This is a genomic window from Arthrobacter sp. BG5 (genome assembly GCF_056680155.1).
On sequence record NZ_CM155268.1, the window covers coordinates 342280 to 569683 of the forward strand.

The window sequence follows — 227404 nt, forward strand, 5'->3', positions numbered from 1 at the left end:
GACGGCGGGTACCGGTTCGGGCGCTGCGCCGGGCCGGGCGGCCTGGCGGAGCCGGATGAGGCGCTCGCGCAGCCACAGCCAGCCCGGGGGCTCACGGTCCGGCACGAAGCACCTCCTGGAAAGAGTTCCGGCCGCCGGCAACTGCCGGCGGCCGGTTCACAAACGGCCTGCCCGGCTACGCCGGGACGATGTTGACCAGTTTAGGGGCCCGCACGATCACGGTGCGGATCCCCCGGCCGTCCAGCGCACGCTGGACGTTCTCCGACGCCAGCGCCAGTTCGCGCAGCTCGTCCTCGGAGATGCCCGGGGACACCTCGAGCCGGTCGCGCACCTTGCCCTGGACCTGGACGACGGCGGTGACCGTGTCCTGCACCAGCAGGGCCTCGTCGTGCGCGGGCCAGCCGGCGTTGGCCACCGACGCAGGGTGTCCCAGCACGTTCCACAGGTCTTCGGCGGTGTACGGCGCGAACAGGCTCAGGATGACCGCTACGGCCTCCACGGCCTCACGGACTGCCGGGTCCGCGCCGCCGGCACCGGCGGCTGAGTCGATGGTCTTCCGGGTCGCGTTGACCAGCTCCATCAGCTTTGCCACCACCACGTTGAACTTGTTGTGGTCCAGCAGGGCCTGCGCGTCGGCGATGGTGCGGTGGGTGACGGTGCGCAGGGCACGGTCGCCGGTGGCGAAGTCGACGCCGGGTTCGCTGCTGACGTCCTGGCCGAGCCGCCAGGCGCGGGCCAGGAACTTCGCGGAGCCCGACGGCGACACGTCCGCCCAGTCGACGTCGTCCTCCGGCGGGGAGGCAAAGATCATGGTCAGCCGCACGGCGTCGACGCCGTACTTGTCCAGCTGCTCGCCGAGGTCCACACCGTTGCCGAGGGACTTGCTCATCGCCTTGCCGCCGTTGAGCACCTGGCCCTGGTTCAGCAGCGCCCGGAACGGTTCGTCGGCCTCGATCAGGCCCAGGTCGTGGATGACCTTGGTGAAGAAGCGGGCGTACAGCAGGTGCAGGATGGCGTGCTCGACGCCGCCGACGTACTGGCCCACCGGCATCCAGTCGTTGATCTTGGCCGGATCGAACGGGCCGTCGGTGTACTGCGGGGAGACGAAGCGCAGGAAGTACCAGGACGAGTCCACGAAGGTGTCCATGGTGTCCGTGTCGCGCTTGGCCGGGCCGTGGCAGCTGGGGCAATCGACGTTGACCCAGGCTTCCGCGGCGGCCAGCGGGGAGGTGCCCTTCGGGGACAGGTCCTCGCCGCGCAGGTTCTCCGGCAGCGTCACCGGCAGCTGGTCGTCCGGGACCGGGACTTCGCCGCAGGCCGGGCAGTGGATGATCGGGATGGGGGTGCCCCAGAACCGCTGGCGGCTCAGCAGCCAGTCACGCAGGCGGAAGTTCACGAACTTCTCCCCCGTGCCCTGCTGCTCCAGGATCGTGATGGCGGCCGGGATGGCCTCCGCCTTGGGCAGTCCGTCCAGGGCGCCGGAGTTGATCAGGGTGCCCTCGCCGGTGGTCGCCGTGCCGGACACGGCAGGGTCTTCCTCGCCGGTGTCCAGCACTGCCCGGACGGGCAGGTCGAAGGTTTTGGCGAAGTCCAGGTCACGCTGGTCGTGGGCCGGCACAGCCATAATGGCGCCGGTGCCGTAGTCGGCCAGAACGTAGTCGGCGGCCCAGACCGGCAGCTTCTCCCCGTTCAGCGGGTTGATGGCGTAGCGGCCGGTGAAGACACCGGTCTTCTCCCGTTCGGTGGACTGGCGCTCAATCTCGGACAGCGCCTTGACCTGCTCGCGGTACGCGTCCAGGGCGGCGGCGTGTTCGTCGGTGACCAGTTCGACGGCGATCGGCGCGTCGGCGGCGACCACGAAGAACGTCGCGCCGTACAGGGTGTCCGGGCGGGTGGTGAAGACGGTAACGTCCTTGGCGGGCTTGCCGCCGTCGGCCTCGACCACAAAGGTGACGTGGGCGCCTTCGGACCGGCCGATCCAGTTTTTCTGCATGGCCAGGACCCGCTCGGGCCAGTGCCCGCGCAGCTCGTCCATGTCGTCCAGCAGCCGGTCGGCGTAGTCGGTGATCTTGAAGTACCACTGGTTCAGCGACTTCTTCGTCACGGCGGTGCCGCAGCGTTCGCAGGCGCCGTTGACGACCTGCTCATTGGCCAGCACGGTCTGGTCCTTGGGGCACCAGTTCACCGGCGAATTCTTGCGGTAGGCCAGTCCGCGCTCGTAGAAGCGCTTGAACAGCCACTGGGTCCAGCGGTAGTACTCCGGATCGGAGGTGTGCAGCCGGCGGGACCAGTCCGCGGAGATGGCATAGCGCTTGAAGGACGCCGCCTGGGTGTCGATGTTGGCGTAGGTCCACTCGCTGGGGTGCGCGTTGCGCTTGATGGCCGCGTTTTCCGCCGGCAGCCCAAAGGAGTCCCAGCCGATCGGGTGCAGCACATCGTAGCCCTGCTGGCGCAGGTAGCGGGCGACGACGTCGCCCATCGCGAACGCTTCGGCGTGGCCCATGTGCAGGTCGCCGGACGGGTACGGGAACATGTCCAGCACGTAGCGGCGTTCCTTCGAACCGTCATCCAGGGGCGTGAAGACCTTGAGGTCCTCCCAGACCTGCGGCCATTTGGCCTCCATGGCGGCGAAGCTGTAGGCGCCCTCCTCGGGGCCTTCGCTCGCGACGGCTGCTGCTGTTCCGGTTTCTGTCTCCGGCTGAACGCTCACTGCTGGCCTCTTCTGTTCTTTCGATCTTGTCGGATCAGGACTGTCCCGCCTGATCCCTTGGTCCCCTGCTGAGTTCCGGTAACTGTCCCGGACACACAAAAGCCCCTCGACACGGAGGGGCTGCCGCTCGGCAATCCGGGTTTTCGCCGGGATGCCGGGCGGCTAGCTAAGCAGGAGGATCGCACGCATACGACTACTTTAGCGCACCCTCTATCTAACACACGCTAGTCGCCACGAGCGGCTGAAGTACGGACGCAGCGAAGAGGGAGGCCGCACCCCGCCAGGGTGTGGTGGGCACCGCGAAGCGGGCAGGGCGGGTGCGGCCTCCCTCGACAGGGGTGGGACTTACTTCACGTCCTCGTCGACCCAGTCCATGGACTTGGTGACGGCCTTCTTCCAGAGGCGCATCTGGCGCTCCCGTTCGGCCTGGTCCATCTGCGGCTCCCAGCGCTTGTCCTCGGACCAGTTGGCGGAGCATTCGCCCAGGTCCTTCCAGAAGCCGACGGCGAGCCCGGCGGCGTAGGCGGCACCGAGCGAGGTGGTCTCGACGACCTTCGGCCGGATCACCGGGACACCCAGGATGTCGGCCTGGAACTGCATCAGCGCGTCGTTGGCAACCATGCCGCCGTCGACCTTGAGTTCCGTCAGCGGTACGCCCGAGTCGGCGTTGACGGCGTCGAGCACTTCACGGGTCTGGAATGCGGTGGCCTCCAGCGCAGCGCGGGCGATGTGGTTCTTGTTCACGAACCTGGTTAGGCCGACGATCGCGCCGCGGGCGTCGGAGCGCCAGTACGGCGCGAACAGGCCGGAGAACGCCGGCACGATGTACACGCCGCCGTTGTCTTTGACCGCGGCTGCCAGCGTTTCAACTTCCGGGGCGCTGCCGATCATGCCCAGGTTGTCACGCAGCCACTGGATGAGCGAGCCGGTCACGGCGATGGAGCCTTCCAGGGCGTAGTGCGGTTTGGCGTCGCCGAGCTTGTAACCGACGGTGGTCAGCAGCCCGTTCTTGGAGTGGACGATTTCCTCGCCGGTGTTGAAGATGAGGAAGCAGCCCGTGCCGTAGGTGTTCTTGGCCTCGCCGGTGTCGAACGCGGCCTGGCCGAACGTTGCCGCCTGCTGGTCGCCGAGGATGCCGGCGACCGGCACTTCACGCAGCAGCTGCGAGGTGTGGACTGTGCCGTAGACCTCGGAGGAGGACTTGATGGCGGGCATCATGGAGGCCGGAACGCCGAACGCGTCGAGGATTTCCTGGTCCCAGGACAGCGTCTCGAGGTCCATGAACATGGTCCGGGACGCGTTGGTCACGTCGGTGACGTGGACACCGCCGTCGGTGCCGCCGGTAAGGTTCCACAGCACCCAGCTGTCGGTGTTGCCGAAGACCAGGTCGCCGGCTTCTGCCTTGGCCCGGGCGCCCTCGACATTGTCCAGGATCCACTTGATCTTGGTGCCGGAGAAGTAGGTGGCCAGCGGCAGGCCGACCTTCTGCTTGAAACGCTCCAGGCCGCCGTCTTTGGCCAGTTCGTCGACGATCGGCTGGGTGCGGGTGTCCTGCCAGACAATCGCGTTGTAGACGGCCTTGCCCGTGGTCTTGTCCCAGACCACGGCGGTTTCACGCTGGTTGGTGATGCCGACGGCGGCGATGTCGTGGCGGGTCAGGTTGGCCTTGGACAGCGCCGAGGCGATGACCTCGCGGGTGTTGTTCCAGATCTCGGCGGGGTCGTGCTCCACCCAGCCTGCCTGCGGGAAGATCTGCTCGTGTTCCATCTGGCCGGATGAAACGATGTTGCCGCTGTGGTCGAACACGATGGCGCGGGTGCTGGTGGTTCCCTGGTCAATGGCGATTACATACTGGTTCACGTTGACGTCCTTGTCTGTTGGGCCTGGCGGTTGAAGTGATGCGTTCGAACGGGTGGTGTTCAGGGGTTCTCTGCTGCAGGATCAGGCTGCGGCGGTGGCGATGATCGGCACCACGGCCGCTACGATGCCGGCGAGTCCGCCGCCGACCAGCGGTCCGACGACCGGGATCCACGAGTAGCTCCAGTCCGAGGACCCTTTGCCCTTGATGGGCAGCAGGGCGTGGGCGATGCGCGGGCCAAGGTCACGGGCGGGGTTGATGGCGTAGCCGGTGGGGCCGCCGAGGGAAACGCCGATGCCGACAACCAGCAGCGCCACAGCCAGCGGGCCGAGGCCCGAGGGCGTGCCGCCGAAGGTCAGGATGACAAAGACGAGCACGAAGGTGCCGATGATTTCCGTGATCAGGTTCCACGGGGTTGAGCGGATGGCGGGTCCGGTGGAGAACACGCCCAGCTTGCTGGCGGGCTCGGGTTCGACATCGAAGTGCTGCTTGTGGGCCAGCCACATCACGACGGCCCCGAGGAAGGCGCCCAGCAGTTCACCGCCGAAGTAGGTCAGGGTGGAGCCGAAGTCGACCGCGACACCGGGGGCGTACTCCTTCTTGCCATTGAGCAGCAGGCCGAAGGTGACGGCCGGGTTCAGGTGCGCCCCGGACTTGGCTGCAACGAAGACACCGGCGAAGACGGCAATGCCCCATCCCCAGGTGACCATCAGGAACCCGCCGTTGTTGCCCTTCGTGCCTTTCAGCGCGACGTTGGCCACAACGCCGCAACCCAGCAGGGTCAGCATTGCGGTACCGAATACTTCGGACAGGAAAACTATTCCAAGAGACATCTTTGACTCCTCTATTTTCTGTTGTCAGCCCTTCGCGAGTTTTGAAGGGCCGTTGGGCCGGCAGCGTGTTCGCGCTGCCGGCCGGCCACTGCGGGGTTCCCCTGGGAGGAACCCCGCAGCCCTTGTGTCCGGGAGGACCAGCCTCCGGACACGCAAGTTGTTAGGCGACCAGGCTGTGCACCTGGACGCCGTGGAACCGGTGGAGCACCTCCTGGGCGTGGTTGATCTCGGCCGTCCGGGTCGCAGCGTCCCAGCCCAGCGGCCCGGACAGGACCTCGGCAACCTCGTTCAGCAGTTCACCGGTCACGAGTCCGCGGAACGCGAGCGAGGTGCGGCGGATCAGCACGTCCACCAGGTGTCCGAGCTGCTCGTTGGCTGCCATGAATTCCAGCTCGCGCACGCTCAGTTCCCGGGTGGAGTGCAGCAGCCGGTCGGGCCCGGCGTCGAGGTAGGCCATCACGTCCACCGCGCGGGTGCCGTAGCGGGTCAGCAGCCCCGCGGTGCGGTCCGCGTCGCGCCCGGACCCCATGTGGGCCTTGATCCAGCGCTGTACGCCGTCCTCGGTTTCCGGGAAGCCGGCGCCGCCGCCAATGGCGAGCTTTGCCGTCGAGACTTTGCGTTCGAGGCCGAGTTCGGCGAGGACGTCGTTGCTGAGGTGTTCGGCGAGGGCCCGGAAGGTGGTCCACTTGCCGCCCACCAGGCTGAGCACGACGGCGCCCCGCTGCCCGGTTGCGCCGGCATCCCCCTGGCCGCGGCCGCGGGCGGGGCCGCGGCGTTCGATCCGGTAGTCGCGGCTGACGAATCCGGGCTGGGTGGCGTCGTGCCTGGGCAGAGGACGGACACCGGAGAAGGTGTAGACGATCTGCTCGCGGTCCACCGCGACGTCCGGGAAGACGTGTCCGATGAGGTCGAAGAAGTAATCGATCTCTGCGTCGGTGCAGACGGTGTCCTCGGACAGGTCGGCGTCGACGTCGGTGGTGCCGACCAGCACACGGTCGCCCATGGGGTAGATCAGCACGATCCTGCCGTCGGTGTGCTCGAAGAAGATCTCCCGGCCCTGGCAGGCCTCAAGCAGGCCGGGGTGGTCCAACACAATGTGGGAGCCCTTCGTCCCGCCCATGAACGCCGACTCGGCGCCCATGGCCTGGTTGGTCAGGTCCACCCAGGCACCGGTGGTGTTGACGACGACGTCGGCGCTGAAGTCGAAGACGTCGCCGGTGAGTTCGTCGCGGAGCTGGACCGTACCGGACTTCCCGCCCCCGGCAGCCCCGCCGTCCATCGACACCAGGGAGAGGTAGTTGGACGCACGGGCACCGTTGCCGCCCGCTTCGCCGGCTTTCTCACCGTCCTGGAGCACGTCCAGGGTGAGCCGTTCCGGGTTGTGTACCGAGGCGTCGAAGTAGGTCGCGGCGTACTTGATGCCCGGGTGCAGCCGGGGCAGTTCGGCCAGCGCGCGCTTGCGGCCGCGGAACTGGTGGCGCGGCACGGTGCCGCCGTCGCGGGAGAAGAAGTCGTACATGCCCAGGCCGAGCTTGATCAGGAAGGCGCCGCGTTCAGTGTGCTTGCCCTGCTTGTGGGTCAGGAACCGCAGCGGCGCGGCGAGGATGCCGGAGAACGTGCTGAAGATGGGGATGGTGGTCTGCAACGGCTTCACGTAGTGCGGGGCGATGCGCAGAAGCCTGTTGCGCTCGACGACGGACTCCTGGACCAGGCGGAATTCGCCGTTTTCCAGGTACCGGATGCCGCCGTGGATCATGTGCGAGGAGGCGCCGCTGGCGCCCTGGCAGTAGTCGCCGCGTTCGACGAGGGCGACGTCGACGCCCTGCAAGGCAAGGTCGCGGAAGGTTCCGACTCCGTTGATACCGCCGCCGATAATAAGCACCTGCGCGTGGGGCCTGTTCCGCAGCTGCTGCACGGAAGTGCGCTGAGTGCCGGACGCCGGGTTGCCCGGTGTTGCCTTGTTTCCCAAAACTGCTCCTTGGGGCTTGGTGCTGTGCGGCGCGCCCACCGGGCCCGCCGCCGTTCAACACTATTCTTTGGACTAATGGAAAATGGAGTCAAGCACTATGCACAAACGTGCAGAACGGATCTGGAATGTCGCCAACCCGCCCGTCCGACGCCCTCCGCGCCGCTCAGTTGTATTACCTGCAGGACCTGACGATGGACGCCATCGCACGGGAGCTCCGCACCTCCCGCTCGACCGTCTCCCGGCTCCTCTCGGCTGCCCGCGAATCCGGCCTGGTGCAGATCCAGATCCGCAGCCCGCTGGACACCGGCCCCGAACTCGCCAGCATGATCCGCGCCCAATACAAGGTCGACGTTCACGTCGTCCCGGTCGTGGACACCCTCAATGAGGCGGAGACGCTGGACCGGGTGGCGATGCAGGCGGCGCGCACCATCGGCCCCCTGGTGGACTCGAACGCCATCATCGGGGTGGCGTGGGGTTCCACGCTGAGCGCGGTCAGCCGGCACCTGACCCGGAAGATCACGCACGACAGCATCATCGTCCAGCTCAACGGCGCCGGAAACATGCAGACCACGGGCATTACCTACGCCTCGGACATCATGCGCCGGTTCGGCAGCGCCTACGGCGCCCGGGTGGAACAGTTCCCGGTGCCGGCGTTCTTCGACCACGCCGCGACCAAGAAGGCCATGTGGAATGAACGCAGTGTTCAACGCATCCTGCAGCTGCAGTCCCGGATGAGCATCGCCATTTTTGGGGTGGGATCGGTCGACGCCGACTACCCCAGCCACGTCTACGCGGGCGGCTATCTGGACGAGGACGACCTGACTGTGCTGGCGGAGTCCGACGTCGTCGGCGACGTGGCGACGGTGTTCTTCCGCGCCGACGGATCATCCGATGGCATCACGCTCAATGAACGTTCCACCGGACCGGACCTGGCACAGCTCCGACAGGTCCGGCGCCGGATCTGCGTGGTCTCCGGCGCGTCCAAGATCAACGGGCTTCGCGGCGCGCTGGCCGCGGGCCTGGCCACCGACCTCATCCTCGATGAGGCCAGCGCCCGGCGGCTGGTCAGTGCCGAGGGCCTGTCCTGACGGCCCGGTGCCACCGCCCGGAACGCCGGAATGGGTAGAGTCGTTGCTATGAGACTTTCCCCCCGGTTGACCCTGAACAACGGTGTGATGATGGACCGTCTCGGGTTCGGGCTCTATAAGGTGCCGCCCGCCAACGCCGCCGGGCTCGTGACGATGGCGCTGGAGGCCGGTTACCGGCACTTCGACACTGCGGCGATGTACGGGAACGAGACGGGCGTGGGACGGGCGATCGGGGCGCTGTCCGCCTTCGACGGCTCCGCCGGCGGCTCCGGTGAACTGCACCCCGCCCTTGCCCGGGAGGACATCTTCGTGACCACCAAGCTCTGGAATGACGACCAGGGCTACGACGCGACGCTGCGGGCCTTCGACACCTCGATCGCCAAGCTGGGCCTGGAGTACGTGGATCTCTACCTGATCCATTGGCCGTGCGCCCGGCGCGGGCTCTTCGCGGAGAGCTACCGTGCCCTCGAGACGCTGTACCGGGAGGGAAAGGTCCGCGCCATCGGGGTGTCCAACTTCCAGCCCGCCCACCTGGACCGTCTGCTCCAGACCGCGGAGGTAGTGCCCGCGGTCAACCAGATCGAGCTGCATCCCTGGCTGCAGCAGGCCGAGCTGCGTTCCCTGCATGCGTCACTGGGCATCACCACCGAGGCCTGGAGCCCGCTGGGGCGGGGCCAGGTGCTGCAGGACCCGGTGGTGCTGGAGCTCGCCGCGGCTCACCGCCGTACCGCCGCGCAGGTGATCCTGCGCTGGCACCTGGAACTGGGCAACGTGGTGATTCCCAAGGCCAGCTCCTACGCCCGGATCCGCGAAAACCACGACATCTTCGGGTTCAGCCTCAGCCCCGCGGACCTGGATGCCCTCGCCGGCCTGGACCGGGGGGTCCGCACCGGCTCCAACCCCGACGACGTCAACTAGGACCCTTAACGAATGGAACACGTGGCCACCGAGCCCTCTCCCCCCTCTCCGCTGCTCAGCGCCGAACTCGACACCCGCAGCAGCGCTTCCGCGGTGGACCTGAACGGCACCCGGGTCGCCTACTGGAGCTACGAACCGGTCCGTGAGACCGCTGCGACCCGGACGATCCTCGTGATCCACGGCTTCCGCGGCGACCACCACGGCCTGCTCCGGGTGGTGGACCAACTGCCCGAAATGCGCCTCATCATGCCGGACCTCCCGGGATTCGGCGTTTCCAGCGCGTTCCCCGCCGGCGGGCACAGCGTCGGCAGCTACGGCCACTTCATCAGCGACTTCATGGCTGCCCTCGGACTGGGCCCGGACACCGTCCTGCTGGGCCACTCCTTCGGATCAATCATCGCCAGCCATTTCGTGGCAGACCACCCCGGCGCCGTGGCCGAACTGGTCCTGATCAACCCCATCGCCGCGCCGGCGCTGGAGGGGCCCAAAGGGCTCATGACCAAAGCGGCCGTGCTGTACTACGAGGCGGCCGCCCGGCTCCCCCGCGGACTCGGGAACGCGCTGCTGCGCAACCAGCTGATTGTCCGGGTGATGAGTGAGACCATGGCCAAGACCCGGGACAAGGAGCTGCGGCGGTTCGTCCACGCCCAGCACAGCGCCTACTTCTCCGCTTTCGCCGACCGGGACAGCCTCCTCGAAGCCTTCAAGGCCTCGGTCAGCAGCAACGTCGCGGAGGTGGCTCCGCGGCTTGCCCTGCCGGTATTGCTCGTCGCCGGCGAGAAAGACGAGATCGCCACCCTCCCCGACCAGCACAAACTGCTCCCGCTGCTGCCGGACGGCACCCTCGAAGTCATTCCCGGCGTCGGGCACCTCATCCATTACGAAACCCCGGAACCCGCCGCGGGCTTCATCCGACGCTTCCTGAAGGACCACGCCGCGTGAAAATCCTCATTGACGCCCGCTTCACCAGGCTTGACCACCACGACGGCATCAGCCGCTACGGCGCCAGCCTCATCGCCGCCACCGCCAAGATCGCGGACGTCTCGATGCTGATCAGCGACACCCGCCAGCTCGCCCTGCTGCCGGACGTGCCCTACACCCTGATCAACAGCCCGCTCTCACCGGCCGAGTTGTTCGTGGCGGCCAAGGTCAACCCGCTGGGGGCCGACGTTGTGGTGTGCCCGATGCAGACGATGGGCAGCTGGGGCCGGAAGTACGCCCTGGTGCTGACCCTGCACGACCTGATCTACTACGAGCACCCCGCACCTCCCGGCTTCCTCCCGGCCCCGGTCCGGGTCCTCTGGCGGCTCTACCACAAGGCGTTCTGGCCGCAGCGGGTGCTGCTGAACCGGGCGGACGTCGTCGCGACCATCAGCTCCACCACCGAGGCCCTGATGGCGAAATACCGCCTGACGAAGCGACCGGTCCGGATTGTCGGGAACGCCCCGCAGCCCGGGCTCACGCCGCGAGACCCGGGTGCCGGCGCGGACAAGACGTTGCTCTATATGGGCTCCTTCATGCCCTACAAGAATGTCGAGACGATGGTCAGGGGCATGGCTGAGCTACCCGAGATGACCCTGCACCTGCTGAGCCGGATCACGCCCGAACGCAGGGCCGAGCTGGAGGCGCTTGCCCCGGCGGGCGCCAGCATCGTGTTCCACAACGGCGTGACGGACGCCGAGTACGAGGAGTTGCTGGCCCGCACCACCGCCCTGGTCAGCCTTTCCAGGGCGGAGGGCTACGGCCTGCCCCTGGTCGAGGCGATGTCGCACGGCACGCCGGTGATCGCCAGCGACATTCCGATTTTCCGCGAGGTGGGCGGGCACGCGGTCAGCTATGTTGATCCGGACTCCCCGTCCGCGTTTGCCGCCGCGGTACGCGCCCTTGAAGAGCCGGAACTCTGGAAGGACCGCTCCAGCCGTTCCGTCCAGCGCGCCGCCGAGTTCAGCTGGGATGCCTCCGCGCGCAGGTTGCTGGCGGCCGCCGAGGAAGCCGTGGCCCTGCGCGCCCGGAAGAGCCGGTAACCTCCGCCGTTTCGATGGTTCCGCGCCCACTCGATGTGAGCGGATGCCTTGTGCGCAGGGAACCGTCGAGCGGCGCCTGTCTGCGGGAGGCCAGCGCCAACCCTGCTAGAGCACGTCGACGCCGTCGAGCCGCAACTGCACCGGATCATCGGTGCGCTTCGCGGCGGCCGCGGCCTTGACCGCCCGCATCGCTTTGGTGGCCTCGGTGGCCTGGGCGTACGGAATGAACAGCAGGGTCCGGACGTCCTCGCCGCCGCGCCGCTCCGCGACCGCAACAGACGCCGCCGACGTCGGCGACGACACGGCCCCGGCCCCGCCGGCGCCCGGCAACGGCGAGGGTCCCGCCGACCGCAGCACAATGCCTTGTTTCGCCAGTGCCTGCTCGACTGCCTGGGTAAAGTGCCCGACGGCGGTCCTGCCGCCTGTGACGGACGCGATCCGGACGGCCGGCGGCAGCGACAGCTCCTGCCGCAGGGCCAGCTCGCGGCCGGCGTACCCGGCGGGGTCCCACCGCAGCAGTGCGCCGACGCCGGACGTGTCCTCCGCGGTGATGACCACCAGGCCGCCCCCGGCCGCGGGACGGACCAGGGCGGCTGCATTGAACCAGCGCCGCACGGCGTCCTCCCCGGCCCGAAGGTTTTCGCGGCGCAGCAGGGAGTCGCCGTCGAGCAGCAGCGCCGCAGCGTACCCGTCCGCTGCCACCGGCTCGGCGCCGACGGTCGCCACGACGAGGGCTTTGGAATCCGGCACCGTGGCCAGGACCCGGTCACCGGAGGAAGTGATCACCGGCTTGCCCGGAAACGCCCGGCCCAGTTCCTCGGCGGTCCGCAGCGCCCCGGTCGCACCCCGCCGGAGCCGGACCCCGTTGCAGTGCACACAGCGCCACTCCGGAGCGGCCGCGGAGCACCACCGGCAGACCGGCACCGCCGCGCTGCCGGCGGGCCCCGTGATCGCCAACGGACCGTTGCAGGCCGTGCAGCGCGCCGGTTCGCGGCAGCGTTCGCAGGCCAGCGACGGCGCGTACCCGGCGCGCGCCACCTGGACCAGTACCGGGCCCCGCTCGAGGCCTTCCTTCGCCGCCCGCCACGCGGCGCCGGGAAGCCGTGCGATCCGGGCCAGCGGGTCGCGCTCCTGCTCGTAGCTGTCTGCGGTGTTGAGCACGCGCGGGACAGTACGTCGCATGGCGGGGCGCTGCGCTTCGACCGGCCGGGCCCAGCCGGACTCCACCAGCCGCTGCGTCTCAGTGCTGCGGCTGTGTCCGGCGAGCAGGCAGGCAGCCCCCTCGTGCGCAGCCCGCAGCAGCAGAACCTCACGGGTGTGGGCGTACGGCGAACGCTGCTCAATGTGCAGATCGTCGCCGTCGTCCCAGCACACCACCAGCCCCAGCTTCTGCACCGGCGCGTAAGCTGCCGAGCGGGTGCCCACGGCGACCCCGGCCGCACCGCTGAGCACACGCAGGAAGCTGCGGTACCGCGGGGTCGGGCCATCATCCGCAGTGAGCCTGGCCACGTCCCCGGCCGGGAGGAATTCCAGCAGCGCCGCCTCTACCCGGTCCAGGTCGCGGTAGTCCGGAACGACGACGACGGCGCCGCGGCCTGAGCGCCGGACGGCGGCTACGGCCTCGGCGATCATCCGGGGCCAGCTGCCGGGACCGAAACCCTGCAAAGCGCTCAGCACGGCGCGCGGCGATTCGCCCGCGCCCAGGTGCTGCAGGAAAGCCGGGCCGTTATGATATTCCGCCCAGCCGGACGGAGGGGCAGCAGGCAGCTCTGCCGGGGCGCCGCCGTCGGTGGCGAACAGGGCAGCGTCAAGCCGGCCGGCCGGCGCGAACTCCTTTTCCATTTTGGCCATGCGTGGCGGGACGGCGACGCGCAGGACGTCGCTGACGGTCCCGGCGTAGCGCGCCGCGACCCGTCCGGCGAGTTCGGCCACCTCGGGGGTGAGCACCGGAACCGGCGACACGACTTTGAACAACGGAACCAGCGGATGGCCTGCGTCGGACCCGGCCGTGCGTTCGAGCAGGAATCCGCCGAGTTCCTGGCCACTGAATTTCACCTTGACCCGCACGCCGGGACGGGCCGCAGCATCGAGGTCCGCCGGAACGCTGTAGTCGAACGGCCGGTCCAGGTGCGGGAGGGACGACTCCAGCAGCACCCGCGCCACCGGCAACTCCGCGGCAAGGGCCGGCCCGGCGGCAGCCGCAGAAGCGGGGAAACCCTGCAGCAGCGAGAGCTGGAGCGGCTCGTCCGGCATGGCGGCACCGTTACGGACTGGGCTCACGGCGATCGCCTCCTTCAGCGGCTGGTCGGATCAAACAAAACAACGGCAATTCGGCCGGCAGACGCTTTGAAGCAGCCGCCTGAAGCAATCGCCTTAAAGACTGTAGCCAGGCCGCCGTTCGGCGGCCTGGCTACAGCACATCACAGGGCTGTGACATTCAGAGCTAGGACATTCAAGCGCTGTGACTATCAGCAGCTAGGACCTTCAGCGGCGGGGCCGGTTCCTACGCGTTGAAGAAGGCCTTCAGCTCGTCCACCCGGTCCAGGCGCTCCCAGGTGAAGTCCGGCTCCTCGCGGCCAAAGTGGCCGTGCGCGGCGGTCTTGGCGTAGATCGGGCGCTTGAGGTCAAGAGCGTCGATGATGGCACGCGGGCGCAGGTCAAAGATCTCAGCGATCGCGTCACTGATCCGGGCCGGGTCCACGGTCTCGGTGCCGAACGTTTCCACGTAGGTTCCCACCGGACGGGCCTGGCCGATCGCGTAGGCGATCTGGATTTCGGCGCGCTTCGCGAGGCCTGCGGCCACCACGTTCTTCGCGACCCAGCGCATCGCGTAGGCGGCCGAACGGTCCACCTTGGACGGATCCTTGCCGGAGAAGGCGCCGCCGCCGTGCCGGGCCATCCCGCCGTAGGTGTCGACAATGATCTTCCGGCCGGTCAGGCCGGCGTCACCCACCGGGCCGCCGATCACGAAGGCGCCGGCCGGGTTGAGGATGTTGCGGGACCGGGAGGTGTCCAGGTTGGACAGTGCCATCACCGGGTTCACGACGTGCTCGGCGAGGTCGGCGCGGAGCTGGTCGAGGCTGGCGCCTTCGGCGTGCTGGCTGGAGATCACCACGGTCTCGACCGACACCGGGCGGTCGCCGTCGTAGCCGACGGTGACCTGCGTCTTGCCGTCGGGGCGCAGGTAGCCGAGCTGGCCGGACTTGCGGACCTCGGTCAGACGCTCCGAGAGCCGGTGCGCCAGCCAGATCGGGACCGGCATGTAGGAGGGGGTTTCGTCGCTGGCGTAGCCGAACATAATGCCCTGGTCGCCGGCGCCCTGGAGATCGTAGTCGTCTTCCTGGCGGCCTTCGCGCGCTTCGAGGGAGTTGAAGACGCCCCCGGCGATGTCGTTGGACTGCTGGCCGATGGAGACGGAGACGCCGCAGCGGGCGCCGTCGAAACCGTTCGCGGACGAGTCGTAGCCGATCCCGAGGATGGTCTCGCGGACAATCTGCGGGATTTCGACGTAGGCGTCTGTGGTGACTTCGCCGGCCACGTGGACCAGGCCGGTGGTGGCCAGGGTCTCGACGGCGACGCGGGACTCCGGGTCCTTGGTGAGCAGGGCGTCAAGGATCGCATCGCTGATCTGGTCACAAATCTTGTCGGGGTGTCCTTCGGTCACCGACTCGGACGTGAAGAGCCGGAGCGAGGCGGGCGTGGACCCGTGGAAGTCTGGGATGTGCAGCGGTAAAGTCACTCAACTACCTTACTGGTTGGGAAACGGGCGTCCTGCGGCGTGTGTCCCCTGCGAAGGAGACCTTTATTACGCCAGCGCTCAAGCCGGCGGGACAACCCGGCTCAACTCGGCGCTGATGCGGTCAATGACGGCAGCCGCGACGTCGGATTTGGAACCCGACGCCTCTTGGGGTTCGGAGCCGGACCGCGCAAGGATGACTACGGAGTTGCTGTCCTGGCCAAAGACCTGGTCCTGCCCCACCTGGTTGACCACCAGCAGGTCGCAGGCCTTCCGCCGCAGCTTGGCCGCGGCGTATTCCAGGACGTCACCGTCGGCGTCACCGGTCTCGGCCGCGAAGCCGACAATCAGCTGGTTCCGGGAGGCGGCGTCACGGATCTCGACGAGTTCGCGCAGGATGTCGGGATTGCGGACCAGGGAAATCACCGGGTCGGCGACGTCGTCGCGTTTTTTGATCTTGGTCCCGGACACGTCGGCCGGACGGAAGTCGGCCACGGCGGCGGCCATGATGACGACGTCGGAATCGGCTGCGGCGTGCAGCGCGGCCTTGCGCAGTTCCAGCGCAGTCTCAACCTGGACCACCTCGACGCCGACGGGCGCCGGAACGTCCATGTGCGCTGCCAGCAGCCGGACCCTGGCGCCGGCCTCGCGGGCCGCGACGGCCAGGGCCACGCCCTGCTTGCCGGAGGACCGGTTGCCCAGGAAACGGACCGGGTCCAGGGGTTCGCGGGTGCCGCCGGCGCTGATGGTCACGGTCAGGCCGGCCAGCGGCCGGTGAGCAGCCGCCGCCGGACGTTCCGCGTCCGACGCCGGCAGGTCGGGGGTGTTGGGGACCGCGGGAGCGCCGGCCAGGGCCAACGCGGCGGCGAAGATCGCCTCGGGTTCGGGCAGCCGGCCCGGACCGGAGTCCGCGCCGGTCAACCGGCCGGTGGCGGGTTCGAGCACGGTGACGCCACGGCTGCGCAGCGTTTCCACGTTGGCCTGGGTTGCCGGGTGACGCCACATTTCCGTGTGCATCGCCGGGGCCATCAGCACCGGGCCGCCGGCCATCAGGAGCGTGTTGGTCAACAGGTCGTTGGCCTGGCCGGTGGCGGCGCGGGCCAGCAGGTCCGCCGTGGCCGGGGCCACCACGATCAGTTCCGCCTCGTGGCCGAGCCGGACGTGGTTGACAGTGTGCACCTCATCGAAAACGCTGTTGCTGACCGGATGCCCGGAGAGGGCCTCCCAGGTGGCCACGCCGACGAACCGGGTGGCGGCCTCGGTGGGAATGACGGTGACGTCATGGCCGGCTTCAGTAAAAAGCCGGAGGAGTGATGCCACCTTGTAGGCGGCAATCCCTCCCCCGACTCCGAGGACTATGCGCACGTGACCTCCGTCAGGCAGCAGAGCTATTACTCTGCGGCGGCTTCGATCGGCGTGGAAACGAGCTTGCCTTCGTTGATTTCGCGCAGGGCGATGGAAAGCGACTTTTCGTTCAGCTTGGTGTCGACCAGCGGACCGACGTACTCGAACAGGCCCTCGTGCAGCTGGGCGTAGTAAGCGTTGATCTGCCGGGCGCGCTTGGCACCGAAAATCACCAGTCCGTACTTCGAGTCGGCAGCCTTCAGCAGCTCGTCGATCGGCGGGTTGATGATGCCTTCAAGGTTCGTGGACACGAATTCTCCAAATTCTAACGGGCCAATCCGACCCTGCGGTTAGTGCGGGTGCGGCGTTAGCCCCATGAGTGAAACAAGCTCATCCGCTGCCCGACGTACGTCATCATTGATGACTGTGTGATCGAACTCCGGTTCAGCGGCTAGTTCTACTTTACCGGTTTCCAGCCGTCGCTGCTGTTCCTCTGCGGATTCCGTGCCGCGGCCCACCAGGCGGCGCACCAATTCTTCCCAGCTTGGCGGGGCGAGGAAGACGAACTGCGCGTCCGGAACGGCCTGTTTCACCTGGCGGGCGCCCTGCAGGTCAATTTCCAAAAGCACCGAACGGCCCTCCGCAATGGCCGCATCTACTGTGCTCTTGAGGGTGCCGTACGTATTCTGCCCGTGCACCACGGCCCATTCCAACAGTTCCCCCGCTGCGATGAGGGCCTCGAACTCTTCCTTGGATTTGAAGTAGTAGTGCACCCCATCGATCTCACCAGGCCGCGGCGGGCGGGTGGTTGCCGAGACTGAAAGCCAGACTTCGGGATAGTTGTCCCGAATATAGGTGGACACGGTGCCTTTGCCGACAGCCGTCGGACCGGCGAGGACTGTCAGTCCGGGTTTCTTGCTCACGTATTCCTTTGGGCGGTGGTGGAAGCTCGGCGGGCCAAGCTATTTCTTGTCTATAAAATCTACCAGCGCCCGGCGCTGGTGGATTCCCAGCCCCCGCACCCGCCGGGACGCGGCAATACCAAGCCGCTCCATGATGGCCGCGGCCCGCACGTGCCCGATCCCCGGCAGCGCCTCCAGCAGCTCGACCACCCGCATCCGGGCGATCGCCTCGTCCCTCTCCCCAGCGCTGAGCAGCTCCGCGATGGTCAGCTGCCCCGACTTCAGCTTCTCCTTGGCCCCCGCCCTGGCCACCCGGGCCGCGGCGGCCTTGTGCAGGGCGTCGGCACGCTCCTGCGGCGTGAGGGGTCGCAAGCTCACTGAGGTCCTCCCTGCATTGTCAGCCGAGACCACGCAAACGGCCTGGTCAGACGTGACCGTGAGACGGGCCGCACACAGCACCCCGGCTGGTACCGCGGACTTGTCCTGAACTTACAGTCTGAAGTCAACGGAAAGCAATGGATCGCTTCCGGCGCGAAACCTAATGCTGACGCCTTTTTGGCCAAGCGGTGGACGTGGAGCTGCGGGGCGGCGCCGGGGTGGCTGCCGTGTGGCTGCGGGGCGGATTGGCGGTGTGGCGCCGGCCGTTTGCCACAAATGGCCGGAATGCCAGGTCTATAGCGGCCTTCTGCGACCAATCGGCGCTTCCCAGAGGGCGGGCCGGCTCCAGCCCCCTGTCTCAGCGGGGCGGATTGGCGGTGTGGCGCCAACCGTTCGCCAGAGATGGCCGCAATATCGAGTCCTTAGCGGCCATCTGCGACGAATCAGCGCAGCTGGGGCCGCGGACGTTCCCCAGCGCGGCCTGCCGGGACAGCCGGCGCCATCCGTTTGCCACAGGTGGCCGGAATGCCCGGTCCGTAGCGGCCTTCTCTGACCAAAAGACGCAGCAAACCCGCAATGCCGGCCCACAAGCGCCTTTCCGCCGAGGCGGATGGCCAAGGCCGGATCACCTACGCCGCGCGGAGTTCGTCCAGCGTGCGCCGGACGGCGGCGCGCAGGGCGGTCGGCTGCGGACCGGCTGCCAGGATGTCCCGGCTCGAGGTTCCCAGCACCTGGCCGTAAGCGCCGCCGAAGGTACGCCGCAGGTCCGCTGCCGTCGCTCCCTGTGCGCCGAGGCCCGGTGCGAGGATCGGGCCGCGGACCGCCGCGAGGTCCAGATCCAGGTCGGTCAGCGCGGTACCGACGGTGGCGCCGACGACGAGGCCGACGGAGCCGAGGTCCCCGGCATACCGTGCGTTCTCCGCGGCGGCGGCCCGGACAATCCGCCGGGCGACGGAGTCGGCCCCGCCAACGTGCTGCACGGAGGCTCCCTCGGGGTTGGAGGTGAGGGCCAGTACGAAGACGCCGCGGCCGGACTGCGCCGCGAGGTCCAGGGCCGGCCGGAGCGACTCGAAGCCGAGGTACGGGCTCAGTGTGACCGAGTCCGCGGCCAGCGCCGAGCCGTCGCGCAGCCAGGCGTCGGCGTAGGCGGCCATGGTGGAGCCGATGTCGCCGCGTTTGGCGTCGGCGATGCTGAGCACGCCGGCCTCCGCGGATGCGGCGAGGGTGCGTTCCAGCACGGCCATGCCGGCCGAGCCGTGGCGCTCGTAGAGCGCCACCTGCGGCTTCACCGCGGCAGCGAGCGACGCCACGGCCTCCAACACGGTGAGCGAGAAGCGCTCCAGCCCGGCGACGTCGTCGTCCAGGCCCCAGCGCTGCAGCAGCGACGGGTGCGGGTCGATGCCGACGCAGAGCGGGCCGCGCTCCGCCATGGCGCGGCCCAGCCGGGAGCCGAACGCCTCCCGGCCGGGCGTATCAGCGGCGGCAGCCTTAGGCATGCTGGGACACCGCACTCGCGGCGGCAGCCTGCGTGGCGCGCTCCTGGGCGACGCGCTGCTGCGACTCCGCGAGGGCCGCGGCGTGCTCCTGCAGGCTGGTGACGGACCACTCGTAGGTCCGCATCGCCTCGATGGCCTGGACGGCGGCGTTGAACTCGGCCACCGTGGTGATGCACGGAATGCCGATCGACGTGGCGGCGGCGCGGATCTCGTAGCCGTCACCGCGGGCCTCCCCGCCGGACGGGGTGTTGAACACCATGTCGATTTCGCCGGCGACGATCAGGTCCGCAATGGTGCCTTCGCCCTCGGCGCTGGAGCCCTCGGCGACCTTGCGGACCGTGGTGGCCTGCAGCCCGTTGCGGCGCAGCACGTCGGCGGTGCCGCCGGTGGAGACGATCTCGAAGCCGAGGTCCGAGAGGCGCTTGACGGCCATGATGACCGCGCGCTTGTCCCGGTTGGCGACGGAGACAAACACCTTGCCCTCGGTAGGCAGCGCGTTGTTGGCCGCGGCCTGGCTCTTGGCGAACGCGGTGTCGAAGTGCTTGTCGATGCCCATCACCTCGCCGGTGGAGCGCATTTCCGGGCCCAGCAGGGAGTCGACGACCTTGCCCTCCAGGGTGCGGAAGCGGCTGAACGGCAGCACCGCTTCCTTGACCGCCACCGGGGCATCCAGCGGCAGCGTGGAACCGTCCCCGGACTCCGGCAGCATCTTGTAGGCGGTACGCAGCTGGTTGATGGTGACGCCGGTGCCGATCAGGGCCGCGGCCTTGGCCATCTGCACGCCGGTGGCCTTGGAGACGAACGGCACGGTGCGGGAGGCGCGGGGGTTGGCTTCGAGCACGTAGAGCACGTCGGAGGCGAGGGCGAACTGGATGTTGATCAGGCCGCGGACGCCGACGCCTTCGGCGATGGCACGGGTGGCGGTCCGGACCCGGTCGATCACGTTGTTGCCCAGGGTGATGGGCGGCAGCACGCAGGCGGAGTCGCCGGAGTGGATGCCGGCTTCCTCGATGTGCTCCATGATGCCGCCGAGGTACATGTCCTTGCCGTCGTAGAGGGCGTCGACGTCGATCTCGACGGCGTCCTCGAGGAAGCGGTCGATCAGCACCGGGTGGTCCGGGGTGATTTCGGTGGCGTTGGCGATGTAGCGGGAGAGGTTCGGCTCGTCGTAGACGATTTCCATGCCGCGGCCGCCGAGCACGTAGGAGGGGCGGACCAGGACCGGGTAGCCGATCTCGTCGGCGATCTTCTTGGCGTCCTCGAAGGAGACGGCGGTGCCGTTCTTCGGGGAGATCAGCCCGGCCTCGTCGAGCACCCGGGAGAAGGCGCCGCGGTGCTCGGCCAGGTCGATGGCCTCCGGGGAGGTGCCAAGGATCGGCACGCCGGCGTCGGCGAGCTGCTGGGCGAGCTTGAGCGGGGTCTGGCCGCCGAGCTGGACGAACACGCCCATTACCCCGCCCGTGCGCTCTTCGGCCGCGATGACCTCGAGGACGTCCTCGAGGGTGAGCGGTTCGAAGTAGAGCCGGGTGGAAACGTCGTAGTCGGTGGAGACGGTCTCCGGGTTGCAGTTGACCATCACGGTCTCATAGCCGGCCTTGCGCAGCGCCATCGAGGCGTGCACGCAGGAGTAGTCGAACTCGATGCCCTGGCCGATCCGGTTCGGCCCGGAGCCGAGGATGATGATGGACGGCTTGGCGTGCAGCGCCACCTCGTCCTCCTCGTCATAGGAGGAGTAGTGGTACGGCGTGTACGCGGCGAATTCGGCGGCGCAGGTGTCCACCGTTTTGTAGACCGGGCGGATGCCGAGGGCCTGCCGGACGCCGCGGACGACGTCCTCGGAGTTGTGCGTCAGCGCGCCGATCTGCGCGTCCGAGAAGCCGTGCCGCTTGGCCCGCTGCAGCATCTCCTGGGTCAGGGCGGTGGAGTGGCGGATTTCCTGCGAGATCTCGTTCAGCAGCTGGAGCTGGTCCAGGTACCAGGGGTCGATCTTGGTGGCTTCGAACAGCTGCTCCACGGTGGCGCCGCCGAGCAGCGCGCGCTGGACCTGGTGCAGGCGTTCGGTGCTGGGGCGCTTGGACTTCTCGATCAGTTCCGGGACTTCCCATTCCGGCACCGGACCGAAGTCCAGCTGGGAACCCTTCTGTTCCAGGGACCGCAGCGCCTTCTGCAGCGCCTCGGTGAAGTTCCGGCCCATGGCCATGGCCTCGCCCACCGACTTCATGGTGGTGGTCAGGGTGGAGTCCGCTGCCGGGAACTTCTCGAAGGCGAAGCGCGGGACCTTGACGACGACGTAGTCCAGGGTCGGCTCGAAGGAGGCCGGCGTTTTCTGCGTGATGTCGTTCGGGATCTCGTCCAGGGTGTAGCCGAGCGAGAGCTTGGTGGCGATCTTGGCGATCGCGAAGCCGGTGGCCTTGGACGCCAGGGCCGAGGAGCGGGAGACGCGGGGGTTCATCTCGATCACCACGACGCGGCCGGTGTCCGGCTCGACGGCGAACTGGATGTTGCAGCCGCCGGTGTCGACGCCGACTTCGCGGATGACGGCGATGGAGATGTCGCGCAGCCGCTGGTACTCGCGGTCCGTCAGGGTCAGCGCCGGGGCGACGGTGATGGAGTCGCCCGTGTGGACGCCCACCGGGTCGAAGTTCTCGATCGAGCAGACCACCACGACGTTGTCGTTTTTGTCCCGCATCATTTCGAGTTCGTATTCTTTCCAGCCGAGGATGCTCTCTTCGAGCAGCACCTCGGACGTGGGGCTGTACTGCAGGCCCTGGCCAACGATCCGGCGCAGGTCATTCTCGTTGTAGGCCAGGCCGGAGCCGAGGCCGCCCATCGTGAAGGAGGGCCGGACCACCATCGGGTAGCCCAGGTCCTGGGCGGCGGTGAGGGCCTCGTCCATGGTGTGGATGATGTGGCTGCGCGCGGATTCGGCGCCGCAGCGCTCCACGACGCCCTTGAACTTCTCGCGGTCCTCGCCGAGCTCGATCGCGGCGATGTTGGCGCCGATCAGTTCCACGTTGTACTTCTCCAGCACACCGTTCTTGTCCAGCGCGATGGCGGTGTTCAGCGCCGTCTGGCCGCCCAGGGTGGGCAGGATCGCGTCGGGGCGTTCCTTGGCGATGATCTTCTCGACGACCTCGGGGGTGATCGGTTCGATGTAGGTGGCGTCGGCAAACTCCGGGTCGGTCATGATGGTGGCCGGGTTGGAGTTGACGAGGATGACGCGCAGGCCTTCGTCCTTGAGGACGCGCAGTGCCTGGGTGCCGGAGTAGTCGAATTCGGCCGCCTGGCCGATCACGATCGGGCCGGAACCGATGACCAGGACGCTCTTAAGGTCAGTTCTCTTGGGCATTACTTCTTGTCCTCAGTCTTGGAGTCGGTGGCAGTCTTGGTGTCAGCGTTCCTGGTGTCCGCCATCAGCTCGATGAAGCGGTCGAAGAGGTACGCGGCGTCGTGCGGGCCGGAAGCCGCCTCGGGGTGGTACTGCACCGAGAAGGCGGGAATGTCCAGGCAGGACAGGCCCTCGACGACGTCGTCGTTGAGGCTGATGTGGCTGACCTCGACGCGGCCGAAGCGCTCTTCCGGGGCCTGGGTGGCCCCTTCGAGCGGCGCGTCGACGGCGAAGCCGTGGTTTTGCGAGGTGATTTCGACCTTGCCGGTGCGGCGGTCCATCACGGGCTGGTTGATGCCGCGGTGGCCGTAGCGGAGCTTGTAGGTGCCGAAGCCGAGCGCGCGGCCCAGGATCTGGTTGCCGAAGCAGATGCCGAAGTAGGGCAGCTTGGCGTCCAGCACGGAGCGCAGCAGGTTCACCTGGCTGTCGGCGGTGGCGGGGTCGCCGGGGCCGTTGGACATGAACACGCCGTCCGGGTTGACGGCCTTGATGTCCTCGAGGGTGGCGGTGGCCGGCAGCACGTGGACCCGGACACCGCGTTCGGCGAAGCGGATCGGCGTCATCCGCTTGATGCCGAGGTCGATCGCGGCGATGCTGAACCGCGGCTCGCCGTCCCAGCCCCAGTCGGCGGGCTCGACCGTGTACGCCGTCTCGACGCTGACTTCCTCAGCGAGCCGGGAGCCCTCCATCGGCGCGCTGGCCAGCACGGCGTCAACGAGTTCCTTGTCCGTGGCGCCGGCGGCATCGCCGGAGAAGATCCCGGCGCGCATGGTCTTGTGCTCGCGCAAGTGCCGGGTGATGGCGCGGGTGTCGACGCCCTGGATGCCGACGATGCCCTGGTCGGTCAGTTCCTCGTCCAGGCTCCGTTCCGAGCGCCAGTTGGACGCGCGGCGGGCGGCGTCGCGGACGATGTAGCCGGCCACCCAGATCCGGCGGGATTCGGCGTCGTCCTTGTTCACGCCGGTGTTGCCGATGTGCGGCGCGGTCTGCACCACGAGCTGCCGGGCGTAGGACGGGTCGGTGATGGTTTCCTGGTAGCCGGTCATGCCGGTCGCGAAGACTGCTTCGCCGAGGGCGGTACCGGTGGCGCCGTAGCTGCGGCCGCGGAAGATCCGGCCGTCCTCGAGCACGAGCACGGCGGGGGTGGAGGCTGTCAGTTGGGGGTCAGTCACGTTGTTACTTTCCACTATCGGCTTCTGCCTGAGGGGCTGCGGAGATTAAATCGTTGAGGGTGGACAGGAGCAGGGCCTTGTCCCCGGCCCGGCGGGTGCGGAAGCCGGTGTCCAGCTCCTTGGCGCCGAGCATCCAGCTGAGCACCAGGAGTCCGTCCTTTTCGACGAACTTCCCGGCCATGCCGCTCTCCTGCCGGACGCCGGTGAGGCTGCCGGCCGGGATGAAAACGGGGACGGCGCCGGAGCGTTCAAACAGCACGCCTTCGGGGTGGACGCTGAGTCCGGCGTTGGTGCGCAGGCCCAGCTGGTGGACGGCGATCCGGTCCAGCCAGTCCCCGGCGGTGGTGGAGGCGACGTACTGGCCGTCTGCGGCGGCCAGCGGACCCCCGAGTTCCGCGGGGACGGCCGGCAGCGGCTCGACGTCGGCCTGGCGGCGCAGCCGGTTGCGCCAGCCGATCCAGATCAGGACCAGCGCGACGCCGATCAGGGCCAGCGTCAACAGCAGGGAAAGTTCCTTGACCATCAGGGCCGGACCACCGCAGCCGTATCGGGGGCATCGGGAAGCCACCGGTACGGGGTGTTGAGTTCCCCGTTCAGGACGGTCGGGTGACCCTTGAAGAAGGTGGCCACCACCTTGCCCGGGAGTTCCCGGCCGGCAAACGGAGAGTTACGGCCCATGGTTGCCATCTTAGAAGGGTCCACGGTCCAGCGTGCAGCCGGGTCCACGAGTGTGACGTTGGCGGGTTCGCCGGCCTCGAGCGGCCGGCCCTGGTCCGCCAACCGGCCGATCGCGGCGGGCGTGGTGGAGGTGACTCGGGCGAAGTCGGCCCAGTCCATCAGGCCGGTTTCGATCATGGTGTGCTGCACCACCGACAGGGCCGTTTCCAGCCCGGTCATGCCCATGGCCGCCTGCGCCCACTCGCATTCCTTGTGTTCGCTGGGGTGCGGGGCGTGGTCGGTGCCGACGACGTCGATCGTGCCGTCCGCCAGCGCGGCGCGCAGGGCCTGGACGTCCGCGTCGGTGCGCAGCGGCGGGTTGACCTTGTAGACCGGGTCGTAGCTGCGGACCAGTTCGTCGGTCAGCCAGAGGTGGTGCGGCGTGACCTCGGCGGTGACGTTGATGCCGCGCGACTTGGCCCAGCGCACGATCTCCACGGAGCCCGCGGTGGACACGTGGCAGACGTGCAGCCGGGATCCGACGTGCTGGGCGAGCAGCACGTCGCGGGCAATGATGCTTTCCTCCGCGACGGCCGGCCAGCCGGCGAGGCCGAGCACGGCGGAGACCTCCCCCTCGTTCATCTGCGCGCCGGCGGTGAGCCGGGGTTCCTGCGCGTGCTGGGCGACAACGCCGTCGAACGCCTTGACGTATTCCAGCGCGCGGCGCATCAGCACGGGGTCGCTGACGCAGACGCCGTCGTCGGAGAAGACCCGGACCCGGGCGCGGGAGTCCGCCATGGCGCCGAGTTCGGCGAGCTGCTCCCCGGCCAGGCCGACGGTGACGGCGCCGACCGGACGCACGTCCACCCAGCCGGCGGTGCGGCCCAGGCTGAAGACCTGTTCGACGACGCCGGCGGTGTCCGCGACGGGGGTGCTGTTGGCCATCGCGTGCACGGCGGTGTAGCCGCCCAGGGCCGCGGCGCGGGTGCCGGTCTCGACGGTTTCGGCGTCTTCGCGGCCGGGTTCGCGCAGGTGGGTGTGGATGTCGACCATGCCGGGCAGGGCGACCAGGCCGGCCGCCTCGATGACCGTTGCGTCCCCGGCGTCGAGGTCCTGGCCGCGTTCGGCGATGACACCGTCGCGGATCAGCAGGTCTTCAGCGGGTCCGCCAAGGATCGCGGCCCCCCGGATGAGGTAGGCGCCGGCGCTGCCTGTGTCCTGTTGTTGTGATGCCATCAGTGGCTCTCCTTGGAGTAGGCGGCGGTGGAGGGTGCTGGTTCGCGGGTGTCCCCGGAGAGCAGCAGGTAGAGGGCGGCCATCCGGATGGACACGCCGTTGCGCACCTGTGCGAGCACGGTGGAGCGGGGCGAGTCGGCGGCGGCCGAGGAAATTTCCAGCCCGCGGTTCATCGGGCCCGGGTGCATGATGATGGTGTCCTTCAGGCCCAGGCTGTCGAGCGCGCGGAGCCGGTTGTCGTCGAAGCCCCAGCGCCGTGAGTACTCGCGGGTGGTCGGGAAGAACGAGGCGTTCATCCGTTCGCCCTGCACGCGGAGCATCATCATCGCGTCCACGCCCCGGGCCAGGGTCTCGTCGAGGTCGTAGCTGACCGTGCAGGGCCAGGCCTCGACGCCGATCGGCAGCAGCGTGGGCGGCGCCACGAGGGTGACTTCCGCCCCGAGGGTGCGCAGCAGCCAGACGTTGGAACGGGCCACCCGGGAGTGCAGCACGTCGCCGGCGATCGCGACGCGCATGCCCCGCAGGTCCGCTCCGGCGGACGGGGTGCCGGCGAGCTGTGACCAGTGCCGGCGCATCGTGAACGCGTCCAGCAGCGCCTGGGTGGGGTGTTCGTGGGTGCCGTCGCCGGCGTTGATGACGGCGGCGTCGATCCAGTCGGTCGCAGCCAGCCGGTGCGGGGCGCCGGAGGCCCAGTGCCGGATGACGACGGCGTCGGCGCCCATGGCGGCGAGCGTCTGGGCGGTGTCTTTGAGGGATTCGCCCTTGGAGACGGAGGAACCCTTCGCTGCAAAGTTGATGACGTCCGCGGAGAGCCGCTTGGCGGCTGCTTCGAAAGAGATGCGGGTGCGGGTGGAGTCCTCGAAGAAGAGGTTGACGACGGTGCGGCCGCGCAGTGCCGGGAGCTTCTTGACCTCGCGCTCCCCCACCGCGGCCATCTCTTCGGCGGTGTCGAGGATGCGGATGGCGTTGGCGTAGCTCAGGTCTTCGGTGGAGAGCAGGTGCTTCATGCGGTGGCCTCGATGACGACTTCGTTCACGGCTTCGCCGCCGGCGGAGTCGGTTTCCTCGAGCCGGACGCGGACTTTCTCCGCGGAGGAGGTGGGGAGGTTCTTGCCGACATGGTCCGCGCGGATGGGCAGCTCGCGGTGGCCCCGGTCGATCAGGACGGCCAGCCGGACAATCCGGGGGCGGCCCAGGTCGATGATGGCGTCCAGCGCGGCGCGGATGGTGCGGCCCGAGTACAGGACGTCGTCGATCAGCACCACAACCTTGTTGTCGATCCCGGTGTGGGGCAACTGGGTGGGGTACGGCGGCCTGGTCGGCTGGTGCGAGAGGTCGTCGCGGAACATGGTCACGTCCAGCTGGCCGACAATCGCGGCAGGGTCCACACTGGGGTCGGCGGCGGCGATCTTCGCGGCGAGCCGGACGGCGAGCGGGTAGCCCCGCCGCGGGATGCCCAGCAGGACCAGGTCCTGGGAGCCCTTGTTGGACTCGAGAATCTCATGGGCGATACGAGTGAGTGCACGGTCGATGTCAGCCTGGTTGAGGACAACCCTGCTGAGTTGGACCTTGGCCGGAACCGGTGCTTCTGGAACAGAAGTCAACGCTCGTCTCCCCTTTCCCCGCCTCACGGGACGGAATTAAAAAAGGATCATTTGCCTTTTCAAACTACCACACGGGCCGCCCCCGCCCCGCCCCGGGAAGGGCGGTGTGCGTCACACCCCGGTAGTGCTCCGTGGTCCATATTCGGCTGCCCGGCGCCGCGCGGCTTAGGCTCGTGGCATGACGAGCTTTGATCCTCCGCCGGACCCCCGCACACCGGACCGGCGGCCGCTGGCCGGACAGCCACCGCAGCAGGCCAACCCCAGCTGGATGGGGCAGGTCCGGCCGCAGGACTACCGGCCGGCTCCGGGCTACGGGACAGCACCGGGCGGGCCCGCACCGGCACAGCAGCTGCTGCCGGCAGCTGGCGGGACGGGACACGGCGGGGCGGACCGGGCCGGGTACACGGCGGTGCCGCCGCCGCGGACCTCAGCGGGCATGACGGCGCTGGTGCTGGGCGGCGGGGTGCTCGCCTTTGTGAGTTTGTTCCTGGTGCTGCCGTTCGTGCTGGAAAATACCGGGCCGGGCGGCTTCGTCGTGGGCTTCGTCGCCTCGCTGCTGCCGCTTGGCTCGGTCCTGCTGGCGGTCCGCTTCATCGACCGCTGGGAGCCCGAACCGAAGCGGCTGCTGCTCTTCGCGTTCGCCTGGGGCGCGCTGGTGTCGATTTCCGTGACGATGCTCATCCAGCCGTTCTTCTCGCTCGCCGCGGGTCCGGCGTCGGGGCTGGACTACCGGACGTTCGCGGTCACGGTCCAGGCGCCGGTGGTGGAGGAATTCGCCAAGTCGCTGGGCCTGTTGCTGCTGCTGCTTTTCGCGCGCAGGCAGTTCGATGGTCCGGTCGACGGCGTCGTTTTCGCGTTCACGATTGCCGGCGGTTTCGCTTTCACCGAGAACATCCTGTATTTCGGCCGGGCCATCGCCGAGTCCAGCACCCCGGGCACGGACCTGGCCGTGGTGTTCTTCCTGCGCGGGGTGATGTCCCCGTTCGCGCACGCCATTTTCACCGGGACAACCGGCCTCATCCTGGGTTTCGCGGCGCGGCGCTGGCACTCCGGCCTGACGCTCCTGGCCTTCCCGGTGGGCCTGGTCCCCGCCATGGCCCTGCACAGCGGCTGGAACTCGATGGGCCAGGATTTCCTGGCGCAGTACATTCTGGTCCAGGTCCCGATCTTCCTGCTCGCCGTCCTCGTGGTGGTGCTCCTGCGCGTCGCGGAACGCCGGCTGACCCGGCAGCGGCTGCAGGAGTACGCGGCGGCCGGCTGGTTCACCGGCCAGGAGGTGGGCATGCTGGCAACCCCCGCCGGGCGCCGCTCGGCCCTGCGCTGGGCCAGGTCGATCGGCCGGGGTCCGCAGATGCGGGCGTTCCTGCACGCTGCCACCCGGCTGGCCTTCATCCGGCAGCGGATCCTCAGCGGCCGGGACGTGCCGGCGCATCAGCTCGATGAGCAGCGGCAGCTCGCTGAGATCGTTGCGCTGCGCGAAGCCGTGCTGCGCTGACCCGGACGGCAGCGACAACAAAGGGCCGGTGTCCGCCTCGCGGCGGGCACCGGCCCTTGTAGTTGTTGTCCTGACTCGCCTGGTTATCAGGCCAGCAGCGACGGCTTCAGCTGCTGCAGGCGGCCCAGCAGGCCGTTGATGAACGACGGCGACTCGTCCGTGGAGAGCGTCTTGGCCAGGGCGACGGCCTCGCTCACGGCGACGCCGTCGGGGACGTCGTCGTTGTAGAGCAGTTCCCAGGTGCCGATCCGCAGGATGATGCGGTCCACCGAGGGCATCCGCTCCAGCGACCAGCCCTGCGAGTAGGTTTCGAGGAATTCGTCGATCGCGGCCTGGTGGGAGACGACCCCTTCCACGATTTCCAGGGTGTACGGGTTGATGATCTGATCCGTCTGTTCACGACGGGAACGCAGCACATCGAATGCGGAGGTGGAGCGCTGCTCCGCCTCGAAGAGAACATCCAGGGCCCGGCTACGGGCCTTACCGCGTGCGCTCACTAGTCGTTGACCCGGCCAAGGTAGCTGCCGTCGCGGGTGTCGACCTTGACCTTGGTGTTGTTCTCGACGAACAGCGGCACCTGGATTTCGTAGCCGGTCTCGAGGGTGGCCGGCTTGGTACCCGCGGAGGAGCGGTCGCCCTGCAGGCCCGGCTCGGTGTAGGTGATTTCCAGCACGACGCTCGGGGGCAGTTCGATGTAGAGCGGGTTGCCTTCGTGGATGGCGATGTTCACCATCTGGTTTTCGAGCATGAAGTTGGTGGCGTCGCCGACGGTGGCGGCGGGCACGGTGAGCTGGTCGAAGTCCGAGGTGTCCATGAACACGAAGTCGGCGCCGTCCTGGTACAGGTACTGGTAGTCGCGGCGGTCAACCGTGGCGGTCTCGATCTTGAGTCCGGCGTTGAAGGTCTTGTCGACGACCTTGCCGGACATCACGTTGCGCATCTTGGTGCGGACGAACGCGCCGCCCTTGCCGGGCTTGACGTGCTGGAACTCGATGATGTTCCAAAGCTGGCCCTCAAGCTTCAGCACGGTTCCGTTCTTGATGTCGTTAGTGGTTGCCACAATATCCTCAGGTTTCTCAAGTTGACTGGTTCTAGCTACCAGCCGCTTATGCCAGGCAGGCATGCCGATCCGGCCCGCCAGCGCGTATTTATCAAAAATCCAAAAACCATTCTACCGGTTTTGCCGGCCCGCTGCCGGACGGCCCCTTAGCTGGCCAGGTCCAGCACGTCCCGCGCACGCTGCAGCGCCACTGTCGATGAGTAGATCAGCGCCGCGTCCGCGGAGCCGGCTACGCGCAGGTCCAGGGCCTTGGCGAAGGATTCGACGGCGGCGGCGATGTTGCCGGCGGCGAAGTGGGACCGGCCCAGGTGCTGCCGGACCTCGGCCTCCTCCGGGGTGCCCTGCGCGTCGGCGAGGAGCTGGCGGTAGAGTTCCACGGCGCGGTCGAAGCGGTGCGAGACCCGCAGCACCTCGGCCTCGAACATCCGCAGCCGGAACGAGTCCGGATCCTTGTATCGGGCGTCGGCGAGCAGTTCGGCGGCCTCGCCCGGGTGGCCTTCCACGAGGCGGACAAAGATCAGGTCGGTGGGGTCCGTCGAGGCGGCCAGCGCCTCGGCGCACGCTTCCCCGTTGACCACCTGCGGCATGAGGGTTTGCGGGTTGATGCGGATGCCGGGGAACCCGGCGTCCGGCCACTCGCTGGTGCCGCCGCTGTCGCTGATCATCAGGACGCGATTTCCTGGTACGCCGCGAAGAGCAGCGAGGTGTCCGGGACGTCCAGGATGCCGGGGCGTCCGACGCCGTCGAGCACCACGAAGCGCAGCAGGTCGCCGCGGGATTTCTTGTCCCGCCGCATGCCGTCCAGCAGGGCCTGCCAGCGGTCGCGCCGGTAGGTGATGGGCAGGCCGAGGCTTTCGAGGATGGTCCGGTGCCGGTCGGCGTCGGCGTCGCTGAGCCGTCCGACGCTGCGGGCCAGTTCCGCGGCGAACATCATGCCCACCGAGACCGCGGCGCCGTGCCGCCAGGAGTAGCGTTCGGCGAGTTCAATCGCGTGGCCCAGGGTGTGGCCGTAGTTGAGGATCTCGCGCTGCCCGGTTTCCTTGAGGTCCTCGGAGACCACCCGGGCCTTCACCGCGATGGCGCGTTCGATCAGTTCGCGCACCGTCCCGGAGCGCGGGTCGGACACGGCGGCGGGGTCCTTTTCGATCAGGTCAAGGATGGCCGGGTCGGCGATGAAGCCGCATTTGATGACCTCGGCCATACCGGAGATCATCTCGTTCTTCGGCAGCGTGTCCAGCGTGTCCAGGTCCGCGAGGACGCCGGCCGGCGGGTGGAACACGCCCACCAGGTTCTTGCCTTCGGCGGTGTTGATGCCGGTCTTGCCGCCGACGGCCGCGTCCACCATGCCCAGCAGGCTGGTCGGCATGTGGATGACCTTGACACCACGCAGCCAGGTGGCAGCGACGAAGCCGGCGAGGTCGGTCACCGCTCCCCCGCCGACGGCGACGATCGCGTCCGAGCGGGTGAAGTCGTTCTGGCCCAGCACCTGCCAGCAGAACGAGGCCACCTCAATGTGCTTGCCTTCCTCGGCGTCCGGGATCTCGGCCGTCAGCGCGGTGAAGCCGGCGGTGGCCAGCTCCTCCCGGACGGCGTCACCGGTGAGGCGCAGGGCGCGCGGGTGGATGACGAGGACGCGCTTGACGCGCTCCCCCAGCAGGCCCGGCAGGTTGGCCAGCAGTCCGCGGCCGACGACGACGTCGTAGTTGTCCCCCGGAGCCTTGCCGGTGACTTTAATGACGGTTGATTCGGTGCTCACTTTTCAACTTTCCTTGTCGCTGCTGGGGGCGGGGGTGGCCGCGGGTTGGGTGGCGGCGAGCTGCTCCAGCGCATCTTCAAGCCGGCGCGCGAGTTCCGGGACGGAACCGCTCCGGACGTCGAGGACCACGTCGGCGAGCCGTTCATAGACCGGCTGCCGGGTGGCGAACAGGGTCCGCCAGCGTTCCATGGCGTCACCGGCCAGGAGCGGGCGCCCGGAGTTCCTGGCGATACGCTCGGCCACGGTGCTGGCGTCGCATTCAAGGTAGACCACGGTGCACTCGGCCAGCAGTTGCTGGGTTCCGGAGTCCAGCACGGCACCGCCGCCGAGGGAGATGACGGTGGTAGTCCCTGCGGCGGTGCTGCCTGCTGCCTCTTCGATGGCCTGCGCGACGGCGCGCGCTTCGAGTTCGCGGAATGCGCACTCTCCCCGGCCCGCGAAGATCTCCGCGATGGTGCCGTGCTGGGCGACCACTTCGACGTCGGTGTCGACGAAGCGGGCGCCCAGCTGCTGGGCGAGCTGCTGCCCGATTGCGGACTTGCCGACGGCCATCGGGCCGATCAGCGCAACCGGCCGGCTGGGTGTCCCGCGCGGTGTTTTACGCAGTGTTTTCCGCAAAGATGGGCGCGCTTCCTTACGCGGTGGAGTAGGGGCCGGCACTAGTGGCCGATCGAGTCCAGGGACGCCGGAATGTTGTCCAGGTAACCCTTGATGTTGCGGGCGGTTTCCTCAACCGAGTCGCCGCCGAACTTTTCCGTGACCGCCTCGGCGAGCACCAGGGCCACCATCGCCTCGGCCACGACGCCAGCGGCCGGAACCGCACAGACGTCCGAGCGCTGGTGGTGGGCTTTCGCGGCCTCGCCGGTGCTGACGTCGACGGTCTTGAGCGCGCGCGGCACGGTCGCGATGGGCTTCATTGCGGCCCGGACCCGGAGGACGTCGCCGATGCTCATGCCGCCTTCGATGCCGCCGGCGCGGTTGGATGTGCGGATGATCCGGCCGTCCGCGTCCTTGACGATTTCGTCGTGGGCTGCCGAACCGCGGCGCGCGGCGGTCAGGAAGCCGTCGCCGACCTCAACACCCTTGATTGCCTGGATGCCCATCAGGGCGGCGGCGAGGCGCGAGTCGAGGCGCCGGTCCCAGTGCACGTAGCTGCCCAGTCCCGGCGGCAGGCCGTAGGCGAGGACTTCGACGACACCGCCGAGGGTTTCGCCTTCCTTGTGCGCGGCGTCCACCTCGGCGACCATCGCGTCGGAGGTTTCGCGGTCGAAGCAGCGCAGCGGATCGGCGTCGAGGGCCAGCACGTTCTCCGGCACCGGCAGCGGCCGGCCTTCCGGGACGGAAACGCTGGCGATCGAGACGGTGTGCGAGACCAGTTCGATGCCGAGCTGCTTCAGGAATGCGGCGGCGACGGCGCCCAGAGCCACCCGGGTGGCGGTCTCGCGGGCGCTGGCGCGCTCCAGGACCGGGCGGGCCTCGTCGAAGCCGTACTTCTGCATGCCGGTGAAGTCGGCGTGGCCCGGCCGCGGCCGGGTGAGGGGCGCGTTGCGGGCCTGGTCGGCCAGTACTTCAGGGGCCACCGGGTCAGCGGACATGATCTGCTCCCACTTGGGCCATTCGGTGTTCCCGACCTGGATGGCGACGGGGCCGCCCTGGGTCAGTCCGTGGCGGACGCCGCCCAGGACCGTTACCGCGTCCTGTTCGAACTTCATCCGGGCACCGCGGCCATAGCCGAGCCGCCGGCGTGCCAGTGCCTCGACGATCCGGTCGCTGGTGAGCTCAACACCGGCGGGGACGCCTTCGATAATTCCGACCAGGGCCGGACCATGGGATTCTCCGGCAGTCAACCAACGCAACATAAAATCCATCCTGCCATGCAAGGCCCTTAGAACACCCGTCGGGGCGCCCCGACTGCGTCACACATCACATCTATGACCTCCGCCGGCACGGAGCCTTCGAGTCCGGTGAAATGGCGTACCTGCTCGACCGCCTGGTAGAGCAGCATCTCGAGGCCTGGCACCACCCGTCCACCCGCGTCCGTCCACACGGCGGCGATCCGGCTCGGCCAGGGATCGTAGGCAACATCGAGGAGCACCCCGGCGACTCTGCCGCCGTTCGGCACCAATGCTGCAGCGAGTTCCTCCGCCAGAGGGTCGGCAGCGCGCGGCGGCAGGGTGGAGATCACGACGTCGGCGGCGGTCACCGCAGGCGCTGCAGCCGCCAGCGGCAGGACCTGCAGGGAAAGGCCGACGGCGGCGGCCGCCGCCCGGGCTTCGGCGGCGCGGCCGACGTCCCGTACGTAAACGGCAGCCTCCGGGGCGCCGAGTTCCTTGAGCGCGGCAACAGCGGCCGCGGCGGTCCCGCCGCCGCCGAGGATGACGGCGGACGGTTCGGAGGCGGCTCCGGCGTACCGGAGTGCGTTGACGATCCCGGCGACGTCGGTGTTGTAGCCGACCAGGCGGACCGGCGCACCGGCAGGGTCGCCCGGGCGTTCGAAGGCCACGGTGTTGATGACACCCAACTGTCGGGCGACGCCGCGGACCTCGTCCACCTCGGCGGCCATGGCGGCCTTGAGCGGCATCGTCACGGACAGGCCGCGCCAGCTGGTGTCGCGGCGCACCCCGGCCATGAACGCCGGCAGCGCGGCCTCGGTCACGTCAACGGCGTCATAGGTCAGGTCGACGCCGAGCTGCGCGTAGGCGGCGCGGTGCAGTGCCGGGGACTTCGAGTGGCTGATGGGATGCCCGAGCACGGCGGCCCGCAGCGTCACACGCAACGTCCGGGGTTGGCCTCACACCAGGCGTTGTACTTGGCCACGTAGCCGTTGTGCTCCGCCAGGGTCTTGGAGAACTTCGTCTCCTTGGTGTCCAGGTTGATGGTGACCCAGTACAGGTAGTCATTTTTCTTCGGCTTGGCGGCGGCGTCGATGGCCCGTTTGCCCGGGGACCCGATGGGTCCGGCCGGCAGTCCGGGGTTGGCGTAGGTGTTGTACCGGTTCGACTTGTCCGCTTTTTGGTCCTCGTCAATGTGGAAGCTGCGGATGCCAAGCCCGTAGGTCACCGTGGCGTCGGACTGGATCAGTCCGTTGGTCTCGGTGTTGTTGGGCTTGAGCCGGTTGTAGATGGCGCCGGCCACGTCTCCGTATTCGGCCTGGCCGCCTTCGGCCTGGACGATGCTGGCGACCGTGAGGGCGTCGTACTGCTTACCGGGATCGGTGACGCCCTGCGCCTTGAGTTCCTCCAGCGTGGTGCCGACGAGTTTCGCGAGGATGTCCTTGCCGGACGTCCCGAGCGGGAAGCGGTATTCGCCCGGGAACAGGAACCCTTCGAGGTTCTTGGCCTTGGCCGGCACGCCGAACTGCTTCGGGGCGTCGCTGAGCTTCTTCAGGTCGGCCACCGGGATCCCGGTGCCCTCGGAAATGGCCTGCAGCGATTCACCGATCCTCAAACCTGCGCTCAGGGCGAAGTACATGACCTTGTCCTGGTCCTTGTTCAACAGCACTGCCACGGCATCCGCGTTATTCATTTCCTTGCGCAACGTAAAGGTTCCCGGGTTCAGGGATCCGCCCGAGGCGGCGAACTGCTTGACGAACGAGTCGGCGTTCGCAATGACTTTCTGGGCCTCCATGTCGGCGGCAACGGACCGGGGACCCGCGCCGGGCGGAACGGTGATGGTCACGGACCCGGTTCCCGGCCCGGGGTAATCGGCCATCTTGTCGCCGCCGAGCAGCGGCTTAATGACCTGGGCGCCAACGACGATGGCGACCACAAAAACGGCCAGCGTCAAAACGAGGGCGAGGAAACGGCGGCGCCGGCGGACCTTCTTGGACGGGCCCTTGACGGTGGGGAGGGCGGCGGCTCCGGCGATCAGGTCGCGCCCGGGCTCGTCGTCGTAGACATGGTGGGCCTCATCGTCGGGGTGGGATGCGTAGCCAGGGTGGAAATCCGCCCCGTCCTGAAGGCGCCGGCCATACTGCAGCTCGTCGGCGCGCCGCAGGGTCTCCTCGCGGGACATCCCGCCGGCGTACTCGTGGACCGGCTCGTCGTGCAGGTCGTGTCCGTGGACCGGCTCTTCCTGGGCGGGTTCCTGATGAACCGGCTCCTCGTGGACCGGGTGTTCAACCACCGGTTCCTCGTGCTGCGCCGCCGGGCGAACGGGGTCTGCGTGGACAGGTGCTGCGTGAACGGGATCTTCATGCACAGTCGGCGCGGTCCGCGGCTGCGCCGGCGCGGAGTCAGCGGGTTCGCGGGGTGCCTCCGGCGCGGCGTCAACGGGCTCGCGGGGTGCCTCCGGCGCGGCCGGGACCTCCTGGCCGGTCTCGAAGGCCTGCGGCGGGATGATGTCGTGACCCTGGGTGGCCAGGAACTTTTCCTGGGCCCGGATCTCTTTGCGCGTCAGCGGTCGGCCAGCGCCGCTATTGGCAACACCAGAGGAGTCGTCATTGTTGACCGGGCTCACTGTAGCCTTCCATTTTGGGCAGAATGCGTTGTGCAGAATGCGTGTGTACTTCCGGAACGGCCTGAACGCCGTTGCCGGGTGGCCCCGGAGGGAGGTCCGCGCTGACGCGGCTTCCTACATCCGTTCCCCTGGCCTTTTGCATGTCGATCGCGTGCTGCAGGATACCTGCGGCCGCAACCTGATCCACTACTTTACGGTGGTCCCTGCTGCTCATGCCAGCCTGATGCAGGTTGCGGTGGGCGGTCACCGTGCTCAGCCGCTCGTCAACCAACCTGACCGGAATGCCGGATCCGGCCTCCAATAGTGTACTGACCAGTAGCTTTGCATACTCAGTGGCCATTCGAGCGGAAGCGTGCTCCTCGCCTTTCATGGTGCGCGGCAGGCCGACAAAAATTTCCACCACGTCGAGTTCGGCCGCGAGTTTCGCGAGGACGCGGACGTCGGTGTTTTTCTTCACGCTCCGGTCCAGCGTCCGCAGCGGCGTGGCCAGGATGCCGTCACGGTCACAGATAGCGACGCCCACCCGGACGGTGCCGACGTCTACCCCGAGTTTTACGCCCCGGGGGTAGACGCCGGGCACGGCCGATTCAGTCATCCGTGGTTCCGGTCTAACGCCTCGTAATGGCGTCCACGACGGCTGAGAGCGCCGCGCCGACCTTGGCGGCGTCCGTGCCGCCGCCCTGGGCAACGTCGTCCTTGCCGCCGCCGCCGCCGCCGAGGATACCGGCCGCGAGCCGGACCAGTGCCCCGGCTTTGACGCCGGCCGCGCGGGCGGCGTCGTTGGTGGCGATCAGGATGACCGGGCGGTCGTTGCTCACCCCGGCGACCGCGACGGCGGCCGGCTCGGAGCCGAGGCGGGTCCGCAGGTCCAGGGCGAGGCCGCGGAGGTCGTCGGCGCCGCTGACCATGCCGGCGTCGTGGGCGATGACCTTGACGCCGGCGGCGTCCTTGGCGGTGCCCACCAGCTGAGCGGCGGCAGCCGTGAGCTGCTCCTTGCGCAGCCGCTCCAGTTCCTTCTCGGCCGTCTTCAGCTTGTTCAGCGTGCTGGCGATCCGCTCGGTCAGCAGGCCGGAGGGGACCTTCAGCATCTCGGTGAGTTCGGTCACCAGGGCGCGCTCGGCGGCAAGGTGGCGGAACGCGTCCATGCCGACGAAGGCCTCCACGCGGCGGTTTCCCGAACCCACGGACTGCTCGCCCAGCAGGGACAGGCTGCCGATCAGCGAGGTGTTGGACACGTGGGTGCCGCCGCAGAGCTCGCGGGACCAGGCGCCGTCGATCTCGACGACGCGCACCTCGTTGCCGTAGTTCTCGCCGAACAGGGCCATCGCCCCGAGGGCCTTGGCTTCGGCGAGGCCCATGACCTTGGTCTCGACCTGGAAGTTGTTCCGGATCGCGATGTTGGAAACTTCCTCGATTTCGGAGCGCGTCGCGGCGCTGAGGCCTTCGCCCCAGGCGAAGTCGAAGCGGAGGTAGCCGGCCTTGTTGAAGGAGCCGCGCTGCAGCGCCTCCGGCCCAAGGATCTGGTGCAGCGCGGCGTGCACAATGTGCGTGCCGGTGTGCGCCTGCTCGGCGGCGTGGCGGCGTTCCCTGTCCACGGCTGCCTGGACGAGGGAGTCGGCGCCGATTTCGCCTTCGCGGACGATTGCCTTGTGCACGCTCAGGCCCTTGATCGGGCGCTGCACGTCCAGGACTTCGACGACGAAGCCATCACCGGTGATGAGCCCGGTGTCCGCTGCCTGGCCGCCTGCTTCGGCGTAGAACGGCGTCTCTGCCAGCACGAGTTCGATTTCCTCGCCGGTGGACGCCTGGGAAACCTTCCGGCCGCCGGCGAGGATGCCGCGCACCTTGGACTCGCCGGCAAGCTCGGTGTAGCCGGTGAAGACGGTCTCCCCCGCGGCCAGCAGTTCCTGGAAGGCGGAGAGGTCCGCGTGGGCGCCCTTTTTGCCCTTGGCGTCGGCCTGGGCGCGCTGGCGCTGTTCCAGCATGAGCTTGCGGAATTCGGGCTCGTCGACCTTCAGTCCGGCTTCCTCGGCCATTTCCAGGGTGAGGTCGATCGGGAAGCCGTAGGTGTCGTGCAGGGCGAAGGCGTCCGCGCCGGAGAGCGGCTGGCCTGCGGCCTTGGATTCCTTCACGGCGTCCTCGAGCCGTGCGGTGCCGGAGGCGATGGTGCGCAGGAAGGCCTTTTCTTCGGCGTAGGCGATCCGGCTGATCCGGTCGAAGTCGGTCTCCACGACCGGGTAGACACCCTTCATGGCGTCGCGGGAGGCGGGCAGCAGTTCGGGCAGGCAGGCTTTCTCGACGCCGAGCAGGCGCATCGAGCGCACGGCCCGGCGGATCAGGCGGCGCAGCACGTAGCCGCGGCCTTCGTTGGAGGGGGTCACGCCGTCGGCGATCAGCATCAGGGCCGAACGGATGTGGTCGGCCACCACGCGCATCCGGACGTCGTCCGTGTGGTGCGGGTCCTCCGGGGTCTCCGCGGAGGTGTATTCCTTGCCGGAAAGCGCGGCGGCCTTGTCGATCACCGGGCGGACCTGGTCCGTCTCGTACATGTTTTCGACGCCCTGCAGGATCATCGCGAGGCGCTCCATGCCGAGGCCGGTGTCGATGTTCTTCTTCGGCAGCTCGCCGGTGATGTCGAAGTCCACCTTGGAGCGGACGTTGTCGATCTGGTACTGCATGAACACGAGGTTCCAGATTTCGATGTACCGGGTCTCGTCGGCCAGCGGGCCGCCTTCAATGCCGTAGGCCGGGCCGCGGTCGTAGTAGATCTCGGAGCAGGGGCCGGCGGGGCCGGGCTGCCCGGTGGACCAGTAGTTGTCCGCCTTGCCCATTCGCTGGATCCGCTCGGCCGGGACGCCGGTGTTCTTCAGCCAGAGTTCCTTGGCCTCGTCGTCCTCTTCATAGACGGTGACCCAGAGCCGTTCGGGCGGCAGGCCGTAGCCGCCGTCGTCGACGCCGGTGGTGAGCAGCTCCCACGCGAACTTGATGGCGTCTTCCTTGAAGTAGTCGCCGAAGGAGAAGTTGCCGCACATCTGGAAGAAGGTGCCGTGCCGGGCGGTCTTGCCGACTTCCTCGATGTCTCCGGTACGGATGCACTTCTGCACGCTGGTGGCCCGGGAGTAGGGGGCTTCCTCGCGCGCAGTCAGGTACGGGATGAAGGGCACCATGCCGGCCACCGTGAACAGCAGGGACGGGTCGCTGGAGACCAGGGAGGCGGACGGAACCGCCGTGTGGCCCTTGCTGACGAAAAAGTCGATCCAGCGCTTGGTGATCTCCTGCGACTTCATAACCTGGTTTCTTACCCTTCAATATTCACTGCGTGTGTGGTTCGCGCGTCTGGTCCGCGGAACGGTCTGGTTCCGGCCTGCGGCCGTGCCGGCGGGCCGTCATGGGCACCGCCATCTACTCATTCTCTCCCGGCTAGCGCCGGACTACACCCCGGCCGGCGACGCCCGTCTCGACGCCGGCGTCCACCCCGAGGGCAGAGCGGAGTTCGGATTCCCGCTCGTGCATGCCCACGCGGACGGCGTCGGCGAAGTCGTAGACGCCGTCGGCGAGCCGGCCGACGGCACGGTTCAGGCCCTCGGGGCCCAGGTTTGACTGCGCCTCGGTGAGTTTGCGGAAGGCGATGACGCCGATCGCGACGCCGATGCCCATCCAGATGATTCTGTTCATGTCAGCTCCTGTCAGCGTGCTCAGTTGGTTCAGCGGCTGCGGCGGCCGGTGGCGGGCTTTTTGCGGGCCGAGAAGGCGGACCGCACACCGTAGCTGAACGCGGCGACCTTGATCAGCGGGGAGCCGACGGTGGCGGCAACCAGCGAGGACAGCGCCGAGATGTTGGCGGAGGCGTCGGAGACGTTGGAGGCGATCCCGTCGACCTTCTTCAACTGCTGGTTGGTGGTGGAGACGGTGGCGGTGACCTCATCCATGAGCGGGGTGGCGCCGTCGCTGATCGAGCGGATGGTGCTGCGGACCTCGTCGAAAACACCGCCGAGCTTGAGGATCGGTACGGCGAGCAGCAGGACCAGGAGTGCAAACACTCCGGCCGCGATCAGGCCGGCAATATCGCCACCAGACATAGACGTTCATCTCCTTGAAACTACGTGGATTCCTGCATGGTCCTCCGGCCGCACACGCGGCAAGCGGAGAACTCCCCCAAGTACCTTACATACAAAGAAGCCCGCGGCGCTTGCCACGGGCTTCTTTGTAAGGTGTCGCGCTGGATCTAGCGTGCGTAGAATTCCACGACGAGCTGCTCTTCGCAGGTCACGGGGATCTCGGAGCGCTTGGGGCGACGGACCAGGCGGGCCTGCAGGGCGTCGAGCTTGACGTCCAGGTAGGCCGGAACCATCGGCAGCACGTCGCGGTGCGCGCCGGCTGCTGCCACCTGGAACGGAGGCATGGTCTCGCTGCGGCTGTGGACGTGGACCAGCTGGCCCTCACCGACGCGGAAAGACGGGCGGTCAACGCGGATGCCGTCAACCAGGATGTGGCGGTGCACAACCAGCTGGCGGGCCTGGGCGATGGTGCGGGCGAAGCCGGCACGCAGCACGAGGGCGTCGAGACGCATTTCGAGCAGTTCGATCAGGTTTTCACCGGTCAGGCCCTTGGTGCGGCGTGCTTCTTCGAAGGCACGGGTCATCTGGGCTTCGCGGATGCCGTACTGGGCGCGCAGACGCTGCTTTTCGCGCAGACGTACGGCGTAGTCGGAGTCCTGCTTCTTGCGGGCACGGCCATGCTCACCGGGGCCGTACGGGCGGCGCTCCATGTACTTGGCGGCCTTGGGGGTCAGAGCGATGCCGAGTGCACGCGAGAGGCGTGCGGTACGGCGAGCACGAGTGTTGTTAGCCACTTGTGTCCTTCCAATATCTGCGGTGTGTCAGTGTTACTGGCCTCCACGATGGAGAGCATCGGCCAACCGCTGCCTTTTGCTACTGGGCACAGTGCGAACCCATCAAATCAGCGTGAACCGCCGGGAACTGGTGGATTGTGCGTCCGTGCCTTGCCAGACAACGATCCATCCTACCAGAGGATCACTTGCCCCGGATGATCTTCCGCAGCCGTTCCAGCCGGGTGGAGATGTCGCGTTCGGCGCCGTTGCCGGTGGGTTCGTAGTAGTTCCGGCCGACGAGGTCGTCCGGCGGGTACTGCTGGGTGGCCACCGCATGGGGCGCGTCGTGCGCGTACTTGTAGCCCTTGCCGTGGCCCAGCTGCTTGGACCCGGGGTAGTGCGCGTCCCGCAGGTGCGCCGGGATGCCGTTGCCGAGGCCGGCGCGGACGTCGGCGATCGCCTGGTTGATCCCCATATACGCCGCGTTGGACTTCGGTGCGGTGGCGAGGTGGACTACAGCCTCGGCCAGGATGATGCGGCCCTCGGGCATGCCGATCAGCTGCACCGCCTGGGCGGCGGCCACCGCGGTCTGCAGTGCGGTCGGGTCGGCCATGCCGACGTCCTCGGCGGCGGAGATAACGATCCGCCGTGCTACGAACCGGGGGTCCTCCCCCGCCTCCAGCATCCGGGCCAGATAGTGCAGCGCGGCGTCGACGTCGGAGCCGCGGATGGACTTGATGAAGGCGCTGGCGACGTCGTAGTGCTGGTCGCCGGCGCGGTCGTAGCGTACCGAGGCGACGTCGAGGGCCCGTTCGGTGTGCTTCAGTTCGATTGTGACGGGGGTTTCCGCCGCGGCGCCGGCGAGTCCGTCGGCGTCGTCCGCGTCCCCGAACGCGACGCCGGCCGCGGCTTCCAGCGCGGTCAGTGCCCGGCGCGCGTCCCCGCCGGAAAGCCGGACCAGGTGGGCGAGTGCTTCCTCGTCGAGCTCCACCTTGCCGCCCAGGCCGCGGGCGTCTTCGGTGGCCCGCCGCAGCAGCCCTTCGACGTCGGCGTCGGTGAGCGGCTTGAGCGTCAGCAGCAGCGAGCGGGACAGCAGCGGCGACACCACTGAGAACGAGGGGTTTTCCGTGGTGGCCGCGACCAGGACCACCCAACGGTTCTCGACGCCCGGCAGGAGGGCATCCTGCTGCGCCTTGTTGAAACGGTGGATCTCGTCCAGGAACAGCACGGTGGTGGTCTTATAGAGGTCACGCGCGGTGAGGGCCTCGTCCATGACGCGCCGGACGTCCTTCACACCGGCGGTGATGGCGGAGAGCTCAACGAACTTGCGGCCCGGGCCCTTGGCGATGACGTGCGCGAGGGTGGTCTTGCCGGTGCCGGGGGGTCCCCAGAGAATCAGGGAGCTTGGTCCGGCCGGTCCGGTGGCGTCGCTGCCGGCCGCGAGTTGCCGCAGCGGCGAGCCGTGGCCCAGGAGGTGCTGCTGGCCCACCACGTCGTCCAGGCTGCGCGGCCGCATCCGGACGGCCAGCGGACTGCGCGGCGCGGAGCGGGCCGGGGCGCCGCCCAGGGAACTGCCGCCGCCGGACTCTTCGGCGTCGACGTCGTTGTTTGCGGACGCGTTGTCCTGCCCTGCGCCAAAGAGATCATCCACATAGATAGGCTACTTCTAGTTCCTGCCCGTCCTGACACGGCGGCGCTCCCCTGAACCTCACAACGGAGATCTCTGCCATGGCCAGCCCCGACACCCGTGTGGCGTTTGTCTCCGGCGACCGCCTGCCGGGCTGGGTGGAGCGGTTCCGGGCGAGCCACGGCGAGTTGCGCGAAGGAGCGGACGACGACGGCCTGCGGCTGCTGGCGGCCGACGGCGCCACCGCCCTGCTGCAGCCACCGTGGCCGGACGGCGGACGCCCGGGCCGCGGCGATGATTCCGTGGCCCGGCTGGCCTCGCTGGCTTCGCAGCCTCGTCGGCTCGGCCTGGTCCTGGTGCGACGCGGCGGGTACTCGGTGGCGGTGGTGTCCGAGGGACGGGTCCTGGCTTCCAAGACCGGCACCCGGCACGTGCAGTCCCGGACGGCGGCCGGCGGCTGGTCGCAGCAGCGTTTTGCCCGGCGCCGCGCCAACCAGGCCGACGCATTGGTGGAGGCCGTGGCCGACCATGCCGCCCGCATCTTCGAGGACCAAGGCGTTGAATATCTCGTCCCGGGCGGGGACCGCACGCTGGCCGGGCAGGTGCTGGCCGAGCCGGTCCTCAAGCGCTACGCGCCCCTGGTCCGGCTGCCGTTCCTGGACGTCCCCGACCCGCGCGCGGCAGTGCTCAAGAAGGCCGCGGCGGACCTATGCGCGGTGCGGATCGTGGTCACGGACCCGCCGGCGTAGATAGTCAGGGCCTCCGACCCCGGCCCCCCGCTTCTCCCGCCCCGGCCGCTCCCACCGGCCGCTTCGACGGTTCCGTGCCCGCCAGATGCTGCGAAACGCCTTGTGCGCAGGGAACCGTCGAAATGGCGCTGCTCAGGAACTGGTCAGCAGCCGGTCAGGTGCCGCTTCGGCCGCTCCTGCCGGTACAGGTAGCGGCCGGACTCGTCGAAGCCGGCGCGGGCGTAGAGTTCCTGCGCCCCGGTGTTGGCCGCCGTGACGAGCAGCCAGTACCCGGCAAGGCCCCGGCGCGTCCCCTCGTCCAGCAGCGCGTGCAGCACCTGGCTGGCGTAGCCGCGCCGGCGGGCATCCGGACGGGTCGCCATGCAGTACAGGCCGCCCCACCGGGGGCCGCCCAGGTCCGCGAAGGGCAGCGCAAGGCGCCCGACGGCGGCGGGGGCGCCGTCGTCGTCGCGCACGAGGGCGTAGAGCGAGGGGCAGCCCGTCAGGATGCCGCGGGCAACGTCCAGGGCGGTCTCATCGCCGCGGCCGTCCACGCTCCACCAGAGCCGCAGCCACTCCGGGGACGGCTCCGCGGAGATCGCGACGCCGAGGTCCAACGGTGCTGCACCCACGCCGTCCCGGACCAGGACCAGGGTTTCCGACTGGCGGGTGAACCCCTCGGCGTCGAGCACTGCGTTCAGCGGCGCAGAGCGCGGGTCGTCGAAGACCTGGAAGATCAGCGGCAGGCGCCGGGCCCGGTACCAGAGCCGGGCGTGCCGGAGCGCCGCGAGCTGTGCGTGGGCGTCAACTCCGGGCTCCCGGGGCCACACCGAGTTGGCGCGCTGCGTGACGCCCGAGGCGGCGCGGAGCACCCAGCCGCCGGATTCCTCCTGTTCGGCGGCGGGCCAGGCGGCATCCATCTGCGCTTCCAGCCCGGCCGGCAATTCCTGTCCCATGGTCCCCCTCCTGCCGCCAACCGTCCCGCACTCCCCTGCCTCCGGGACCGCGGACGTACCAACGGCAACGGCCCCCCGGTTTCCCGGAGAGCCGCTGCTGCTGATCACCTCGGGCTACTTGGCGCCGTCGTCCTTCTTGGCTTCCGGCTTGAAGTCGACGCCGGCTTCCTTGCGCTGCTGCGCGGTGATGGGCGCGGGCGCCTGGGTCAGCGGGTCGTAACCGCCGCCGGACTTCGGGAACGCGATGACGTCGCGGATCGAGTCGACGCCGGCGAGCAGCGAGACCACACGGTCCCAGCCGAACGCGATGCCGCCGTGCGGGGGCGCGCCGAACTTGAAGCCCTCCAGCAGGAAGCCGAACTTCTCCTGGGCATCCTCGTGCGAGAGGCCCATGACCTTGAAGACACGCTCCTGGACGTCGCCCTGGTGGATACGGATGGAGCCGCCGCCGATTTCGTTGCCGTTGCAGACAATGTCGTAGGCGTACGCCAGCGCGGTTTCCGGGTCCGTGTCGAAGCTGTCCATGAATTCCGGCTTGGGCGAGGTGAAGGCGTGGTGCACGGCGGTCCATTTGCCGCCGCCGACGGCGACGTCGCCGGACGCGACGGCCGCTGCCGCCGGTTCGAACATCGGCGCGTCAACGACCCAGCAGAACGCCCAGTCACTGGGGTTGATCAGGCCGGTGCGGTGGCCAATCTCAACCCGGGCGGCGCCGAGCAGGGCGCGGGACGGGGTCTTCTCGCCGGCGGCGAAGAAAATGCAGTCGCCCGGCTTGGCGCCGACGGCGTCGGCGAGGCCGGCGCGTTCGGTCTCGGTCAGGTTCTTGGCCACGGGGCCGGCAAGTTCGCCGTCCTCCTTGAACAGGACGTAGGCCAGGCCCTTGGCGCCGCGCTGCTTCGCCCACTCCTGCCAGGCATCGAGGGCCCGGCGGGCCTGCGAGGCGCCGCCCGGCATCACCACGGCGCCGACGTAGGGGGCCTTGAAGACACCGAAGTTGGTGTCCTTGAAGAACTCGGTGAGTTCGGTCAGCTCCAGGCCGAAGCGCAGGTCCGGCTTGTCCGAGCCGTAGCGGGCCATCGCGTCGTTGTAGGTGATCCGCTGGATCGGGGTGGGGATCTCGACGTCGATCAGCTTCCACAGCGCCTTCACGATGCTTTCGCCGAGGCCGATGATGTCGTCCTGCTCCACGAAGCTGGCTTCGATGTCGAGCTGGGTGAACTCCGGCTGGCGGTCCGCGCGGAAGTCCTCGTCACGGTAGCAGCGGGCGATCTGGTAGTACTTCTCGAAGCCGCCGACCTGCAGGAGCTGCTTGAACAGCTGCGGTGACTGCGGCAGCGCATACCAGGAACCCGGCGCCAGGCGGGCGGGGACGACGAAGTCGCGGGCGCCTTCCGGCGTCGAACGGGTCAGCGTCGGCGTTTCGATCTCGACGTAGCCGTCCTGGTGCAGCAGTTCGCGCGCCACCCGGTTGGCCTCGGAGCGCAGGCGCAGGTTGCGGGCGGGGCCGGGGCGGCGCAGGTCCAGGTAGCGGTGCTTGAGGCGGGCTTCCTCGCCCACTTCAACGTGCTCGTCGATCTGGAACGGCAGCGGATCGGAGGTGTTGAGGATGATGACCTTCTCGGCCATGACCTCGATCTCGCCGGTGGCCAGTGCCGGGTTCTCGTTGCCCTCGGGCCGCTTGGAGACGGTGCCGATCACCTGCAGCACGAACTCGTTGCGCAGGCCGTGGAAGACCTCTTCTTCGCGGACGACCACCTGGGCGACGCCCGAAGCGTCGCGCAGGTCCACGAATGCGACACCACCGTGGTCACGACGCCGGCCGACCCAGCCGGCGAGGGTTACGGTTTGTCCAATGTGCTCGGAGCGAAGGGATCCGAGGTCGTGTGTGCGCAGCACAGCTCGCCTTTCAGAAGGAAAACAGGGTGGTGTTAAATAGGACCGCTACGGGAACGGTCCCGTTCGAGTTTACCCGTTGGAAAGGCCCCACCCGCCATGGTTAGCCCTCCGCCGACCCCCAAGCAGCTGCAGCGCCGCCTGGGCGTCCTTGATTCCACCGCGATCGGCCTGGGCTCGATGCTGGGTGCGGGCGTGTTCGTGGTCTTCTCCCCCGCCGCGGCCCTCGCCGGGCCGCTGCTGACCGTCGCCGTGGCCTTGGCCGGCCTGGTGGCCTACTGCAATGCCGTGGCGTCGGCGCAGCTGGCTGCCCGGTATCCCTCCAGCGGCGGCACCTACGTGTACGGCCGCCGGCAACTGGGCGAATGGCCGGGCTTTATCGCCGGCTGGGGGTTCGTGACCGGCAAGACCGCCTCCTGCGCGGCGATGGCACTGACCTTCGGGCACTACGCCGCGCCGGGCTTCGCCACCCCCGTGGCGGTGGCCGCCGTCGTAGTGTTGACCGGCGTGAACCTGCTCGGCATCACCCGGACGGCCCTGCTGACCAGGATCCTTCTCGCCGTGGTGCTCGCCACCCTCGCCTTTGTAGCGGCAGCCGCGCTCATCGGCCCGCACCCGGAGGGCGCCCCCGCGGCTCTGGGCGGGGCGTTCGGAGCGATTCCGGGTGGCACCGGAAACGCTTGGGGCGTGTTGCCTGCGGCCGGGCTGATGTTCTTTGCCTTCGCCGGCTACGCCCGGATCGCCACCTTGGGCGAGGAGGTCAAGGACCCGGCCACCACCATCCCGCGGGCCATCCTGGCCGCTCTCGGCGGAGCTTTCGTGATCTACCTCGGACTTGCAGCGCTCCTTCAGTGGCACCTGCCGGCCGGCCTGCTGGCTGGTTCCTCCGCGCCGCTGCTGGACGCCGTGACGAACTCGGCGCTGCAGGCCGGCAGCCCGGTGGTGCAGGCGGGATCGGCCGCCGCCTGCCTCGGCGCGCTGCTGGCGCTGATCACCGGCGTGGGCCGGACCACCATGGCGATGGCGCGGGAGCGCGACCTGCCCGCCCCACTGGCCCGGGTCGGCGGGGTGCACACCGTCCCGTACGTGGCCGAGCTGACAGTGGCGGCCGCTGTGATCGTGCTGCTGCTGACCACGAACGTGCTGACGGTGGTGGGCTTCTCCAGCTTCGGCGTGCTGGTCTACTACGCCGTGGCGAATGCCGCCGCCTTCACCCTCACCGGCCGCCGCCGGCTGGCGCCGCGCTGGCTCAATGCCCTCGGCTTCGCCGGCTGCGTGGTCCTGGCCCTCACGCTGCCGCCCGCCTCAGCGCTGGGCATGGCGGCTGTGCTCGCGGCCGGGATCGCCGGGCGCTTCCTGGTGCTGCAGCGCCGGAAATCCCGTCACACGCCGGCGTAGCGACGCCGGCGTAACAAGGTCCGGGCCGGGGGCTGAAGCAGAGCTCGGTCAGGCCCGGGTGACCCGCACGTGCAGGTCCTCTTCGTCCGGCGACCAGCTGGCCGGATCGGCGTCGGCCTGTTCGCCGGTGCGGATGTCCTTGACCTGGTGCTTGCCGTCGTCGTCGGTGAACCAGACGAACGGGATGCCGCGGCGGTCCGCGAACTTGATCTGCTTGCCGAACTTCTCGGCCTTCGCCGCCACCTCGGTGGCGATCCCGCGGGAGCGCAACTGCGCGGCGACGTCCTGCGCCGCGCCCCAGCTTTCGTCGTTGGTCAGCGCCACCAGCACCGCGGTCGGCACCGCCCGGGATGCCTTGGCCAGCTCCTGGCTGAGGATCCGGGACACCAGCCGGGTAACGCCGATCGAGAGCCCGACGCCGGGGAACTTCCGGTTGCCCTTGCTGGCCAGCGCGTCGTAGCGGCCGCCGGAGCAGATCGAACCAAGCTGCTCGTGGCCCACCAAGACGGTTTCAACAACGGTCCCGGTGTAGTAGTCCAGGCCGCGGGCGATGCTGAGGTCCGCAACCACCTTGCCCGGGGCGCGCTGGACGGCGGCAGCGATGACCTGCTCCAGCTCGTTCAAGCCTTCCTCCAGCAGCTCGTTGCTCACCCCCAGCGCCCGGACCTGCTGCACAAACGAGGTATCCCCCGTGCGGATTCCCGCCAGCTTGAGGGCGGCCTGGGCCTGTTCCTCGGTGGCGCCCAGCTCGGACTTGAGCAGCTCGGCCACCCTGGCCGGGCCGATCTTTTCCAGCTTGTCGATGCTGCGCAGCACTCCGGCGGTGTCGGTCAGGCCGATGCCGTTGTAGAAACCCTCGGCCAGCTTGCGGTTGTTGACCCGGAGCAGGAAGTCAGGAATCGGCAGGGCGCCCAGCGCCTCGGCGATCACCAGCGCGATTTCGACGTCGTAGCGGAACGGCAGTTCGCCGTCGCCGACGATGTCGATGTCAGCCTGGGTGAATTCGCGGGCCCGGCCTTCCTGCGGACGCTCCCCGCGCCAGACCTTCTGGATCTGGTAGCGGCGGAACGGGAACGCCAGGTAGCCGGCGTTCTCCACCACATAACGCGCAAAGGGCACGGTGAGGTCGAAGTGCAGGGCCAGGGCGTGCGGATCGGCCTTGTGCGAGGCGGCAGTGTTAGTCGCGGCGTTAGTCGCGGCCGCGCCGGTATCGTCGTCGTCCTGCAGCCGCCTGAGGCCGTAGACCTCTTTGTCGATTTCGCCCTTGCGGAGCAGTTGGCCCACGGTCTCCACGGCACGGGTTTCGATCGAGGAGAAACCGTGCAGTTCAAAGGTGCGCCGCAGCGTGTCCAGCACATGCAGCTCCACCAGCCGCTCCTCGGGAAGCCACTCGGGGAATCCGGACAGGGAGGCGGTGCGTGCCATGGTGGAATTTTCTCCTCTGATAACGACGGCGGCACAACGGCCGCGGCGTCGCGCGCAGACCGGCCAGTCGTGCATAAACTGTGTGCGGCAGCCAGTTTATGCTTTTTGCCGCGTGCATCTGTAATGCGCGCGGCGGGCGGAGCTGTCGGCAGCTTGCGTGTTGCACCCGGTCCGGCGGCGTTGCCGCGGTCCGGTCTGCGGCCCTACAACCAGGAGGACTTTTGGCGGCCAGTTCACGGAGCGCCCGCGAAGCCAAGCGGCGCGTCCAGCAAATGGAGGCAAAGCGTGAGCTCCGCCGGGAGCAGGACAAACGCCGCAAGCGCGACAATATCCTCGCGACCGCCGGCGGTGCCGCTGCCCTGGTTCTCGCCGTTGTACTGCAACTGACGGTGTTCTCCAGCAACCCGAGCGAGGACGAATTCAAGGCCGCGGAGGCCGGGCTGCAGAGCCCGTCGGCTTCCGCCACGCCATCCCCCGCCGCAACCAACGGGGCGAACATCCCCAAGCCTGAAACCGCGGCCGGCAAGACCTTCAAGGGCACGCTGGCCCTGAACCGCGGCAGCCTCGGGGTCGAACTCGACGGCACCAAGGCCCCGCAGGCGGCCGCCGTCTTCAAATCGCTCGCGGACCAGAACTTCTACAAGGGCCTCACCTGCCACCGCCTCACCACCGCCGAGTCCTTCGGCGTGCTGCAGTGCGGCTCCAAGTCCGGGGATGGCAACGGCGATCCCGCGTACACCTGGGGCCCGCTGGAGAACACCCCGGCCGACAACAAGTACCCGGCGGGCACCATCGCCGTGGCACGGACCGGCGAAAACGCCTACGGCAACGGGACACAGTTCTTCATCGTCTATAAGGACACCGTGATCCCGGCGGACACCGCCGGCGGCTACACGGTGGTAGGCAAGGTCACGTCCGGGCTGGATGTGGTCAGCAAGATCGCAGCGGCCGGTGTCAAGCCCGGCGCCAGCGCCACCGACGGCGCGCCTGTGGAACCAGTCACGATAGACTCGTTCTCTCTGAAGTAACCAGCCGGGGCCCTCGCGGCCGCGGTGCCGGTATTTCCCTCCAAGCGAAAGACTTCTAGCGGTGACAGACAGTCAGAAATCCGACGAAACAGTGGCAGCAGCTGCCAACGAGACCGAAGCCGAGGTTGCGGTGAACGGCGCGGCCGAAGTGCCCGCCGCTGAGCCCGCCGGCCCCGAGGCGGTGGAGGCGCCCGGGTCCGCGGCAGTTAAGTCCGCCCCGGCTGCCGAACCGGCAAACGCTCCGGAGGCCGATCCGGCCGCCGCCCCGGCTGAGGTTGAGACTGAGGTTGAGACCCAGCCCGAGGCGGCCGCCGAGCCTGCCACCCCTGCTGCCGGCCCGGCGCCGGCTGCTGCACCCGCACCGCGGCCTGCCCCGTCGCCCGCCGCCTTCGCCGCACGCCCCAAGGCGTCACCGTCCGTTGCCGCGCCGGCCGCCGTCACAGCATCCAGCGCAACCTCGCTCGCCGAGGCCGCACGCTGGGGCCGCGTCGAGGGCGACGGCCACGTGTTCCTGACCATCGACGGCGGGGAACACCCCGTCGGCCAGTACCCCGGTGTCAGCGACGACGAGGCGTTGGGCTACTTCGCCCGCAAGTACGACGACGTCGTCGCCCAGATCGTGCTGCTCGAGCAGCGCGTCGCTTCCAAGGCTCCGGCCACGGACATGCAGAAGACCGTGACCCACCTGCGCGAAGTGCTGGCCGAGCGGAACATGGTGGGCGACCTCCGTGCCGCCGAGGGACGCCTGGACACGCTGTCCGGCCAGATCACCGAACTGGAGAAGACGGAGAAGGCAGAGCACGAGGCCGTCCGCGCCGCCGAGCTCGCCGCCCGCGAAGCGATCGTGGCCGAGGCCGAGGAAATCGCCGGCCACGACCCGGCGCAGATCCAGTGGAAGACCTCCAGCGCCCGGATGAACGAGCTCTTCGAGAGCTGGAAGACCGCGCAGAAGAGCGGCGTCCGGCTTGGCCGGAGCAACGAGGACGCGCTGTGGAAGCGGTTCCGCGCCGCCCGCACCGTCTTTGACCGCCACCGCCGGGCCTACTTCTCCCAGCTGGACAGCAACAACTCGGCAGCCAAGGCGGCCAAGGAGAAGCTGATCACTGAGGCGGAGGCACTGTCCTCGTCGACCGACTGGGGCTTCGCCGCTGGCGAGTACCGCCGCCTGATGGACCAGTGGAAAGCCTCGCCGCGTGCCAGCCGCAAGGATGACGACGCCCTGTGGGCACGTTTCCGGGCCGCGCAGGACGTCTTCTTCACGAACCGCCAGGCGGCCAATGAGGAGATCGACCAGGAGTACGGCGCCAACCTCAAGGTCAAGGAGTCGCTGCTGGTGGAGGCCAACGAGCTGCTTCCGATCAAGGACCTCGCAGCGGCCAAGAAGGCGCTGCAGTCCATCCGGGACCGCTGGGAAGAAGCCGGCAAGGTTCCCCGGGCGGACATGGGGCGGATCGAAGCCGGCCTGCGGAAGGTGGAGGACGCCGTCCGCCACGCCGAGGACGAAAACTGGAAGCGCTCCAACCCGGAAACGAAGGCACGCACCAACAGCGCCCTGACGCAGCTGGAAGCGGCCATCGCCGGCCTCAAGGACGACCTCGCCAAGGCGGAGAAAGCCGGCGACGAGCGCAAGATCAAGGCGGCCCAGGAAGCCCTGGAGGCCCGCCAGGCATGGCTGGAGCAGCTGGAGCGTTCCGCCAGCGAACTCTCCTAGCCGCCGCAACGCAGAACAGGCTCCGCCCCGGTTATCCACATGACCGGGGCGGGGCCTGTTCCGTGTCCGGGGCCGGGCGGCACGATGGCTGAATGACCCTCATGCCCGGCCACCCCCCTGCCAGTCCCCCGAGCGCTGGGTCCCCGCCCGCCGGCGGGCACGGCGGCGCGCCCCTGCTGTACTCCCCTGGGTCGCTCTTCTCCTGGCCGGAGCTGCAGGCCATGGCGTCCGACGGCGTGCTGACGCAGCTCTCGCAGCGCGGGTACCTGCCTCCCGGCGCCACGTCCACGCCGCAGCTGCGGGCGCGGGCGGCGGCGTGCACCATTCCGGCGCCGATCCGGCAACGCGTGGTGGCGGGACGGATGACAGCCGCCTGGATCTACGGCTGCGCCGGCGAGCCGGACCGGATGGCCCTGCTCGTGGACACCAGCCGGCGAATTTCGAGCCTCCGCGCCGTCCGCGGCTGCAGTTTCCACGAGGTGCGGCTGGGCCCGTTCGACGTCGTCAGCCTCGGCGGGCTGATGGTTTCCAGTCCGCTGCGGACAGCGGTCGACATTGCGCTCCATGTGGAGCCCGACCGTGCCCTGCCGGCGCTGGCAGCTCTCCTGGCGGCACCGGAACTGGACGTCCGGCTGCGGCTGCTCATCCGGGCGGTCAACGCGACGCCGCGGATGCCGCACAAGAGGTCAGCCCTCGCCAAACTGGCTGCCCTGCTGGACGGGCCGGGAGCCGGCGCGGGGCACGAATGCCGGCGGCGAACGGCAGGGCAGGCTGGGCCGGATGGCTAGCTGCGGCGGCGGTTCCCGGTGGTGCGGTATACGTCGAAGACGCCGTCAATCCGACGGACGGCGCTGAGCACGTGGCTCAGGTACTTCGGATCGCCCATCTCGAAGGCGAACTTGGAGATCGCCACCCGGTCGGTGGAGGTGTGCACGCTGGCGGCCAGGATGTTGACGTGGTTCTCGGACAGGACACGGGTGACGTCGGAGAGCAGCGACTTCCGGTCCAGCGCCTCGACCTGGATTTCGACCAGGAACACGCTGGACTGGGTCGGCGCCCACTCGACGTCGACGATCCGGTCCGGCTGGTCCATCAGGCCGGACACGTTGGTGCAGTCGGTCCGGTGCACCGAGACGCCGGAGCCTCGGGTAACGAAGCCCAGGATGGGATCCGGCGGCACCGGGGTGCAGCAGCGAGCCAGCTTCACCCAGACGTCGTCGACGCCGCGGACCACAACACCCGAGTCGGAGTACCGGGTTTTGCTGACCTGGGCCGGAATCGAAACCTCGGTGAGGTCATCCTCGGGGGTGTCGTTGCCGCCGAGGCTCTCGACCAGCCGCTCCATCACGGACTGTGCCGAGGTGTGGCCGTCGCCCACGCCCGCGTAGAGCCCGGAGATGTCCGTGTACTTAAAGTCCTCGGCGATCGCGGCGAGGGCGTCGTGGGTCATCAGGCGCTGCAGCGGAAGGTTCTGCTTGCGCATCGCCTTGGTCAGCAGCTCCTTGCCGCGGTCGATCGCCTCTTCGCGGCGTTCCTTGCTGAACCACTGCCGGATCTTGTTGCGCGCCCGGGCGCTCTTAACGAAGTGCTGCCAGTCCTGGCTGGGGCCGGCGCCTTCGGCCTTGGAAGTGAAAATCTCCACCCAGTCGCCGTGGTTCAGTTCACTGTTGAGCGGGACCAGTTTGCCGTTGACGCGCGCACCGATGGTCCGGTGGCCCACCTCGGTGTGCACCGCGTAGGCGAAGTCCACGGGCGTCGAACCTGCCGGCAAGGCCATGACCTCGCCCTTGGGCGTGAACACGAACACCTCGCGGGCATTGATCTCGAAGCGCAGGGAGTCGAGGAACTCACCGGGATCGGAGGTTTCCTGCTGCCAGTCCACGAGGGAGCGGAGCCAGCCCATGTCGCCGTCGCGCGGGCTGCCCGGCCCGGCTGCGGTGCGGTTGGGCTGGTCCTTGTACTTCCAGTGCGCCGCGACGCCGTATTCGGCGCGCCGGTGCATCTCGTGGGTCCTGATCTGGATCTCCACCGGCTTGCCGCCCGGGCCGATCACCGTGGTGTGCAGCGACTGGTACATGTTGAACTTGGGCATCGCGATGTAGTCCTTGAACCGGCCCGGAAGCGGGTTCCAGCGCGAGTGCATGGCACCGAGGGCGGCGTAACAGTCCCGCACTGAGTCGACGAGGACCCGGACACCCATCAGGTCGTTGATGTCGTCGAAGTCCTTATCCCGGACGATCATCTTCTGGTAAATGGAGTAGTAGTGCTTGGGCCGGCCGGTGATGGTGGCCTTGATCTTGGCAGCGCGCAGATCTTCGGTGATCTGGTTGCGGATAACGGCGAGGTTCTTCTCCCGCTCGGGGGTGCGGTCCCCCACCATGCGGACGATTTCCTCGTAAACCTTGGGATACAGCGCCGCGAAGGAGAGGTCCTCGAGTTCCCACTTGATCGTGTTCATGCCGAGCCGGTGGGCCAGCGGCGCGAAGATCTCCAGGGTTTCCCGGGCCTTGCGGGCCGAGGACTCGGCCGAGACGAAACGCCAGGTGCGGGCGTTGTGCAGCCGGTCGGCGAGCTTGATCATCAGCACGCGGATGTCCTTGGCCATGGCGACGACCATTTTGCGCACGGTCTCGGACTGGGCGGCCTCGCCAAAGCTGACCTTGTCCAGCTTGGTCACGCCGTCGACCAGCATGGCAACTTCGGGTCCGAACTCGCCCTTGAGGTCCTCCAGGGTGTACGAGGTGTCCTCGACGGTGTCGTGCAGCAGCGCGGCCGCCAGGGTCGTCCCGCTCAATCCCAGCTCGGCCAGGATGGTGGCCACGGCCACGGGGTGCGTGATGTAGGGGTCGCCGCTCTTGCGTTTTTGTCCGCGGTGGCAGCGCTCGGCGACGACAAACGCCCGCTGGATCAGTTCGAAGTCATCCTTGGGGTTGTTGGCGCGCACGGTGCGCAACAGCGGCTCCAGGATGGGCGAATAGGCCGGCGTTCCACGGCCGGTCAGGCGCGCGAGCCGGGAGCGGGTGCGTTCGCGGCGTCCCGGGAAGGTGGGCCGGGTTCCGGAGTTATCGACGGGCACTGCGGCGTCCGGGCGTCCGGCAGCCACCACACCAGTCTGTGACCCCTGGGCGGCAGCCTTATCCACCGGGGCTGCAGGCACCGGCGTCGAACGTTCTTCCAATGAAGCACCTCTCAAACCCGTTAATTATTCAAGTCTATTCCCGGAGCCGGATACTTCGATAACCGGCGGCCAACGTCCGACGGGCCGGCGAACGTCGCAGGGACGTTCGCCGGCCCGTCGGGCGGCTGCGGCGGTGCCTTTCGGCTACGCCGTGGCGGGTGCCGCCTTGGCGGTATTCTCCGAGCGGCGCTGCTGCACGCGCTTGGCCTGCTTGATCAAGTCCGGCTCACCCTGGCGCAACCAGGCATAGAGCGGGGCCGCCACGAAGATGGTCGCGGCGGTACCGATCAGGATGCCCACGAACAACGCCAGCGAGAGGTCCCGCAGCGTTCCCGCGCCGAGCAGGCCGGCCCCGATGAAGAGGATGGCCCCGACCGGCAGGATGGCGACCATCATGGTGTTGATGGACCGCACCAGGGTCTGGTTGACGGCGAGGTTGACCTCCTCGGCGAAGGTGCGCCTCGTGGACGCCTGCAGGTCCGCGGTGTTTTCCCGGATCTTGTCGAAGACCACCACGGTGTCGTACAGCGAGTAGCTGAGCACCGTGAGGAAGCCGATGATGGCCGAGGGGGTCACCTCGAAGTCACTCAGCGAGTACACCCCGGCGGTGATGAACATCGTCACCACCATGCCGGCGAGGGCGGACAGCGACATCTTCCAGGTCCGGAAGTACAGCGCCATCAGCACTGCGGCAAGGCCGACGAAGATCGCCAGGCCGAGCAGCGCCTGCTTGGTCACGTCCGCGCCCCAGGTCGGGCCCACGAAGGTGGACGTGACCTCGTTGTCGGTCACGCCGTAGGCCTTGGTGAGGCCTTCCTTGATCCGGAGCGTCTCGTCGTCGCTGAGCTTGTCCGTCTGGATGCGCATGGTGTTGCCGGCGACGTTGGCGACGCGCGGCAGGCTGCCGGGGACGACATTATCGACCGCTTTTTCACCGAGGGCGGCGTCGCGGTCCTTGACGTTGGACACCGTGAACTCGGAACCGCCGCGGAACTCGATGCCCAGGTTGAAGCCGCCCTTGACGACCGGCAGCAGGATGGACAGCGCGACAGCGACGGCGGCGATCAGGAACCAGATCTTCTTGGATCCGACGAAGTCGTATGAGCGCTTGCCCGTGTAAAGCTCGTTACCGAACGTAGCGAAGCTGGCCATTTATTTGCCCTCCTTGGACGTGCTCTTGGAGGAACCGGCAAGCTGTTCCTGCCTTTCCGCGAGGCGTCGTTCTGCAATGGTCATCCGGCGTTCGGCCTCGGCCGCGGCGCCGGTATTCTTGGCGCGCGGCGCGACGACCGGTTTGTCCTCCGGCGTGCGGATCCGTCCGGCACCCCGGTACAGGGGCACGGCCCCGAGTCGCTTCGGGTCCAGGCCCGAGAACTTGTGGCCTTCACCGAAGAACTTGGTGCGGGCCAGCAGCTGCAGGGTCGGATGGGTGAACATAAAGACGACAATCAAGTCGGCAATCGCTGTCAGGCCCAGGGTGAACGCGAAGCCGCGGACGTTGCCCACCGCCACGAAGTACAGCACGAGGGCGGCCAGCAGGTTGACGGCCTTGGAGGCTAGGACGGTCCGCTTGGCGCGCTTCCAGCCGTTCTCCACGGCCGAGACCAGGCCGCGGCCCTCCCGGAGCTCGTCACGGATGCGTTCGAAGTAGACGATGAACGAGTCCGCCGTCTGGCCGATGGCCACGATGATGCCGGCCACGCCGGCCAGCGAGAGACGGTAGTTTTCCGTCCAGCCCAGGATGGCGATGGCCAGGTAGGTCAGCGCGCCGGCGACGACGAGCGAGGCGACGGTGACGAAACCGAGGGCGCGGTACTGGAACAGCGAGTAAACCACCACCAGCAGCAGGCCGATCAGGCCGGCCAGCATGCCCATCCGGAGCTGCTCGCCGCCGAGGGTGGCCGAGATCTGCTGTTCGCTCTGGATGTCGAAGCTGATCGGCAGCGCACCGAAGCGCAACTGGTCGGAGAGCGCCTTCGCGGACTGCTCGGTGAAGCCGCCGGTGATCTGCGGACGGCCATCGGTGATGACGGCCTGGGACCGCGGCGCGGAAATGACCTGGTCGTCCAGGACAATGGCGAACTGCGCCTTCGGGTCCGAGCCGGTCTCGCCGCCGGCGTCGACGTAGAACTTGTTCAGCCGTTCGGTGATCGTTTTGAACTTGGCGGTTCCCTCGTCGTCGAACTGGATGTCAACGGCCCACTCGTTGGTCACCGCACCCTGCGCGCCACGCTGCAGCTGGAAGGAGGAGTTCTTGATGTTGGAACCCTTGACCTCCACCGGGCCGAGGATGTACTTGATCGCGGGCCGGCCGTCGGCGGCAGGCTCGCAGGTGACCAGCGGCTTGGCCGGGTCGGAGCGTTCCTGCTTGTCCTGGGACGGGTTGTCGCAGTCCAGCGCCTCGAACTTCTTGTAGACGTCCGCGGTAACCCAGTTCTCGTCGCTGCTGTTCTTCGGCGCGGCGGTCGGCTTGGGCAGCTTCGCCTCAGGGGTCCGGGACGCGACCGGAACAGCCGCGCCGGCGCCGGCCTGGATGACCGGGCGGAAGTTCATGTCGGCGGACGCCTGGATCAGCTTGCGGGTCTCCTTGGACGGAGTTCCCGGAAGGCTGACGACGACGTTGCGGCCGGACTGCGTGCTGATCTCGGCTTCCGCGACGCCGGAGCCGTCCACGCGCTGGCGGATGATCGCCACGGCCTGGTTGAGCTGTTCTTCGTTAATGTCCGAACCGCCCGCCACCTTGGGCGCCAGGATCATCTGGGTGCCGCCTTCAAGGTCCAGGGCAAGCTTCGGAGCCCAGCTCGCCTGCCCGGCCATCGTGCCGCCCGCCAGGACGGCCGTCAGGACGGCGAGAATAACGCCAAGCCAGACCAGCACCCTGAGGGCTGAGTTTTTGGGGCCAGTTCGTGCCATTGTCGATCTTTCTATTGTTTACGGAGGAACCGCCGGTGCGGCCTGTCAGGCCTGCACCGGCGGATGCCCGCGCACCGTAGCTTCGCGGGATAGCTCAGGAGGCAGACTAGCTGTCTTTCTTGCCCTCGTCGTTCAGGCGGCGCAGGGTTTCGTCCGGCGTTTCGTTGCGCTGCACGTCACCGGCGGCGGCGCGGTCGACGCCGTCGGCGGTGGCATCGCCCTTGCCGAGGGTCAGCGAGGAGGCGTCGTCGGGAACCACGGTGGGCTCCTCGGCAGCAACAACCGGTTCGACGATCTTGGTGACGGCCTGGCGGTGCACGGTGGCGGTGTTGCCCGGGGAGAGCTCCAGGACAACCTTGTTCTCGGCCTCGTCGATCTCAACGATGCGGCCGAAGAGGCCAAAGCTGGTCATAACGTCAACGCCGGTGCCGAACTTCGACTGGAGCTCCGCCTGCTGCTGCTGCGTCTTCTTGTTGCGGCGGAACATCATGAAGACGAACACGCCGAGCATGACGAACAGGAGAATAGTCATTGGATCCAAGGGGAAAGTTCCGTTCTGTACTTGCTAGCTGGTTTCACAGCAACGTCCGTTCCGTTCCGGGGCCGCCTGGTGTGGACCCCGGCAGTAAACCTGGCAGAAAATCATGCCCGGCCAGCAGCGGCTAGCGGTAGCCGCACACGGAAACAAAGGCCCGAACGTGCCGAGCGTCATACCAGTCTAAAGGGAAAAGGTCACTAGCGAGTGCTATTGACTATTACGGATCCATTCCGGATCTACTTCGTCCTCGGCCTCCGCACCGAAGCCGGCCGGTCCGCCGTCGGCAGCGCCGGCCTGGAACAGCTCCAGCGGATCCTGGCCGAATACCCCGGCAGGGACCGCAAAGCCCAGATGCGTCCAGGCCGGGGCGAGGGCGATCCGGCCGCGGGGCGTCCGGCCCAGCAGGCCCTCCCGGACCAGGTAGGGTTCGGCGACGGTTTCCACCGTTTCGGTTTCCTCGCCGACAGCGATCGCCAGGGTGGACAGGCCCACCGGTCCGCCGCCGAACTTGGTGATCAACGCCTCTAGGACGGCGCGGTCCAGGCGGTCCAGGCCGCGCTTGTCCACCTCGTACATGTCGAGCGCCGCCGACGCCGCCCGCGCGTCGATCTGTTCCACGCCGTGCACCAGCGCCCAGTCCCGGACGCGGCGCAACAGGCGGTTGGCGATGCGGGGCGTGCCCCGGGACCGGCCGGCAATCTCGCTGAACCCGGCCGAGTTGACCTTCAGGTCCAGCAGACCCGCCGAGCGGCGCAGCACCAGCTCGAGCTCCTCGACGGAGTAGAACTCGAGGTGCCCGGTGAAGCCGAACCTGTCCCGCAGCGGCCCGGGCAGCAGCCCGGCGCGGGTGGTGGCGCCGACCAGGGTGAACGGGGGCAGCTCCAACGGGATCGCGGTGGCCCCGGCGCCCTTGCCGACGACGATGTCGACGCGGAAGTCCTCCATCGCCATGTAAAGCATTTCCTCGGCCGGCCTCGACATCCGGTGGATCTCGTCGAGGAAGAGGACCTCGCCCTCGGACAGAGAGGACAGGATGGCGGCCAGGTCCCCCGCGTGCTGGATCGCCGGGCCGCTGCTGATCCGCAGCGGGGCGTTCATTTCGGCGGCGATAATCATGGACAGCGTGGTCTTGCCCAGGCCGGGCGGGCCGGACAGGAGCACGTGGTCGGCGCTGCGGCCGCGCATCCGGGACGCCTCCAGCACCAGCGAGAGCTGCTTGCGGACCCGGTGCTGGCCCACGAAATCGTGCAGGTTCTTCGGCCGGAGGGCGGCCTCGATGGCCCGCTCCTCGGGTTCCTCTCCCCCGGCCACCAGGGACGGCTCAGCCACGGGCGCCTACCCGGTTTCCAGCGCGGGCACCGTCCTGGCCCAGCCAGCGGAGCGTGGCGCGGAGGATTTCCGCGACGTTGCCCTGCTCGGCCAGTTCGGGCGAATCGGCCAGCGACTTGTCGATGCTGGCGGTGGCGTCCTTCTCCGACCAGCCCAGGCTGGTCATGGCGGCAACCACCTGCGGCTTCCATACGGCTTCGGCGGACAGGGCAACGGCGGCACCATCGGGGCTCCCGGGGGTGCCGTGCGGGACCAGCTTTCCGGCCAGTTCCAGCACGATCCGGCCGGCCACCTTGGGTCCGATGCCGGGCACCTTGGTGAAGGCCTTGCCGTCGCCGGAATGCGCGGCGACGCGGATCGCTTCGGGTTCGTGGACGGCCAGGACCGCCAGCGCCAGGCGCGGGCCGACGCCGCTGACGCTGAGCAGCACGTCGAAGACTTCGCGTTCGTCGTCGCTGGAGAAGCCGAAGAGGGTCAGGGAATCCTCGCGCACGATCAGCGAGGTGAACAGCTTGCCCTCGTCCCCGACGCGGAGCCTGGAGAGGGTCTGCGGCGTGGCGTTGACGCTCATGCCGGCGCCGTTGAGGTCGATCACTGCCGAAGACAGGCCAACGTGCGCTACGGTTCCGCGGAGAAAACTGATCAAGGCCTGGCTCCTGGGTTTACGGCTGGGTTTACGGCTGGGTTTGCAGCCGACTATCCGAACATATCTACGAATACCCTAGCAAGCGCCCCGGACATTCAGCGCGCGCGGCGCGCTTTGGCCTCCGCGTCGGCCCAGGCGCGCTGGGCCGGCGTGAGGGATTGGCTGCCCGGCCCTGTGGTGGCCACCGCGGCGCCACTGCCGGCCCGCCACGCGTGCGTAATGGCCAGGGCCAGCGCGTCGGCGGCGTCGGCGGGCCGCGGCGGTGCGTCCAGCCGCAGGATCTTGGTGACGAGCTTGGTGACGGCGTCCTTGTTGGACGTGCCGCTGCCGGTCACGGCGGCTTTGACCTCCGACGGCGTGTGCAGCGCCACCGGGATGCCGCGCCGCGCGGCCGCGGCGATCACCACGCCAGAGGCCTGGGCCACCCCCATGACCGTGCTGACGTTGAGCTGGGAGAAGACCCGTTCTACGGCGAGGACGTGCGGCTCGTACTGGTCCAGCCAGTCATCGATCGAGGTGGCAATGACGAGCAGCCGCTGGTCCAGGCTCTCCTCCGGCGAGGTACCGACGACGCCGAAGGCCACCATGGTGGCGCGCCGGTTCTTCTCGACGTCCACGACGCCGATCCCGCAGCGGGTGAGGCCCGGATCGACGCCGAGGACGCGAAGGGTCACTCGGCTTCCAGTGCGGCCTGCACTTCGTCGCTGAGGTCGGCGTTGCTGTAGACGTTCTGCACGTCGTCGAGCTCTTCCAGGGCGTCCACCAGCTTCATGAACTTCTTGGCGGCGTCGAGGTCGAGCGGCACCTGCATCGAGGGGACGAACTCGGCCTCGTCGGTGTCGTAGTCGATGCCGGCTTCCTTGAGCGCATCGCGGATGGCCTGCAGGTCGGTCGGTTCGGAGTGGATCTCGAAGCTCTCGCCGTTGTCCTTGACTTCCTCGGCACCGGCGTCGAGGACTGCCATCAGCACATCGTCCTCGGTCAGGCCATTCTTCGGCAGCGAGACGACGCCCTTGCGGGAGAAGAGGTAGCTGACCGAACCGGGATCGGCGATGGTGCCGCCGTTGCGGGAGATGGCGAGCCGGACCTCGGAGGCGGCGCGGTTCTTGTTGTCCGTGAGGCACTCGATCAGCAGGGCCGAGCCCTGCGGACCGCGGCACTCGTACATGATCTCGGTGTAGTCCACGACTTCGCCGGTGAGGCCGGCGCCGCGCTTGATGGCGCGGTCGATGTTGTCGGCGGGGACCGAGGTCTTTTTGGCCTTGGTGACGGCGAGTTCGAGGCTCGGGTTGCCGGCGAGGTCGGGTCCGCCCATGCGCGCGGCAACTTCGATGTTCTTGATCAGCTTGGCGAACGACCTTGCCCGGCGGCTGTCCAGGATGGCCTTTTTATGCTTGGTCGTCGCCCATTTGGAGTGGCCTGACATGCTTTACGCTTCTCCTCTGATCATTCGAATAAACAGTTCATGCACGCGCTTCTCCCCCGTCACTTCCGGGTGGAAGGAGGTGGCCAGCAGCTTGCCGGAACGCACAGCAACAATTCTAGCCGTCCCGTCCAGGGATTCCGGGTGGCCGGCCCTGGATGGTTCCACCTTTGCCAGGACCTCGACGCCCGCGCCGACGCGTTCCACCCACGGTCCGCGGATGAACACGGCGTGGACCGGGTCGACGCCGGACTCGCCGGCGCTGAACTCCAGGCCCTTGAACTCAAGGTCGGTTTCGAACGATTCGCGCTGCCGGCCGAAGGCGTTGCGGCGGACCGTGATGTCGAGGCCGCCGAAGGTCTGCTGCGGGTTGCCGGCCAGGTCGGTGGCGGGGTCGGCGATCTCGTTGGCCAGCAGGATCATGCCGGCGCAGGAACCATAGACGGGCAGCCCGGCCCGGATGCTCTCGCGCAGCGGGTCGCGGAGCTCGAAGATCCTCGCGAGCTTGTCGATCGTCGTCGACTCCCCGCCCGGGATGATGAGCCCGTCCAGGCCGTCCAGCTCGGCGGGGCGGCGGACGCCGATGCCGGCAGCGCCGGCGGCCTCCACTGCGTGCAGGTGTTCACGGAAGTCGCCCTGGAGTGCCAGGACGCCGATCCGCAGGCCGGATCCCACGCGGGAGCCAGGCAAAGAAAGGGGGGTGGTCATCCAGCCAGCATAATGCGCCGGGCTGCCGGGGGCCGCACCGGGGCGTGCCGCCGGGCCGGGTTCCATGCCGCCGCTGGGATATATTACAAAGCATGCTCTACTTCAGCGTTCCGCTCGGCAAGTTCGTCCGCCGGGTCTCCCGGCTCCGGGGCGGAGGCTCTGCGCTCCCCGGCCTGGTGGTCGAAAAAATAGACCCCGGCTTTATGCAACGGACGCTGTCCACGCTGCCGCTGGGCGTCGCCGTCGTCAGCGGCACGAACGGCAAGACCACCACCACCAAGATGGTGGTCGAGCTGCTGGAAAGCCAGGGCCTGAAGGTCTTCACCAACCGCACCGGCAGCAACTTCACCCGGGGCGTGGCCGCCGCGCTGCTCGGCGAGGTGGACTGGCGCGGCCGGCTCGATGCCGACGTCGCCGTCCTGGAACTGGACGAGGCGCACGCCGTGCACTTCGTCAACAAGGTCCCGCCGCGCTACTGCCTGCTGCTGAACGTGCTGCGCGACCAGCTGGACCGCTTCGGCGAAATCGACAAGACCGCCGAACTGCTGCAGCACATCGCCGCTAAGACCACCGGGACCGTCGTCCTGAACCGCGAGGACCCGCGCGTCGCCCGCATCGCGGACACACTCGAAACGGCCGCGGCCGGCGGACCCGAGGTCCGCTACTTCGGCCTCGACGATTCACTGCTCAGCACCTTCCCCAACGACGACGAGATGCGCGCCGCGCCGGGCAGCCCGGTGCCTCCGGCCCCCGCCAAACCGGCGGCCGACGTCGTCCTGCGCCGGGTGGGCGCGGACGACGCCGACTTTGAGTACGACGGCGCCACGGTGGGCACCGGGATGAAGCTCCGCGGCGTCTACAACATCTTCAACGCGGCGGCGGCGCTGACCCTGGCCCGGGCCATCACGGGCGCCCGCGGCACGGGCACTGACCACGCCGGCCTGCTCAAGGCCCTGGCGAATGTGGCGCCGGCGTTCGGCCGCGGCGAGAGCCTTGTGGTCGACGGGCTGCCGCTGGAACTGGTCCTGGTCAAAAACCCCAGCGGCTTCCGCCTGGGCCTGAAGTCCTTCCCGGCCGCCGGCTACGCCACGATGATCGCCATCAACGACAACTACGCCGACGGCCGGGACATGTCCTGGCTCTGGGACGTCGAATTCGACACCCTCCGCGACGGCGGCGTGGACCAGCTCTCCGGTTCCCGCGCCTACGACATGGCACTGCGGCTGCAGTACGACGACGTCGCAATCGGCGCCGTCGACACGGACATCGCCCCGGCCCTGGCCGCCTTCATCCGCGGGGCCAAGGACAAGCCGAAGCGGATCTTCTGCACCTACACGGCCATGCTGGCCATTCGCCGCGAGCTGTCCAAAATCACCACAGTGGAGGTGGTCTCATGACCCCGGCATCCCCCGAAACCCCGCACGGGCTCTCCTTCGGGCACGAACTGCCGCCCGACGGGTTCGCCGACCCCGGCAAGGGCACCATCCGCGTGGTCCAGCTCTACCCGCGGGATATGAACATCTACGGCGACTGGGGCAACGCCCTGGTCCTGGCCCAGCGCCTGCGCTGGCACGGCTACACCCCCGAACTGCTCGAATACAACGTCGGCGACGAGTTCCCCGCCGACGTCGACCTGCTCGTGGGCGGCGGCGGCCAGGACAGCGGCCAGCTGGTGATCCAGGACGACCTGCTCTCCCGCGAAACTGTCCTCAAGGACCTCGCCGAGGACGGCACGCCGATGCTGGTGATCTGCGGGCTGTACCAGCTGTTCGGCAAATTCTTCAAGACCCGGACCGGCTCCGTCATCCCGGGCATCGGCATCCTGGACGTGGAGACGCACGGCACCGACGAACGGCTGATCGGCAACGTCTCGGTGTCCTCCCCCGAGTTCGGCACGGTGCTCGGTTACGAAAACCACAGCGGCCAGACCACCCTGGGCCCCGGCGTCGCACCGCTGGGTGCGACGGCGAAGGGCACCGGCAACAACAGCACCGACGGCCAGGAGGGCGCCCGCTATCGCAACATCGTGGCCAGCTACCTGCACGGCTCGCTGCTGCCGAAGAACCCGGCGCTGGCGGATTTCCTGATCAAGACCGCCGTCGAGCGCAAGTACGGCAGCTTCTCGCCCGGCACCCCGGATGACTCGTACGCCGTCCTGGCCCGCGAGCACGCGGCCCGCCGCCCGCGCTGACCCGCCGCCACGTGCTCTCGGATGATTCCGTGATCGTCACTGCCCGCGACAACCCGGCCCGCCCGGATGTCCGGCGCCTGCTGGACGAACACCTCTTGGACATGTTCGCGACCTCCCCGGCCGAGAGCGTGCACGCCCTGGACCCGGACGAGCTGGCCGGACCGGAGATCACCTTTTGGACCGCGCGCGACGGCGGCGGGGTGCTGCTGGGCTGCGGGGCGTTGAAGGACCTGGGTGCGGGGGAAGGCGAGATCAAGTCGATGCGCACCGCGCGGCACGCCCGGGGCCGGGGCGTCGCGGCGCTCCTGCTGGCCGGAATCCTGGAGGTGGCCCGGCACCGCGGCTACGGACGCGTGTGCCTGGAAACCGGGTCGCAGGAGTTTTTTGCCCCAGCGCGGCGCCTCTACGCCCGGCACGGATTCGTCCTGTGCCCGCCTTTTGCCGGCTACCAGCCGGATCCCAACAGCGTGTTCATGGCCCGCAGCCTTTCGGACGGCCCGCCGGACTGAGAACCTGCGGGCGACCGCCGTCGTCAGTCAGCTGGAAACCGTGACGATCCGCAGCCCCTCCGACGCCGCCGGCTCCTCAAAGATCCGCGCCAAGTGCCGCACGCCGGCTTCCTCCAACGCATGGGAACCCGGTTCCCCGGCCAGGGTCCGCAGCCGGGTGCGCTCGATGGCCGAGTCCAGGGGCGTCCGGACATGGTGCAGCAGGACGCCAAACCCGGAGGCGGCGGCCTTACCGTGCCACAGCGCCCGCCGCGCGCGGCTCCACTGGTTCCAATCGAGGACGACGTCCGTCCCGGCCTGCAGGACCTGCCGGGCCATATCCCAGATCAACAGTTTGCAGGTCTCCGCGCGGCGGCCGTACTCCCCGGAGGCGTAGTGCAAGCCGGGGTACAGCCGCAGCATCCAGTCGTCCAGGCTGAACCGCACTGCCGGCAGGGAGACTTCGAGTTCCCTGGCCAGCGTGGTCTTGCCGGCGCCGTTGAGGCCGCACAGCAGGTGGACGGTGGGCGACGCCGTCGTCATGCGTCGGCGTCGCTGTTCCGGAGCAGCTTGGCGAACTCCGCCGGGCGCGTCGCCGGCCACCAGTGGCCGCCGTCCACCCGCACCACGCTCAGCTCATCCACCCACGTCTCAAGCCCGTCCACCAGGTGCGGGGACAGGAAGGGGTCCCGCACCGGGACCACCACCTGCACGGGCATGTTGATCCGCGGCCGTGCTGCTCGCGGTGCGGCCCGGTCCCGTCGGCCGCGGAAGTTGCTGCGGTAGAGGGCCAGCCCGCGGATGGGGTCGTTGCCGACGCTGCGCCTTGCGCCCCGTTCGTAACGCCGGGTCAGGAACAGCCGCCAGGCAGCCTCGGGCAGCACCGGGACCAGGAACGCTGCGATGTACCAGCTGCGCAGCAGCTGCCCGGCCAGTTGCCGCCAGGACCGGGGGTTGCGGAGCCGTGAGCGCACCCAGCGCGAGAAATGCCCCAGGTCCAGCCCGGAGACGCTCGTGTAGCGGCGGATCAGTCCCGCGGCGCGTGGGTCCTGCACGGCGGCCCAGCCCTGGATTGACCCCCAGTCGTGGCCGACCAGATGCACCGCGGCGGTTCCGGCCGCCGCCAGCACCGCAAAGAGGTCGTCCACCAGCGTTGCCAGGGTGAAGTCGCCGGGACTTCCGACGACGGCGGACGCGCCCGCGTTCCGCGTGTCGTAGGCGACCAGGTGATGCGTTGCCGCCAGTTCCCGGATGACGGGCAGGAACACCCGGTGGTCGTCGGGATAACCGTGCACCAGCAGCAGCGTCGGCACGTCCGGGCCGGGCTGCCGGCCGTATTCAAAGACGGCCAGTTCGGCGCCGCGCGCGGCGACGCTCCGCCGTCGTTCGCTCAACGTATCCAGGGCTACCGCTCCTTCGTGATCAGCAGTTCGTGGGCGCCCGCCGCGGCGGCGCCCATCGATTCCACCACGGTCCGGGTCCGCAGCCGGGTGGCCGCGTCCGCGGCGGCTCCGGCGCAGGGTCCCTGCGGCGCGTCCGAGGCGACCGAGCACCACCGGTAGGGGTCGCGCACAATGACGGAGGGGGCCCAGGCCAGGTCCGAGGCGGACCACTTGCCCGCGGCGTCCTGGCTGAACTGCGCCCGGACCAGCAGCCCCTCGTTGTTCACCACGTACCAGGGCGAGAGTTCGGTGACGCCGTTGCCCAGCCCGTACACGATCCAGGTCCCCTTGTAGCGTTCAATCGGGAGTACCGAGTGGGTGTGGTGGCCATAGATCATGGTGAACTGGCCGCTGTCCACCAGCGCATGCGCCACGCTGCGCTGCTGCTCGTTCGGCGCGCTGGCGTACTCGTCGCCGGCATGCATCACGCCCAGCACGATGTCCGCCCCGAGCGCCCTCGCCCTGCGGGCCTTGGCGATCATCGCGGCAGGATCGAGCATGTCCACCTGCCAGGCGTGTTCCGGGGCCTGCCCGTTCAAACCGTAGGCTCCCTCGATCACGGCGACCTTCGCGGCGGCGGTATTCAGGATCATGACGCCGCGGGAGTCGGCTTCGCTGCGGTAGGAGCCGGTGTGCTGCAGTCCGGCCGCGTCGAGGGCGTCCAGGGTGCGGACCAGCCCGGCGGTGCCCTGGTCGATGGTGTGGTTACTGGCGGTGGTGCACGCCTGGTAGCCGACCTGCTGGGCAGCGGTGATGATCTGCGGCGGCACGTTGAACGACGGATAGGCGGAGAAGGGTCCGGTCGGTCCGGATACCGGCGTTTCCTGGTGGCAGACCGCAAGGTCGCTCTTTTCGATGTATTTGCGCTGGCCCGCCAGCAGGGGCTCGAAGTCCAGCCCCTTGGCGCCGGTGGCGAGAGCGTCGGCGCGGGCCTGCTCCCAAAGCTGGGCGTGGACCAGCATGTCCCCGGTGACCAGCACCGAGGTGCAGCGGACCTCCTTGCAGGCGGGGCCCTTCCCCGGCGTCGGCGTCGGCGTCGGGGTGGCCGAGGGCGACGCGTCCGGAGTGGACCCCGGGGTCCCCGCCGTGGACCCGCCGCCGCCGGCAGTGGGCCCGGCAGAAACGCCCGCCGACGCCGCGGAAGCCCCCGCATTGCTGTCCGGGCCGGCGCCGGTGCCGCAGGAGACCAGGGAAACGGCGAGGAAAACCGCGGCCGACCCGGCGAGCAGCCGACCGCCCAGCGTGGGATTGAAGGTTCGCATGCCGTAATCGTACGGTGGCCCGGGTCACAACACGCTTAGCAGTTCATTGAGAACCGGCCCCTTGCATGAAAGAGTTGTTTCATGACCAATCCCCTTTTGAGCCCCAGCACCCTGCCGTACGGACTGCCGCCGTTCGCGGACATCGAAGTCCAGCACTACTCCGAAGCCGTCGAGGCCGGCCTCGCCGAGCACCTCGCCGAGATTCAGGCGATCGTGGCGGACCCGGAGCCGGCGACCTTCGAAAACACTGCGCTGGCGATGGAACGCTCCGGTCAACTGCTGCAGCGGGCCGCGGCGTCGTTCTTCACGCTGGTTTCCGCGGACGCCTCTGACGCCATCCGTGAGCTGGAGACCCGGCTCTCCCCCGCTTTCTCGGCCCACCAGGATGCCGTGTACCTGAACCGGGGGTTGTTCGAGCGCTTCGCCGCGATCAACACCGACCGGCTCGACGCAGAATCCGCCCGGCTGGTGGAGGAATACCTCAAGGAGTTCCGCCAGTCCGGCATCCAGCTCGACGAGGCCGGCCAGGAGCGGCTCAAGGCCATCAACGCCGAACTCTCCACGCTGGGCACCGAGTTTGGCCAGCGCGTCAAGGAGGGCATGAAGTCCGCCTCACTGCTGCTGGACGACGCCGCCGAGCTCGCAGGCCTGCCCGCGGACGACGTCGCCAGCGCCGCCGAAGCCGCACGCACCGCCGGGCACGACGGAAAGTACCTGCTGACCCTGATCCAGCCCAGCAACCAGCCCGCCATGGCCGCGCTGGAGAACCGGGAGGTGCGGCGCCGGCTCTACGAGGCCTCAATCGGCCGCGGCAGCGGCGGCGGCAGCCTCGACGTGCTGGACCTGGTCAAGGACATGGTCCGGCTCCGCGCCGAGAAGGCCGGCCTGCTCGGCTTCGCCAACTTCGCCGAGCTCAGCGTGGACCAGCAGACCGCTCCCGATTTCGAAGCCGTGCAGGCCATGATGAACCGCCTCGCCCCGGCGGCCGTCCGGAATGCCGACGCCGAGGCCGAGGCGCTGGCGGAGGTGGCCGGCCACCCGCTGGAGGCCTGGGACTGGGCCTACTATTCGGCCAAGGTGAAGCGTGAGCGGTACTCCGTGGACGAGCAGGCGCTGCGGCCCTACTTCGAGCTGGACCGGGTGCTCCGGGACGGCGTCTTCTTCGCCGCCACCGCCCTGTACGGGATCACGTTCCATGAGCGCACCGACCTGGCCGGCTACCACGCGGACGTCCGGGTCTGGGAGGTCAAAAACTCCGACGGCACCGATCTGGGGCTGTTCCTGGGCGACTACTACACCCGGGACTCTAAGCGCGGCGGGGCGTGGATGAACTCCCTCGTGGAGCAGTCCGGGCTGCTGAACACCCGGCCTGTGGTGATCAACAACCTCAACATCTCCAAGCCGCCCACCGGTGAGCCCACGCTGCTGACCCTGGACGAGCTGCGGACCACCTTCCATGAATTCGGCCACGCCCTGCACGGCCTCTTCTCCTCGGTTACCTACCCGCGGTTCGCCGGCACCTCCGTGCCCCGCGACTTCGTCGAGTACCCCTCGCAGGTCAACGAGATGTGGATCATGTGGCCGGAAGTGCTGGCGAACTACGCCAAGCACCACGCCACTGGCGAGCCGCTGCCGCAGGAGGCCGTGGACAAGCTCAACGCAGCGGCGCTCTGGGGCGAGGGTTTCGGCACCACCGAATACCTTGGCGCGGCACTGCTGGACCTCGCCTGGCATGTCCTGGACGGATCGGACATCCCCGAGGACGCGCTGGAGTTCGAGGCCAAGGCCCTGGCCGCGGCGGGGGTGGCTCACAACCTGATCCCGCCGCGCTACCGCACCGGCTACTTCCAGCACATCTTCGCCGGAGGCTGGTATGCCGCGGGCTACTACTCCTACATCTGGAGCGAAGTGCTCGACGCCGAAACGGTGGAATGGTTCAAGGAAAACGGCGGCCTGACCCGGGCCAACGGCGACTTCTTCCGGGCCGAGCTGCTCTCCCGAGGCAACAGCCGCGACCCGCTCGCGTCCTTCCGCGCCTTCCGCGGCCGCGACGCCGAACTCGAGCCGCTGCTCAAGCGCCGCGGCCTCGACTGACCCTTCATCGATTGCTCCGTAGGCGCCGGTTAGAACCCTCTAAAGGGCACCTACGGAGCAATCGACGGGAAAACCAAACAACGGCGGCCGGTCACCCGAAAACGTGACCGGCCGCCGTCGTGGTACGGGCTTGGTGCGAAGCGCGCCTAACTCGCTCGGCTTAATAAGAGAGGGCGCAGAGGCTCAATGGCCGGGGCGCCCTGCGCCCCGGCCATTGAGAAGCGCCCGAACGGCAGAGGATCAGCGCCGCCCGGCGCCGCTAAGCGCGTATTACCAGCCGCGCTCCGCGAGGCGGTGCGGCTGCGGGATCTCGTCCACGTTGATGCCCACCATGGCTTCGCCCAGGCCGCGGGAGGCCTTGGCGATGACGTCCGGGTCGTCGAAGAAGGTGGTGGCCTTCACGACGGCGGCGGCGCGCTGGGCCGGGTTGCCGGACTTGAAGATGCCGGAGCCGACGAAGACGCCGTCGGCGCCGAGCTGCATCATCATCGCGGCGTCAGCCGGGGTGGCGATGCCGCCGGCGGTGAACAGCACCACCGGAAGCTTGCCGGTGGAGGCAACTTCCTTGACCAGTTCGTACGGGGCCTGCAGTTCCTTGGCGGCGACGTAGAGCTCGTCCTCGGGCAGTGAGGCGAGCTTCAGGATCTCGGCGCGGATCTGGCGCATGTGGGTGGTGGCGTTGGAGACGTCGCCGGTGCCGGCCTCGCCCTTGGAGCGGATCATGGCCGCGCCCTCGTTGATGCGGCGCAGCGCTTCGCCGAGGTTGGTGGCACCGCAGACGAAGGGAACCGTGAAGTTCCACTTGTCGATGTGGTTGGTGTAGTCGGCCGGGGTCAGGACCTCGGACTCGTCGATGTAGTCAACGCCGAGGGACTGCAGGACCTGGGCCTCGACGAAGTGGCCGATCCGGGCCTTCGCCATGACCGGCACGGAGACAGCGTCGATGATCTTGTCGATCATGTCCGGGTCGCTCATCCGGGACACGCCGCCCTGGGCGCGGATGTCGGCGGGGACGCGTTCCAGCGCCATCACGGCCACGGCACCGGCATCCTCGGCGATGCGGGCCTGCTCGACGTTGACGACGTCCATGATGACGCCGCCCTTGAGCATCTCCGCCATGCCGCGCTTGACGCGGCTGCTGCCCGTTACGTTCTTGGCGGACGCGCCGGCTTCGCTGCTTACATCAGGTGTAGACACAAAAACCCCTATGGGTAGATAGATGACCTCGCCGGGGCGCGGACGGCACGCAGATGACAATCTCGCATGCAGCGGCCCGCGCACACCGGATTACCGGGAACCATTGGCCGGTAAAGCTAATACTAGTCCCCCGCCGCGGCCTGTTTGTATTCCGGTTACACCGCTCAGGCAGCCGGCTCGGCGGGACTCCCCGCGGTCTCCTCCAGGGACTGGCGGTGCACTGAGGCGATGCGCTGCACCACCGTCACGAAGCTGGCCAGGGCGAGCAGGCAGAGGGTCGCGAACAGCACCACGGTGGGCAGTCCGAGCCCGGTGAAGCCGGTGACCACCAGGACGGACACCAGCCGTTCGGCGCGCTCGGCGATGCCCACGTTCGCGTGGTAGCCGAGCGCCTCCGCCTTGGCCCGCGCGTAGGACACCACCATGCCCAGCACCAGGCAGACGACGGCGGCGATCGCGATGGGGGTATCGGCGCCGCCGGTGAAGAACCAGATGGCGACGCCGGCGAACAGGGCGCCGTCGGCGACCCGGTCCAGGGTGGAGTCCAGGAAGTTGCCCCAGCGCCCGCCGCGTTCCTGCATCCGGGCCATGATGCCGTCGATGACGTCGGAGAAGATGAACGCGGTGATGAACAGCGTTCCCCACCAGAGCTGGCCGAGGGGGTAGAACACGAGGGCGCCGACCACCACGCCGGCGGTGCCGATGATGGTGACGGCGTCCGGCGAGACACCTACCCGCAGCAACCAGCGGGCCAGCGGCGAGAACAGGGCGGTGAAGAAGCCGCGGGCGTGCTTATTCAGCATCGGCTGCCCCGGACGCCGTCGTTCCCGTGGTGTCCGCCGCGCCATCGCCCGGGCCTTCCCCCTGGCCTTCGCCCTGGGGCCACGCCTCGGCGACCTGCTGGCGGACCTCGCCGAGGGTCTGGGTGATCGCCTTGGTCTGCGCGATGATCGGGAAGAAGTTACCGTCCCCGCCCCAGCGCGGCACCACATGCTGGTGCAGGTGGCCCGCGATGCCGGCCCCGCCGGTGACGCCCTGGTTCATGCCCAAGTTGAAGCCGGTGGGGTTGGCGACCTTGCGCAGCACGCGCATGGCCGTCTGGGTCAGCTCGGCGAACTCCGCGGTCTCCTCGACGGTCAGGTCCGTGTAGTCCGGGATGTGCCGGTAGGGGCAGACCAGGAGGTGGCCCGGGTTGTAGGGGAAGAGGTTGAGCACGACGTAGCAGAACCGGCCGCGGTAGACGATCAGCGAATCGTCGTCCTCACGTTCGGGGGCGACGCAGAACGGGCAGTCGTCCGGGTTTTTGAACTGGTGCTGGCCGCCCTTGATGTAGGCCATGCGGTGCGGAGTCCACAGGCGCTGGAAGGCGTCCGGCACCCCGGCCAGGCCAAAGTCGTCGGTTACGCCGTCATCGCCCGGGTATTCCGGGACAGCGCCTGTGGTCTCCTGCACGTGCTGCTCCCCTAGCTGGCCCGGTTGCGGACGGCGTCGACGATCCGCCGGACGGCCTCGGCAACGGGCACGCCGTTGTCCTGGCTGCCGTCGCGGAAACGGAAGGACACGGCGCCGGCCTCGGCGTCGTCCCCGCCGGCGATCAGCACGAACGGGATCTTGTCCTTGCTGGCGGTGCGGATCTTCTTCGGGAAGCGGTCCGAGGAGATGTCCACCTCCGCGCGGATCCCGGCGGCCTTGAGCTGGTCGACGACGTCGAACATGTAGTCGTTGAATGCCTCGGCCACGGGGATGCCGACCACCTGGACCGGGGCGAGCCAGGCCGGGAAGGCCCCGGCGTAGTGCTCGGTCAGGACGCCCATAAAGCGTTCGATCGAGCCGAAGAGCGCCCGGTGGATCATGACGGGGCGCTGGCGGGTGCCGTCCGCAGCCTGGAACTCAAGCTCGAAGCGCTCCGGCAGGTTGAAGTCCAGCTGGATCGTGGACATCTGCCAGGTCCGGCCGATGGCGTCGCGGGCCTGCACCGAGATCTTGGGGCCGTAGAACGCGGCTCCGCCCGGGTCCGGGACCAGCTCCAGGCCGGATTCCTGGGCGACCTCGGCGAGGGTCTGGGTGGCTTCCTCCCAGACCTCGTCCGAACCCACAAACTTCTCCGGGTCCTTGGTGGACAGTTCCAGGTAGAAGTCCTCCAGCCCGTAGTCCTTGAGAAGTCCGAGGACGAAGTTGAGGGTCTTGGTCAGCTCGTCCTTCATCTGCTCGCGCGTGCAGTAGATGTGGGCGTCGTCCTGGGTCATGCCCCGGACGCGGGTGAGGCCGTGCACCACGCCGGACTTCTCGTAGCGGTACACCGAGCCGAATTCGAAGAGCCGCAGCGGCAGTTCCCGGTAGGAGCGCCCGCGGGAGCGGAAGATCAGGTTGTGCATCGGGCAGTTCATCGGCTTCAGGTAGTAGTCCTGGCCGGGCTTGCGCACGGTGCCGTCCTCGTTCAGCTCCGCGTCGATGTGCATTGGCGGGAACATGCCGTCGCGGTACCAGTCCAGGTGCCCGGAAACCTCGTAGAGGTGGCCCTTGGTGATGTGCGGGGTGTAGACGAATTCGTAGCCCGCGTCGACGTGGCGCTGGCGGGAGTAGTCCTCCATGGCCTTGCGGATGATGCCGCCCTTGGGGTGGAACACCGGCAGGCCTGAGCCCAGCTCGTCCGGGAAGGAGAAGAGGTCCAGCTCGGCCCCGAGCTTGCGGTGGTCGCGGCGCTCGGCCTCGGCAATCCGCTCCTGGTAGGCCTTGAGGGCTTCCTTGGTGGGCCAGGCGGTACCGTAGATGCGCTGCAGCTGCTTGTTCTTTTCGCTGCCGCGCCAGTAGGCCGCGGAGGAGCGGGTCAGGGCGAAGGCGTTGGAGATGAGCTTGGTGTTGGGCAGGTGAGGGCCGCGGCACAGGTCGCACCAGACGACGGTGCCTTCTTTGCGCTCCACGTTGTCGTAGATGCTCAGCTCGCCGCCGCCCACCTCCACGCTGGAGCCGTCCGCGTCGGAACCGGCGCCCTTGAGCCCGATCAGTTCCAGCTTGTACGGCTCGTCCTTCATGGCCTCGCGTGCCTCGTCCTCGGAGACCACCCGGCGGACGAACTTCTGGTTCTGGTTGATGATCTTTTGCATCATCTTTTCCAGCTGGCGCAGGTCTTCCGGGGTGAACGGCTCCTCGACGTCGAAGTCGAAGTAGAAACCGTCGGTGATGTACGGGCCAATGCCGAGCTTGGCGTCGGGGCGCAGTTGCTGCACGGCCTGGGCCATCACGTGGGCGGTGGAGTGGCGCAGCACGTTGAGGCCGTCCGGGGAGTCGATGGTGACGCCTTCAATCGTGGCGCCCTCGGGCAGCGGCTGGTCCAGGTCTTTCAGCTCGCCGTTGACGCGGGCCACAACGACGTCGCGGCGCTCAAAAAAGAGTTCCGCGCCGGTGGTCCCGGTAGTCACCTTGGTCTCTTCGCCGTCGACGAGAAGGGTGATCTGCTGGGCATCTGACACGGGTGTCTCCTATTCAAAGTTAAGGCTTCGTAGCTTGTGGCGTACGGGGACCACAGCCAGCCTCATCCATGCTATCGGGTTCAGGAGAGGCCAACCAACGCACCCCGCCGCCGGTCGGCCGCCGTTTAGCCGCCGGTCAGCCAGCGTTCAGCCGGAGAATCCGGTGATGGCCAGGGTCCGGCGGATCCCGTCCAGCGGACCCGGGACCGGGAGCTCCGCGCCGGCCGTGGCGGGGGCTGCACCGTCGCCGGCGGCATCTCCGGCAACAGTCCCGGCAGCCCCGGCAGCTGCAGCCGTCCCGGCGGGGGCCGGGAAGGGCAAAGTATCGGTGCGGCTGAGGTCCCAGGCCATCGAAGCGCTGATGCTGATCCCCCGTGGCCCGGTCCGCCGGGTGGTGCCGCGGATCAGCAGCAGCCGGGTACCGAACAGCAGCGGCCCGGACTGTTCCTGGGCCTCATGGAAGAAGACCGAGTCCACGCAGCCGGTGCCGTCATCGATGCTGATGAACACCACCCGGCGGCCGCCGCGCATCGGCGGCGTCTGGGTGGCCACCCGCACCCCGGCGACCAGCACTTCGGTGCCGTTGCGCAATCCCAGCAGCTTGTCCGCCGTCGTGACGCCCAGCCGCTCCAGCAGGGGCCGGTGGCTGGCCATCAGGTGCCCGCTGACATCCAGCGCCATCAGGTTCAGTTCAGCGCGGACGGTTTCCACCAGGGTGGGGGCCGGCAGCCCGCCCTTGAGGTTTTTCAGCTCGACGTCGCCCAGCGGCAAGGCGAGCTGCCCCTCGATCACCTCGGCGCCCTTGCGCTGCGGCCGGGCCTGCAACCGCTGCAGGTGCTGGACCAGGTCGGCCCGGTTGGCGGTTCCCCCGGAGGCCCGGTGCAGCGAGTCGAAGGCGCCCAGCTGGGCGAGCCGCTGGATACTCGGCTTGCTGAGCCGGGCGCGGGCCCGCACGTCCGCGAGCGAGTCGTAGGGCTGGCCGGCGACGATCCGTTTCAGCTCGGCCCCGGAGAGCCCGAAGATCCCGTTGATGCTCAGCCGAATGCCCAGCTTGCCCCGGTCCGGGCCGGTCTCCACGCGTTCCACCCGGTACTCGGCCTGGCTGCGGTTGATGTCCAGCGGCAGGATGGGGATCCCCAGCCGCCGGGCCTCGGCCACCAGCAGCCGCTTGGGGTACATGCCGGGGTCGTGCTCCCAGAGGCCGGCCAGAAACGCCTCGGGGTGGTGGGTCTTGAGCCAGGCCGACTGGTACGTGGGCACGGCGAAGGCGGCGCCATGGGCCTTGCAGAAGCCGAAGCTGCCGAAGGCCTTCAGGGTCCCCCAGACCTTGTCCACCACCTCGGGCGTGTAGTCCCGGGCTTTGGCCTCGCGACGGAAGAATTCCTCCACTTTGCCTTCCAGTACCTCGTTGCCGAGGGCACGCCGGAATTCGTCGGCCCGGGCAAGCCCGCAACCGGTCATTACATCGAAGGTCTTGAGGATCTGCTCATGGAAGACGGTGACGCCATGGGTCTCCTGGAGTACCGGCTTGAGGTCCGGGTGCGGGTACACCTCCGGCGCGAATCCGTGCCGGTGTTCCAGGAAGGGCCGGACCATGTCCGACTTCATCGGTCCGGGCCGGAACAGCGAGATGTCGATGATGAGGTCGTTGAATTCCCTGGGCGCCAGCTTGCCAATCAGTTCCCGCTGGCCTGGGGACTCGATCTGGAAGCAACCCAGGGTGTGGGTGCTGCGGATCAGCTCATAGGTGGGTTCGTCGTCGAGCGGGACGGCATTAAGGTCAATCCGGCCGTCCGCGGCGATGTAGTCCGGGCCGGCGCCGTCCGGCCCCGAAGGGTGTTGGCCGGCCGCCACCACCTCGGCCTTGGACGGATGCAGCCGGATCACCTCCCGGACGGCGAAGGCCATGGCGCTCTGCATGCGGACGCCCAGGACGTCGAGTTTGAGCATGCCCATCGGATCCATGTCGTGCTTGTCGAACTGGCTCATCGGCAGGCCCAGGCCGCTGGGCTGCACGGGGGTGCGGTCCAGCAGGGTCGCGTCGCCCAGGATGACCCCGCAAGGGTGCATCGAGATGTGGCGCGGCAACCGGTCCAGCCGTTCGGTCAGGTCCACCAGCAGGTCCAGCTGCTGGTTTTCGGCGAAGTCCCGCTGCTCCACCCGGCCGGCGAATTCCTTCAGCTCCGGTTTCTCCACCAGCGCCTCGCGGAAGTTCCGGGCCGAAAACCGCCACAGCTGCTTGGCGATCTCGTCGATGTCGCCGCCGTCCATGCCCAGGGCCAGGCCGGCGTCGCGGACCGCACCGCGGGCGCGGTAGCCGTTCTGCATGCTCATCAGCGTGACGCGCTCGGAGCCGAAGCGCTCAAAAATCTTCCGGTACACGTTGTGCCGTTCGGCGCTTTCGACGTCGATGTCGATGTCCGGCAGGGTGGCCCGGTCCCGGGAGAGGAAGCGTTCGAAGATGAGGTCGTGCTGCAAGGGATTGACTTGGCTGACGTCAATCAGGTAATTCACCAGGCTGGAGGCGCCCGAGCCGCGGGCGGCGGCCCGGACACCCATGTCCAGGATCATCCGGGACACCTCGGCGACGGTGAGGAAATAGGAGGCGAAACCCAGGCCGTCGATGATCCGCAGTTCGTGCTCCAGCCGGGCGCGCAGCTCTTCGGCAGGCTTCCCGGTGATCCCGGGGAAGCGCCGGTTGATGCCCGCCTCGCAGCGTTGGGTGAGCTCCACCAGCGGGTCCCCCGCGATCCCGATCACCGCGGCTTCCGGCACCACCGGCTGCTTCCAGCCCATGTCCGTGACCGGATTCATCCGGCAGCGGTCCGCGAGCGCCTCGGTGTGCGCCAGCAGGCTCTTGAGGTCCGCTGCGCCGTAGCCGGCGGCGTGCATGATTTCCTGGCCCAGCCGCTGCATCTGCGCGGCGGATTTCAGCCAGCCCTGCCCGTTGGGTTGCAGCAGCGGCGCGGCGGAGAGCTCAGGCAGGGATTTCAGCGTCCGGGCGGAGTCCAGCACGTCGGCCGTCGCGGCCCCGTCCTCGGCGCAATACCGCACCGCGTTGCTCAGCACCGCGGGGACGGCGTGTTCCGCGGCGAGTTTGATCATCCGCACCGCGTGGGCCGTGCTCAGCGGTTCGCCGGGCGGGCTGAGCTGGGAGACCACCTCGGCGGCGAGGGTTCCGGCCGGCATGGCGTCCAGCCAGCGTTTGAAGAGCGTGCGGGGGCGGAGGTACCGCCGGCCCCCCATGGACCGGCCGACGTCGGAGTCCGGGCCGATCAGCACGGTCAGGACCGGTTCCAGGGTTTGCGGATCGAGGGCGCGGGAGGCCAGTTCCGCCCTGGTCACGGCGACGGGCACCGTTCCCCCGGCCTTGCCCGTGGTGCGGGCGTGGGCATCGGAGACCAGCCGGCAGAGCGCCCGGTAGCCGGCGCCGCGGTTCTGCCCGTGAGCCAGCACGACGACGCGCCCGCCGAGCTGGGTGCGGTGGTCGCCGTCGTCGTCAAAGACTGCCAGGTCGACCCCCACGACGGGGTCCAGCCCGGCCGCCATGCAGGCCTTCAGGTGTTTGACCGTGCCGTAGAGTCCGTCGCGGTCCGTGCAGGCGAGCGCCGTGGCCCCGTCCGCGGCGGCGGCAGCGGCCAGTTCCTCCGGCCAGGACACCCCGTAGTGGGCGCTGAACGCGGTGGATACGTGCAGGTGGGTAAAGCTCATGCCGATTCAGGCTTCCGGAGGGTGTGCAGGGCGTCGTGGATCCGCAACAGCCGCCAGCGGCCGCTGCCCAGATGCCGGCTCAGGTCAAGGGTGAGTGTCCGCTCCGGGTTGCGTTCCTCCCGGACCTGGACCCGCCAGATCTCGTGGTCCACCAGCCCGGCGCCGCCGCCCAGCGGCGCCCGCTGTTCCTCGGCCCACCACTGGCGCCGTTCAAACCAGCGGAGCGGTTCGGCGCAGACGACGTAGTGCTGCCCGGCCCATTCCAGGGACAGCGGCTGGCCCTCCGGGGCGCAGGCGACGTCCACCGACTCGCTGAACATCCCCATGCTGCCTCCCATACGCGCTGAATTGCACCAAGGACCCTGTGCTTCATGAAGAAAAGATCCTGGCAGTTATTCGAATATATCTTCGAACAATTCAAGTCTACGCCGGGCCCGGGACAAAACCTAGATGGGGGTGGACGGACGAAGGCACAGGTAGCAGGATTGAGCTATGAGCTCCCACAGCGCACTCCTGAAGCACGTAAGCATCGCCGCCAAGGATTCAACCTTGGTGGCGAAGTTCGATATAGACGGGAACATTCCGAGTTCCGGCGCCTACGTGGTGGGCCTCGTGGCGGCCACTCCGGACCACTCGCACCAGCGCCGGATGGAAATCGAGTTCATGAACGGCGAGGCCGTGTCCTTTTTCTGCTTCAGCCATGACGGCACGGAGGAGAACTTTGACCTCAAGGGTGTGGAGCACTCCGGCAACACCATCACGGGGAACTTTCCGCTCAGCACGGTGATGGGGCTGACCAAGGGCCATCTGATGACGGCGTACAGCGACTGCGAGGGCAGGGACTACCAGGCCAACGTGCCCGTCGAGGAGTCGCTCTAGAAGAGCCCAGCCCTAGCTGGTGGCTTTGTACACATCCAGCTCGAGCCTGATGAAGGCGTCGATCATGGCCTTGTAGGTCTGTTCAACGATTTCGGTGTCGATGTCCTTCTGCTCCGCCGTGGACTTGACGTGTTCCAGGACCCGCTCCACCCGGCCGGGGGCACGGACCTCGGCGCTGTCCGCCTTGAGGGTACCGGCGATCCGGATCAGCCGTTCACGGCGCCCGATCAGCGCGACAATCTGCTCGTCCACCTCGTCGACGGCCACCCGCACGGCGGCGAGTTGTTCCTTGTCGGCCTGGGCGTCTTTGGCGTCACGGTGATGTGTGGACATGTCCATGACAGTATCGAAAGATGCAACCACGAGTCGACTTCATCTCATTGGGTGTCCGCAGCGTTGACGCCTCGCGCCGCTTCTACGTTCAGGGCCTCGGCTGGCCGGTCCATCGCGAGGTTCCCGGCGAGGTCATCTTCCTGCAGGCCAACCACGGCCTCATACTCTCGCTCTGGGACGCCGGGCAGATGCAGGCCGAGGCGGCCACTGACGCCCCCGCCGGCGTTCCCTGCATTACGCTCAGCCACAACGTGGGCAGCGCCGACGCGGTGGACACAATAATGCGGCAGGCGGAGGCTGCCGGGGCCGCCGTCGTGGCGGCGCCCACGACCCAGCCCTGGGGCGGGTACACCGGCTACTTCGCCGATCCGGACGGCTTCCGCTGGGAGGTCGCCTTCAACCCCACCTGGACGGTCGACGCCGGCGGAAAGGTCACGGTCTAGGCGCCCTAGTCGCCGGCGATAACGTGGGTTGAAAACACTTCTGCCGATGGGCCGCCCGCTGCGACGAATTCACTCAATAGCGCCAGCCCCACTGAAAGCGGCAGGGAGAGCCTTCCCCGGTACTGGGGCTCGAGCATTGTATCCGGCGACGATCCCCATTCATCCGGTTCACCCACAAGCCTGGTGAATGTGCGTCCACGAACAAACGGTTTCTCAAGTTTCCCGGTCATTCGTTGTTCCAGAACGTGCGAGTCCACGGAGAGCAGACTCAGTGTCATCAGTTCGGGACGCGCCGCTTTTTCGAGCCAGCGTCCGAAGCCTAGAAAGTAGCTCGCCCGTATCTCGCTGGCAAGGACTCCGGCTTCTTCCTGCAGCTCACGGTTGGCCCCGTTAGCCGCCAATTCCGCCAGCGAAAGCGAAGCGCGACCCTGAAAATCTCGGGGCTCCAGCGCACCCGAGCCGCTCGGAGCCAACTGTCCGCCGCTATTGAGATTATGAATTCCCTGATCCACTATGAGCAGCTTGCCATCGCTGGTGAATGCCATGACAGAGGTGCCAACCACGTTCACAAGCCATGAGTCGTGGAAGTCCCTGAGCGCCCCGCGCCGGTTAATGAATAGTCTTCGCCCGTGGTCTGCGGTGAAACGACCAGCTTGGCTTACGTCGTGGAGTGCAAGTTGGTCCGTTGCGATGTGCTGAAAGTAGGTTGCGGGCTGAAAATCTATCCAGCGAGGCAGCTCAGACGCGGCCGTCCCGACACCGACGTTGGAGTTCCAGCCAAGGATGGGCCCGTCAAAGACATGCCTAAGCTTGATCTTTTCGTCGAGAAAGCGTTGGCCGAGGGCGCTGAGTGCCGGGGGCACCGTGAAGGGTTCGGAATCCAGCCTCGCCTCCAGTCCGTGCCGTATGGCCGCGCTCACCAGTGCATCCGAGAGGAACGATCCGTGTGGAAACTTCCGATAAGTGAACCGACCGTGGTTGCTTGTCGCCTGCGCCACGCTGTCGAAGGAATCGCTCACGCGCGGCTCGAACACCGTCGACGCAACTGAGCGCCGGTGGGCTCTCACCTCCATGTACAGCAACGCAAATGAGACTGCCGCCAGGAGCATGTTGATCCATTCCGGGATGGTAATCCAGACCCCGAGAAGGCCAATCACAGCAAGTGCAGTGCTGAGGATGATCCACCGCAGCCCACTGGCCCTTCGCCGGATTCGATAGACCGCGGTAGCCGACTCACGACCAAAAATTGTCACCATTGCCCCCTTGGTTGACCCAGACTCTCATCGGGACAAATGTACCTTCGTCCCGGCCTGCAAACCCGCACGCGGCGTGGAAGGTAGCAACGTCCGGGGCGCGCGTCCCCTAGAACAGGCTGCCGACCGGCTCGATCAGCTCCGGGGAATCGTTCCTGACATTCCCGACGGCGGTGCCGACGGCGTCGATCCGCCAGCCCTCGGCGACGTCGTGCGCGCCGGCCCGGACCAGGCCCACGAGGGCGGCGGCGTCCCCGGCCTGCGGGTCCAGCCAGGTTTCCATCGTCGTACGGTCCATCGGCAGCGGGACGCGGTCGTGCAGGGCCGTCAGTTCCGCCAGCATGCCGTCCGCGTAGCCTTCCGGCGGCGAGTCGGTGGTGAGGATCGACGTCGAGAGCAACCACCGCTCGGGGTCCCCCTCGGCCTTGGACGGGTCCTTCCACCATTCGTAGAGCCCGGCGAACACCACCGGGCTGCCGTCCTTCGGGTGCACGTAGTACGGCTGCTTGCCGCGGCCTTCGCCCTTCCACTCGTAGTAGCCGTCCGCCGGAACGGCGCAGCGCCGGGCGCGGGTGGCCTTCCGGAAGGCCGGCTTCTCCAGCACGCTCTCGCTGCGCGCGTTGATCATTTTCGAGCCGATGCCGGGGTCCTTGGCCCAGGACGGCACGAGTCCCCAGCGGGCAAGGTGCAGCTGACGCACGGGCGCGCCGTCCACCAGCCGCTCCAGCAGGATCGGCACGTCGGCGGTCGGCGCGACGTTCCAGGACGGCGGAATCACGATCTCTTCTTCCAGTTCGGCGTCGAACTCGGCCAGCAGGTCCCCGACGGCCCGGGCCATCACGTAGCGTCCACACATGGCACCAGCATGCCACCGTGCCGAATCTGTGTCATCCGGACGGCCACCGGGAATAGTGCCGGGTATTACGGCGGGGAACACGTCCGGTAAACAGGACCCCGAGGTCAGGCCGCCCCCAGCGCCTTCGGGAATAGCGGGCTTCGGGTTACGGTTATTGACAGTGACGTACGACTTATATCGGCAACCGGCGCTGCCACTCATCACCGTCAACCAGCGCCGTCAACCAGCTTTGAGGAGACCTTCGTGGATTTCACCCCCGATTCCGGCACCATCACCATGTTCTCGACCACCTGGTGCGGCTACTGCAACCGGCTGAAGAAGCAGCTGGACGCCCAGGGCATCGGGTACACCGAGATCAACATCGAGGAAGTCGAGGGCACCGCCGAACTCGTGGAGCAGCTCAACGGAGGCAACCGCACGGTCCCCACCGTGCTCTTCCCGGACGGCACCGCCGCCACCAACCCTTCCGCGGCCGAGGTCAAGAGCCGGCTCGCGGCCTAAGCCACCTTTTCAGGACACCCCCACACCACTTGCGGCGCGGACTCCCGGCTAACCCCAGGAGCCCGCGCCGTGCCGCTTCCGCCAGGCAGCGGTGATGAAAGGAGCCAGCCCCATGGTCCACGAAGTCAAAGCCGCAGTAGTCCGTTCCAAGGACGCACCCGTCACCCTGGAAACCATCCTGGTCCCGGATCCCGGACCCGGCGAGGCCCTGGTGGATATCCTTACCTGCGGCGTCTGCCACACCGACCTGCACTACAAGCAGGGCGCCATCAACGACGATTTCCCGTTCCTGCTGGGCCACGAGGCCACCGGTGTGGTCAGCGCCGTCGGCCCCGACGTCACCGAGGTGGCCCCCGGGGACCGGGTGGTGCTGAACTGGCGCGCCGTCTGCGGCGAGTGCCGGGCCTGCCGCCGCGGCGAGCCGCAGTACTGCTTCAACACGCACAACGCCAAGCAGAAGATGACGCTGGCGGACGGCACCGAGCTCACCGCCGCGCTCGGCATCGGCGCGTTCGCCGAAAAGACCCTCGTCGCTGCCGGCCAGTGCACCAAAGTCGACCCCGACGCCGACCCAGCCGCAATCGGCCTGCTCGGCTGCGGCGTTATGGCGGGACTCGGCGCCGCGATCAACACCGGTGACGTCCAGCGCGGCGACTCCGTCGCCGTGATCGGCTGCGGCGGCGTGGGCGTGGCGGCCGTTGCCGGCGCGGCGCTCGCCGGCGCCACCACCGTGATCGCGGTGGACATCGACCCGAAGAAGCTCGAACGTGCCAAGGAACTCGGCGCCACGCACACGGTGGACTCCTCCGCAGTCGACCCGGTGGAGGCGATCCGCGAGCTGACCGGCGGCTTCGGCGCCGACGTCGTGATCGACGCCGTGGGCCGGCCGGAGACGTACAAGCAGGCGTTCTACGCCCGCGACCTTGCCGGCACCGTGGTCCTGGTGGGCGTCCCCAGCCCGGAGATGACCCTGGAATTGCCGCTGCTGGACGTGTTCGGCCGCGGCGGCTCGCTGAAGTCCTCCTGGTACGGCGACTGCCTGCCGTCCCGCGACTTCCCCATGCTGATCGACCTCTACCGGCAGGGCCGGCTGGACCTGGACGCCTTCGTCACGGAGCGGATCACGATCGAGCAGATCGAGGAAGCGTTCGGGAAGATGCACTCCGGTGCCGTGCTCCGCTCGGTGGTCGAGCTGTGAGCGGCGTTTCCGGCACGGGCCTGCGGGTTGAGCAGTTGGTCACCTCGGGCACGTTCTCGCTGGACGGCGGCACCTGGGACGTGGACAACAACGTCTGGATCGTCGGCGACGACCGGGAATGCGTGGTGATCGATCCGGCCCATGACGCCGCCGCCATCGCGACTGCCGTCGCCGGCCGGAAAGTCACCGCGATCCTGCTCACCCACGGCCATGACGACCACATCGCCGCGGTGGGCGAATTCCGCGGTCTGGTCAAAGCCCCGGTCTACCTGAACCGGGAGGACTGGATGCTGTGGGAGCGGGTCTTTCCGGGCACCGAGCCGGACCACGACCTCGCCGACGGCGATACGTTCCACGTCGCCGGCGCACGCCTGGTGGCCCTCCACACGCCGGGCCACTCCCCCGGCTCCGTCAGCTTCCAGCTGGAGAGCGAGGGCACCGTCTTCACCGGCGACACGCTGTTCCAGGGCGGCCCCGGCGCCACCGGCCGGTCCTTCAGCGATTTCCCGACCATCATCGAATCCATCAAGTCCCGGCTGCTGACACTGCCCGCGGACACGGTGGTGCGCACCGGCCACGGTGATTCGACGACGATCGGCGCCGAAGCGCCGCAGCTTGCGGAATGGATCACGCGGGGACACTAGCCCCGCGGCGGCCCGGCCCTCCAAGCCCTGTTGCTGGCCCCGTCCGGAGTTACGGAGGGGGCCAGCCGCCGGTGGGCCTGCCTGCCCGGCCTGCGAACGGCAGCCTTCCGGCCACCTCGTATTAGGCTGTGGGCCCATGAACACTTTCCCCAGCATGGATCCGGGCATCTTCGCGGCTGACCTGAAGGAGCAATTCGAGGCCTTCCTCGACGAGCACCGGGCCGCCCTGCACGACTGCCTTGACGGGCTGAGCGAGCGCGAGGCCCGGGCCTCCCTGGTCCCCTCGCGCACGACGCTGCTGGGGCTGGTCAAGCACGCCACGTTCGTGGAAAAGGTCTGGTTCGACGAAGCCGTCACGGGCCGGAGCCGGCAAGAGATCGGCATACCGGCGACCCCGGACGAATCCTTTGTCCTGGACGACGGGGACACCATCGCAAGCGTCCAGGCCGCGTACCGGCTGGCCTGTGCGGAGTCACGCGGCCGGACCGCGCCGCTGGGACTGGACGACCCGGTGACCGGCAACCGGCGCGGACCGCTGCCTCTGAGATGGGTCTATCTGCACCTGCTGCGGGAACTCGCCCAGCACTGCGGGCACGCCGACATCCTGCGCGAGCAGCTCCTCGCGGCGCGCACCGCCGGCTGAGTCCCTGGCTAGGCCGGCAGGGCTGCGAAGTCGCCGTCGCGGAGAGAGGCGTAGCGGCCGTAGGCACCCAGTACGGCCGCCTCGACGGCCGCCACGTCAATTCCCGGCACCAGGTCATCAGCGGCGCCCGCCGTCGCCGGGTCCCAGTCCAGTCCCAGGGCCGCGTAGCCGGCCTCGAGCACGGCCCTGATCGGCGCCGAGTTCTCCACGATAATCACGGAGCTGAACAGCCAGCCACCGGAGACCACCCGCTGGGCAGTGCCGATGAGTTTAATCCGGTGCTGCGGTTCCCGCGGATCCTGGCCGTGGACGCTGAACTCCCCCGGGCAGTATTCGCCGGGGATCTCCCCGACGGCCGCGTCCACGCCGGCGTCGCGCAGTGCCTGTGCCAGCAGTTCGCCGAAGAAGGAGAACCGCCCCTTCGCCCCCGCGATCGCGTCCGCGTGCGGTTCCAGGTGGTCGATCACCAAGGTCCCCTCGTGGTAGGCGGCGGCCCGGCCGCCGGCCTTCCGGACCAACGGCTCGAAGCCCAGCGCCCGGCAGGCCTGCGCCGCGGCGTCGAAACCGGGCAGGTGCGTGTCGCGCTGGCCGAACGCCACGGTCGGCGCGGGCCGGTAGAGCCGCAGCATGGGCCCCAGCGCTCCGGTCTTCACCCGCTGCAGCAGCTCCAGGGCGAGGTCCAGGTCTGCCGCGGCGCCGAGCGAGTGCTCCTGCCGGAACACCGTCAAGGTCCGGGGTCCGGCCACGCCCTGCTGCATGTTGTTATGCTCCCTTATGCTAATTCTGCAATTCCTGGTGGTAGCCGCCGCGTTCGCCGCCATCGACGCCGTCTGGCTCAAGTCGATGAATAAGTTCTACCGCCGGCACCTGGGCCACCTGATGGCGGACAAGCCCCATCTAGGGTACGCCGTGGTGTTCTACGTGCTGTACATCGCCGGGATTGTCTTTTTTGCGCTCCGCCCGGCGCTCGACGGCGGCAGCTGGCTCACCGCACTGGGGTACGGCGCCGCACTTGGCGGGTTCGCCTACGCCACTTACGACCTCACCAACGCCGCCACGCTGAAGAACTGGCCGCTGGCGATCGTCGTGGCGGACATCGCGTGGGGCGCATTCCTGACCGGGCTGGCCACGACCGTCGGCTGGCTCGTCTTCCACTGACCCGCCGGACCGGCCGGCCCCTGCGCCGACTCGCTCTTAGCTTTTGCGCAGCGTCAGGATCTGCTCGGCCCGCCCGAAGGGACCCTGCAGGTCGTGCAGCACCGTGGAGGTCAGGCCGATGCCGTCCGTGCCGAACGAGACCTCGTTGTCCAGGCCCAGCCATTCGCCCTCCGGCCGCCGGTACATGTGGATCTGCAGGTCCAGGTTGGGGAAGGCGTAGCTGTCCTTGCCCGGCGGAACCCGCGCGGCAATCCCGTTGGCCGTGTCCACCAGGCCGATCAGCCGAGCCAGTTCACTGCTGTCCGCCCGGTCCGTGAGGGGGTGGTCGGTGCGCAGCCAGACGGTCCCGGAGCCGGCGCGGTGTCCCTCGGCGATCCGCATTGTGAGCGAGGCGATATACCCGCCCGGCCAGACGGTGGCGGCGTCGTAGGGTTCGCAGTCCTCCGGCGCGGGGATCCGGGGGTCTTCGAAGGCGGCAACGGCGGAGGTGTCGGAGGTGATCATCCGCCAGGCCGTAGCCCGGATCGCCACGCGGCCGCCGGCGACGAGTTCGGCCTGCAGCAGTTCGATGGTCCGTCCGGGGCGCAGCGTAGTGGTGGTGACTTCGAACTCGCCGCCCGGGATGAGACCGAGGATCTCGTAACTGATCCGCGCCATCCGCATGTCTTCCCGCAGCTCGTGCCGGGCCAGGCAGTCAGCCATGATGCCCGACGCCGGCGCCATGTGCTGCTCGTGCGCGTTCCAGGCGCCCTGGGCGTGGATGGTGGAGCGGAACCGCCCCTCCCCCAGCACCTGATAGTAGAAATCACCTTCGGCCAGCACCGGTAGTTCAGCAGTCAACGTCGACCCTTTCGCCGCATCGTTCAGAGAATCCCACTTACCCTATCGCCTGCGGCCACCGCCGCTTCAGCGTGCGGTTGCGGCGGGGGCTGCCGGGGGCGGCACGGGCACCAGCTGGCCCGCATTGTTCCCATGTGTTCCGCCGGACTGGGTAGACTCGGGATCAGCTTTACCCCCACTATTCTGCGAAGAGGTGCTCCCCCTGATCCGCGTAATCAGCTACAACCTCCGCAAACACAAGGCCAGCGGCGAACTGGAGGCCCTGGCCAGCGGCTACGAGATTGATGCCCTCTGCCTCCAAGAGTGCGACACGGAAGACCTGCCCGAGAGCATCGGCGACCTTCACCTTGCCGACGCCACGCGGGGCAACCGCCTGGGCCTGGCCATCTACTACCGCAAGGACCGTTTCACCGCGTACGAGACCAAGACCTTCGCGCTGAAGAAGTCCCTGCACGACCGGGTACTGGCGCCGGCCCACGAGCGCCTCATCGGCACCCGCGTGGTCGACAACGAGACGGACCACGACCTGGTCATCGCGTCCTTCCACGCGGCGCCCCTGACGGCGTCGAACTCGCTGCGCCGTAACCAGATCCACGCCGCGCACGCGGAACTGCTGAGCATGGGCGGCGGGCTGATGACGCTGATGGTGGGCGACTTCAATTACCCGTTCTTCACCAAGTACCTCACCGAGCAGATGAAGGACGCCGGCTACGAGCTCTCGCTCAGCGACCGGCGGACCTACACCCGGTACAAGGTCTTCAAGGGCCACTTCGACTTCGCCACCTCCCAGGGCCTGATGATCGAAAGCGTCGAAACCCTGCCGCGCGGCGCCTCCGACCACCTGCCCATCCTCATCTCTGCGGAGTACGGCCAGAACGCGCCGGGGATGCCGGACGAGGCCGCGCCGGCCTGACGGCCGCCTGGCTGGGCCGGTTCTTAAGCGTTTCTTAACGGGCCCAGGGAAGAGTGGGTGGCGACGCGTTTCCGCGTCGCCACCTGACGCCGGAGGATTCCATTGGCTGGACCTGCCCCTGACCACCGCAGTGCACCACCCCGCCGTGCCGGGGCGCGCCCTGCCGCCCGGCCACGCCTCCGGGCCCTCCCCCAGCCGAGGCACTGGCTGCTGGCCGGCTCCCTGCTCTGCGCTGCCGTCATCGCGCTGGGCCTGACGGTGCAGCTGGTCCCCGGCGATACCGCAGTCGAGCTGGGCGTGGACCAGAGCCTGAGCCGGCAGCACGCCGCGGCGCTGACCGCCGTGGCGATGGGTATCAACGTACTCTTTGGCCCGGTCGCCGGGCTGGTGCTGGTCGGCGCCGTCGCCCTGTACCTCTGGCTGGTCCGCCGCGACCTGGTCAGGGCCGTGGCTTTCGGTTTGGCGGCCTGCTCCGGCTGGGTGGCCAGTGAAGCCTTCAAGCTCCTGATCCACCGGCAACGGCCCGACCCGAAACTGCTCTTCGATCCGCTCGCCCCGGAGACCGGCTCCAACAGCTTTCCCTCGGGCCACGTCTCCTTCGCCGTGGCCCTCGCCTTCGCGCTGTATTTCCTGGCCCGGGGAACCCGCTGGTCAAAGGCAGCCGCCGTCGTCGGGGCAGCCATGGCGCTGGTCGTGGCCTGGTCGAGGCTCTATGTCGGGGTCCACTACCCTACCGACGTCGCGGCCAGCTTCCTGGCCGCGGGCGCCGCGGTGGTCCTGCTCGCCGGAGTGTGGAACCGTTTCGTGCCCCGGCTGGTGGAACGCCTGCCTTCCGGCGCACTCCTACGTTCGAACCGACCCTGAGGAGGACCGTGCGCAGCATCCATCTCCCGGCCCTGGTCCCGGCCCTGGCGGCCGCGGCCGGCTCCCCCTCCCTGCTGGACCCGGCCAGCCTGCTCGCGGGCCTCGGCCCGGCCGCGCTGGGCGTCATCGCCGCCATGGTGTTCGTCGAATCCGGGGTCCTGTTCCCGTTCCTGCCGGGCGATTCGTTGCTCTTTACGGCCGGACTCCTGCACCAGCAGCTGGAGCTGACGCTGCCGGTACTGATCGGCGTCGTCACCGCGGCCGCTATCGCCGGGGACCAGGTTGGCTACACGCTGGGGCGCACGTTCGGGCGGCGCTGGTTCAAAGACGATGCCAGGGTGCTAAAGACTGCCCACCTGGCCACCACGGAGGACTTCTTCCGCCGCCACGGCGGCGCCGCCGTTGTGCTGGCCCGGTTCGTGCCGATGGTCCGGACGTTCGCGCCACTGACCGCCGGCATCGGCCGCTACGGGTACCGGTTGTTCACCCTCTGGAACATCGTCGGCGCCCTGGCCTGGGCGACGTCGGTCGTCCTGCTCGGGACCTGGCTGGGACACTACGAGATCATCGCCAGGAACATTGACGTCATCGCCGTGGTGATGGTCCTCGTCTCCGTCGTGCCCGGGGTGATCCAGTTCCTCAGGCGCCGGCGCAGCAACCGCGGCGACGACGCCGGGGCCGGCAAGGCCGCCGGGGCCGGCGGAACAGGCCACGACACGGCCCACCGCGTGCCGACCGGGGAACCAGCCGCGGAAGAATAGGCGGCATGACACTCGCTGACCGGCCGTCCCTGCTGCTCGTCGAAGACGACCCCAGCCTGGGCCCGCTCATCGCCGAACTGCTGGAGCGGGACTACCGGGTCCGGCTGGTCGCCAACGGGCAGGACGGGCTCCATCTGGGGCTGACCGAGGCCTGGGACGTGATGGTGATCGACCGCGGCCTGCCCGTGCTGGACGGGATTGCCGTGATCACCGCCCTGCGGTCCAGGGGCATCTCCACCCCGATCCTGGTCCTGACGGCGCTCGGCGCCCCGGACGAAAAAGTACGCGGACTGGACGCGGGCGCCAATGACTATGTGACCAAGCCGTTCGACGCCGGCGAACTGGCCGCGCGGTTGCGCGCCCTGACCCGCACCTACACCGCGCCCGCCGCGACCGTGAGTCTCGGCGACTGGGAGCTGGACCCGGCGTCGCGTTCGATCCGCTCCGTTTACGGCGGCATAGTATCCCTGACGGCGAAAGAGGCCGAGCTGCTTGCTGCCCTCGCCGCGGACCCCGGCAGGGTCTTCACCCGCGACGAACTGCTCGCCGGCTTCTTCCACCCGACAGACCAGCCCGGCGTGATCGATACTTACGTCCACCACCTGCGCCGGAAAATCTCCAGGTCGGTGATCCGCACCGTCCACGGCGTCGGCTACCAGATTGGCGACGCGCGTGACTAAGGGAGCCCATGACTAAGGAATCGCTGCCGGGCGGCACGCCGGATCAGTCCACCCTCCGCAAGGCCTCGCTGAAGGTGGCGGTGCGCGTCACCGCCGCCTGCGCGGTGATGGTGCTCTGCCTGCTCGCCGTCGCCGCCGGCTATCTAATGAACAAACTGTCCCAGCCGGAGTTGCCGCCCCCCGCAGCCTCCGGGACCTACGCCTACCTGGATTCCAAGGATCTGCTGGAGGCAATGCTCATTGCCGGAGCGGCGGGCATCGCGTTGGCCGGCCTCGTCGGCTGGCTCAGTGCCCGCAGCGCCATCCGCCCGCTGGGAGAGGCGCTGGCCCGGCAGCGCCGGTTCGTCCAGGATGCGAGCCATGAGCTGCGCACACCGCTGGCCATCCTGGACACCCGGATCCAGCTTGCGCAGCGCGACGTCGTCCCGGACTCCGCCCCGGGGCGGAACCTGGCCAGGATCCGCGAGGACGCGGCCACGCTGACCGGAATTGTCAACGAACTGTTGCTGGCCGCGACCGCGGCCGGCCCGGATCCCGGGACCGAGCCAGTGGAGCTGGCCGACATCGCAGCTTCCGCCGCTGAGAGCCTGCAGCAACTGGCGTCCACTAACGACGTCGTGCTGGACTTCGCCGCCACGGCCCGGCCGCGGGCCAGGATTGAGCCGAACGCCCTGCGCCGGGCGGTGCTGGCGCTGGCGGACAACGCGCTGGCCCACACGCCGCCCGGCGGCCGCGTCACAATATCCACCGCCGCGCAGGAGCACCAGGCCGTGATCAGCGTCGCGGATACCGGTCCCGGGATCACCGGCGTGGACCAGGACCGGGTCTTCGACCGGTTCGTCAGGACCGCCAGCCAGGACGGGGCCCGGGGTGAGCGGAGCTTCGGAATCGGGCTGTCCCTGGTGCGCGAGATCGCCATGGCCGCGGGCGGTACCGTCGAGGTTGCCCGGACCGGCGCCGAAGGAACGCTCATGCGGATCATCCTGCCCGCGGCCGGGACCGGCGCGCGGTGAGCTTCCTGTCCCTGGCACTGATCGCCGTCGTCGCCTTGGCCGGACCCCTGCTCGCCCTGCCGGTGCGCTGGCGCTTGCCGGTGGTCCTGGGCGAGTTGCTGGCGGGCGTGGTGATCGGGCGGACGGGGTTCGCGCTGGTCGATCCGGATGACCACACCTTCACCCTGCTGGCGAACATCGGCTTCGCGCTGATGATGTTCGTCGCCGGGACGCATGTGCCGGTGAGGGATCCGCTGATCCGGACCGCCCTGGGGAAGGGCCTGACCCGGGCAGCGCTGGCGGCCGGCGCGGCTGTGGTGGCCGGAACCGGCATGGGTCTGGCCTTCGGCACCGGCCATGCCCCGCTCTACGTGGTGCTGCTGGCCTCCTCCTCCGCTGCACTGGTCCTTCCGATTGTCGACTCGCTGCGCCTGGGCGGACCCCAGGTGATCGCCATGACGGCACAGGTGGCCATCGCCGACATCGCCTGCATCGTTGCGGTGCCACTGGCCGTGGACCCGCCAAACGCCGGCCGCGCCGCCGTCGGGGCGCTCGCGGTCGGGACAGCTGCCGTCGCGCTCTTCTTCGCGCTGCGCTCGCTGGAACGCAGCGGCACCCGCCAGCGCATGCACCGCCTCTCCGAGGAACGGAAATTCGCCCTCGAGCTACGGATCCAGCTGGCCCTACTCTTCGCGCTGGCCGCATTGGCCAATTTTGGCCACGTTTCGGTCATGCTGGCCGGTTTCTCGTTCGGCCTGGTGGTGGCCGCCGTCGGCGAACCGAGACGCCTGGCCCGTCAGCTCTTCGCCGTCAGCGACGGCTTCCTCGGCCCGATCTTTTTTGTCTGGCTGGGCGCGTCCCTGAACCTGCGCGACCTCGCCGGCCACCCGGACATGGTGGCGCTGGGGCTGTCGCTGGGGATCGGGGCAATCCTGCTCCATGCAGGACTGCGGGCGGTGGGCCTCCCCCTGCCGCTGGGTGTCTTCTCGGCCGCCCAGCTGGGCGTGCCGGTGGCAGCTGCCAGCATCGGCACGCAACTCCACGTGCTGCTGCCGGGAGAAGACGCCGCCCTGCTCCTGGGGGCGCTGGTCACCATGGCCGCAAGTGCGGTCGCTGGATCGCGGGCCGCCAAGACCTTCGCCCGACCCCCCGAAGCCGGCAACGCCAAACGCTGAACCCGCCTGGCGGGCGCCCCGGAAACGCGAATCCGTGCAGCTTCACCCGGCCGGTTACCGGAAAGTAACCCCGCGCGGCCAGAAACCCCTGCACAAACGTGCAGAACTCTCCGCGCCGCAGGAAAACTTCCCTAGCGTGAAAGGAACAACGTGAGCCGGATCACAGGCAGGGGCAGATTCCTTACTCCGGTTCGTCCACACCGACCCCTCAGTGCCGAGGGGCCCGACCGAAGAGGTACTTCCGTGTCCCAGTCCAGCAGATCAGCCCGAGCCAAGCGCGCCGCCTCCGCGGCGGTGGGCGCCATTGCCCTCCTTTGCGGATCCCTGGCGGCTTCGCCCGCGGCCAATGCCGATACCGTCGACGTGTCCCCTCCCGGAGCGAACGACTGGTCGTGCAAGCCCACGACGGCGCACCCCTTCCCGGTGATTCTGGTCCCGGGGACCTTCGAGAACATGGCAAAGAACTGGGCGAGCCTGGCTCCCGCCCTCAAGAGTGAGGGCTACTGCGTCTATGCGCTCAACTACGGTTCCACGAACGGCATCGACGCTACCGGCCCGGTCGCCGATTCCGCCGCGGAGCTCGCCCCCTTCGTCGACGCCGTGCTGGCCTCGACCGGCGCGCCCAAAGCAGACCTGGTGGGACACAGCCAGGGCGGCATGATGCCGCGGTACTACCTGGGATTCCTGGACGGCGCGGACAAAGTCAACCATCTGGTCGGCATCGCCCCGTCCAACCACGGCACGCAGGGGCTGATCACCCCCGCGCCGGACTCCGTGCCGCCGGCCACCTCCCTGGGCGGCTCCAACTGCCAGGCCTGTACGGACCAGCAGGCGGGCTCGGCCTTCCTGGCCACGCTCAACTCCATCGGCGACACCGTGCCCGGCCCGGCCTACACGGTCATCTCAACCACGCACGACGAGGTGGTGACGCCGTACCAGAGCCAGTTCCTGGCAGGGCCTGCGCAGCAGGTCACCAACATCACCGTCCAGGATAAGTGTCCCGCCGACTTGATCGAACACGACCAGGCGCCCAACGACCCGGTGGTTCAGCGTCTGGTCTCCAATGCGCTGGGGCGACCCGCCGGCCAGCCGGCGGATCCTGCCTACCAGCCCGCTTGCCTCTAGGCGGGAGTCCGCCCGGTCGGCAGACGTAGAATCGAGCATGGAACCCGCCAGCCCGTCGGCAACCCGGAACTGAGCGGGGCCCCGTGCGCCGCCGATGGATCGGAAGCATCCCGCCCGGGATCAAGATTGTCCTTGGCTACCGGCGTTCCTGGCTGAAGTCCGACCTGGCTGCGGGGGCTGCCCTGAGCGCCGCCCTGATCCCGGCCGGCATGGCCTACGCCGAAGCCTCCGGGCTGCCGGCCGTCACCGGCCTGTACGCTTCGGTCATCCCCCTGCTGGTGTACGCCGTCTTCGGCCCGTCACGGGTGTTGATCGTCGGCCCGGACTCGTCCCTGGCGCCGATGATCGCGGCGGCGATCGTGCCCCTGGCTGCCGGGAATCCCGGGCACGCCATGGCCCTGGCCGGGGTGCTGTCCCTGCTCATGGGCGCGATGTTGATTGTTGGCCGGTTCCTCAAACTCGGTTTTGTCACCGGCCTGCTGTCCAAGCCCATCCGGGTCGGCTATCTGAACGGCATCGCCCTGGTGGTGATCGCCAGCCAGTTGCCCAAGCTGCTTGGCATTCCGGCCGACGCCGGATCCCTCGCCGGCAGCCTCGCCGGAGCAGTGCAGTCACTGCTCCAGGGCACCGCGAATCCGGCGGCACTGCTGTTCGGCGCCGGCACCATCGCGGTCATTCTCGGCTGCCGGGCCCTGCCGTGGAAAGTGCCCGGCGTGCTGCTGGCCGTGCTGGCGTCCATGGCCGCCACCGCGGCGGCCGGGCTGAGCGCGGCCGTTCCGGTGGTGGGCGCGCTCCCGGCCGGACCCCCGGCGGCCGCCCTGGGCAGCGTCCGGCCGGAGGAAATCCTGGCCCTGCTGGGCCCGGCGGCCGGCATCGCGTTGATCGCCTTCGCGGACACCTCGGTGCTCTCGACCAGCCTCGCGCGCCGGCGCGGCGCCCACGTCGCGGGAGACCAGGAAATGGGTGCGCTCGGCTTCGCCAACGCGGCCTGCGGACTGTTCGGCGGTTTTCCGGTATCCGGCAGCACTTCCCGCACCCCGATCGCACTCGAAGCCGGGGCGCGGAGCCCCCTCAGCGGCGTGATCGCGGCTGCCATGGTGGTGCTGTTCATGCTCGTCGCGCCCGGGGTCACGGCGTTCCTGCCCTCCAGCACCCTGGCGGCCGTCGTCATTGTTGCCGCGGTCTCGATCGTTGACGTCCGCACGCTCCTCCGGCTCATCCGAATGAGCCGGACCGAAGCCGCGTTGCTCCTCGCAACGTTTCTCGGCGTCGCCTTCGTCGGCGTCCTGGAGGGCGTGGTGGTCGCGATCGCCCTGTCCCTGATCGCCTTCGTCCTGCGCGCCTGGGATCCGTACCGCACGGAACTGGCCAGCGTCGACGACATGCCCGGGTACCACGACCTCAACCGTCACCCGGAAGGCCACCGGGTGCCGGGCCTCGTCATTGCCCGTTTCGACGCCCCGCTGTTCTTCGCCAACGGAGCGGTGTTTGCCGAGCACATCCGCACGCTTGTGGCGCGGGCCCCCGTCCCGGTGCGCTGGGTGGTGGTGGCCTCGGAGGCCATTACCGACCTCGACACCACGGCCCTCGATGACCTCGTGGAACTCGATGACGAGCTCTCCCGGGAAGGCATCAGCCTGGTCTTCGCCGAGATGAAGGGGCCCATCAAGGACCGGCTGATCCGCTTCGGCGTCAGTAGCCGGTTCGGCCCGGACCACTTCTTTCCCACCGTGCACAACGCCGTGCGCTCCTACCGCAGGGAGTTCGGCCTGCCCTGACTAAAGTGTGTGCCGAGATGACAGTTCGCGCCAATGTTTGCTGGAAACACCGGCGCGAGCTGTCATCTCGATGGCGTGGTGCGGCCACCCCTTGCGTTGGCAATGACGGTGGGCTCGCCACGTTCGAGAACGGAGGCCACGGAGTTAGGGGAAGGCTCAGCCGCGGAGTGGAATGACCTCCACGCTGTCGCCCGGTCCGGTGATGACGAGGACGCGTTTGCCGGCCACGCCGGACAGGGCATCGGCCAAGCGGCCCGCAGGATCCAGCCCGGACACCCCGGCGCCGGTACCGGCGGGCACGACACCGGCAGCGGCACCGGCAGCGGCAGCGGCAGCGGGCACGCTGCCTACCGACACGGGCAGGCCGACGTCGGCCCGGCTCCAGACGGTGACCCCGGCGCCGGTAAGATCCTCGATTCTCCGGCGCAGCGGTTCCGGGTCGGAGCCGGCCACCAGGATCACGTGCCCGATCGTGCGTTTACGGCCGATGACGGCAGGTTGCCGGGACCGGTCCTGCCGCCAGACGGCAAAGTGGTACCCGGCGGCCAGGCCCGTGGCCACCAGCAGGCCGAGCGGCGCGCGGATCCGGTCCACCAGGCTGCCCCCCGTCACGTCGCCCAGGAAGAACTCGAACAACCGGTAGCCGATCACCAGCAGCGCCAACAGGGCCACCACGGCGCTGAGGCCAAAGACCGCGATGAGGTAGACGCGCCGCCCCGCCGGGACTGCGGCCTCCTGCCGGTGCTGCCGTGCCGGCCGCCACGCCAGCCACCAGACGCAGCCGCCCACGGCGAGGGAACTGATGCCGCCGAGCAGCAGGGTCCGGGCGTTCCCGCCGGCCAGCGGCGACACCGCTATGGACAGCGCCGCATTCAGGATCACGCCGACGCCGCTGGCGGCCGCTGCCAGCGCCACGCCCGACGTCACCAGCACGCCTGCCTGCCGGGTCCGTTCGGAACGGCCCACCGCGGCCGTGCGGTAGTAGCGCCAGACCAGCGAGCCGACGGCGGCTGCGGCCACGGCGGCACCCAGCGGTGCGAGCAGTTCGGTCAACGGGTCCTGCCGGTCAAAAGCCAGCCTTAGCAGCACAAACAGGACCGTGCCGGCCCCGCCCAGGGCCAGCAAGCCGGCCGCCAGCACCCCGACGACGATCAACCCCACGTCTGCGAACCCGCCCCGCAGCCTGCTGGCACCGCCGTGGAACCAGTGCCACCACCAGACCAGGGCTCCCCCGGCGGCCCAAATCAGGTCCCGCACTGTTGACTGCCACCACGGATCGAGGGCCGAGGTGAGCTCCTGGGAACCGCGGATGGCGATGTCGAGCAGGCCCCCCAGCGCCGTGACCGCGGCGCCCACGCCAAGGCCCAGCCCGAAGTAGGTGCCGATCACGGCCGGAACGTTCGCGAGCTCGAGCGGGCCCCGCACCGGGTGGCGCCACATCCAGCGGTGCCAGATCCAGACCAGCGCCCAGACCAGCCCGACGGCCAGCGGCGACCGCCATTCCGCCGGATCTCCCCGGCCGACGAACGAGGCGGCAACGGCCAGCAGGGCAGTAACGGCCATGACGAGGGAATACGTATAGACCGCAGCGACGTAAAGGCCCCAGGACGGGGCCGCGCGTTCGGCGGGCTCGTCCAGCCGGCGCCAGACAAGCCACCAGAGCAGTGCCGCGAGCGGGCCGCCGATCAGGGTGAACGCCAACGACAGTGCCAGTCCCGCGATGCCCTCGCCGGCGAGCACTTGACCGGCGCGCAAAAGCCGCTCCACCAGCCCGCTGAGGCCGTTGGCGGCGATCATCACCAGCGCGAAAAGCAAGACGAAGACAACCAGGCGCCGGACCTTCGCCTGGGCGGACCCCGTCACCGGGCCGGCGTGCACTGCGGTATCGCTCACTTTTTCAACACCCCGCCGCTGCACGTCTGCAGGTTGTACGGCAGCTCGTTGATCAGCCATCTGCCGTCGCTCTTCACGAGCCCGATGACGGCCTCTTCACTGTATTCGGCGGGTCCGAACGGTCCGTCCGGAGCAGCGTGCACTATGGAGATCCGCACCGTGGCGGTATCGTCCCGCTCGGTCGTGGAGATCAGAACCACCCGGCTGGCCTCGGGGTTGCCGTAGTAGTTGGCGCACCGGGAGCGGGCGTTTTCGGCGAGGTAGGCCTCCGCCGCGGCGGTGTCCGAGTCGATGAAGGCCCTGCTGTAGCGCTGCACCACTCCGGCCGGGGAGGACTCATCCAGGGGTTGCGGTTCGCCGCGGAGGAACACCACGCCCAGCGCCACGACCACCAGCACCGCGATCGCCGCCACGATGCCCAGCAGGACCCGGTCCGGCCGCCGCCGTCCGGGGCCCGGCTCTGCCGCCAGGGCAGGTTCTGCCCCCTGGCCAGCCGCCGGGCCGTCGTGTGCCGCTGCCGGCGGTCCGGGGTCGTTCGGCGGTTGGCTCATGCCGTCAGTATGGACGGGGCCCACCGGGCCGTCATGGTGTCTTTAGGCCCTTTCAGCGGTTCCGTGCGTCTTGCACGCTGGCAGCAAACGTTACTCTCAGACGATAGGCATCATGCGCACAATCATCGGCCGGAAACTGGCGGGCACCCTGCTGCTGTTGCTCGGCCTGGCAGGCATCCTGCTGGCCGGCGCGCCGGCCGCGCTCGCCGTCCCGCCTGCCGCCGTCGTCGTGGAGGACCGGGCCGGGGTCCTGGACCGCAATACCCTGCTGCCCGCCGTCGAAAAAATCGATTTCTACCAGCCCACCAGGGTGGCGGTCTATACGTATAACGGCAGCGCGGCCGACAACCTCAATGAAGAGGTACTGCGCTTCGCCCGGGCGGAGCACCCGGACTGGATCAGCCAGGACGGGCAGAAGTGGGCGGACGGCCTCTTCATCTTTGCGCTGGACCCGCTAGGCCGGCACGTCGGAACGTACATGGGCGAGGACCGGAAGGTGTCCCTCGAACAGCGCGCCGACATCCAGGACGCCGCCAAGGAACTGCTGCGCGACGCCCAGTGGACGGACGGGACGATTGCCGGCATCCGGCGCGGCGCCGAGCTGATCAACCAGCCGTGGTACCGCTCCACCGCGTTCCTCGTCACGGCCTGGAGCGCCGCAGGGGCCGCTGTGGCCGGTGTGGGCGCCTGGCTGCTCGTGCGCTGGCGGACCCGGGTCGGCGCCCGCCGGGAGATCGCCCGCGGGGACGCAAACTACGCCAACGTGAGCATGGACCTGCAGGTGACCGAACTCAATGCCGGCACCATCCCGGAGTCCTCGCGCTACGGCAGCACGGTATTGGAAAAGCACCGGACTTTCCTAAGCCGCTACAACGCCGCGACGGAGCTCTCAAACCAGGTGCATGCCTTGACGCGGCGCCAGCTGGGCCGCCGGGCCAGCCTGGCGCTGGCCCGGCAGTACGCCGACGCCGCCGCCGAGCTCGATGCCCTCGACGATGTCATCTCGGACACGAATGCGCTGCTGAACCGCGGGTCCATTTGGGCAACGGCCTGGGACCGGCAGCTCGCGCCCTTCCGCAACGACCTGGCCGGCATCGAAGGCATGCTCGGAAAGAGCCACGGCGAAGGCGGTTCCGCGACAGCGGCGTCGCTGCGGGCCTTCCGGGACCGCAGCCAGCGGGACATCGAACGCTGGACTGCTGAACTGTCCGAGGGCAGCATCAGCCCGGAAACCGCCCTGGACCGGCTGCGCGACGCCCGGACCGAACTCTCCGAGCTGCTCAAGAGCCACGCGGACACTGTGATCGCCGGCTACGCCCGCAACGAGCGCGAAGCCAAGCTCATGCGCAAGGGGATGGAGGACGCCCAGGCAGGGGCAGGAAAGAAGCAGCGGCGCAGCTACGAACCCAGCATCCTCGGCACGGTTTATCCCTCCTACTACTTTTTCTCCGTCCCCACGTTCAACACCGGTTTCACCAGCGGCGTCGGAAGCGTCAGCACCGCCCGGGGCGGTAGCACGACGGGATACGGCGGCAGCGGCGGCAGCTTTTCCGGCTCCGGCAGCTCGTCCAGCTTCTAGGAAATGTGTATCGACAACCGCGCACCATGCGAGGAGTCTTATCCGCGTAAGCAGTTAAATTCCCTGATCGAAAAGAGGGAGTGCAATGGCCACCAACCTTGTTACCCAGCTGCAGGTGAAGTCCCACAACACACCGGATGAGAAGCGCCGTCCGGACAAGAGCGAGATCGACATCGTGTCCGTCGGCGACTACACAATCGGCCGGTTCAGCTTCGAACCGGGGTGGCGCTGGTCCGACTGCATCAAACCCGTGGTGCAGACGGATTCGTGCCAGAACAACCACGTCGGATTCTGCGTGTCCGGCAAGCTGACCGTGGAAACCACCGACGGCGGCCGCATCGATATTGCCGCCGGCGATTCGTACACCATCCCGCCGGGCCACGACGCCTGGGTGGAAGGCGGAGAGCCTTTCGTCGGGGTCGAATTCCTTAGTGCGGCTTCCTTCGCCAAGGCCCCGGAATAGCCGGCCGCCAGGGCGTAAATGCAAGGAGACGGCGACGTTCAGGCGCCCAGTTCCTGGCGCCTGAACCGCAATTCCCGTTGTGCCCCGCGCAGCGGCGAGCCTGCGAACGGCAGCTTTTCGAGGTCGATCGCCGCGGCCGCCGCCAGCGCGGTCCGGTTCGCGCTTTCCGCGGCCCGCTCCGGCAGCCCGAGGGTGTCCGCGAACTCCGCCCAGTGCCGGGCCTTGAGGTTCCTGGTCTTGCCGGCGACGGGCAGGGCCAGAGTCGCGTCGCCGTAGAGCAGGGTGCACGGAACGTCATAGACCGGGGCCATCACGAATCCGGCAGGACCGCCGAGGATGGCGAGGTTCTTGGCGTGGAGGTCGCCGTTTCCGGTCAGCCACGCGAACACGAACTGCAGGTACAGGTTGCGGCTGGCGACCACGGGAGCCTTGCACATCCCGGCCAGGGCAGCAGCCACCTCCTCGGAGCCCACCCCGTACTTGGAGGCCGGCGGAAGGCCCAGCACCTGCGTGCCGTCTTCGAGCGGCAGCCGGCGCCAGGCGCCGTCGGGCGTTTTGACCCGGTCGAAGCGTTCGACCAGGAGTCCGGGCAGGCCGTTCCGGTCGGCGATGACGGAGCTCTTCGCGACGGGGATCTTCAACGCCTTCGCACCTTTCAGGTGGGCAGCCTCGTTTTCCACCAGGTGCGGATGTTCCGGTGGATCAAGCTTGAGCAGGTAGCGGTGCCCGCGCAAGGCCAGCGGCGTGGTCAGCATCGAGGCGCTGGTTTTCCGCTGGACCCCCGGGATGCCGTGCAGGTCGACGGTGTTGGCGAGGAGTGAGAAGTCCAGTTCCTCGGGCCGTGAGGTGTCCGCCAGGGCCGCGGGTTCGGCCGGGGGCTGGCCGGCCGGAACAACCTGGACGTCCCCGGGGACGTCGGCTCCGACGGCCAGGAGCAGGGTAAGTTCGTCGTCGAAACTGGTTTTGGTGGCACTCTTCAGCACGGTGAGCCGGTGGCCTTCGGGAAGGAGGCCGGCGAAGAAGGCGGGCAGTGCCCCGGCGGACGCTTCCACTGCCGCGTCCGACGGCGGCAGGGAAATGGCGACGGCGGGGTGCCCGCCGGCGAGATAGTCGGGCCGGTAGGAGAACCGCACTCCCCCGGCGCCGGTCCGTTCGAGGTGGCCGGCCAGGTGACCGTTCTTGTAGACGTCGGCCGCGCGGACGAACCTCAGGTCCTGGAGTTCGGCGGGCATCAGCCGACCGCGAGTTTCAGGCCCAGCACGTTCGCTACCGCCACGACGGACTGCAGCGAGGGGTTGCCGGTTCCGGTTTCGAGGGCGCGGACGGTGCGCTCGGACGTGCCGGCCAGTTGCGCCAGTTGCTCCTGGGTCAGTCCGGCGTCTTTCCGGGCCCGGCGGATTCCCTCCGCGATCGCCGCCACGTCGCCCATCTTCGCTCCTTTCGGCTTTCGCCACTCCAGCACCCGGCATCATGTTGCCGGTTCGGCTGCGGGCTCCCCCAATGATGCAACACTGGCCATGATTCGGCAAGATCCTGCCGAGAGGCGCCCATTCAAAGCACAGCTGCCGACATATTAGGCCTGAACGGCAGGATGTTGCCGGTGACGCCCTGCGCCCTACCCCCTCGGGCCACGGGAGGCCTATCCGCGGCAGACCGCCCGGCGAACGCTCTGGCCATGCGGAAGATCATCCTGGCCCTGCAGGTTTCCCTCGACGGCTTCATCGAGGGCCCGGACGGGGAGATTGACTGGCACCGGGTGGACGAAGAACTGCACAGCCACTTCAACGAGCAACTGGCCTCCATGGGGGCCTTCCTGGACGGCCGTGTCACCTACGAACTTATGGCCGGCTTCTGGCCGACGGCAGACCAGGATCCGTCCAGCACGCCGGCCATGGTGGAATTTGCCAAAATCTGGCGGGACATGCCGAAAGTCGTCTATTCCAGGACACTGGAGCGGGCCGACTGGAACACTACGGTGGTACACGACGTCGTCGCTGAGGAAGTACTGGCCCTGAAGGCGCAGCCCGGCGGCGACCTGGCACTGGGCGGGGCCGACCTGGCCGACGCCTTCCGCCGGCTCGGGCTGATCGACGAGTACTGGATCTACATCCACCCCGTCCTGATCGGACACGGCAAGCCGCTGTTCAAGGCTGCGGATGACAGGACCCGGCTCACGCTCGCGGGAACCCGGGCGTTCGGCAACGGCGTGGTCCTGCTGCGTTACACCCACTGAGGTGCGGCTTCGTAACACCGGCCAGGGTGCAGCGGCCGGGGTGCATCGCAGGCATGCAAAAGCCGGCGGCCGGCTGCCACGGTGGCAGCCGGTCGCCGGCTTTCGGAAGAGGCGCTGAGGCGGGTGTTAGGCGCCGGCGCGGACGAAGGTCACGCCGCCGGTGGCCGTCAGCCAGGACAGCGGGTGCTTGATCGTCTGGTTGCTGCCGTTCATGCCGCCGCTGATGACCTGGCCACCGCCCGCGTAGATGGCAACGTGGCCGGACTGGACGACCATGTCGCCGGGCTGCGGGGTGCCCACAACCTTGCCGTAGTTCATGAACTGCTGGGGACCGAGGTCGCCCACGCGGATGCCGGCAGCGCCGAGGGCCTTTTCGACCATTGCGGTGCAGTCCTGCGTGATGCCGATCTGGCTGTAGGCGGCCGAAAGCATCGCTGCGTTGACTCCGCCGGCTGCCGGGGCAGGCGCCGCGGCCGACTTCGCCTGGACGGTGATGGTGGGGGCTGCCGGAGCCTGTGCAACGACGGGCTGCGCTGCGGCGGGCGCCGCGGCGACGGCCGGCGCGGCGGCAACTGCCGGTGCGGCGACGGGCTTGGGCTGCTCGATCACGGGCGCCGGGGTGGTGGCGACTGCCGGGCGGTCAAAGCTGATCTGAACGGCGGAATCAGCGGTGACGGGCGTCGATACCTTGCTGCCAACGTCGACCGACGACGCCGGAGCGGAGTCGCGCTCGACCGGTGCAACGGCGGCGTTGGCTGCCATGCCGCTCGTGAGGACCAGGCCGGAGGCGGCAAAAAGAACCGCGGCCTGGCGGCCGATGGTGCTCGACTTGACCGAAAATGCTGAGCTCCGTCCGGCGGTTGCGTCGGACCGATGGCGCGCAGAAGTAATGCTTGAAGTCATGGTTGTAGCCTCTCCCAATGCCTGCGAGGTGAGCTGTCGGATTCGGATGGGAGGCACCCGGCCGCGGGCCCGTCAAAGCGGGCGCTGCGCGGCTTCACCCCAAGACCTGCGGAAAGTGCAGGTCAAATGTGGTTTCCCCGTCTCTGCCAGATGGTTGCATTCGGATCCCGGGCCGCGGCAGAGTTAGGCAAATCGGCTCGGGAGCGCCCGTATCGGATACAAACAGGCACCTATCCACCGTAACGGCAGCCGGCAGGAATGTCACATTCAGATAACGGGGGCCTGCTGTCGGCGGCGAAAAATCCCTAGGGTCCTGCTGGCCGCCACGCATAGGATGAAGGCATCCAGCGATCCCACCGGAGGCCCCACCATGAACAGCCACTGTGTCGCCATCTGCCAGTTGAGCGATCAGCCGCAGGAGGATTTCGATGTCAACACGGAGCTGCTGGTTCTCGAGGGGAAGGAAATCCACGTGGCGACGTGGGACGCCGAACCGCGCGACGGCGGTTTCGACATCCACGTCCTAAACGACCGGGTGGACGCGCTCGGTTTTATGGTGGTGACCGACTGGCAGTTCCTCGATGGCAAGGCGTACGCCGTGGTGGAACGCAGGTCGGAGCCTTAGGGAAGGCTGCCCGGCACTTGGTTGACGACGTCGGGGCCCGCCTCGGCGAGCAAGCGTGACAACGCTTCCCGGACCAGTCCGCTGTCGCCGTCCGGGCTGCTGCCGGAGCTGCCCTTCGCGCCGCCGGAACGGTGCGCCAGGGAAGTCCCGGCGAGCCGGACAAAGCGGTCCCAGTCGCCGTCTCCGGCCCGCAGCCCCCGCAACGGGGCCAGCACAGCAGCCCGCCGCAGCCATTCGTCCGGATCCTGGAGCCAGCGGCGCATCACGGCCTCTGCGCGGTCACGGGGTTGACCGTCCAGCCGCGCAACAAGCGGCCCCACGACGTCGATCGCCAGCGGATCGGCCAGCTCGCGCAGGCGCGCCGTGCGCAGGAAGCCCTCGACGCGGGTCAGGTCCGAGTTGTCCAGCAGTGCCAGGGACGACTGCAGCAGGACGACGGCGGCGAGCCGGCGCTCGAAGACGGGCACCGCCCACAATTCCGAGCTCAGCGCGGTGATACCGTCGCGGCCCAGGTGCCGGTAGCGGCGGAGCGCATCCCGGACGGTGCCGCGGACCGCACCGACGGAGGCGCCGTAGCTCCCCAGCTCCGGACCGCAACGGGCCTGGGCCTCGTCGGCCCGCTGCCAGGAACTTTCACGCTGCAGCGCCGCGTCGATGAAGTCACAGGCCTCGCTCATTGCTCCATTTTGACCTGCGCCAGCCGCTCGCGCCGAGCCGGGGACCTCCTGCCAGGCATCCGGCGTCCCGCACCACGCCCCGTCCCCTCTGGGCCGCCGTTAGCCGGTCACCAGCCGCGTGGCAGATATCCAGGTCAACTTCCCGCGTTGGAAGTTCGAGGCCCGGCCCACGGCAACTGAGTATTCGTCCGTAACCGGATAGCCCAGCCGTCCCCTCTCCCTGCCCAGGGACGACCACTTGGCCCGGATCGCTCCCCGAACGAAGTGGGCGCCGGTCTTCGGCGACCAATAAATCGACGCCCCGCCGGAAGCGGAGAAGTGGTTGTACCGCCCCACGCCATCAGGGGTACTCAAATCGTCGGCAATGGGGTACCCCAGCACCCCTCTCTCCCTGCCCAGGGACGACCACTTGGCCCGGATCGCACCCATAACAAAGTGCGCGCCGGTCTTCGGCGACCAATAAATCGACGCCCCGCCGGAAGCGGAGAAGTGGTTGTACCGCCCCACGCCATCAGGGGTACTCAAATCGTCGGCAATGGGGTACCCCAGCACCCCTCTCTCCCTGCCCAGGGACGACCACTTGGCCCGGATCGCACCCATAACAAAGTGCGCGCCGGTCTTCGGCGACCAATAAATCGACGCCCCGCCGGAAGCGGAGAAGTGGTTGTACCGCCCCACCCCATCCGGGGTACTCAAATCGTCGGCAACGGGGTACCCCAGCACCCCCCTCTCCCTGCCCAGGGACGACCACTTGGCCCGGATCGCACCCATAACGAAGTGCGCACCGGTCGTCGGCGACCAGTAAATCGATGCCCCGCCGGATCCGGCGAAGTGGCCGTATCGTCCCACCTTGTCCGGGGTGGTCAACTGATCCGTGGTGGGGAACCCCAAAACACCGGCAGCGCCGCCGGCGGCTTTGTAGCGGGCGTAGATGGCACCTGCGACCCAATGGGCCCCGGTGGACGGCGACCAGCAGATCACACCTTTGGTGTAGTCCTGACACTTCCCTCCCCCCACCGGGTACTCCAGAGTGAGCGACCTGCCAAGGACCGACCGCGGGTCGCCCGCATTGGTCTGGTAAGCCTTGAGGGCGATGGGATCGTCGACGCCCTTTCCGGTGAGCATCACTTTCTGTGCGCCTTGGCCGTCGTCCGCGGTGAGCAAATAGTAGGTGTCCGCGGTTCCGGCCTGTCCGGCCGCCGTCGGCTTGAATGTCACGCTCTGATGCGCGGATTCGCCTGGCGGGATCACCAGTCCTTCCGAGATTGGGGCGGTGGTTGAGAACACGCCCTGCGGCGCCTTGGCCTTGGTAATCGTCATGGGGATGTTGCCCGTGTTCGTGATCGTGAAGTCCCACGTGGCCGCCGCGCCCACCGCGACGTCGCCAAAGTCCAGCGATGGGGGCAGCTGCAGGTGCGCCGCGCCCGAAACTGCCGTCGCCGTGACCGGCACGGTCAGGGACCCGCGGTCACTGGAGACGAGCAGTTTATCGGTGACCGGGCTCGCCGTCGTCGGGCTGAAGGTAAGGGACACCGGTACCGAGGTGAGGGGCTGGATCTTCTGTCCCACGGCCGGCACCGTCGTCGGGTCGGCCTTGAGCGACGCGTTTGCCGGCAGCGTGACGCCGGTGACCGTGACGACGGTTGTGCCGGTGTTGACGACGTTGACCGTCTGGCGGCTGCTGGTCTGGGTGGGGACGTCGGTGAAGACGATCGTGGCCGGCGTCGCTCCCAAGCCGTCCTTGGTGCCCACGCCGTGGATGCCGAGGAGGTCCGTCTCGCCGTCGGCTGTCTTCACGGTCAGCGCACCGTCGATCTGGCCCGGCGCGGTGGGCGAAAAGGTCACGGGCACGCTCATGCTTGCACCTTTGGCCAGCGAACGCGGCAGGGTGAGCGTTCCGATCCCGAACGGTGCAGCGCTGGTGACGGCGCTGATGGTCACGGCCCTGGTCGCGATGATCGTCACGGTGCCCTTGCCCGTCGCGCCGACCGCGGCTGTGCCCAGGTCGGTGTTCGTCGCCCCGACGGCGGAGGTGGTCGGCGCGCCGAAGCCGAGCACGTGCCCGTCCCTGGTTCCCACGTAGACCCGGCCGTTATCAGTGGCCACCGACGAGAACTTGGACGCGGTACCCAGCGGCGCGGTGAACACCTGCTGGAGCTTCCCGCTGCTGTCCGGAATTGCCCGGTAGGCACGCAGCTCAGCGCCGACACCGGTGGGCCCGGTGGAATACACCACCCAGACAAGCGCCGAGGACGCGTTCGTGCCGTTGGAGGTCACCGAGGGAGCACCGGAGGTGTACCCGAAGGTGCCGACGGACGTCCCCACGGAAGCGAGCTGCACGCCTCCGGTGCTGGTGGGCAGCAGCTTGTGTGCGCGGAGGTAGCCCTTGTTCTCGACGGTGTAGATGTACCCGCCGTTGGTGGTCCCCAGGAACGCGGGCCTCCCCCAGACTCCGCTGTACGGGCCGGCTTCGTCCAGGACGGCGTCCCCGCCGCCGGGTCCCTGCCCCATGCCGCCGAGGTTGTCCCGGTCCATCAGGTACACCCGCCCGTCCTTGCCGGCCTGGACCAGCAGGCGCGGATGCGCCGTCGTCCCGTAGCCGTTGGGGATGGCGATGGGTGCGCCGGAACCCAGGTCGGCGTCATTCTGGTCCAGCTTGGCGTTGTTGGCGGGGCTGAAGAAGTCAGTGGCCTTGAGGTTTCCGTCGGCTCCGACCGTGACCCGAACCACCGACTCGGCGAGGGTGGCAGGCGGGGTCTTGCCCGGTCCGGGTTTGGGCGAGATCCCGTTCCCGGTGGCAAACAGGATTTGCCCGGGCCCGTCCGAGACCAGGCCTCCGCCGGACTGCCAGATCCCGCCCTCGGCGCTGCTGTTACCGGATTCAGTGGCCCACATGGTGGTCTGCCGGCCCGCGGTGGACACGCCGACGACGTAGCCGACGAAGGGGGCCCAGTCGCAATGGCTGGCGAAGCCCGCGTACACGACGCCGTTCATCAGCAGCAGCCCCGGGCGCTGCATGGCGGTCATCGCGTTGAAGGGGCGCGTCGGATCGTTCGTCGGTGCCCCGCTGATCATGACGGGGAATCCGGGCCGTTCGGCGCCCGTGACCCGGTCCAGTGAGTGCATGTACCAATGCGGCAGCCGGGCGCTCGTTCCGTCGTTTTTCTTCGCGAGCAGGAAGACGCTGTTGGTTGCCGGGTCGAAGACCGGTGTGGAGGTGATGCCGATGTTGGGCGTGAGGTCACCGCAGCTGACCGTCGACGCCGGCCAGGCCGGTCCGAGGTTGCGCCGCCAATTCACCGCGCCGGTGGAGCCGTTCAACCCGTACACATTGTTGTTCTCCGTCGCGGCGATCACGGTGCCGCCCACCACGAGCGGCTGGGCGTAGACCTGCCCGTCGACCGCGGTGGCGAAGAGTTTGCCGAAATTCGACGATGCGACCGAGGACGGCGTAAGAGCAGTCTCATTGTTGTCCCACCCGGTCCGGAACACATCGTGGGCGATCGTCCCGACGTCGGCTCCGGCGACACCGCCCAGGGACAGGCCGGCGAAGGTGAGCGCCGTCGAGAGCACGGCAGCGCCCGCGCGTTGAACCCACGGGCCCCGCCGGGAGTCAGCGCCGGCGCTTCCTGCCGCCCGATTTGGCCGGCGGTACGGCGACCCTGCTGTCAGCCCATGGCGACGCCGCGGAAAATGGCCGGACAAAACCCGAGTTTCTGCTTTTTCGCGCATGGTTGAGACCCATTTCTGACCTTAAAGCTGACGTTCCCGCCCCAGTACTGAGGAGCCTAGAAGCGCTTCAGGACCAGCGCGCGAGTGGGGCCTACCCGACTTTTGGGCGGGGGTGCCCGCTTTCTCCGCGGTTCTACTTGGGTGCTACTTGGGCCGGGCAGGATGACTACTTGCTTGGCCGGAGCAGCCCGGCCGTCGCATCGCGCTCCCGCGGGGCCGGGCAATCCAAGGTTCCGCACCCTTTGCGTCCGGCCTGGACTGCGCCCGACACCGGTTGCAAGATACCCCCGGGGGTATTATTGTTGAGTGCAGAGGAGGAAGGAATCCCTTCCCCGTCCACCGCAAGAAGGAGTTCCCCGAATGCTTATTGAGCGCATTTACGACGAAGACCTTGCCCAGGCGAGCTATTTCATTGGTTGCCAGGCCAAGGGTGAGGCCCTGGTGGTTGATCCCCGGCGTGATATTGCCGTGTACCGGGATCTTGCTGCCGCGAACGGGATGAAGATCGTCGCGGTGACCGAGACGCACATCCACGCGGACTTCCTGTCCGGGACCCGGGAACTGGCCGCCGCGACCGGCGCTGCCGCGTATGTCTCGGGCGAGGGCGGAGCGGACTGGCAGTACGGGTTCGACGCCGGGCGGCTGAACGACAACGATGAGATCACCCTGGGCAACATCACGGTCAAGGCCCTCCACACCCCCGGGCACACCCCGGAACACCTGTCCTTCTTGATCACCGACGGCGCGTTCGCCGACGCCCCGGGCTACCTGCTCTCGGGCGACTTCGTCTTCTCCGGCGACCTGGGCCGGCCGGACCTGCTGGACGAGGCCGCCGGCGGGGTTGATACCCGTTTCGCCGGCGCGAAGCAGCTCTTCGCGAGCCTGCGCGATAAGTTCCTGACCCTGCCGGACCACGTCCAGGTCCACCCCGGCCACGGCGCCGGGAGCGCCTGCGGCAAGGCCCTGGGCGCGATCCCGTCCTCCACGGTCGGCTACGAACGCCTCTACGCCTGGTGGGGCCCGTACCTGGCCGCGAACGACGAGCAGGGCTTCATCGATGAACTCCTCGACGGCCAGCCCGACGCGCACGCCTACTTCGCCCGGATGAAGCGTGAAAACCGGGAAGGCCCGGCCGTGATGGGCGAACGCGCCCCGCTGGCCGAACTCGCCAGCGCCGACGTCGCCGCCGACCTCGCCGCGGACAAGGTCATCTTCGTGGACACCCGCCCGAACAACGAGGTCCACGAAGGCACCGTCGCCGGCTCGGTGAACGTCCCGGCCGGCAAATCCACCGCGAGCTTCGGCGCCTGGGTCGTGAACCCGGAAACCGACACCAACCCGCTGGTGCTCCTGGCCCCGGACCAGGCCGCCGCGCAGGAAATGTGGGACCACCTCGTCCGCGTCGGCATCGACAAGGTCGCCGGCTACGTCACCGGCCTGGAAGGCCTGCCGGTCTCCGTGCCGAAGCTGATCCAGCCCGAGGAACTCGACGGCTTCGACGCCGCGATGGTCCTGGACGTCCGCAACCGCACCGAGCACTCCGCCGGCCACATCCCCGGTTCCTACCAGCTCAGCGGCGGTCGCGTCATGTGGCACCTGGACGAACTCCCCGCCGAAGGCACCATCGTGTCCTACTGCCAAAGCGGCGTCCGGAACTCCGTCGCGGCCAGCGCCCTGCGCCGCGCCGGCTACGACGTCGTCGAACTCGACGGCAGCTACGCCGCCTGGACCGCACAGCAGCAGACCGCCCAGCAGGCCAAGGAAACCGTCCCGGCCAGCTAACACCAACAGCCGCGGACACAACGCAATAACCGCACTAACGCACTAACCGCAGCATCAACACGTGGCGGCGGGCCGGGAAACACTCCCGGCCCGCCGCCACAGCTGTGTCCAAAAACAGCCTGCACGGTGGTCAGCCTCTGTGGACCGGCCACGTTTTTCAGCCTTGGGCCGGACCCGCATCCGTGCGGACGACCAGCACCGGGCACGGGGCGTGGTGGACGGCATGGTTTGATACCGAGCCAAGCAGCATTCCGGTGAAGCCGCCATGCCCGCGCGATCCAACCACAAGGAGATTGGCACCGGCGGCGGCCCGGAGCAGCACGTCCGCAGGATGGCCTTCAGTCACCTCGCCGGTGGCGTCGACGCCGGAACCGGCCGCGTGCCGCAGCGCGGCTGTGTGTGCCTGCCGCGCGTGCTCGCCGAAGGCGTCGCGGTCCGGCCCCCGGCCGGCTGCGTCACCGATGACCGGATAATGCCAGGCGCTCACAATGTGGACCTGGCCGGACCGTAGGCGCGCCTCCTCAAGGGCCCAGTCAAGGGCTGCGATCGAGGAGTCCGACCCGTCCACTCCGACGACGATTCGAAACGTTGCTGCGGCTGCCACCGCGCCTCCGTACCTGGGTCTTCCGGGCACAACGTCGTGCCGCAAGCCCCACCATCCTCCCGGCGACCGAGGCAATCAAGGGTCCTTGTACCGTGGCCGAAGCTATGGCGCCCTGCGTAGCCGGGTTACGCGTGGCGCACGCCCGGCTCCTCCCCCACGGCCAACTCCGGAGCCTGGAAGCCCTCCAGCCACGCCAGGGCCTCTGTGCGTGAGGTGAAATACGCGTGCGGACAAAAGTCGTGGCGTCCCAGCGCCGCCGCTACGACGGTGTCCACCACACTGGAGCCCAGCAGGGCCACCGCGGACACGGCTTCGGCGCGTTCGTACGCACCCCTCGCCGCCGCGCTCATGGTCACGCCGGCGATGTCCACCAGCAGCGGCAGCTCTGTGCCGCCGCTGAGGGCCCGCATCGCTTCAATGGACGCGGCAGCATCTCCGGCGTCCACCTGCGCCCCCGGTGTCCAGGCCAGGTGAAAGTAGGGCCCGTACAGTCCGAGCCGCCCTTTCCCGCCTGCGATCAGGATCTCTTCCATGCTCTCCCCCTTGGTCCCCAAGATACCCTCCCCGGCCGATGCGACCGGACCGGGGCCACGGAAAAGCGCCGGAGGACATGTCCTCCGGCGCTTTAGTCCGTGCTTTTCCACTCCGGCCGCCCTCTGCTTAGGAGAGCAGTGCCTGCACCGTCACATAGGCGGCGACCAGCAGGACCAGGACGCCGAAACCGCGTTTGAGCACCTTGTCCGGGATCCTGGTTCCAAGCCGCCCCGCGATCAGGGAGGCAACCATGGCTGCTCCCGCGAACGCTGCCGTCACGGCCCAGTCGATCTGCAGGTCACCGAGGTGCGCTGCGAAGCCGGCAATCGAGTTGATCACGATGATGACCAGCGAGGTACCGACGGTCACCGCCATCGGCAGGCCCAGGACCAGGGTCAGGGCCGGGACGATCAGGAAGCCGCCGCCGACGCCGAGGAGTCCGGTCAGGAAGCCCACGACGGCGCCGGTCGCAATGGCCTTGGGCAGGCAGCTGTGCCAGTTGACGCCGCCGCCGGGCAGGGCGCAGGACCCGCCGGATGCCTTGGACGGAAGCATCATCCGGATGCCTGCGAAGACCATAATGGCGGCAAACGCCAGCAGCAGCACCTTCGGGTCGAGCAGCCGGTTCACGTACGCGCCCAGGTAGGCGGTTGCCGTGCCGGCGGCGCCGATGATGAGGGCCAGCCGCCAGTTCACTCCACCCCGCAGGCGGGGCAGCACCGCGACGGCGGACGAGGCACCGACAACGACCAGCGACGTCGGGATCGCCGCAGCCAGCGGGAGCCCCACCCCATAGACGAGGGCGGGGACGGCGAGAATGGACCCGCCGCCTCCAACCAGGCCCAGCAGGCCGCCGACGATCAGCCCGAACGCCGCCGCGGTGAGGATCATGCCTTGGAGCCCAGGTTCTGCAGCGCCTGGTGGGCGGTGGGCTCGTTGGCGGAACGGTTCCACGGCATCTTGGAGAGCATCTGGCCCATGGCGCAGCTGTTCGTCGCGGCGGAGAAGGTCAGGCCGGCTCCGATGCCGCCGGCAAGCAGACCCAGTTTCGGCGAGAGCAGCTTGCTTCCGACGACGCCGGCCAGCACCAGGGATCCGGCCGTCATGCGGACCTGGCGTTCCAGGGCCCAGGTGTTGCGGCCCTTCACCACGTTGCCGCCGGCGGCGGCATAGGCGGGAACGCCGCCGGCCAGCACGCTCGCGCTGCCCAGGCCGACTGCGTCCAGGTGCTTCCGGGCCTGCTCGGCCCGGTTCCCGGACTGGCACACCAGGACAACGCGGGTGCCCATCTTGGCGGCAAATTCCTCGGTGTGCTCGCTCAACATAGAGAGCGGGACGTGGTACGAGCCCTTGATGTGCATTGAATCAAACTCGGCACCGCTGCGTACGTCAATCACCATCAGGTCATCGTGGTTGTCCTCCCAGGCTTTCAGGGTGGAGGCATCAATGGACTGGGGTGCGGACTCGACCGTAGTGGTCTTGTTTGAGGTAGTCATAGTCTCTTTCGGTATAGCTTGGGCAGATCTGGCGGCAGCACGCGGATGCGGGAGGCCGCCGTCCACCGGCCCGGAGCCCGTCAGGGCGCAATCAGGACAGGTGGAGGCCCGGGCGGCACAGTGGGGGGAGGCGCCGCCCGGGCAGTTTATGGGAGTGTCAGCCGGCGGGAAGCCCGGCGGCGGACCAGTCGAGCATTCCGCCGGTCATCGTGTAGGAGGTGAAGCCGGCGGCGGCGAGCTGGTCGGCGGCGGCCGCGCTGCGGCGGCCGCTGCGGCAGATGGCGACGACGGGACGGGTCTTGTCCAGTTCGTCCAACCGTGCGGGCAGTTCGCCCAGCGGGATGTGCCGCGCGCCCGCGATCATGCCGTCGGCGACCTCGGCGGATTCGCGAACGTCCACGAGCTGGGCGTTGCTGCCGTTCTTGAGCTGTTCGTTGAGCTGCTGGGCGGTAATGTCCATGGGTGTGCACCTTTCGGGAGGCGTTCGGTAGGGCCATGTGGCCGATCCAGCCACTACTAATATACCCCCAGGGGTATTAGGGTTCAAAATCGGCAGTGATGTGCCGGGGACGCCCCGGAGCGTCCAGCGGCCCGGGGCGCCGCGCAGGCCACGGGCCGTCAGGTCAGGCGCAGGAAGAGGCCCCGGATTTCTTCCAGGGTGAGCTTCTGTCCGGCGGCGTCATCGGCAGCCGCACCTTCCATGCCCTCCGGAACCTCGGCGATGCACTCGCGCATGGCGGAGGAGATCAGCTCGAAACCGGCCTTATCCAAGGCGCCGCGGACAGCCGAAAGCTGCGTGACGACACTCCGGCAGTCGGATCCGGATTCGACGGCGGCGATCAGCGCGCCGAGTTGGCCCTGGGCGCGCTTGAGCCGGTTGATGGTGCGGCGCATCGCGGCGTCGGGGCCCGGCTTGACCCCGGGCAGGCTGATGGTTGACGACATGCTCAGTTGCCCCCGCCGCTGTAGGTGACCGGAAGGCCGTTGCGGTACCACTCCGTGATGCCGCCCATGACGTTGACGGCGTCGTAGCCCTGCTCCGCCAGGAAGGCGGCGGCCCGGACGCTGCGTCCGCCGGAGGCGCACATGACGTAAACGGTGCGGCCGATCGGAACATCGCCAAGGGTCTGCGGCAGCGCCGAGAGCGGGAGGTTCTTCGTGCCGGGAACGCTGGCCTCGGCATACTCCTCGGCTTCCCGCACGTCGATGATGGGAACGCCGGGCACGAGTGACGCCAGGTCGTCAACAGAAATGCTTTTCATACTGCTTTCCTTTCAGGCTGCCGGGAACCCGGGCGGGAACTTGACCCTTCCATCATGATACCCCCGGGGGTATTTCGCAAGCCCGGTCCCACGCCGGCACGCCCGGCGGCGCACGCTTGCACGAAATACCCCCGGGGGTATACATTCAATGCATGGCAACCATCGACGTTTCTGAAAAGACCTTCAACGACACCATTTCCGGTAACGACATCGTGCTGGTGGACTTCTGGGCAGCCTGGTGCGGTCCCTGCCGCATGTTTGCCCCCACGTTCAGCAAGGCATCCGAGGCCCACCCCGACGTAGTCTTCGCGAAGGTGGATACGGAAGCCGAGCCCGGGCTCTCCGCGGCGGCACGCATCACCTCGATCCCTACCCTGATGGCTTTCCGCGAGGGTATCCTCGTCTTCTCCCAGCCCGGCGCCATGAACGCCAGCGGACTCGATGAACTCATCACCGCCGTCAAGGGCCTGGACATGGAAGACGTGCGGGCCAAGATGGCCGCCGCCCCCGCGTCCTGACCGTCAGAGACCACCCCGGCAGTACCAGCAGTACCCGACCAGCAGTACCCACCAAAGGAGAAAACAATGTGCAGTTCCGTTCGTTGCAATAGCTGTGGAAAGATCACCTGGGCCGGCTGCGGCGAGCACGTCGAGTCCGTCATGGCCAACGTGCCCGCCGAACAGCGCTGCACCTGCAAGTGATCCCTCCTCGACCGGCCGGGGTGCCGCAGTGCCTGCGCCCCGCCGGGCGATGATGCCGCTCCGGCCCGCGCCCGTACGGGAGCACCTTCCTAGCCGCGCTTCGCAGCGGAAGGTGCTCTCCGTGCTGGTCGGCGGCCAGATACTGGGCGGCATCGGCATGGGCGCAACCCTGTCCCTCGGTTCACTGCTGGCGGCCCAGCTGTCCGGCTCGCCGGCCTGGGCCGGCACGGCCGCGACCATGAGTACCCTCGGCGCGGCTCTCGCCGCGATACCTTTGGCCCGGCTCGCGCTCGCCCGGGGACGCCGGGTGTCGCTGTCCACCGGAGCCCTCATCGCCGGTGCCGGCGCGGTCATCGCGATCAGCTCCGCAGCGCTCGCGGTCTTCCCGTTGCTCCTGCTGGGGCTGATGATGCTGGGCTCGGGATCCGCCGTGAACCTGCAGGCCCGCTTTGCCGCCACCGACCTTGCCCTGCCCGGTTCCCGTGCCCGCGACCTCTCCGTGGTCGTCTGGTCCACCACCATCGGGGCCGTGCTGGGCCCCAATCTCTTCGGTCCCGGGGAAACCGTCGGCGCAGCCCTCGGCCTGCCGCCCATGACCGGGGCTTTTGCTTTTTCAGTCGCCGCCCAGCTCGCCGCAGCCGCCGTGTACCTGGCCGGACTCCGGCCGGACCCGTTGCTGGAGGCGCTGAAAACCGGAGACCGGCCAGGGGAAACCGCCCCGCCGCAGTCCGGACTGACGATCCTTCGCCTCAACGCCCGGGCCCGGTACGCCGTCGTCGTGGTGGCACTCAGCCACGCCACGATGGTGGCGCTGATGTCCATGACCCCGATCCATCTGCGCGAGCACGGCGCAAGCCTGACGATCGTGGGCTTCACCATCAGCCTGCACATCGCCGGAATGTACGCACTCTCCCCCGTCTTCGGCTGGCTTGCCGACAAGGCCGGACGGCTGCCCGTGGTGCTGCTGGGCCAGGCGATGCTGCTGGCCTCCCTCCTGATCGCTGGTTTCGCCGCGGATTCCCGCACGGCCGTGACGGTCAGCCTCATCCTGCTGGGCCTGGGCTGGTCCGCCTCGGTGGTCGCCGGCTCCGCCATGGTGGCCGAGTCCGTCTCCGGGCAGGACCGGCCGGCCATCCAGGGCGTGTCCGACCTGGGCATGAACGCCGCCGGGGCCCTCGGCGGAGCCCTTGCCGGTCCGGTCCTTGCCGCGGCCGGCTATTCCGGGCTCGGCTTCCTGGCCATCGTGCTGGTTGCCGTCGTCATCGGCTGGACCGCCGTCCGGACCTGGGGAAAGGCGGACCAACATGCCGCGGCACACCAGGGCTGAGCACCAGCCGGCCGGCGACGGCGGGTTGGGACATTCGGCCAGGCTGGCGTGGCTGCGCCGGGACTGGCGTTCGCTGCGCGGCTGGCAGCGCCCACGGATGGTGGCTGCCGGGATCACCGCCGTTGCCGCCGCGGCGGCCCTTGTCGCGGCGAACGGCCTCACCGGGGCAGCCGCGGCCTGGACCGGTGCCGCCTGGGCCGCGTGGTGGTCCGTCCCGGCGATCGCCGCGGGGTCGCTGCTGGCCGGCCTCATCGTCGGCAGCTATGTCCGGGCCCCGATCGGCGCAGAGGCCACGCTGTGCGACACCCGGTGGCCGGTACTCGGACTCGCCGGGCTGGCGCTGGGCACCTCCCCCGGTCCGGACAGCCTCCTCGCCTATCTGTTCAGCTGGGCGGCCCCTGCAGTGCTGGATGCCGTGATCCAGCCGGCCGTCTCACTGGCGTTCCTGGCCTTGCTGGGCTGGGCGCTGCGCTTGCGCCTGGATCTTGAACGGGCAGCCCTGGCTCCCGACGACGGCGCCCCCGTGGGCGCCGGTTCCTGCCCCACATGCCGGCCGCTTTTCCCGCCAGCCCGCAGAGGCGGTTACTCCGGCGGTGACGCTCTGCACCAAACCGGCGCCCATACGGTACGGTCAACAACACGCCGGCAGTAACCTGCGATGTCGCTGGGACCAGCGCCGCTGCCGCCGGCACACACCATCTGCGCTTGGCCGAAGGGACCCCACGATGTCAGACACCCCCACCACCGCCTCCCCCGATCGCCCCGAAGGCCCGGGAAGCGGCATCCGCTGGGGAATCCTCGGCACCGGCTTTATTGCCGCACTGCAGACCTCGGACCTGCTGGAGCACGGCTTCACGGTCCAGGCGGTGGGCTCCCGCAACCCGGACACGGCCCGCGACTTTGCCGGCAAATTCCAACTGCCCGCGGCGCACGGAAGCTACGAAGCGCTGGTGGCCGACCCCAACGTCGACGTTGTCTACATCTCCTCGCCGCACCCCTTCCACTATGAGAACGCGCTGCTGGCCCTGAACGCCGGCAAACACGTGCTGGTGGAAAAGCCGTTCGCCATGAACGCGTGGCAGGCGCAGGAGATCGTGGACCTCGCCGCGTCCAAGGGCCTGGTGGCCCTCGAGGCGATGTGGACCCGCTACCTGCCGCACATGGTCCGGATCCGGGAACTGATCGCTGCGGGCGCCCTGGGCGAGGTCCGGACCGTGATCGCGGACCACAACCAGAACCTGCCCAAAGACCCGGAACACCGGCTTAACGACCCCGCGCTGGGCGGCGGCGCTCTCCTGGACCTGGGGATCTACCCCGTGTCTTTCGCCTTTGACGTGTTCGGGGCGCCGGTGCGGATCCAGGCCGCTGCCAGCATGACGGCCACCGGCGTCGACCGCCAGACCGCCATGATCTTCGAATACGGGGACGGCGGGCAGGCAGTGCTGCACTGCGCCCTGGACACCGCCGGGCCCAACCGCGCCGCGGTGATCGGGACCGAAGGCAGCATCGAAATCGACCCGGTTTGGTACACGCCCACCGGCTTCACCCGCTACGACGACGGCGGCAACGTCCTTGAGCGGTTCGACGAGCCGGTCACCGGCCGCGGCATGCAGTACCAGGCGTGGGAAACCGAGCGGCTCATTGCCGCCGGTGCCGTCGCCAACGACATCCTGTCCCCGCGCGAGAGCGTGCAGGTCATGGCGGCGCTGGACGCGGTCCGAAGCCAGATCGGGCTCAGCTACCCCAGCGACGCCCGCTAGCGGGATCGGCATGGGACCGCCGGCTGCCGCCTACTGGCCCGGCCTACTGTCCCGTGGCCGGGCACCTCTCCGGGCGGGCGCGTTCGACGTCGTCCGCACTGGCTTGCTTCCCACTCGCCTCGAGCCCGGCCACGACGCCGTCGATGTCCCGGTCCGGGCGGTTTTGGCTGAGTTTGGTTTTCGCTTCGATCCTGCTGATCCGCAGCTCGACGCCGACGATGGCGCGCATCTGGCCGGCGATGTAGCGCTCCGGCGCGTCATCGACGGACCAGGGCTGCTCCGAACGGCGTTCGTTGAGCTCCGTCAGCCGCCTGACATGGCCGGCAAGCCAGGCCCGGTCGTCGTGGATCACCAGCGTGCCGTAGACATGCGCCGTGGAGTAGTTCCAGGTAGGGACGACGCGTCCGTGTTCGGCCTTGGAGGCGTACCAGGACGGGGAAATATACGCATCGGCACTCTGCATGATGGCCAGCGCCTCGCCGATCGCGGGTTCGGACCACTGCGTGTTGTTCCGCGCCAGGTGGCCCTGCAGCGTGCCGTGCTCGCCACCGGAAGGGTCGTAGAGCAGCGGCAGCAGGGACGCGAGCATGCCGTTTGCGGTCGTCGTGACAAGGTTCGCGGCCGCCGGGGCGGCAAGGAGGTCCTGGACGGCGCCGGGGCCGGCCGCGAAGTGCGCTGGGATGTACATGGGGGTCCTTTGCGTAGGGTTGAGGTGAGGTGCGGGAAGCAGGGAACTGGAAGCGTCAGGGCTGTTCGGGTGCCGGCTTCAGCCGGGCGCGGACCGCGAGGCCGGCGCAGGCGATAACCGCGGCGCCGCCCAGCAGGGTGGTCTGCGTCATCGGTTCGCCGAGGAGCAGCGCCGCCCAGGCGATGCTCAGCACGGGCTGGATGAGCTGGATCTGGCTGACCCGGGTCATGGGGCCGATCGCGAGGCCGCGGTACCAGGCGAAGAATCCGAGGAACATGCTGACGACGCCGAGATAGGCGAAGGCGGCCCATTGCGCCGGCGTGCCCGACGGCGGCTGCTGGGCCACCGCTACTCCGGCCAGGACGCACATCAGCGGCGCCGCGATAACCAGCGCCCAAGACACGGTCTGCCAGGCGCCGAGCTCGCGGGCAAGCAGCCCGCCCTCGGCATAGCCGACGGCTGCGGCGGCGACGGCGCCGAGAAGCAGCAGGTCCGCCCACTGCGGCTGCCCGAAGCCGCCCGGCCGCGCGAAGGCAAACCCGATGGCCGCGGCTGCGCCGGCAGCCGCGGCGAGCCAAAAAGCCCTGGGCGGACGCTCATGGCCGCGCAGAACGGCGGCGGTTGCGGTGGCCGCCGGGAGCAGGGCGATCACAACGGCGCCGTGGCTGGCCGGGGCGCTGGTGAGGGCGAAGGAGGTGAGCAGCGGAAAGCCAACGACGATGCCGCCGCCGACCACGGCAAGCCGGGCCCATTGCGGCCCCACCGGGAAGCGCTGCCGGGTGAGCGTGAGGGCGAGGGCCGCGAGGACTGCGGCCAGGACCGCCCGGCCGGAGCCGATGAACAGCGGCGACAGCCCGGCTACGGCGACCCGGGTAAAGGGAACGGTGAAGGAGAAAGCAGCCACACCGAGGAGGCCCCACCAGAGGCCGCCGCCCGGCCGGCCGGAATGGCCGCCGGGCCTGCCCCCGGCGAGGAGGGGCGGTATCACCGGGCGGAAACTGACAGTAGCGCTACTATTGGGTCTCATGAACTACGATAGCAGTTCCCGGATCGTCGACCAGTTGCGGGACTGGATTGCACGGGCCGCGCCCGGATCGCAGCTGCCGTCCACGCGGTCGCTGGTGGCTGAGCACCAAGCCAGTCCCGTCACGGTGCAAAAAGCCCTGCAGGCTCTCACCACGCAGGGCCTCATCGAGAGCCGGCCCGGCGTCGGGACCTTCGTGCGGGCGGTTCCGACGGCGCGGCCCTCGGACTACGGCTGGCAGACGGCGGCCCTGCGGACGCCGCACGCACCGCTGCGTTCGGCGTCGACCGCCATGCGCAACGCGTCGAACGACGTGATCGCCCTGCACTCCGGCTACCCGTCCCGCGAGCTGTTGCCCGAGCGGCTGGTCCGGGCGGCGCTGACCAGGGCAGCGAGGGGCGAGGCGGCGCTGTCCCGCGCTCCGGGAGCAGGGCTCCCGGAGCTGCAATCCTGGTTCGCGCACGAGCTGGGCACCTCGACGGCGGCCGGCGTCACCCCGCCGGCGGCGAGCGACGTCGTCGTACTGCCGGGAAGCCAAAGCGGGCTCAGCTCGATCTTCCGGGCGCTGGTGGGCAGCGGTCAGCCGCTGCTGATGGAGTCCCCCAGCTACTGGGGCGCCATTCTCGCCGCCGCCCAGGCCGGCGTGCGCGTCGTCCCCGTTCCGAGCGGCCCGGACGGCCCGGACCCGGACGAGTTGGACCGCGCCTTCGAGGAAACCGGGGCGCGGCTGTTCTACGCGCAGGCCAACTATGCCAACCCCACCGGGGCGCAGTGGACGCTCCGGCGCGGCGCAGAAGTCCTGGAGATTGTGCGCCGGCACGGTGCGTTCCTCGTGGAGGATGACTGGGCCCATGACTTCGGCATCACCTCGGACCCCTCCCCCGTCGCCGCCCGGGACGACTCCGGCCACGTGGTGTACCTGCGGACCCTGACGAAGAGCGTGTCGCCGGCCATCCGGGTTGCCGCGGTAATCGCGCGCGGTCCGGCGAGGGAACGCATCCTCGCGGACCGCGGGGCGGAGTCGATGTACGTCAGCGGCCTGCTGCAGGCCGCAGCCCTTGATGTCGTCACCCAGCCCGCCTGGCAGACGCACCTGCGCAGCGTCCGGCACCAGCTCCAGTCGCGCCGCGACCTGCTGATCACGGGCCTGCGCGAGCACGCCCCGCAGGCCCACCTGACCCTGGTGCCGAAGGGCGGGCTGAATCTTTGGGCCCGCCTGCCCGACGGGACCGACGTCGACCAGCTCAGCGCCGACTGCGAGCGCGCAGGGTTGCTGATTGCCGCCGGTACGGAATGGTTTCCGGCCGAACCCGCGGGCCCCTTCATCCGGCTCAATTACGCCGGGCCCAACCCGGGATCCTTCCCGGAGGGGGCACGCATTCTGGGCCAAGCGATCGACCGCAACGGCCGGTAGCCGGCGGCGCGGTTCCGACAGGCTGGTAGGGTCTGCGCATGGATGAGAATTTGGGGAAGTTCATCGACGATTTCGCGCAGCTGGTGCAGCTGGCCCAGGCAGGGCAGCACCGGGTGCCGGCCGGGACGCAGCTGCTGACGACGCTGAATGAACACCTGGGCGTGCCGGCCGGGACGGTGGCCGTAGTGGTGGAGCAGATCCCGCCGCACCGGTTCGTGGATGCCGACATCCAGATGGCGGGGCTGGCGGGCGAGGACCCGGAGCACCGGCTGGTGGGCATCGGCGGCGGCGACCAGCGCCACCATCATTCCCTGAGTGACATGCTGCAGCAGGCGCAGGTCTTTCCGCAGTTCCCGCTGGCCCAGCCCGACTACGCCAACCTGGCGGTGGGCCCGGACGAGCTGCGGCAGGCCGTGGCGCTGGGGTTGTGGCTGTTCCACCACGGCGGCCGTCCGATCGCGGTGCTGCAGCGTGACGCCAACCCCCGCTACGGCCGGCAAACAGCGTCCCTTGAAGTCCTGGCCGGCGACACCGAGGCTGCCGCCAGCTTCCTCGCCGAGTTCCGACGCCGGATGCAGCACCACAGCATCCTGAAGGGGCAGGTGATCTCCCTGGTCATGGGCGAGTACGGCCCCAGCGCGGCGGGCGTGACCTTCCACGCCCGGCCGGCGCTGGCCGCGTCCGAGGTCATCCTGCCGGACGGCCTGCTGCAGAAGGTGTCGGACCACGCCCTGGGCATTGCGGAGCACCGGGACACCCTCAACCGGTATGGGCAGCACCTCAAACGCGGGATCCTCCTGTACGGGCGGCCCGGCACCGGAAAAACCCACACCGTGCGTTATCTGCTGAGCCGCAGCGAAGGTGCCACCGCCATCCTGTTGTCCGGCGGATCGCTTGCCCGGATCTCCGAGGCGGCCACCATGGCGAGGGCGCTACAGCCGTCCATCGTCGTGCTGGAGGACTGTGATCTCATTGCCGAGGACCGGAGCTTCGGGCACGGACCGCAGCCGCTGCTCTTCGAGGTGCTCGACGCGATGGACGGCCTGGCCAGTGATGCGGACGTCGCGTTCGTCCTCACCACCAACCGGGTGGACATGCTGGAGCGCGCCCTCGCGCAGCGCCCCGGGCGGGTTGACCTGGCGGTGGAGATTCCGCTGCCCGCCCAGCCGGAGCGGGTGGCGCTGCTCAAACTGTATTCACGCGGGATTCCCTTCGGTACGGCCGCACTTGAGGAGGCAGCGGGCCGCACCCAGGGCACCACCGCTTCGTTCGCCCGCGAACTGGTCCGGCGCGCCGTCGTCGCCGCCGCCCTGGAGGGCGTGCAGGTCGCGGACGGCCACCTTTTGGCTGCCGTGGAGGACCTGATGGCCGACGGCGAGGCGCTTACGCGCAGTTTGCTCGGCAGCGGCGGGGGCGGCGCTGGCTTCGGCTCCGGCGGTGGTTTCGGCTCCGGCGGTGGCGGCGCTGGGGGCAGCCTCGGGGGCGGAGGACCGGTTGGCGGAGACTTCGGGGGCGTCGGGCCGGCCGGCGGTAGCGGCTCCGGGGGCGCCGGGCCGGCCGGCGGTGGCGGCTTCGGGGGCGTCGGGCCGGTCGGCGGTGGCGGCTCAGTCGCTTTCTGATCCGGCGAGGTGTTTCAGGTTTGAGAACTGGCGGGTCTGCATGACCCAGTGCGAGGGCTCCAGCAGGAGCGCACTCAGCAGGGGCTGAAGCCATTGCGGCCGGAACGACCAGTACCCGCTGACGACGACCCGGGTGCGCCCGTCAGCGGTGCCTTTCAGCTCGAAACCCCAGAGCGAGTCGGTGAAGTGCCGCGGCCTTTGCCCCGCCGGGTCGAACGGACGTCCGCGCAGATCAAGTGACATGCGTAGACCCAGAAACCGCTCGGTATCCAGCGCCGCGACCTCCCACCACTGGCTGCCGTCCGGTTTCGCCGCCAGCCGGTCCCCCACGGCGATGTCCTGCCATTCCGGATGAATTGTCCTGGCGCTGCGGTGCCCGAAGTTATCCAGACGATCCCAGCTGTACCAGCCGGCCCGGTCAGTCCCCATCTGTACCAGCCAGGGCCACACCCGTGAGCGGGGTGCATCAATCGTCACAGCCATGGTCGCGCTACGGACGCCGTCCGGAACGATTCCGGCTCCCGGGTAAGGTCCCTGAACTTCGTCGTCCGCGGCGCCGGCACGCAGCAGGCGCGGCCGCGCAAATGCCAGGTAGGCGGCGATGCCGGCGGCAGCCCCTCCAGCCATGGCGCGTCGCCCCGCTTTGGTCTTCTTCATCGTTGGTTCTCCCCTTCAGGGCTGAGGTGCTTCCGAAAGAACGCAAGGATCCGACTGCGGGCGTCCTCGGCCGAGGGCTCGTGATAGCCGGCCGCGGCCAATTTCGCGAGCAGCTTATCCCCGAAGGTCAGATCCGATTCACGGTGCTGGTTCAGGAATCCGTGTCCGGCGCCCGGGTACACCTTGATGTCGTGGGCTATGCCGGCGGCCGTCAGCAGCGGTTCCAGACGTGCCGGCACGTTGCGCACTCCCGGCCAGCGGTCCTCAGCGCCATAGCTCGCTACGATCGGACACGCACGCGGTATCGCGCGCGCTGTGGCGTCGTCGAGTCCGCCGTAGTTCACGCTGGCCGCAGCGAAGTCATGATCCGGGGCGAGCATAAGGGCGAAGCCCCCGCCCATGCAGAAGCCGATCACTCCGACGCGGCCCGTGCAGTCGCCGCGTGCCGCGAGCCATGCCCGGGTGAGATCCAGGTCGCCCAGCGGCCGCCAGCCCCGGATGAGCGACCACAGGCAGGCTGCTCTGCTGCCCCAGTAGAACAGATTCGGCGCCACCGCGAGGAACCCTTCGCCGGCCAGCCAGTCGGCCTGCCCCCGGGTGTCCCGGCTCAAGCCAAGCGCGTCATGGATGACGACGACGCCCGGCCAGGGCCCGGCACCGGCCGGTATAGCGATGTAAACAGGCATTTTCCCGCGTTCGGTGGCAATGCACGTCTCGGCCATGAGGGGCTCCCGGAAGGTTCGAATCGGTCCCGATGTGAATTACGGCTTACCAGTTGTGCCCCGAGCACGGAAGATCCATGGGACGCAGTCGTGAGTATATGAATGGGCCGACTGGTTTCAAGGCCGTGGTAGTTGTTGGAACCGGCCTTACTTGCGGGCGGAATACCCATGGCCCCGGACAGGCTTGTCTGCTGGGTTCCAGCACCTCAATAAATGTCGGTGGCCGCTTCTAGTCTTGGGGTATGAAAAGCGGGGCGGCATTAAGTGCGGGGACCGGTGCGGCGGCGGTGGCGGCCGACGGCGTTGCCGTTGCCGTGCCCGGCGCTGCGCCCGGTGCTCCACTGGCTCTTCTTGCCCGCGCCGGTGCTGCGCCTGCTTGTTTGTTGCGCATTGTTTGCAGTGATTACGGTGTTTGCGGTGCTTGTGGGTGCGCCCGGGACCGCCGACGTTGGTTCGGTTTTTTGTCGGTGGCCGCGTTTAGGCTGTGGGTATGAAAAGCGGGGTGGCTTTGAGTGCGGGGATCGGTGCGGCGGCGGCGGCCGTCGCGGCGTCTTCTGCCGCGCTGGCTGCCCTGCTGGAGGGCGTCGGTGCCGGTGATTCGGCTGATCCGTTGCGTGAGGTGGCGGACGCGTGCCTGGACGGGTTGGCGGAGGTGGCCCGGGCTGAGTCCCGGCTCGCGGCGGTGAAGGGTTTGCTGACCGCCGGGTATGTGCGCTCCTCCGAGGCCCTGGCGGGGCCGGCGGCGAACCTGCAGGACGCTACGGTCCAGGAGAGGTCAACGGTCGCGGAAATCGCGTGTGTGTTGACGGTCAGCGAACGCAGCGCCGGGGCGCTGATCTCCGATTCCCTGGCCCTGACGGAGGTGCTGCCGCTGACCCTGACGGCGCTCCAGGCCGGTGAGCTGTCGTGGCAGCACGCCCGGATCATGGTTGACGAGGCCGCGAACCTGGACCCGGCCGGCGCCGCCGCCCTGGAAGCCCATTTCCTGGACCCGGACGCACCCGACCCCGCCCGCGGCTGCCCGGCCGGGGAGCTCGTGCCGGGCCGGTTCCGGGCGAAAGCACGCACCTGGCGCGAACGCCACCACCCGGTCAGCCTCGAAACACGCCACGTGAAGAGCGCGGCGGACCGGCGGGTCGAGTTCAACCCGGACCGGGACGGCATGGCCTGGTTGCACGCGTACCTGCCCGCGCACACGGCTGCGGGGATCTGGGAACGGGCCACGACGGCGGCCCGGGCGCTGCAGGGCCCGGCCGAGGCCCGGACCCTGACCCAGCTCCGCGCCGACGTCGCCGCGGGCCTGCTCCTGACCAACAACCTCCCCGCCGCCAGCACGGGCCCCGGCGCCGGCGGGGACGGCACCGGCGCGGCGCCCGGCACGGGCGCTGGCACCGGCAGCGCCACCGTCACCGGCACCGGCGACGGGGCAACCAGCGTGGGTGTTGGCTTGTCCGGGTGTGTGCCGGTGCCGCGGGCGCAGGTCCTCGTCACCGTCCCGGTCCTGTCCCTGCTCGGCGTGACCGGGGAGGCGGCGATGCTGGACGGGTACGGTCCGATCCCGCCCTCGATGGCCCGCCGCCTGGTCGCCGAGGGGGCCGGGTCGTTCTACCGGGTCCTGACCGACCCGCGCGACGGGGCGCCGTTGGAAATCGGCCGGACCAGCTACCGGCTCCCCAAAACGATGCGGCAATGACTCCGGCTGAGGGACGGGAAGTGCCCGTTCCCGGGCTGCAACAACCCGTCCCTGGACAACGACGCGGACCACCTCCTGGCCTGGGCCGACGGCGGAACCACCGGGATCACCAACCTGGGCCAGCCCTGCCGAAAACACCACGGCCTCAAACACACCACCGCATGGACCCCCACCCCCGCCACCACCACCAGCCCGCCCGGATGGGTGTCCCCGACAGGCCGCACCTACGCCAGCGAACAACAAGACTGGGAACCACCCCACTGGCCCAACAACTTCCCCCTCACCGACAACACCCCGCCCCCGGGCAACACCACGACCCCAGCGGAGCTGAACCAAGCCATGCCCCCGGACGCCGGCGGCTACCCCGACCCGGACCTGCCCCCGGACCCGTTCCCGGACGCCGGCGGCCATCCCGACCCGGACCTGCCCCCGGACCCGTTCCCGGACGCCGGCGGCCATCCCGACCCGGACCTGCCCCCGGACCCGTTCCCGGACTGGTACCACTTCACCGCCCGGGACGAACCAGCCGAAGACGCCTTTCCGGACTGGAACTTGGTCGCGGCAGCGTAACCCGCGGCAGAGTAATCGCGGCGGCGGCCACCCGGGCTGCGGAGGCTTCCCGGCCGTCGCCATCTGGGACAGCCAACCTCGCCACGGGGCGGTCAAGCTGCTCTCGCGGACAGCGGCCGGGACGCTGGGTGCCACTGAGCCACGTTCCGGTGAGGAAAAGTCAACGGTACAGCTCGAACGCTTCGAGGAGTCGTTTGACCGAGCCGCCCAGGTTCCACTCGGCGGCAAGAGCCTCAAGCTCGGCCCGGGCATCGCCAGCGACGGGCTGCAGTTGCGCACCCGCCTCTTGGAGCGTCGGCAATTTGAGGTCCCGCACGACCTTGACGACGTCGGGCGCGACCGAGAGATAGTCCGTGGCTGCCTCAAGTTTGGCGCGGACGGACGATGACAGCCCGCTGCCCGCGTCGGCCGCTGCGGTGAGCAGGCCGCCAAGCGTGCCGTATTCGGCAAGCAGCGAGGCGGCGGTCTTGTCACCGATGCCGGCCACTCCGGGCAGCCCGTCGGAGCTGTCACCGCGAAGCGTCGCGTAATCGGCGTACTGTTCGGGCAGCACCCGGTACTTACCGACGATGACCGCGTCGGTCACCACTTCGAGGTTCCTCATGCCCCGCGCGGTGTAGATCACCCGCACCTGCCGGGCGTCGTCGACGACCTGGAAGAGGTCGCGGTCCCCCGTCACCACGTCCACCGGGTGCCCGGCGTGGCTGGCGTGGCTGGCGTACGTGCCGACGACGTCGTCGGCCTCGTGTTCGGCAGCTCCGACGACGGCGATGCCCGCCAGACCGAGCACCCTGCGGATCATGGGGATCTGTGCGGTCAGCGCATCCGGCACTACCTCGACGTCGGGACCGCCCGATACTGCCTCGGCGACCCGATGCAACTTATAGCCCGGGAGCCGCTCGACCCGCCACTGCGGACGCCAATCATCGTCCCAGCACGCGATGAGATGCGTCGCGTGATAGTCGGTGGTGAGCCGCGCGATCATGTCGAGCAGGCCGCGAACGGCGTTCACCGGTGTGCCGTCGGCGCGACGGATCGTGTCCGGGACGCCGTAAAAAGCACGGAAATACAACGACGCGGTATCAAGCAGCATCAGTCGCTGGGGCATAGCCGATCCTTGCACGGATAAATGCCCATGTCAGCCGGAGGTACGCGTCAGTCCCAGCCCAGGGCGGGGCGCAGCTCACAGGAAATCGCCTCGAGCAGCCGGACATTGAAGTCCACGCCAAGCTGGTTCGGGACGGTGACGAGCAGGGTGTCCGCCGCGGCCACGGCAGCGTCCCGGGCGAGCTCCCGCACCAGCTGTCCGGGTTCGCCGATGTAGCTGCGCCCGAACCGGGCCAACCCGCCGTCGAGGTATCCCACCTGGTCCCGGGCATCCGCCTGGGCACGCAGCCCGAAGTAGCGCCGCGATTCGTCGTCGGTCAAGGGAATGATGCTGCGCGAAACGGACACCCGCGGGGTGTGCGCGTGACCGGCCGCCCTCAACGCCTCCCGGAAGCCGGCAATCTGCTCCGCCTGCAGCTGGTCGAAGGGAATTCCGGTGTCCTCCGTCAACAGGGTGGAGGACATCAGGTTCATGCCCTGCTGTCCTGTCCACCGCGCGGTGGCCCGGCTGCCGGCACCCCACCAGATCCGCTCCGGGAGCGTTGCCGAGCGCGGCTGGATCGGGACCGGTTCGGCGTTCCCGCCAAACTGCGGATTGGGGCCGGCAAGGCCGGCGCCGGAGATGGCGTTCCGGAAGCGCTCCGTGTGCCGCCGAGCCAGGTCAGCGTCGGACTCGCCCTGGGCCGGACGATAGCCGAAAGCCTCGTACCCGGCCAGCACCGCTTCGGGCGACCCACGGCTGATCCCCAACTGCAGCCTGCCGCCGCTGATGAGGTCGACGGCGGCCGCCTCCTCAGCCATATAGAGCGGGTTTTCGTAGCGCATGTCGATGACCCCGGTGCCAAGCTCGATGCGGGAGGTGCGGGCGGCAATGGCGGCGAGCAGCGGGAACGGCGAGGCCTGCTGCTCGGCGAAGTGGTGGACGCGGAAGAAAGCTCCGTCGACGCCGACTTCCTCCGCGGCCACGGCCAGGTCAATCGCCTGCAGGAGGGCCTCCCGTGCGGTGCGCACGCGGGAGCCGGGGACGTCACCCCAGTGGCCGAAGGAGAGAAAGCCGATCCGTTTCATCAGAACTCACACTCTCACAGGGAGCAGTCTGCCGGAAGCTGGCCGGAGCCTCGCCGGCCAGGGCGCACCTCCCTGGGAGCCTCGCCGGCCAAGGCCGCGCCTCAGAACCCCGCAGCGGGGACCCGCACCTGGACCCGGCAGCAAGGCACTCCGGCACTGGTCCCTCGGCGGAGTCCCGGCGTATTCTGGGCTCAGTTTTTAAGCCTGATAGCTGGATAGAAAATGGCGCCGAAAAGAAGAACCGGATCCCGGCTGGCCGCGGCCCTGCGGAGGGTCCTCGGGTTCTTGGCAGTGAGCGCCTTCTGCGGTGTTCTGGCTGCCAGTCTGCTGGTCCCCGGCGTCGCGGCCGCGGGCGTCGCCGTCAGCAGATCCATCACCTTCTTCAACAACCTCCCGGGCGAACTGACCGTCAGCCCGCCGTCGCAGTCAACAAAAGTGCTGAGCGCCGACGGGAAACTGATCGCCACCTTCTTCGCGGAAAACCGGGTCAGGGTCCGGCTGGACCAGATGTCCCCGTACATCAAGGACGCGATCATCGCCATCGAGGACAGCCGCTTTTACGGGCATGCCGGCGTCGACCCGCAAGGAATTCTCCGGGCTCTCACCTCCAACCTGACCGGCGGCGGCAGGCAAGGCGCCTCCACCCTGACCCAGCAGTACGTCACGAACGTAATCAATGAGTCCCTGTTGTCGGCGGACCGGAGCAACCAGGTCATCCTCAGCGGGCAGAAGAGCATCGGCGACAAGGTTCGCGAGATGAAGCTCGCCCTCGAGCTGGAGAAGAAGTACACCAAGGACCAAATCCTCGAGGGCTATCTCAACATCGTGTTCTTCAACCGGGACGCCTACGGCATTGAGGCCGCGGCCCGGCACTTCTTCAGCACCACCGCCAAAAACCTCACCCTGCCGCAGGCCGCCCTGCTCGCCGGGCTGGTCAACAGCCCCAGCTTCTACGACCCCGCCGTCCACCCGGACAACTCCATCACGCGGCGCAACCAGGTCCTGGACAAGATGCTCAGCGAGAAAAAGATCACCAAAGCTGCCCACGACGCCGCCGTCGCCAGCGGCGTCAAGCTCAAGATCGCGACTGCAAAGCAGGGCTGCTCCGTGGCGGAGATGGCGCCGTACTTCTGCGACTACGTCTCCCACCTGATCCTCAACAACGCGGCGTACGGCGCCGACGCCACGGACCGGGAAAAGAGGTTGTACCGCGGCGGCCTGACCATCACCACCACACTGGACAGCAGGCTGCAGGCGGTCGCGCAGGCACAGGTCGACGCCACGGCGGGTGCCAACCCGGACAAGTGGGGTGCGTCGCTGGTGACCATCAGGCCGGGCTCGGGCAAGATCCTCGCCATGGCGCAAAACACCGTGTTCCTTCCCGCCCGCGGGAAGTTCGACACCCAGCTGAACTTCAACGTCGACGCCAAGGACGCCAACGGCAAGGACCTGAACGGCGCCGGTGGGTTCCAGCCAGGGTCCACGATGAAACCGTTCACTTTCGCGGAGTGGCTCAATGAGGGCAAGTCCATGGTCGCCGAGGTGGACGCTTCCAGGCGGAAATACCCGCTGGACTTCCCGTGGAAGTCCAGCTGCGGCAAGGTCCTTGGGGCCTACAACTCGGCGGAGAGGGCCCTGGGCGCCGCTGACGATCTGCAGAACAACGACCTGGGTTACTACCGCAAAATGCCGGTCAACTACGGGCTCTACAACTCCATCAACACGGCGACTTTCGCTGAGGCCGCCCAGCTGGACTTCTGCGGGATCCAGAAAATGGTGGACGCCGTGGGCCTCCACAGCGGCGTGGACAACGCCCGGGTGAACATGCACCAGCTGGGCAACCTGCTCGGTGCCATCGGCGTGGCCCCACTCCACCTGGCCAACGCGTTTGCCACCTTCGCCGCGGACGGCAAGTATTGCGCCCCCATTGCCATCACGGCCGTGACCGATGCGGCCGGACGGGAGTTGCCGGCCCAGGCCGGCAACTGCCGCAGCGCGGTCAAGCCGCAGGTCGCCCGGGGCGTGAACGCTGTGCTCCAGGACGTGCTGAAACGCGGCTCCGGAATTTACATCGAACCCAAGGTCCAGGACCGGGTGCCGGTTGCGGCCAAGACGGGCACCTCCAATAACAACGGGGCGACCTGGGTGGTCGGCTACACCACCGGCCTTGCCACCGCCTCCTTCTTCGGCGACACCCTCGGCGGCCAGAAGCGGCCAGGCCAGAACGTCACCATTAACGGCAAGTTCTATCGGAACATCGACGGTTACATGCTGGCCGGCCCGCAGTGGGCGAAGTACATGCAGCAGGTGGCCCGGCTCTACCCCGCCGCACCGTTTCCGCCGCCGCCCAAGACCATGACGAAGCAGCCCAAGTCCTGACCAAACCAGACCAGGGCCCCCTCGCCTCAGAACCAAGCCGCCGCGTGCCGCACCGGGGGCCTAAGCGCCGTACAAACCGCGAGTCGACCGGGCTGACTCAGTACGTGTAGAAGCCCTCGCCCGCGGCGACGCCGAGCTTGCCCTTGTCGATGTAGTGCTCCTTCAGGTACCGGGCGAACGCCTGCGACCCGGCGTCCGGCGAGGACGCGGCGATGTTGTAAGCGGTGGCCAGGCCAACGACGTCGAAGATTTGGAACGGACCGCTGGGCGCTCCGGTGGCGATGCGCCACGTCTTGTCGATCGTTTCCGGGCTGGCGACGCCCTGCAGCAGGAGCCCGGCCGCCGCGTTCAGCAGCGGGACCAGCAGGGAGTTCAGGACGTAGCCGGACTTTTCCTTCTTGATTTCGATCGGTTCCAGCCCGCTGTTTCGCGCGAATTCGACGACGGCGTCGAACACGGCCGCGTCGGTGTCGCCGGTGCCCATTACCTCGGCGATGTTCTGCGCCCAGATGTTGTTGGCGTAATGGATGGCGAGGAAGCGGTCGGGTCGTCCGGTGGACTCCTTGAGGTCGCTTGGCAGCAGGGTGGAGGAGTTCGTGGCGAAGATGGTCCTGGCCGGGGCCAGCTCCGCGAGCTTGCGGTAGACGTCGCGCTTGAGCTCGAGCAGTTCGGGAACGGCCTCGATCACCAGGTCGGCGTCGGCGACGGCGTCCGCGAGGTCGGCGGTGAGGCGGAGGTTGCCGAGGGCTGACTCGGCCGTGCCCTCCGGGGCGCCGGCAATGTTCGCCGCCCGGTAGATGCCGGCGAGCCGGGCGAAGCGTGCCCGCGCCTGCTTGAGGGCGTCGTCGTCGAGGTCATAAGCGGTGACAGCGAAGCCGTGGAAGGCGGCCTGGTAGGCGATCTGCGAGCCAAGCACTCCGGTGCCGAGCACGGTCACCGTCTTGATTGCGGGCATGGGAGTCCTTCCTTTGGGCGCGGGCGTTACCCGCGGCCGGGGTTGACGGACCCGTAGATGCTGCGGATCCAGATGGTTGACAACACGTCCAGGGCGCGGGATTCCGCGATGGCGGGGCTCTCCTGGTTCAGGACCGCGGTGATCACCCGCTCGTTCATCAGGTTGAGGCTCACCGCCAGGTCGTGGGCGTCGATCCCTTCCGGGGCGGCCCCCCGGGCCTGTTCGGCGCGGATCACGTCGCTGGAGAAGTCGACCCATGACTCCATCGACTTGGACCAGAGCGCGCGCACCTCATTGTTGCGGGCCCTTGCTGCGATGGCGGCGGTGGCGACGCCGCGGTGGGCCACGAACACTTCGACGAACACTCCGATCGACCGGGTCCAGGCCCCCGCGGGGTCACTTTCGAAATCCCGCGGCAGCTCACCGACCCGGTGCTCCACCTCCGTGATCACACGGTCCAGCAGGGCCAGCAGCACGTCGTCCTTGGAGGAGAAGTAGAAGTAGAAGGTGGGGCGCGAGATGCCGGCGCCCCGGGCCAGCTCCTCAATGGAGATCTCGTCGAAGGCGCGCTCGCCCAGGAGGGCCCCGGTGGTAATGAGGATCGCGTCCTGGCGTTCATCCCCCGAAACCCGTGCGGTGCGTCGTCCCCTTTGAGCCATGCGCCCCATCCTAACCCGCTTTCTCAACACCGTGTTGACTCTCTCAACCCTAAGTCGATAGTTTGGCCACATGAGCGAACACGTGGATGTGTTGATTGTCGGAGCAGGGCTGAGCGGCGTCGGTTTTGCGGCCCGGCTGCAGCGCGAACTCCCCGGAAAAAGTTTCAAGATCCTGGAGTCCCGCGGGGCGGTCGGAGGCACCTGGGATCTCTTCCGGTACCCGGGCATCCGCTCCGACAGCGACATGTACACGCTCGGCTACTCGTTCCGGCCCTGGGCCGGAGCCAAGGCCATCGCCGACGGCGATTCGATCCGCGAATACGTCGAGGCGACCGTCGCGGACGAGGGCCTCGCGCCGCGGATCCGGCTGCACCACCGGGTCATCTCGGCCGACTGGTCCAGCGACACCGCGCTGTGGACGGTTACGGCCGTCACCACCGCCGACGGCGAATACCGGCAGGACGCTGCGGTATCCGATCCGGATGCGACGGTGACCTTCACCTGCTCGTTCCTGTCCGTGTGCTCCGGCTACTACCGCTACGACGAGGGGTTCACCCCGGCCATCGAAGGGGCCGACAGCTTCGCGGGAACGATCGTCCACCCGCAGCACTGGCCCGCCGACCTCGATTACGAGGGGAAACAGGTGGTCGTCGTCGGCAGCGGGGCCACTGCGGTGACCCTCGTGCCGTCCATGGCGACGTCGGCGGCCAAGGTCACCATGCTCCAGCGCTCCCCCACCTACATCGCGCCGGTGCCGTCCCGGGACCACCTGGCCGACCGGCTCCGCGGCAAGCTGCCCGCCCAACTGGCATACGACGTCGTGCGGGCCAAGAACATTCTCTTCTCGATGTTTACCTACCAGCTCAGCCGGCGCCGGCCGGAAACCATGAAGGCCATCCTCCGCAAGTCAGCCGTCGCCAAACTGCCGGCGGGCTTCGCGGTGGACACCCACCTGGCACCGTCCTATGAGCCCTGGGACCAGCGGCTCTGCGCGATCCCCAACGGGGATCTTTACCGCGCCATCAGCGCAGGCACTGCCGACATCGTGACCGACACCATCTCGCGGATCACCCCGCACGGCATTGACCTGGCCTCGGGCACATCGATCCCGGCCGACGTGATCGTCACGGCAACCGGACTGAACCTGCTCGTGATCGGCGGAATGAGCCTCACCGTGGACGGCGAGCCCGTGGACGTCGGCAAGACCCTTACATACAAAGGAATGATGCTCGACGGCGTGCCCAACTTTGCGCTCACGATTGGCTACACCAACGCTTCCTGGACCCTGAAGGCGGATCTGGTGGCAGGCTACATCTGCCGGCTGCTGAAGCACCTGGACCGCCGGAACCTGCAGTGGGTAGCGCCGGCGGCTCCCGCCGGCGTCGCCGATGCCGCGCTGACGTCCCTGATCGACCTGAAGGCCGGCTACATCCTGCGCGACGCCGACCGGCTGCCCCGGCAGGGCGCCGGCTCGCCCTGGCGGCTGCACCAGAACTACCTGCGCGACTTCGCCCTGCTCAGGGCCGGCCGGCTCACCGACCACGTCCGGTTCGGGCGGCGCGGGCAGCGGGTGCGGGCGTCAGGACGGGGCACGACGTTGGCGGCTCCGGACCCCCTCTCGCTTCCCGGCTCCGGGCACGTCGACGTCGGCGGCACCCGCCTGCGCTACCGGAAGACCGGCAGCGGGGAGCCGGTGCTGCTCCTGCACGGCATCGGCCAGAGCCTCGAGGACTGGAACGAGCAGCACGAGCGGCTCGCAGCGCGGCACACCGTCATTAGCGTGGACCTGCCCGGCTTCGCGTACTCCGACCGGCTCACCGGGCCGACAACCCTGGCCACACTGGCGGGGTCGCTGCCCGCCTTCCTCGACGCCGTGGGTGTGCACGGGCCGCTGCCCGTGATGGGCAACTCGCTCGGCGGCGCCGTCGCCATGAAGCTGGCCGCCGACCACCCGCACCGCGTTTCCGCGCTGGTTCTGGCCAACAGTGCGGGGTTCGGCAAAGAGGTTGCGATGGTGCTGCGCCTGCTTGCGGTCAGGCCGCTCGCGGCACTGCTCCTGCGCCCCGATCCGACGGCATCCCGCCGCACCGTCCAGTCGCTCTTCTACGACAAAACACTGGTGACCGACGCGCGCATCGGCCATGCTTTTGCCCTGTCGCAACGGGCCGCCCACCGGCAAACGCTCGTTGACGTCGCCCGCGACCTGGGAACCATTTCCGGGGTCAGGGCCGAATGGCGCAGCAACCTCCTCGGGTCCGTGGGGCAGTTGGGCATCCCCACGCTGGTGGTGTGGGGCGACCACGACCACATCCTTCCGCACAGCCATCTGGCGGCGGCAACGGCGGCGTTGCCGCATGCCCAGGCGCATGTCTTTGCGAAGACGGGGCACATGCCGCAGATCGAACGCCCCGACGAGTTCGCCGAGGTGGTTGGGGGCTTCCTGTCCCGGGTCCCGGCGGGGCCGCGGACGGCGGTTCGCTGAGGGCTACTTTTCGGGGGGCCCGTGGGCCAGCCGTGCTGGGTGACTGGGCGGGCCGCGGGTCTGCGGGATCGCGGGTCGCGGACCGCAGGTCGCGGGACGGCAGGGTTAGAACTCTGCCTGCTTGACGAGGGCAATGAATTTGTCCTTGGTCTGCCCGGCTGTGGTACCGGTCGGAGACAACAGGATCTGCGCGGTGAAGATGGCCATGTTGTGGCCACGGGCCACCATGAGGGACATGATCGTGATCGGTACATCCCCGGCGGGCCGGAGGGACTTCGGTCCGGCAGGCTCCGACCGGACGATGAAGACCGCTTTGTCCCCGACGCCCTGGATCTCCTCGCCGCCCGGCAGCCCGGACATCGATGACGCGCCGCCCGGATGCAGTTCGGTGGAGAAGATCAGCGAGTCCGGTCCGGGCGTGCCCAAGGTGCCGAAGGTGTACCGGCAGTTGTCCTCCCCCGGGAGGACCTTCGCCTCGGTCCTCGCGCCGAACGCCTGCCTGACCTCTTCGGCGCTGACCAGGTCGCAGGCCGGGTTGTTGGTGGTGGTCTGGGGGCCGACGCGCGGCGCGGACGGAACGGTGAGCGGGCTCCCATTGCCCCACCCGGCGTCGACGGCCGCCTGGGCGAGCGCGCGGGCCGCGGCGTTGCCGTCCGGGACGGGGATTCCGGGAGACATCGGCGGCGTGGCCACAATGCGCAGGTCGAGGGACTCGTTGCCGCGGACCGCCTTGAGGACCGTGTTGGCCGACTCTCCGCCAGGCGCGCCGCGGAACCACCCGGTCCACTGGAAGCACGCGAAATCGCCAATGCCCGCAGCTGGCGAGCAGTCCGGGGAGTTCTTCGTCGCGGCGAGGTCGGCAGCCGAGGCGGGCGAGGTCAGCGCCACGGACAAGGCGTTCAGCCCCTTGTCCGACTTGCTCACGTAACCGCACAGGTAAGCAGGGCTCCCCGGCGGCTTGCCTGCCTGGTTCTGGCCCGTGCCGACAAAACTCGGATCCACCTTGGCCGCTATCTCCAGCGTGATGAGATCACAGGCCGGATTGCCCGACCCCGGCGCCAGCGACGACGACTGGTCTGACGGAGACGCACCCCCCGGCGCGCAGCCGCCGAGCAGAAGGGCAAGCGCTGCGCAAAGCGCAAGGCTCCTTCGAGGGGCACGGATCCGTTCAGCGCACATGTTTCCCCAGCTCTCCGAAAGCGCCGGCGGCCCGCCTCGACGGCGGTAGCGGCGGGATCCACGCTAGGGACTGATGGAGGGGTGGGATAGGGCCGATGGGCCCCGCCCTTAGTACTCTCCCTTAATCACGAAGAAGGACCCCCGAATAACGCCCGCCAGCTTGGATTTTTGGCGCGCGAACTTGAAGCGCTCCGCGAGTTCCTCGGGAACTTCCATGCCTTCGGAAAGCTTGAAACCGACGGCCCGCTTCCCGCCTTGGGGGCCATACATGACGTTGACGGCCAGCCCGGATTCATAAAACACATAGGCCATCTGCAGATCGTCCACCTCAAAGGCCGTCGCTTCCAGGGGGCGGGAGTCAATATCGATGTCACGCTCCTCCCGGAGGATGCGGCTCACCCGGTCGACGACGTCCTGGGACTCGCTCGCCGGGCTAACCGTGAAGACGTGGCCGTACTTGTTCCGGTAATAGCGGGCTTCATTCGCCCGCAACCCGGCGAGCGCCTCGGCGACGGGCGAGGATTCCAAACCGGCAGTGGAAACGTTCTCGAAGTCAACGACGTACGGCATTCACCCTCCCTGGTAGGACGTAGTGGGACCCATGCTAACCCGCCGTCGTCCCCCTACACCGTCACCTTGTTCACCAGTTCATGCTTCTCCGGGGTCACCTCCACCGGCAGATTCGGCCTGACGTTGTTGTCGAACCAGTCATCGTGCTGCGGGGCACTCTCCCAGATCTCCACAACGGTCATCCCGCCCTCGTTCTCCCAGGCGTAATGGGCGATGAATCCAGGGGCGGCCTTAAGCCTGTCGATGAGTGCGGCAGCGATTCCTGCGTATTGTTCCCGGGTCAGGCCGGTAACGCGGTTATTGACCAGGACAGACATGGCGGACTCCTCGAGTTGCGGTGGCCAGCCGGGCGGACGGGTCCCGCGGACAGGGCCGACACAGGCCGATGCTACGCCCGCCGGGAGCGCAATGACAGGGAAAACGCTGCCTCGCCGGCGGCCGCTACCGGTAGAGAGCCGATGCCTGTCCGGGAGGTTTAGGGCAGACTGGTGGCGTGGACGGAATCCGGTGGGTGCTGCACGTCGATCTCGACCAGTTCATCGCGGCGGTCGAAGTTCTTCGGCGGCCGGAACTTGCGGGCAGACCGATCATTGTCGGCGGTCGGGGCGACCCCATGGAACGGGCTGTGGTGTCCACTGCATCATATGAGGCCAGGGCGTTCGGCGTGGGTTCCGGAATGCCCTTACGCGCCGCAGCCCGGAAGGTGCCCGACGCCGTGATCCTGCCCGTCGATCAGGAGGCGTACCTCGCGGCGTCTGAAACGGTGATGGCTACCCTGCACGCGCTGCCCGGCGCCACCGTACAGGTGTTGGGTTGGGATGAAGCCTTTGTTGGCATTGAGTCAGAGGACCCGGAAACCTACGCACGGCGGGTGCAGGCCGCTGTCCTGGAGCGAACGCAACTGCACTGCAGCGTCGGCATCGGCGACACCCTGGTCCGGGCCAAGGTGGCCACGGGTTTCGGCAAGCCGACTGGTGTCTTCCGTCTCACGGCCGCGAACTGGCTCGAGGTCATGGGCAACCGGCCTACCAAGGAGCTGTGGGGCATCGGAACCAAAGTGTCGGCCCGGCTGGCCAAACTCGGCGTCAAAACGGTCGCCGAGCTAGCGGCCTCCGACCCGCAGGAGCTGGTCCCCGAGTTCGGCCCCAGAATGGGGCCTTGGTACGCGGCGCTGGGACGCGGGGACGGCGCCAGCGTCGTGGACTCCACTCCGTGGGTTGCCCGCGGGCACAGCCGGGAGACCACCTTCCAGCGCGACCTGACCGAGCCGGCCCAGGTGGACGACGCCGTCAGGGAGCTGACAACGCGTGTCCTCGAGGATGTTGCGGCCGAAGGACGACCCGTCATTGGGTTGACCCTGAAGGTTCGGTACGCGCCGTTCTTGACTAAGACCCACGCGAGGAAGATTCCCGAGACCTTGGACGCGGATGAAATTCTCGCGCGGGCCTTGGACCTCGCAGCTGGAATCGAAGCGGGCCGGCCCATCCGGCTCCTAGGCCTCCGGGCCGAAATGGCAATGCCAGACGACGCCCGACAGGGTCACACGCCGACGCGCGGCGGCTGGTGACGCCGTCGCGCACCTGGCAGGAGGCCGCTGGCAGCCCGCGCGATCGCTAGCTACCGGCGCTCCAGCCAGACTTCGTCTGTGAACTGTTCGATGTTGTCCGCGGTCCCGGGAGCCCTGGTGAAGAGGGACACGGTTGCGTCGGCGCAGCCAAGGTGGAAACGGCCGCTCCCGGCTGGGATGGTCAAGGTGACGTTCTCAGTCTCGCCTGTGCAGGGCAGCTGGCCGGAGCCGGCGCCGCCATAGACGTCCGGTCCCTGGTTATCAGTCTGGGTGAGGAAGATTCCCAGCCCCGCCGTCTGACCCACCTCGCACTGGTAGCTAACGCGCACCCGGACATCGGTGCCATCGCCGAGGAGCTTGCCGCCATTGATTTGCAGCGCTTCTCCTGCGCTGGCCTGGGCCGGGGCGGCACCGGCCAGCAGCGCGAAGGCGACGGCAGTAACGGCGCCTGCCAATGTTGTCCGTCCGTGCCGTGGGCGGCGCGGGTATTGCCCGCACACGGGTTTCATGAGTGGTTCCGGAAGCTGGTTCATGGATCCCTTTCTCCCCGGCCTACCCAGTTCACGTGTACAGCCGGGACTCCGGTAGGGACGAAAGTCCTGTTGAAGTTCCGGTGCGGTAAATCAGTGGCCGGCACGTGCCACCCGGAGGTGATTCCGGTGATCGTGCGAATCTCAGGAGATCCCAGGCCGGCAAGCACCTCCCGTAGCGACTGCTTCTGGGCGCTGGTCAGAGAAACAGCACCGTCGTCCAGCTGTTGGAGCAGCTCGGCGCCCGTCTCTTGGACGTCTGCAATGGTGCGCCGTGCCGGCTGCACCAGCCGATCAACCCACGTCTGTTCTTGTTCCATTCGACCTGTCCCCTTGGCCGAGCCCCTCCCCCGCTTTCGAGCCTAGCCGCCTGTCGGGGCAGGAAAAAGCTACCACCCGGTACGGGGCGCGTCGCTGAAGACACTGCCCGGCCGTAGACACCAGACGGGTGCGAGGACCCACGCCCGACCATGGAAGAAGTGTTCAGGTCCATATCGCATCCGGGTGGGTTGAGTTTTCCGGTTCTGGACGAGGTATCCTCCTCCGCCATAGCCCACCCGGCCAACCGGGCCGATCAGGGTTCACCCGCCGTCGCGCCCTCCGCGGTTAAGCGAATAAACCACGGTCAGAGTGGCCAGCATTTCATCGGCTCTCTGTCGCAGGCGCCTCGGATTGGGTAGGCTCCTGCCATGGCACGGCGCAGTTTCCTTCAGTGGCCGGTCGTCCGGCAGTTCAGTACGGGCGACCTGCTGGGCCGCGGTCCGGCAGTCACCTCCCCGCAGACGAGGGAAATAACCCCGCGGACGGCCACCGCAGACCGCGTCGTGCAGAGCGTGTGTCCGTATTGTGCTGTGGGCTGTGGACAGCGGGTCTACGTCAAGGACGAAAAGGTCGTTCAGATCGAAGGCGATCCCGATTCGCCCATCTCCCGCGGCCGGTTGTGCCCCAAGGGCTCCGCTAGCGAGCAGTTGGTCAACTCGCCGGGCCGGCAGACCGGAGTGCTCTACCGTGCGCCACACTCCACCCAGTGGGAGCATCTGGATCTCGAAACCGCCATCGACATGGTGGCGGACCGCTTCATCGAGACCCGCCGCAGGACATGGCAGCAGGAAGACGAACAAGGCCGGCTGCTACGCCGCACGATGGGCATAGCCTCGCTGGGCGGGGCAACCCTGGACAACGAAGAGAACTACCTGATCAAGAAACTCTTCACGGCTGCCGGAGCAGTGCAGATCGAGAACCAAGCCCGCATTTGACACTCCTCCACGGTTCCCAGTTTGGGAGCCTCGTTTGGACGCGGTGGTGCGACGCAATCACTGCAAGACATGGCCAACGCCGACTGCATCATCATCCAGGGTTCCAATATGGCCGAATGCCATCCTGTGGGATATCAGTGGGTCGCGGAGGCCAAGGCCCGCGGAGCAAAGGTCATCCACGTCGACCCCCGGTTCACGCGCACCTCGGCGGTCGCGGACAAGCACATTCCCATCCGGGCCGGCTCTGACGTTGTGCTCCTCGGCGCGCTGATCAACTACGTCATCACGAACGACCTGTGGTTCAAAAACTACGTGAGCGCCTACACCAACGCGGCTACGCTGGTTCACGCCGATTACCGCGACGCCGAGGATCTCGGCGGACTGTTCTCCGGCTTCGATCCGGAAACGGGAGCGTACGACACGGCGTCATGGTCGTACGCGGAACAGGCCGGCGGCACCATCAACGAGCCTGGGGGCGGCGCGGAACACGGTTCCCAGGCTGCGGCTCGTGCCGCCGGCGACCAGTTTGGCAGCGGCGGTCCATCCCTGGAGCACGCCGAGGTGCAGCGTGACGACACGCTGCAGGACCCCCGGACCGTTTTCCAGATCCTGAAGCGGCACTACGCCCGGTATACCCCCGAGATGGTACGGGACATGTGCGGCATCGACGTCTCGGACTTCGAGTATCTGGCCCGTGCCATTACGGAAAATTCGGGGCGGGAGCGGACAACGTGCTTTGCCTACGCCGTCGGCTGGACCCAGCACTCGCTGGGAGCGCAGTTCATCCGGGCCGCCGCCATCCTGCAGCTTCTGCTCGGAAATGTCGGCCGCCCGGGCAGCGGAATCATGGCCCTGCGCGGCCATGCAAGCATCCAGGGTTCCACGGACATTCCCACCCTGTTCAACCTGCTGCCCGGGTACCTGCCCATGCCCAGCGCCGGCCGTCATGACACGCTCAGCGAATATTTGGAAGCCATTGCGTCGAAGAAGCAGAAGGGCTTCTGGGCGAATGCAGATGCCTACACCATCAGCCTGCTGAAGGCCTGGTGGGGTGACGCCGCGAACGCGGAGAACGACTGGGCCTACGACTACCTTCCCCGGCTGACCGGAGCGCACGGCACCTACCAGACGGTGATGGACATGCTTGAGGACAAGGTGGAGGGCTACTTCCTGCTCGGACAGAACCCTGCAGTGGGCTCGTCCAACGGCCGGATGCAGCGCCTGGGCATGTCCCACTTGAAGTGGCTGGTGGTGCGCGACTTGAACCTCATCGAGTCGGCGACCTGGTGGAAGGACGGCCCGGAGATCGAATCCAGGGAACTACGCACCGAGGACATCGAGACCGAGGTGTTCTTCCTGCCTGCAGCAACGCACGTGGAGAAAGCCGGCTCGTTCACCCAGACCCAACGGCTGTTGCAGTGGCGGCACAAGGCGGTCGCGCCGCCCGGGGAGTGCCAAAGTGAGTTGCAGTTCTTCTTCGAGCTGGGCCAGCGGATCCGGGAGAAGCTGGCTGGATCGGACGACGAACGCGACCGTCCGCTGCTCGACCTGACCTGGGATTACCCCCTCGACCAAGACGGCGACCCGGACCCCGAAGCCGTGCTTGCCGAAATCAACGGTCGTCATCTCAGCGGCCCGGATGCGGGCAAACCACTCTCCGCGTATACCGAGATGCGCGCTGACGGTTCCACGTCGGGAGGCTGCTGGATCTACACCGGCGTGTACGCCGACGGCATCAACCTTGCCGCCAACCGGAAGCCGGGCCAGGAGCAGGGACCCGCGGCTTCAGAATGGGGCTGGGCGTGGCCGGCGAACCGCCGGATCCTCTACAACCGGGCGTCGGCCGACCCCTCCGGTAAGCCGTGGAGCGAGCGGAAGAAATACATCTGGTGGGACCAGGAGCAGGAGCGATGGGTCGGCGACGACGTGCCCGACTTCCCGGTTGACCGTGCGCCGGGCAGCCAACCCGACCCGGCTGTCGGTGGCCCGGACGCGCTCACCGGAGACGATCCCTTCATCATGCAGTCCGACGGCAAGGGCTGGTTGTTCGCGCCGTCGGGGATCGTCGACGGACCCCTTCCCACGCACTATGAACCGCAGGAATCGCCGGTGGCCAACGGGCTTTACCCGCAACAGCAGAATCCGGCCCGGCTGGTGTTCCCCCGCTCGGATAACCTCAGTGCACCAAGCGCCGGTACCAGTGGAGCGGACGTCTATCCCTACGTCTTCACCACGTACCGGCTCACCGAACACCACACGGCAGGCGGAATGAGCCGCTGGTTGCCATACCTCTCGGAGCTGCAACCGGAGATGTTCTGCGAGGTCTCTCCCGAGCTGGCCGCCGAGCGCGGACTCGAGCCCTACGGGTGGGCCACGATCATTTCGGCCCGCTCCGCCATCGAAGCGAAGGTGCTTGTCACCGAACGGATGAAGCCTCTGGCCGTTGGCGGCCACACCGTGCACCAGATCGGGTTGCCCTACCATTGGGGCGTCGGGACGGATGCGGTCGTCAGCGGTGACGCAGCCAATGACCTGTTGGGCGTGACGCTTGACCCCAACGTCCAGATCCAGGAATCCAAGGTCGCGTCCTGTGACATCCGTCCGGGCCGCCGGCCACGCGGCGCGGAGCTGCTTGCCCTGGTTGCTGAGTACCAGGCCCGGGCGGGAGCGACGATCGAGACCGGGAATAGCCTGGTCACCCACCCGGTCCGTTCTGATAGCGTTCCGGATACCGACTCGACGTTGGAGGACTAGATGGGCCAGCTGTCCGGACCGACCGACCCCGCCGCCGATGCCCGGTGGGAGCACCAGCAGCCGCGCAAGGGGTTCTTCACAGACACCTCCATCTGCATCGGCTGCAAGGCCTGCGAGGTGGCCTGCAAGGAGTGGAACCACAACCCGCAGGACGGAAACCTCGAGCTCCTCGAATCCTCCTACGACAACACCGGAGCGCTCGGCGCCAGCACCTGGCGGCATGTCGCCTTCATCGAACAGGGCCAGGAACGCATTGCCGAGGCGCGGGAATCAGGGCGCGCGCTGGTCAACCTGGGCATGCCCCGCATCGGCCCTCCCCCGCCGGCGGCGGCGACGCCCACCGGGCTGGATCTGGCCGGGGTGGATACGACGCCGCCGGACACGGCAGACTTCCGTTGGCTGATGTCCTCCGATGTCTGCAAGCACTGCACGCACGCCGGGTGCCTGGATGTCTGTCCGACCGGGGCACTTTTCCGGACCGAGTTCGGCACCGTGGTGGTCCAGGACGATGTATGCAACGGCTGCGGAACCTGCGTGGCCGGATGTCCCTTCGGCGTGATCGAGCGCCGCAGCGACGGCATGGTGGCGGTGGCCGCGCAGCGGGAGGAGCAGCACGCCAAACATCCCGCCGTCCCCAACGCCGGCATCGCCCAGAAGTGCACGCTGTGCTACGACCGCCTGGTCGCCGATGAGACGCCCGCCTGCGCCAAGGCCTGCCCGACGACGTCGATCAAGTTCGGCGACCACGACGACATGGTAGCGACGGCCCGGGAACGGGTGCTCTCCCTGCACGAGCAGGGACTCATGGAAGCCAGGCTCTATGGTGCGAACGAACTCGACGGCGTCGGCGGAACCGGGGCGGTCTTCCTCCTGCTCGACGAACCGGAAGTGTACGGACTCCCGCCGGATCCACGAGTGCCCACAGCCGATCTGCCGCAGATGTACCGGCGGGCCGGTATGGCCGTCGCCGGCATGGCCGCCGCCGCGGCGTTGGCTTTCCTGGGAGGGCGCGCGTGACTCACTCTGATTTCGATAGCTTTCGTCCGCCCGAGCCTGCCCGCCGTCGTCGGGCTGGCGGCAAGCGTGGCGCCGGCCGCCGCGACAGCGGTGACGGTTCCCGCGAAATGCCTATGGTCCCGGAGCCGGAGTTCACCTCGTACTACGGCCGTCCGGTGGTCAAGCCGGCACCCTGGACTGAAGACGTTGCCGCCTACCTGTTCCTTGGCGGTGTCGCAGCCGGTTCCGCGCTGCTGGGCCTCGGCGGCCAGCTGACCGGGCGGCCGACGTTGCGCCGGAATGCCCGGTTGAGTGCCTTGACGGCAGTGAGCTTTGGTGCTGTTGCTCTGGTGAAGGATCTGGGCAGGCCGGAGCGCTTTTTGAACATGTTGCGAACCCTCAAGGTGACTTCGCCAATGAGTGTGGGTTCGTGGATTCTCAGCGCGTTCAGCGTGGGCTCGGCGGTCTCGGCGGCAGCGGAGATCGACCGGATGAGCGGGACGCGCTTGCCGCTGGGTCCGCTGCGGACCGTGCTGCAAACGGTCGAGGGACCGGCCGGCTTTGAGGCAGCGCTGTTCGCCGGGCCGCTCGCGGCATACACGGCGGTCCTGCTCGGCGACACGGCCACACCCACCTGGAACGCAGCGCACGAGGACTTGCCTTTTGTCTTCGTGAGTTCTGCGGCGCTCGCCTCTGCCGGGCTCGCCATGATCACCACTTCGGTGCACGAGGCGGGTCCGGCGCGAAAACTTGCCGTTCTCGGCGTGGTGGGTGACGTGACTGCCATGCGGGTAATGGAGCACCGGATGGACCCTGTGGCGGCCGAGCCCCTACACCAGGGCAAGGCAGGCGTCATGCTGAAATGGAGCGAGCGGTTGGCGGTGGCCGGTGGCCTTGGGACGCTGCTGGGCGGGCGTAACCGGGCGGTGGCCGCAGCGTCGGGAGCTGCCTTGCTGGCCGCCTCTGCCCTGACCCGGTTCGGCGTGTTCGAGGCGGGCATTTCCTCGGCCAGGGATCCGCGCTACACGATTGAACCGCAAAAGAAGCGTCTCGCCGCCCGCCGCGCCGCTGGCATCACAGGGGACTCAATCACCACAGCCGGCTGACCTGCCTGCTGTTTTTGGGGATAGCGGGGGTTCAGCGTACCTCGATGCCCTGGCCCGCCACGGTATGCCCGATGACGGGATAGCCGGGCACCTCGCCGACGACGAGCAGACCGCCGGAGGTCTGGGCATCGGCCAGCAGGAGCAGATCGTCTTCGGCGACCCCCGCTGCGGCCCGCACATGCGGGCGCACCCAATCGAGGTTGCGCCGCGTCCCGCCGGAGACAAAGCCATCCCGCAGCGCCTCCCGGGCGCCGCCAACGAGTGGAACCGCCTTCAGGTCGATCACTGCCCCAACCCCGGAGGCGCGGCACATCTTGTACAGATGTCCCAGCAGGCCGAATCCCGTCACGTCCGTGGCAGCACTTACACGGGCCGCCGCCGCACCCTCGGCGGCGTCGCGATTGAGGCGCGTCATTGTCGCAACCGCTTCGGGGAATACTTCGCCGGTCTGCTTGTGCCGGTTATTGAGCAGCCCGACGCCGATCGGCTTGGTGAGCGTGAGCGGCAGCCCGGGCTTGGCGGCGTCGTTGCGTAGCAACCGGTCGGGATGGGCGACGCCGGTTACCGCCATGCCGTACTTCGGCTCCGGATCGTCAATCGAGTGCCCCCCGAGCACCGGGCACGCCGCCTCGGAGGCGACGCTCAGGCCGCCGCGGAGCACCTCGGTCATCAACTCCAGCGGCAGCACGCCGCGGGGCCAGCCAATAAGGTTGATCGCCATGATGGGGCTGCCGCCCATCGCATAGATGTCCGAAAGCGCGTTGGCGGCCGCAATCCCGCCCCAGTCAAAGGCGTCGTCGACGACGGGAGTGAAGAAGTCGGCAGTGGACAGTACCGCCAGGTCGCCGCGCACCAGGACGGCTGCTGCGTCGTCGCCGCTGTCGAGACCGACCAGCACGTCCGCGCCGGGCTGGCCGGTGAGGCCCCGCACCGCTTCTTCGAGTTCGCCGGGCGGAATCTTGCAGGCGCAGCCACCGCCGTGGGCGTAGCCGGTGAGCCGGATCGCACCGACGGCGTCGTCGTGTAGTTGCGGAATGGACGTCTGGGTCACCTTCACTCCCCTAGGCTACCCCCGTGGTCAATCTGCTACATTGAACGCGGTGGCGTCCGGGTCCTGGTGGGCCCCCCGGTCTTCAAAACCGGTGAGGCTGAGTATCTCGGCCTGGCGGGTTCGATTCCCGTCCGCCTCCGCCAACCACCGGCACGCAATGCCGCGGAAGGAGGAGGGACTGTGGAGCAGGTCGATCCCCGCCGCCTGATTCCGCGCACCGATGACCTGCTGGCACTGCCGGCCGTCCGCGGCGCCCGCAACCGCCTGAGTGCCGCCCTCATCCGCGAACTCGTCGGGCAAACCCAGGAGCAGGCGCGACGCGGTGAGCTCGCTCCCAGCCAAGTGGAACCGGCCCTGCTCGCCGCCGTGGCTGCACGCACTGCGACAACCCTGCGCCCGGTGCTCAATGCGACAGGCGTAGTCGTCCATACCAACCTCGGCCGCGCCCCGCTTTCCGCCGGCGCGGTCGAAGCGCTCATCGCAGCCAGCGGCTACGTCGACGTCGAGCTCGATCTGGCAACCGGCAGCCGCTCCCGCCGCGGCGCCGGGGCCCGGGCTGCCTTGCTCGCCGCCTGTCCCGCGGCCGAGGACGCACTGGTGGTCAACAACGGGGCTGCCGCGCTGGTGTTGGCCACCACAGCCCTCGCCGCCGGACGGGAGGTCGTGGTAAGCCGGGGTGAGCTGGTTGAGATCGGCGCCGGTTTCCGGCTGCCGGACCTGATCGAATCAACGGGCGCAACGCTGCGCGAGGTGGGCACGACCAACCGGACGCACCCGCAGGACTACGCCGCCGCCCTCGGACCGGACACCGGCTGCGTACTCAAGGTCCATCCCAGCAACTTCCGGGTGGACGGATTCACCTCCGCTGTTCCATTGGCCGAGCTGAGCTCGCTGACGACGGCGCACGGGGTTCCGCTCGTCGCTGATCTCGGCAGTGGACTGCTGGCACCGGATCCGCACCTGCCCGAAGAACCGGATGCCGCCACCGCGCTGGCCAGCGGGGCCGACGTCGTCATCGCCAGCGGCGACAAACTGCTGGGCGGACCGCAGGCCGGTTTGCTGCTCGGCCGCACGGAGATAATCGCCCGGCTGGCACGCCACCCGCTTGCCCGTGCGGTGCGGGCCGACAAACTTGCCCTAGCGGCGCTGGAGGCGACGGTTGCGGGCGAAGCGCCGCCGGTCGTCCGGGCGCTGCACGCGGACCCGGAGCGGTTGCGGAGCCGGACCGACCGGCTCGCGAGGGCCCTCGGGGTGCCTGTCGTCGCCCACGAAGGCCGGGTGGGTGGCGGCGGAGCACCCGGTGTCGCCCTGCCGGGCTGGGCGCTCCGGCTCCCCGAAGCGGCCGCGGGTTTCTTGCGCACCGGCGACCCGGCCGTGCTCCCGCGCGTCCACGACCGTTCCTGCCTACTCGATCTGCGGTGCGTGCCCGAAGAGGACGATGACCGGATACTCGAGGCGGTGCGCCAGGCGCTGGCAACTCTCGACGGCGCAGATGCAGGCAGGGCGGGCTAAGCAGTGCATGTCGTTGCCACCGCCGGACATGTTGATTGCGGCAAAAGCACTCTGGTGCGGGCGCTCACCGGCATGGAACCGGACCGCTGGGAGGAAGAGCGGCGCCGTGGGCTCACCATTGACCTGGGCTATGCCTGGACCACGTTGCCGTCCGGGCAGGAGATAGCCTTTGTGGACGTACCGGGCCACGAACGCTTTCTCGGCAACATGCTCGCCGGAATTGGACCGGCTCCCGTGGTCTGCTTCGTCGTTGCCGCCGATGAAGGCTGGCAGGCACAGTCAAGCGACCACCGGGACGCCGTTGCGGCGCTGGGCATTCAGTACGGCGTCGTGGTCATCAGCCGGACCGACCGGGCGCCCGGGCAGGTCGGTGAGGTGCTTGCCCGGGCCCGCAGAGAGCTGGCTGGGACGGGTCTGGCGAACGCGCCCGCGGTGGCTGTGTCCGCCGTCGAAGGCACCGGCCTGGCCGAACTGCGCGCCACGCTCGACGTCGTTCTGGCCGGGGTGCCCGCCCCCGTCACCACGGGCCGGGTCCGGGTGTGGGTGGACCGCTCCTTCACCATCAAGGGTGCCGGAACGGTGGTGACCGGGACATTGGCAGCGGGAACGCTGGCTCAAGGTGACCCGCTGCAGCTGCTGGGACACGATGGATCGCGGCCCGTGGTGGTCCGCGGCCTGCAGAGCCGCGACACCTCATACCCCTCGCTGGGGCCCGTCAACCGGGTGGCGCTGAACCTGCGTGATGTTTCCGCCGCCGAAGTCCGCCGCGGAGACGCGCTGCTTACCCCCGACGGGTGGCCCGTCACAAGTGTCCTCGGCATCCAGCGCACTACCGGCGTTGCCTATACGGACGTACCGGAGCAGCTCATGGTGCATGCCGGCACTGCTGCGGTGCCGGCCAGGCTGCGTCCCTTCGGGGCCGACCACGCCCGGCTTGTCCTGGACCGGCGCCTGCCGCTCGTTCTCGGTGACCGTCTGGTGCTGCGGGACCCCGGGAGCCGCGCGGTGTTAGGCGGTGCGCAGGTCCTCGACGCCGATCCGCCGGCCTTGCGGCGGCGCGGGGACGGCGTCCACTGGGCAGAGCGGCTTGCAGACATGGACGCCACCGGAGACGTGCTGGGGGAAGTGGCACGCCGCGGAGCCGTGCAGGAACAACACCTGCGCCGGCTCGGGCTGGTGTCCACGCAGGAGGCGGCTGCGCCCCCCGGTGTCCGGGTTCTCGGCGAATGGTGGGTGCACGTTCCCCGCCTCGAGGCATGGCAGGACCGGTTGCGCACGGCACTCCAAGGACTGCACGAGCGCGATCCCCTGGCACCGGGCCTTTCCCGGGGCGCGGCGCGGGACCTGCTCGAACTGCCCGACGACAAGCTTCTTGACCCGGTAGTCCGCGAAGCAGGGCTGGAGCAGGAGGGCGGCCACGTCCGGCTGCCAGGCACGCAGGGCGACCTTGGCGCCGTCGGGCCGGCGGTGGACGAGCTGGAGCGCAGGCTTAGCGCAGCCGCATTCCGTGCCCCGGAAGCCGACGAGTTGGCTGCGCTGGGCCTGGGCGCCCGCGAGCTCGCCGCCGCCGAGCGCACCGGGCGGCTGCTGCGGTTGCGCGATGGGGTGGTGCTGCTGCCCACGGCGCCGGCCTTTGCAATGCGCGAACTGGCCCGGTTGGAGCAGCCCTTCACCACGAGCCAGGCACGCCAGGCACTCGGCACAACGCGGCGGGTCGCGGTTCCGCTGCTTGAATATCTGGACTCACGCGGCTGGACCCGGCGCCTGGACGCCGGCCACCGCGCCGTGGTGCGTTAACCCGGGGCGCTTGGCCTCTCCCCCCGAAGGGCGGCGGGACCTACTGTGGAACCATGGATGCCGCAGCAGTTAACGCATTCGCCATTCCGCCGGTAGCGGTTCACCGTCCCGCCACGGTCGCTGAAGACGCCATCACCCTCGTGGCCGGGGTCTGGCTCCTCGTCGGAACCTACGTGGACGGCTGGGCGCACAATAACCTGCATGACCTCGAGACCTTCTTCACTCCGTGGCACGCGGTCCTCTACTCGGGCTTTGCGGCTTGCGCCGTCTGGATCGCCGCCCTTGTGTGGCGTCGCCACGAACCGGGCGTGCGGTGGACGGAAGCGGTCCCGGTCGGCTACGGAGCCGCGGCTGCCGGGGTCGTTCTCTTTCTGGCCTCCGGGGCGGCCGACTTCGCCTGGCATACGTTGTTCGGCATTGAGCAGAACCTCAAGGCACTGTTTAGCCCGTCCCACCTGGGGCTCGCTACGGGCGGATTCCTCATCCTCAGCGCGCCGTTTTCCGCCGCATGGCATTCGCCCGGGAGGTCGTGGCTGCAGCTGGTGCCGGCCTTCGTGAGCGCCATGCTCTCCGGCATGGTTGCGGCGTTCATCCTGCAGGAGTTCGCCGTCTTCGCGCGCCATGGGCTCGTCCAGACCTACACCGGCTCCGCAGCCCAGGCCACGGTCACGGTTCCCACGTCCTCGAGCATCATGATCGCCCTGGGGTCGTTCTTTATCTCAACGGTGGTGCTCTTCGTGCCCGTCCTGCTGCTCTCGCTGCGCTGGCACCTGCACGCCGCTGTGCCCACGGCTCTGGTCTTGGTCCCCTCCGTTGCGATGCAGCTCATGGTCGCGATGCGGGACGCCTGGCTGGTACCGGCCGCCCTCGTCGGGTCCGTGCTTGTGGGCGTGGTGTGGGCTGTGGTGCGCCCGGCTCCCAACCGCCACGGAAGACTGATGGCCGCGGCGGCGCTCTCTCCCGTCGTGTTCTGGGCGCCGTACTTCGTCGGCGTGGCGATGCACGACGGAGCGCTCAGCTTCTCCCCCGGGATTTGGGGCGGGACGCTTGTCTGGACCGGACTCGAGATGCTCGGGCTGGCCGTGCTAACGCTCAAGGGAGGCGCCGCTGCGGGCGGGGCTCGCGCGTAGCTCGCGCACAGCCGCCCTACTGGCTGGGTGCCAGAGGGACAAATGTCCCCCTCACGGTCCGACGTTCTTAAGGAAGGAAGGCCCCGTGCGTCGAATTCAACGCACGGGGCCTTCCTCGTTAACAGCCCTAGACCAGGTCGGTGGGCTGGCGCAGGGACTAGAAGTCCCAGTCGTCATCTTCAGTATTGACAGCCTTGCCAATCACATACGACGAACCCGACCCCGAGAAGAAGTCGTGGTTCTCGTCCGCGTTCGGCGACAGAGCCGAGAGGATTGCCGGGTTCACGTCGGTGACGGAGGCCGGGAACATGGCCTCGTAGCCCAGGTTCATCAGCGCCTTGTTGGCGTTGTAGTGCAGGAACTTCTTGACGTCCTCGGCCAGGCCGACGGAGTCGTACAGGTCGTGCGTATACTGGACCTCGTTTTCGTACAGCTCGAAGAGCAGCTCGAAGGTGTAGTCCTTGATTTCCTGCCGGCGCTCCTCGGAGACCTTCTCCAGGCCCTTTTGGAACTTGTAACCGATGTAGTAGCCGTGCACGGCCTCGTCCCGGATGATCAGGCGGATCAGGTCGGCCGTGTTCGTCAGCTTGGCCCGCGAGGACCAGTACATCGGCAGGTAGAAGCCCGAGTAGAACAGGAAGCTCTCCAGCAGCGTCGAGGCCACCTTGCGCTTCAGCGGGTCGTCGCCCTGGTAGTAGTCCATGACGATCTGGGCCTTCTTCTGAAGGTTCTCGTTCTCGGTGGACCAGCGGAACGCCTCGTCGATCTCCTTGGTGGAGGCCAGCGTGGAGAAGATGGAGGAGTAGCTCTTGGCGTGCACCGACTCCATGAACGCGATGTTCGTGTAGACAGCCTCTTCGTGCGGGGTGAGCGCGTCCGGGATCAGCGAGACGGCTCCGACGGTGCCCTGGATGGTGTCCAGCAGGGTCAGGCCGGTGAACACACGCATGGTGAGCTGCTGCTCGTCGGGGGTCAGCGTCGCCCACGACTGCACGTCGTTGGACAGCGGCACCTTCTCCGGCAGCCAGAAGTTGTTGACCAGGCGGTTCCAAACGTCAACATCCTTCTCGTCCTGGATCCGGTTCCAGTTGATCGCCTCGACGTGGCTCAGCAGCTTGACCTTTTCGGTCATGTCATCCCCTCAATGTTGGGTAGTTCTCTAAGTTAAAGCGTACGACGGCGGGCGGAAGCCCGCCGTCGTACCTAAGCATTTATCAACCGATAAAGGTTGACTAAAGCATGCAGCTGACGCAGTTGTCCACCTCGGTCCCTTCCAGCGCTAGCTGGCGGAGACGGATGTAGTAGATGGTCTTGATGCCCTTGCGCCAGGCGTAGATCTGGGCCTTGTTGATGTCACGCGTGGTGGCGGTGTCCTTGAAGAACAGCGTCAGGGACAGGCCCTGGTCCACGTGCTGCGTGGCAGCGGCGTAGGTGTCGATGATCTTCTCGTAGCCGATCTCGTACGCGTCCTGGTAGTACTCCAGGTTGTCGTTGGTCAGGTACGGCGCCGGGTAGTACACGCGGCCCAGCTTGCCTTCCTTGCGGATCTCAATCTTGGACGCCACCGGGTGGATCGAGGAGGTGGAGTTGTTGATGTAGGAGATCGAGCCGGTCGGCGGGACGGCCTGCAGGTTCTGGTTGTAGATGCCGTGCTCCATGACGGAGGCCTTCAGCTCACGCCAGTCATCCTGGGTGGGGATATGGATGTTCTTGAACAGCTCGGCCACCTTGGCCGTCTGCGGCACCCATTCCTGGTTCGTGTACTTGTCGAAGAACTCGCCGGACGCGTACTTGGACTTCTCGAAGCCGCCGAAGGTCTGGCCGGTCTGGATGGCCAGCTTGTTGGAAGCCCGGACCGCGTGGAACACCACCGTGTAGAAGTAGATGTTGGTGAAGTCGATGCCCTCTTCGGAACCGTAGTGGACCCGTTCGCGGGCCAGGTAGCCGTGCAGGTTCATCTGGCCCAGGCCGATCGCGTGGCTCTGGTCGTTGCCGCGGGCGATCGAGGGAACCGAGGTGATGTTGGACATGTCCGACACGGCCGAGAGCGAGCGGATGGCCGTCTCGATGGTCAGGCCGAAGTCCGGCGAGTCCATGGCCTTCGCGATGTTCAGCGAGCCCAGGTTGCAGGAGATGTCCTTGCCGGTGGTGTCGTAGGACAGGTCATCGTGGTACGTCGTGGGCTGGGAGACCTGGAGGATCTCGGAGCACAGGTTGGACATGATGATCTTGCCGTCGATCGGGTTTTCCCGGTTTACGGTGTCCTCGAACATGATGTACGGGTAGCCGGATTCGAACTGGATCTCGGCGAGAGTCTGGAAGAACTCGCGTGCCTTGATCTTGGTCTTCTTGATCCGGGAATCGTCCACCATCTCGTAGTACTTCTCGGTGACCGAGACGTCGGAGAACGGCATGCCGTAGACCTTTTCGACGTCGTACGGCGAGAACAGGTACATGTCCTCGTCCTTCTTGGCCAGCTCGAAGGTGATGTCCGGAATCACGACGCCCAGCGAGAGGGTCTTGATGCGGATCTTCTCGTCCGCATTCTCCCGCTTGGTGTCCAGGAAGCGGTAGATGTCCGGGTGGTGCGCGTGCAGGTACACAGCTCCCGCACCCTGGCGGGCACCGAGCTGGTTGGCGTAGGAGAAGCTGTCCTCGAGGAGCTTCATCACGGGGATGACGCCGGAGGACTGGTTTTCGATCTGCTTGATCGGCGCACCGACTTCGCGGATGTTGGTCAGCGCGAACGCGACGCCGCCGCCGCGCTTGGACAGCTGCAGGGCGGAGTTGATGGACCGGCCGATCGACTCCATGTTGTCTTCGATGCGGAGCAGGAAGCAGGAGACCAGCTCGCCGCGCTGCTTCTTGCCGGCGTTCAGGAACGTCGGGGTGGCCGGCTGGAAGCGGCCTTCGATGATCTCGTCCACCATTGCGGTGGCGAGCTGCTCGTCGCCGCGGGCCAGGTGCAGTGCCACCATGCAGACGCGGTCCTCATAACGTTCCAGGAAGCGCTTTCCGTCGAACGTCTTGAGCGTGTAGGAGGTGTAGAACTTGAACGCGCCAAGGAAGGTCTCGAAGCGGAACTTCTTCTTGTACGCGCGGTTGAAGAGCTCGCGGATGAAGTTCATCGTGTACTGGTCGAGGGTTTCGCGCTCGTAGTACTCATTCTTGACGAGGTAGTCGAGCTTTTCCTCGAGGTCGTGGAAGAAAACGGTGTTGTTGTTCACGTGCTGCAGGAAGTACTGGTGGGCAGCTTCGCGGTCCGCCTCGAACTGGATCTCGCCGTTGGGGCCGTAGAGGTTCAGCATGGCGTTGAGCTCGTGGTAGCCCAGGCCCTGGTAGGCGGCCGGCATGGCCGGCTTCTCGCCGGGGACCGTGTGCTTCTCGACGGCGGTGTTCCCGGCGGCGGTCCCGGCGGCGGCTGAGCCCGCCCCGGTCACTTCAGTGTCTGCGACAGTCGTGTCCAAAATTCTTCCAATCCTTGTTGTACTCGGCTGACGTCTTCCGGCGTCCCCATGAGTTCGAAACGATATAGGTGCGGGACCTGGCATTTGGCGGCGACGATGTCGCCGGCCATGCAGTAGTTGTCCCCAAAGTTCGTGTTGCCCGCCCCGATCACTCCACGGAGCTGTTGCCGGTTCCTCGGATCGTTCAGAAAGCGGATGACCTGCTTCGGAACGGATCCCTCTCCCCCGGTCCCGCCGTAGGTGGGAAGCACCAGCACGTAGGGCTCGGTCGCCAGCAGCGCCGGTTCCCTCTGGTGGAGGGGGATGCGGGCGGCGTCGACACCCAGCTTCGCGACGAAGCGTTTGGTGTTCTCGGAGGTGGAGGAGAAGTAGATGAGGTGGCTGGCCGTGGTCCGGACGGCGTCTGCCGCCCGGTCATCCCGGTTCCCGGCCTCTGCTGCCGGCGGCGGGCTGGCGGTTGCCAGTGCCATGGGAGTCACCTCATCCGACGTGGTGGTGCCTTGTGGGGCTTTTCAGGCGACCGCGACGGCGGCGGCCTGTGCCAGTTCTTCGATCTTGTCCGGGCGGAAGCCGGACCAGTGGTCCTGGTCGGTGACGACGACCGGGGCCTGCATGTAGCCCAGGGACTTGAGGCGCTCAAGGGCCTCGGCATCCTGGGAGATGTCGACGCTCTGGTAGGCGATGCCCTTCTTGTCGAGAGCGCGGTAGGTGGCGTTGCACTGCACGCAAGCCGGCTTCGTGTAAACCGTAACGGTCATGTCCTGAGTCCCCTTTGTTGAAGTCTGTGGTTCGTGTCCGGTGGGGCCTACGCGGAACAGGAATCCTTATCCGTTACTGGCCTCGCCCTGCGGTCTGTAACCGCTCCGCTCGAACTGTATGTCGATACTACATGTAGTGCAAGAGTCCCGGGCGGACCCCAAGATGATGTATTACAAGTATGTCATTTAACCCACCTTTAATCCACAGCCGGGGGCCTTCAAAATGTCCGGATTTCAGCCGTTTTCGCGGACGAAATCCACACCCTGTGGAGTAGTTAGCCACAATTAACCGCCCCGCGTGTCGCGTTCTGGACGGCGTGTCGCGGTTCCTTCCCCGGGGGTCCCGGGGTGGCGCGACGCACTACATGTAGTGGGCGGCGGCACCGCGGCGGCCAGGCGGCAAAGTTGCAGGCGGGCTCGGGCGGGCTCAGGCGGCATCCGGCGGGCTCGGGCGGGGCCCAGAGTGAGGATGGGCCAGGCGCCCAGGGCATCCGACCCCCGGGAACAGTCAGTCCGCCGGGCGGAGCGAGGTGATGGTCTGCCGAATCTCCTCGTACTCTTCGGTTCCCGAATAGGACTCCGGGGTGTCGACGTCGGGCGTGTCACCGGGTGCTGTGACCAGCGGAGTGTGCACGCCGCTGAACGACGCCACGCCCGGCGGCCAGTTGAAGAACTGGAAGATGGGGCAGGCGCTGGGTCCGGTGGGCTGGGGCGCCGAGGTGATGCCGTAGGACAGCGGGGCCGGCCTGGAGGGGTAGGACTCATGGTCGTCCCGGCCCTCAAAAACAAACCGCGGTTTCACCCCGTTCCGGGCAAGAGCCGGCAGCTCCTGCGAGTCCATCAGGGAATACGGAAACTTCTGGGTGCAGTTCGCCTTGGTCACAATGTTGGTCCGCAGGGTTGCGATCGACTTTCCGGCGCCGGTGAGGACTTCAACGAAGACTCCCCCGGGCGCTGCCTCACGGGCCCGGTCCTTGACCGTCCAGTCCGGCGGGTAGTCGAACATGAACATGCCATCCGGCGTTGTGTAGGTCTTCCAGTCCGCCTGCGCGGGCGGCCTGGGCGAAGCCTGGGCCGCGGGTTTCAAGCCCGCCGTTGATTTGACGGCCGAGGCGGCCGGCGAGGACGTGGGCCCGGCCGTCCCGGAACTGGCGGCGGGGTTGCTTGGCGCCGTGCAGGCCGCCAGCGCAATGGCGATACAAAACCCTGCCGAGACTGCCCTGACGGATGGTCCTGAGCGACGCATGGCGCCCTCCCCTTTTGGTGCAACTACTCCGTCCAATTCTGCTTCGTCCCTGCCCGAAGAACAGGGTCTTTGGGCCTCCGGCGCGGGACGGGGGCCGGCGCCCGGGGACGGAAAACGGGGGCCGGCGTCGTTCCGCCAGCCCCCGCAGGGCTTCCGCTTGCAGCCGGAAGCCGGTCCCGCGTTCCCTAGTTCTTCAGGAGCGTGTTGCCGTAGCCGGCGTCGCACTTGCCGTCATGGATGACGCCGGCGCCCGGTGCCACAGCGTAGTTGCTGGCCGGGTTGAAGACTGCGGTGCGCATGCTGGTCACCTTGCTGGCGCAATTGTCGGCACCGTCAGCGGTGGTGCTCTGCCCGCCGATCCACATGTCGATCCAGACAGTGGAGTTGGTGCCGTTCACATTGGTGCCCTGGTGGCAGGGGCCGCCCTGGGGATCATCGCCGTCGCCGCAGCTGTCCTCGACGATAAAGTAGCGGCGCACATCCGGAAGGTAGATCCGCGTGCCGGCCGGGAAGTCCAACACGTCCTTACCGGTGGCGAGGGAATGGCCCACCGCGATGGTGATCGGGTCATTGTAGGTACCGGTTCCGCCGGCAGTCTTGTGCAGCACCGGGTGGCTGATGGTGGTTGAGCCGGCCGGGGTGTTGTCATACCAGGTGTAGGCCGTCGTGTAGACGGTGTGGACAATCCGCTCGGAGGACGACGCCGGCACCACCGGCGCCGGGGCCGGCTTCGGGGCCGCGGGAAGCGCGGGAGCCTTCGTCGGCGCCGCGGGTGCGGGGACAGCCACCGGCACCTGCGGAGCTGCCGGCGCCTTGGCGGCAGCGGCCCTCTTGGCCGCTGCTGCTGCGGCTTTGGCCTTCGCGGCGGCCTTCGCCTTCGCGTCGACCTTCGCCTTCTTGGCGGCCACCGCGGCGGCCTTGGCCTTCTCAGCCGCGGCCCGCTGCGAGGTGCCGATCTCGGCAGACGTGTCGAGCCCGGTGCTAGCTTCAACGCCGACGCCGGCAGCGCCTGAAGACTGTGCGGATGAGTTAGTGGCGCCGGTACCGGCGCCACACGCCGACGTGGCGAGGACGACCGAGAGCATGCCGGCGGCCAGCAGACTGTTTCTGCGCATGGAAAATAAAGCCTATTCGTGGGAGTGCGGAAACGGGCAGTCCCGTGGGGACGTGTCCTGCCCGGAGTTGGTCACGGTATGCGGAACGCGAGGCGCTCCGGCCTGGGGACTTACCACACACAAGAACGTTTGGAACGCTCCATTTGGGCGTGTGCGCCAACCGGTGACCTAAACGTTACCTCGCAGTATTACAAGAGGCCAATTACCGGCGCGTCGCCGTTGTCCGCGCGAATTCAAGACGCTGGAGAATCCGCCCCGCGGCGCGGCCCCGGCGGCTGCTAGGGGGTGGGCGGGGCGGTCTGGAGTTGGTTGCCGTAACCGCTGTCACACTTGCCGTCGTGGATCACGCCGTAGCCGGAGGCGACGACGTAGTTCTCGGCCGGGTGGAAAATGGCCGCCCGCACTCCTGTTACCTGCTCCGCGCAGCGCCGGGCGAACGATTCGTCCTCCCCTTCCCCGCCGATCCAGATGTCCAGCCAGGTGGATGCACCGCCGTGCCTGGCCGCCTGCGCATGGCACGGCCCCTCCTCCGGGGCGGGACCGTCCCCGCAGGTGTCCTCCACGATGAAGTAGCGCCGGACGTCGGGCAGGTAGATCCGGGTGCCGGCCGGGAAATCAAGGACGTCTTTGCCTGTCTCCAAGGAATGCCCTACGGCGATCGTCACCGGATCGGCATAGGTTCCGGCCCCGCCGGCACGCTTGTGCAGCACCGGGTGGCTGATGTCCGGCGAGCCCTCAGGTGTGTTGTCGTACCACGTGTAGGCAGTGATGTACGTGTCCGGGGCGGCTGCCCGCTCCGTGGGCAACGGATCTGGCGCGGGCGGCGTACCTTCGCAGGCGGCGGCAGCCAGGAGGACCGACAGCAGGCCGGCGGCTACTCCGAGTTGTCTGCGCATTCTCTATCTGCCTCCGCTGATTCGGCCCCTGTACCTGAACGCTACCCTTGGCCCCCGCTGGCGCGATAGCGGCACGTTGAACGTGTTTCAGATTCCCGCCGGGCAAAGCGGTCCGCGGTAGCAAAATCGGCCCCCGGCCTTACCGGCCGTACTCGCACCGGCGGCTGTTGGACGTGGTATTTGACCCTGCAAAGCAAGTAGAACCACCCCAAAAACGCGGGTGTTTTCTACGCGTGTGCGCCCCATCCGCCGCTCCTAACCTCGAAAGACATAAGGGGTACGCCGGAGATCGGCGGCTCGTGCGGCTTCAGGGGGCGGGATCAGATGAGCGCCGGTTTCTCCTCCTCCGAATCGACCGCCAGTTCCGGCTTTGAGCCCCGGAAATCAGCGTTGGCGCTCTCGCCCTGACTCCGGTCAGGACTTCAGATACAAGATTCCCTGGCGAGGCAATCCATGACTAAATCATCCCCTCTTTCCGGCACTGCACCGGTCTTTTTTGACCCAAGTGGAAAACGTTGGCGCAGAATACTCGTAGCCATTGTGGCGGCCGTCCTGTTAATTGTCCTGTCGGTCGTTTGGATCCTGCCGGCGGCCAGCGCCCCGGTGTGGAAAGCCCAGGAAAACCAGGCCGTCGATTACCCGCGCAAGTTGTTGTCCTCCCAGGACCTGCGGAACATTCCCAGGATCGGACCTGAGGGGGGCTTTGCCTTCGACCGCATCGCCGTCATTGAGCGGCGGAACGGCAAAGTCCTGCTCAAGGATCCCTTCAGCAGCACCATCTGGAGGGAAGCAACTCCGGAGGAAATCGAGCTGATCGGCAACAGCCCGTACGCCATGGAAACATTTGGGAAACCGGCTGACCATACGCTGATGCTGACCTTTGATGACGGGCCCGATCCGCGCAATACGCCGCAGATTCTGGACCTGCTGTCCAAGGAAGGCGTGCCGGCGACGTTCTTCACCGTCGGCGACAACATCGTCAAATACCCGGATATTTTCCGCCGCATGACCAAAGAAGGTCACATGGTCGGGAACCACACCATGTCGCACATTGATTTCTGGGCCCACGACAACTCGTTTAACCGCCAGCAGATCATCGGCGCAGACCGGGTGATGCGCGCTTCGGACAATTACGCGACCCGGTTGTTCCGGATCCCCACCGGAGACCCCGGGAACAACTCCCTGGCACTGCTGCAGTCCCAGCAGCTGGGATTCCTGCACATCAATATGGACTTTGATACCCGGGACTGGTCCTACGCCCCCGGCGTTCCGATCAAGGCGCAGAAACTGGACGGCCAGGGTCACATTGTCCTGGTCCACGACGGCGGCGGTGACCGCAGCGCCACCATTGAAATGCTGAAGACCTTCATCCCGATGGCAAAAGCGCAGGGCTACACCTTCACCACGGTCCAGCCCTTGCTGCCGCCGGAATACATCCCGCAGAACAATGTCAAGGACGCCGTCGAAGACGAAGCGACCCTGGCCGCCATGACCACCTATCTGGTCACACCAAACGTGGTACTCACGTGGTTGTTCTGGTTCGGCATCGGCTCGCTGACCATCCTGACGTTCCTGTATGTGGTGCTGGCAGTGATCAACAACAACCGCCAGAAGAAACGCCTCTGGGCCGACGTCAAGGAAGAGGACTGGCCCTTCGTCAGCGTCGTCCTGCCGGTCTTCAACGAGGAACTTGTTGTGGCCAAAACATTGGACGCACTCAGGGCCAGCGACTATCCGCGCCTGGAAGTCGTCGCCGTCAACGACGGCTCCACCGACGGCACCCTCGCGGTCCTTAACGAATGCGCCAAGACCTGGCCGGACCTGCGCGTCATCGACCAACCCAACGGCGGAAAGTCGGCCGCCAGTAACCATGGAATCGCCCAGTCGCGCGGCGAAATCGTGGTCACCCTGGACGGCGACACGCTCTTCGAACCGCAAACGATCAAGATGTTTGCCCGCCATTTCCTGGCACCACGGCACGGCAAGATCGTCGGCGCGGTTGCCGGGCACGTGAAAGTCGGGAACCGCCGCAACCTGCTGACCGCCTGGCAAAGCCTGGAGTACCTCTCCGGCATCTGTGTCACCCGGATGGCGGAGGGCCTGATGGGGGCCATCTCGATCGTCCCCGGCGCCTGCGCGGCGTGGCGGCGGGAAGCACTCCTGGAGGCCGGCGGCTACTCCCACGACACCCTCGCTGAGGACGCGGACCTGACGCTGTCGCTGCAAAAGCTCGGCTACAGCATCGTCCAGGAGAATTCCGCCGTCGCCTGGACCGAAGCGCCCATGACCCTCCGGGGCTTGTTCAAGCAGCGGCTCCGCTGGACTTACGGCAACATCCAGACGCTCTACAAGCACCGGTCCATGCTCTTCAACCCCCGGTACGGAGCCCTCGGCCTGCTCACCATGCCGTACGCCCTGATCTCGGTCGTTGTCCCGCTGGTCTTTATGCCCCTGACGGTGATCGTCGCCGTCAACAGCCTGGCCCACGGGGAATGGCAGGCGGTGGCACTGTTCTCGGCCTTCGTCGCCGGGACCCACATGATCATCTCGATTGTGGCGATCGTGATGGTCCGGGAGAGCCCCATGCACCTGTTGATGGTCCCCATCTACCGGCTCATCTACGAGCCGCTGCGCGCGTACGTCGTGTTCGGGTCCGCGATCCTCGCCCTGCGCGGCACCGCCGTCGGCTGGTACCGGCCCGAACGCACCAACAGTGTCCTGCTGCCGGCGGGCCGCCCGCACCTGGCCCCCGCCCTCGCCCCGGCGACAGCGGATCACTTGGCGTCGTCGTGACCGGCGGCCTCGCGGCCAGGAGGAACCGCCCAAGCCATGGCGGCCCTCCCGACCGGCGGACATAATAAGCATTTATGCGACCTCGACATCTGCAGCTGCGCGCGGCCCGACACTGGGCAAGGTTCCTGGCGGCCTCCGCCGTCGTTATGGCCGTGGCCTCCTGCACCGCCCCGCCGCCGGGCGACTACGGCCAGGAGGAAGGGATGAGCAAGACCGTCCCCAACCCGCCGTGGTTCGGCGGATACCTCGATGTCACGCTGACCCCGGCCGTGCGGCTCCAGGACCTGCCGCCGCACGGCACCGTCACCACCATGCTGTCCTTCATCGGCGCCCACCCGAAACAACCGTGCGAACCGTCCTGGGACGGCGTCCACACCCTTGACCAGGCCGGCGCCAGGCTGGGGGTGGACGGGCAGATCGGCTCCTACCGCAAGGCCGGCAACGACGTCGCCGTTTCCTTCGGAGGACAGCTGGGCAAGGAGCTGGCCGGGGTCTGCACCGACGCTGCAGCGCTGGCGAAGGCCTACACCTCGGTGATCACCAGGTACGGCCTGGACATTGTGGACTACGACGTCGAGGGCGAGGGCCTCGCGGACCGCTCAGCCGCGCAGCGGCGTGCCGCCGCCGTCGCGCGGCTTCAGGCGGCGCGTCCCGCCGGCAACCCGTTGAAGGTGTGGCTGACCCTGCCGGTGTCGATGCAGGGGCTGACGCCGGACGGCGAAGCGGCGGTGACGGCCATGCTCGACGGCGGAGTCGACCTCGCCGGCGTCAACATCATGGTGATGGACTTCGAACCGCTGGGCCCGGGCCAAACCATGCTCACCGCAGCCAAGAGCGCGGCCGAGGCCACCCACCAGACGCTGCGTGCGCTGTACGGGAAGGCCGGCAAGCCCCTCGACGAGGCGGCCGCGTGGAACCGGATCGGACTGACCCCCATGATCGGGGTCAACGATGTGAAAGGCCAGGTCTTCACCATCGAGGACGCGGAAGGCCTGAACAGCTTCGCCCTGCAGCAGGGCATCGGACGGATGTCCATGTGGTCGCTGAACCGGGACAGGCCCTGCGGCCCGTCCAGCCGGCCGGAGCCCGGCAGCAGCGCATCCAGCGGCTGCAGCGGCGTGACGCAGCAGCGCGGGATGTTCGCGAAGGTGCTCGGCAAGTCCTTCACCGGCTGACCCGCTACCCGGGGCGGCTGCAGAGGATTTGTTCCACTCCCATCCGGCCCTCGGCGAAACTGCGCAGGGCACCGACCAGGTACAGCCGCCAGACGCGGGCGATTTCTCCGCCCATCATCCCGACGGCGGCGTCGTGGTTCTGCTCGAACCGGGCGTACCAGGCCTCAAGGGTGCGGACGTAATGCCGCCGCATCGCCTCAACGGCCTCGACTTCCAGGCCCGCTTCCTCCAGGAACCCCAGCGTCTCCCCCACCGGACGCATGTGCATGTCCGGGGCGATGAACGACTCGATGAACGGCCCTCCCCCGGGATGCTTGCCGCGGCGGGACATTTGCTGGACCAGGACGCGCCCGCCGGGGACCACGTTGTGGAACAGGGCGGCGGCGTAGACGGGGTAGTTGCGCTGTCCCACGTGCTCGCCCATTTCGAGGGAGGCCACGGCGTCGAACGGCCCGTCCGGGATTTCGCGGTAGTCCTGGACCCGGATATCGACCCGCCCCTCGAGGCCGCGCTCCTTGATCCGGGCGTCGATGAACGCTTTCTGTTCGACGGAGAGGGTGACGCCGACGACGTCGACGCCGTAATACTGGGCCGCGTGCACGCTCAGCGAGCCCCAGCCGCAGCCGACGTCGAGGAGCCGCATCCCGGGCTTCAGCCCGATCTTGCGGCAGACGAGGTCCAGTTTGTCCCGCTGGGCGTCCTCGAGGCCGTAGCCCTCGGTGGCGCCGCCGTTCCCTGCCTGATCCGTCCAGTAGCCGCTGGAATACGCCATCTGCGGGTCGAGGATCAGTGCGTAGAAATCGTTGCTGAGGTCGTAGTGGTGGCTGATGGCGGCGCGGTCGCGGACCAGGCTGTGCAGCCGTCCCTTGACCCGGGCCTGGCTGGCGGGGGGCTCGGGCGGCGCGCCCAGGGCCCCGGCGGCCTTGGCGATCCGGGCGGCGCCGGCCAGCAAGCCCGGGGTGGGGCGGATGCCGGACAGCCCGCGGTCCCGGACCACCTTCCACAGGTGCTCCAGCGCGGAGTTGAGGTCGCCGTCGACGTCCAGCTCACCGGTGACATAGGCCTGCGCGGCGCCCAGCTCCCCCGGCGCCCAGAGCAGCCGGCGGATGGCGTCCGGCGAGTTGAGCCGCACCACGGGGGCGCCGGCCGGACCGGCTTCACTGCCGTCCCAGACGACCAGCCGGACAGGGAGTTCCCCGCCAACCACCGGTCGCAGGACCTCCGCGACGGTGGCTGCCAGTCCCGCCGTCATGCTGCGCTCCGCCCGCTGGAAGCCTTGGCCGCTGCCTGGCTGGACGCCTTCGTGGCTGCCTTGTCCAGCACGATCTGCTGCACGTCCAGATAGCCGGTCTCGAAGCCTGCCCGGGAGTAGCACAGGTAGAACAGCCACATCCGCTGGAAGACCTCGTCGAACCCGAGGCCGCGCACGTCCGCCGCGCGGGCCATAAAGCGCTCCTCCCAGAGCCGCAGGGTCTGGGCGTAGTGCTCGCCCATGGCGAGGCGTTCGCGGACGCGCAGTCCGGTCTGTTTCTCGGTGATCTCCTCGATCGCCCGGACCGAGGGGATGACGCCGCCGGGGAAGATGTATTTGTGCACCCAGGTGTAGCTGGTCCGGGTGGCGATCAGCCGGTCGTGGCCGATCGTGATCGCCTGGATGGCGACCTTCCCGCCGGGGGCCAGGACCCGCTCGATCGTCTGGAAGTACGTGGCCCAGTACTCGTAGCCGACCGCCTCGATCATCTCGACCGAGACGACGGCGTCGAACTCGCCCTCCACGGCCCGGTAGTCCTTCAGCTCGATGGTCACGGCGTCCGCGTAGCCTGCCTCGGCCACCCGCTGCCGGGCCAGTTCCTGCTGCTCGCTGGACAGGGTCACCGAGTAGACGGTGGCGCCGCGGGCCGCGGCACGGAGGGCAAGTTCCCCCCAGCCGGTGCCGATTTCCAGCACGCGGGTTCCCGCCGTGACGCCGGCCTTGTCCAGCAGCCGGTCGATTTTGGCCTGTTGGGCTGCTGCCAGCCCGTCCCAGGCGACATGGCGCAGGGCGTCGCCGCTCTCCGGGAAGAGCGCGCTGGAGTAGGTCATGGTGCTGTCCAGGAAGGTCGCGAAGAGCTCGTTGGACAGGTCGTAGTGCCGCGAGATGTTGGAGCGGGTGTTCTGCTCCGTGTTCCGTTCGGTGCGCGGTGTGCGGGGCAGGTACAGCCCGCGCAGTTTCTGCAGCGGCTCCGGCACCAGCGTCCCCACCCGGGCCGCGAAGACCTCCATGACCGCAGTCAGGTCGTCCGCGTCCCAGTCCCCGGCCATGTAGGACTCCCCCAGGCCGATCAGGCCGCCGTCGCCGAGCCGGGCGGCGAAGGCTTCCGGACGGTTCATCGTCATCACCGGGAACACCTGGCCGGGCTCGGCCTGGCCGGACGCGGCCTTCCCCAGCACGGTCCCGTCGGGGTAGCGGACCTCCAGCGGGAGGCGGCGCACGGCGGCGCGGAAGATGGCGTCCGCGGCCTTCCCCGCGAGCCTGGCCTTGAGGCTTGAGGGCACGGTGGCGATGCTGGGCCACACCGCAGCATCGATGACTGCGGGAGGCTGCGGAACCGTGTACGGTACGGCCGGATGCGTGGGTGCCGGGTTTGCGGGTGCCGGGGTTGCCTGCGCGGTGTTCGCCTGCGCAGCCTGTGATCCGGTGGCTTCGGTCATGGTCACTGGACTGCCTCCTGTGAGGGGTGGTGTGGTCTTTTGATGACGGGCAAACGGCGTGCCCAGAGTTTGATGCCCTGCCAGCGGATCTGTGCGGCGACCCGCAGCGGCGCCAGCGGGACGGCGAGCGCCGCGGCCGTGATGTTCGGCACGGTGGCTTCGCGGCGGACGCCGTCCATGGTGGCGATGAAGGGCTTCTGCCCCTCCCGCTCCAGGACGATCGAGACGGCGAGCCGGTCGGCGGGTTCGGGGAGTTTCATCCGGTACTGGCCGTCGACGTCGTTGAACGGCGAGACGTAGAAGGCCTTGGGCACGGTGGCCCGGCCGGCGTCGTCGGTCTCCAGCAGGTAGCAGTGCCGTTCCCCGTAGGTGTTGTGGACCTCGGCGACGACGCAGCGCAGCCCGCCGGCGGCGTCGTGGCACCAGAACAGGCTGAGCGGGTTGAAGACGTGGCCCAGGACGCGGGCGCTGGCGAGCATGGTGATCCGGCCGCCGTCGAGCGCGATGCCCTGGGTGGCGAGGTAGCGCTCGACGTTGCCGCGCAGCGTTCCGTCCGGTTCGCCCAGGTGGTCAGCCGCGGAGAAGCCTGCCAGCGGGGCAAGCCAGCGCGGCAGCTGCGGCAGGGCATCGACGTCGACGTACCAGCTGTAGCTGCGGTAGGTGAAGGCGTTGTGCAGCGGGGTGCGCCGCACGTGGGCTATCGAGGTGCGGTAGATGGCTGCGCGGCTGCTCATGCGCCCTCCAGGGACGTCTGCAGTTCCGGCGCCTGCTGCCGCGGGGCACTGGCCGGTTCCCATTCGCGTCCCAGCCGGGCCGCGGCGCGGACGCCGGACAGGGCGCCGTCCTCATGGAAGCCCCAGCCGTGGTAGGCGCCGGCGAAGGCGAGGCTGCCGTCGCCAAGGCCCAGGATCTGCTGCTGGGCGCGCAGCGAATCCGGGGTGTACTGCGGGTGTTCGTACACCATCTGTTCCAGCACCGTCCCGTCCCCAATCAGATCGGATTCGCCGAGGCTGACAATGTAGCGCTTGCCGTCCGCCGGTTCCAGCCGCTGCAGCCGGGTCATGTCATAGCTGACCAGGACCCGGTCCGGGCGGGCGTCGCAGGAGGGCAGCCGGTAGTTCCAGGAGGCCTTGGCGTTGTCGCTGGCCGGGAGCACGGCGTCGTCGCGGTGGAAGACCGTGTGGTTGACCGAGTACGGCATGCCGGCCAGGGCCTCCCGTTCGACGGGTGAGGCGTCCTGGAGCATCTGCAGCGCCTGCGCCGGGTGGGTGGCGATTACGACGGCGTCGAACTGCTCGGTGCGCTCCCCGGTGCTGACTTCCACCCCGCCGGCGTGGCGGCGGACCCGGGTGACGGGGCTGGACAGGCGGATGTCCGGCAGCGTCGCGGCGAGCTTGTCCACGTAGCTGCGGGAGCCGCCAGTGACGGTGCGCCACTGCGGGGAGCCCTTGACGCCGAGGAGCCCGTGGTGGCCGAGGAAGGTGAAGAGGTAGCGGGCCGGGTAGGCCAGCGCGGTGGTCGGGTCGCAGGACCAGACGGCGCTGACCACCGGGGTCATGAAGTGCACGATGAAGTAGCTGCTGAACTTCTCCCGGTCCAGGAACTCGCCCAGAGTCAGCTCGGCCGCAACAGCACCTTTGCCGGCACCGTTGCCGGCGCCGGCCGCTTCCGTCTCGGCGAGCAGGGCGCGGGCCCGGCGGTAAAAGCGGGTGACCTCCAGCAGCATCAGCAGGTAGCGGCCGCGCAGCAGGGTGGAGGGCCGCGGGATGATGCCCCGCGCGCCGGCCCTGGCGCCCGCGTACTCGAGTCCGCAGCCGTCACAGCGGATGGACATGCTCATTTCCGAGTCCTGGGTCTGCACGCCCAGTTCGTTGAAGAGCCGCAGCAAGGTGGGGTAGGTGCGGGTGTTGTGGACGATGAAGCCGGTGTCGATGCCCAGCGTGGAGCCGTCGGCCTGGCGGACGTCGTGCGTGTGGGCGTGCCCGCCGAGCCGATCATCCGCCTCGAAGACAGTCACCTGGTCCCGCTGGTTCAGGACGTAGGCGGCGGTCAGGCCGGCCACCCCGCTGCCGATCACGGCGACGCGTCGCCCGTCCGGGATGCTTGCTGCTTGCTGCACTGGTCTGCTCCTGTTGCTTCGCCTGAATCGTCCTGGTGGATCGTCTTATGGGCAATTCGTAACCGCGGGGCAACCGGATGAGTGCGATTTCCCAGCCGTTGCTTGGAACCCAATGTGCCAGAATGAAGCGGGATTTCGGTCCCGCCTCACCGTAACCACCGAAGGGCAGCCCTGTGATCAACCCCGTGCATCTGCGAACGCTCGTCGAGGTGGTGCGGCTGGGCTCGTTCGCGGCGGCCGCCACCCGGTTGGGCTACACGGCCTCGGCGGTGTCGCAGCAGATGTCGGCGCTGGAGCGGGACACCGGGGTGGACCTGTTCCAGCGGTCGGCCCGCAGCGTCCATCCCACGGAAGCCGCCGTCGTGATGACCCGGCACGCAGCCAAGGTCCTCACCGACATCGACGCGCTGATGGCGGCGGCGGCCCGGACCCACGACAGTGCCAGCCAGGAGCTCCGGCTGGGCATCTTCCCGAGCCTGGCCACCTACGTCCTCCCCCGGATCCTGCAGAACCCGGCGTGGAAGAACCTTGGCATCGAACTGCGGGTCTCCGTGGCCGAGCCGGGCCAGACCATCCAGGGCCTGCGCACCGGCGGCGAGCTTGACGTCGCGCTCGTCTACCAGGTGGGCCAGTCCGGCCTCGCGTGGCCGCACACGGTGAACCGGCAGTGGATTGGCGACGACGACTTCCGGGTGGTGCTGCCCGCGGCCTGGGGCATTGGCCCGGGGTCCCAGGTGGCGGCGGACCACCTGTCCGACATGCCATGGATCATGCACCACCCCGGTACCAGTGACGCCACGGTGATTGAGCGGCTATTCGCCAGCTGCAACCTGCACCCGCGGGTGGTGGCCTTCAGCGACGATTTCCATGCCAGCCTGGAGATGGCCGCTGCCGGGCTGGGCGCGGCGCTGGTCCCGGAGCTCGCCCTGCTGCACCGGCCCGCCGGCGTGGTGGTGCTGGATGTCCCCGAGATCCGGCTGGCCCGCAACGTCTTCGCCCTGCTGCCCAAGGAACAACAGACGGCGCAGGTCCAGCTGTTCGTGGAGCTGCTGGCGGACACGCTGCACAAGCTCGTGGCCACGCGTCCGGACTGAGCCTTGGTTCCGGCCGCGGGCCGGCCGGCATGGCGTCGGGCATCGTCCCGGCTTACGTGCCGGACGTTGTCCCCGCCTACGTGCCGGGCTTTTTCCGGAGCTTCCCGGCCGGTGCCACCAGGGCGCTGATGATCCGGTGCTTGGCCTTGGTGTAGGGCGGGTAGATCAGTTCCAGGGTGTCCGGCCAGTGCGGCTTGGACAGGGTGGAGCGTTCGTGCGAGAAGGTCCGCAGCGAGTGCTCGCCGTGATAGGCGCCCATCCCACTGTTACCGACCCCGCCGAACGGCAGGCCGGGGACGGTGAGGTGCGCGGCCGGGACGTCGAAGCACAGCGCCCCCGAGGAGGTCTGTTCGGAAAACGCCCGGCGCGTCCCGGCGTCGTTGCTGAACACGTACAACGCCAGCGGCTTGGCTCCGGCGTTGATGGTCCGGATCGCCTCGTCCCTGCCGCTGACCGGCACCAGCGGCAGCAGCGGGCCGAAGATCTCCTCCCCCATCACGGTGTCCCCCGGTGCGGGCCGCAGCAGCGTCGGGGCGAAGTGCCGGCTGGCGGCGTCGCGCTCGCCGCCGTGGACCACGGTACTGCCGTCCGCGAGCGCGGCGACCCGGTCAAAGTGCCGGTCGTTGACGATCCGGCCGTAGGACGCGCTCTGCGCGGAGTCTGTTCCGAACAGCGCCGCGATGGCTTTGACCAGCTCGGTCTCCAGCGGCACCAGGACCTCCTCTGTGGCGAGGATGTAGTCCGGTGCCACGCAGGTCTGCCCGGCGTTCATGAACCTGCCCCAGGCGATCCGTTTGGCGGCCTTGGCCAGGTCCGTGGAGGAGTCCACGTAGGCCGGGGACTTGCCGCCCAGTTCCAGGGTCACCGGCGTCAGGTGCTCGGCCGCGGCGCGGAGCACCACCTTGGCCGCCGCCTCGCCGCCGGTGAAGAAGATGTGGTCGAAGCGCAGGCCCAGCAGCGCCGTGGTCTCGGGGATCCCGCCTTCAACAACCTCGGCCGCGCCGGGCAGGTACTCCGGAATCCAGCGGGCCAGGGCGGCGGAGGTGGCCGGGGCATGTTCGCTGGGCTTGAGCACCACGGTGTTGCCGGCGGCGAGCGCGCCGGCCAGCGGTGCGAGCAGCAGCTGCAGCGGGTAGTTCCAGGGCCCGATCACCAGCACCACTCCCAGCGGGGTGAGCTCGGTCCAGGCCTTGGCCGGCTGGACCGCCACCGGTACGGACACCGGGCGCGGCCGCAGCCAGGCTTCGAGGTGCTTCTCCAGGTGCGCCGCTTCGGCCGTGACAAAACCGATTTCCGTCAGCTGCGCCTCGGTCTCGTGTTTGCCAAGATCGTCCGTCAGCGCCCGGGCGAACTCCCGCCGGCGCTCGATCAGCATCCGCCGCAGGCTGCGCAGTTGCTCCAGCCGCCACGCCAGCGGCCGGGTGGTTCCGCTGTCAAAAACTTCACGGGCACGGGCAACGGTGGCGGCAACTGTTTGCATCCGATCAATGTACCGGTCCCCCGCTCCGCTCAGGGGCCGGTATCGGATAAATGCCCGTCGATGCTGGAACGGACCACTTTTCAGGACTATGTTGAAGACATGAGCAAGGTAGCGAGCCAGCACTTTGGAGAGATCGAGCTCAACCACGGGCGTGACCATAATTTCGCCGCCAAGCATGAACTGGCCGGCCAGCCCCTGGAGCTTGACCTGAACGTCAACGCGCATGACCACTTTGACGAAGCGGCCATGCACAAGGTTGACTACCGGCTGCGCTTCCTGCCCGAACTCGTCGACCAGGTCCGCGAGATGATCGCCGAGGAACTGGAGCAGGACGGCACCAGCCCGCAGGAGTACCTCCGCTTCCACTGCAACGCCATCAAGCCCGAGCACCTGCAGCAGGTCTTCGGCGTCACGGACAAAGCCCAGCTGACCCACCAGGTCTTCCTCAAGGCGCTCAAGCTCGGCCACGTGGGCATTTACCCGGGCCAGCCGGAGCGCTACTTCGTGCTCGACTTCACCCTGGGCGCGCACTTCACCGACGAGGTCCTGGTGGCCTCCGCGGACGAGGACGGCGTCGTCGACGACGAAATTCTGTGGGAATCCTGATCGACTGCTCCGAGGACGCCCTTTTGAGCGCTCAAAACGGCGGCTGCTCAGCAATCGATCATTGAAAACGTACGACGCCGGCCGGTCACCTTGCGAGGTGGCCGGCCGGCGTCGTTTGTTCATCCGGAGCTTGTTCAGCCGGTGCTTGGTCCGGCTGATGTCGGCCCGGGCCGCAGGAATCCGACCGGGCGGCTACCGGGCCGCTTCGAGCAGTCCGGCGCGGACCGTCCTGGTGGCTGTGACCAGGTTGCGCAGGGACTCCTCGGTCTCGGCGTAGCCGCGGGTCTTCAGGCCGCAGTCCGGGTTGACCCAGAGCTGGCGGGACGGGACGTGCTTGACCGCAGTGCTGAGCAGTTCGGTGACTTCCTGCTCGCCCGGGACGCGCGGCGAGTGGATGTCGTAGACGCCCGGGCCCACGCCGCGGCCGAAGCCGTGGGACTCGAGGTCGTGTACCACTTCCATCCGGGAGCGGGCTGCCTCGATCGAGGTCACGTCGGCGTCGAGGCCGTCGATCGCGTCGATGATCGCGCCGAACTCCGAGTAGCACAGGTGGGTATGGACCTGGGTGGAGTCGGCGGCGCCGGCGGTGGCGAGCCGGAAGGACTTCACGGACCAGTCCAGGTAGGCGGCCTGGTCTGCCCGGCGCAGCGGCAGCAGTTCGCGCAGGGCGGGCTCGTCGACCTGGATGATCTTGATGCCGGCGGCTTCCAGGTCCGCGATTTCGTCGCGGAGTGCCAGGGCCACCTGGTTGGCGGTCTCGCCGAGGGGCTGGTCGTCGCGGACGAAGGACCACGCCAGGATCGTGACCGGCCCGGTGAGCATGCCCTTCATCGGCTTGCTGGTCAGCGACTGCGCGTACTTGGCCCATTCCACCGTGATCGGGGCGCTGCGCGTGACGTCGCCCCACAGGATGGAGGGCCGGGTGCAGCGCGAGCCGTAGGACTGGACCCAGCCGTGCACGGTGACGTCGAAGCCTTCCAGGTTTTCGGCGAAGTACTGCACCATGTCGTTGCGCTCGGGCTCGCCGTGGACCAGCACGTCGAAGCCGAGCTCCTCCTGCAGCTCCACGACGCGCTTGATCTCGTCCTTCATCAGCTGTTCGTACTGTTCAGTGCTGAGCTCGCCCTTGTTGGCGCGGGCCCGGGCGGTGCGGATCTCCGCGGTCTGCGGGAAGGAGCCGATGGTGGTGGTGGGCAGCGGCGGCAGCTGCAGCGCCCCGGCCTGCGCGGCCTCGCGGACCGCGTAGGCGGAGCGGTTGAAGTCCGCGTCGGTCAGGGCGGCGGTGCGGGCGCGGACCTCGGCGCGGCGGACGCCGTCGGCCCCGGCGCGGGAGGCAATGACGCGGGTGGCCTCATCGATGGCCGGCTGGACGGCTGCCGGGTCGGTCAGCAGCCCGGCGAGGGTGACAACCTCGGCGGCCTTCTGGTCGGCGAAGGCGAGCCAGCTGCGCAGCTGGGCCGGGAGCTGGACTTCCTCCTCGGCGTCGTGCGGGACGTGCGCGGTGGTGGTGGAGGTGCTGATGGCGAGCTTTCCCACCGACTCCTTCAGCTTGGCGATCTTTGCCGCCGAGTCGGCCAGGTCGTTGCGCCAGATGTTGTGGCCGTCCACGACGCCGGCAACCAGGGTCTTGTTGCCCAGCGCGGCGAGCGCCACGGCGGACGGGACCTCGCCCTTGAAGACGTCCAGGTGCAGGGCGTCGATGCCGGTGGCGGCGAGGGTGCCGAGCTGGCCGTCCAGCGCGCCATAGGGGGTGGACACGAACAGCTGCGGGCGGTCCGCGGCGGCGGAGAGCTCCCCGTAGGCGCGGGCGACGGCGGCCTGGATCTCTTCGGCCGGGGTGTCCTGGTCCACCACCAGGGCCGGCTCGTCGAGCTGGACCCAGCTGGCGCCGGCGGCGGCAAGCCGCTGCAGCAGTGCGGTGTAGACGGGCAGGATGTCCTCGAGGCGGGACAGCGGGCTGAAGCCGGCCGGGGCCTCGTCGGAGGCTTTGCTCAGCAGCAGGAACGTCACCGGACCAACCAGGTACGGGCGGGTCTCAACACCGTTGGCCAGGGCGTACTCGAATTCCTCGACGATCCGGGTGGACGTCAGCGCGAAGTTGGTCTCCGGGCCGATTTCCGGGACGAGGTAGTGGTAGTTGGTGTCGAACCACTTGGTCATTTCCAGCGGCTGCTGGTCCGTGGTGCCGCGGGCCAGGGTGAAGTATCCGTCGATGTCGAGCCGGCCGCCTTCGGTGAGGAGGTTGCCGAAGCGGGCCGGTACGGCGCCGAGGTGCGCGGCGGCGTCGAGCACCTGGTCGTAGTAGGAGAAGCTGCCCGGAACGGCGGCGGCTTCGGTCAGGCCGAGACTTTGGAGCCGCCGGGCCGTGCCGAGCTGGATGTCCTTGGCGGCGGCGTCCAGGGCGTCGGCGTCGATTGTGCCGGCCCAGTAGGCCTCGACGGCCTTCTTGAGTTCGCGGCGGCGGCCGATGCGCGGGTAGCCGAGGATCGAGGCGGCCGGGAACGGGGTGGGCACAGCGGTGTTCTGATCAGTCATGGGAAGTCCTAAGAGTTGGTGGTGCAGGGTGCAGGAAAGTCGCGTCGGTGCCGGTCAGCTGGCAAGCTGCCGGCGGGCGGCCGGGCGCTGGTAGCTCGCGTGCCGGTTGCCGCTTCGCGGCCGCGGCAGGGCGAGCTTGTCCAGCACGTCCAGGGCACTGGCGTGTTCGTTGAAGGTGTACAGGTGCAGGCCCGGGGCGCCGGCGTCCAGGGCCGCGTTGGCCAGGTCCACGGTGGCCCTGACCCCGATCCGGTTGCGTTCGGCGTCGGTGTCCGCGGCGGCGAGCCGTTCCAGCAGTTCAGGGGCCGGTTCGACGCCGGTCAGTTCGCCCAGCCGGGTGAGCCGGCGGACGCTGGTGAGCGGCATGACCCCCGGGATGATCGGGATGGTGACGCCCGCCCGGCGCGCCTGGGTCAACAGCCGCGCGTACTGCTCGGTGTGGAAGAAGACCTGGGTGATGGCAAAGTCGGCACCGGAGCGCTGTTTGGCCAGCAGCACCTCGATGTCGTGCGCCTCACTCGGCGATTCGGGGTGCCGGGTGGGGTAGGCGGCGACGCCGACGGCGACTTTGCCGGCGCACAGCAGCGCCGAGCGGCGCTGTTCAACGCGGCGGATGAGTTCGATCAGGTCCTGCGCGTAGCGCAGGGAACCTTCCGCCGGGACGCCCCCGTCCCTGGGCTGGTCGCCGCGCAGGGCCAGGATGCCGCGGACGCCGACGTCGAGCAGTTCGCCGATGACCTCGGCGAGTTCCTGCGGGGAGTTGCCGACGCAGGTCAGGTGCGCCAGGGGGCGCAGCTGGGTTTCCTGCACGAGGCGGTTGATGAGTTCGACGGCGGTGCTGCGGTTGGAGCCGCTCGCACCGTACGTCACGGAGACGTAGTCCGGGCTGGTGGCTTCCAGCTCCCCGATCGTGGTCCAGAGCGACTCCGCGGCTGCGGGCGAGCGCGGCGGGAAAAGCTCGTAGGACAGGGCGATGGGGGCCGCGCCGGCGAGATTTGGATGTGCGTCAATAAGGCTTGGTGGAGACATTTGCGTCCTTGGCTGTGAGCCATTGCCGCCAGCGGGCCGGAGACCGGCCGGCGCTGCCGCCAATGAGTTGAGTTTGGGAACACGGAGGGAACTTCAGCAGGACGCAGTCGCGACTGTTACGCCTGCTTCGAAGCTGTCCGTGAGCAAATGTCAGGCCCACATGGGGGCACCCACACCCTCCTTGGCCGCCAGGGAAATATTTCGGCTGAAATGATTCCTTTGGCCGGCCTGCAGCGGAGGATCGCTGACACGTTACCGGGGTAACTTGTCTACGACTCTAGGGGCCCCTGGTGCGGCGTTCAAGTTTTCTGTCGAATTAAGACGCGCCTTTACGCCGCAGGAAGCCCGGTTGCAGAAGATTATTCGACAAAGCGAGGCCTCCCCTTTGTCAGTGCCGCAGGTCTATCCTGAGGGCATGATCCAGCTTCCAGCCAGTTACCAGGAGTACCTCGCCGGCAAGAGCGAGAGCCTCATCAACACCGTCCGGCCCATCCTGATGCAGTCGGCCGCGGACAAACTGCACGGGGTGCGCGTGGTGGTCCACCCGCACGACCACCAGGCCCATCTGGACGACACCATCCCGTTCGGGACCGTCATCGAGGACATTGACTGACGGCAGCTGCCGGGACCGGCGCCTCCCGGCCAAGGGACGGGGTCCGGTCCTTCGCTAGCCCTCCAGCAGGAGGCGCTGCGAGCGGGGCGCCAGCGTGTGCTCCAGGACCAGGCAGGCCGCGCCGACGGCGCCGACGTCCTCGCCCACGCCGGTGCCCACTACTTCGATGCCGTGGATTTTCCGGGTGGCGCTGTTGTCCCGGACCAGGCCGGGGATCTGTTCGAGGTAGGCCGGCGCGAGGCACGTCCAGAACGGGCCGCCAAACACAACGCGGTCCACATCCAGCACGTTGGTGACCGCGGAGATGGCCCGGCTCACCAGCACGGCGGACTTCCGGAGGATATCCAGCGCCCCCTCGCTGCCGCCGTACGCCAGCGCGCAGAGTTCCGCGAAGCTCTCCTGCACCGCGGCGGCGCTCCGGTCCGTGCGGGAGCCGTCCAGCACGCCGGCAGCCTCGGCCTGCGCGACGAGGACCTTCGGGATCGCGGCGGACTTCACGCAGCCGCGCTGGCCGCAGTCGCAGGGCGGCCCGTCGGGGTCCACGATGATGTGCCCGATTTCCCCGGCATTGCCGGAGGTGCCGCGGACCACCTCGTCGTTGAGGACCACCCCGCAGCCGATCCCGGTGCCCATGTACATAAAGACAAAGCTGCCCGCGCCGCTGGGGCCGCCGGCCCAGGTTTCGGCGACGGCGGCGGCCGTCACGTCCTTGTCCAGGAGCGTCGACAGCCCGGTCGCCGCGGCGAGGGCGTCACGCAGCGGAACGCGTTCCCAGCCCGGTAGCAGCGGCGGGTCCACCACGGCACCTTCCTCCAGGTCGATCGGCCCCGGCGAGGCAATGCCCAGCCCGGCGACCTTGGCACTGTCCACCCCGGAGTCCTCGATCAGTTGCTTGATCTCCGCGGCGATCGTGTCGATGATGGATCCCGGGTCCGTGCCCGAGGGCGTCTTGAGCCGTGAGTGCTTGACGACGGCGCCGACGAGGTCCAGCAGGACGAACGTCAGGACGGCGGGATCGAGGTGGACGCCGACGGCGTACATCCCGGCCGGGTTGAGCCGGAGCATGGTGCGCGGCTTACCGGGTCCGCTGCCCTCTTTGCCCGCCTCGACGATCAGGTTCTGGTCCAGCAGCCGGCGGGAAATATTGGAGATGGTTTGCGGCGAGAGCCCGACGAGCTGCGCGAGTTCCACCCGGCTGAGCCCGCCCGGGGCGCGCCGGATCGCGTCCAGGATGACCGTGAGGTTGAAATCCCCCATCCGTGGGAGGTTTGTGCCGCGCCGCGGCGAGGGTGTGCGGATCTCAGTCACTGATACCTCTAAACGTCTTCGGCTAAGCACTGCTGATGTCAGAAATGGTACGTTACGCGCGGCCGCTAGCACCCACCCTCCGCCTTCACAGTCGGACAGATTTCGCCCGGGTGGCCCGCAGCCGGGCCCGCGTGGCCCCTGACTGGCTCCGGCGTGGCCCCTGTCTAGCCGTGCGGGGCTGAGCGCCGCGGCTGGCGGACGCTCGCCGTGACGGTGAATTTCGGGTTGCGGCCCACCTCACGGGTGGGGCCGACCAGCCGTTCCAGTGCGGGCCGGTACTGCAGGTGGCTGTTGAATACCGTCCAGAGTTCGCCGCCCGGAACCAGGACCCTGGCCGCTGCTTCGATCAGTTTGATTCCGGCCCCGGCGTGCACCGCGGCGCCCAGGTGGAACGGCGGGTTGAGCAGGACCAGTTCGGCGCTGGCGTCCGGCAGGGTGCTCATGGCGTCGTCGTGCAGGACCTCGATCTGCCGGTCCAGGCCGTTGGCGCGGGCCGTGGCCGCGGCGGACTCGACGGCGGCCGCCGACCTGTCCGTGGCCGTGACCCGCGCGTGCGGGTGGCTGCGGGCGTACAGGGCGGCCAGGATCCCGGTGCCGCACCCGAGGTCCACGGCGTGCCCGACGCTGGGCATCTCCGGCAGGAAGTCCAGCAGGAACCGGGTTCCGATGTCCAGCCCGGTGCCGGCAAACACGGCTCCCCGCGCGCAGACCGTCAGCCCCAGCCCGGCGTTCCACTCCGTGACCGGGAACGGCGGGGCGCCGGCCGCCGGTTTCGCGGCCCGGGCCAGCAGGATGCGTGACTTTTGCCGGGCCAGCTGGGGTTGCACCTCGCCGAAGTACCGCTCCAGCACGGCGTTCATCCCCAGGCTCATGTGCTTGACCCGGCCGCCGGCCAGCAGCACGACGTCCGGCGCGGCGTGCCGGGCGACGGCGTCGGCGATCTCCTCCAGCTCGGCGAGTGACCGGGGCAGCTGGAGCAGGACGAGGGGCGCGCCGTCGAGGGCTTCGGCCAGCGGAAGCTGTTCGAACCCGGCGTTGAGCCCGGAGGCCTCGGCGTTGTTGCGGAGCGCGCGTTCGCCGGTGATCAGGTCCTCATGCACCCGCACCGGGCGGGTATCGGCGGCGGCGCCCTGCCAGTCGAGGGCGAGCATGCCGAGGGTCAGGGCGCCGTAGCGGTCTCCCACGACGGCGGTCCGGCCGGCGGGTGCCAGCCGGCCGGCGGAGCGCAGTTCGGCAGCGGTGTCCAGCAGCAACCGGTCGGTGGCGTCCCAGGCCTGCAGGTTGGCCGCCTCGACGTCGGGGAATCTGCGGAGCCGGGAAAAGAGGGAGTCGAGCTTGTTGTCCGCCACGCGCGGGTTGCCGCCCTTTCTGGTCGGGTTCTTGTCGGGCCGTCAGTGATGGGACGGGGATGGTGCACCGCTTTACGTTATCCCGGACCGGCCAGCAGCTTGACGATCCCGGCGACGGCGGCCCGGCCCGCCCGGTTCGCCCCGATAGTGGACGACGACGGGCCATAGCCCACGAGGTGGACCCGCGGCTCCGCGGCGACGCGGGTGCCGTCCATGGCGATGCCGCCGCCTGGGCTGCGGAGATGCAGCGGCGCGAGGTGCTCCAGCTCCGCCCGGAAGCCGGTGGCCCAGAGGATGACGTCGGCGGCCAGGAAACTGCCGTCCGCCAGCCGCACTCCCCCGGGTTCAATGCCGGTGAACATCGGGTGGCGCTGGAGCACGCCGCGTGCGGCGGCAGCGCGCAGGGCCGGCGTCCAGATGAGTCCCGTCACGGCGACGACGCTTTGCGGCGGCAGCCCCTGCCGCACCCGTTCCTCGACGAGGGCGACGGCGTCGTGGCCGGCCTGCCGGTCGAAGGGGGCGTCGCGCCAGAGCGGTTCCCGCCGGGTGAACCAGGTGGTGCTGGTGACCGCGGAGATCTCGTCCAGCAGGCCCACGGCGGAGATGCCGCCGCCCACCACGATCACGTGCTGCCCGCGGAATTCCTCCGCGGAGGCGTAGTCCGCCACGTGCAGTTGCCGGCCGCGGAAGCTGGTCTGCCCCGGGTAGATGGGCCAGAACGGGCGCGTCCAGGTGCCGGTGGCGTTGATCACGGCCCGGGCGGAGCAGTCGCCGCGGGAGGTGGCGACGCGGAGGCGACCGGCCGGGTTGTTGTCCTCCCGGCTGACGGAGCGGACTTTCACCGGCCGTTCGACGGCCAGGCCCAGCCGGGCCTCGTAGCCGGCAAAATACCGGCTCAGGAAGCTCGAGCTGGCTTCCTCCGGATCGACCTCAGGCTGCGGGATGCCCGGCAGGTCGCTGATGCCGTTGACGGTGGCCATCAGCAGGCTTTTCCAGCGGTGCCGCCAGGCACCTCCGGGGCCGTCCTCGGCGTCGAGCACCACATAGGTCAGCGGAGCGCCGGCGCCGGCCACGGCAGCGCTGTCCGGGCCGGTACTGGCCGTGCCACTGGCCGGACCGGCGGGGACGAACCCGCGGCGCTGCAGATGGTAGGCGGCGGAAAGTCCGGCCTGTCCGGCGCCGATGACCACGACATCGGCGAACCGCAGCGGTGCACGCAAGGTGTCGTTCACGGCGCCCATCCTCATTCAGCGGAAACAAAGCGAGGCCCCGCTCAGTGAGCGGGACCTCGTCCGGTGGAGCTGAGGGGACTCGAACCCCTGACCCCCTGCATGCCATGCAGGTGCGCTACCAGCTGCGCCACAGCCCCAAACGTGTCGTTGACCCAACCCTCAAGAAGCCGGTTCGATCAAGCAACCTGATTATCTTAATCTACATTTGCCGCCGACGCGAATCGGCGCGCGGTGTGTCGCTCCAGCGCTTCAGCGGCGGCGCACTGCCGCGGAGGAATAAAAAAATCCGCCGGAATCTTGCGATTCCGGCGGATAATCCGGTGGAGCTGAGGGGACTCGAACCCCTGACCCCCTGCATGCCATGCAGGTGCGCTACCAGCTGCGCCACAGCCCCGAATTTTCGCTGCTCCGAACTCGTTCTCTCCGAAGCAACTCAAATATCTTAGATCAGCACTTCTGAAAATTCCAAATCGGGCATATTCAGGGTTTTGCGCCGGCTGGTACCGTGCCTCCTACTCGGCGTCGGTGGCGGCGGTTGCCTTGGCCGAGGCGTCGTCGCCGAGCTGCAGGTCCACCACGGGGCAGTCCTTCCAAAGGCGCTCCAGGGCGTAGAACACGCGGTCTTCCTCGTGCTGGACGTGGATGACGACGTCGGCGTAATCCAGGAGCACCCAGCGTCCGCCGGAGCGGCCTTCGCGGCGCACGGGCTTGAGGTCGAACTTGGACAGTTCATCCTCGATGCCGTCGACGATGGCGTTGACCTGGCGTTCGGACGGCGCGGAGGCGATCAGGAAGACGTCCGCCAGGGCAAGCCGCTCGCTAACGTCGAGGGCGACAATGTCGTCGGCCAGTTTTTCCGCGGCAGCGCGGGCTGCGTGGCGGGCTGTGGCGATGGATGAATCGGTTGCAGTCACGGGACTCCTTGTTGAAAGTGAAAACTGTTGAAAATAAAAGCTGTTGATCTGGAAAAGCTGTGTGGTCGGGAGGGCTGTTCCGCCGGGACGCGAACCCGGCGGCCGGGGCGGCCTGCTGGCGGCTGCAGCGCAGGGGCTAGTGGGCCAACCCGGTGATGATCAGGATGATGCCGGCAATGAGCGCCAGGACTCCGAGGGCCAGGACACCGAGCTGGAGGGCGCGCAGGCGCCGTGCCCGGCCGAGGCCCGCGGTGGCGGCGTCCAGCGGGTCCAGCCCGTAGGCGGAGTTGGCAGCGACCGGCGGACGGGCGGCGAAGTCCTCCTCCGCCACAGCAGCCCCGGAGTTGTCCGGGGCGGCTGCCGCGGCCGGGCGGCGGACCGTTGCGGCCTGCGCGGCCGCCTCGGCTCGGGCCAGCACACCGGCACGGCTGTTCTCCGGACCGGCGTCCCGCTTCCGGGACGGGCCGGGCCGGCGCGGGGTGCGCGGTGTCTGGACCTTGGGGCTGGAGTTGGTGACCAGCGGGACGTACGACGTGGCAGGGCGCTTCATGACCGGCCGCTCCACGCCGGGGACCTCGACAAATTCCAGCGGGGTGACCATGGCCAGGTTGCTGGCTGTCGAGGGGGCGTTCTTCTGGGGTTCGCTGCGGGGCTGGGACGGCTGGCTGTTCTGCGCTGCCAGCTTTTGCTTCGCGGCCGCCCGCCGGTTCAGCACGGCGGCGCGTTCGGCCAGGGCAATCTGCTCAGCCAGTATTTCCGGGTTGACGGCGTCCGGATCCGTGGCGGCGATGTGTTCCATCTTCGCGACCTGGTTGCGGGCCTGCTCGGCGAGGAGCTCACGCGCGGCGAGGGCCTGCTCGACGCTCATCCCCTCCGGCAGCTTGCCGCCCGGGCCGGGCGCGCCGGCGCCCTGCGGCGGCGCTTCCTCAGCCTCCGGCGCGGTGGCGGCCGTCCCGGCCGGGCTGTCCTGGCCGGCCGGCGGCTTGGCAGCTGTCCCTACCACCGGGTGCGAGCGGGTCCGCGGCGACGGCATCGGCACGATCGGATTGGCCGAGGTGGCGGGGGCGGTCTCTTCGGCCAGCTGCTGGAGCCGGAGCTGGCGGCGCGTGGGGGCGCCGCCGGGTGAAAGCTGGCCTTCTTTTTCCGCGAGGTCTTTGATGGTGCGCAAGGCGGCGCGGTCGCGGGCCCGGATCTGCGAGGACCGTTCGGCGGCGGACGTGGTCCGGACCGAGTCAACCGGGCCCGGGATGCGGCGGCGGCCGGTGGTCTCGGCCTCGGTCGGTTCCTCCGGACGCCCGGACGTGGCGGGATTCGCGCCGGCCGGCCGGGACCCGGGTCCTGAGCCGTCCCGGGCGCGGGCAGCCTGACCTGCGCCGGCACCCGTGGTGCCGGCGCCCGGCGTCACTTGCTGGCGCTCATCCCTGGCCTGACGCAATTCGCGGCGGCTGCGGATGGGAGACTGTTCCTGACTCATTGAAGGCTCATTCGGTGCTGGCGGTTTGGTTTGTCTCGAGGGCGGCCCGTGGCTCCTGGAGGTCCCCCTCAGGATCGGGCTGGTCGTCATACAGGTCGTACTTGGCGATGTACTGGACCACGCCGTCGGGCACGAGGTACCAGACGGGGTTTCCGGCGGCGACGCGGGCCCGGCAATCGGTGGACGAGATGGCCATGGCGGGGACCTCAAGCAGGCTCACGTCATCCCGGCCCATGCCGTCCAGCACATGCCCGGGACGGGTCACGCCGACAAAATGCGCCAGCGACCATAGCTCGTCGATGTCCTTCCAGGACAGGATCTGCGCGAGTGCGTCGGCGCCGGTGATGAAGAACAGGTCGGCGTCCGGCCGTAGCGTGCGCAGGTCCCGGAGGGTGTCGATGGTGTAGGTGGGGCCGGGACGGTCGACGTCGACCCGGCTCACGGTGAAGCGCGGATTCGACGCGGTGGCGATGACGGTCATGAGGTAGCGGTGCTCGGCCTCGCTGACCTTCCGGCTGCTCTTCTGCCAGGGCTGGCCGGTGGGAACGAACACCACTTCGTCAAGGCCGAACTTCGCCGCGACCTCACTGGCCGCGACGAGGTGGCCGTGATGGATCGGATCAAAGGTGCCGCCCATCACACCCAGCCGCAGGCGGCGCTTCGCGCCGTGCTGCTTCACTGTGGCGGAAATATTAGTGGCCTTGGCCGTGGTCGTGCTTGTTCGGGTGCTGGCGGTGCGGGTCCGCGTGCTCCTCGACGGCCTCGTGGCGCTTGCCGAGGTTGCCGTAGGAGAGCGTGATGAACATCAGGACCAGCAGGATCACGAACATGGAGCCGCCAATAACGAACGGCGGCGCAATGAGCGGCGCGAGTTCCTCGTGTTCGCCGGCTGCGGCAATGGATGTGGCGATCTGCTGAAACAGCATGTTCTCCCCTAGTGAGTTCACAAATTAATTGCGGTTTTGCGACGACGGAGGCCCCGCCGTTCCTGGCTTCTGTTCCATGTTACCGCGTTGCTAGGCCCGGACCTGGCCTTCGCCCTGCACGATCCACTTCGTGGTGGTGAGCTCGGTCAGCCCCATCGGGCCGCGGGCGTGCAGCTTCTGCGTCGAAATCCCCACCTCGGCGCCGAGGCCCAGCTCCCCGCCGTCGGTGAAGCGCGTGGAGGCGTTCACGATCACGGCGGCCGAATCCACCTCCGCGATGAAACGCTCGGCGTTGGCCAGGTCGTTGGTCAGGATGGCCTCGGTGTGCCCGGTGGACCAGGTGCGGATGTGCTGCACTGCCTCGTCCAGGCTGTCCACCATGGCGACCGCCAGGTCCAGGTCCATGTATTCGGTGGCCCAGTCCGCCTCGGTGGCGGGCACCGAGTCCACGGCGGCCGGCAGCGCAGCGCGGATCCGGTCGTCCGTGTGCAGCGTGACGCCGGCGGCGCGCAGGGCGGCGGCGACGGCAGGCAGCACGGTGGACCCGGAATGGACCAGCAGCGTCTCCACGGTGTTGCAGACGCTGGGGCGCTGGGTCTTGGCGTTGAGCAGGATCTCGACAGCCATCTCTTCGTCCGCCGAGGCGTCGAGGAAGATGTGCACGTTGCCCTCCCCGGTCTCAATGACCGGCACCGAGGAGTTCGTGACCACGGTCTGGATCAGCTCCCGTCCGCCGCGCGGAATCAGCACGTCGACGCGGCCCCGGGCGCGCATCAGGACGTTCGCGCCGTCACGGCCGTACTGGTCCACGCTCTGCACGGCGTCGGCGGGCAGGCCGACGGAGTCGAGGGCGTCGCGCAGGATGCCGACAAGTGCCTCGTTGGTGGCGGCGGCGGCGCTTCCGCCGCGCAGGATCACGGCGTTGCCGCTCTTGAGGGCCAGTCCGGCGATGTCCACGGTGACGTTGGGGCGCGCCTCGTAGATCGCCGCGACCACACCCATGGGCACGTTGACCTGGCGTAGCCGCAGCCCGTTCGGCAGGGTCTGGCCGCGGACCACATTGCCTACCGGGTCCGGCAGGTTGGCCAGGTTTTCCAGCGCGGCGGCCAGGGCCTGCACGCGGGCTTCGGTGAGGGTGAGGCGGTCCAGCAGCGCCGCCGAGGTGCCGTTGGCGCGGCCGGCGTCGACGTCCTTAGCGTTGGCGGCCAGGATCCGGCCCTGCTGCTCCAGCAGCGCGGCGCCGACGGCGCGCAGGCCGCGGTCCTTCCAGGCCCGGTTGGCGCGGGCCATCCGGCGGGACGCGGTCCGGGACCGGTCGGCGATGGCGTGCACGGCGGCTTCGATGTCCGTCGCGGCCGGCGGCAGGCCCGCGGAGGGGGCGTCGGAAACCGGCAGGTCGGGGTGCGAAATCAGAGCCTCAGTCATGCTCCAAGTTTAGGCGAGCGGAGGGCTTAGACCAGCACCAGGTCGTCAACATGAACAACTTCACGGTCATAGCCGCGACCCAGCGCCTTGCCGAGTTCGCGGGTGGAGCGGCCCAGCATCTGCGGCAGTTCGGCGGCGCCGTAGTTCACCAGGCCGCGGGCAATCACGGTCCCGTCGGCGCCGACCATCTCGACGGCGTCGCCGGCTTCGAAGTCGCCGTGCACGGCGGAAATCCCGGCGGGCAGCAGCGAGGTGTGGCGGTCCCGCACGGCGCGGACGGCGCCGTCGTCGAGCACCAGCGTCCCCTGGACGGACGCCAGGTGGGCGAGCCAGAGCAGCCGGATCGGCTTGCGGGAGCCGTTGACGGAGAACCAGGTTCCCACGTCCTCCCCCGCCAGCGCGGCGGCGGCGTTCGCGGTGGAGGTGACGAGGGCGTGGATCCCGGATCCGGCGGCGATGGAGGCGGCTTCGACCTTGGTGACCATGCCGCCGGTGCCGACCCCTGCCTTGCCGGTGCTGCCGATCGAGACACCGTCAAGGTCCTGCGGACCGGCGACGTGCGGGATCCGCTTGGCTCCGTGCGAGGGCGGCCCGTCGTAGAGCGAATCGACGTCGGAAAGCAGCACCAGGGCGTCGGCGCGGACCAGGTGCGCCACCAGGGCCGCGAGCCGGTCGTTGTCGCCGAAGCGGATCTCGTGGGTCGCGACGGTGTCGTTCTCATTGACCACCGGGACCACGCCAAGGTTCAGCAGCCGATCCAGCGCGCGGAAGGCGTTGGTGTGCTGGCTGCGGCGCATGAAGTCGTCCGCGGTCAGCAGCACCTGGCTTACTGTGACGCCGTGTGCGCCGAACGCGTGGGTATAGCGGGCCATCAGCAGGCCCTGGCCGACGCTCGCGGCGGCCTGCTGGGTGGCGAGGTCGCGGGGGCGTTTTTCCAGTCCCAGCGGCGCCAGCCCGGCGGCGATCGCCCCGGAGGAGACCAGGATGATCTCGGTGCCCGCGTTGCGCTTGTGCGCCAGGGCGTCGGCGAGGTCGGTGAGGGCTTCCTCGGCGATGCCGCCCTTGATGGACGTCAGCGAGGAGGACCCCACCTTGACCACGATCCGGCGGGCGCCGGAGAGCAGCGCGCGGCTGGGCGCGGCTGCAGCTCCGGGGTCGACGACGGCGTTACTCGTCATCGGCTTCGCCGAGTCCACTCTCCTTGAGCGGCTGCGGCGCGCGGCGGGCACTGACCGATTCGGTCCAGATACCGGCCTTGCGCTCGGCCTCCAGCTCGGCACGGGCCGCGGCCTTGGCGTCGCGGCGTTCCTGCTGGTCCTCGCGCTTCTGGCCGCGCGTGGGGCGGTCGCCGATGTCGGCGAAGCGCACGTCAGTGCCGCGCGGGGAAGCCAGCAGCTCGGCGCCGGCCATCATGGTCGGCTCCCAGTCGAAGACGACGCCGTCGTCCTCGCCGATGACGACCGTGTCGCCGGGCTTGGCGCCCTGCTTGAACAGTTCGTTCTCGACGCCCAGCTTGGCCAGGCGGTCGGCGAGGTAGCCGATGGCTTCCTCGTTGGTGAAGTCGGTCTGCTTGACCCAGCGCACGGGCTTGTCGCCCAGCACGCGGAACAGCGGTTCCAGGTTCTTCTCTTCGCGGCGGATCGTGAAGCCGCTCTCATTGACGGCGCGCGGACGCAGCACGGGGGCCTGGACCTTGGGCGGCGCCGCGGCCACCGCGTCGCGGGCGGCCTTGACGATCTCGGCCATGGCGAAGCCGAGCTGGCGGAGTCCCTCGTGGCTGGTCGCGGAAATTTCGAAGACCTTGTAGCCGCGCTTTTCCAGTTCCGGGCGGACGAATTCGGCCATGTCCTTGCCGTCCGGCAGATCGACCTTGTTCAGGGCGATGAGGCGGGGACGGTGGTTCAGCGGCACGACTTCACCGTCGGAGCCGGCGTAGCTCATGTCCACGGCGTACTTTTCAAGCTCGGCTTCGATCACGGCGAGGTCCGAGAGCGGGTCGCGGTCCGACTCCAGCGTGCCGCAGTCCAGCACGTGCACCAGCGCGGCGCAGCGCTCGACGTGGCGCAGGAAGTGGTGCCCCAGGCCCTTGCCCTCGCTGGCACCTTCGATCAGGCCCGGGACGTCGGCGATGGTGAACCGGACGTCGCCGGCCTGCACGACGCCGAGGTTGGGGATCAGGGTGGTGAAGGGGTAGTCGGCGATCTTCGGCCGCGCGGCCGACATCGCCGCGATCAGGCTGGACTTACCCGCGGACGGGAAGCCGACCAGGGCGATGTCCGCGATGGACTTCAGCTCCAGGACGATGTCGCTGGATTCGCCTTCGATGCCGAGGAGCGCGAAGCCGGGGGCGCGGCGCTTCTGCGAGGACAGGGCGGCGTTGCCGAGGCCGCCGATGCCGCCGGCCGCGGCGATGAACTCAGTGCCTTCGCCGACCATGTCGGCGAGGACGGTGCCGTCCTTGCTCTTGACGACCGTACCCTCGGGGACCGGGAGGACGAGGGTTTCGCCGTTCTTGCCGCCGCGCCAGTCGCCCATGCCGGGGCCGCCGTTGGTGGCGTGCCGGTGCGGGGCGTGGTGGTAGTCGAGCAGGGTGGTGGTCTGCGGATCCACGCGCAGGATGACGTCGCCGCCGTTGCCGCCGTTGCCGCCGTCGGGGCCGCCGAGGGGCTTGAACTTCTCGCGGTGGACGGAGACACAGCCGTGGCCGCCGGTACCGCCGGATACGTGCAGTACTACCCGGTCTACAAAGCTCGCCACGTGGATCTCCTCAGTGCTGTTCCTCAGGTCCGCAGGGGCCCAAGATGATTGTAATGCGGTTAAAACACCGGTGGAGCGGACCTATTGGCCCGCCCCACCGATTTAGAACTTGTTGTTACTCTGCAGCTGCAGCAGCCACGATGTTCACAACGCGACGACCACGGCGGGTGCCGAACTCGACAGCACCGGGGGTCAGGGCGAACAGGGTGTCGTCGCCGCCGCGGCCAACGCCGGCGCCCGGGTGGAAGTGGGTGCCACGCTGGCGGACGATGATCTCGCCTGCGGAAACTACCTGGCCGCCGAAGCGCTTGACGCCAAGGTACTGGGCGTTGGAGTCACGACCGTTGCGAGTGGAGCTCGCGCCTTTTTTATGTGCCATTTGAAATGCCTGCTTTCAAAAATTCTGGGGAAACTGTTGGAACCAGATCAGTAACGAAGAGTTACTTGATACCGGTGATCTTGACCTTGGTCAGTTCCTGACGGTGACCCTGGCGCTTCTTGTAACCGGTCTTGTTCTTGAACTTCTGGATGACGATCTTGGGACCACGGAGGTCTTCCAGGATCTCAGCCGTAACCGTTACCTTGGCCAGGTCCTTGGCTGCAGTCGTGACCTTGTCACCGTCCACCAGGAGCAGTGCGGGCAACTCAAAGGTGCTGCCGGCTCCACCGGGGACGCGGTTCAGGGTAACGAAGTCTCCAACGGAAACCTTCTCTTGGCGGCCGCCTGCGCGGACAATCGCGTACACCACTGGGGAACTCACTTCTCTCGACGTTTATTACTAGATTTGCGTGCGGAACCTGGGGCCGAAGTGTTCGGACCGGCTCACGCTGTGCCTCAACGCCGGTGGATTCCCCGGGGGAACCCATGAGCTATCCCGTGGAAAGTCCTGCCCGCAGGGCGGGTGAACTGTTCCTCAGGGTCATAACCCAAGTGTTGGCGTAAGCACCGAAGATCTAGACTACGCTAATTTTGCCTTCGGCCGCAAACGAGGCTGGTCCCGGCGAGTAGTGCGTGACAGGCGCCACACCATGTGCCCAGGGGGCCCAAGCTGTGGTGCCGCAGCGACCTTCCGGAACCGCGCCCCATTATCTTACCGGCTGCATCGCCCGGGCCGGCTCAGGCGTGCAGCCTCGGCGCGTCGAAGAATTCCACCTCATACCGGCAGGAGTGCTCGAAGGCTTCTGCCATGGCGCGTCGCTCCGCCTCGGAGCCCCCGCGGCCCGCGGCGTCGGTGTACCTGATCGCTTGCCGGGTCGCCTCCGCGAAGGCCTCGTCCGCGTAGGTGCTCAGCCACTCCGCGTAGGGGTGCGCCGCCGGGGCGCCCGCAGCGAGGAACTCGCGATGCAGCGTGGCGCCGACCTCGGCGTAGAGCCAGAAACACGGCAGCGCCGCCGCGGCCAGCACGCCGTAGCTGCCGGCGAGCGATGCCGCGTGGAGGTGGTCCACGTAGGCCTTGGTGACCGGTCCCGGCCGCGTTTCCGCCGCGCGGCCGGCCAGCCAGTTCCGGTGCAGTTCGGATTCGACTTCGAGGCACTGCTGCGCCGAACGGGACCAGAAGAGCTGTTCGGCTTCCGACGGCGCGAGGGCGGCGGCGCGGGACAGCACCCGGGAGTAGCCGTTCAGGTACAGGGCGTCCTGGCTGAGGTAGTAAGCGAACTCCTGCTCCGGCAAGCTTCCGTCGGCGAGCCCGCGGATGAAGTCCAGGCTGTAGATCGCGTCCAGTCCTGCCGCCGCGTGCCCGGCGAGGGCCGCTGCGAAGCCACCCTTGGCGGGCAGCTGTGTCAGGGCCGGTGCGGCTGGCTGAAGGTGGTGGAAATGGTGCACGGGGCCGTTGCCGGATCCGACGCCGAGGCGACCGGATTCCCGCAGCGCACCCAGCAGCCAGGGCTTGACCTCGCGCAGAGCCGCCTCCCAGTCCCCCGCCCGCGCCTGCACCGTGGCCAGTGCCGAAGACAGCGAGCAGCCGGTGCCGTGGCTGTTGCGGGTGGCGATCCGCTCGCCCGGCACGACCACCGTTTCCTGGCCGAGCAGTCCTCCGGTGTTCACCAGTGCGTCCGGGCAGCCGCCGCCGTCGTCGCGGCCGCCTTCTTCGCTTTCCTGGCCGTCGGCGAGGTGGCCGCCCTTGACCAGCACCGTGGTGCCGGCCTGGGCGGCGAGCCGCTTGCCCTGTTCCAGCGCCCCGGCCCAGTCCGCGGCGGGCGGTTCGTCCAGCAGCATGGCCAGTTCGGCCAGGTTCGGGGTGATGAGGTCGGCCAGCGGGAGCAGGGAGCGCAGGGCCGCTTCGGCGGATTCCTGCAGCAGCCGGTCGCCGCTGGTGGCCACCATTACCGGGTCCACGACCACGACGGCGGGCCGGACCTTCTGAAGCCAGGCCCGGACGGCGTCGATCACTGCGGCGTCGCCGAGCATGCCGATTTTGACCGCATCGATGGTGATGTCGTCGCTTACTGCCTCCAGCTGGGCCGTCAGGAAGGACGCCGGCGGCACGTGGACGGAGCGGACGCCCCGGGTGTTCTGGGCCGTCAGCGCCGTGATGACGGCCATCCCGTAGCCGCCGTTCGCGGCGATGCTCTTCAGGTCCGCCTGGATGCCGGCGCCGCCGGAAGGGTCCGAACCGGCGATCGCCAGCACCCGCGGAATCCGCGGCAGTGTGGCTGCGGCGGCTTCCGCGGGCTCCTGGTCCGGGAAGGCGGACTGCAGGATGGATGCCGGGCGGGTTGCGGCTGGCCGGGTTGGTTGCGGCTGGGTCGATGAAGACAAGAGACATCCCTTCGCCGGTGCTAACCGGACAGGTTCAACGGGTCTGGATCTCAGCCGGCTCGATGCGCGGCACCCCGTGTCAGTTCCCCAGCCTAGCGTTCCCCGCCGGCAACTCCCCCGTCCGCACCCTCCGTGACGGCGCCCCCTGGCGGACGCCCCTTAACGGGCTCGCGGGTACCGCCCGGACCGACCGATGTTACGTCGATTCCGCACGATACCCGCGGGCCGTGGTGTCTGCTGAGTCCTACAGCTCCGACGCCGGTACGCCGACGCCGAGGATGATCGGCTCGTTGGCCGCGGGCTTCGCGGCCTCCTTCACCGGCTCCGGCGCCTTGGCCTCATGGACCGATCCGGCGGCAGCCGACGGAGTGGCCGCGCGCTGCTGCACAGACGTCTCGTTGGCGGCTCCCTGGGCCCGGCTGGCGCTTCGGTTCCGGCGCACCCGGCGGGGTGCGGAGCTCTCCGCTGCCGCAGCCTGGCGGGCCGGCGCCTGCGTTGCCGGTGCTGCGGGCGCCTGCGCCGCGGGTGCCTTGGCAGGTTCCCGGCGGACGGGTGCCTGTGTTGCGGGCGCCTGGGCCTGAGCCGCGGGTGCCTTGGGCGCTTCCTGCCGGGGGGTGGCCTGGGCCTCCCGGTTCCGGACACTCGGCGGCTGGATCCGTGCTGTCTGGGCACGGCCACGGCCGCGGGTGGCGCGGGACGGTGCCGCTGCAACCGGCGCCGCGGGTTCCGCCGCGGGGAGCTCCGCGGCCCGTGCAGCCGGTTCCGGCGCTACAGTTTCCGCCGCGGCCGGGGCCGCTGCGGCAGGCTTGGCGGCCTCGGCGTCGCCCAGGTTGGCGAATGCCTCGGTGAGCAGGTCCAGGGTCAGCGCGGGCTGCGGGGTCTCCTCCGCGTGCTCGACGAACGGCAGGGCCACCTGCTCGCCGCCGAAGGTCAGCACAGCGGCGGGACGCCCGGCTGCCTCCTCCGTCGAAGCCAGCTCCACGGCCGCATCGAGGGCGGCCTGCCGGGTTTCGGCGTCGGGCGCTGCTGTCGCTTCGCCGTCGTGCAAGTGGGCGGCGTGCGCGGCGGCGGCGATGTTGGCCAACGCGGCGCGGGTCGCTTCTGCCTTGGCGTGGCGCTCAGCCTCGGTGGGCTCGGCGTGCGCCGCGGCGGGGGCGGCCGGCATGGACTCGCCGGCTCCCTGGCCGCTCTTGCCGCGGCGGCGCTTGCGCTCCGTGCGGGCGGCGGGCTGGTGCTCGGTCCGCGGGACGTGGTGTTCCGCGGCGACGGTGTTGGCGCGGCGGTGTTCGACCGGTTCGTCGTGGGTGACGATGCCGCGGCCGGCGCAGGCCTCGCACTGTTCGCCGAAGACCTCCAGCAGCCCGGTGCCCATCCGCTTGCGGGTCATCTGCACGAGCCCCAGCGAGGTCACCTCGGCGACCTGGTGCTTGGTCCGGTCCCGGCCGAGGCACTCCACCATGCGGCGCAGCACGAGGTCGCGGTTGGATTCCAGCACCATGTCGATGAAGTCGATCACGATGATGCCGCCGATGTCGCGCAGCCGCAGCTGCCGGACGACTTCCTCGGCCGCTTCCAGGTTGTTCTTGGTGACGGTTTCCTCGAGGTTGCCGCCGCTGCCGGTGAACTTGCCGGTGTTGACGTCCACCACGGTCATGGCTTCGGTGCGGTCGATCACCAGGGAGCCGCCGGAGGGCAGGAAGACCTTGCGGTCCAGGGCCTTGTGGATCTGCTCATCGATGCGCCACGCAGCGAAGATGTCCGTGTCCTTGGTCCACTTCTCAAGCCGGCCCACCAGGTCCGGAGCCACGTAGGTGACGTAGGCCTCAATGGTGTCCCAGGCTTCCTCGCCGGAAACGATCAGCTTGGAGAAGTCCTCGTTGAAGACGTCGCGGACCACCTTGATGGTCAGGTCCGGTTCGCCGTAGAGCAGCTCCGGGGCGAGGATCTTGGTGGACGTGGACTGGCTCTCGATGCCTTCCCACTGCGCGCGCAGACGGTTGATGTCATGCGTCAGCTCTTCCTCCGAGGCGCCCTCGGCCGCGGTGCGGACGATTACGCCGGCGTCCTCCGGCAGGCGGTCCTTGAGGATCCGCTTGAGCCGGTTGCGCTCAACGTCGGGCAGCTTGCGGGAGATGCCGGTCATGGAACCGCCGGGCACGTACACGAGGTAGCGGCCGGGCAGCGAGATCTGGCTGGTCAGCCGGGCACCCTTGTGGCCGACCGGGTCCTTGGTGACCTGGACGAGCACGGAGTCGCCGGACTTGAGCGCGTTTTCGATCCGGCGCTGCTTGCCTTCGAGGTTCACGGCGTCCCAGTTGACTTCGCCGGCGTACAGCACGGCGTTGCGGCCGCGTCCGATGTCGACAAAGGCGGCTTCCATGGACGGCAGCACGTTCTGGACCTTGCCCAGGTAGACGTTGCCAATCAGGGAATCCTGCTGGGTCTTGGAGACGAAGTGCTCGGCCAGCACACCGTCTTCCAGGACACCGATTTGGATTCTGTCGTCGCGCTGCCGGACGATCATCTGGCGGTCCACGGATTCGCGGCGGGCCAGGAACTCGGCCTCGGTGATAACGGTGCGGCGGCGGCCCGTGTCGCGGGACTCGCGGCGGCGCTGCTTCTTGGCCTCCAGGCGGGTGGAGCCCTTGACGGAGGTGACGCGGTTGTTGACCGGGGCCTCGCTGACCGCGCGCGGCGCCCGGACACGGGTCACCGTGTTGGGCGGATCGTCGTCCCCGCCGCCGGTCAGTTCAAGGTCCTGTTCGCCGCGGCGGCGACGGCGGCGGCGGCGCGAGGTCACGCCCTCTTCGAGGGTGCCTTCGGAATCCTCGCCGGTTTCCTCGGTGCTCTCGTCAGCGCCTTCGGTATCGGTGTCGGCTTCGCCGGCGGCGCGGGTGCGGCCGCGGCGTCCGCGGCTGCGGCGCCGACGGCGGCTGCCGGCGTCGTCGCCCTCGACCTCTTCTTCTTCGTCTTCTTCTTCGGTTTCCTCTGCCACCACCGGGGCCGGGCGCACGACGGTGCTCAGGTCCGGGGCCTGGAAGATCATCGAGGTGACAGCGCCGGGTGCGAGGAACAGCGCGGGGGCTTCCGCGCCGGCCTCGGCCGCGGTTTCATCGGACTCTGCTGCCGGAGTTTCGGCGGCGGCCGGCGCGGCTGCGGCTGCTTCGGCGGGGGCGGCGGCATCGGTCACAGCGGCTACTTCGTTCTGCACTGCTTCGGCCTCCACGGCGGCCGGGGCGGCCTTGGCGCGGGAGGCGCGGCGGCGGACCGGCTTCTCCGGTGCGGCTTCCGCTGTTGCCGGCTCCGCGGGCGCCTCAACGGCTGCAGCCGCGGTAGCCGCAATGTCCGTTGCGGCGGCGGCGTCGTCGCTTGCGGCAGGGACGTCGGCGTCGGTCTTCCTGCGCGACCGGCTCCGGCGGGCCGGGGCCTTGGCTTCCGGGGCGGCGTCGGTGCCGTCCGGGAGGGCGCCGGCGTCAGCGACGACGTCGGACGCGGCTGCCGTCTCTGCGGCTTCCGGCTTCGGGGCCGCCTTGCGGCGGGTCCTGGTGGCCTTCTTGGGAGCCTCCGTTGCGGCGGCGGTTTCCGGTGCTTCTTCGGTAACGAGTGCTTCGTTGTTACCGGCTACTAGCTGGTCATTATCCATATGTGGCGACACTCCTGCCCCTGATGTACCGCCACATTCGGCACCCGTGGGGGCAAATATTTGTCAACACCCGCGGGCATTGACAGAAGTCAATTGGATACCTTCAGGTTCGCACCGGCAGTGGGGTGCGGCAGCCCTGGAAGGCCGGCGAGCTTGTTCTGAACCCGTTGATCCCATGTGTCACAACCAGGTGCCGTCCAATGGCATTGCGGGATAGGCCGGATCGAGGGACCCGAAGTATGCCCTGCTCATCATTGGCGGTCTTGCAAACAAAGTCGCCGGACTGAAACCCGAATGTGGATCGCGTCCCAGCCAGGTTCATTGTCTCACAGGAGCCGCGAAAGCATAGGTAAGCGGGTCATCCGGTCCGCGTCGTGGACCGAATCACTGCTGACGGCACGACGGCGACCCGGGTACATCCAGCCTCCGGCGATACAATCGGGCCAAGAGCACCCGACGCAAAGGACTGAAATTCCATGCCCAGCATCTCCCACGCCCCCGACGACGTGACCGCCCACGAGCGCGGCGCCGGTGCGGCCGCTGCGGAGCGCCCGCTGCCCCTGATGACGCGTGACCGGCCGTTTGCCTGGCTCCTGCTGATCACCGGCGTGGTCGGTTGGCTCGCGTCCGGCACGCTGGTGCTGGAGAAGCTGGAGGTCCTGAAGGATCCCAGCCACGTCACGGTCTGCGATGTGAACCCGTGGATTTCCTGCGGGCAGGTGATGCAGACCTGGCAGAGTTCGGTTTTTGGATTCCCCAACATGTTCATCGGGATCGTCGCGTTCGCCGTCGTCATCACTACGGCGATGGGCATCCTTGCCGGGGCCAGCTTTGCCCGCTGGTACTGGCTCGGGCTGCAGGCCGGCGTGACGTTGGGCTTCGCGTTCGTGGTGTGGCTCTGGTCCCAGGCGCTGTACTCGATCCACATCCTCTGCCCGTTCTGCATGATCGTCTGGGCCGCCATGATCCCGCTGTTCGTCTGGGTGACCGTCCGCAACGTCAGCCACGGCGTCATCCGGATGCCCGCCGCAGCCACCCGGATCCTGGCCGACTCCGGCTGGATCCTGACCGCGCTGCTCTACGTCGCCGTGGTCGCCACCATCTTCTTCGCCTTCATCCAGGTCTTCATCGGAACCTCCGGCTACTAATCCGGCAGAGCCCGGTTAACCGCCGCGAGGTGACAGTTAAGGCCAATGTTCGTCGCGAACATTGGCCTTAACTGTCACCTCGGTGAGGTGCGCCGGGCGGGTTAGAACCAGATGCTGATCTCGCGTTCGGCGGACTCGGCCGAGTCGGAGCCGTGGACCAGGTTCTGCTGGACCTTGACGCCCCAGTCGCGGCCGAAGTCGCCGCGGATGGTGCCGGGGGCCGCCGTCGTCGGGTCGGTGGTGCCGGCGAGCGAGCGGAAGCCCTCGATGACGCGGTGGCCTTCGAAGATCGCCGCGACGACCGGACCGCTGAGCATGAACTCGACCAGCGGCTCGTAGAACGGCTTGCCGACGTGCTCTTCGTAGTGCTGTTCGAGGAGCTCGCGGCTGGCGTTGACCTTCTTCAGCTCGGCCAGGGCGTAGCCCTTGGCTTCGATCCGGGCGATGATGCTGCCGGTCAGGTTGCGGGCGACGCCGTCGGGCTTGATCAGGACTAGGGTGCGCTCAGTGCTCACAAGTGCTCCAATTTGTTGGTTGGGGTTCGGGACAAGTCTAGTTGCTCTGACCGTCGGGGTTCGCGGCTTCCCAGGCCGCCTGCTCGCGTTCGCGCTGGGCCGACTCCCGGTCGATCCGGATGCCGGTCCGGATGCCGTACCACCAGGTGATTGCGAACAGGCCGCCCACCACGAACATCGTGGGTTCCACAAAGCCGGTGAGGATCAGCAGCAGCTGCAGGATCCAGCCCAGGGCCACGCCCCACGGCTTGGAGAGGACCGCGCAGGTCAGCACCAGCACCACGCTCAGGCCGATGCCGACGCCGAAGACCAGCAGCGGCGGCAGCTCGCCGCGGCGCAGGCCGAAGACCGCCAGGGTGCCGAAGAGTGCCACGAAGGCCTCCAGCAGCAACACCGTGGAGGCGAACATAACCTTGGTGGAACGGCGTTTTTTGGGCATGCCCGGGCGCCACTCGCGCTGGGCCTTGGTGAGTTTTGCCATGGGTTACGCCTCGGTCTTTCCGAGCAGGATCCGGGCCTCGGCCACGAGCGTGATGGACCCGGTGACGAGGATCCCGCCGGCCAGGTCGTCGTTGGACTCGGCACGCTCCACGGCCCACTCGAGGGCGTCGTCGAGCTTCTCGGCGACGTGGATGTTGTCCTCGCCGAAGCCCAGGTCCAGGGCGAGTTCGGCCAGGTCCTCGGCCGGGACGGCGCGGGGCGAGTTGGACTGGGTGAAGCAGTAGTCCGAGGCGAGGTCGCCCAGGGACTCCTTGAGCTGGCGGAGGATTTCCTCGGCGTCCTTTTCCTTCAGGACACCCACCACCACCACCAGCTTGCTGAAGCTGAACGCCTCGTGGATGGCCTCGGCGGAGACCCGGACGCCCTCCGGGTTGTGTGCGGCGTCCACGATGATGGTCGGCGCGGTCCGGAGCACTTCCAGCCGCCCCGGCGAGGTGACCGACGCGAAGGCTTCCTGCAGCACATCGGCGTCGAGCGGCTTTTCGGCGCCGAAGAAGGCTTCCAGGGCCGCGATCGCGACGGCGGCGTTCTCCGCCTGGTGCGCGCCGTGCAGCGGCACCAGCAGATCCTCGTAGCGTCCCGCGATGCCCTGGATGTTCACCATTTGGCCGCCGACGGCGACGGTGCGGGATTCGACGCCGAACTCCACGCCTTCGAAGCGGAACGGCACGTTCGCTTCCTTGGCCTTTTCCAGCAGCACCTGGGCCGCGTCGACGGGCTGCGCGGCGCTGATCAGGAAACCGCCGGGCTTGATGATGCCGGCCTTTTCGTAGGCAATGTCCTCGGTGGTTTCGCCGAGCAGCTCCGTGTGGTCCAGCGAAATCGGGGTGATCACGGCGACCTGACCGTCGCCGACGTTGGTGGCATCGGTGATGCCGCCGAGGCCGACCTCGATCACGGCAACGTTGACCGGCTGGTCCGCGAAGATCGCGAAGCCCAGGATTGTCAGGCACTCGAAGTAGGTCAGCCGGGGCTGGCCCTCGGCGACGAGCTCGCTGTCCACGATTTCCAGGTACGGGCGGATCTCGTCCCAGATCCGGACGAAGGTCTCATCCGGGACGGGTTCGCCGTCGATGCTGATCCGCTCGGTGACCTTGGACAAGTGCGGGCTCGTGTACCGGCCGGTGCTCAGCCCGTGGGCGCGCAGGCCGGCCTCGATCATCCGGGCCGTTGAGGTCTTGCCGTTGGTGCCGGTGATGTGGATGATCGGGAACGCCTTGTTCGGCTCCCCCAGGATGTCCATGGCCCGGTGCAGCGGGGCTAGCCGCGGCTCCATCTTGTTTTCCGGCGCCCGGCCCAGCAGCTCGGCGTAGACGCTCTCTACGGAAAATTCGTCGGTCATGGATTATGCCCCTACTTCAACGGTTACTTTTTCGACGCTGACCTGAGGTTCCTTGACCTCGGCCGGAACGGTGTCCAGCTGCAGCGTCAGGGTCTCGGTCTTGACCAGTTCCGCGTGGGCCAGCAGCGCCTCGACGGTGTCCTGCGCCGCGGTGACGGTGGTGCGGATCCGGTCGCTGACGTTCAGCCCGGCGTCCTTGCGGGCCTGCTGGATGGCGCGGACCAGGTCGCGGGCGGTGCCTTCGGCTTCCAGCTCCGGGGTGACCTCGGTGTTGAGGACCACGAAGCCGCCGCCGGGCAGGACCGCGGCTGCGCGTGAGCCCTCGCCTTCGGCGGCCTCGGCCACGACGGTTTCCAGGGTGTACTCCTGCGGCTCGAGGGCGAGGCCGCCAGCGGTGACTACGCCGGCGTCGTCCACCGACCAGTCGCCGGACTTGGAGCCCTTGATGGCCTGCTGGACGTTCTTGCCCAGCCGCGGGCCGGCGGCCCGGGCGTTGACCACGAGCTTCTGCTCGATGCCGAACTCCTCCGGGGAGGCGCTCTCGGCGTCGAGCAGGCGCACGGAGCGCAGGTTCAGTTCGTCGGCGACGACGGCGGCGAAGCCTTCCAGCGCGTCCGCGCCGGGTGCCACGACCGTGAGTTCCTGCAGCGGCAGGCGCACCCGGAGATTGGCGGCCTTGCGAAGCGAGGAGCCGGTGGAGCAGATCTGCTGGACCCGGTCCATGGCTTCGACGAGGTCCGCGTTGGCCGGGAACAGTCCGGCGTCCGGCCAGTCGGCCAGGTGCACCGAGCGCCCGCCGGTAAGGCCGCGCCAGATCTCCTCCGAGATCAGCGGCAGCAGCGACGCCGCGGCCCGGCAGACCGTCTCCAGCGCGGTGTAGAGCGCGTCGAAGGCGTCGACGTTCTCGTCGAAGAAGCGCTGGCGGCTGCGCCGGACGTACCAGTTGGTGAGCATGTCCAGATAGCCGCGCAGCTCGTCGCAGGCCCCGGAGATGTCATAGCTGTCCAGCTGCTCGGTCATGTTCCGGACCAAGTCCCCGGTGTTGGCCATCAGGTACTGGTCCAGGGTGTCGGCGTAGCCGTCGTAGCGCAGCTTCGCGTCATAGCCCCTACCGCCGTCCGCGGCGTTGGTGTACAGCGTGAAGAAGCTGTACACGTTCCACAGCGGCAGGATGACTTGGCGGACGCCGTCACGGATGCCCTGCTCGGTGACCACGAGGTTGCCGCCGCGCAGGATCGGGCTGGACATCAGGAACCAGCGCATCGCGTCGGAGCCATCGCGGTCCAGGACCTCGGAGACGTCCGGGTAGTTGCGCAGGCTCTTGGACATCTTCTGCCCGTCGGAGCCCAGCACGATGCCGTGGCTGATGACATTGCGGAACGCCGGCCTGTCGAACAGCGCGGTGGAGAGGATGTGCAGCATGTAGAACCAGCCGCGGGTCTGGCCGATGTACTCGACGATGAAGTCCGCCGGGTTGTGCGTGTCGAACCATTCCTCGTTCTGGAACGGGTAGTGCACTTGCCCGTACGGCATGGAGCCGGAGTCGAACCAGACGTCCAGCACGTCCTCGACGCGGCGCATCACGGACTGGCCCTCTTCCGGGGTGCGGGGGTCGTCCGGGTTCGGGCGGGTGAGTTCGTCGATGAACGGCCGGTGCAGGTCCACCTGGCCGGCCTTGTTCAGCGGCAGCCGGCCGAAGTCGGCTTCGATCTCGGCCAGGGAGCCGTAGACATCGGTGCGCGGGTAGTCCGGGTCGCTGGACTGCCAGACCGGGATGGGGCTGCCCCAGTAGCGGTTGCGGCTGATGGACCAGTCGCGGGCGTTGGCGAGCCACTTGCCGAACTGGCCGTCCTTGACGTTGCCCGGGATCCAGTTGATCTCCTGGTTCAGCTCGGACATGCGGTCCTTGAACTTGGTGACCTCGACGTACCAGGAGGACACCGCGCGGTAGATCAGCGGGTTGCGGCAGCGCCAGCAGTGCGGGTAGGAGTGCTCGTAGCTGGCCTGGCGGACCAGGCGTCCCTGGGCGCGGAGCACCTGGGTGATGGGCTTGTTGGCCTCGAAGACCTGGAGCCCGGCGATCTCGGCGAGGTCGCCGTGGCCGAACAGCGGCAGGAACTTCGCGCCCTCATCGACCGAGAGGACCACCGGGATGCCGGCCTCTTCGCAGACCTTCTGGTCGTCTTCACCATAGGCCGGGGCCTGGTGGACAATGCCGGTGCCGTCGGTGGTGGTGACGTAGTCGGCCACAAGGAAGCGCCAGGCGTTCTCGGTTCCCCACTTCTCGGCATCGTGGAAGTAGTCCCAGAGCGGTTCGTACGTTAGGCCTTCCAGCTCGGCGCCGGTGTGGCGGGAGGTGACGGCGGCCTCGGCCGCGGCGGCGCCCTCGGCGCCGTCGCCGTAGCCAAGGTCCTTCGCGTAGGCGCCCAGCAGGTCAGCGGCGAGCAGGAAGCTGCCCGTGACAGGCGCCTCGGCCGCGGCCGCCTTGATCCCGTGGGGGCCGGCCGGCAGCACAACGTACGTGATGGCGGGCCCGACGGCGAGCGCCAGGTTGGTGGGCAGCGTCCAGGGCGTGGTGGTCCAGGCGAGCGCCTGCACACCGGCGAGTTGCTTGGAGAGCTCCGACTCCCCCGCGGTGATGGGGAAGGTGACCGTGACGGTCTGGTCCTGGCGGTTCTTGTAAACGTCGTCGTCCATCCGCAGCTCGTGGTTGGACAGCGGTGTCTCGTCCTTCCAGCAGTACGGCAGCACGCGGTAGCCGTTGTAGGTCAGGCCCTTTTCGTGCAGCTGCTTGAAGGCCCAGAGCACGGACTCCATGTACTCGACGTTGAGCGTCTTGTAGTCGTTCTCGAAGTCCACCCAGCGCGCCTGGCGGGTGACGTAGCTCTTCCACTCGTCGGCGTACTTCATCACCGAGGCGCGGCAGGCGTCGTTGAACTTGTCGATGCCCATGGCTTCGATCTGGGTCTTGTCCGTCATGCCGAGCTGCTTCATGGCTTCCAGTTCGGCGGGCAGGCCGTGCGTGTCCCAGCCGAAGCGGCGTTCGACGCGGCGGCCGCGCTGGGTCTGGTAGCGGCCCACGAGGTCCTTGGCGTAGCCGGTCAGCAGGTGGCCGTAGTGCGGCAGGCCGTTGGCGAAGGGCGGGCCGTCGTAGAAGACGAATTCGTTGCTGCCGCGCTGTCCCCCGGGAAGGTCAGAGTCCCGCTGGTCGATGCTGGCCTGGAAGGTGCCGTCCTGGTCCCAGTACTTGAGGATGCGCTCTTCGATCTCCGGGAACTTCACGGAGGCCGATACACCAGAGGTGTTGGAAGCAGCGGCGTTGGAAGCAGAGTTGTTGGCGCCTGACGGTGCGGCTGAGGCCTTGGGGTAATGGGTCATCTCGACATCCTGGGTTGAGCTGGTGAACAACGGGATTCATTCAGGATGCGAGGACGGCTCCTGTGTTGTCGGAACAACACCGGCACCGCGGTACCACCTCACTTACCGGCACCGGTCCCGCCCCTTTCGAAAAAGGCGCTGCACCGGCGTCGGCCGCTCGTTGACTGCTGTGACGGGCTTACCCGTCCGGTTCTACCGGCCCCGGCGCAACGTGTTGCCGCGCCGGGGCGTTCTTCCGGAAGCTCACCGGTGATGGCCGGGTCAAAGCTGATACGTCGATGTTACCGGAAACTACCCGAAGCTACCGGACGGACGGCGCGGGCTTGGGCAGCTTCAGGCCGGACTCCGCCATGACGTCGCGGAGCCGGTCCGGGTAGTCGGTGATGAGCCCGTCGACGCCGGTTCCGATCAGGGCGCGCATGGTGGGCTTGTCATCGACGGTCCACGGGATGACTTTCATGCCCGCAGCGTGGGCACGCTGCACCATGTCCGCGGTGACGTAGGGGACGTAGTCCGGGTCCGTGACGGCGCCGTTCTGGGGTGTCCCGTGCACCGGCGAGATCGCGTCGAAACCGAGCGACGCGGCGGAGGCAACCAGATCGCCACCGAAGTCGTCGGCGTCGATTCCGCCGAGCCAGGGCGAGGCGCCCGGCTGGCCGGCCTGCAGGAAGTCTTTGTTGGTCAGGGCCACCGTGGGGATCTGCGGCGCGCGCTGCTGCACCAAGCGCAGGGATCCCCAGTCGAAGCTCTGGATGGAGACGCGCTGCTCCATGTGCGCTTTGGTGATTTCGCGCAGTGCCACGTCCACGAACTGTTCGCGGGGTGCGGTCTGCTCGGGGGCGCCCGCCTCGACCTTGGTCTCGATATTGAACCGAACCTGGCTGGCGCGGTGGGCGTCCGTCATGGCGAAGACCTCGGCGAGGGTGGGCATCTTCGCTCCCGGCGAGGCCTGCTGGCCGGGGAACTGCGGCTGGGTGAGCGAGCCGCAGTCCAGGCTGCGGACCTGCGCGAAGGTGAGGTCCTTGATGTACTTGCCCACGTACGGGAACTGGGGGTCGTTGGGCGTGACCGGTGCCGTGTCGGCACACTTCTGCGCGTTGATCTTGCGGTCATGGGTAATGACCTCACGGCCGTCCTTGGTGATCTGGAGGTCCAGTTCGAGGGTGGAGACGCCGGTCTCGATGCCCTTGGCGAAAGATGCCAACGTCGATTCGACGGTAAGTCCGATGCCTCCGCGGTGCGCCTGGAGGTCGAAGTGGTTGTCGCCGCCGGCCGCGGAGCTTCCGCCGGCGTTGGTGCCGGCTGCCTGGGCCGGGACGGAGGAGGCGAGGAGCAGGGCTGCGCCGAGTACGGCAGCGCCTAGCTTGGTCGTGTTGCGCATGGGGAAAGGATCTCCACTCTGGTGGTGTGCAGTTGCACCAGCCACCGTGCCCTCCCGTGGCCAACGCCCGGCCACCCCTTCCCGGCTCCCTGGCAACGCGGCGGTGAATATACGGGGCTGCCGGCACAACACCCGGACCGCGCCGCAGCGGTTGGCAGGCCCCGCCGTTGGCGCTCCCCTGCAGGCGGGGCGCCTAGCCCTTCCGGATCACTTTGAAGTTGGAGGCCTGCGCGACCGGGCGGATCACGATCTGGTCCAGGTTCACGTGGTGCGGCGCGGCGACGGCGTAGCGGACGACGTCGGCGACGTCGTCGGCCGTGAGGGGCTTCTCGACCCCGGCGTAGACCTTCTCCGCGGCGCCCGCGTCACCGAGCCGGTTCAGCGAGAACTCCTCGGTCTGCACCATGCCCGGGGCCACCTCGATCACGCGCAGGTTGTGCTCTGCCTCTTCCAGCCGCAGGGCGCCGGTGAGGGCATGCTGGGCGAACTTCGCGGCGTTGTACCCGCCGCCGCCCTCATAGGCGGTCAGGCCCGCCGTCGAGGTCAGGTTCAGGACGGTTCCCTCGCCGCAGGCGCGCAGCATCGGCAGGAACGCACGGGTGAGCTTCATGGTGCCGAGGACGTTGACCTCGTACATCCAGGCCCAGTCCTCCGTTTTGGCCTCGGCCACCTTGTCCGCGCCGCGGGCACCGCCGGCGATGTTGATCAGGGTGTCGATGCCGCCGGCGCGCGTCACCTCCTCCACCAGCCGGTCGACGTCGGCGTCGACCGTCACGTCGGCGGGGAGGGCGACGGCGCCGGTCTCCGCGGCGAGCGCCTCTAGCCGTTCGGCGCGGCGGGCGACGGCGAAGACGGTCCAGCCCTCCTGCCGGAGCGCGCGCACGGTGGCTTCGCCGATTCCGGTGCTGGCGCCGGTGACGACCGCCGCCTTTGCTGTGTTTGCAGTTCCTGCGTTATCGATTCCCTCAGTCATGGCACCACCCTATGGGAATCAACGGTTCATTTCCTGCCGTGCGCCAGGAACTCCAGCAGCACCCGGGCGTGGTTGGTCTCCGGGTCTTTGGCGCTGTATAGCAGGGTCACCTTCCCGTGCTCGGCCACCAGTTCCCGCAAGGTGCCCACGGCGGGGTTGGATTCCAGCTCCGCCTCGTAGGCGGCGCGGAAGTCCGCGAACCGCTCCTGCATGTGCGCAAATTCGGTGCGCAGCGGCGGCGAGGGCGCCACTTCCTTGAGCCACAGCTGAAGCTGCGCGCGTACCTTGCTGACCCCGCGCGGCCAGAGCCGGTCCACCAGAACCCGGCAGCCGTCGTCGTCGGCGGGCTCGTCGTAAATGCGCTTGAGCGCGAACCTTCCGGTACTTTCCTCCATCTGCTGCATGCTACTGCAGGGCCTGGTTGCGAAACACGGTGAAAAAGAGTGGAAGAATTAGCCCATGGCTGAACACACGCAGGGTACAGACACGCCCACCACCGCCCCCATCAACGTTCCGGACAAGCCCGCCCTGGAGGGGCTGGAAGCCGCCCTCACCCGGCGCTGGCTTGACGAAGGGACCTACAAGTTCAACCGGGAGACCACCCGGGAACAGGTCTACTCGATCGATACTCCCCCGCCCACCGCGTCGGGGTCGCTGCACGTGGGGCACATGTTCTCCTACACCCAGACCGACGTCCTGGCCCGCTACCAGCGGATGACCGGCAAGAACGTCTTCTACCCGATGGGCTGGGACGACAACGGCCTGCCCACCGAGCGGCGGGTGCAGAACTACTACGGCGTGCGCTGCGATCCGGCCATCCCCTACGATGCCGCGTACCGGCCGCCGGCGGAGCCCGCCAAGAACCAGCGCGATTTCGACGTCGTCTCGCGCCGCAACTTCATCGAACTCTGCGAGGAACTCGCCGTCGAGGACGAAAAGGTCTTCGAGAACCTCTTCCAGACCCTCGGCCTGTCCGTCGACTGGGACCTGACCTACCGGACCATCGACGACAAGTCCCGGGCCATCTCACAGCGGGCCTTCCTGGCCAACCTGAACGCCGGCGACGCCTACATGGCGGAGGCCCCCACACTGTGGGACGTCACCTTCCGCACCGCGGTGGCCCAGGCCGAGTTGGAGGACCGCGAGGTCGCCGGCGCCTACTACCGCTACCCGTTCTTCACCGAGGACGGCGAAAAAATCTTCATCGAGACCACCCGCCCGGAACTGCTGGCCGCCTGCGCCGCCCTCGTGGCGAACCCCGACGATGAGCGCTACCAGCCGCTGTTCGGCAAGAAGGTCACCTCTCCGCTGTTCGGCGTCGAGGTGGAGGTCAAGGCCCACCCGCTCGCCAAGGCGGACAAGGGCTCCGGCATCGCCATGGTCTGTACCTTTGGCGACCTGACCGACGTGACCTGGTGGCGCGAGCTGCAGCTGCCCACCCGCGCGATCGTGGGCCGTGACGGCCGCATCATCGGCGAAACCCCGGAGTGGATCACCACCGAGGAAGGCCGCGCGGCGTTCGAGGCGATCGCGGGCAAGACCGTGTTCAGCGCCAAGGAAGGTGTGGTGGAACTGCTCGCCGCCGCGGAGTTGCTCGACGGCGAACCGAAAAAGATCATGCACCCGGTCAACTTCTTCGAAAAGGGCGACAAGCCCCTCGAAGTCGTCACGTCCCGCCAGTGGTACATCCGCAACGGCGGCCGCGACGAGGAACGCCGCGAACGCCTGATCGGCCGCGGCAACGAGATCGAGTTCCACCCGTCCTTTATGCGGTCCCGCTACGAGAACTGGATCACCGGCCTGAACGGCGACTGGCTGGTCTCCCGCCAGCGGTTCTTCGGCGTGCCGGTGCCGGTCTGGTACCCGCTCGATGCCGACGGCAACCCGGACTACGACGCGCCCATCCTGCCCGGCGACGAACAGCTTCCGGTGGATCCTGCCGCGGACGCGGCCCCCGGCTACGAGGAAGCCCAGCGCGACGTGCCGGGCGGCTTCACCGGCGACGCTGACGTCCTGGACACCTGGGCCACTTCGTCGCTGACCCCGCAGATCGTGGGCGGCTGGAGCACCGACGAGGCGCTGTTCGCCAAGGTCTTCCCGTTCGACGTGCGCCCCCAGGCCCACGACATCATCCGGACCTGGTTGTTCTCCACCGCCGTCCGCGCCGACGCCCTGCAGGACGTCGCACCGTGGAAGCACGCTGCCATCTCCGGCTGGATCCTGGACCCGGACCGCAAGAAGATGTCCAAGTCCAAGGGCAATGTGATCGTCCCGACCGACGTGCTCAACGAATACGGCTCGGACGCGGTCCGTTACTGGGCGGCCTCGGCCAAGCTCGGCGCGGACACCGCCTACGAGATCGCGCAGATGAAGATCGGCCGCCGCCTGGCGATCAAGCTGCTGAACGCCTCCAAGTTCGTGCTGAACCTGGGCGCCACCGAGGACTCGGTGGTCTCCTCCGATCTCTCCGTGCTCAGCAATCCCTTGGACCGCGCCGTGCTCGCGCAGCTCTCCGACGTCGTCAAGCAGGCCACCAAGGCGTTCGAAAACTACGACTACGCCCGGGCGCTGCAGATCACCGAGAGCTTCTTCTGGCACTTCACCGACGACTACGTGGAACTGATCAAGGACCGCGCTTACGGTGCCGCCGGCGAAGCCCAGCAGGCGTCTGTGCTGGCCGCGCTGGCGACCAGCCTGGACACCCTGCTGCGGCTCTTCGCCCCGTTCCTGCCGTTCGCCACGGAGGAAGTCTGGGGCTGGTGGCGGACCGGCTCGGTGCACCGCGCACAGTGGCCCGCCGCCGTCGAGATCGACGGCGACACCACCCTGCTCGCCACCGTGGGCGCGGCGCTGGGCGGTATCCGCAAGGCCAAGTCCGAAGCCAAGGTCAAGCAGCGCACCGAGGTGCTCTCCGCGACCATCACGGCCTCGGAGTCGCTGACAACGCAGCTGAAGGCCGGCCTGGGCGACCTCAAGGCCGCGGCCAACGCGCGTGAACTGGCGCTGGTGGCCGGCGAAGGCGAGCTGACCGTGAGCGACGTCGTCCTCGCCCCTGCTGAGGAGCCCGCCCAGGCGTAACTCCCCCGGCAAAGCGGGAACCATGAAGAGGGCCCTCCGCCCGGCCCAGGCCGGACGGAGGGCCCTCTTCCGTTTTGTGTCCTCCGGCTTAGATCCCGAAGGACGTCTCAAAGTGCGTCAGGACCGGCGGTGCGGCCAGGAGCTCCCCCAGCCCGCTCGCTCCGCCGCCTGCCCGCCACGCGCGGTAGGCCGAGTCGTGCTCCAGCGACGCCCATTGCTCCACCACCACGAGGTGCGCCGGATCGTTCTTGTCGACCAGGACGTCGACACCGAGGCAGCCATCGAACGCCCGCGTGTCGGAGAGAATATCGCGGAGCACGGCCGGCGCCGTGGGCAGGGCGTCGGTTTTGAGGGTCAGGTCGAGATGGGCTGTAACAGGCATGGCGCTCCAATGTTCGCGGGTGGTCGGGTTGCTCACTGGAAGCAACAGCGGCGCTTCCGGACTTGTTCCTTCGACGCCGCTCCGTCCCCTGCCATTGTTACGTAGCGGAGCCGCGCGACCGCCCTTCAGCTTCGCTGATGGCCCAGGCCGCGTTGACCAGGCCGATGTGGCTGAAAGCCTGCGGGAAGTTGCCCAGCAGTTCCCGGCTGTCCGGCGCTACTTCCTCTGCCATCAGCCCCAGGCTGGTGGCGAATCCGGCGGCCCGCTCGAAGACGGCCGTGGCCCGTTCCGTCAGTCCGGCCAGGGCGAGGGCGTGCGCGAGCCAGAAGGTGCAGAGCAGGAACGCGCCTTCCTCCCCCGGCAGACCGTCATGACCGTGATAGCGGTAGACCAGTCCGCGGCTGTCGGTAAGCCGCTGCTCGATCGCCTCGATCGTGGCGAGGAACCGCGGATCGCCGGCCGGCAGGAACCCCACAATCGCCAGCATCAGGGCGGAGGCGTCGAGTTGTTCGGCTCCGTACGCCTGGGTATAGGCCCCGGCCGCTTCATTCCAGCCGCTGGCGCGGATGGAGTCGGCGATCTGCTCCCGGGCGTCCGCCCAGCCGGGCACCCGGTCCTTGGCCCGCAGCACCCCGGCAAGGGTAATGGCGCGGTCCACCGCCACCCAGCACATCAGTTTGGAATACAGGTAGTGCCGTGGTTCACCGCGGACCTCCCAGATCCCTTGGTCGGGGTTCCGCCAGCGGGCCACGGCGGCGTCGGCCGCGTCGGCCAGGAACTGCAGGGTTTCCGGCGCCAGCTCCGCCAGGAATTCCGGCATGGTCGCAGCCGCGTCCAGCAGTTCGCCGTAAACATCGAGCTGCCGCTGGTTCCAGGCGCCGTTGCCGACCCGCACCGGCGAACTGGCCCGCCACCCGGGGAGATGTTCCAGCACCCGTTCAGGCAAGTCCCGTTCACCGCCGATCCCGTACATGATCTGCAGTTCCTCGCCGCCGGCCAGCTGGCGGGCTGCCGCGGTGGCGAGGAACTGGAAGAACTTCCCCGCCTCGTCGGGACAGGCCGCCACCCAGAGCGCCTGCAGCGTCATGCTGGCGTCCCGCACCCAGGTGTAGCGGTAGTCCCAGTTGCGGGTGCCGCCGGGAACTTCGGGCAGCGAGGTGGTCGGAGCAGCCACGATGGCGCCGGAAGGATAGTAGCTGAGGGCCTGCAGGACCCGGCCGCTGCCGGCCACCAGCTCCTGCCAGCGGCCGCGGTAGTTCTGGTGGATGCCGGACCAGCTCCTCCAGCCCTCGATGGTGTCGGCGAGCCGGCGCGCCGTCTCCTGCTGGCTCCACAACACCGGCTCCTGACCGGCGCCGCGCTGGCGGTGCAGGGCGAAACCGACAACGTCCCCGGCGGCCAGGCGCAGGACGGCGCGGGCGGTGCCGCCGTCGAGTTCGAAGGGCACCGGGGTGGACAAGGCGAGGTCCTCTGCTCCGGCGCGGACCAGGACGCCGCCGTCGACGTTTTGCAGAGTCGGGCAGATAAGGCCGTAGCCGGGCCGCGGCGCGAAACGTACCTCGACCTCCACGGTCCCCGCGGTGCAGGCGAGCTGGCGCAGCAACGTGCCGGGTGACACCTCGCCGAGGTCGTGGCCACGGCGCCCGGAGCCGAGGGCGAGGGCGTCGCTGACGGTGAGCTGTCCGTGGGTGGTGCTGTGCAGCGACTCCAGGACCATGGACGGGCCCACGTACCGCCGGGTGGTCGAGTGTGGGTCCGCGGGCCGGATAGACCAGAACCCGGCGTCCTCGCCCAGCAGCCGGCCGAAAACCGATGGGCTATCGAAGCGGGGGAAACAGAGCCAGTCAACGGACCCTGCGGCGCTGACCAGCGCGGCGGAGCAGCAGTCGGAGAGCAGCGCGTAGTCCGCGATGGGTTCGGTGCTCACGGCTCACCACCCTGGAGCGATTTCTGGCCTGCAGCCTTGTGGGGCTGCATAGTTTTTGGGCTGCAAAGTTCTTGGGTTGCATAGTTTTTGGGCAAAGGGGAAGCCCCATCAGCTTTTTGCGGTTGGTGGGGCTTCGACTTTTCGATTACCGCGTGACGTCTTGGGTAATCTGGCGGGATCCTTGGAATTTCAGGTCTTCCTACCTCGTCACTGGTAGCCATCATCTGACTTTGCCGAAGGCTGCGTCGGATGAGTGTCACTGAATCTTTGGTTCCTGCGTCCCGCTTCTTTCGAAGTGGGTAAGTTCCATTGTTCTCCCGCTGTTCCGGATGCACAAGGGCCCCGGCTGAACTACACGGCAGTAGTTCATCCGGGGCCCATAGCGGGGCCCAGCCTGGGCCCTTGGCGCGTCCGGCCGGGACCGGGGCCTAGCTGAAAACGGGGCTCTCGGTGCGGCTGCGCTTGAGTTCGAAGAAGTACGGGAAGGAGGCCAGGGCGACGCTGGCGTCCCACAGCTTCCCGGCGTCTTCGCCGCGGGGGATGCGGGTGAGGACGGGGCCGAAGAAGGCGGTGCCGTTGAAGGCGACCACCGGGGTTCCGACGTCTTGGCCGACCAGCGAGATGCCGGCGTCGTGGCTGGAGCGCAGCTGGGCGTCGAACTCATCGCTCTGGCCGGCGGCTGCGAGCTCTGCCGGCAGGCCCACCTCGGCCAGCGACTTCGCAATGACCTCGTCGATGTCCTTGTTGCCTTCGTTGTGGATCTTGGTGCCCATGGCGTCGTAGAGGGGCTTGATGTACTCGGCGCCGTGCTTCTCGGCGGCGGCCACGATCACCCGTACGGGTGCCCAGGCCTTGACCAGGAAATCCTTGTAGTCGGCCGGAAGCTCGTCGCGGCCCTCGTTCAGGACAGCCAGGCTCATCACGTGCCACTCGGTCTTAATGTCCCGGACGTCTTCCACCTCGGAGATCCAGCGCGAGGTCACCCAGGCGAAGGGGCACATGGGGTCGAACCAGAAGTCTGCTTTGTTCGTCGTCGTTTCGGGCACAGGGTTCTCCTTAAGGCGTGTTCGGGGAGTTTCCCCGCGGCTTCCCGGCGGCTGTGGCCACCGGAGCCATGGGGCATCATTTACGCACAGCGACGCGCCCGGCGGATTTATTCCGGCTGTTTCGCGCGGGCAGCGGCCCGAATCAGGCGGATTTACGCCGTTTCACGTCGTGGGCGATCATGGTGGGCGCCGCCTTCTTGGCGACGACGTCCTCGGTGATGACCACGCTGGCAACGTCGTCCCGGCTCGGCAGGTCGAACATCACCGGCAGCAGGACTTCCTCCATAATGGCGCGGAGGCCGCGGGCGCCGGTGCCGCGTTCGAGGGCCTGGTCAGCGATCAGATCCAGGGCCTCGTCCTCAAAGACCAGCTCGACGCCGTCGAGCTGGAACATCTTCTGGTACTGCTTTACCAGCGCGTTCTTGGGCGTGGACAGGATCTGGATCAGCGCCGGCCGGTCAAGGTTGGAGACGGTGGTGATGACCGGGAGCCGGCCGATGAATTCGGGGATGAGGCCGAACTTCAGCAGGTCCTCGGGCATGACCTCGCCGTAGGAATCCGCGTTGTTCTTGACCTCATTCAGCGGGGCGCCAAAGCCGATGCCCTTGCGGCCGGAGCGTGACCCGATGATCTCCTCGAGGCCGGCGAAGGCGCCGGCCACAATAAAGAGCACGTTGGTGGTGTCGATCTGGATGAATTCCTGATGCGGGTGCTTGCGTCCGCCCTGCGGCGGGACCGAGGCGACGGTGCCTTCGAGGATCTTCAGCAGTGCCTGCTGCACGCCTTCGCCCGACACGTCCCGGGTGATGGAGGGGTTCTCGCTCTTGCGCGAAATCTTGTCGATCTCGTCGATGTAGATGATGCCCTGTTCGGCCTTCTTGACGTCGTAGTCCGCGGCCTGGATCAGCTTGAGCAGGATGTTCTCGACGTCCTCGCCGACGTAGCCGGCTTCGGTCAGGGCGGTGGCGTCCGCGACGGCGAACGGGACGTTGAGGCGCCGGGCGAGGGTCTGTGCCAGGTAGGTCTTGCCGCAGCCGGTGGGGCCGATCAGCAGGATGTTGGACTTGGCGATCTCGACGTCGTCGTGGTGGCCGCCCTCGGCCAGCGTGCCGCTCTTGGGGGCGTGGCCGGCCTGGATCCGCTTGTAGTGGTTGTAGACGGCGACGGCGAGGGACCGCTTGGCGGGCTCCTGGCCGATCACGTATTCCTGCAGGAAGTCGAAGATTTCGCGGGGCTTGGGCAGCTCGAAGCTGCCCAGGTCAGCTACTTCGGCGAGTTCTTCTTCAATGATCTCGTTGCAGAGTTCAATGCACTCGTCGCAAATGTAGACGCCGGGCCCGGCAATGAGCTTGCGGACCTGCTTCTGGCTCTTTCCGCAGAAAGAACACTTCAGCAGATCGGTGCTCTCGCCAATCCGAGCCATATGTGAACCCCTTATTATCTTGCTGCCGGCTGGGTCGTGCTCCTGTGCAGCGCTGCACCCGTTACTGGAATCACGGACGGTCCTCGCGGGAGGTGAGCCGTGACAACTTCCACTCTAGGTCACTTTCGGCCTGATGGGTGGAAAGAAGACGCCGGTGCGGCCCATTTCCGCTGAGCCGCACCGGCGTCGTGTTTTAACCGTGGATCACGCTGCCCGGTCGTTACTTCGTGATCGCCTGCGGCTTGATCTTGCGGGAGTCAAGCACCTGGTCGATCAGGCCGTAGCTCATGGCCTCGGCGGCGGTGAGGATCTTGTCGCGTTCGATGTCGTTGTTGACCTGCTCCGAGGTACGGCCGGAGTGCTTGGCCAGCGTGTCCTCAAGCCAGGAGCGCATCCGCATGACCTCTGCGGCCTGGATCTCCAGGTCGGAGGCCTGGCCGCCCTGGCCGCCGGAGAGGGCGGGCTGGTGGATCAGGACGCGTGCGTTCGGCAGGGCCAGGCGCTTGCCCGGGGTGCCGGCGGCAAGCAGCACGGCGGCTGCGCTGGCGGCCTGGCCGAGGCAGACCGTCTGGATCTCCGGGCGGATGTACTGCATCGTGTCGTAGATCGCCGTCATGGCGGTGAAAGAGCCGCCCGGAGAGTTGATGTAGAGCGTGATGTCCCGGTCCGGGTCGGTGGACTCGAGCACCAGCAGCTGGGCCATCACGTCATCGGCGGAGGCGTCGTCGACCTGGACGCCCAGGAAGATGATGCGGTCCTCGAACAGTTTGGTGTAAGGGTCCTGGCGCTTGAAGCCGTAGGGGGTGCGCTCTTCAAACTGCGGCAGCACGTAGCGGCTGCTCGGCAGGTTACCGGCAGTCGATCCGAAGTTGTAGTTCATGTTCTTTGCTCCTGAAGTCGGTTCTGTCTGCGTGCCGGTTAGTTTTCGGTGCCGGCGTCGGCGTTGGTCCCGCCGCCGCCTGCCACGGACCCGGCGTGCGCCGCGATCTTGTCGAAGAAGCCGTATTCCAGGGCTTCGGGCGCCGTGAACCACTTGTCGCGGTCGTTGTCCTTGAGGATGGTCTCCACGGTCTGTCCGGTCTGGTCTGCCGTCAGTTCGGCCATGACCTTCTTCATGTGCAGGATCAGCTCGGCCTGGATCTTGATGTCCGAGGCGGTGCCGCCGATGCCGCCGGAGGGCTGGTGCATCAGGATGCGGGCGTTCGGGGTGGCGTAGCGCTTGCCCTTGGTGCCAGAGGAGAGCAGGAACTGGCCCATCGAGGCAGCCAGCCCGGTGGCCACGGTGACGACGTCGTTCGGGATGAACTGCATCGTGTCGTAGATGGCCATGCCGGCGGTGACGGAGCCGCCAGGCGAGTTGATGTACAGGTAGATGTCCTTCTCGGGGTTCTCGGCCGAGAGCAGCAGCAGCTGCGAGCAGATCGCGTTGGCGTTCTCGTCACGGACCTCGGAGCCGAGCCAGATGATGCGCTCTTTCAGCAGGCGGTTGTAAATGTAGTTATCCTGGGCTGCCGGATCGACGGTAGCCATCCGGGGTGCCCCTGCTTGCTGTGACATGTGTACTTACCTCTCGCTGGCGACGGTGACGCCACTGGACGGCATCACTGAACTTTCCTACATGGACACTAACGGTTTTCCCGCCTCCTTTGTGCTCAGGCACAGGGCTGTTCGCTGACGGCGCACGTTTGCCCGGGAGCGTTCATCGCAGGCTTAAAAAGCCGCACCCCCGGATCGGTGATCCGGGGGTGCGGGCAGGAACTGCGGGGACCGCGGGTGCTAGAACTTCACGGCCGCGGGGTCGTCATTCTTCGGCGCTTCGGTGGCTGCAGCGTCATCGGAGGACTCGGCTGCTTCCTCGGATGCCTCGGCGGACTCGGCTTCGAAGGAGGCCTCTTCGCCGCCGGGGCGGACGAAGTCGCTGAGGTCAATCTTGTTGCCCTCGGTGTCGGTGACCTCGGCCTGGCCCAGGACCACGGCGAGTGCCTTGCGGCGGCGGACCTCGGAAACCATCATGGGGACCTGGCCGCTCTGATCGATGATCTGGGCGAACTGGTTCGGGTCCATGCCGTACTGGCTGGCGGTGGTCACGATGTAGTCGATCAGCTCGTTCTGAGTGACGTTGACTTCTTCCTTTTCGGCGATCGCGTCAAGGATGACCTCGTTCTGGAAGGCCCGTTCGGTGTTGGCCTTGACCTCGGCGCGGTGCTCCTCGGTGTCGTGCTCGCCTTCACCGTGGGAGTTCTCGGCGCTGAAGTGCTGCTCAAGCTGCTCTTCGACGACGGATTCGGGAACCGGAACCTCAACGAGCTCGACGAGCTTGTCCAGGACCTTGTCGCGGGCCTCGACACCCTGCTCGACGGTCTTGGAGTCGGCGGCCTGCTTGGCCAGGTCCTCACGGAGCTCGGCCAGGGTGTCGAACTCGGAGGCCAGCTGGGCGAAGTCGTCGTTGGCCTCGGGGAGCTCGCGCTCCTTGACGGCCTTGACAACGACCTTGACCTGCGCGGACTCGCCGGCGTGGTCGCCGCCCACGAGGGTGGTGTCGAAGATGGCGTCCTCATCGGCGCTGAGGCCGGTGACGGCTTCGTCCAGGCCTTCGAGCATGGTGCCGGCGCCTACCTGGTAGGACAGGCCGGACGCGGAATCAACCTCGGCGCCGTCGATCGTGGCGGTGATGTCGATGGTGAGGAAATCACCGTCGGCGGCGGGGCGGTCCACGGACTTGAGCGTGCCGAAGCGGCCGCGCAGCTCGTCGAGGGCCTTGTCGACGTCGGCGTCCGAGGACTCGGCAGCGGCAACCTCAACCTTGATACCGGAGTAGTCCGGGAGCTCGATCTCGGGGCGGATGTCGACCTCGGCGTGGAACTTCAGTTCACCGTCGGTGGCGGACGGGTCCGGCACCTCGGTGATTTCAACCTCGGGACGGCTCAGCGGGCGGATGCCGGTTTCCTGCACGGCCGCCTGGTACCAGCCGTTGAGGCCTTCGTTGATGGCCGTTTCCAGGACGTAGCCGCGGCCGACGCGCTGGTCAATGAGCTTGGAGGGGACTTTGCCCTTGCGGAACCCGGGAACCTGGATCTGCGAAGCAACAGTCTTGTATGCCTCTGCGATGCTGGGCTTCAATTCCTCAAAGGGGACCTCAACATTGAGCTTTACCCGCGTGGGGGTGAGGTTCTCGACAGCGCTCTTCACAGTCTAAGTACTCCTGGTTTTGGGGGATGGGGTTCTGCAACGCCACTTATCTGGCAGTTGCTGCAGAGTCGGGGTGACAGGATTTGAACCTGCGACTTCCTGCTCCCAAAGCAGGCGCTCTAGCCAAGCTGAGCTACACCCCGTAAGTGCACAGAACAGTCTACGGTCATACTGTGCTGATTTGCACATTTGACACTGGGGGCCTGAATTGGGTTTAGTTGTATCCGGCTTCAACAGCCGCCCGGAAGTTTTGCCGAAGTTCCAGCAAATTCCCGGGGACGTAGCTTAATGGTAAAGCCTCAGTCTTCCAAACTGATTACGCGGGTTCGATTCCCGTCGTCCCCTCCGAAATATGACGAAGACGAGCCCCTCTCCGGAGGGGCTTTTTTCGTGCCCACCCCCCATCGGCTGCTCCGTAACTGCCCTTATGGCAGGTCAAAAGGGCGGTTATGGAGCAATCGACACCGGGACCCGGCGCATCGGTCCGCTCAGGAGGCCTGGCAGGCCGGGCACCAGTAGAGCTTGCGGGCCGCGTGCTCGGTCAGTGCCACCGCCGCGCCGCAGTCGCGGCAGTCCAGGCCCTGCCGCCGGTAAACGAATTGCGCCTCCTCCGGGGCCGGCAACCTGCCGCTGTGCCCCGCCCCGCCCCTGCGCCCGAGTTCTCCGTCACCGTGCCCCGTCCCGTCACCGGGCCCGGTCCAGTAGCGCGGCGGCGTGGTGATGATCCGGCCGTCGCGGACGCCGTCGGACATCATCGCGACGGTGTCGTCCCAGAGCTGCCCGGCGGCTTCCGCCGGCAGTGCCGTTCCGGGCAGCCACGGGTCCAGCCGTTGCCGGAACAGCAGTTCGGCCCGGTAGACATTCCCGACGCCGGCAATCACCTTCTGGTCCATCAGCAGCGTGGCCAGCGGGGTGCGCTTTTTCGCCAGCCCGGCGATGAAGGCGTCCCGGTCGCCGGGGAGGTTGCGCAGCGGGTCCGGGCCCAGCCGGGCCATTACCGCGTCGACCTCGACGCCGGTCAGCGTCTCGCAGGTGGTGGCCCCGCGCAGGTCGGCCCAGCCGTGGCCGCTGGCCAGCCGCACCCGGACGGCACCGACCGGGGCGGGCGGACCCGCGTACACGGGGTCCGGGCCGTCGCTGTGGACTTCCCGCTCCCCGATCTTCCGGGGCGCGCCGATGCTGGAGGCCCCGCGGAAGTCTGCGTCCCCGCCGAAGTCCCACGCACCGTACAGCCCCAGGTGCACATGCAGGACCAGTCCATGCTCGAAGCCGAGGAACAGGTGCTTCCCGTGCGCCACGGACCCGGTGAGGACGTGGCCGTCCAGCAGCGCCGCCCCCGGTTCGAAGCGTCCCTGCGGGCTGGACACGGCGAGCCGCTCCCCCGCGAAGACGTCGGCAAACTGGCGGGCCAGCCGGTGGACCGAATGCCCTTCCGGCACTACTCGACGACCTCGCCGGTGGCCTCGTAGGTGGCGATCTTGCCGATCCGGCGGATGTGCCGCTCGTCGTTGCTGAAGGGCTCGGTGAGGAAGGCCTCGATGATCGCGGTGGCCTCATCGACGCTGTGCTGGCGGCCGCCGACCGCCACCACGTTGGCGTCGTTGTGCTCCCGGGCCAGTTTGGCGGTGGACAGGTTCCAGGCCAGGGCGGCACGCACCCCCTTGACCTTGTTGGCCGCGATCTGCTCGCCGTTGCCGGAGCCGCCCAGGACGATGCCCAGCGCGGGGGTGCCGGCCTCCTGGTCGGCCACGACGGCGCGGGCCGCGTTGATGCAGAAGGAGGGGTAGTCATCCAGCGCGTCGTAGACCTTGGGACCATGGTCCACGACGTCGTAGCCCTTCGCGCTGAGGTGGCCCACCAGGTGGGCGCTGAGCTCCATGCCGGCGTGGTCGGTGGCGATGTGAACGCGCGGGAAATCCGGGGCAGTGGTCACGGCGTATCCGTTCTTTGGGGCGCCGGCGGACTCTCGGCGCTGCTGATCAGGGCTCTCCCCAGCCTACTAGGGCTAGGCCGCCGGCGCCCCGCCGTTGCGGCGCGCCCGGGCCGCCACGCGGGAGAGCACCTGCGCCACATTGTCCGCCGTCGTGGCGCTGCCGCCGCTTACCGCCAGCCGGCGGCCGTCGGAACGGTCGACGACGACGGCAGGACCGCTGCTGACCAGCATCGCCGTCGTGCTGCCATGGCTGCGGTAGCCCCAGCCGCCGTAGTCGGCGGCCCTGACGTCTTTCGGCGTCGCCGAGTCGATGGCCGCCGCGGGAACATCCATGACCCGGACGAACCCGGCCGCGAACACCCGCAGGCCGCTCCGGTCCACCCGGATGCGGGCGAAGAGGAACACGGCCGCCAGCAGCGCGACCGCCACCAGCAGCGCGGCCAGCCACGGCACGGCGACGGTGAGCAGGGCCGCGGGAAACAGCGTGGCAATCCCCAACATGACAAAGACCGAGCTGCGGGCGTGGACCCAGAGGCTGACCGAATCGCCGGCCAGTTCGGGGTCCAGCTCCCGTTCGAGCGCCGCCTGCACGGCCCGCTCGTCGTCTGTGGACCACCGCTCGTCCGCCTTGAACACGAATCCCATCACCACCCCGAGCCCCAGCGCCGCCCCGCTGCCCATGGCCAGGACGGCCACGTCCACGCGGGACTCCCGGGCGTCGGCCAGGCCGAGCTGGCCCACCAGCACAGCGGCGAGGACGGTGGTGACGAAAAGGCTCACGGCCAGCCCGGCGCCCATCATGAACCGGCGCATCATGGCCGGCCGCGACAGCGGCGCCGCCTGGAGCAGGACCGCCCAGCCGACCAGCACGATCAGGGTCCCGCCAACCCCCACCACGGCCCCGAAGGGCGCAAAGTCAGCGGCGCCGGCATCGGTCCAGCGCACGGCCAGCGGCTCGGGCAGGTCGGCGCGGATCAGCAGCGCGCAAACCACGAAGGCGGCGGCCAGCATCAGCGGGAAGCCTACGGCGAAGCGCAGGGCCCTGGCGTCAACGGAATCCCGGATCTTTCCCATAGCTCCAACGCTACCCCTGCCGGAGCCGCCCGGAGCGGGTCCGCTGTGACGTGGACAACTTGCCAAGCCGCCGCAACGTGAAAGAATAATTTCACAGTATCGTTTCCATCGTTCCCACCACTCCTGGAGGCACCTCTTGCCCGGTATGAACCTCACCCGCGCCGAAGCCCGCGAGCGCGCCGAACTGATCGCCGTCGACTCCTACGAAGTCAGCCTCGACCTGACCCGGGGCGAGAAGGTCTTCGGCTCCACCACCGCTGTGAAGTTCACGGCCAAGCCCGGGTCCTCGACCTTCATCGATGCCGTCACCCACGCGGTGCACAGCGTCACGCTCAATGGCCGCGAGCTGGATCCCGCGGAGGTCTCCGATGGCATCCGGATCCAGCTGCCGGACCTGGCCGCGGAGAACGAACTGCTGGTGGTCGCGGACGCGCCCTACATGAACACCGGCGAGGGCCTGCACCGCTTCGTGGACCCGGTGGACAACGAGGTCTACCTGTACTCCCAGTTCGAGGTTCCCGATTCCCGGCGCATGTTCGCCGTCTTCGAGCAGCCCGACCTCAAGGCCAGCTTCAGCTTCACGGTCACCGCGCCCTCGCACTGGGACGTCGTCTCCAACTCCCCCACCCCGGTGCCGGTGGAAACCATTCCCGGCGAGGACGGCGGCGCCCGCTCCGTCTGGGAATTCGCCCCCACCCCGCGGCTCTCCTCCTACGTCACCGCGCTGATCGCCGGGCCGTACCAGTCGGTCCGCAGCGAGGTGAAGTCCGCGGACGGTAAAGTCACCCCGCTGGGCGTCTTTGCCCGCAAGTCGCTGATGCAGTATCTCGACGCGGACAACATATTCGACCTCACCCGTCAGGGCTTCGAGTTCTTCGAGGCACAGTTCGGCTGCCCGTACCCGTTCGAGAAGTACGACCAGCTCTTCGTGCCGGAGTTCAACGCCGGGGCCATGGAGAACGCCGGCGCCGTCACCATCCTGGAGGGCTACGTCTTCCGCAGCAAGGTCACCGACGCCCAGGTGGAACGCCGCGCCATCACCGTGCTGCACGAGCTGGCCCACATGTGGTTCGGCGACCTTGTGACCATGCGCTGGTGGAACGACCTCTGGCTCAACGAGTCCTTCGCCGAGTACATGTCCCACCTCGCCGCCGTCGAGAACACCAAGTTTGACCATGCCTGGACCACCTTCGCCTCGGTGGAGAAGTCCTGGGCCTACCGCCAGGACCAGCTGCCCACCACGCACCCGATCTTCGCCGAGATCAACGACCTGCAGGACGTCGAGGTGAACTTCGACGGCATCACCTACGCCAAGGGCGCCTCGGTGCTGCGGCAGCTGGTGGCCTGGGTGGGTCCGGAAGAATTCATGGCCGGCGTCCGCGAATACTTCCGCAAGCACTCCTGGCAGAACACCGAGCTCAGCGATCTGATGGTCGAGCTGGAAAAGGCCAGCGGCCGCGACCTGGACCATTGGGGCCGGCTCTGGCTCGAGACCGCCGGTGTGAACACGCTCAAGCCCGAACTGTCCGTCGGTGAGGACGGGAACATTTCCTCCTTCGCCATCCTGCAGTCCGCCACCGAGGCCCAGCCGACCATCCGCCCGCACCGGCTCGCCGTCGGCTTCTACAACCTGGACGGCGCCGGGAAGCTGGAGCGCGTGCACCGCGAGGAGCTCGACGTCGACGGCGAGCGCACCGAGGTTCCGGCCCTGGCGGGCCTGGCGCAGCCGGACCTGATCCTGCTCAACGACGACGACCTCGCCTACGCCAAGGTCCGGCTGGACCCGAAGTCGCTCGCCACCGCCACGGCGCACCTGAAGGACTTCGGCCAGAGCCTGCCCCGCACCCTGGTCTGGGGCTCGGCCTGGGACGCGGCCCGCGACGGCGAAACCCCGGCCCGCGGCTACGTGGAACTGATCCTGGCCAACATCGCCGAGGAATCCGACTCCTCCGTGATCCTGGTCCAGCTCCGCCAGCTCGCCACCACGCTGAACTTCTACGTTGCGGCGGAGCACAAGGACGCCACCGCGACCGCCGCCGCCGACCGGCTCTGGGAGCTCGCCTCCCGCGTCCCGGCCGGCTCCGACGCGCAGCTGCAGTTCGTGAAGTCCTACGCGCTGCTGGCCCGCAGCGCCGGGCAGCTGGACACCGTGGCGGCCCTGCTGGACGGCTCGCAGGAGCTGGCCGGCCTCACCGTGGACCAGGACCTGCGCTGGGAGCTGATCGCGTCCCTCGTCGTCGGCGGCCGCGCCGGGCAGGAGCAGATCGACGCCGAGCTGGAGCACGACAACACCGCCACCGGACAGAACGCGGCGGCCCTGGCCAAGGCAGCCATCCCCACCGCCGAGGCCAAGGCCGCGGCCTGGGAGTCGATCGTGGTCAAGGGCGAGCTGTCCAACGCCCTGCAGGGTTCGGCGGTTGCCGGCTTCACCCGGGTGCTGGACACGTCCTTGCTGGAGCCCTACGCCGAGCAGTACTTCGCGGCCGTCCCGGGCATCGTCAAGGACCGCACGCACGCGCTGGCCCAGCAGATCGTCGTCGGGCTCTACCCGGCGCAGCTGACCACGCAGGCCACGGTGGACCGCACGGACGAGTTCCTGGCGTCGCTGCCGGAAGACAGCGCGGCGCTGCGCCGGATGATGCTGGAAAACCGCGACGGCGTCGCCCGCGCCCTGCGTGCCCGCGCGGCGGACGTCTAGGCGCGCGTCGTTGTTCTAGACCCCCTCGACCCAGGACCCCGGCACCGCATGGCGGCGCCGGGGTCCTGGCGTTTTGGCGCCGCTAGACTGGCGGCATGAGCCTCGACGAGCACCACTACGCGTTGACCGTGCGCTGGACCGGGAACCTCGGGGCCGGAACGTCCTCGTACCGCGGCTACTCGCGTGACCACGACGTCGAGATCCCCGGGCTGCCGGTCCTGAAAGGCTCCGCTGACCCCACGTTCCACGGCGACCGGGAGCGGTACAACCCGGAGCAGCTGCTGCTGGCGGCGCTCTCGCAGTGCCACATGCTGTCCTTCCTGCACGTGGCCGTGAAGCACGGCGTGGTGGTGACCGGCTACGAGGACCGCGCCGAGGGCGTGATGCGGACCAACCGGGACGGCAGCGGCCAGTTCGAATCGGTCACCCTCAAGCCCCGGGTCACGACGGCGGCTCCGGTGGCCGAAGAGTTGCTGGCGGAGCTGCACCGCAGGGCGAACGCGGTCTGCTTCATTGCCCGGAGCGTCAACTTTCCGGTGCGGCACGAGCCCTCGGCGGTCGTGGACCCCGCCGCCGGCGTTCCGGGCGCGGACGCTCAGTCGGGCTGAACGCCGGCCCGGAATTCACGCAGCAGCCGGCGTTCGGTGTCCGAGCTGAGGCCTGCCTTCCGGTCCCGGCCGAGTCCGCGGCGGTGTTCGTCGGCCAGGGTGTCCGCCACCGTCTGCGTCCAGGGCCGCAGCGTCATCCCGGCGGCCCGCGCCGCCGCGTTGCTGCGGGCCGCGAAGCCGTCATGGCCGGTCGGCAGCCAGAGCGGCAGCGAGTCCGGACCCGCCCAGTAGTTCACCCCGCGGGCGGCGAGCCAGTCGGCCGGGGCCGCCACCACCTCGGCGCTTCCCCCGGCGGCCTGCCGCGCGGCGTCGAGGTACGCGGCGAACGGCACCGGGTCGCCCACCGCGTTCAGCGCCCCGGTGACCCCGGTTTCCGCCGCCCGCAGCACCCACGCGGCCAGGTCCCGCACATCGATGACCTGGGTGCGGTCCGCCGGGATGTCCGGGGCCAGTGCCGGACCCGGGTCCCGGGCGAAGCGGGCCAGCCAGTATCCGTAGCGGTCCGATTCGTCGCCCGGCCCGCTGATCAGCCCGGCGCGGCACAGGTGTGCCTTGTCCCCGGCGAGTTCCGCCGTCGAGCGTTCAATGGCCGACTTCGCCTCACCGTAGTTCTCCGGGGTCGGCTCCAGGTCTGCCGCCAGCGGGGCCAGCACCGCGGCGTCCTCGGCCGCGCCGGGAACGGAATGGTCCGCGTAGACCGAACAGCTTGAGACGAAGGTCCAGTGCCGGGCAGTTCCGGCCAGGGCTTCCAGCGCCTCCCGCGCCTGCCCCGGATGCCGGGCGACGTCGACGACGGCGTCCCACTCCCCCGCACTGGCGGCGCCGGCGTAGGCGGCGGGGCCCTGCGACCGGTCCGCCTGCAGCCAGGTGGCACCCTCCGGCGGGGTCCAACGGGTCCCGCGGGCCAGGCACATGACCTCGTGCCCGGCGGCGACCGCCTGTCGGGCGATTTCTGCGGACAGGAAGGCGGTGCCGCCAAGGACCAGGATGCGCATGGCGCAACGCTACGGCGCTAATGTTGAAACTGAACAGAGTGTTATGCGCCCGGCGAACGCGGGCGCCCCGAAGGAGCAAACCCCGCCGATGTACCGCCTCATCACCGCTGAGCCCATCACGCCGCCGGACATCTCGGCAGTCAACCTGCCGGGCGTCCTGATCAGCATCGGCGTCGGCGTCGCCACGTGGCTGGTGGCGTCGTTTGTGATCGCAGGTATCACCAAGCGCGTCGCCGCCGGCACCACGTTCTTCAAAAAGCCGCATTTCCGCTGGGTGGCCCCTGCGTTGCGGGCCCTGGACCACCAGCGGCGCGAGCAGCGGGCCAACACGATCGGGTCCCTGCTCAACAGTGTGGTGAGCGTGCTGGTCGTGGTTATCACGGTGATGTACGTCCTGCAGAACCTCAACGTCAACATCGCCCCGCTGCTGACCAGCGTGGGCATCCTCGGCGTCGCCATCGGTTTCGGCGCCCAGCAGCTGATCCGCGACTTCCTGGCCGGCATCTTCATCACCATCGAGGACCAGTACGGGATCGGGGACATCATCGAAACGTCCGAAGTAGTGGGCACGGTGGAGTCCATGGGCCTGCGTATCACCCGGGTCCGGGCCGAGGACGGCACCGTCTGGTATCTGCGCAACGGCGAGATCCTGCGGGTAGGCAACCGCTCGCAGGGCAGCTATGTGGCGCCGGGCGATTCGACGGCGGACGACGCCCCCGCAACCCAGCAACAGGCCGGAGAATAATATGACGATCCCCAGCGCCGGCGAGCCCCGCCAGCCCAAGCTGCTGATGCAGAACGATCCCTTCAGCCGGCCCGGCTACACGGACAACTTCTATGACGCCGTGGGCGGCCACGAAACGTTCGTGAAGCTGATCGACGTGTTTTACGACGGCGTCGCGACGGATCCGCTGCTGCGCCCGATGTACCCGGAGGAAGACCTCGGCCCGGCCAAGCGGCGCTTCCTGATGTTCCTGGAGCAGTACTGGGGCGGGCCCACCACCTACGGCGAGGAGCGCGGCCACCCGCGGCTCCGGATGCGGCACCAGCCGTTCCGCGTCACCCCGGAGGCGAAGGACGCCTGGCTGCACCACATGCGCACCGCCGTCGACGCCCTGGAGCTGCCGCCGCTCTACGAAGGAACGCTTTGGGACTACATGGAACGGGCCGCGCTCTCGATGGTCAACAGCCCGTCCGGGGCCTAGGACGATATGGAAAGACCCCGGAGGCACTTGGGGGAATGTCTCCGGGGTCTTTCTGCCTCAATAATACCTAGCCGGGTTTCCGGGCGACAAGTGTTTTAAGACGAGACCGTCGTCACGGTCGGTAGGGTGAGTCCATGCTGATAATCCGTGACGAAACCGCCGTGGACCGGGGTGCCTAGAGTCCTGAGCCGGAGCGGACCAGGACGTGGCCGCGGGGGCCGCTGAGCCGGAACCACCGGCCGGCCCGGAAGAGGCTTTGTTCCCCGTCAGCGAGGAAGCCCAGCGTCAACGCGGCGAAGGCCGCCCCCGCGGGCAGCCCGCCGGCGTCCGGCAGCAGACGTCCCCAGACCGTGGCCCGGGCATTGTTGACGATCAGCGCGCCGGGCTTGTCGGGGATGATGGCGGCGATCTCCGTGATGCCGGCCTCCGCGGCTTGTCGCAGGACCGCGTCGGGGAGCGCCCCGAGCGGCTCCCAGCCGCTGCGGGGGGCGCCGACGCCGGCCCACGACTCGGTGACGGTCATCGGTGGTACCGGAAGTTCGACGTCGTCGGCGCCGGCGCGTGCCAGCCGGTCCAGTACCGCGGACAGCGGGACGGTCACGTCGAGTTCCGCGGGCGCGGCCAGCGCCACGGTCCGGAGGCCGAGGATCGTCGGGGTCGACTCCCCGAGCAGCCGGGGCCGGAGCACGCAGACATAGGCGGCCAGGACGGGTCCGGCGGCGCTCAGCCGGATCGCGCCGTCGTCAATGGTCCGGGCCCGGGTGGCGAAGGTGCGCAGGTCGGCGAGGTCGCGGGGATCGGTGAACTGCAGGGGCTGGGTTAGGACGTCAGGCACAATCCTGACTCTACCGGCTGTGCCTCTTTTGAGCCGTGCCGGGGTGACGTCTAGAGTCAAACCATGACTGAAGCTGAAGCCGGATTGCAGGCGATGCCCACCGAGGATCCCACCTCCTCGCTCATCCAACTCCTGAACCTTGGCGAGCTGGAGGGAGCCCGGACGGATGAGGACATCTTTATGGGTCCTTCGCAGAAGCAGCCGCGGCAGCGTGTCTTTGGCGGCCAGGTGCTGGCCCAGTCGTTGGTGGCCGGCAGCCGCACGGTCCCGGAGGGCCGCGGCGTCCACTCCATGCACGGGTATTTCCTCCGCCCGGGTGACGCCAACAAGCCCATCACCTTCGGCGTGCAGCGGCTCCGCGACGGCCGGTCCTTCTCCGCTCGGCGGGTCCACGCGTACCAGGAGGGCATGCCCATCCTGTCGATGATCGCGTCCTTCCAGGACGAAGACGAAGGGATTGAGCACCAGACCGAAATGCCGGCGGGCATACCGGATCCGGAGTCGCTGCCGAGCACGGCCGACCTGCTGGGCAAGTACGACCACCCGGTGGCCCGGCACTGGGCCTACGAGCGGCCCTTCGACATCCGCCACGTGGATCCGGCCCTTTATGTCTCCGCCAAAGGTCCGAAGGAGGCCCGGAACGCCGTCTGGATGCGCACTTTCGGGCCGATGCCGGACGACCCGCAGATGCACCGCGCGGCGCTGGCCTACGCGAGCGACTACACGCTGCTGGAGTCCGTGCTGCGCCGGCACGGGATGAGCTGGATCACCCCGGGAATGTCCGTCGCGAGCCTGGACCACGCCATGTGGTGGCACCGGCCCGTCCGGGTGGATGAGTGGCTGCTCTACGTCCAGGAATCCCCCAGCGCTCAGGGCGCCCGGGGCCTGGCGACGGGAAAGATCTTCAGCCGGGACGGCCGGCATGTGGCCACGGTGGCCCAGGAGGGCATGATCCGGGTGCCGACCGACCTGAAAAACAAGGTCAAGGGCGCCGTCCAGACCAAGGTCCTGCAGCACCAGATGCGCAAGGCCGACCGCGGCTGACCAAGCCGGACCGACGCCGGCCAGGACACGGAGAGGCCGGTTCCCCCGCGGGGGAACCGGCCTCCTTCATGCGCGCTTGGCGGGCTGCTGCGCGAAACCTAGTCGCGGGTGAGGCGGCGGTGCGTCACGCGGTGCGGCTTGGCCGCGTCGGGGCCCAGGCGCTCGATCTTGTTCTCCTCGTAGGATTCGAAGTTGCCCTCGAACCAGTACCACTTCGAGGGGTTCTCCTCGTCGCCTTCGTAGGCCAGGATGTGGGTCGCCACCCGGTCCAGGAACCAACGGTCGTGCGAGACGACGACGGCGCAGCCCGGGAATTCGAGCAGGGCGTTTTCGAGGCTGCTGAGCGTCTCGACATCCAGGTCGTTGGTCGGTTCGTCAAGGAGGAGCAGGTTGCCGCCCTGCTTGAGGGTCAGCGCCAGGTTCAGGCGGTTGCGCTCACCACCGGAGAGCACCCCGGCCTTCTTCTGCTGGTCCGGGCCCTTGAAGCCGAAGGCGGCGACATAGGCGCGGGACGGCATCTCGACCTGGCCGACCTGGATGAAGTCGAGGCCGTCGGAAACGACTTCCCACAAGGTCTTGTTCGGGTCGATGCCGCCGCGGCTCTGGTCCGCGTAGGAGATCTTGACGGAATCGCCGATCTTCAGCTCGCCGCCGTCGAGGGGCTCCAGCCCCACGATGGTCTTGAACAGGGTGGTCTTGCCGACGCCGTTCGGGCCGATGACGCCGACGATGCCGTTGCGCGGCAGCGTGAAGGACAGCCCGTCGATCAGGGTGCGGTCTTCGAAGCCCTTCTGGAGGTTCTTGGCCTCCAGGACCAGCCCGCCCAGGCGCGGTCCCGGCGGGATCTGGATCTCTTCGAAGTCGAGTTTGCGGGTTCGGTCCGCCTCGGCGGCCATTTCCTCGTAGCGTGCCAGGCGGGCCTTGGACTTGGTCTGGCGGCCCTTGGCGTTAGAGCGGACCCACTCGAGTTCCTCGGAGAGGCGCTTGGCCTGCTTTGCGTCCTTCTTGCCCTGGACCTCCAGGCGGGCACGCTTCTTCTCGAGGTACGTGGAGTAGTTGCCCTCGTACGGGTACAGGTGGCCGCGGTCCACCTCGGCGATCCATTCGGCCACGTGGTCCAGGAAGTACCGGTCGTGGGTGACGGCGAGGACGGCGCCCGGGTAGGAGGAGAGGTGCTGTTCAAGCCACAGCACGCTCTCGGCGTCGAGGTGGTTCGTGGGCTCGTCAAGGAGCAGCAGGTCCGGCTTCTGCAGCAGGAGCTTGCAGAGGGCCACGCGGCGGCGCTCACCACCGGAGAGCAGTGTCACGTCGGCATCGGCGGGCGGGCAGCGCAGGGCATCCATGGCCTGCTCGAGCTGGGAATCCAGATCCCAGGCGTCGGCAGCGTCGATGGCTTCCTGCAACTGTCCCATCTCCTCGAGGAGGGCGTCGTAATCAGCGTCCGGGTTGGCCATTTCTTCGGAGATCTCGTTGAAGCGCTGGATCTTGCCGTAGATCTCGCCGACGCCTTCCTGGACGTTGCCCAGAACGGTCTTGTCCTCGTTCAACGGCGGCTCCTGCAGCAGGATGCCGACGGTGTAGCCAGGGCTCAGCCGGGCCTCGCCGTTGGAGGGGGTGTCCAGGCCGGCCATGATCTTGAGAATGGTGGACTTACCGGCACCATTCGGACCAACAACACCAATCTTGGCCCCCGGGAAGAAGGACATGCTCACGTCGTCGAGGATAAGTTTTTCGCCAACGGCCTTACGGGCCTTGGTCATTGTGTAGATAAATTCCGCCATGCCTACAAATCTAGTGGCTTGGCGCGGATAACTCACATTCCGGGGCGCTGCCAGCCGGGGTCCAGGCGGCGTAATCCGGGGAGACGGACCAGCTTAGCGCGGGCCGCACTGCCGCGAGGGGCCGGCGTGGACGGCCTCCCCTTGATGGCCGCTAGGCGGGCGAGCCCGCCAAGCAGCGCCCGTCCGCCAGGACCGGCAGCACAACCACCGCCACGGCACCACCCCGCACTTGGCCAACGACGCAGTCCCGGCCTTGCCGGACCGCGGCTTCCACGGCGTCGGCCTCCAGCCCGGTGGGGGTCCGGCTCGCCGTGACGTCGACCGCTCCCGGCGGGAAACCTGCTTCGGCGAGGGCCTGCCGGATGCGGCCGGTGCCCGGTTTGGCCTCCCGGGCGGCCGCTTGCGCCAGGGCCGCCTGCAGGCGCGCCGCGGCCTTGGCCGTGTCAACGCTTGCTGACGCGGGCAAGGCGGAAGCAGGGCCCACCGGAGCCCCTCCCCCATTGCCGCCGGCGGCCGAACCCGCCGACGTTACTGCCAGCAGCAGCGCCAGCCCGCCAAGGACAGGAAGGGCCGCCCGATGTTCCTTGCCAGTCCGGGTCCGCCTCACCCGGCAATTCTTCCACGCGGACGTCCGTCCCCGGCCTCAGGCGGCCGCCTCCTTCAGTTCGCCGGTCTCCTCGTCGAAGTCCAGCCCGTCGTCGGCGCCCGCGTCGTCCGCGTCGTCCGTGTCGTCCGTGTCCGGACCCGAGTGATGGCCGCCGTCGTCGGGACCATCGTGGCCTCCGTCCGTACGTTGCGCAGCGGTGTCCTGGCCGGGCACCGGGCCGCCCCCTGACGTGCGCGTGAAATTCGCGGACCCCCACATCAAGTCGTGGCCGACGGATTCCGCATCGATCTCCGCCGAGTGATAGATGCGGCCGTCCTTTTCCCAGCTGCGCATCTTGAGCCGGCCGACCACGATGACCCGCTGGCCTTTCTTGATGCTGCAGCCCATGTTTCCGGCCAGCTGGCGGTAACCCTGCACCGTGAACCAGTTGGTGTTTCCATCCACCCAGGCGTTCGCGGAGCGGTCAAAGCGCCGCTGGTTGGAGCCCATCCGGAAGGACGCGGTCGCGACGCCGCCCGGCGTCGTCGAGCTCCTGATCTCCGTGGCGACAAAGCCGCGGACCGTGATGCTGTCGTTCATTAGTCTGTCCTGTCTCGTTGGTCGTGCCCTAGCAGGCAGTTCCAGCTTCCGGCCAGGGCCGCCCGGCCGGCAGTGGGCGAATCCGCTATGTGGAAAAACCGGGGCAGCCAGCCGGGCGGGACCGCTAAAGCGCCCGGGCCGCGTCGCCCTGAGCAGCAGGGCGCGCCTGGCACTGTAAACTTCTTGAGGCGTCGCCGGCAGCAGCCGGGCACGCCTAACGTGCCCCAGTAGCTCAGGGGATAGAGCAGCGGCCTTCTAATCCGCCGGTCGGGGGTTCGATTCCCTCCTGGGGCACAAGAAAAGGAGGCTCTGACCTGCATTAACGCGGGTCAGAGCCTCTCTCGGTTTAGCCTCAATTTCGTTCGATCCACCGCTTATTCACCGCTTTGCTATGGCCCTCCGACCACATGAGTTTCCTCACGGCACGCAAGACATCCGATTGGGCAGGATCCAACTCTGCAAATTCGATACGCTTCTTGGGCCGGTACTCAGGCGGAAGCGGGATTGGGAGCGCGCCGACATAGGGCGTGAATCCGGGAACTGGTCCGCGGTCACATCTACTGCTAGCCCATCACCCTCCAGCCAGTCGTGCCCTTGGGTGGATGAAGGCCCGGACCATTCATGATGTGCCAGTCAGCTTCAGGCTCCTGTTCAGCCAGCAGATGACCGAGGGCGAACGAAGCCCACGTACAGGAGCCTCGCGGGAAGTCGTAAAAGCCGGCGTGCCTCTTCATTTCGGGGCGCAGTGCGCCTTCACGGAAACGGGCTGGTTGGGTCCCATGTAGGAGTCCAGTGTTTGTGTGAGTTTCGTGTCCGAGAATGGACACAGGAGGAGACTTACGAATCGTGGCACGCAGCCCCACCCCCCGAGCAGGTCACCGCCAAGGTCCGGCAGGGCCAGAAAGTGCTCAAGCAGGAGCTCTTGACGATGCTCATGGCGCGGACAGACAATAAGTAACCTTGACAACGGTCTCAGTCTTGCAGTATTAGGAGGCTGGACTGTGATCATCATTCGACGCAGCATAGTGGGTATGTTGGCGGTTGCTCTCATGCTCGCGTCCACGGTCACCGCATCAGCGGCTGGCAGAACGACCTACGGGCCCATGACCGCACCCAACCGTGTGGGTCAGCCCGCATGGTACACCGCCTCGGAGTGGAACGGAATGAAGCCCGCGCAGCACGGGACGACCGACTGGTGGATCACCGGCGCACCCGCTGACGCGACGCCTGACCTCAGGCGCCGCAGTGAGATCAAGGTCGGAGCGTCGCAGGCGGCTGCGACGCTGTCTGCGCCCGGGAAGAAGACGCAGTGGAAGGGCTGGCTCAAGCCGGTCCTTGGCCCTGCGAAGAACGACGGGAGGTCATGGCACTCCCTGGTCCAGCTGCACGGTCCCGACGAGGATGGTGGTTGGCGCTACGCCCAGGTCGCGCTCCGCGTGGAGAACGGATACTGGCGCCTGTGGGGCGACGACGGCTCCAATGTCAACGCATGGAGCATTCCACTCATGCCGTACGTGGACGGCTACGCAACGTACGCGATGGTGACGTACCATGCTGGCGCAGTGCAGTCCCTTGCGTGCGTCAGCCTCGACCCCGCGGGCGTTGAGATCGGCAAGCAGACGTGGTGTCACGACGCCGAAGCGTGGGATTCCCAGTGGGTCGTCTGGCACAGCGGGCTCTACCGCGGCTCGGGTAGCAGCACGCTCCAGCCGACGTACGAGCAGCGCGTCTATATCAAGGAACCGGTGGTTACCATCTCCTGACCTCAGTCCGAGGCGGCCAGGCATCGTCCGCCGGCGTAGGTCTCGGCTTTGTTCTGGGTGACGGTATCGGCTGCATCGACCTTGACCATTGCTTCGACGGCCGGGTTCTGGTCGGCTGGGCTTCGGAGTACATCCGGTCGGTGACTTAACCGGTGGTCTTCGCCGAGGTGTCCGAGTCCGGGGAAGGTGTTCACCTCTTCATCGAGGCACCGGAAGCTCCAGGCCGGAAGATCCGTGACGGCAGGAATATCGAACGATACACGGCCGGCCGCTACAGCGCGGTGACGGGAAACAAGCTCACCCTGTAGGAGGCCCGCCGTGGACGTTCCCCCGGGTCTCTGCGAGCGCGGCTCTGCGCTGTGGCTGGCGATGGCCACCACTGATGTCCCTCGGAATGGACTGGTGCTGGGGGCTGCCCGTACGGCTGACCGCCTGGACGAGCTGGACAACATCATTCAGGGCAAAAAGGGCGTCCTGAACCTCATGCAGTTCCGGGTCCTTGATCGTGAAGTCGACGATGACGGTTCCGTGAACATCAACGTTGAGGTCAAGTTCAACGCGGTCATGGCGGAGGCCGGCAGCAGGCCACGGTGTTCTCCAACATCCTCACGAAGCTCTCCCCCGCCGATTCGAAGGCGGCGGCGGCCCCTCCGGCGCCGGTACCCGCCGACCTTCCGGACAA

199 protein-coding genes, 6 tRNA genes, 1 pseudogene and 2 riboswitches (2 of these 208 running past the window's edge) are annotated in these 227404 nt (G+C 68.3%); of the genes and pseudogenes, 68 read left to right on the forward strand and 138 right to left on the reverse strand.

Features of this window, described 5'->3' with window-relative positions:
• The 5 genes from AC1MBE_RS01505 to AC1MBE_RS01525 form a co-directional block, all read right to left on the reverse strand.
• Positions 1 to 105, reverse strand: the 5' end (the start) of a protein-coding gene (locus AC1MBE_RS01505; protein WP_479780343.1) for a DegV family protein. 930 nt of this gene lie to the left of the window's left edge; 105 of the gene's 1035 nt are visible here — the first part of the coding sequence; its start codon is at positions 103 to 105; the stop codon falls past the left edge of the window.
• A 70-nt stretch (positions 106 to 175) separates the two neighbouring features.
• Complete coding sequence (gene leuS / locus AC1MBE_RS01510) at positions 176 to 2710, reverse strand: leucine--tRNA ligase (RefSeq protein ID WP_479780345.1); 2535 nt, start codon at positions 2708 to 2710, stop codon at positions 176 to 178.
• A gap of 345 nt (positions 2711 to 3055) precedes the next feature.
• Positions 3056 to 4570: a glycerol kinase GlpK gene (gene glpK / locus AC1MBE_RS01515; RefSeq protein WP_479780347.1), complete on the reverse strand. Its 1515-nt coding sequence runs from the start codon at positions 4568 to 4570 to the stop codon at positions 3056 to 3058.
• An 81-nt stretch (positions 4571 to 4651) separates the two neighbouring features.
• Positions 4652 to 5401: an MIP/aquaporin family protein gene (locus tag AC1MBE_RS01520; RefSeq protein WP_346960188.1), complete on the reverse strand. Its 750-nt coding sequence runs from the start codon at positions 5399 to 5401 to the stop codon at positions 4652 to 4654.
• 160 nt (positions 5402 to 5561) lie between these two features.
• Positions 5562 to 7370 carry a glycerol-3-phosphate dehydrogenase/oxidase gene (locus AC1MBE_RS01525; RefSeq protein WP_479780349.1) on the reverse strand — a complete coding sequence of 603 codons (1809 nt, stop codon included), beginning with the start codon at positions 7368 to 7370 and terminating at the stop codon, positions 5562 to 5564.
• Positions 7371 to 7495: 125 nt separating this feature from the next.
• Between AC1MBE_RS01525 and AC1MBE_RS01530 the strand changes: the two genes are divergently transcribed.
• From AC1MBE_RS01530 to AC1MBE_RS01545, 4 genes are read left to right on the forward strand one after another with little or no spacing between them, the layout of a single operon-like run.
• Entirely contained in the window at positions 7496 to 8458 is a 963-nt protein-coding gene (locus AC1MBE_RS01530) for a sugar-binding transcriptional regulator (protein ID WP_479780350.1), read from the forward strand.
• Between the two features lie 48 nt (positions 8459 to 8506).
• Positions 8507 to 9376: an aldo/keto reductase gene (locus AC1MBE_RS01535; RefSeq protein ID WP_479780351.1), complete on the forward strand. Its 870-nt coding sequence runs from the start codon at positions 8507 to 8509 to the stop codon at positions 9374 to 9376.
• A 12-nt stretch (positions 9377 to 9388) separates the two neighbouring features.
• Positions 9389 to 10318 (forward strand): alpha/beta fold hydrolase, encoded by a 930-nt coding sequence (locus AC1MBE_RS01540; RefSeq protein WP_479780353.1) that lies wholly within the window; start codon positions 9389 to 9391, stop codon positions 10316 to 10318.
• Positions 10315 to 11400 carry a glycosyltransferase family 4 protein gene (locus AC1MBE_RS01545; protein ID WP_479780354.1) on the forward strand — a complete coding sequence of 362 codons (1086 nt, stop codon included), beginning with the start codon at positions 10315 to 10317 and terminating at the stop codon, positions 11398 to 11400. The genes AC1MBE_RS01540 and AC1MBE_RS01545 overlap by 4 nt, the downstream gene beginning before the upstream one ends.
• 105 nt (positions 11401 to 11505) lie before the next feature.
• Here the strand turns inward: AC1MBE_RS01545 and AC1MBE_RS01550 are convergent, their stop codons facing one another.
• From AC1MBE_RS01550 to pyrR, 13 genes are all read right to left on the reverse strand, one after another.
• Positions 11506 to 13653: a primosomal protein N' gene (locus tag AC1MBE_RS01550; RefSeq protein WP_479782725.1), complete on the reverse strand. Its 2148-nt coding sequence runs from the start codon at positions 13651 to 13653 to the stop codon at positions 11506 to 11508.
• A 250-nt stretch (positions 13654 to 13903) separates the two neighbouring features.
• Positions 13904 to 15139, reverse strand: coding sequence for a methionine adenosyltransferase (gene metK / locus AC1MBE_RS01555; protein WP_479780356.1), 1236 nt, complete (start codon positions 15137 to 15139; stop codon positions 13904 to 13906).
• A 78-nt stretch (positions 15140 to 15217) separates the two neighbouring features.
• The gene (locus AC1MBE_RS01560) at positions 15218 to 16501 is read right to left on the reverse strand and encodes a bifunctional phosphopantothenoylcysteine decarboxylase/phosphopantothenate synthase (protein WP_479780358.1); all 1284 of its coding nucleotides are present in this window, start codon (positions 16499 to 16501) and stop codon (positions 15218 to 15220) included.
• A gap of 26 nt (positions 16502 to 16527) precedes the next feature.
• Complete coding sequence (gene rpoZ / locus AC1MBE_RS01565; RefSeq protein ID WP_138769242.1) at positions 16528 to 16791, reverse strand: DNA-directed RNA polymerase subunit omega; 264 nt, start codon at positions 16789 to 16791, stop codon at positions 16528 to 16530.
• A 39-nt stretch (positions 16792 to 16830) separates the two neighbouring features.
• Entirely contained in the window at positions 16831 to 17403 is a 573-nt protein-coding gene (gmk, locus tag AC1MBE_RS01570; protein WP_346960179.1) for a guanylate kinase, read from the reverse strand.
• A 39-nt stretch (positions 17404 to 17442) separates the two neighbouring features.
• The gene (gene mihF, locus AC1MBE_RS01575; protein ID WP_346960178.1) at positions 17443 to 17760 is read right to left on the reverse strand and encodes an integration host factor, actinobacterial type; all 318 of its coding nucleotides are present in this window, start codon (positions 17758 to 17760) and stop codon (positions 17443 to 17445) included.
• Positions 17761 to 18389: 629 nt separating this feature from the next.
• Complete coding sequence (gene pyrF, locus AC1MBE_RS01580; protein WP_479780361.1) at positions 18390 to 19256, reverse strand: orotidine-5'-phosphate decarboxylase; 867 nt, start codon at positions 19254 to 19256, stop codon at positions 18390 to 18392.
• Positions 19249 to 22605 carry a carbamoyl-phosphate synthase large subunit gene (gene carB, locus AC1MBE_RS01585; RefSeq protein ID WP_479780362.1) on the reverse strand — a complete coding sequence of 1119 codons (3357 nt, stop codon included), beginning with the start codon at positions 22603 to 22605 and terminating at the stop codon, positions 19249 to 19251. The genes pyrF and carB overlap by 8 nt, the downstream gene beginning before the upstream one ends.
• A complete protein-coding gene (carA, locus tag AC1MBE_RS01590) occupies positions 22605 to 23816 on the reverse strand; it encodes a glutamine-hydrolyzing carbamoyl-phosphate synthase small subunit (protein ID WP_479780363.1) in 1212 nt (403 codons plus the stop codon). Before carA ends, carB begins: the two co-directional genes overlap by 1 nt.
• 4 nt (positions 23817 to 23820) lie before the next feature.
• On the reverse strand, positions 23821 to 24339 hold the full coding sequence (locus AC1MBE_RS01595) for a PH-like domain-containing protein (protein WP_479780364.1): 519 nt from the start codon (positions 24337 to 24339) through the stop codon (positions 23821 to 23823).
• Entirely contained in the window at positions 24339 to 25709 is a 1371-nt protein-coding gene (locus tag AC1MBE_RS01600) for a dihydroorotase (RefSeq protein WP_479780366.1), read from the reverse strand. Before AC1MBE_RS01600 ends, AC1MBE_RS01595 begins: the two co-directional genes overlap by 1 nt.
• Positions 25709 to 26716: an aspartate carbamoyltransferase catalytic subunit gene (locus AC1MBE_RS01605; RefSeq protein WP_479780368.1), complete on the reverse strand. Its 1008-nt coding sequence runs from the start codon at positions 26714 to 26716 to the stop codon at positions 25709 to 25711. Before AC1MBE_RS01605 ends, AC1MBE_RS01600 begins: the two co-directional genes overlap by 1 nt.
• Entirely contained in the window at positions 26713 to 27312 is a 600-nt protein-coding gene (pyrR, locus tag AC1MBE_RS01610; RefSeq protein WP_479780369.1) for a bifunctional pyr operon transcriptional regulator/uracil phosphoribosyltransferase PyrR, read from the reverse strand. The genes AC1MBE_RS01605 and pyrR overlap by 4 nt, the downstream gene beginning before the upstream one ends.
• A 178-nt stretch (positions 27313 to 27490) precedes the next feature.
• Between pyrR and AC1MBE_RS01615 the strand changes: the two genes are divergently transcribed.
• On the forward strand, positions 27491 to 28807 hold the full coding sequence (locus tag AC1MBE_RS01615) for a PrsW family intramembrane metalloprotease (protein WP_479780370.1): 1317 nt from the start codon (positions 27491 to 27493) through the stop codon (positions 28805 to 28807).
• A gap of 86 nt (positions 28808 to 28893) precedes the next feature.
• Here the strand turns inward: AC1MBE_RS01615 and nusB are convergent, their stop codons facing one another.
• The 14 genes from nusB to AC1MBE_RS01685 all read right to left on the reverse strand — a co-directional run bounded on the left by nusB (position 28894) and on the right by AC1MBE_RS01685 (position 42563).
• On the reverse strand, positions 28894 to 29304 hold the full coding sequence (gene nusB, locus AC1MBE_RS01620) for a transcription antitermination factor NusB (protein WP_479780371.1): 411 nt from the start codon (positions 29302 to 29304) through the stop codon (positions 28894 to 28896).
• Positions 29304 to 29867 (reverse strand): elongation factor P, encoded by a 564-nt coding sequence (gene efp / locus AC1MBE_RS01625; protein WP_056739180.1) that lies wholly within the window; start codon positions 29865 to 29867, stop codon positions 29304 to 29306. Before efp ends, nusB begins: the two co-directional genes overlap by 1 nt.
• Positions 29868 to 30013: 146 nt before the next feature.
• Entirely contained in the window at positions 30014 to 30532 is a 519-nt protein-coding gene (locus AC1MBE_RS01630; protein WP_479780373.1) for a tetratricopeptide repeat protein, read from the reverse strand.
• Positions 30532 to 31623 carry a 3-dehydroquinate synthase gene (gene aroB, locus AC1MBE_RS01635; RefSeq protein ID WP_479780375.1) on the reverse strand — a complete coding sequence of 364 codons (1092 nt, stop codon included), beginning with the start codon at positions 31621 to 31623 and terminating at the stop codon, positions 30532 to 30534. The genes AC1MBE_RS01630 and aroB overlap by 1 nt, the downstream gene beginning before the upstream one ends.
• A gap of 3 nt (positions 31624 to 31626) precedes the next feature.
• Complete coding sequence (locus AC1MBE_RS01640) at positions 31627 to 32175, reverse strand: shikimate kinase (RefSeq protein ID WP_479782727.1); 549 nt, start codon at positions 32173 to 32175, stop codon at positions 31627 to 31629.
• 107 nt (positions 32176 to 32282) lie between these two features.
• Complete coding sequence (gene aroC / locus AC1MBE_RS01645; RefSeq protein WP_479780377.1) at positions 32283 to 33482, reverse strand: chorismate synthase; 1200 nt, start codon at positions 33480 to 33482, stop codon at positions 32283 to 32285.
• Positions 33483 to 33508: 26 nt separating this feature from the next.
• Positions 33509 to 34393 (reverse strand): shikimate dehydrogenase, encoded by an 885-nt coding sequence (locus tag AC1MBE_RS01650; protein WP_479780379.1) that lies wholly within the window; start codon positions 34391 to 34393, stop codon positions 33509 to 33511.
• Positions 34390 to 36081 carry an endolytic transglycosylase MltG gene (mltG, locus tag AC1MBE_RS01655; protein WP_479780381.1) on the reverse strand — a complete coding sequence of 564 codons (1692 nt, stop codon included), beginning with the start codon at positions 36079 to 36081 and terminating at the stop codon, positions 34390 to 34392. The genes AC1MBE_RS01650 and mltG overlap by 4 nt, the downstream gene beginning before the upstream one ends.
• Positions 36062 to 36676 (reverse strand): Holliday junction resolvase RuvX, encoded by a 615-nt coding sequence (gene ruvX, locus AC1MBE_RS01660; RefSeq protein ID WP_479780383.1) that lies wholly within the window; start codon positions 36674 to 36676, stop codon positions 36062 to 36064. Before ruvX ends, mltG begins: the two co-directional genes overlap by 20 nt.
• A gap of 13 nt (positions 36677 to 36689) precedes the next feature.
• Positions 36690 to 39368: an alanine--tRNA ligase gene (gene alaS, locus AC1MBE_RS01665; RefSeq protein ID WP_479780385.1), complete on the reverse strand. Its 2679-nt coding sequence runs from the start codon at positions 39366 to 39368 to the stop codon at positions 36690 to 36692.
• Positions 39369 to 39501: 133 nt separating this feature from the next.
• Positions 39502 to 39756: a DUF6167 family protein gene (locus tag AC1MBE_RS01670; RefSeq protein WP_346960162.1), complete on the reverse strand. Its 255-nt coding sequence runs from the start codon at positions 39754 to 39756 to the stop codon at positions 39502 to 39504.
• A 29-nt stretch (positions 39757 to 39785) separates the two neighbouring features.
• Positions 39786 to 40160, reverse strand: a complete 375-nt coding sequence (locus AC1MBE_RS01675; RefSeq protein WP_175321020.1) for a DUF948 domain-containing protein — start codon at positions 40158 to 40160, stop codon at positions 39786 to 39788.
• 146 nt (positions 40161 to 40306) lie between these two features.
• Entirely contained in the window at positions 40307 to 40933 is a 627-nt protein-coding gene (gene rpsD, locus AC1MBE_RS01680; protein WP_091251848.1) for a 30S ribosomal protein S4, read from the reverse strand.
• Positions 40934 to 41114: 181 nt separating this feature from the next.
• Positions 41115 to 42563 carry a replication-associated recombination protein A gene (locus AC1MBE_RS01685; protein ID WP_479780388.1) on the reverse strand — a complete coding sequence of 483 codons (1449 nt, stop codon included), beginning with the start codon at positions 42561 to 42563 and terminating at the stop codon, positions 41115 to 41117.
• Positions 42564 to 42640: 77 nt separating this feature from the next.
• On the opposite strand from AC1MBE_RS01685, the gene AC1MBE_RS01690 reads away from it, so the two are divergent.
• Positions 42641 to 43288 carry an acVLRF1 family peptidyl-tRNA hydrolase gene (locus AC1MBE_RS01690; RefSeq protein WP_479780390.1) on the forward strand — a complete coding sequence of 216 codons (648 nt, stop codon included), beginning with the start codon at positions 42641 to 42643 and terminating at the stop codon, positions 43286 to 43288.
• A gap of 143 nt (positions 43289 to 43431) precedes the next feature.
• Here AC1MBE_RS01690 and AC1MBE_RS01695 read toward each other — a convergent pair whose 3' ends face one another.
• Both AC1MBE_RS01695 and aspS read right to left on the reverse strand, forming a co-directional pair.
• Entirely contained in the window at positions 43432 to 44223 is a 792-nt protein-coding gene (locus AC1MBE_RS01695; RefSeq protein WP_479780391.1) for a GNAT family N-acetyltransferase, read from the reverse strand.
• A 114-nt stretch (positions 44224 to 44337) separates the two neighbouring features.
• Positions 44338 to 46119, reverse strand: a complete 1782-nt coding sequence (aspS, locus tag AC1MBE_RS01700; protein WP_479780393.1) for an aspartate--tRNA ligase — start codon at positions 46117 to 46119, stop codon at positions 44338 to 44340.
• A 96-nt stretch (positions 46120 to 46215) separates the two neighbouring features.
• Between aspS and AC1MBE_RS01705 the strand changes: the two genes are divergently transcribed.
• Positions 46216 to 47514, forward strand: coding sequence for an APC family permease (locus tag AC1MBE_RS01705; protein WP_479780395.1), 1299 nt, complete (start codon positions 46216 to 46218; stop codon positions 47512 to 47514).
• A 48-nt stretch (positions 47515 to 47562) separates the two neighbouring features.
• Here AC1MBE_RS01705 and hisS read toward each other — a convergent pair whose 3' ends face one another.
• The gene (gene hisS / locus AC1MBE_RS01710; RefSeq protein ID WP_479780397.1) at positions 47563 to 48939 is read right to left on the reverse strand and encodes a histidine--tRNA ligase; all 1377 of its coding nucleotides are present in this window, start codon (positions 48937 to 48939) and stop codon (positions 47563 to 47565) included.
• A 221-nt stretch (positions 48940 to 49160) separates the two neighbouring features.
• Here hisS and AC1MBE_RS01715 point away from each other — a divergent pair, with 221 nt between their 5' ends.
• The 3 genes from AC1MBE_RS01715 to AC1MBE_RS01725 all read left to right on the forward strand — a co-directional run bounded on the left by AC1MBE_RS01715 (position 49161) and on the right by AC1MBE_RS01725 (position 52466).
• Positions 49161 to 49967 (forward strand): peptidylprolyl isomerase, encoded by an 807-nt coding sequence (locus AC1MBE_RS01715; RefSeq protein WP_479780398.1) that lies wholly within the window; start codon positions 49161 to 49163, stop codon positions 49965 to 49967.
• A gap of 61 nt (positions 49968 to 50028) precedes the next feature.
• Positions 50029 to 51678: a DUF349 domain-containing protein gene (locus tag AC1MBE_RS01720; protein ID WP_479780399.1), complete on the forward strand. Its 1650-nt coding sequence runs from the start codon at positions 50029 to 50031 to the stop codon at positions 51676 to 51678.
• A 92-nt stretch (positions 51679 to 51770) separates the two neighbouring features.
• Positions 51771 to 52466 (forward strand): hypothetical protein, encoded by a 696-nt coding sequence (locus AC1MBE_RS01725; RefSeq protein WP_479780401.1) that lies wholly within the window; start codon positions 51771 to 51773, stop codon positions 52464 to 52466.
• Here the strand turns inward: AC1MBE_RS01725 and AC1MBE_RS01730 are convergent.
• The 9 genes from AC1MBE_RS01730 to pdxT all read right to left on the reverse strand — a co-directional run bounded on the left by AC1MBE_RS01730 (position 52463) and on the right by pdxT (position 62413).
• Positions 52463 to 54856 (reverse strand): RelA/SpoT family protein, encoded by a 2394-nt coding sequence (locus tag AC1MBE_RS01730; RefSeq protein WP_479780403.1) that lies wholly within the window; start codon positions 54854 to 54856, stop codon positions 52463 to 52465. The genes AC1MBE_RS01725 and AC1MBE_RS01730 overlap by 4 nt on opposite strands.
• 144 nt (positions 54857 to 55000) lie before the next feature.
• The gene (gene secF, locus AC1MBE_RS01735) at positions 55001 to 56008 is read right to left on the reverse strand and encodes a protein translocase subunit SecF (protein ID WP_479780404.1); all 1008 of its coding nucleotides are present in this window, start codon (positions 56006 to 56008) and stop codon (positions 55001 to 55003) included.
• Positions 56009 to 57769 (reverse strand): protein translocase subunit SecD, encoded by a 1761-nt coding sequence (secD, locus tag AC1MBE_RS01740; RefSeq protein ID WP_479780405.1) that lies wholly within the window; start codon positions 57767 to 57769, stop codon positions 56009 to 56011. It lies immediately after the preceding gene.
• 106 nt (positions 57770 to 57875) lie between these two features.
• Positions 57876 to 58301 (reverse strand): preprotein translocase subunit YajC, encoded by a 426-nt coding sequence (gene yajC, locus AC1MBE_RS01745; protein ID WP_479780406.1) that lies wholly within the window; start codon positions 58299 to 58301, stop codon positions 57876 to 57878.
• 213 nt (positions 58302 to 58514) lie between these two features.
• A complete protein-coding gene (gene ruvB, locus AC1MBE_RS01750; protein WP_479780408.1) occupies positions 58515 to 59636 on the reverse strand; it encodes a Holliday junction branch migration DNA helicase RuvB in 1122 nt (373 codons plus the stop codon).
• Complete coding sequence (ruvA, locus tag AC1MBE_RS01755; protein WP_479780409.1) at positions 59629 to 60282, reverse strand: Holliday junction branch migration protein RuvA; 654 nt, start codon at positions 60280 to 60282, stop codon at positions 59629 to 59631. The genes ruvB and ruvA overlap by 8 nt, the downstream gene beginning before the upstream one ends.
• A 95-nt stretch (positions 60283 to 60377) precedes the next feature.
• Positions 60378 to 60956, reverse strand: a complete 579-nt coding sequence (ruvC, locus tag AC1MBE_RS01760; protein WP_479780411.1) for a crossover junction endodeoxyribonuclease RuvC — start codon at positions 60954 to 60956, stop codon at positions 60378 to 60380.
• Complete coding sequence (locus AC1MBE_RS01765) at positions 60953 to 61708, reverse strand: YebC/PmpR family DNA-binding transcriptional regulator (RefSeq protein ID WP_479780412.1); 756 nt, start codon at positions 61706 to 61708, stop codon at positions 60953 to 60955. Before AC1MBE_RS01765 ends, ruvC begins: the two co-directional genes overlap by 4 nt.
• Before the next feature lie 3 nt (positions 61709 to 61711).
• Positions 61712 to 62413 carry a pyridoxal 5'-phosphate synthase glutaminase subunit PdxT gene (pdxT, locus tag AC1MBE_RS01770; RefSeq protein WP_479780414.1) on the reverse strand — a complete coding sequence of 234 codons (702 nt, stop codon included), beginning with the start codon at positions 62411 to 62413 and terminating at the stop codon, positions 61712 to 61714.
• 92 nt (positions 62414 to 62505) lie between these two features.
• On the opposite strand from pdxT, the gene AC1MBE_RS01775 reads away from it, so the two are divergent.
• The 3 genes from AC1MBE_RS01775 to AC1MBE_RS01785 are packed head-to-tail and all read left to right on the forward strand — an operon-like array spanning position 62506 to position 65113.
• The gene (locus AC1MBE_RS01775; RefSeq protein ID WP_479780415.1) at positions 62506 to 63810 is read left to right on the forward strand and encodes a MurT ligase domain-containing protein; all 1305 of its coding nucleotides are present in this window, start codon (positions 62506 to 62508) and stop codon (positions 63808 to 63810) included.
• Positions 63807 to 64604 carry a type 1 glutamine amidotransferase gene (locus AC1MBE_RS01780; protein WP_479780416.1) on the forward strand — a complete coding sequence of 266 codons (798 nt, stop codon included), beginning with the start codon at positions 63807 to 63809 and terminating at the stop codon, positions 64602 to 64604. Before AC1MBE_RS01775 ends, AC1MBE_RS01780 begins: the two co-directional genes overlap by 4 nt.
• A gap of 29 nt (positions 64605 to 64633) precedes the next feature.
• Positions 64634 to 65113, forward strand: a complete 480-nt coding sequence (locus AC1MBE_RS01785) for a GNAT family N-acetyltransferase (RefSeq protein WP_479780417.1) — start codon at positions 64634 to 64636, stop codon at positions 65111 to 65113.
• Positions 65114 to 65140: 27 nt separating this feature from the next.
• Here AC1MBE_RS01785 and AC1MBE_RS01790 read toward each other — a convergent pair whose 3' ends face one another.
• Genes AC1MBE_RS01790 through AC1MBE_RS01800 form a run of 3 tightly spaced genes read right to left on the reverse strand, consistent with a single transcriptional unit; the run spans position 65141 to position 67796 of the window.
• Positions 65141 to 65635: a P-loop nucleotide/nucleoside kinase family protein gene (locus AC1MBE_RS01790; RefSeq protein ID WP_479780419.1), complete on the reverse strand. Its 495-nt coding sequence runs from the start codon at positions 65633 to 65635 to the stop codon at positions 65141 to 65143.
• Complete coding sequence (locus tag AC1MBE_RS01795) at positions 65632 to 66486, reverse strand: alpha/beta fold hydrolase (protein ID WP_479780421.1); 855 nt, start codon at positions 66484 to 66486, stop codon at positions 65632 to 65634. The genes AC1MBE_RS01790 and AC1MBE_RS01795 overlap by 4 nt, the downstream gene beginning before the upstream one ends.
• 11 nt (positions 66487 to 66497) lie before the next feature.
• The gene (locus AC1MBE_RS01800) at positions 66498 to 67796 is read right to left on the reverse strand and encodes a CapA family protein (RefSeq protein ID WP_479780423.1); all 1299 of its coding nucleotides are present in this window, start codon (positions 67794 to 67796) and stop codon (positions 66498 to 66500) included.
• An 81-nt stretch (positions 67797 to 67877) separates the two neighbouring features.
• On the opposite strand from AC1MBE_RS01800, the gene AC1MBE_RS01805 reads away from it, so the two are divergent.
• Positions 67878 to 69890, forward strand: coding sequence for a M3 family metallopeptidase (locus tag AC1MBE_RS01805; protein ID WP_479780424.1), 2013 nt, complete (start codon positions 67878 to 67880; stop codon positions 69888 to 69890).
• A 270-nt stretch (positions 69891 to 70160) separates the two neighbouring features.
• Here AC1MBE_RS01805 and pdxS read toward each other — a convergent pair whose 3' ends face one another.
• From pdxS to AC1MBE_RS01835, 6 genes are all read right to left on the reverse strand, one after another.
• Positions 70161 to 71087 carry a pyridoxal 5'-phosphate synthase lyase subunit PdxS gene (gene pdxS, locus AC1MBE_RS01810; RefSeq protein ID WP_479780426.1) on the reverse strand — a complete coding sequence of 309 codons (927 nt, stop codon included), beginning with the start codon at positions 71085 to 71087 and terminating at the stop codon, positions 70161 to 70163.
• Positions 71088 to 71251: 164 nt separating this feature from the next.
• A complete protein-coding gene (gene pgsA / locus AC1MBE_RS01815) occupies positions 71252 to 71890 on the reverse strand; it encodes a phosphatidylinositol phosphate synthase (protein ID WP_346960707.1) in 639 nt (212 codons plus the stop codon).
• On the reverse strand, positions 71880 to 72539 hold the full coding sequence (locus AC1MBE_RS01820) for an HIT family protein (RefSeq protein WP_479780428.1): 660 nt from the start codon (positions 72537 to 72539) through the stop codon (positions 71880 to 71882). Before AC1MBE_RS01820 ends, pgsA begins: the two co-directional genes overlap by 11 nt.
• Before the next feature lie 11 nt (positions 72540 to 72550).
• Complete coding sequence (gene thrS, locus AC1MBE_RS01825; RefSeq protein WP_479780430.1) at positions 72551 to 74557, reverse strand: threonine--tRNA ligase; 2007 nt, start codon at positions 74555 to 74557, stop codon at positions 72551 to 72553.
• Positions 74558 to 74704: 147 nt separating this feature from the next.
• A complete protein-coding gene (locus AC1MBE_RS01830; protein WP_479780432.1) occupies positions 74705 to 78268 on the reverse strand; it encodes a DNA polymerase III subunit alpha in 3564 nt (1187 codons plus the stop codon).
• A complete protein-coding gene (locus AC1MBE_RS01835; RefSeq protein WP_479780433.1) occupies positions 78265 to 78594 on the reverse strand; it encodes a DUF6504 family protein in 330 nt (109 codons plus the stop codon). The genes AC1MBE_RS01830 and AC1MBE_RS01835 overlap by 4 nt, the downstream gene beginning before the upstream one ends.
• A gap of 166 nt (positions 78595 to 78760) precedes the next feature.
• Between AC1MBE_RS01835 and AC1MBE_RS01840 the strand changes: the two genes are divergently transcribed.
• Positions 78761 to 79147 (forward strand): hypothetical protein, encoded by a 387-nt coding sequence (locus AC1MBE_RS01840; protein WP_346960712.1) that lies wholly within the window; start codon positions 78761 to 78763, stop codon positions 79145 to 79147.
• Positions 79148 to 79159: 12 nt separating this feature from the next.
• Here AC1MBE_RS01840 and AC1MBE_RS01845 read toward each other — a convergent pair whose 3' ends face one another.
• Entirely contained in the window at positions 79160 to 79486 is a 327-nt protein-coding gene (locus tag AC1MBE_RS01845; RefSeq protein ID WP_479780434.1) for a chorismate mutase, read from the reverse strand.
• Positions 79487 to 79500: 14 nt separating this feature from the next.
• On the opposite strand from AC1MBE_RS01845, the gene AC1MBE_RS01850 reads away from it, so the two are divergent.
• Positions 79501 to 79923 carry a VOC family protein gene (locus AC1MBE_RS01850; RefSeq protein WP_479780436.1) on the forward strand — a complete coding sequence of 141 codons (423 nt, stop codon included), beginning with the start codon at positions 79501 to 79503 and terminating at the stop codon, positions 79921 to 79923.
• Between the two features lie 5 nt (positions 79924 to 79928).
• Here AC1MBE_RS01850 and AC1MBE_RS01855 read toward each other — a convergent pair whose 3' ends face one another.
• Both AC1MBE_RS01855 and AC1MBE_RS01860 read right to left on the reverse strand, forming a co-directional pair.
• Positions 79929 to 81179 (reverse strand): hypothetical protein, encoded by a 1251-nt coding sequence (locus AC1MBE_RS01855; RefSeq protein ID WP_479780438.1) that lies wholly within the window; start codon positions 81177 to 81179, stop codon positions 79929 to 79931.
• Between the two features lie 106 nt (positions 81180 to 81285).
• Positions 81286 to 82032, reverse strand: a complete 747-nt coding sequence (locus AC1MBE_RS01860) for an SOS response-associated peptidase (protein ID WP_479780440.1) — start codon at positions 82030 to 82032, stop codon at positions 81286 to 81288.
• 243 nt (positions 82033 to 82275) lie between these two features.
• On the opposite strand from AC1MBE_RS01860, the gene AC1MBE_RS01865 reads away from it, so the two are divergent.
• The 4 genes from AC1MBE_RS01865 to AC1MBE_RS01880 all read left to right on the forward strand — a co-directional run bounded on the left by AC1MBE_RS01865 (position 82276) and on the right by AC1MBE_RS01880 (position 85018).
• Complete coding sequence (locus AC1MBE_RS01865; RefSeq protein ID WP_056739948.1) at positions 82276 to 82533, forward strand: mycoredoxin; 258 nt, start codon at positions 82276 to 82278, stop codon at positions 82531 to 82533.
• A 112-nt stretch (positions 82534 to 82645) separates the two neighbouring features.
• Positions 82646 to 83731, forward strand: a complete 1086-nt coding sequence (locus tag AC1MBE_RS01870) for an S-(hydroxymethyl)mycothiol dehydrogenase (protein WP_479780442.1) — start codon at positions 82646 to 82648, stop codon at positions 83729 to 83731.
• Positions 83728 to 84375 carry an MBL fold metallo-hydrolase gene (locus tag AC1MBE_RS01875; protein WP_479780444.1) on the forward strand — a complete coding sequence of 216 codons (648 nt, stop codon included), beginning with the start codon at positions 83728 to 83730 and terminating at the stop codon, positions 84373 to 84375. Before AC1MBE_RS01870 ends, AC1MBE_RS01875 begins: the two co-directional genes overlap by 4 nt.
• 136 nt (positions 84376 to 84511) lie before the next feature.
• On the forward strand, positions 84512 to 85018 hold the full coding sequence (locus tag AC1MBE_RS01880) for a DinB family protein (protein ID WP_479780446.1): 507 nt from the start codon (positions 84512 to 84514) through the stop codon (positions 85016 to 85018).
• Positions 85019 to 85026: 8 nt separating this feature from the next.
• On the opposite strand, the gene AC1MBE_RS01885 is transcribed toward AC1MBE_RS01880, so the two are convergent.
• Positions 85027 to 85776 (reverse strand): lipoate--protein ligase family protein, encoded by a 750-nt coding sequence (locus AC1MBE_RS01885; protein WP_479780447.1) that lies wholly within the window; start codon positions 85774 to 85776, stop codon positions 85027 to 85029.
• 16 nt (positions 85777 to 85792) lie between these two features.
• Between AC1MBE_RS01885 and AC1MBE_RS01890 the strand changes: the two genes are divergently transcribed.
• A complete protein-coding gene (locus tag AC1MBE_RS01890; RefSeq protein WP_346960719.1) occupies positions 85793 to 86176 on the forward strand; it encodes a DUF2177 family protein in 384 nt (127 codons plus the stop codon).
• Between the two features lie 36 nt (positions 86177 to 86212).
• Here the strand turns inward: AC1MBE_RS01890 and AC1MBE_RS01895 are convergent, their stop codons facing one another.
• Complete coding sequence (locus AC1MBE_RS01895) at positions 86213 to 87016, reverse strand: thioesterase family protein (protein ID WP_479780449.1); 804 nt, start codon at positions 87014 to 87016, stop codon at positions 86213 to 86215.
• A 205-nt stretch (positions 87017 to 87221) separates the two neighbouring features.
• On the opposite strand from AC1MBE_RS01895, the gene AC1MBE_RS01900 reads away from it, so the two are divergent.
• The 8 genes from AC1MBE_RS01900 to AC1MBE_RS01935 all read left to right on the forward strand — a co-directional run bounded on the left by AC1MBE_RS01900 (position 87222) and on the right by AC1MBE_RS01935 (position 95304).
• Positions 87222 to 87929 carry an endonuclease/exonuclease/phosphatase family protein gene (locus AC1MBE_RS01900; RefSeq protein WP_479782729.1) on the forward strand — a complete coding sequence of 236 codons (708 nt, stop codon included), beginning with the start codon at positions 87222 to 87224 and terminating at the stop codon, positions 87927 to 87929.
• A 102-nt stretch (positions 87930 to 88031) separates the two neighbouring features.
• Positions 88032 to 88793, forward strand: coding sequence for a phosphatase PAP2 family protein (locus tag AC1MBE_RS01905; protein ID WP_479780451.1), 762 nt, complete (start codon positions 88032 to 88034; stop codon positions 88791 to 88793).
• A gap of 8 nt (positions 88794 to 88801) precedes the next feature.
• A complete protein-coding gene (locus tag AC1MBE_RS01910) occupies positions 88802 to 89554 on the forward strand; it encodes a DedA family protein (RefSeq protein ID WP_479780453.1) in 753 nt (250 codons plus the stop codon).
• A 5-nt stretch (positions 89555 to 89559) separates the two neighbouring features.
• On the forward strand, positions 89560 to 90234 hold the full coding sequence (locus AC1MBE_RS01915) for a response regulator transcription factor (protein ID WP_479780455.1): 675 nt from the start codon (positions 89560 to 89562) through the stop codon (positions 90232 to 90234).
• A gap of 8 nt (positions 90235 to 90242) precedes the next feature.
• Entirely contained in the window at positions 90243 to 91247 is a 1005-nt protein-coding gene (locus AC1MBE_RS01920; protein ID WP_479780457.1) for a sensor histidine kinase, read from the forward strand.
• Entirely contained in the window at positions 91244 to 92401 is a 1158-nt protein-coding gene (locus AC1MBE_RS01925) for a cation:proton antiporter (RefSeq protein ID WP_479780459.1), read from the forward strand. Before AC1MBE_RS01920 ends, AC1MBE_RS01925 begins: the two co-directional genes overlap by 4 nt.
• Before the next feature lie 243 nt (positions 92402 to 92644).
• Complete coding sequence (locus AC1MBE_RS01930) at positions 92645 to 93526, forward strand: esterase/lipase family protein (RefSeq protein ID WP_479780461.1); 882 nt, start codon at positions 92645 to 92647, stop codon at positions 93524 to 93526.
• 83 nt (positions 93527 to 93609) lie between these two features.
• Entirely contained in the window at positions 93610 to 95304 is a 1695-nt protein-coding gene (locus AC1MBE_RS01935; protein WP_479780463.1) for a SulP family inorganic anion transporter, read from the forward strand.
• Between the two features lie 156 nt (positions 95305 to 95460).
• On the opposite strand, the gene AC1MBE_RS01940 is transcribed toward AC1MBE_RS01935, so the two are convergent.
• Both AC1MBE_RS01940 and AC1MBE_RS01945 read right to left on the reverse strand, forming a co-directional pair.
• Positions 95461 to 97197, reverse strand: a complete 1737-nt coding sequence (locus tag AC1MBE_RS01940) for a DUF5671 domain-containing protein (RefSeq protein WP_479780465.1) — start codon at positions 97195 to 97197, stop codon at positions 95461 to 95463.
• The gene (locus AC1MBE_RS01945) at positions 97194 to 97748 is read right to left on the reverse strand and encodes an LpqB family beta-propeller domain-containing protein (protein ID WP_479780467.1); all 555 of its coding nucleotides are present in this window, start codon (positions 97746 to 97748) and stop codon (positions 97194 to 97196) included. The genes AC1MBE_RS01940 and AC1MBE_RS01945 overlap by 4 nt, the downstream gene beginning before the upstream one ends.
• 112 nt (positions 97749 to 97860) lie before the next feature.
• Here AC1MBE_RS01945 and AC1MBE_RS01950 point away from each other — a divergent pair, with 112 nt between their 5' ends.
• Together AC1MBE_RS01950 and AC1MBE_RS01955 are read left to right on the forward strand one after the other, a co-directional pair.
• On the forward strand, positions 97861 to 99327 hold the full coding sequence (locus AC1MBE_RS01950; RefSeq protein WP_479780469.1) for a DUF5129 domain-containing protein: 1467 nt from the start codon (positions 97861 to 97863) through the stop codon (positions 99325 to 99327).
• 85 nt (positions 99328 to 99412) lie between these two features.
• Positions 99413 to 99790, forward strand: a complete 378-nt coding sequence (locus AC1MBE_RS01955; RefSeq protein ID WP_346960731.1) for a cupin domain-containing protein — start codon at positions 99413 to 99415, stop codon at positions 99788 to 99790.
• Between the two features lie 38 nt (positions 99791 to 99828).
• Here the strand turns inward: AC1MBE_RS01955 and AC1MBE_RS01960 are convergent, their stop codons facing one another.
• Together AC1MBE_RS01960 and AC1MBE_RS01965 are read right to left on the reverse strand one after the other, a co-directional pair.
• The gene (locus tag AC1MBE_RS01960; RefSeq protein WP_479780472.1) at positions 99829 to 101022 is read right to left on the reverse strand and encodes a type II toxin-antitoxin system HipA family toxin; all 1194 of its coding nucleotides are present in this window, start codon (positions 101020 to 101022) and stop codon (positions 99829 to 99831) included.
• Positions 101022 to 101219 (reverse strand): helix-turn-helix transcriptional regulator, encoded by a 198-nt coding sequence (locus AC1MBE_RS01965; RefSeq protein WP_479780474.1) that lies wholly within the window; start codon positions 101217 to 101219, stop codon positions 101022 to 101024. The genes AC1MBE_RS01960 and AC1MBE_RS01965 overlap by 1 nt, the downstream gene beginning before the upstream one ends.
• A 246-nt stretch (positions 101220 to 101465) precedes the next feature.
• Between AC1MBE_RS01965 and AC1MBE_RS01970 the strand changes: the two genes are divergently transcribed.
• Positions 101466 to 102023, forward strand: a complete 558-nt coding sequence (locus AC1MBE_RS01970) for a dihydrofolate reductase family protein (RefSeq protein WP_479780476.1) — start codon at positions 101466 to 101468, stop codon at positions 102021 to 102023.
• Between the two features lie 126 nt (positions 102024 to 102149).
• Here the strand turns inward: AC1MBE_RS01970 and AC1MBE_RS01975 are convergent, their stop codons facing one another.
• A complete protein-coding gene (locus AC1MBE_RS01975; protein WP_479780478.1) occupies positions 102150 to 102926 on the reverse strand; it encodes an NlpC/P60 family protein in 777 nt (258 codons plus the stop codon).
• 4 nt (positions 102927 to 102930) lie between these two features.
• Positions 102931 to 103123: riboswitch (cyclic di-AMP (ydaO/yuaA leader) on the reverse strand.
• Positions 103124 to 103296: 173 nt separating this feature from the next.
• Between AC1MBE_RS01975 and AC1MBE_RS01980 the strand changes: the two genes are divergently transcribed.
• Complete coding sequence (locus tag AC1MBE_RS01980; RefSeq protein ID WP_479780480.1) at positions 103297 to 103551, forward strand: hypothetical protein; 255 nt, start codon at positions 103297 to 103299, stop codon at positions 103549 to 103551.
• Here AC1MBE_RS01980 and AC1MBE_RS01985 read toward each other — a convergent pair.
• Together AC1MBE_RS01985 and AC1MBE_RS01990 are read right to left on the reverse strand one after the other, a co-directional pair.
• Positions 103548 to 104228: a DNA alkylation repair protein gene (locus AC1MBE_RS01985; RefSeq protein WP_479780482.1), complete on the reverse strand. Its 681-nt coding sequence runs from the start codon at positions 104226 to 104228 to the stop codon at positions 103548 to 103550. The two genes, AC1MBE_RS01980 and AC1MBE_RS01985, sit on opposite strands and share 4 nt — an antisense overlap.
• Positions 104229 to 104327: 99 nt before the next feature.
• Positions 104328 to 107801, reverse strand: coding sequence for a choice-of-anchor D domain-containing protein (locus tag AC1MBE_RS01990; protein WP_479780484.1), 3474 nt, complete (start codon positions 107799 to 107801; stop codon positions 104328 to 104330).
• 519 nt (positions 107802 to 108320) lie between these two features.
• Between AC1MBE_RS01990 and AC1MBE_RS01995 the strand changes: the two genes are divergently transcribed.
• A complete protein-coding gene (locus AC1MBE_RS01995) occupies positions 108321 to 109742 on the forward strand; it encodes an MBL fold metallo-hydrolase (RefSeq protein WP_479780486.1) in 1422 nt (473 codons plus the stop codon).
• 157 nt (positions 109743 to 109899) lie between these two features.
• Here AC1MBE_RS01995 and AC1MBE_RS02000 read toward each other — a convergent pair whose 3' ends face one another.
• From AC1MBE_RS02000 to AC1MBE_RS02030, 7 genes are all read right to left on the reverse strand, one after another.
• Positions 109900 to 110346, reverse strand: a complete 447-nt coding sequence (locus AC1MBE_RS02000; protein ID WP_479780488.1) for a universal stress protein — start codon at positions 110344 to 110346, stop codon at positions 109900 to 109902.
• A 125-nt stretch (positions 110347 to 110471) separates the two neighbouring features.
• Entirely contained in the window at positions 110472 to 110879 is a 408-nt protein-coding gene (locus AC1MBE_RS02005; protein WP_479780490.1) for a DUF7793 family protein, read from the reverse strand.
• A 127-nt stretch (positions 110880 to 111006) separates the two neighbouring features.
• The gene (locus AC1MBE_RS02010) at positions 111007 to 111771 is read right to left on the reverse strand and encodes a sulfite exporter TauE/SafE family protein (protein ID WP_479780492.1); all 765 of its coding nucleotides are present in this window, start codon (positions 111769 to 111771) and stop codon (positions 111007 to 111009) included.
• On the reverse strand, positions 111768 to 112376 hold the full coding sequence (locus AC1MBE_RS02015; RefSeq protein ID WP_346960871.1) for a rhodanese-like domain-containing protein: 609 nt from the start codon (positions 112374 to 112376) through the stop codon (positions 111768 to 111770). The genes AC1MBE_RS02010 and AC1MBE_RS02015 overlap by 4 nt, the downstream gene beginning before the upstream one ends.
• Before the next feature lie 157 nt (positions 112377 to 112533).
• Positions 112534 to 112836, reverse strand: coding sequence for a rhodanese-like domain-containing protein (locus AC1MBE_RS02020; protein ID WP_479780494.1), 303 nt, complete (start codon positions 112834 to 112836; stop codon positions 112534 to 112536).
• Between the two features lie 158 nt (positions 112837 to 112994).
• The gene (locus tag AC1MBE_RS02025) at positions 112995 to 113321 is read right to left on the reverse strand and encodes a metal-sensitive transcriptional regulator (RefSeq protein ID WP_479780496.1); all 327 of its coding nucleotides are present in this window, start codon (positions 113319 to 113321) and stop codon (positions 112995 to 112997) included.
• A 2-nt stretch (positions 113322 to 113323) separates the two neighbouring features.
• Entirely contained in the window at positions 113324 to 113638 is a 315-nt protein-coding gene (locus AC1MBE_RS02030; protein ID WP_479780497.1) for a rhodanese-like domain-containing protein, read from the reverse strand.
• Between the two features lie 152 nt (positions 113639 to 113790).
• Between AC1MBE_RS02030 and trxA the strand changes: the two genes are divergently transcribed.
• From trxA to AC1MBE_RS02050, 4 genes are all read left to right on the forward strand, one after another.
• Positions 113791 to 114156, forward strand: a complete 366-nt coding sequence (gene trxA / locus AC1MBE_RS02035; protein WP_479780499.1) for a thioredoxin — start codon at positions 113791 to 113793, stop codon at positions 114154 to 114156.
• A 295-nt stretch (positions 114157 to 114451) separates the two neighbouring features.
• A complete protein-coding gene (locus AC1MBE_RS02040; RefSeq protein WP_479780501.1) occupies positions 114452 to 115666 on the forward strand; it encodes an MFS transporter in 1215 nt (404 codons plus the stop codon).
• Complete coding sequence (locus AC1MBE_RS02045) at positions 115644 to 116318, forward strand: hypothetical protein (protein ID WP_479780503.1); 675 nt, start codon at positions 115644 to 115646, stop codon at positions 116316 to 116318. The genes AC1MBE_RS02040 and AC1MBE_RS02045 overlap by 23 nt, the downstream gene beginning before the upstream one ends.
• Before the next feature lie 73 nt (positions 116319 to 116391).
• Positions 116392 to 117426 (forward strand): Gfo/Idh/MocA family protein, encoded by a 1035-nt coding sequence (locus tag AC1MBE_RS02050; RefSeq protein ID WP_479780504.1) that lies wholly within the window; start codon positions 116392 to 116394, stop codon positions 117424 to 117426.
• A 43-nt stretch (positions 117427 to 117469) separates the two neighbouring features.
• On the opposite strand, the gene AC1MBE_RS02055 is transcribed toward AC1MBE_RS02050, so the two are convergent.
• A complete protein-coding gene (locus AC1MBE_RS02055; RefSeq protein WP_479780506.1) occupies positions 117470 to 118114 on the reverse strand; it encodes an FMN-binding negative transcriptional regulator in 645 nt (214 codons plus the stop codon).
• A gap of 55 nt (positions 118115 to 118169) precedes the next feature.
• Complete coding sequence (locus AC1MBE_RS02060; RefSeq protein ID WP_479780508.1) at positions 118170 to 119141, reverse strand: DMT family transporter; 972 nt, start codon at positions 119139 to 119141, stop codon at positions 118170 to 118172.
• On the opposite strand from AC1MBE_RS02060, the gene AC1MBE_RS02065 reads away from it, so the two are divergent.
• Both AC1MBE_RS02065 and AC1MBE_RS02070 read left to right on the forward strand, forming a co-directional pair.
• Entirely contained in the window at positions 119140 to 120552 is a 1413-nt protein-coding gene (locus AC1MBE_RS02065) for an aminotransferase-like domain-containing protein (protein ID WP_479780510.1), read from the forward strand. The genes AC1MBE_RS02060 and AC1MBE_RS02065 overlap by 2 nt on opposite strands.
• Positions 120553 to 120590: 38 nt before the next feature.
• The gene (locus AC1MBE_RS02070) at positions 120591 to 122171 is read left to right on the forward strand and encodes an AAA family ATPase (protein ID WP_479780512.1); all 1581 of its coding nucleotides are present in this window, start codon (positions 120591 to 120593) and stop codon (positions 122169 to 122171) included.
• Here the strand turns inward: AC1MBE_RS02070 and AC1MBE_RS02075 are convergent.
• Both AC1MBE_RS02075 and AC1MBE_RS02080 read right to left on the reverse strand, forming a co-directional pair.
• Positions 122157 to 122828: a hypothetical protein gene (locus AC1MBE_RS02075; RefSeq protein WP_479780514.1), complete on the reverse strand. Its 672-nt coding sequence runs from the start codon at positions 122826 to 122828 to the stop codon at positions 122157 to 122159. The genes AC1MBE_RS02070 and AC1MBE_RS02075 overlap by 15 nt on opposite strands.
• Positions 122825 to 123550, reverse strand: a complete 726-nt coding sequence (locus AC1MBE_RS02080) for a dienelactone hydrolase family protein (RefSeq protein ID WP_479780516.1) — start codon at positions 123548 to 123550, stop codon at positions 122825 to 122827. Before AC1MBE_RS02080 ends, AC1MBE_RS02075 begins: the two co-directional genes overlap by 4 nt.
• A 490-nt stretch (positions 123551 to 124040) precedes the next feature.
• Between AC1MBE_RS02080 and AC1MBE_RS02085 the strand changes: the two are divergent.
• A pseudogene (locus AC1MBE_RS02085) lies at positions 124041 to 125813 on the forward strand (HNH endonuclease signature motif containing protein).
• 160 nt (positions 125814 to 125973) lie between these two features.
• Here AC1MBE_RS02085 and AC1MBE_RS02090 read toward each other — a convergent pair.
• Positions 125974 to 126921 (reverse strand): 5'-3' exonuclease, encoded by a 948-nt coding sequence (locus AC1MBE_RS02090; protein ID WP_479780517.1) that lies wholly within the window; start codon positions 126919 to 126921, stop codon positions 125974 to 125976.
• Positions 126922 to 126968: 47 nt separating this feature from the next.
• Positions 126969 to 127988, reverse strand: coding sequence for an LLM class flavin-dependent oxidoreductase (locus tag AC1MBE_RS02095; protein ID WP_479780519.1), 1020 nt, complete (start codon positions 127986 to 127988; stop codon positions 126969 to 126971).
• A gap of 222 nt (positions 127989 to 128210) precedes the next feature.
• Between AC1MBE_RS02095 and AC1MBE_RS02100 the strand changes: the two genes are divergently transcribed.
• The gene (locus tag AC1MBE_RS02100; protein WP_479780521.1) at positions 128211 to 130367 is read left to right on the forward strand and encodes a transglycosylase domain-containing protein; all 2157 of its coding nucleotides are present in this window, start codon (positions 128211 to 128213) and stop codon (positions 130365 to 130367) included.
• Positions 130368 to 130464: 97 nt separating this feature from the next.
• Here the strand turns inward: AC1MBE_RS02100 and AC1MBE_RS02105 are convergent, their stop codons facing one another.
• Both AC1MBE_RS02105 and AC1MBE_RS02110 read right to left on the reverse strand, forming a co-directional pair.
• On the reverse strand, positions 130465 to 131322 hold the full coding sequence (locus AC1MBE_RS02105; protein WP_479780523.1) for a 3-hydroxyacyl-CoA dehydrogenase: 858 nt from the start codon (positions 131320 to 131322) through the stop codon (positions 130465 to 130467).
• Positions 131323 to 131348: 26 nt separating this feature from the next.
• On the reverse strand, positions 131349 to 131981 hold the full coding sequence (locus tag AC1MBE_RS02110; RefSeq protein WP_479780524.1) for a TetR/AcrR family transcriptional regulator: 633 nt from the start codon (positions 131979 to 131981) through the stop codon (positions 131349 to 131351).
• A gap of 70 nt (positions 131982 to 132051) precedes the next feature.
• Here AC1MBE_RS02110 and AC1MBE_RS02115 point away from each other — a divergent pair, with 70 nt between their 5' ends.
• Positions 132052 to 134463 carry an alpha/beta fold hydrolase gene (locus AC1MBE_RS02115; RefSeq protein ID WP_479780526.1) on the forward strand — a complete coding sequence of 804 codons (2412 nt, stop codon included), beginning with the start codon at positions 132052 to 132054 and terminating at the stop codon, positions 134461 to 134463.
• A gap of 105 nt (positions 134464 to 134568) precedes the next feature.
• Here the strand turns inward: AC1MBE_RS02115 and AC1MBE_RS02120 are convergent, their stop codons facing one another.
• The 3 genes from AC1MBE_RS02120 to AC1MBE_RS02130 all read right to left on the reverse strand — a co-directional run bounded on the left by AC1MBE_RS02120 (position 134569) and on the right by AC1MBE_RS02130 (position 136529).
• Positions 134569 to 135387 carry a hypothetical protein gene (locus tag AC1MBE_RS02120; RefSeq protein WP_479780527.1) on the reverse strand — a complete coding sequence of 273 codons (819 nt, stop codon included), beginning with the start codon at positions 135385 to 135387 and terminating at the stop codon, positions 134569 to 134571.
• A gap of 363 nt (positions 135388 to 135750) precedes the next feature.
• Positions 135751 to 136212 carry a phage tail protein gene (locus tag AC1MBE_RS02125; protein ID WP_479780529.1) on the reverse strand — a complete coding sequence of 154 codons (462 nt, stop codon included), beginning with the start codon at positions 136210 to 136212 and terminating at the stop codon, positions 135751 to 135753.
• 53 nt (positions 136213 to 136265) lie between these two features.
• The gene (locus AC1MBE_RS02130; protein WP_479780531.1) at positions 136266 to 136529 is read right to left on the reverse strand and encodes an antibiotic biosynthesis monooxygenase; all 264 of its coding nucleotides are present in this window, start codon (positions 136527 to 136529) and stop codon (positions 136266 to 136268) included.
• A 176-nt stretch (positions 136530 to 136705) separates the two neighbouring features.
• On the opposite strand from AC1MBE_RS02130, the gene AC1MBE_RS02135 reads away from it, so the two are divergent.
• A complete protein-coding gene (locus AC1MBE_RS02135; protein ID WP_479780533.1) occupies positions 136706 to 137779 on the forward strand; it encodes a DNA polymerase IV in 1074 nt (357 codons plus the stop codon).
• Positions 137780 to 137829: 50 nt separating this feature from the next.
• Here AC1MBE_RS02135 and AC1MBE_RS02140 read toward each other — a convergent pair whose 3' ends face one another.
• Positions 137830 to 138234: a hypothetical protein gene (locus AC1MBE_RS02140; RefSeq protein ID WP_479780534.1), complete on the reverse strand. Its 405-nt coding sequence runs from the start codon at positions 138232 to 138234 to the stop codon at positions 137830 to 137832.
• Positions 138235 to 138998: 764 nt separating this feature from the next.
• Between AC1MBE_RS02140 and fdh the strand changes: the two genes are divergently transcribed.
• From fdh to nrfD, 3 genes are read left to right on the forward strand one after another with little or no spacing between them, the layout of a single operon-like run.
• On the forward strand, positions 138999 to 142319 hold the full coding sequence (fdh, locus tag AC1MBE_RS02145) for a formate dehydrogenase (RefSeq protein WP_479780536.1): 3321 nt from the start codon (positions 138999 to 139001) through the stop codon (positions 142317 to 142319).
• Positions 142320 to 143336 carry a 4Fe-4S dicluster domain-containing protein gene (locus AC1MBE_RS02150; protein WP_479780538.1) on the forward strand — a complete coding sequence of 339 codons (1017 nt, stop codon included), beginning with the start codon at positions 142320 to 142322 and terminating at the stop codon, positions 143334 to 143336.
• The gene (nrfD, locus tag AC1MBE_RS02155; protein ID WP_479780539.1) at positions 143333 to 144421 is read left to right on the forward strand and encodes an NrfD/PsrC family molybdoenzyme membrane anchor subunit; all 1089 of its coding nucleotides are present in this window, start codon (positions 143333 to 143335) and stop codon (positions 144419 to 144421) included. The genes AC1MBE_RS02150 and nrfD overlap by 4 nt, the downstream gene beginning before the upstream one ends.
• A 31-nt stretch (positions 144422 to 144452) precedes the next feature.
• On the opposite strand, the gene selD is transcribed toward nrfD, so the two are convergent.
• Entirely contained in the window at positions 144453 to 145478 is a 1026-nt protein-coding gene (selD, locus tag AC1MBE_RS02160) for a selenide, water dikinase SelD (protein WP_479780540.1), read from the reverse strand.
• A gap of 42 nt (positions 145479 to 145520) precedes the next feature.
• Here selD and AC1MBE_RS02165 point away from each other — a divergent pair.
• From AC1MBE_RS02165 to AC1MBE_RS02180, 4 genes are all read left to right on the forward strand, one after another.
• A tRNA-Sec gene (locus tag AC1MBE_RS02165) sits at positions 145521 to 145615 on the forward strand.
• Between the two features lie 37 nt (positions 145616 to 145652).
• On the forward strand, positions 145653 to 146984 hold the full coding sequence (gene selA / locus AC1MBE_RS02170) for an L-seryl-tRNA(Sec) selenium transferase (protein WP_479780541.1): 1332 nt from the start codon (positions 145653 to 145655) through the stop codon (positions 146982 to 146984).
• A 3-nt stretch (positions 146985 to 146987) separates the two neighbouring features.
• On the forward strand, positions 146988 to 148781 hold the full coding sequence (gene selB, locus AC1MBE_RS02175; protein ID WP_479780542.1) for a selenocysteine-specific translation elongation factor: 1794 nt from the start codon (positions 146988 to 146990) through the stop codon (positions 148779 to 148781).
• 53 nt (positions 148782 to 148834) lie between these two features.
• The gene (locus AC1MBE_RS02180; protein WP_479780544.1) at positions 148835 to 149911 is read left to right on the forward strand and encodes a hypothetical protein; all 1077 of its coding nucleotides are present in this window, start codon (positions 148835 to 148837) and stop codon (positions 149909 to 149911) included.
• Between the two features lie 157 nt (positions 149912 to 150068).
• Here AC1MBE_RS02180 and nrdF read toward each other — a convergent pair whose 3' ends face one another.
• From nrdF to AC1MBE_RS02215, 7 genes are all read right to left on the reverse strand, one after another.
• Positions 150069 to 151043: a class 1b ribonucleoside-diphosphate reductase subunit beta gene (gene nrdF, locus AC1MBE_RS02185; protein WP_479780545.1), complete on the reverse strand. Its 975-nt coding sequence runs from the start codon at positions 151041 to 151043 to the stop codon at positions 150069 to 150071.
• 100 nt (positions 151044 to 151143) lie between these two features.
• On the reverse strand, positions 151144 to 153264 hold the full coding sequence (nrdE, locus tag AC1MBE_RS02190; RefSeq protein ID WP_479782431.1) for a class 1b ribonucleoside-diphosphate reductase subunit alpha: 2121 nt from the start codon (positions 153262 to 153264) through the stop codon (positions 151144 to 151146).
• 83 nt (positions 153265 to 153347) lie between these two features.
• On the reverse strand, positions 153348 to 153848 hold the full coding sequence (gene nrdI, locus AC1MBE_RS02195; protein WP_479780546.1) for a class Ib ribonucleoside-diphosphate reductase assembly flavoprotein NrdI: 501 nt from the start codon (positions 153846 to 153848) through the stop codon (positions 153348 to 153350).
• A 42-nt stretch (positions 153849 to 153890) separates the two neighbouring features.
• Entirely contained in the window at positions 153891 to 154136 is a 246-nt protein-coding gene (gene nrdH / locus AC1MBE_RS02200; protein ID WP_018773329.1) for a glutaredoxin-like protein NrdH, read from the reverse strand.
• A 508-nt stretch (positions 154137 to 154644) separates the two neighbouring features.
• Complete coding sequence (locus AC1MBE_RS02205; RefSeq protein ID WP_479780548.1) at positions 154645 to 155148, reverse strand: hypothetical protein; 504 nt, start codon at positions 155146 to 155148, stop codon at positions 154645 to 154647.
• A 419-nt stretch (positions 155149 to 155567) separates the two neighbouring features.
• Positions 155568 to 156497 (reverse strand): hypothetical protein, encoded by a 930-nt coding sequence (locus tag AC1MBE_RS02210; RefSeq protein ID WP_479780550.1) that lies wholly within the window; start codon positions 156495 to 156497, stop codon positions 155568 to 155570.
• Between the two features lie 278 nt (positions 156498 to 156775).
• The gene (locus AC1MBE_RS02215) at positions 156776 to 157393 is read right to left on the reverse strand and encodes a hypothetical protein (RefSeq protein ID WP_479780552.1); all 618 of its coding nucleotides are present in this window, start codon (positions 157391 to 157393) and stop codon (positions 156776 to 156778) included.
• A 540-nt stretch (positions 157394 to 157933) separates the two neighbouring features.
• On the opposite strand from AC1MBE_RS02215, the gene AC1MBE_RS02220 reads away from it, so the two are divergent.
• Together AC1MBE_RS02220 and AC1MBE_RS02225 are read left to right on the forward strand one after the other, a co-directional pair.
• Positions 157934 to 160186 carry a bifunctional polysaccharide deacetylase/glycosyltransferase family 2 protein gene (locus tag AC1MBE_RS02220; RefSeq protein WP_479780554.1) on the forward strand — a complete coding sequence of 751 codons (2253 nt, stop codon included), beginning with the start codon at positions 157934 to 157936 and terminating at the stop codon, positions 160184 to 160186.
• A gap of 74 nt (positions 160187 to 160260) precedes the next feature.
• Positions 160261 to 161361: a chitinase gene (locus AC1MBE_RS02225; protein WP_479780556.1), complete on the forward strand. Its 1101-nt coding sequence runs from the start codon at positions 160261 to 160263 to the stop codon at positions 161359 to 161361.
• 4 nt (positions 161362 to 161365) lie between these two features.
• Here AC1MBE_RS02225 and AC1MBE_RS02230 read toward each other — a convergent pair whose 3' ends face one another.
• The 4 genes from AC1MBE_RS02230 to AC1MBE_RS02245 are packed head-to-tail and all read right to left on the reverse strand — an operon-like array spanning position 161366 to position 166171.
• Positions 161366 to 162613, reverse strand: a complete 1248-nt coding sequence (locus AC1MBE_RS02230) for a class I SAM-dependent methyltransferase (RefSeq protein WP_479780558.1) — start codon at positions 162611 to 162613, stop codon at positions 161366 to 161368.
• A complete protein-coding gene (locus tag AC1MBE_RS02235) occupies positions 162610 to 164058 on the reverse strand; it encodes a class I SAM-dependent methyltransferase (RefSeq protein WP_479780560.1) in 1449 nt (482 codons plus the stop codon). The genes AC1MBE_RS02230 and AC1MBE_RS02235 overlap by 4 nt, the downstream gene beginning before the upstream one ends.
• Entirely contained in the window at positions 164055 to 164786 is a 732-nt protein-coding gene (locus AC1MBE_RS02240; protein ID WP_479780562.1) for a DUF1365 domain-containing protein, read from the reverse strand. Before AC1MBE_RS02240 ends, AC1MBE_RS02235 begins: the two co-directional genes overlap by 4 nt.
• The gene (locus AC1MBE_RS02245; protein ID WP_479780564.1) at positions 164783 to 166171 is read right to left on the reverse strand and encodes an NAD(P)/FAD-dependent oxidoreductase; all 1389 of its coding nucleotides are present in this window, start codon (positions 166169 to 166171) and stop codon (positions 164783 to 164785) included. The genes AC1MBE_RS02240 and AC1MBE_RS02245 overlap by 4 nt, the downstream gene beginning before the upstream one ends.
• 173 nt (positions 166172 to 166344) lie before the next feature.
• On the opposite strand from AC1MBE_RS02245, the gene AC1MBE_RS02250 reads away from it, so the two are divergent.
• A complete protein-coding gene (locus AC1MBE_RS02250; RefSeq protein WP_479780566.1) occupies positions 166345 to 167265 on the forward strand; it encodes a LysR family transcriptional regulator in 921 nt (306 codons plus the stop codon).
• A 76-nt stretch (positions 167266 to 167341) separates the two neighbouring features.
• On the opposite strand, the gene AC1MBE_RS02255 is transcribed toward AC1MBE_RS02250, so the two are convergent.
• Entirely contained in the window at positions 167342 to 168745 is a 1404-nt protein-coding gene (locus AC1MBE_RS02255; protein ID WP_479780568.1) for an aldehyde dehydrogenase family protein, read from the reverse strand.
• Between the two features lie 99 nt (positions 168746 to 168844).
• On the opposite strand from AC1MBE_RS02255, the gene AC1MBE_RS02260 reads away from it, so the two are divergent.
• Positions 168845 to 169351, forward strand: coding sequence for a DUF2004 domain-containing protein (locus tag AC1MBE_RS02260; RefSeq protein ID WP_346960297.1), 507 nt, complete (start codon positions 168845 to 168847; stop codon positions 169349 to 169351).
• A gap of 192 nt (positions 169352 to 169543) precedes the next feature.
• Here AC1MBE_RS02260 and metE read toward each other — a convergent pair whose 3' ends face one another.
• Positions 169544 to 171886 carry a 5-methyltetrahydropteroyltriglutamate--homocysteine S-methyltransferase gene (metE, locus tag AC1MBE_RS02265; protein WP_479780570.1) on the reverse strand — a complete coding sequence of 781 codons (2343 nt, stop codon included), beginning with the start codon at positions 171884 to 171886 and terminating at the stop codon, positions 169544 to 169546.
• 54 nt (positions 171887 to 171940) lie between these two features.
• Positions 171941 to 172915, reverse strand: a complete 975-nt coding sequence (locus tag AC1MBE_RS02270; RefSeq protein WP_479780572.1) for a methylenetetrahydrofolate reductase — start codon at positions 172913 to 172915, stop codon at positions 171941 to 171943.
• A 415-nt stretch (positions 172916 to 173330) separates the two neighbouring features.
• Between AC1MBE_RS02270 and AC1MBE_RS02275 the strand changes: the two genes are divergently transcribed.
• Positions 173331 to 173528 carry a hypothetical protein gene (locus AC1MBE_RS02275; protein WP_479780574.1) on the forward strand — a complete coding sequence of 66 codons (198 nt, stop codon included), beginning with the start codon at positions 173331 to 173333 and terminating at the stop codon, positions 173526 to 173528.
• Between the two features lie 54 nt (positions 173529 to 173582).
• Here AC1MBE_RS02275 and AC1MBE_RS02280 read toward each other — a convergent pair whose 3' ends face one another.
• The 16 genes from AC1MBE_RS02280 to AC1MBE_RS02355 form a co-directional block, all read right to left on the reverse strand.
• Complete coding sequence (locus AC1MBE_RS02280; protein ID WP_479780576.1) at positions 173583 to 174785, reverse strand: ROK family transcriptional regulator; 1203 nt, start codon at positions 174783 to 174785, stop codon at positions 173583 to 173585.
• Between the two features lie 215 nt (positions 174786 to 175000).
• Complete coding sequence (locus AC1MBE_RS02285) at positions 175001 to 176185, reverse strand: class I SAM-dependent methyltransferase (protein WP_479780578.1); 1185 nt, start codon at positions 176183 to 176185, stop codon at positions 175001 to 175003.
• 77 nt (positions 176186 to 176262) lie between these two features.
• A complete protein-coding gene (locus AC1MBE_RS02290; RefSeq protein WP_479780579.1) occupies positions 176263 to 177417 on the reverse strand; it encodes an NAD(P)-binding domain-containing protein in 1155 nt (384 codons plus the stop codon).
• A 64-nt stretch (positions 177418 to 177481) separates the two neighbouring features.
• A tRNA-Ala gene (locus tag AC1MBE_RS02295) sits at positions 177482 to 177554 on the reverse strand.
• 184 nt (positions 177555 to 177738) lie between these two features.
• Positions 177739 to 177811 (reverse strand) — tRNA-Ala (locus AC1MBE_RS02300).
• A gap of 118 nt (positions 177812 to 177929) precedes the next feature.
• Entirely contained in the window at positions 177930 to 178331 is a 402-nt protein-coding gene (gene rsfS / locus AC1MBE_RS02305) for a ribosome silencing factor (RefSeq protein WP_479780581.1), read from the reverse strand.
• 136 nt (positions 178332 to 178467) lie between these two features.
• Positions 178468 to 179805, reverse strand: coding sequence for a hypothetical protein (locus AC1MBE_RS02310; protein WP_479780583.1), 1338 nt, complete (start codon positions 179803 to 179805; stop codon positions 178468 to 178470).
• A gap of 7 nt (positions 179806 to 179812) precedes the next feature.
• Positions 179813 to 180442, reverse strand: a complete 630-nt coding sequence (gene nadD / locus AC1MBE_RS02315) for a nicotinate-nucleotide adenylyltransferase (RefSeq protein WP_479782433.1) — start codon at positions 180440 to 180442, stop codon at positions 179813 to 179815.
• A 55-nt stretch (positions 180443 to 180497) separates the two neighbouring features.
• Positions 180498 to 180731: a hypothetical protein gene (locus tag AC1MBE_RS02320; protein ID WP_346960289.1), complete on the reverse strand. Its 234-nt coding sequence runs from the start codon at positions 180729 to 180731 to the stop codon at positions 180498 to 180500.
• 90 nt (positions 180732 to 180821) lie between these two features.
• Positions 180822 to 182156 (reverse strand): glutamate-5-semialdehyde dehydrogenase, encoded by a 1335-nt coding sequence (locus AC1MBE_RS02325; protein WP_479780585.1) that lies wholly within the window; start codon positions 182154 to 182156, stop codon positions 180822 to 180824.
• A gap of 26 nt (positions 182157 to 182182) precedes the next feature.
• On the reverse strand, positions 182183 to 183334 hold the full coding sequence (proB, locus tag AC1MBE_RS02330; protein ID WP_479782435.1) for a glutamate 5-kinase: 1152 nt from the start codon (positions 183332 to 183334) through the stop codon (positions 182183 to 182185).
• Positions 183324 to 184913: a GTPase ObgE gene (obgE, locus tag AC1MBE_RS02335; protein WP_479780587.1), complete on the reverse strand. Its 1590-nt coding sequence runs from the start codon at positions 184911 to 184913 to the stop codon at positions 183324 to 183326. Before obgE ends, proB begins: the two co-directional genes overlap by 11 nt.
• Positions 184914 to 185028: 115 nt before the next feature.
• The gene (rpmA, locus tag AC1MBE_RS02340) at positions 185029 to 185292 is read right to left on the reverse strand and encodes a 50S ribosomal protein L27 (RefSeq protein WP_009372867.1); all 264 of its coding nucleotides are present in this window, start codon (positions 185290 to 185292) and stop codon (positions 185029 to 185031) included.
• 61 nt (positions 185293 to 185353) lie between these two features.
• A complete protein-coding gene (gene rplU, locus AC1MBE_RS02345) occupies positions 185354 to 185662 on the reverse strand; it encodes a 50S ribosomal protein L21 (RefSeq protein ID WP_138770443.1) in 309 nt (102 codons plus the stop codon).
• Between the two features lie 368 nt (positions 185663 to 186030).
• On the reverse strand, positions 186031 to 187674 hold the full coding sequence (locus AC1MBE_RS02350; RefSeq protein ID WP_479780589.1) for a bifunctional hydroxymethylpyrimidine kinase/phosphomethylpyrimidine kinase: 1644 nt from the start codon (positions 187672 to 187674) through the stop codon (positions 186031 to 186033).
• Positions 187664 to 187761, reverse strand: a riboswitch (TPP riboswitch). (Overlaps the previous gene by 11 nt.)
• A gap of 157 nt (positions 187762 to 187918) precedes the next feature.
• Positions 187919 to 191317, reverse strand: a complete 3399-nt coding sequence (locus tag AC1MBE_RS02355; RefSeq protein WP_479780591.1) for an Rne/Rng family ribonuclease — start codon at positions 191315 to 191317, stop codon at positions 187919 to 187921.
• 476 nt (positions 191318 to 191793) lie between these two features.
• On the opposite strand from AC1MBE_RS02355, the gene AC1MBE_RS02360 reads away from it, so the two are divergent.
• Positions 191794 to 192465 carry a vitamin K epoxide reductase family protein gene (locus AC1MBE_RS02360; protein WP_346960284.1) on the forward strand — a complete coding sequence of 224 codons (672 nt, stop codon included), beginning with the start codon at positions 191794 to 191796 and terminating at the stop codon, positions 192463 to 192465.
• A 101-nt stretch (positions 192466 to 192566) separates the two neighbouring features.
• On the opposite strand, the gene ndk is transcribed toward AC1MBE_RS02360, so the two are convergent.
• The 7 genes from ndk to AC1MBE_RS02395 all read right to left on the reverse strand — a co-directional run bounded on the left by ndk (position 192567) and on the right by AC1MBE_RS02395 (position 200950).
• Positions 192567 to 192980 carry a nucleoside-diphosphate kinase gene (gene ndk, locus AC1MBE_RS02365; RefSeq protein WP_479780593.1) on the reverse strand — a complete coding sequence of 138 codons (414 nt, stop codon included), beginning with the start codon at positions 192978 to 192980 and terminating at the stop codon, positions 192567 to 192569.
• A gap of 37 nt (positions 192981 to 193017) precedes the next feature.
• A complete protein-coding gene (locus tag AC1MBE_RS02370; protein WP_479780595.1) occupies positions 193018 to 193461 on the reverse strand; it encodes a DUF4233 domain-containing protein in 444 nt (147 codons plus the stop codon).
• Between the two features lie 3 nt (positions 193462 to 193464).
• Positions 193465 to 194823, reverse strand: a complete 1359-nt coding sequence (locus AC1MBE_RS02375; RefSeq protein WP_479780597.1) for a bifunctional folylpolyglutamate synthase/dihydrofolate synthase — start codon at positions 194821 to 194823, stop codon at positions 193465 to 193467.
• A gap of 3 nt (positions 194824 to 194826) precedes the next feature.
• On the reverse strand, positions 194827 to 198201 hold the full coding sequence (ileS, locus tag AC1MBE_RS02380) for an isoleucine--tRNA ligase (RefSeq protein WP_479780599.1): 3375 nt from the start codon (positions 198199 to 198201) through the stop codon (positions 194827 to 194829).
• A gap of 301 nt (positions 198202 to 198502) precedes the next feature.
• Positions 198503 to 199582, reverse strand: coding sequence for a glycerophosphodiester phosphodiesterase (locus AC1MBE_RS02385; RefSeq protein ID WP_479780601.1), 1080 nt, complete (start codon positions 199580 to 199582; stop codon positions 198503 to 198505).
• Between the two features lie 193 nt (positions 199583 to 199775).
• Complete coding sequence (locus tag AC1MBE_RS02390; protein ID WP_479780603.1) at positions 199776 to 200555, reverse strand: SDR family oxidoreductase; 780 nt, start codon at positions 200553 to 200555, stop codon at positions 199776 to 199778.
• Positions 200556 to 200581: 26 nt separating this feature from the next.
• Positions 200582 to 200950, reverse strand: coding sequence for a DUF488 domain-containing protein (locus AC1MBE_RS02395; RefSeq protein ID WP_479780605.1), 369 nt, complete (start codon positions 200948 to 200950; stop codon positions 200582 to 200584).
• A 64-nt stretch (positions 200951 to 201014) separates the two neighbouring features.
• On the opposite strand from AC1MBE_RS02395, the gene valS reads away from it, so the two are divergent.
• The gene (gene valS / locus AC1MBE_RS02400; protein WP_479780607.1) at positions 201015 to 203633 is read left to right on the forward strand and encodes a valine--tRNA ligase; all 2619 of its coding nucleotides are present in this window, start codon (positions 201015 to 201017) and stop codon (positions 203631 to 203633) included.
• A gap of 88 nt (positions 203634 to 203721) precedes the next feature.
• Here the strand turns inward: valS and AC1MBE_RS02405 are convergent, their stop codons facing one another.
• From AC1MBE_RS02405 to AC1MBE_RS02440, 8 genes are all read right to left on the reverse strand, one after another.
• Entirely contained in the window at positions 203722 to 204015 is a 294-nt protein-coding gene (locus AC1MBE_RS02405; RefSeq protein WP_479780608.1) for a putative quinol monooxygenase, read from the reverse strand.
• Between the two features lie 97 nt (positions 204016 to 204112).
• Complete coding sequence (locus AC1MBE_RS02410; RefSeq protein ID WP_479780610.1) at positions 204113 to 205942, reverse strand: glycoside hydrolase family 15 protein; 1830 nt, start codon at positions 205940 to 205942, stop codon at positions 204113 to 204115.
• Between the two features lie 428 nt (positions 205943 to 206370).
• Positions 206371 to 206988 (reverse strand): mycothiol-dependent nitroreductase Rv2466c family protein, encoded by a 618-nt coding sequence (locus AC1MBE_RS02415; protein ID WP_479780612.1) that lies wholly within the window; start codon positions 206986 to 206988, stop codon positions 206371 to 206373.
• A 142-nt stretch (positions 206989 to 207130) separates the two neighbouring features.
• Positions 207131 to 208411: an ATP-dependent Clp protease ATP-binding subunit ClpX gene (gene clpX / locus AC1MBE_RS02420; RefSeq protein ID WP_346960900.1), complete on the reverse strand. Its 1281-nt coding sequence runs from the start codon at positions 208409 to 208411 to the stop codon at positions 207131 to 207133.
• Positions 208412 to 208631: 220 nt separating this feature from the next.
• Positions 208632 to 209291, reverse strand: coding sequence for an ATP-dependent Clp protease proteolytic subunit (locus AC1MBE_RS02425; protein ID WP_146338590.1), 660 nt, complete (start codon positions 209289 to 209291; stop codon positions 208632 to 208634).
• A 38-nt stretch (positions 209292 to 209329) separates the two neighbouring features.
• On the reverse strand, positions 209330 to 209941 hold the full coding sequence (locus AC1MBE_RS02430; protein WP_479782437.1) for an ATP-dependent Clp protease proteolytic subunit: 612 nt from the start codon (positions 209939 to 209941) through the stop codon (positions 209330 to 209332).
• A gap of 246 nt (positions 209942 to 210187) precedes the next feature.
• Positions 210188 to 211600: a trigger factor gene (gene tig / locus AC1MBE_RS02435; RefSeq protein ID WP_479780613.1), complete on the reverse strand. Its 1413-nt coding sequence runs from the start codon at positions 211598 to 211600 to the stop codon at positions 210188 to 210190.
• A 68-nt stretch (positions 211601 to 211668) separates the two neighbouring features.
• Positions 211669 to 211743, reverse strand: a tRNA-Pro gene (locus AC1MBE_RS02440).
• 131 nt (positions 211744 to 211874) lie between these two features.
• On the opposite strand from AC1MBE_RS02440, the gene AC1MBE_RS02445 reads away from it, so the two are divergent.
• A tRNA-Gly gene (locus AC1MBE_RS02445) sits at positions 211875 to 211945 on the forward strand.
• Positions 211946 to 212088: 143 nt separating this feature from the next.
• Here the strand turns inward: AC1MBE_RS02445 and AC1MBE_RS02450 are convergent.
• The 3 genes from AC1MBE_RS02450 to AC1MBE_RS02460 all read right to left on the reverse strand — a co-directional run bounded on the left by AC1MBE_RS02450 (position 212089) and on the right by AC1MBE_RS02460 (position 214607).
• Positions 212089 to 213039 carry an Fpg/Nei family DNA glycosylase gene (locus tag AC1MBE_RS02450; RefSeq protein ID WP_479780615.1) on the reverse strand — a complete coding sequence of 317 codons (951 nt, stop codon included), beginning with the start codon at positions 213037 to 213039 and terminating at the stop codon, positions 212089 to 212091.
• A complete protein-coding gene (locus AC1MBE_RS02455) occupies positions 213039 to 213533 on the reverse strand; it encodes a ribose-5-phosphate isomerase (RefSeq protein WP_479780617.1) in 495 nt (164 codons plus the stop codon). The genes AC1MBE_RS02450 and AC1MBE_RS02455 overlap by 1 nt, the downstream gene beginning before the upstream one ends.
• A gap of 72 nt (positions 213534 to 213605) precedes the next feature.
• Positions 213606 to 214607 carry a hypothetical protein gene (locus AC1MBE_RS02460; protein ID WP_479780619.1) on the reverse strand — a complete coding sequence of 334 codons (1002 nt, stop codon included), beginning with the start codon at positions 214605 to 214607 and terminating at the stop codon, positions 213606 to 213608.
• A gap of 145 nt (positions 214608 to 214752) precedes the next feature.
• Here AC1MBE_RS02460 and pepN point away from each other — a divergent pair, with 145 nt between their 5' ends.
• Positions 214753 to 217305 (forward strand): aminopeptidase N, encoded by a 2553-nt coding sequence (pepN, locus tag AC1MBE_RS02465; protein ID WP_479780620.1) that lies wholly within the window; start codon positions 214753 to 214755, stop codon positions 217303 to 217305.
• Positions 217306 to 217400: 95 nt separating this feature from the next.
• The gene (locus AC1MBE_RS02470) at positions 217401 to 217913 is read left to right on the forward strand and encodes an OsmC family protein (protein WP_479780622.1); all 513 of its coding nucleotides are present in this window, start codon (positions 217401 to 217403) and stop codon (positions 217911 to 217913) included.
• Here the strand turns inward: AC1MBE_RS02470 and AC1MBE_RS02475 are convergent.
• Entirely contained in the window at positions 217901 to 218908 is a 1008-nt protein-coding gene (locus AC1MBE_RS02475; RefSeq protein WP_479780624.1) for an NAD-dependent epimerase/dehydratase family protein, read from the reverse strand. The genes AC1MBE_RS02470 and AC1MBE_RS02475 overlap by 13 nt on opposite strands.
• A gap of 88 nt (positions 218909 to 218996) precedes the next feature.
• On the opposite strand from AC1MBE_RS02475, the gene AC1MBE_RS02480 reads away from it, so the two are divergent.
• The gene (locus tag AC1MBE_RS02480; RefSeq protein WP_479780626.1) at positions 218997 to 219653 is read left to right on the forward strand and encodes a mechanosensitive ion channel family protein; all 657 of its coding nucleotides are present in this window, start codon (positions 218997 to 218999) and stop codon (positions 219651 to 219653) included.
• 1 nt (position 219654) lies between these two features.
• Entirely contained in the window at positions 219655 to 220113 is a 459-nt protein-coding gene (locus AC1MBE_RS02485; RefSeq protein WP_479780628.1) for a globin, read from the forward strand.
• 175 nt (positions 220114 to 220288) lie between these two features.
• Here the strand turns inward: AC1MBE_RS02485 and AC1MBE_RS02490 are convergent, their stop codons facing one another.
• A complete protein-coding gene (locus AC1MBE_RS02490; protein WP_479780630.1) occupies positions 220289 to 220948 on the reverse strand; it encodes a DUF8185 domain-containing protein in 660 nt (219 codons plus the stop codon).
• Positions 220949 to 221011: 63 nt separating this feature from the next.
• On the opposite strand from AC1MBE_RS02490, the gene tesB reads away from it, so the two are divergent.
• Entirely contained in the window at positions 221012 to 221992 is a 981-nt protein-coding gene (tesB, locus tag AC1MBE_RS02495; protein WP_479780632.1) for an acyl-CoA thioesterase II, read from the forward strand.
• Positions 221993 to 222090: 98 nt separating this feature from the next.
• On the opposite strand, the gene ettA is transcribed toward tesB, so the two are convergent.
• The 3 genes from ettA to AC1MBE_RS02510 all read right to left on the reverse strand — a co-directional run bounded on the left by ettA (position 222091) and on the right by AC1MBE_RS02510 (position 224959).
• Positions 222091 to 223773: an energy-dependent translational throttle protein EttA gene (gene ettA, locus AC1MBE_RS02500; protein ID WP_346960802.1), complete on the reverse strand. Its 1683-nt coding sequence runs from the start codon at positions 223771 to 223773 to the stop codon at positions 222091 to 222093.
• A gap of 151 nt (positions 223774 to 223924) precedes the next feature.
• Positions 223925 to 224239 carry a DUF6993 domain-containing protein gene (locus AC1MBE_RS02505; RefSeq protein WP_479780634.1) on the reverse strand — a complete coding sequence of 105 codons (315 nt, stop codon included), beginning with the start codon at positions 224237 to 224239 and terminating at the stop codon, positions 223925 to 223927.
• A gap of 177 nt (positions 224240 to 224416) precedes the next feature.
• Positions 224417 to 224959, reverse strand: coding sequence for a single-stranded DNA-binding protein (locus tag AC1MBE_RS02510; RefSeq protein ID WP_479780635.1), 543 nt, complete (start codon positions 224957 to 224959; stop codon positions 224417 to 224419).
• Between the two features lie 221 nt (positions 224960 to 225180).
• On the opposite strand from AC1MBE_RS02510, the gene AC1MBE_RS02515 reads away from it, so the two are divergent.
• The 4 genes from AC1MBE_RS02515 to AC1MBE_RS02530 form a co-directional block, all read left to right on the forward strand.
• A tRNA-Arg gene (locus tag AC1MBE_RS02515) sits at positions 225181 to 225253 on the forward strand.
• Positions 225254 to 225960: 707 nt separating this feature from the next.
• A complete protein-coding gene (locus AC1MBE_RS02520) occupies positions 225961 to 226722 on the forward strand; it encodes a hypothetical protein (protein ID WP_479780637.1) in 762 nt (253 codons plus the stop codon).
• Positions 226723 to 226874: 152 nt separating this feature from the next.
• Positions 226875 to 227030 carry a hypothetical protein gene (locus AC1MBE_RS02525; protein ID WP_479780639.1) on the forward strand — a complete coding sequence of 52 codons (156 nt, stop codon included), beginning with the start codon at positions 226875 to 226877 and terminating at the stop codon, positions 227028 to 227030.
• A gap of 10 nt (positions 227031 to 227040) precedes the next feature.
• Positions 227041 to 227404 carry the 5' portion of a hypothetical protein gene (locus tag AC1MBE_RS02530; RefSeq protein ID WP_479780641.1) on the forward strand. It continues 53 nt past the right edge of the window, so the window shows 364 of its 417 coding nt (coding positions 1-364); it begins with the start codon at positions 227041 to 227043; its stop codon lies off the right edge, out of view.

What these genes read in the sequence shown, in the direction of transcription:
- AC1MBE_RS02060 (WP_479780508.1), bottom strand. Translation starts at nt 119,141, where the DNA reads ATGAGACCCAATAGTAGCGCTACTGTCAGTTTCCGCCCGGTGATACCG.
- AC1MBE_RS02275 (WP_479780574.1), top strand. Translation starts at nt 173,331, where the DNA reads ATGATCCAGCTTCCAGCCAGTTACCAGGAGTACCTCGCCGGCAAGAGC.
- AC1MBE_RS01870 (WP_479780442.1), top strand. Translation starts at nt 82,646, where the DNA reads ATGGTCCACGAAGTCAAAGCCGCAGTAGTCCGTTCCAAGGACGCACCC.
- AC1MBE_RS02260 (WP_346960297.1), top strand. Translation starts at nt 168,845, where the DNA reads ATGAGCAAGGTAGCGAGCCAGCACTTTGGAGAGATCGAGCTCAACCAC.
- AC1MBE_RS02180 (WP_479780544.1), top strand. Translation starts at nt 148,835, where the DNA reads ATGGATGCCGCAGCAGTTAACGCATTCGCCATTCCGCCGGTAGCGGTT.
- AC1MBE_RS02015 (WP_346960871.1), bottom strand. Translation starts at nt 112,376, where the DNA reads ATGACTACCTCAAACAAGACCACTACGGTCGAGTCCGCACCCCAGTCC.
- AC1MBE_RS02215 (WP_479780552.1), bottom strand. Translation starts at nt 157,393, where the DNA reads ATGCGCAGACAACTCGGAGTAGCCGCCGGCCTGCTGTCGGTCCTCCTG.
- AC1MBE_RS01640 (WP_479782727.1), bottom strand. Translation starts at nt 32,175, where the DNA reads ATGGCCGTCGGCAAGTCCGCAATCGGGCAGCAGCTCGCCCAGCAGCTG.
- AC1MBE_RS01845 (WP_479780434.1), bottom strand. Translation starts at nt 79,486, where the DNA reads ATGGACATGTCCACACATCACCGTGACGCCAAAGACGCCCAGGCCGAC.
- AC1MBE_RS02115 (WP_479780526.1), top strand. Translation starts at nt 132,052, where the DNA reads ATGAGCGAACACGTGGATGTGTTGATTGTCGGAGCAGGGCTGAGCGGC.
- AC1MBE_RS02025 (WP_479780496.1), bottom strand. Translation starts at nt 113,321, where the DNA reads ATGTCGTCAACCATCAGCCTGCCCGGGGTCAAGCCGGGCCCCGACGCC.
- AC1MBE_RS01615 (WP_479780370.1), top strand. Translation starts at nt 27,491, where the DNA reads ATGACGAGCTTTGATCCTCCGCCGGACCCCCGCACACCGGACCGGCGG.
- AC1MBE_RS01955 (WP_346960731.1), top strand. Translation starts at nt 99,413, where the DNA reads ATGGCCACCAACCTTGTTACCCAGCTGCAGGTGAAGTCCCACAACACA.
- AC1MBE_RS02385 (WP_479780601.1), bottom strand. Translation starts at nt 199,582, where the DNA reads ATGCGCAACACGACCAAGCTAGGCGCTGCCGTACTCGGCGCAGCCCTG.
- AC1MBE_RS02270 (WP_479780572.1), bottom strand. Translation starts at nt 172,915, where the DNA reads ATGTCTCCACCAAGCCTTATTGACGCACATCCAAATCTCGCCGGCGCG.
- AC1MBE_RS02075 (WP_479780514.1), bottom strand. Translation starts at nt 122,828, where the DNA reads ATGAAGAAGACCAAAGCGGGGCGACGCGCCATGGCTGGAGGGGCTGCC.
- AC1MBE_RS02005 (WP_479780490.1), bottom strand. Translation starts at nt 110,879, where the DNA reads ATGGAAGAGATCCTGATCGCAGGCGGGAAAGGGCGGCTCGGACTGTAC.
- AC1MBE_RS02460 (WP_479780619.1), bottom strand. Translation starts at nt 214,607, where the DNA reads ATGGGAAAGATCCGGGATTCCGTTGACGCCAGGGCCCTGCGCTTCGCC.
- AC1MBE_RS01530 (WP_479780350.1), top strand. Translation starts at nt 7,496, where the DNA reads ATGTCGCCAACCCGCCCGTCCGACGCCCTCCGCGCCGCTCAGTTGTAT.
- AC1MBE_RS02225 (WP_479780556.1), top strand. Translation starts at nt 160,261, where the DNA reads ATGCGACCTCGACATCTGCAGCTGCGCGCGGCCCGACACTGGGCAAGG.
- AC1MBE_RS01765 (WP_479780412.1), bottom strand. Translation starts at nt 61,708, where the DNA reads ATGTCAGGCCACTCCAAATGGGCGACGACCAAGCATAAAAAGGCCATC.
- AC1MBE_RS02480 (WP_479780626.1), top strand. Translation starts at nt 218,997, where the DNA reads ATGTACCGCCTCATCACCGCTGAGCCCATCACGCCGCCGGACATCTCG.
- AC1MBE_RS02100 (WP_479780521.1), top strand. Translation starts at nt 128,211, where the DNA reads ATGGCGCCGAAAAGAAGAACCGGATCCCGGCTGGCCGCGGCCCTGCGG.
- AC1MBE_RS02280 (WP_479780576.1), bottom strand. Translation starts at nt 174,785, where the DNA reads ATGGGGGATTTCAACCTCACGGTCATCCTGGACGCGATCCGGCGCGCC.
- AC1MBE_RS01800 (WP_479780423.1), bottom strand. Translation starts at nt 67,796, where the DNA reads ATGCGAACCTTCAATCCCACGCTGGGCGGTCGGCTGCTCGCCGGGTCG.
- AC1MBE_RS02110 (WP_479780524.1), bottom strand. Translation starts at nt 131,981, where the DNA reads ATGGCTCAAAGGGGACGACGCACCGCACGGGTTTCGGGGGATGAACGC.
- rpmA (WP_009372867.1), bottom strand. Translation starts at nt 185,292, where the DNA reads ATGGCACATAAAAAAGGCGCGAGCTCCACTCGCAACGGTCGTGACTCC.
- AC1MBE_RS02405 (WP_479780608.1), bottom strand. Translation starts at nt 204,015, where the DNA reads ATGCCTGTTACAGCCCATCTCGACCTGACCCTCAAAACCGACGCCCTG.
- AC1MBE_RS02470 (WP_479780622.1), top strand. Translation starts at nt 217,401, where the DNA reads ATGAGCCTCGACGAGCACCACTACGCGTTGACCGTGCGCTGGACCGGG.
- AC1MBE_RS01775 (WP_479780415.1), top strand. Translation starts at nt 62,506, where the DNA reads ATGCTCTACTTCAGCGTTCCGCTCGGCAAGTTCGTCCGCCGGGTCTCC.
- AC1MBE_RS01605 (WP_479780368.1), bottom strand. Translation starts at nt 26,716, where the DNA reads ATGAAGCACCTGCTCTCCACCGAAGACCTGAGCTACGCCAACGCCATC.
- AC1MBE_RS02375 (WP_479780597.1), bottom strand. Translation starts at nt 194,823, where the DNA reads ATGACCGACGAATTTTCCGTAGAGAGCGTCTACGCCGAGCTGCTGGGC.
- AC1MBE_RS01690 (WP_479780390.1), top strand. Translation starts at nt 42,641, where the DNA reads ATGGCCAGCCCCGACACCCGTGTGGCGTTTGTCTCCGGCGACCGCCTG.
- secF (WP_479780404.1), bottom strand. Translation starts at nt 56,008, where the DNA reads ATGGCCAGCTTCGCTACGTTCGGTAACGAGCTTTACACGGGCAAGCGC.
- AC1MBE_RS01705 (WP_479780395.1), top strand. Translation starts at nt 46,216, where the DNA reads ATGGTTAGCCCTCCGCCGACCCCCAAGCAGCTGCAGCGCCGCCTGGGC.
- trxA (WP_479780499.1), top strand. Translation starts at nt 113,791, where the DNA reads ATGGCAACCATCGACGTTTCTGAAAAGACCTTCAACGACACCATTTCC.
- AC1MBE_RS01830 (WP_479780432.1), bottom strand. Translation starts at nt 78,268, where the DNA reads ATGAGCTTTACCCACCTGCACGTATCCACCGCGTTCAGCGCCCACTAC.
- pepN (WP_479780620.1), top strand. Translation starts at nt 214,753, where the DNA reads ATGAACCTCACCCGCGCCGAAGCCCGCGAGCGCGCCGAACTGATCGCC.
- AC1MBE_RS02105 (WP_479780523.1), bottom strand. Translation starts at nt 131,322, where the DNA reads ATGCCCGCAATCAAGACGGTGACCGTGCTCGGCACCGGAGTGCTTGGC.
- ruvX (WP_479780383.1), bottom strand. Translation starts at nt 36,676, where the DNA reads ATGACTGAATCGGCCGTGCCCGGCGTCTACCCCCGGGGCGTAAAACTC.
- AC1MBE_RS02320 (WP_346960289.1), bottom strand. Translation starts at nt 180,731, where the DNA reads ATGCTGTTTCAGCAGATCGCCACATCCATTGCCGCAGCCGGCGAACAC.
- AC1MBE_RS01860 (WP_479780440.1), bottom strand. Translation starts at nt 82,032, where the DNA reads ATGTGTGGACGCTACGTGATGGCCCGGGCCGTCGGGGACCTGCTGGCC.
- alaS (WP_479780385.1), bottom strand. Translation starts at nt 39,368, where the DNA reads ATGAAGTCGCAGGAGATCACCAAGCGCTGGATCGACTTTTTCGTCAGC.
- tesB (WP_479780632.1), top strand. Translation starts at nt 221,012, where the DNA reads ATGACTGAAGCTGAAGCCGGATTGCAGGCGATGCCCACCGAGGATCCC.
- metE (WP_479780570.1), bottom strand. Translation starts at nt 171,886, where the DNA reads ATGACTGATCAGAACACCGCTGTGCCCACCCCGTTCCCGGCCGCCTCG.
- nrdF (WP_479780545.1), bottom strand. Translation starts at nt 151,043, where the DNA reads ATGACCGAAAAGGTCAAGCTGCTGAGCCACGTCGAGGCGATCAACTGG.
- yajC (WP_479780406.1), bottom strand. Translation starts at nt 58,301, where the DNA reads ATGACTATTCTCCTGTTCGTCATGCTCGGCGTGTTCGTCTTCATGATG.
- AC1MBE_RS01550 (WP_479782725.1), bottom strand. Translation starts at nt 13,653, where the DNA reads ATGCCGGACGAGCCGCTCCAGCTCTCGCTGCTGCAGGGTTTCCCCGCT.
- AC1MBE_RS01535 (WP_479780351.1), top strand. Translation starts at nt 8,507, where the DNA reads ATGAGACTTTCCCCCCGGTTGACCCTGAACAACGGTGTGATGATGGAC.
- AC1MBE_RS01945 (WP_479780467.1), bottom strand. Translation starts at nt 97,748, where the DNA reads ATGAGCCAACCGCCGAACGACCCCGGACCGCCGGCAGCGGCACACGAC.
- AC1MBE_RS01520 (WP_346960188.1), bottom strand. Translation starts at nt 5,401, where the DNA reads ATGTCTCTTGGAATAGTTTTCCTGTCCGAAGTATTCGGTACCGCAATG.
- AC1MBE_RS02255 (WP_479780568.1), bottom strand. Translation starts at nt 168,745, where the DNA reads ATGCAAACAGTTGCCGCCACCGTTGCCCGTGCCCGTGAAGTTTTTGAC.
- AC1MBE_RS01920 (WP_479780457.1), top strand. Translation starts at nt 90,243, where the DNA reads ATGACTAAGGAATCGCTGCCGGGCGGCACGCCGGATCAGTCCACCCTC.
- valS (WP_479780607.1), top strand. Translation starts at nt 201,015, where the DNA reads ATGGCTGAACACACGCAGGGTACAGACACGCCCACCACCGCCCCCATC.
- AC1MBE_RS01670 (WP_346960162.1), bottom strand. Translation starts at nt 39,756, where the DNA reads ATGAACAGAATCATCTGGATGGGCATCGGCGTCGCGATCGGCGTCATC.
- hisS (WP_479780397.1), bottom strand. Translation starts at nt 48,939, where the DNA reads ATGGCACGCACCGCCTCCCTGTCCGGATTCCCCGAGTGGCTTCCCGAG.
- AC1MBE_RS01725 (WP_479780401.1), top strand. Translation starts at nt 51,771, where the DNA reads ATGACCCTCATGCCCGGCCACCCCCCTGCCAGTCCCCCGAGCGCTGGG.
- AC1MBE_RS01600 (WP_479780366.1), bottom strand. Translation starts at nt 25,709, where the DNA reads ATGGCATCACAACAACAGGACACAGGCAGCGCCGGCGCCTACCTCATC.
- AC1MBE_RS02360 (WP_346960284.1), top strand. Translation starts at nt 191,794, where the DNA reads ATGCCCAGCATCTCCCACGCCCCCGACGACGTGACCGCCCACGAGCGC.
- AC1MBE_RS01970 (WP_479780476.1), top strand. Translation starts at nt 101,466, where the DNA reads ATGCGGAAGATCATCCTGGCCCTGCAGGTTTCCCTCGACGGCTTCATC.
- AC1MBE_RS02370 (WP_479780595.1), bottom strand. Translation starts at nt 193,461, where the DNA reads ATGGCAAAACTCACCAAGGCCCAGCGCGAGTGGCGCCCGGGCATGCCC.
- ileS (WP_479780599.1), bottom strand. Translation starts at nt 198,201, where the DNA reads ATGACCCATTACCCCAAGGCCTCAGCCGCACCGTCAGGCGCCAACAAC.
- AC1MBE_RS02395 (WP_479780605.1), bottom strand. Translation starts at nt 200,950, where the DNA reads ATGGAGGAAAGTACCGGAAGGTTCGCGCTCAAGCGCATTTACGACGAG.
- nrdI (WP_479780546.1), bottom strand. Translation starts at nt 153,848, where the DNA reads ATGGCACTGGCAACCGCCAGCCCGCCGCCGGCAGCAGAGGCCGGGAAC.
- AC1MBE_RS01780 (WP_479780416.1), top strand. Translation starts at nt 63,807, where the DNA reads ATGACCCCGGCATCCCCCGAAACCCCGCACGGGCTCTCCTTCGGGCAC.
- AC1MBE_RS01950 (WP_479780469.1), top strand. Translation starts at nt 97,861, where the DNA reads ATGCGCACAATCATCGGCCGGAAACTGGCGGGCACCCTGCTGCTGTTG.
- AC1MBE_RS02425 (WP_146338590.1), bottom strand. Translation starts at nt 209,291, where the DNA reads ATGAACTACAACTTCGGATCGACTGCCGGTAACCTGCCGAGCAGCCGC.
- AC1MBE_RS02130 (WP_479780531.1), bottom strand. Translation starts at nt 136,529, where the DNA reads ATGTCTGTCCTGGTCAATAACCGCGTTACCGGCCTGACCCGGGAACAA.
- AC1MBE_RS02055 (WP_479780506.1), bottom strand. Translation starts at nt 118,114, where the DNA reads ATGTACATCCCAGCGCACTTCGCGGCCGGCCCCGGCGCCGTCCAGGAC.
- AC1MBE_RS01985 (WP_479780482.1), bottom strand. Translation starts at nt 104,228, where the DNA reads ATGAGCGAGGCCTGTGACTTCATCGACGCGGCGCTGCAGCGTGAAAGT.
- AC1MBE_RS01695 (WP_479780391.1), bottom strand. Translation starts at nt 44,223, where the DNA reads ATGGGACAGGAATTGCCGGCCGGGCTGGAAGCGCAGATGGATGCCGCC.
- AC1MBE_RS02095 (WP_479780519.1), bottom strand. Translation starts at nt 127,988, where the DNA reads ATGAAACGGATCGGCTTTCTCTCCTTCGGCCACTGGGGTGACGTCCCC.
- nrdH (WP_018773329.1), bottom strand. Translation starts at nt 154,136, where the DNA reads ATGACCGTTACGGTTTACACGAAGCCGGCTTGCGTGCAGTGCAACGCC.
- pyrF (WP_479780361.1), bottom strand. Translation starts at nt 19,256, where the DNA reads ATGCCTAAGGCTGCCGCCGCTGATACGCCCGGCCGGGAGGCGTTCGGC.
- AC1MBE_RS02485 (WP_479780628.1), top strand. Translation starts at nt 219,655, where the DNA reads ATGACGATCCCCAGCGCCGGCGAGCCCCGCCAGCCCAAGCTGCTGATG.
- AC1MBE_RS02390 (WP_479780603.1), bottom strand. Translation starts at nt 200,555, where the DNA reads ATGACTGAGGGAATCGATAACGCAGGAACTGCAAACACAGCAAAGGCG.
- AC1MBE_RS02080 (WP_479780516.1), bottom strand. Translation starts at nt 123,550, where the DNA reads ATGGCCGAGACGTGCATTGCCACCGAACGCGGGAAAATGCCTGTTTAC.
- AC1MBE_RS02070 (WP_479780512.1), top strand. Translation starts at nt 120,591, where the DNA reads ATGGATGAGAATTTGGGGAAGTTCATCGACGATTTCGCGCAGCTGGTG.
- AC1MBE_RS01890 (WP_346960719.1), top strand. Translation starts at nt 85,793, where the DNA reads ATGCTAATTCTGCAATTCCTGGTGGTAGCCGCCGCGTTCGCCGCCATC.
- AC1MBE_RS01675 (WP_175321020.1), bottom strand. Translation starts at nt 40,160, where the DNA reads ATGTCTGGTGGCGATATTGCCGGCCTGATCGCGGCCGGAGTGTTTGCA.
- AC1MBE_RS01885 (WP_479780447.1), bottom strand. Translation starts at nt 85,776, where the DNA reads ATGCAGCAGGGCGTGGCCGGACCCCGGACCTTGACGGTGTTCCGGCAG.
- AC1MBE_RS02355 (WP_479780591.1), bottom strand. Translation starts at nt 191,317, where the DNA reads ATGGATAATGACCAGCTAGTAGCCGGTAACAACGAAGCACTCGTTACC.
- AC1MBE_RS02030 (WP_479780497.1), bottom strand. Translation starts at nt 113,638, where the DNA reads ATGAAAAGCATTTCTGTTGACGACCTGGCGTCACTCGTGCCCGGCGTT.
- AC1MBE_RS02430 (WP_479782437.1), bottom strand. Translation starts at nt 209,941, where the DNA reads ATGGCTACCGTCGATCCGGCAGCCCAGGATAACTACATTTACAACCGC.
- pgsA (WP_346960707.1), bottom strand. Translation starts at nt 71,890, where the DNA reads ATGCTGAATAAGCACGCCCGCGGCTTCTTCACCGCCCTGTTCTCGCCG.
- nadD (WP_479782433.1), bottom strand. Translation starts at nt 180,442, where the DNA reads ATGGGCGGCACCTTTGATCCGATCCATCACGGCCACCTCGTCGCGGCC.
- AC1MBE_RS01835 (WP_479780433.1), bottom strand. Translation starts at nt 78,594, where the DNA reads ATGGGGATGTTCAGCGAGTCGGTGGACGTCGCCTGCGCCCCGGAGGGC.
- AC1MBE_RS02240 (WP_479780562.1), bottom strand. Translation starts at nt 164,786, where the DNA reads ATGAGCAGCCGCGCAGCCATCTACCGCACCTCGATAGCCCACGTGCGG.
- AC1MBE_RS01840 (WP_346960712.1), top strand. Translation starts at nt 78,761, where the DNA reads ATGAGCTCCCACAGCGCACTCCTGAAGCACGTAAGCATCGCCGCCAAG.
- AC1MBE_RS02050 (WP_479780504.1), top strand. Translation starts at nt 116,392, where the DNA reads ATGTCAGACACCCCCACCACCGCCTCCCCCGATCGCCCCGAAGGCCCG.
- AC1MBE_RS01965 (WP_479780474.1), bottom strand. Translation starts at nt 101,219, where the DNA reads ATGGGCGACGTGGCGGCGATCGCGGAGGGAATCCGCCGGGCCCGGAAA.
- AC1MBE_RS01790 (WP_479780419.1), bottom strand. Translation starts at nt 65,635, where the DNA reads ATGACGACGGCGTCGCCCACCGTCCACCTGCTGTGCGGCCTCAACGGC.
- AC1MBE_RS01805 (WP_479780424.1), top strand. Translation starts at nt 67,878, where the DNA reads ATGACCAATCCCCTTTTGAGCCCCAGCACCCTGCCGTACGGACTGCCG.
- AC1MBE_RS02210 (WP_479780550.1), bottom strand. Translation starts at nt 156,497, where the DNA reads ATGCGCAGAAACAGTCTGCTGGCCGCCGGCATGCTCTCGGTCGTCCTC.
- ettA (WP_346960802.1), bottom strand. Translation starts at nt 223,773, where the DNA reads ATGGCGGAATTTATCTACACAATGACCAAGGCCCGTAAGGCCGTTGGC.
- proB (WP_479782435.1), bottom strand. Translation starts at nt 183,334, where the DNA reads ATGACGAGTAACGCCGTCGTCGACCCCGGAGCTGCAGCCGCGCCCAGC.
- AC1MBE_RS01975 (WP_479780478.1), bottom strand. Translation starts at nt 102,926, where the DNA reads ATGACTTCAAGCATTACTTCTGCGCGCCATCGGTCCGACGCAACCGCC.
- AC1MBE_RS01995 (WP_479780486.1), top strand. Translation starts at nt 108,321, where the DNA reads ATGCTTATTGAGCGCATTTACGACGAAGACCTTGCCCAGGCGAGCTAT.
- AC1MBE_RS01630 (WP_479780373.1), bottom strand. Translation starts at nt 30,532, where the DNA reads ATGATCAGCGACAGCGGCGGCACCAGCGAGTGGCCGGACGCCGGGTTC.
- AC1MBE_RS01980 (WP_479780480.1), top strand. Translation starts at nt 103,297, where the DNA reads ATGAACAGCCACTGTGTCGCCATCTGCCAGTTGAGCGATCAGCCGCAG.
- AC1MBE_RS01595 (WP_479780364.1), bottom strand. Translation starts at nt 24,339, where the DNA reads ATGGTCAAGGAACTTTCCCTGCTGTTGACGCTGGCCCTGATCGGCGTC.
- AC1MBE_RS02090 (WP_479780517.1), bottom strand. Translation starts at nt 126,921, where the DNA reads ATGCCCCAGCGACTGATGCTGCTTGATACCGCGTCGTTGTATTTCCGT.
- clpX (WP_346960900.1), bottom strand. Translation starts at nt 208,411, where the DNA reads ATGGCTCGGATTGGCGAGAGCACCGATCTGCTGAAGTGTTCTTTCTGC.
- AC1MBE_RS02310 (WP_479780583.1), bottom strand. Translation starts at nt 179,805, where the DNA reads ATGAGTCAGGAACAGTCTCCCATCCGCAGCCGCCGCGAATTGCGTCAG.
- carB (WP_479780362.1), bottom strand. Translation starts at nt 22,605, where the DNA reads ATGCCCAAGAGAACTGACCTTAAGAGCGTCCTGGTCATCGGTTCCGGC.
- AC1MBE_RS02230 (WP_479780558.1), bottom strand. Translation starts at nt 162,613, where the DNA reads ATGACGGCGGGACTGGCAGCCACCGTCGCGGAGGTCCTGCGACCGGTG.
- AC1MBE_RS02325 (WP_479780585.1), bottom strand. Translation starts at nt 182,156, where the DNA reads ATGACTGAGGCTCTGATTTCGCACCCCGACCTGCCGGTTTCCGACGCC.
- AC1MBE_RS02475 (WP_479780624.1), bottom strand. Translation starts at nt 218,908, where the DNA reads ATGCGCATCCTGGTCCTTGGCGGCACCGCCTTCCTGTCCGCAGAAATC.
- AC1MBE_RS02125 (WP_479780529.1), bottom strand. Translation starts at nt 136,212, where the DNA reads ATGCCGTACGTCGTTGACTTCGAGAACGTTTCCACTGCCGGTTTGGAA.
- AC1MBE_RS02065 (WP_479780510.1), top strand. Translation starts at nt 119,140, where the DNA reads ATGAACTACGATAGCAGTTCCCGGATCGTCGACCAGTTGCGGGACTGG.
- aroC (WP_479780377.1), bottom strand. Translation starts at nt 33,482, where the DNA reads ATGTTGCGTTGGTTGACTGCCGGAGAATCCCATGGTCCGGCCCTGGTC.
- AC1MBE_RS02010 (WP_479780492.1), bottom strand. Translation starts at nt 111,771, where the DNA reads ATGATCCTCACCGCGGCGGCGTTCGGGCTGATCGTCGGCGGCCTGCTG.
- secD (WP_479780405.1), bottom strand. Translation starts at nt 57,769, where the DNA reads ATGGCACGAACTGGCCCCAAAAACTCAGCCCTCAGGGTGCTGGTCTGG.
- AC1MBE_RS02205 (WP_479780548.1), bottom strand. Translation starts at nt 155,148, where the DNA reads ATGTTCATGTTCGACTACCCGCCGGACTGGACGGTCAAGGACCGGGCC.
- AC1MBE_RS01855 (WP_479780438.1), bottom strand. Translation starts at nt 81,179, where the DNA reads ATGGTGACAATTTTTGGTCGTGAGTCGGCTACCGCGGTCTATCGAATC.
- pdxT (WP_479780414.1), bottom strand. Translation starts at nt 62,413, where the DNA reads ATGACCACCCCCCTTTCTTTGCCTGGCTCCCGCGTGGGATCCGGCCTG.
- AC1MBE_RS02510 (WP_479780635.1), bottom strand. Translation starts at nt 224,959, where the DNA reads ATGAACGACAGCATCACGGTCCGCGGCTTTGTCGCCACGGAGATCAGG.
- AC1MBE_RS02045 (WP_479780503.1), top strand. Translation starts at nt 115,644, where the DNA reads ATGCCGCGGCACACCAGGGCTGAGCACCAGCCGGCCGGCGACGGCGGG.
- AC1MBE_RS02150 (WP_479780538.1), top strand. Translation starts at nt 142,320, where the DNA reads ATGGGCCAGCTGTCCGGACCGACCGACCCCGCCGCCGATGCCCGGTGG.
- nrdE (WP_479782431.1), bottom strand. Translation starts at nt 153,264, where the DNA reads ATGCCGGCCGCCTACCAGGGCCTGGGCTACCACGAGCTCAACGCCATG.
- AC1MBE_RS01960 (WP_479780472.1), bottom strand. Translation starts at nt 101,022, where the DNA reads ATGCCCGCCGAACTCCAGGACCTGAGGTTCGTCCGCGCGGCCGACGTC.
- AC1MBE_RS01880 (WP_479780446.1), top strand. Translation starts at nt 84,512, where the DNA reads ATGAACACTTTCCCCAGCATGGATCCGGGCATCTTCGCGGCTGACCTG.
- AC1MBE_RS01540 (WP_479780353.1), top strand. Translation starts at nt 9,389, where the DNA reads ATGGAACACGTGGCCACCGAGCCCTCTCCCCCCTCTCCGCTGCTCAGC.
- AC1MBE_RS02020 (WP_479780494.1), bottom strand. Translation starts at nt 112,836, where the DNA reads ATGGACATTACCGCCCAGCAGCTCAACGAACAGCTCAAGAACGGCAGC.
- AC1MBE_RS01915 (WP_479780455.1), top strand. Translation starts at nt 89,560, where the DNA reads ATGACACTCGCTGACCGGCCGTCCCTGCTGCTCGTCGAAGACGACCCC.
- AC1MBE_RS01850 (WP_479780436.1), top strand. Translation starts at nt 79,501, where the DNA reads ATGCAACCACGAGTCGACTTCATCTCATTGGGTGTCCGCAGCGTTGAC.